Raw genomic sequence first — 230686 nt, forward strand, 5'->3', positions numbered from 1 at the left:
TACAAAAGACTCTCTCCATTTGGAGAAAAAGATACGGTGGAATAAGCGCCGTTTGCTTGTGTGATCTTTTTTGTCTGACCATCTTCTAATGACAGAAGACACACGTCACTTATGTAAGGTATCTGTGGATTTAATTGAATAAAGGCAAGCCATTTGCCGCAAGGAGAAATCGTATGATTCATATGATGAACCTGCTCGCTCGTGACAGGCTCTATCTCTCCTGAATCGATATCCACCTTCACGATCTGCGTGACACGCCCATCTAAAAAGCCTCTTCCATCTGCTTTATAGGTCAAATCATCATATACCGCTGGAGCAAAGTCATCTTGCTCTTCCTTTTTTTCATCATGAACAGATTCTGATTGTTTCAATGACACAGCCGCATAAAGAAAAGCACCATCTGGAGAAAAGACAGGATGAGATACTCCGTAAGAAATCGTCGTTAAGGTTCGCACGCCGCCTCCTTCGCTCTTCATGAGCGCCAGCTGAGGGACTTCCTTTGGCTTTTGTAAAATAAAAGCAAGCTGCCTGCCGTCTTTTGACCAAACTGGCTGATGATGCTTTCCATCCTCAAATGTCCATTGGGCCAGCTCCTCTGTCTCTTCATCTCGAACCCATAAGTGGATGTTGTAATCGTCTTTTTTCTCATTCACAGTGACTTTTGTAAAGACTGCCTTTTTTCCATCTGGTGAATAAACCGGATGGGAAACAGAAACAATCTTCGTTAAATCTTCTGCCGTCATCAATTTCTTCATGAACGTATCTCCCCCTTTTATGCTTAAAAAATAGTTCGATCCTCTAAATAATAATCCCTGCTTCTTCCCATAAAAACAAGCATAAAAAAAGAACGTGCAGATTCACAGCACGTTCTCAGATTGCTGAAAAAGGGCTAAAATGATCTTTATTTTAGCTCTTTTTCTTCTTTTCAGCGTGATTGAAAACCCTTGAAGTCTAGGAAGAACGAGCACTGGCGCGGAGCGAATTGAACATTCGTGAGCACCAGCGCGCAGGACTGACAAAGAATGCGAGGGTTTGTCTACACGCTGGGAACGTGCAGATTCACAGCACGTTCTTTACTTGATTAACAGGATAATGCTGCACGACAACCCCTTCTACTGGCACCGTCAGCAAATCGACTTCGCAATGCGGGAAGTTTTGGGCAAGCTGCTCTTTCAGCGCTTCTCCCTTCCCTTTTTCCACTAAGGTGAGGATCGTCGGTCCAGCACCGCTCAAAGCCGTTCCATACGCTCCTTTGAGCGAAGCGACATGCTCTACCTTCGACAGCTCTGGCACGAGCATTGTGCGGTAAGGCTGATGAAATAAATCCTTATTCATCATTTCTCCAACAAGCGGCCAGTTTTGCGTCATTAAGGCGGCTACAAGGACGTTGCTCACAGCACTCGCACTGACAGCATGTTTATAGGAGAAATCCTCTGGCAGGACATCACGGGCATCCTTTGTGAGCACTTCATAAAAAGGAATCACCACGACGACATCTACATCCACATGCTGCACTTTAACGGCATGGGTTTTGTCTTCTTCATGAAGACCGATCAGTAAACCACCGAATAAAGAGGCACCCGCATTATCTGGATGACCTTCTACCTCACTTGCATAAAAGAGCTTCTGATCATCTGTCATGTTTAATTCAAGAAGCTGATTGGCAAGTTCAATGGCGGCCACGATGGCAGCAGCACTGCTGCCAAGCCCCCGTGCCAATGGAATATCACTCCACACTTTGACATGAACAGGCGGGAGTGTTTTTCCAAAGTCATCTGCGACCTTTTTGGCTGTTTGATAAATTAGGTTGTCGGTGCCTGATGGAATCCCAGACACGACATCTGTTTCTGCTTCAAACAGCCAGCTATCATGGTCATAGACCGATAGCTTTAAATAGCGGCTGAGTGCCATTCCAACTGAATCAAAGCCTGGTCCTAAATTGGCAGTGCTTCCCGGTACTGTGATTGAAAAAAGCATGGAGGCTTCACTCATACGCGTGCGGCCTTTTCTAAGTGTTCAAGAATTTGATCTTCATCTGCATCGAGTGTGACCGGCTTGATTTGTGAAATATCGATAGCCGTATTTGGATCTTTCAGTCCGTTGCCTGTTAGTACCGCAACAACTTTACTGCCTGGCTTGATTTCTCCAGATTTCACCTGCTTTAACACGCCCGCAATCGACGCACAAGAACCCGGCTCTGCAAACACACCTTCTTCACGTGCAATCAATTGATACGCATGAAGAATTTCCTCATCTGTTACTTCATCAATCTTTCCATTTGATTCATCTGCGGCTGCCACAGCTTGTTTCCAGCTCGCTGGATTTCCGATACGGATAGCCGTTGCCACTGTTTCTGGCTGCTCAATCACTTTATTTCGAACGATTGCCGCTGCACCTTCTGCTTCAAAACCACGCATGACAGGCAGTCCAGTTCCTTTTTTCTCGTGATATTCCTTGAAGCCTTTCCAGTAGGCCGTGATGTTCCCGGCATTACCAACAGGAATCGCCAGTACGTCCGGGGCAGAGCCTAGCTGCTCACAGATTTCAAATGCTGCTGTCTTTTGTCCTTCAATTCGATAAGGATTGACCGAGTTAACAAGAGCAATCGGTGCTTTTTCACAGATGCTGCGGACGATTTTCAGTGCATCATCAAAGTTGCCGTCAATGGCAATGATCTCTGCTCCGTACATGACGGCCTGTGCAAGCTTACCGAAGGCAATTTTCCCGTCTGGAATGATGACAATACATTTCATATCAGCACGGGCTGCATAAGCCGCTGCTGCTGCAGAGGTATTCCCTGTTGAAGCGCACATGATTGTATCATTGCCTTCTTCTTTTGCCTTTGCAACAGCCATGACCATTCCTCGATCCTTGAAAGAGCCTGTTGGATTGACGCCTTCTGTTTTCACATGAAGCTCGATCCCCAGCTTTTCTGAAAGCTTGGCGAGATGGATCAGCGGTGTATTCCCTTCATTTAATGTTAGTTTAGGTGTAGATTCGTTTACTGGTAAGAATTCTTGAAATTCTTCAATGAGTCCATTCCATTTCATCAGCTTAAACCGTTCCCTTCTACTCGGTACGTGCTCTTCACTTGAACCACCACGTCGAGGTCGTTTAATTTTTGCAGGATATTTGAGAAATCTTCTTCTGAAGTCTGATGTGTAATAATCACAATTTCAGCCAGCTCATCATGTCCTTTCACAGGAAGCTGAAGGATCTTTTCAAAACTGATCCCTCTTTCAGAAAAAATAGATGTAATGCGGGAGAATGCCCCGACTTGATCTCTAACATGAATTCTTAAAAATTGCTGAGCAAATATTTCTGATGACGATTTGATCTTCTTCTCAAACTGCGGTGCGATAAATCCGCTTCCGTTCACGCCAAGGCGCATGTTTTTCATCACTGCCACTAAGTCTGATACAACAGCTGTTGCTGTCGGCAGACTTCCTGCTCCAGGTCCGTAAAACATCGTTTCTCCTACAGCACTTCCGTAGACATACACCGCATTAAATTCATTGTTGACGGATGATAATGGATGATGATCAGGAAGTAAAGTTGGCTGAACGCTGACCTCCACTTTCTCTCCATCCCTCTGAGCAATGCCGATCAGCTTCATTGTATAGCCAAACCGCTTACTGAAATTAATATCCTCATCAGAGATATCAGAAATACCTTTCACCTTTACATCCTCTAAATCTACATTCATGGAAAAGCCTAGTCTTGCAAGAATCGCCATTTTCCTTGCTGCATCCAGTCCTTCTACATCAGCTGTCGGGTCTGCTTCTGCAAAGCCTAGATCCTGTGCTTCTTTTAAGACATCCTCATATGCGCTTTTATCGACATTCATTTTCGTTAAAATAAAATTCGTTGTACCGTTCACAATCCCCATCATCTTAGTGATTCGGTCAGAGGCGAGCCCTTCCTCCAGTGTGCGCAGAATCGGAATTCCTCCGGCAACACTTGCTTCATAATAAAGATCACAGCTATTTTCTTTCGCTACATGTAAAAGCTCCGTACCGTAAAGCGCCATTAAATCTTTATTGGCTGTAATGACATGCTTCTTCTCATTTAACGCATCTATTAAATATTGTTTTGTCTCTTCAATGCCGCCCATCACTTCAATGATAACATCGACCTCTGGATCTCTAATCACATCGTATACTTCAGTTGTGAAGACCTCTCTTGCGACATCCACATCTCTTTTTTTATCGGGATTGCTCACAAGCACTTTTTGTATTAATACCGGACAGCCGATTTGGTGCATTAATTTATCCTGATGGTCTTGGATAATTTTTACGACACCGCTTCCCACTGTTCCTAATCCTAATAGCCCAACTCGAATTGCCTTCACCTGAAATTCCACCTTTCTCCGTAAATGTCCTCTCTAAAAAGACATTTGTTAACCTTACACAGACATTCAATGTACACACATTATAAAGGGGTATCCTCATTTTGACAAGGTAATAAAATAAGAGATTGTCAGAATGAAACCGCTTAACAGCTATTTATATCAAGATTCTATATTTTCAAAATATTTTTGTTAGAAAAGCTCCCGAACACCGGGAAGCCTTATATTATAAACGAACCGGCGTTTTGGCTGGCTCGTCTTGTAAGACAAGCGCAATATTTTCAGCACATAAACGCATCATCGTTTTTCTCGTTTCAACACTAGCACTTCCAATATGAGGAAGGACTGTGACGTTAGGTAATGTCGTTAACGGATGAGACGGGCTGACAGGTTCCTGTCTAAATACATCCAGACCAGCGCCGGCAATTTTTCCTGTTGTGACAGCCTCGTATAAAGCATCCTCATTTACAGTCTGTCCTCTTGATACGTTAATGAAATAAGCAGAGTTCTTCATCAGGTCAAATGCTTTTTCATTAAACATGTCTTTCGTTTCCGGGGTTAACGGCGTCAGACAGACGATGAAATCAGACTGCTTGAGCAGTTCCTCAAAAGCCGCATAGGTCACGCCAAGCTGCGCTTCTGCCTCGGGTTTTCTTGAACGATTATGATAAAGGACATTCATATTAAAGCCTTTGGCCCGCTTGGCAAGTGCTGTTCCAATGCTGCCCATTCCGACAATCCCGAGTGTTTTGTGATGAACATCAGCACCGGCAAGAAGAAGCGGCCCCCAGCCTGTCCAGTTTCCATCCTTAATCCAATCACTCGCCTCGACAATGCGTCTAGCTGACGCCATCAGAAGAGCAAAGGCTAAATCCGCCGTCGATTCTGTTAAGACGTCTGGTGTATGACATACGGTGATTCCGTGCTTTTTGGCTGCTTCAAGATCAATATTGTCATAGCCAACAGCAAGGTTTGCAACCACCTTGATATTCGGAGCCTTTGATAAAAGCGGCTCATCTATTTGATCTGACAGCATGGTGAGAAGCGCATCCGCTTTAGCAGCTTGTGTTTCTAACTCTTCTCTTGGACACGGCTCATCCTCGCTTGGCCACATCTCAACATGAGCGACTTCTTTTAATGGTGTAAGTGATGCTTCATCCAGTTTTCTTGTGATATAGACGTAAGGTTTCGTCAAGAAGAACACTCCTTTTATCGATTTCTTTAAGCATAACGAAAAACGCCTCAAGAGAAAAGAGACGTTTCGTCTGTTCACTGAAACTTCAAATCAGCTGCAGGCTGAATCCAGCCAATAGCCGGAATGGGGCTCCCGCCGCTTCGCATGGCACTCATTTCTTGAAAGACCTTCAGAAAGTATTCATAACGATTGGCATCATTTAAGACGTAATCTAACCGCTCTTCATAATATGCTTTTTCATTTTCTCCCGACATGTAGTAGCCTTCCACAATTTCAAAATAATGAAGCGGGAACAGCAGGCGGCTGTATAACAAACGCTTTGAAAAGGAGGAAAGAGGTGTCACCTGTTCATATTGCTGAAGAAAGGAAAAGCCCTCTTCAATTAAATCTTCCTTATGCTGTACAAAGGTCTCTCTTAAGTATTCGGCAATATCACGGGTTGGATGATCAAAGACCCAATCCACAGGTAAACGAAGCGGCTGCTCATGCGGCCATGTCATACGTGAAAAGCGCTGATGACAGACAGTGCCTGAGTCGCCTTCTTTCGGTTCATCATCAAGCTCAGTATCGACTAAATATTGAATGGCATTCTCCGTTAATCCAAGATAATACGGAAACGATTCAATGAATTTTTGTTCAAACCGTTCCAGCGGTTTTTGATGCATTTGCTGCATCCAAAAGCCTTCGAGCTGATCTAATCGTTTTGCCCATAATTCCTTCCAGGCACCGACACGTTTTGTTTCGGATACTTCATATGGAAATCCTCTTCCTCTGACATGGAAGGATGCCAGCTCTGACGCTTGCTGAAACGAGCGGCTTGAGAGCGGAGGCGCTGCTTTTAATAAAGCATACTGCTCCTTCCCATGAGTAAAGGTGGGTTTCTCTTCATTTGTTAATTCAAACACAGCGACGTATGGGTCTCCAGCATTCAGTAAATACTGACTGATATGATACAACTCCGAGAGTTCTTCTTCTCGCAAATGAGACACAGGAACAATGAGGAAGAGAGCCTCCGCCGTTTGAAAGCTCTGATAACTGCCATATGGCGTAAATTGACGAACATCAATACCAAATGTGTGATAAATGGTTTCTTTCATGTTTTCACCTGCATTCCTATGATCAATCTCTTATCATATCGTAGTCGCAGGTTGAGGGATTTATGAATACTATTTACTATCCGAAGCTTTTTACACGTCGTGGACAAATTACGAGGATTGGGTGAGGAATACATGCCGCATCATCATGAGATGAACGAAGTAGAAAAAACAGCAAGACGCCGTTTACAAGAACGAGGCGTAACCATTCAAGATATAGCAGACCTTGTCTACTTTTTACAGGAAAAATATCATCCTGGCTTAGACATGACAGAGTGCATCCACAATGTGGAGCGTGTCATCGCAAAACGTGAAGTCCAAAATGCGATATTAACGGGCGTTGAGCTAGACGTACTCGCCGAACAAAAAAAGCTGACTGAGCCGCTTCAATCAATACTTGAAACGGACGAGAGCCTGTATGGCGTTGATGAAATTTTATCCTTTGCTATCGTCAATATTTATGGTTCGATCGGCTTTACGAATTACGGATATATCGATAAAGAAAAACCAGGAATTCTCGGGAAACTCAACGATAAATCCACGGGCGAATGCCACACCTTTTTAGATGACATTGTCGGCGCTATTGCTGCCGCCGCATCAAGCAGGCTGGCACATAGTGCAAGAAATGCGGAATAAAGAAAAAGAGGACGCGCGCGTAACGCTTGTCCTCTTTTTTTATGATAATCGCTCAATCCACTCGGATAATGAATCAATGACATAGGTTGGCTGCTTTTCGTACTTCTGAAGCAGCTCTTTTGTTGTCACACCTGTATGGACGAGTAATGTGTCCATTCCTGCATTCATTCCTGCCATAATATCCGTATCATAGTTATCCCCCACCATGAGCGTTTCAGACACATCTGTCCCAAGTACACGCATTGCTTGTTCCATAATAATGGATTCCGGCTTTCCGATAAATGTCGGCTGAACCGTTGTCGTCACGGTCAGTACAGATGTTAACGAGCCGTTCCCTGGCAAAAGCCCTCTTTCTGTTGGAATGGCAATATCCCCATTTGTTGAGACAAATTGTGCGCCTTGACGGATGGCAATCGCACCTACTGCTAATTTTTCATATGTAATGCCCCGATCAATTCCAACAACAACGAAATCTGCGTCTTCCTGACCAAACGTCAGCCCTTTTTCTTCAATGGCCTGCTTGATTCCTTCTTCACCGATCACATAAACTGATGCATCTTTCTTTTGCTCAGCAATATAATTGGCCGTCGCCATACTTGTTGTAAAAACTTGTTCTTCTGTTGCTGGGATATCAAATGAAACGAGTTTTTCCGCTACCTGCTTTGGCGTACGTGATGAGTTATTCGTGACAAACAAGTAAGGGATGTCCAACTCATTTAACTTTTGAACAAATTGACCTGCTTCTTCGATCTTTTCTGTTCCTTTATACATTGTCCCGTCTAAATCAATTAAATAGCCTTTGTATTTCATGATGCTCACAACTCCAATGGTTTATTTAAACGCTGATACTGGGCCAAGCTCCTGTTCCAAGTAGGTACGGATGCGGCTTGGAAAGACCTCTAGCGCCTGCTCTACTTCGCTGATCACCTGCAATAAGTCATGATGATTTACTTCCTGATATTGCTGCACAAGTGTTTTGCGGGATGAGACAAGCTTTTTCAGCTGACTCCCTTCTCCTTCTGGTACAACCTTTTCATCAACAAGTATATCCATGATGTCATCATAGCTTCCTGGGTCACGCATAATAAAGCCATCAATCATGTCATTACCGGTATCAAGAATACATTCGACGAGCAAATGAACAATTCGTTCCAGCGCTTTTTTCTCTAGAGGACTTGTCCATGTTTGATGACTCTGCATCAACTCATATTGCTCCTCGAAAAAACGTAATGTCTCTTCAATCTTTTTTCTGTCTACGAAATACATTATGACGCTCCCCTTTGCGTTATTTTCTAATTCGCTTTAAGACAAAATAGGCACAGCCAAAATTACAGTATTCATAAATGTATTCATCGAGTGTGCTGATTTTAGTATCAAATGTGGCCTTTTGGTTTTGGTCATCAAAGAACCCTTTCAGCCTGAGCTGATTATAGCCCCAGTCCCCCACAATATAATCATACTTATTTAAAATATCTGAGTACCTTGCTTTAAACGCTTCTTCATTAAAGCCGTCTTTGATATCTCTTACAAGATCAAAGGTAGCATTCTGAACGACGATCATCTTCTCACCTCTTTTTAAACGATCCATCTTTAATGATAATTCATTGGAAGAACTCCATCAATTGCTAAAGCATGTTTTTTCCGATTTAGCCGAAGCTAAAGGAAAAAGGAGGTCACATTTATGAAGAAACAACTGACTGCCGCGATTCTCCTCAGCATGCTTTTAGGCGGGTGCGGCTTTCAATCAGGTATGAACCGGCAAGTGGATGAAGATTCTTCAAGTAAAACCATCCGTCTGTCGGATCGTCATGAAGGAAATAATTCCAATATGCCAGAAGCAGATACAAACAGAGCAGGATATGTTCGTTATCAGCGCCAGCAAGTAACGGATCAGAAAGAAAGAACCCCTGCTTTAAATCGTGAGCATCTTGCCCACGTGATTACAAGTCTAACGGTGCAGCTGCCAAACATCAAAGATGCAGCCACACTTGTAACAGATGAGGATGCACTCATCGTGTATCGAACAGGAAACAAAAACCGTGATGAATCTGCCGATCAAGTAAAGAAAACGGCAGTTTCTGTTCTCCCTCGTTATTATCATGTATACGTCTCTGATAATCCAGAGCACTTTCAATCCATTGCCAATTTTTCACGTCTTCAAACCAATTCACGTGATTTTGACCAAATTTTAACCAAAACGATTCAGCAAATGAAGTATTCCCCTCAAGGCGGGAACATATCGAATCAAGAAGATGCAAATGGGATGACGAATTCCGACCGTACGATGAGAAGAAACGTCCCTTACGGCCAAAATTAATACGAGAAAAAACGCCAGAGAGCTCTGGCGTTTTCTTTGTTACGCTTGCGCCTGACGCTTTTTAGACGCTTCGTTTACTTGTTCATCTGCATGGTAGGAAGAGCGCACAAGCGGCCCAGCTTCACAGTGGCTAAAGCCTTTTGACATCGCAATTTCCTTCAGCTCTGCAAACTCATCCGGATGGTAGTATTTTTGAACTTTCAAATGCTTTTTCGAAGGCTGTAAGTACTGGCCAATCGCCATAATATCCACGTTATTGGCAAGAAGATCATCCATGACTTCAATGATTTCTTCCTTCGTTTCACCAAGTCCAATCATAATGCTTGATTTTGTTGGAATATCGGGCTGCATTTCTTTTGCACGACGCAAGAATTCTAATGAACGATCATATGTAGCACGCGCACGAACTCTTGGCGTTAATCTGCGAACTGTTTCAATGTTGTGATTTAAAATGTCAGGACGAGTGTCCATTAACGTCTTCAAGTTATCATAATTACCGCCCATGTCTGAAGGGAGAACTTCAATGGTCGTGAATGGGCTTTTTCTTCTAATCGCACGAACGGTTTCAGCGAACACACCTGCGCCGCCATCCTTTTGGTCATCCCTTGCAACCGCTGTTATAACAGCGTGCTTTAAGTTCATTAAGGCTACTGAATCTGCCACGCGTTCTGGCTCTTGCAGGTCAAGCTCAGTTGGAAGTCCAGTTTTCACCGCACAGAAACGGCATGCGCGCGTACAAACAGATCCAAGGATCATAAATGTAGCGGTTCTTCTCACTGCCCAGCATTCATGAATATTCGGACATTTTGCTTCCTCACAAACGGTATGCAGGTTGTTTTCCCGCATCATTTTCTTCAAACCGGTATAGTTTTCATTCGTATTCAGCTTAATTTTAAGCCAGTCCGGTTTTCTTACGTGCTCTTCCTTCTTTGCCAATTCCATCATCTCCATATGAATTCGTTAAAGGTGCATCTACAAAAATCTTCCTGCTATATACGATGGATGCAGCTAAGAAGCTGCAAAAAATTAAATCTTCGGCCTAAAGCCTTTTCTTTAGACACTTTAACATAGTACAGATTGAACAACAAGGGAATGAGCTGCAAAAATACCCAAAAGCCTCCTAAAAAAACAGAAGAAAATTACTAACATTTTCTTCTTATGAAATAGAGTGTTCTAACCACACTAAACGGTAGAAGATGATGCTCGATGAAAGGAGATGGACGTTTGTGAAAGTGGTTTTAGCCATCATGATTGCTCTTTCAATGCTCCCTTTACCTGTTCATGCAAAAGGGACGGGCAAGCAGCCAGATGAATTGAAGCAAAGAATGGCCCTATATGAAAAAGTCTCCATCACAACACAGGTTCCATGGTATGTACTTGCTGCAGTTGATCAGTATGAACACAATATTCGAAAAAGCAGAAGAGATTTACCGAAACAAAAAGGCGTCATTGGCATCTACATTCCCCGGGAAATGTGGATTGGACCAGAAAACCCGAATAAACAGGATACCTCTCCTTTAAGCATTAAAGTGTTTGATGGAATTGGTCTTGATGGGAATGGGGATGGCAAAGCAAGCAGCAATGACGATGAGGATGTATTATTCACTTTTGCACAATACTTGCTTCACTACGGCAGCAGCATTGATCAATTAAAAATTGGCTTATGGGACTATTATGGACGTGATCAAACCGTTGGAATCATTTCATCTTTTATGAAGCTATATAAGCACTACGGCCATCTTGATCTTGGAAAACATGCTTTTCCTCTTCCGGTTGGAGCTGACTACAGCTACCGAAGTACATGGGGAGATGCGAGAGGGTTTGGAGGAAGGAGAATTCATGAGGGAACCGATTTATTTGCCCATTATGGACTTCCCGTTCGTGCGACATCGTATGGCGTGATTGAAATGAAAGGCTGGAACCGCTTTGGCGGCTGGCGGATAGGCATTCGAGATATTCATAATCATTATCATTACTTTGCTCACTTAAATGGCTTTGCGAAAGGACTCAAGACAGGTCAAATTGTTGAACCTGGCCAGGTGATTGGATCTGTCGGAAGCTCCGGTTACGGTCCTCCAGGCACCGCAGGAAAGTTTCCGCCGCATCTTCATTATGGCATGTACAAAGATAACGGCAGAACCGAATGGTCATTTGACCCATACCCTCATTTGAGGGCGTGGGAAAGAGCTGAACGGAAACGAAAGTAAATAACAGCCCAATCATTGTTGGGCTGTTATTCCTTTTTCTTCTTTTTTTCTGGAAGAACAATTGATGGAGCACCTGAGTTTGTTCCGCTGCCATTATAATAATCTGGCACGTCTCCTTGAACGGCTTGTATGGAGACAGGAACAGAGTTTTTCACTACGATTGTTTCAGAAGCAAATGGGATAATGACTCTTACCTTGACCTCGATCAGAACACTAATATCAATCAAGGCATTGTTGATGCCATAAGGCTTAATATTTTTTTCAACGTCCGTATGCGGATCACCAATCACACTAAAGCGTACAGGCACTTTGGGTCCGAGGTTGGCAATGAGTGCATTTCCGGATGCTTGCCCAAGCGGAATGTTATATATAATGCCGTCATGTCCATCTGTTTGATCCTTTAATGCTTCTTTTGCCTCTTTTTGAAAGTTCCCCTTTTCAATGTCCTCTAAATTTTTTTGAAGATGACGCGAGAGGTCAGCCATTGCTTTCGATGTTGCTTGCGCATTAAAATCGATGGTCGTCACTTTTCCGTTCTCACTTGTATTCATGACCACCATATCCTTCATATTCTCCTGATCGTCTGCAAAGTCTTGAACTGAATATTGTATGAGGTGATTGGCGATGCGCTCTGTTTCTAGTTCAGCAATATGAATAAGGGTTGGTTTAATGGATCGGTTGATAAAAAATAAACTAATTACGGTTGAGAGCACAAAGAATAAAATCGCAAGCAGCATGACGTAACGAAATGGCAAAGGGCCCTTCTTGTAGGGGCGATAACGGCGGTTCATTCTCAATAAAAAATCCCCCCTTCTCCATTACATGTGTATGCAGACAGGCGGGGGGATAGGAATCATCTCTCTATTTTATTTCACCATTTTTAATAATGCATCTCTTCCAATTGTTCCAGCTGAGATGCCCAGCGCTTCTGCGGCGTATGTCACAGATTCTAAAGGAGCATCGAGCAATTGCTCAATGGTTCTTACACCAACTGCTCTTCCTGCAATAATTCCTCTATCTGCAAGTTTTTCATTCAAGAGCCCGACATCCAGTGCACCGCACATGATATACCCGTGTTCATTTGTTACTGCCATGAAATTTGTCTTCGGCAGCTTGACGGTGACCGCTGTAAAGGAATGGCCATCAATTGTAATAGGTGTTAAATTCACCAAATCCCTTCACTCCTCTCATCACAATCTATGTGAAAAGAGGGCGCGTGTTGTTAGGCTGAAGCGGATTTCATGTTGCTTCCTTCAAGCGCCATGTCAAAACATCACGTAAAAATTCAGGCATAAAATATTCAATGTGTTCGTGATCACGGATATGAGGAAAAAGAGAGCCTAATGTATACATATCGACTGTGCCAACAGTATAGGAGGCGTCTTTTTTGATCAATTGACCATGTACATAGACATCCTTCACCCGTTTGGCCTCGCCTTCTTCTAATGTATAGCTGAGGCCGCTATATAGCATTTTCCCCATCAGCTCACCTCTAAAGCCGAAGCCCTTGATGCGCAGCTGTTCCATTTTTTCTTCACAGCCCCTCTGAACCGTTTCGATAAGCTGTTGACCGGTAAGCGTCACCCGAATGGGATTAATGGGATGCGGACATATCCGGTGGATTTCTTCTCTTGTGACGATCCCTGCCTCTAATGAATCAAGCACCATACCTGCATTCATCATGCCAATATCTGCTCCGCACCAATCTTTAATGGCATCTGTTAAGAGCTGCGGAAGCGGAGAATCATCGAACCACTTCGTTTCTAGCTTCGACTCAATCGTTGTCACTTTTTCCTGCATGAGTGCTTTCGCTCTTCTTTCTGCCTGCTGCAAAGTAGTGATGGCTTCATCTGATTCACTGATGAGCTGATCCACTGACTGTACTGTCGCTTTTTTCTCTATCAGCTCTTTGCGCGCTGTATCGATCGTCAGCTCAACGCAGCCAATATAATGCCCGTACTTTTCAGCGCATGCAAGCAGCACACCATTGTCCATTTCACCTTCTTCTAACAGATGATGCGTGTGTGAACCTAGGATGATGTCGATTTCAGGGAAATCACGGGCGACCTCTCGATCATGGATGATACCGAGATGAGATAAAAGCACAATGACATCTGCCTGTCCCTTCACTTCCTGCAGCATGTCCCGTATGCTGTCAAACGGATCAGTAATGTTCCAGCCAAGCTTTTCATATACAGGTGTATACGCAATGGTCACGCCTAAGAGACAGAGCTTCAGTCCGTTTTCCATTGTGATCATATGATAGGGCTTTGCCCACGAAGGCCTTTTGCCTTTCTCAAATAAATTAGACAGGACCACTGGAAATTGTGCATTCTCATACAAGTGATCCAGCTGATCATGGGGCAGCGTAATGCCTTCATTATTCCCGATCGTGACTCCATCATAGCCAAGCTGATTGAGGAGCTTGACATTTACCTTTCCATAATCCGCTTCGGATACGAGGTTCACTCGATCCATATGGTCGCCAATATCAAACAAGAGCATCTGATCGTGAACTTGACGCTTTTCTTCAATATAAGCTGCAATTTTTGGCCAGTTCTCAAAGTGGCTGTGCAAGTCGTTTGTATGATATAACCATAGCTTCTGCAGCATGTTGATCTCTCCCTCAAGTTGTCACTGACCGTCTCATTCAGATTGAAAGCTTCAGTCAGCTCTCGGTTAACTAAATAAATCTAACTGCTTCGGAGACAGGTTTGAATAGGTGATATCCAGCAAATCAATCATCTGCTGGCCATTTGCCGCTGCATCTCCGCCGGAGTTATTATTAAACACGACATAGACATCTTTCGATTGCTGATGCAGGATGTCGAGATTCTTTTTCCACTCTTTTAATTCAGCTTCATTATATAAATATAAGTATCTCACTTCACGCCAATTCTCATGGTCTGCCGGGTGAAGCCAGCCCTGTTTATTCCTTCCATGAAACCGGACCAATGTTTTATCACGGTGTGTAGCTTGTATGACCGGCGGAATGGAGCCTTCTCCGACTTGCGGTTCATCACAGACGGAATGAATCCATCCTTCCTTTTCCATAAAGGACAAAGTCTGCTCATAAAATTCATCTGAAAACCATGTACGGTTTCGGAATTCGAGGGCACATGGAATGTCCCCCATCTTCTCCTTACACCATCTTAAATAGTGGACGTGCTCTTTTTTGCAATCAAACCAAGGTGGAAATTGAAAGAGCACCATGGCTAGTTTCCCTTCACGAATAAGCGGAGTCAGCGAAAGAATAAATGCATCAAACATTTCTTCCTTTGAAGCAAACGGAATCTCGCCCCTTTGATGTCCAGTCATTCCTTGGTATGCTTTCACAACAAATTGAAAGTCATCTGGCGTATCCTTTATCCACTTTTCATGATTACGCTCAGGCTGAACCGCATAAAAGCTGGCATCCAGTTCCACAATCGGAAACGTTGACGCGTAGTGAAACAGCTTTTGCGCGCTGCCGATTCTCGGCGGATAAAGACTGTCATGATCTCCCCAGCCAGTTAATCCGATATAAATCATGTTTCTCACCTCTTGCCACTCTCATGTATAGACGGCTTCCTCATTCGAAGCCTTTGTTTCTTGTGATACCCATATTTTCTGAAAGAAATTCTTCTGTCTACAACATATCATATTTGCTCGTAATTCTGAATGAAGATGACTGGCGGCACGTGATTTTGTCCTGGCGCTCTGTTTGTTTGTTATATTAATTGACAACTTTCTATCTAAAATGATTTTAGCTGATAACATAAAATGCATATCAGAGATGCTGACAGTGATTGTCCATTTTTTTATTCATCTTCACCAATAAAGGAGATTGAGTGGATATGAACATAGACGATAACCAGTTTGAAATTTTACAAAAAATGGCCAAAAAGATTCACAAGCCCATCTATTTGTTTAACCAGCATGGACGTATTCTCTATACCTCGCACCCCATGATCACAAGCTCAGAATGGATGCACATTCTCCCCTTTTTTCAAAGCAGGACAACTCATTCTTTTTCAATGATACATGCAAAACAAACCTTTTCCATCTTTCCAATTGATCTAAACGAACAAACATGTGATTATCTGGTCATCCTTTCTTTCATTCACCCGCAGAATAAAACTTTTCATGGGATCATTGCAAAAGCAGTAAACGAAATGTTGATTGCACGCATGAGACAATATGCCGCCCTGCAAACGGCCAAGTGTGCTAGAAATGAGGGCTTTCGCAAATGGATAGAGAGGGCATCGTCTTCCCAGCAAGATCCCTTACATTTCGCTAAGGCGTTTGGATTAAACGCCGAATGCCGCTATCTATGTATGATCTGTCAGCTTGACGAGCGCAGTGATACCACATGTTTTATGAAGCAGCAAATGGTTTTGGATCGAGTGGTTGATCTGCTCGAAAGTGCACTTCCAAGCTGCCCATTTCCTGCCTTTCTGTTTTTTAAAGGTGATATGGGTGTTGTATTGATGGAGGAGACTGGCAGTTGGCCGGAGGTTAGCGACAGGCTCAGCTCTTTTTTAAAACAGTTGCAGATGCTTGTTAAACTGCAAGTGAATCATACTATTTCTTTTGGGGTGAGCTTGACGGGCTGCCACATCTCCCATCTGTCTGAAGGCTACAATGAAGCATTAGAGGCTCTTCAAACCGGACATCTCTCATCGCGGACTGAATATATTCAATTTTATCAAGCAAAGGATGTGCCAGATTTACTAAAGCTCATTCCAAGAAAGGATATGATCACGTTTCACCAGCTGCACCTTCACCCGTTATCTGAATCATCACAAGTCGATCAAAGCCTTCTTCACACCTTATCTGTCTATTTAGAAACCCATTGCCACATTTCAGAAACAGCCAAACGATTGTCCATTCATCGCAACACGGTCATTTATCGCCTCGAGAAGTGTGAAGAATTGCTTCGAATCAGCTTAAAAGATTCTGACGCAACATTGCGGCTGCGCTTAGCCTTCCGTATTCAAATGTTTCTCTCATCCCATCCTGATTGAATTTTTTCTTCTGAAACCTCATATAGTTTGGAGGAGAAAAATGAGACTCAAGGAGGGATGACAAATGGATGATGAGCTCCGTCACATCCCGCAGCCCATTCGAAAGGATGGGGCGGGTGCCACCGACTTAGGCCCGCGCGATGTCCTTCGAGATATAGAGAACCCAGATATGCTCGTTCCCCCTAAAACCGATGCCGGGACCATCCCAAATTTAAAATTTTCATTTTCTGATACACACATGCATTTGAATCACGGCGGCTGGTCGAGGGAAATTACAAAGCGGGAGCTGCCTGTTTCAACAACGATTGCAGGTGTCAACATGCGGCTCACACGCGGAGGTGTTCGTGAGCTTCATTGGCATAAGCAGGCGGAATGGGCGTATATGATTTTAGGCAAAGCCCGCATCACATCTGTAGATGCAGAAGGGCGAAATATGATTGCTGATCTAGAAGAAGGCGATTTGTGGTATTTTCCACCTGGTATCCCGCACTCCATTCAAGGACTTGAGGATGGTTGTGAGTTCCTTCTTGTATTTGATGATGGCGATTTTTCTGAATTTGATACATTCACGATCACAGACTGGTTTGCCCATACACCGAAAGAGATTCTCTCCGCCAATTTTGGTGTTCCGAGGAAATTGTTTGACCATATTCCGAATAAGCAGCGCTATATGTTTCAAGGCTCACCGCCGTCATCCTTAGAAAGCCAAACGGTATCTGATCCATACGGGAGCATTAAGCCGTCATTTACGCACCAGCTCCTTCGTCAAAACCCGATAACGACCTCTGGCGGAACCGTCCGAATTGTCGATTCACGGAATTTCCCAATTTCATAAACGATTGCGGCTGCACTTGTTGAAGTAAAACCTGGCGGCATGAGAGAAATGCACTGGCACCCTAATAATGATGAGTGGCAATACTATTTAGCAGGTACAGCTAAAATGACGGTCTTTGGAGCAGGGGGTACTGCCCGCACCTTTAATTACAGAGCAGGTGATGTTGGATATGTTCCTTTTGGCATGGGGCATTACATCCAAAATATCGGCCAAACGAGCCTTTGGTTTTTAGAGATTTTTAAAAGTGACCGGTTTGCAGATATTTCGTTGAATCAGTGGATGGCCTTAACCCCGCCTCAATTAGTGAAAGAGCATTTAAACGTAGATGAAGCGATGATTCGTGCGCTTCATAAAGAAAAATCACCTGTCGTGAAATATGAGAGATGATGCCCATCATAAAAAAACCGATCAATTCGTCCTGATCGGTTTTTTATCAGCAAAATTTAAGAAGCTGCCGAAGCATGCTGCACTTTTTTCCCCCACACGATGGATGCAGCGAAGCTTACGCCAAGCACCAGTGTTCCAAACATAAAAGGATACTCAATATTCACATCAAATAATATACCCGCAAGACTCGGTCCGACGATATTGGCAAGGCTCATAAAGGATGTATTGAGACCGCCTGCTACCCCTTGCTGATTGCCTGCCATCTTGGACAGCAATGTATTGAGGGCTGGTCGGACAAATGACGTAGCCGATAAAAATAAAATCGAACCCGTAAAAATCAACCAAAAGGACGGCGCAAAACGGCAGGCGATCAGCATGAAAGCCGCACCTAACAGCGCATAACGGACGACTCTCATCTCTCCAAATCGTTTCACACAGGCATTCACTAACGCCCCTTGAACAAGCACCCCGGCAAGACCCGCAACCGTAATCACAAAGGCAATATCTTTCGGTGAAAATCCGTGTTTTTGGTCTACATATAAGCCGAAAATCGATTCAAAATGAATGATTCCGAAATTGAGGACAAAGGCCAATATAAACAAAAAGCCGTAAGATGTCCTTAGAGCCTCGATCATTTGTACAAAAGGATTGAAATGAATATCCTTGTTGAGCCGCGCCTCTTCCTGTTTTTCCTTTGTTAATGTTTCAGGTAAGAAGAGGATGGATAACAAAGTAGAAAGAGCAGCAAAGGAACCTGCAATCAGAAATGGAAATGCGATCCCGTACTCAACCAAATAGCCTCCTACGCCCGGCCCAATGACAAAACCTAGTGTCATCGCTGCACTGAATAGACCCATTCCTTTCCCTCGGTCCTTTTCACTTGTGATATCAGCGATGTATGCAAACATGGCCGGCATAAGCAAAGCTCCGGCAGCACCGCCTAAAAATCGAGACACGAACAGCATCCAAAGCTGATCAGCAAAAGCAAAAATAAACTGAGCAATCGTAAAACCCGCAATCCCGGCAATGATCAATTTTCTTCGTCCAAATCGATCGGTCAGTGCCCCAGCAACCGGAGATAACGCAAATTGTGTAAAACCTGTTGCAGCGACAAGAAAACCGAGTGTTTTTCCTGTTGCACCAAATGCTTCGATGTAACTCGGCATAACAGGTACAATGAGGCCAAAGCCAAGCATGGCAATAAAAATATTGAGCATCAAAATGTATAATATTCCCATCTTCTTCATATAAAAACCTCTTTCTTCAAATAAATGAAAATGATGACAAAAATGATAAGAACTTCTCCAGTATAGCGATAACCTCATCTATAAGTCTAGTTTTTCAAAAATTAGTGTTCTTTTCCAAATAAAAAATACCCGCCAATGGCGAGTATTTTGGAGCTCGTTATTCAGCTTGTTCATAGATAGAAAGAGCCGCCTGAAGCCCTGCTCCGCAATGGATAGCCGCACCGTGTTTGATGAGAATCGCTTCCAGCCCTGCTAACACAAACAGCACATTTTCCTTTCGGCAGCTGTAGCCCATTGTCCCAATTCTCCATATACGGCCGGCAAGCGGTCCAAAGGAGCTTGCAATCTCAATCCCAAAATGATGGAGCAGATCGGCACGGACCGCTTCTCCGTCAATACCACTTGGAATGACAATACAGGTTACAACCGGCATTTTACAATCTGGATCACCAAACAATTCAAGCCCCATTGCTTCAAGACCTTTCATCAAGGCTTTCTCATGATACGTGTGCCTTTGAAAACGTTCAGACAGCCCTTCCTCCAGCACAAGACGAACCCCTTCTCGCAGTGCATAGAGCATCGTTGTCGCTTCTGTATGATGATTTAATCGTCTTGGGCTCCAATAATCCTGAAGCTGGCTTAAATCAAAATAATTGCTTTTGATTGGAGAAATGTCGATTTGTTTTTGTAATTCATCCTGTGTCGCAATGCCTTTTTCTACTTTCTTTCTCGATTCAATGACAGCTGCGACTCGGTCATTATACGTAATAGGTGACATGCCTGATGGAACAGATAAACATTTCTGCGTGCCGCCAATCGCCGCATCAATTTTCCATTCATCCACTTTTACCTCGACACCGCCAATGGTCGCCACAGCGTCTACAATGAACAGCACATCAAGAGCCCGGCATGCTTCACCGATTTGATTGAGCGGCTGTAATCGTCCGGTGGATGTTTCACCATGAACCATGGCAACGATTTTAGGCTTGACCCGCTTTATTTCTTTGATGATGTCGTCAGGATTAAAAACCGTCCCCCATTCACATTCCATTGTATGTACCTCAGCTCCGTAGCGCTGCCCTATTTCAATGAGCAGGTGACCGAAGCGGCCAAAGACAGGCACAAGCATTGAATCTCCCGGCTCAATCACACTGGCGAGCACAGCTTCAAGCCCTGAACGGGACGTACCATCGATTGGATAAGCCCATTTGTTTTCTGTTTGAAAAAGTGACCGCAATAAGGTCATTGTTTCATTCATAATGTGTGTAAATGCTGGATCAAATTGACCGAGAATTGGCGTGCTCATCACACGGAGCACTCTCGGATCTACTTCAACGGGTCCCGGTGTCATAATCGTTCTTGAAGGTGTTTGCAGTTCTTTCACGTGATCCATCCTCTCCCTTGCTGTCCATCCTTATAAGCCCACTTATACAGGAATACGCCTAAAATAGCAATCTCTTTTCCTATGAACTTATTACATAAAATTTACGAGAAATCCATTTATTTCTTCATGGCAATATGATAGAAATAAAGAGAATACATTCCCTATCAAGGAGGAAATCGAATGAAAAGAACTTTATTTGGAACTGTGGCCGCCGGAATCATGATATTCGGCACATTCGCCGCCCCGCTGCCTCCAGCTGCAAATGCTCAAGGTTTCAATCTGAGTGAACCTAGTCAAACGATCACCTTTTCCCCGTTACAGCTTCAAAACGAAACATCTGCACAACAAACGCAAACTGCCGCCACAAGTCAAATCGATTCCTATTACCAATCTGCTGCTGGCAAATCAGGACCCGCTCTTAAGAAGGCTTTACACGATATCATCGATGATCATACGCAGCTATCCTACAGCCAGGTGTGGGATGCCTTAAAGAAAACAGATGAAGACCCCAATAACCCAAACAATGTGCTGCTGCTTTATAGTGGTGTCTCCCGTTCAAAGCAGTCGAATGGCGGAAATGTGGGCCAGTGGAACCGGGAGCATGTCTGGGCCAAGTCTCACGGCAATTTCGGGACAAGCCAAGGGCCTGGGACAGATCTCCACCACCTTCGTGCGGCAGATGTGCAAACGAACAGCACACGCGGAAATTTAGATTTTGACGTGGGTGGTAATGAATACAAAGGAGCGCCGGGCAATTTCTACGACAGCGACTCATTCGAACCTCACAGCCGGGTCAAAGGAGATGTTGCGAGAATGCTCTTTTATATGGCGGTTCGCTACGAAGGAGATGACCGCTTTCCAGATTTAGAATTGAACGACAAAGTAAATAATGGAAGCTCTCCTCTTCACGGCAAAATGTCTGTACTTCTCAAATGGCACAAGCAGGACCCAGTCGATCAAATCGAACGGAACCGCAATGAGATCATATATCAAACGTATCAGCACAATCGCAACCCTTTTATTGATCACCCTGAATGGGCAAGTGAGATTTGGGAATAAAAAAAGGGCACTGCTACGAGCAAGCAGTGCCTTTCTTTTTTTCAAGCGGACAAACAAGACAATAATCGAGACTCTCCGATTTTTTCTCTAGCTTATAATACATACAGCAGGTCTTCCGGTTGGATGTTTCAAGTAAACTGTCGTCTAGGTTTAGGCTGTGCTGAAATGGATTTTGATGAGCTCCAAAAACATCTCCAGCCGCCTGCTTCAGATACAGATAATCCTCCCGCACGCGCTGCTTCACCGCAGGCTCTTCCGCTTCCCGCATCATGCTTCGATAAAGAGAGTTGATTCGAACCGCTACATTTTCCCATAAAATACGATAAGAGAGTTTTGATGTGCGGTTCAGCACGTCTAAAAGAGGCGTGACACACTCCGTAAACAATTCACGCACGACCTTCTCTCTCCATTCATGCCGCTCTCCTTCTAGTGGAACAAACGAACACGACGCCTCATCTATTTCAATTTTTCGATCCTCTCTAAATGCACATGCTGCTGGTGGAAACTGATAGACACCGTCATACAGCGTCATCAAGTATAAAGAGGAACTGACAGCTAAGTAGCCGTACCGCTTTGAAAACATAGAGGCTGCTACCGCAAGATTCGGTGCATGCATCGCTTCCTTTTCAGCTTCTAATAAACGTATGACGGCTGCTTCTGAAAAAAGCGCAGCAAGTGTGCGATCAGATGTCATAGGTCCATTTGTGATGTGTACCCCGAAATCAAGTAATTCTCTCTCAACCCACTCTGGCCTCATATCAAAACCCCCATCTTCTGTTTATCGATTACGCTGTTGATATAACAAATAAATAAAGAACGGTGCACCAATAGCTGCCGTAAATACACCTGCTGGAACATCTAACGGTAGAAATGCGGTTCTAGCCACAAGATCAGCCAGCATCACGAGAATACTTCCAACTAGCGCAGATGCTGGGACAAGCGCTATGAATGAACGTCCAATGATCATCCGTGCAACGTGCGGCGCCATGAGTCCAACAAATTCTATGCCGCCTGCAAATGCGACTGCAACACCAGCCAATGTCACACTCATCAGGAGAAAGAATAATCGTTTCGCCTGCACTTTTACCCCGAGACCTGTTGCAAGATCATCGCCAAGTTCTTTTACATTCATCGTTCTTGCTAACACCATGACAATCGGTAAAATGATCATCACCCAAGGAAGCATCGCAGTGACGTCTTTCATCGTAGAACCATATAAGCTCCCCGTCAGCCAGATGTAAGACTTGGTCGTTGTCATCGTATCACTAAGAACAAGCGTAAACGTCACACATGCCTTCATAATGGCAGAAATCCCAATTCCCATTAGAACAAGTGTGATCGGCTTGACCCCTTTTTTCCATGAAAGCAAATAGATCAGACTCGATACCGCAAAAGCACCTGCAATCGCCCATAAGGATTGATAAGCAATAGGCACAGTGCCCATCCAAAAGACGATGAACATAATCGCACCAAACGAAGCACCACTTGTAATTCCAATGATATCAGGAGATGCCAGCGGGTTGCGGATCAACCCTTGCAAAATAAGCCCTGATACCGCAAGTGCGGATCCAACTAAGACAGCCAGCAGCGTTCGTGGAATCCTCAGTGTATTTAACACAAAGGAATTCCCCTCTCCCTGACCGATTAAATGAAGCAACACATCGACCGGCTGAATGAACCGGCTTCCCATACTGAGACTGAGAATAAATAAGCCAAAGGCAATGGCCGTCAATAAAAGTAAAATCAAAAACGTCCGCTTTGAAAATTGAAATGAAATGCGCCCGCCTTTAGAACGCACTGTATATGTTTTAGCCACCTGTCTTCAACCCCTTGCGCACGAGATAAACAAATAGAGGCGCTCCTGCTACCGCCGTCATGACACCAATCGGCACTTCCTGCGGCATGATCAGAAAACGAGCCGCCAAATCCGCGGCAAGTAAAAGAGACGCCCCCACAACGGCACAATACGGCAGTACCCAGCGGTGGTCAGGCCCGACGAGCTTTTTCACAATATGCGGCACAAGAAAACCAACAAAACCAATTGAACCAGCAACAGCGACGGAACCACCTGCTAAAAAGACAACGAGGACACCCATCGTGATTTTCAGCAGCAGTGTACGCTGGCCAAGTCCTTTGGCAATATCATCTCCCGACAAAAGAACATTAATAGAACGTCCAAGAAGCAGCGCCACTACAGTCGCACCTAAAATATAAGGCAAAACAGGGATTAACATATCAATGCTTCTTCCAGACACTGACCCAGCCATCCAGAACAAAATGCTTTGAATCGACTGTTCATTCACGATTAAAAGACCTTGTGTAAAAGACGCAAACAGTGCAGATATCGCCGCACCTGCAAGGACTATTTTGACCGGCGTCAATCCATCTCTTCCAATAGAACCTAATAGAAAAACGAGCATCCCTGCAATCGCTGCGCCTAGAAAGGCTGTCCACATATAGCTTGTTAACGACTCTGTTGAAAAGAAAACAATCGAAATCACGATAAAAAATAGTCCACCTGCATTAATTCCTAATAAATCAGGCGCCGCAAGCGGATTTCTCGTCAATGCCTGCATGAGTGCACCTGAAATCGCCAGGCTTGAGCCAACGACCGTTGCAATTAAAGCTCTTGATAATCTGGATGTCATGACAATGACACTGTTTGGATCCGATTCATCAAATTGAAGAAAAGCATGGATGGTGGCTTTGAGGGAAATTGAGGTTTGCCCAAGGGAAATACTGAGCATAAAAAAGACCAACATCAACACAATGAATCCAGCAAAAAGCAGTGCCTTGCTTGAATCCTTTTTTATTAAACTTCTCATCTGATTCCCGCTTTCAATCTGTTATGGAAAAAAGGAGAAAATGGTATATTCACATTTTCTCCTCTGTTACGACTTATTTATCAATTCCTAAACGATCGTAAATATCATCAAGCATCATGTTTGCAGCGATAATACCGCCGCCCATGTTCCAAGTGATTTCATCTACTTTATGCACCTGTTTCGCTTTCACTGCGTCAAGCTGCTTCCATAAAGGATGACTTGTCCACTCTTTATATGCTTTTTCAACCGCTTTATCCTTTTCATCCATAAAGTAATAGATCACATCTGCATCCATTTGCGGAATGCTCTCTTTGTCTGTCAGTGTAATGATGTCTTGCTTTTTATCTTTGACATTCTTAGGTCCTTCAAAGCCCAGCTCTGTTAAAATGGACCCTGCGAAACCAGTTTGATAGATTCTAGCATGATCTGCACGGAAGTTCACCACAGATACACTCATTGGCCAGTTTTTGATGTCTTTTTTCGCTTTTTCTTTGAAATCAGCGACGCGGTCATCCCACTTTGTCAGCAATTCTTTTGATTTGTCTTCCTGGTTTAACGCTTCACCCATCAACTTCACTGTATCTTTAAATGTGAACACAGTTTCAGTTGCAACAGTTGGAGCGATTTCTTTCAGCTGATCAAAAATTTGCTCGTGACGGATTTTCGATGCAATGATCAAATCAGGCTTGAGCTTTTCAATTTCCTCTAAGTTTGGCTGTGTTTCCTGCCCAACAATTTTAACATCCTTTAAGTCATTTCTTAAATATTTATATGTAGGTGCTTCAAGCCATGATTCAACAACACCTACTGGTTTAATGCCCATAGCGACTGCTGCATCCGTTGCTCCTTGGTACAGTGTCACCACACGTTTAGGCGATCCTTTAATTTCAGTTGAACCGATAGCGCTTTCAACGGTTCTTGTTTTCTCTTTACTATCTGACTTGCCGTTACTGCTATTGCTGCCGCAAGCTGCAAGTAAAACGATGGAGAGCACAACTAATAGCGACCAAAAAGATTTCTTGAACATGTACCTCACCTATCCATTCTATATGTAGTCATATCGTTTGATAACGATTCTCATTATCACACTATGATTTTATCATAGAAAAGGATGGTGTCAATGTAAATTTTTAAGAAATTGGGAGAGTATTGACTAGTTATTCATACTAAATAGAAGGATTCCACATCTGGATGGTCCTGCCAATCTGTTTTCCTGCTTCTAGTAAAACTGACAAATGGGTATGTCCTTCAAGCACTTGATAGACTGATTGTTTTTTGATCGGTTCCTTTGGCAGTTCATGATAAGGGAGAAATGTCTCGACGTCATACAGCTCATCCTTGCTGCCTACAAACATGCCATACGGCCGATCCATCTTCGCAAATTGGTTTTTAGGTGCAGATGGGGTTAAGGCAAGAGATAGATTGACAGTGATGGTCGTCAATAGAAGTGGATCCTGCTCGACCACCCATGCAGGATAGTGAAAACGTACGGCTTCAGAATGACTCATCAGCACCCCTTTTGTCATCGCAGACAGAACGAACTTCCATACTTGAACAGTGGCAAAAGGGATTTGATCAGCCCTTGCAGTGCCTGACTTATAGCCAAATTCAGGTGCAATAAAAAAGTAACCATCTACTTCTCTTTTTTTTGGCCAAGACAAGTAGTTAAGCAGCAGGCCCGCTCCCGAAGAATGACCACAAAGGTAGATGGCACCTTTCTGATCCTGTTTAATGGCATCCACAACCTGCGAGACATCCTGCCATACATCCGTGACACGAGGTGTATCACCCTTTTTTCCTTGAGAATGGCCATGGCCTCTTAGATCAAGTAAAAATACATTTACGTGAAAATCATGTTGCAGTGTGTAAGCGATATGCTCATAACCAGCCAAACTATGAGCACCACCGCCATGGATCAAGATCACATTGGCCTGGGTCTTCTTTTCTGATAAAAATGGATAATACGCAAGGCTTGTACCATCATGTGATGAAATGAATTGTCTTTCTGGAATATGTCCAGGGGCTGCCTGCTGCATACTTGTAAACGAGAATGGTTCGTTCTTGATATCTGTCAATTTTTTTGCTCCTTCAAACAGAAACGAGAATGGCCAGCCGCGCTAGTCATCCTCATTCCTATATCTTATTCATTGAATTCTTTCAAAGGGAAGGTATTACTTTCAATAATTGCGACAATTTGATTTAACGCTTTTTTTGCTTCTGGTATAGGGAAGACAGGAAACACGTGATTCATTTTAGGATATTCTATATAGTTTATTGGAACCCCCTGCTTATCTGCCATCTCTTTGAATTTACGAGCATCTGGGAGAAAGAATTCGTGAGTGCCTATAAAAACAGAAATTCGTCCCAATGATTTGATCTCTCCATAAATTGGACTGACTAAGTGGTGTGTTTCATCCATTTCACCCGCATATCTTTTTCCTGCTTCAATTAATAAGGCTAGATTGAGCATTGGTTCTTTTGGAACCATAGCAGCGATATCTGGGTTGCTTAATGTGACATCTAGCCATGGTGATAAAAGAATGATATTTCCTGGCTGCGGCAAGCCCTTTTTTGCCAAGTATTGAGCAAAAGCTAACGATAAACCGCCGCCAGCAGAATCGCCCATGATGACGATATTTTCAGGTGTTCCTTTCTCTAAAAGACCTTGGTACACAGGGAGGACACTCTCGATCGCATCCATATACTGATGGTTCGGTGCTTTTGGATACACCGGCACATACACCGTACTATTTAATTGCTTCGTTAATCGATCTAAAAAACGCCAGTGCCAAGTTAAAGGCTGTTCGATATAGCCACCACCTGGTATAAACAACACCTGATGGTCATCTGGCTGGTCATTTGATTTCAGCATATACGTATCGACTGGAAACGAGTCATTTTTAGTAATTTTGTACTTATTCTTGATTTTTTCAGGTAATTCATAAGGTAGTTGATTTGCCTTTCTTCGTTCTTCTAGATAATCATTTACATTGAGTTTCTTTTTCGTCAAAGCAAGTAGCTGTTCTACTAAAAAACTTTGAATACTTCGCATATGAACAACCCCTGTTCATAGAATCATGATGATCGATTTCGATGGAAAGATAAGGCTTCTAAAGCATACCATATGAAGACGTACATCAGGAAAAAACCTTTTTATCCAGCTGATCACTCACCACAACAAACACCTATCCATTAATGAACAACTGTTTATTTACTGTTACTCATATTCTACTTTTTAGATGCATGACAATCAATTGTCAATATGACCCTAACCGTTCATTAATAGACAGATATCGACTAAGTGTTCATTTCGTCAATGTCCAGACATGAAAAAAGACGAACGGTCATCGTTCGTCTTTTGGATTGATTACGATTAAGGCTGCAAACTTAGGATTTTTTGAATCGTATGCATGACCCCGCTCTCTTCATTTGAGAGCGTAATAAAATGCGCAGCATCTTTTACCTCTTGGACGGCATTTCTTACAGCAAAGCTGTATTGAGCGGATTCCATCAGTTCTAGATCATTACGTCCATCACCAAATACCATCGTTTCCTCTTCTGTTACCCCCAAAATGTTCTGCAGCTGCTTCACGGTGGTTCCTTTATGAACACCAATATTGGAAATGTCAATCCACGTATCTTCTGAAGCGACAACATATACTTGTTCAAAGAATTCACTTAACATTTCTCTCGTCTGTACGCAATTTGCCTCAGGATCATGAACGGTGATTTTCACAAAGTCATCTTGTATGTCTGCAAAGTTTGAAACCTTGAGGACATTTGTATAAGAGCCCGTCACAAATCTCATTTCACTCTCAGATAAATGCTCATTGACCACTGCACCATCTTTCGTACATGCAATGATCGTCTGCACTTTACTTATCTCCTCCAGCTTATGGATGATCGATAAACCCAGATCATTTTTTATTAAAGATTCATAAACAAATTGTCCATTCTTTTTAATCCGCGTTGCGCTATCCCCTAAAATCCAAAAATCCTTTGCATACTCACCAAACAATGCCTCCACTCGTTCACACTGCTTTCCCGTACAAGGAGCGAACGCTACATTTTTCTCTTCCATTAATGCTTTTATTTTCTGAAATAAAGCTTGATCAAATGATCCTTGGCGATTTAAAAAAGTGCCGTCTAAATCCGTAATAATTAATTTAATCATGTTCTTCCTCCAATTCCTTAGCTGAACAAACACTATGAAAATTGTATATGTGTAAATGCCAGAAAGTAAATAAGCCAGGAACATGTTGTTTTTCATCACACATAAAGGCACTTGTTACAGGTACGTCACAAGGCGTTTCATTAATCAACATATAAAAAAATAGACGAACGGTCATCGTTCGTCTTCTTCCCTCACTTCACTTCTTCATGCTCCTGAACCGCATGTCGTTTACTAGCGATAAAGAGTGCAACCGTCATGGCTAAGATAGTCAACGCCCACCAGAACGTCGATACAGCCTCCTTATGATCGATAATAATCAAACGGATGACGGCCGTGATGCCAATATAAATAAAATAGCGAAGCGGAAAATGAAAGTTTGATTTAAAGTACTTAATAATTAAGGCAATAAACTCAAAGTACATAAAGAAGATCAGCAACTCACCAAGCATTTCATAATAACTGTCTTCTTTGCTGAGCAAATTCTTGTAAACGAATTGGACAATATACCAAGTTTCACTAATTAAGAGGACGCTTAAAGCAATGGCCAGAAAGAATAAACAAATATTCAGAAGGCCTTGCAAGAGATCGGGTACCTTTTGGAAGTTGTTGAATCGTTTCATTAGATTGTCTCTCCATTCCATGTTATTCATTTGCCACCTATATTTTGATGTGCCAGAATCGCAGCACGATGTAGTAAACGCCGTTCTTTTCCATCCTTTCAAACTGCCCGTGCATGCGGGACATCATTCGTTTTATGCTTCGTTCACCAAGTCCAGTGCTTTCCTGCGTGTCATTTGTCTCGTTTATCGCATTGCTGATATGGATCTCAAAGATTTCTTGGTCGGATAGAAACGTGAGATTGATATCTTTTTTCGGGTCAGCGTATTTCAGTATGTTCGACATCAGATTATCAAACACTCGGCCAAGCTCCTCGACATTCACATTGATATAGCTGTCTGGCAGCTCTCCTAAAAGATGAACCTTAAATGTCTCTTGCTGCAAAATCGCCACCTGATCTGATAAGAGATCGTAAATGACCTCTTTGACTGCAACTGTCTCAAGCTCAGGTTCATGTTCTTTATCAAGTAGAAAATAGGCGAACAGATTATCAGATAGATTTTTCAATTGCAGTGCTTTTTCATAAGCACTTGCTATATATTGATCCTTACGGGTATCCGCTCCAGCCTCCTCTTTTTTCGCAAACTCCAAATTCATCATCAGCGACGTCAGCGGTGTTCTCATATCGTGTGACATTTCAGTAACCAAGCTGCGGCTCTCTTCTTGCAGCTCATCAATGGCTTGAAGCTTGTCCAAAAAAGCTTTACGAAGGTCCTCAATACTTTTGGCAATCATCGCTAATTCGTCATGCCCTTTCACCGTCATCTCATAGTCCAGCTCTCCGCCTTCAAGAATATGTATCTCTTGGTGAATCGTTTGCAGGTAGCGCAGACTTTTGCGAATCCCGAGAAGAACCATGAGGAGAAAAATAAGCGTTGCTCCGAGCAGCTCGAGTGTAAAGGCAAGATCGTGGTAGCGAGATGAATAGAACCCGTCCACCATGACGCGGCCTTTACCGTCGCTAAACTGAACCGGATACGAATGTTGCTCAGCGTACTGAGTCATCCTTTCTTTTCCGTACGCCGATTCATCCGCAGCCGAATAGATGGAGTCATATTGCAGCACCTCATCCTTGAAGATAGTCAAATTAATGTAATTCTCTTTTTTCACCCACTCACCAAACGCTTGTCGATCCGTTGAAGACAGCTCATTCTCAGACACATAGCGGCTGAATTTTTGAATGTACTTGGCTGACTCCTGATCGTAATACTCGTCCGAACTCAAATATCCATCGATCAAATCATTGGTGATCTTTTGCAGCGTCAAAAAGACAATACCACTCACAATTGCAGCCGCCAAAATCAGCAGTGCAAGCTTTTTGGCCAGTGTATATTTACGATGTGGATGTGCCAAATCGATATCCTCTTCCCCATTCAGTTTTGATATATACAGGACGCGCAGGATCATCCTCAATTTTGGCACGCAGCTTTCGAATATGCACCATCACCGTATTGTTGGAACAATAGAAATAAGGCTGTCCCCACACGCTTTCATAAATATTTTGGGCTGAAAAGATTTTGTTTCGCCTGCTCATAAGCAGTTTTAACATCCGATATTCTAGATCAGACAGCTTAATTTGCTGGTTTTCTTTCCATACTTCATTAAATTCTTCACTTACCTTCAGTTTGCCCCCAACAAGAAAGGTCTCTTCCTGTTCCTTCTTTTCCTGATAGACAGTATACCTGCGTAATTGTGCAATCACTCTAGCATGAAGCTCCTCTTGTGAAAAAGGTTTTGTCATATAATCATCCCCGCCGGCAAGTAAGCCTTCGGTTTTATCGAATGTACTTGATTTGGCTGTTAGAAATAGAATCGGGACATTGGAAGAGGCTCTTATCTGCTGGCACGTTTCGATGCCTGAGAGCCCCGGCATCATCACATCCAAAATCACCAAATCGAGCGAATCGTCCACAAACTTCAATGCTTGCTCGCCATTCATCGCTCTTAGCACCTCATATCCTGCACGTGAAAGGGATTCCTGCAGAAGGTCACCAATATCCTGATCATCTTCTACGACTAATATTCGATGGGTCATGTCTCTCACCTCATGTAATGTGTTGCTCTTTCTTTTATGTCTTTACTATATATCATCTAGTTATGTGAAAAGATACAGCATAAACCTTAACAGTTTATGAATTTGGCCATCTGCCATCAATTTGTCACATTTATTTTCAAAAAATTGGATCTTCATAAATTGTTAAGAATTGGGCCGTATATTGATTCATTGTAAGGATCGATGAATTGATCCGAATCACAAACAAGAAAAGGAGCATGGATATGAATGCAAACAAAGTAGCACACGGACAACCGATGAGTCTGCGGGAACGGGTTCATTTCTTGGACATTGTACGAGGGTTCGCCTTAATGGGGATTATTCTAGTTAATTACTTTTTGATCGTGGATTCGGCCAGGGGATTTGACATGCAGTCAAATGATGTCTTTCACAATGTGGTGAATTGGTTTGCCTCAGGGAAATTCATTACGTTGTTCTCCTTCCTATTCGGCGTTGGTTTTATGATTTTTATGGATCGAGCTGCTCAGAAGGTGGACAGTCCGAACAAACTGTTTGCCCGCAGATTAACCATTCTCTTAGGATTTGGCCTTCTGCATTTGACCTTTGTTTGGATTGGTGACATTTTGGCCTATTATGCAGTCGCTGGCTTTTTATTGCTTTTCTTTTACAAACGTACAGCCAAAACCATCCTTTACTGGCTCATCACACTTTTTGTGATTCAATTGCTCACGCCTTTTTTCACGATGCTGCTCAATACCGTCAGTTCAGGATCATCAGGCAAGCCGGACCTTGCTGATTTTGAATTAATCAGCCACAACAGTCTGACTTATTTAGCATCTATTGGTGACCGGTGGACAGATATGGTGACAATGGCTTCAAGTTCTTTTTCCACCGTCTATTCTATGTTTTTCATGTTTTTACTTGGTGTGTATTTTGTGAAAATGGAGTTTTTCAAAAACATGGAGGCGAAAAAAACGATTTGGAATCGCATTTGGATCATTTTTGCCATCGCTTTTCTCATCACCCAAGGCAGTACGATCATAGCAGCGGTCAATCCTTTTGAAAATACACTGTGGGTGAACATTGCCTCTGCCCTTGAACAAAACGGCGGATTAACAGGTAGTATGTTTTATATGAGTACACTTGCGATGCTGTTTCTTCACGTCCCTCAGCTGCGAGGTGCTTTGATGGTCTTTACCAAAGTCGGACGCATGTCACTGACCTGTTATTTGCTACACTCGATCATTGGAACTCTGCTATTTCTAAAGTATGGAGCGGGGCTTGTCGATCATCTCCAGCCGGCTGGTACGTTTTTCATGGCTATTGGCGTGTATGTCTTCCTTGTGCTTTTCAGTACGTTTTGGTTAAAGCGGTTTAAGTATGGACCGATGGAATTTATTTGGCGGCAGCTGACGTATGGAAAGGTCGATGATAAATCGAAAACAAACACAATGGATGTGGCGAAGTAACTGACATCATAGTAGTTAAAGAGAAAAAGGCGAACCACTAAAGTTCGCCTTTTCTGTAGTATATTAATTTTTTTGATTCAATACTTGTCAATCACTTCTCGTAATTGATTCAAATAACTTTCTTTCAATTCCTCTGGGTATTCAATTTTCACATGTTTCCCAAATGACATCAAATAATGAGTCATATACGATAATTCTTCTTGGTTGTATCCACCCACAATATAAGGGATCTGATCAATGATCTCCAATCTCATATTTGGGTAATGATGCTTTAAAAACTTTTCTTTTCCTTGTTCCGTTAATCGACATTTAAATGAGATATCATGATAAGTTTTTTCGTACTCGAGTTGCATTGCTTTTAATTCTTCCTTCGTATAGGTGCCTCTGCCTTCTTCTTCAATGATCAAGTCCTTCATAAAGTCACATCTATAGATGCCCCACTTTTTATTTTGAACATCATATGCTTTTGTGAACCAAATCCCATTTCGATAAAATAACTCAAGAAATTGCAGCCTGATCCTTTTATTTTCATATTGAGTGTACGTCATCTTCACGATTTGATCTTCCATCATCGCCTGTAAAATCAATTCCAAATGATTTTGTTCACTAACTGGTGCGACATTATAGTAATGAATCACTTCCAAAGTCTCCGTAATCATTTGCTTTTTCTCATCAGACATTGTGGCAAACAACTTTTGCCGAATTTGTGAGTAGGATTTTTTAAATGGTGTTGCTGACACCAGGTCTAGCGCTTTAAGAGCGAAAAAAACAGCTTGGACTTCTTCTATATTGAAATAAATAGGAACCAATGGAGATTGATTCACCAGTCGATATCCTCCATGTCTGCCATTTTCAACGTAAAAAGCTAAACCCATTGACTCTAGCTCTTCTATATCTCTTAAAGCCGTCCTTTTAGAAATGCCAAATTCGGATTGTAAGTCCTTTAACTGAAAAGAGTGTTTATCGCTTAAAAAAATAAGTTCTTGGTTTAATCGTTCTGATTTTTTCATTTGTTTTCCCTCTTAAAAAGGTGACTTCTTTTGTCACCTTTATCATTTATACTCAGCTTATCAAAAGAAAAGGAGCATGTACATGCAAACATTAATCATCAACGCGCACCCAGATTTTACTCAACAAGAAAGCTATTCAAACAAACTGCAAACACTATTTTTAAAACAGTTTAAAGAAAGATTCCCTCATGAAGAACCAACCATTTTACATTTATATGGAACTGAAATTCCTCGTATCGAAAAAGAACAGCTGCTAGGAATTTGGGATAAGCAAGCATCCAAACAAGCATTAACGGCTGCCGAGGAAAAAATCGCCGCTGCTTCATCTGCTTTATTGGCTCAATTCAAAGCACATCATCGAATTGTGATCGTGTCACCTGTTCACAATTTCAATGTGACTTCACGAATGAAAGATTATATAGATAATATCTTTATTGCGAGAGAAACGTTCAAATATACAGAAAATGGTTCTGTTGGTCTGATGACTGACGATTATCGTGTACTTTTACTTCAAGCAAGCGGCTCAATTTTCACAAATAACGATCGATATACACCTCTGGAATTTTCACATCATTACCTAAAAGAAATATTTCAAAACTTGATGGGGTTTCATCAATTTCATATTGTCCGAGCACAAGGAACAGCGATTTTAGAAGAAGAAACGATCTTGTCATCTGCAGCTGACGATTTGTCTAAAGCCTTTGATGCGTTTTACCAGCCTAGCGGGATGTGAATTGGATTTTTTCAAAAACAAAAAGACCAAAAACGTTTGATATCACGTTTTTGGTCTTTTTTTATTAACCGAGTGAACCTTCCATTTCAAACTTAATTATTTTTGGGAATCACACGAAAACATACGTTCTCTTGTTGGCGTGATTCCTGCGGTTTATATTTGTTTTACGTCATATAAAATAATAAGCCGTCATATGTTTGTGGGTGTTTTGTGGGTGTACCCACATAAATATACTAATGAAGGAAGTGAAATACATGAACATAAATAAAATAAGATCATTCCTTTATAAAACATCAAAATACCTGGGTGACGTCAATGCTGTTCAAAAGGGCACTATAGGAAAGCGTATCATGCGACGTGCTGCGGGTAAAGCATCCGGCAAGCTAATGAAAAAGATATTCAAATAAGATAGTCCTGGGTGGTGATTTCATGAATGATCTTGAGAGGAAGCTATACAGGATCATCTATAATATGAGCCGTTTTAGACGTAACCCAACAATGAATGAACTTAAAAGAAAAACAGGCAGGGATGAGCCAGCGATTCGTAAGGCAGTTGAAAATCTTATTTCCCGAAAAGAGATGAGATGGGATAAAGAGAAAAAGGAATGGCGTTTCTGATTATATTGCTTTTTATGGGATATTCAGTAAAATGAATTTAATATATTATTGAAACAGGAGGGATAACATGATTAGTGTAAAACCATGTGGAGACAACACATTTTCGTATATCCTAGAATCACTCGATAAAGCAACAGGGAAAAGAAAAAGGATTGTTCACAAAGGGTTCAAAACAAAAAACGAAGCAATGAAAGCAGCAGAAGCAAAATTAAAAGAAATGTAGATGCTGAAAATAATCCAACACGTTAGCAAACTTACGTTTCAACGATTCCTTGAAAAGTAGAAAACCCTTCTAAGATGAGAAGGGTTTTATTAAGTACCGACTGGTTTTTCTGCTAATAACATATAAGTTCCGACCGGTTTCTCTGTAACATGAGCATTCATTGAGCCCGCATAACTAGCCGCTACTATCGCGCCTAGAGCAGCTAAACAAAGAATTAAGTTTTTCATTAGACACCCTCCAACTGCTTCATTTTCCTCTCGGCTAAAATAGCAAGATTAGAGAATTCCAGAGATTCTTGAATATAACTTCTCGCCTCATAATATTGCGAAATGATTAAAGCGAGATCGCGCACACTATCCGCATCATTCTGTTCAAATAAGTAATGAATGTAGCTCCTGCACTTATTAACGCTCTCTTCAGGAGTTTTCTGGAACAACTCATAAATAATGTTTATTTTAGCCTCATACACTTTATTCTCTTTTTCATTTAAGTTTTCCTGTGCTTTTTTGTAATAATAAATAGCTTGATCGGATTGTCCTATTATGAAGAGTTCTTTTGTGATCATATAGAGGGAGTTTATGTAGTAAACCGACTGTTTCCATTCATCATTTCTAAATGCTTTTTTCAGAGCATTTATGCAATTTTGAGATCTTTTAGCAGCTGAATAAGTGATACTTAAATTATGATGGATCATAGCCTCAAAAAAAGGATCTTCAAGTTGTTTGGAAATTCGTATTGCTTCGAAATAAATATCTTCAGCTTTATCATATTGGCCCAGCTCTGTATAGTTATGCCCCACAACCATCATAGACGTCGCAAGCTTTTTTTTGTAACCCTCATTTCTTTTATAAATGTGCATTGCATCCTTTATATAATTTAAAGATACTATGTTTTGACCAAGCATCATATAAAGAGAGGCTACCTTTGAATAAAATTCAGCAGCTTCAATATCATCGGGAATATTTGCAAGTTTTTTCTCAGCGATTTTAAAAAGACTAATTGCGTTACCATAATTACGATTGTGTGATTCGTATAGAGCTTCAAATAAAAAGAAATAATACTCAATCATATTATCTGTTTTTCGAATTTCTTTCTTATGTTTCTTACTGAAATACGAGTGCTTTGGGAACTCTTTACCTTTGTCCTGGTGAAGCATCATTTTATGTCTCTCTTCAAGCAAAGAATAATACATCAATACTTCTTGGTCTTCTTCCATTTCATCAAACAGAGCCCTGCCCTCTTCGAAATATTTCTCGGCAACCTCAACATCTTGCTGTTTTATAGCCATATACCATTCATTTAAGATATTAGCAACATACTCAGAAGCAAGTTTACTCATAATAAACACCTCTTTCTGTCCAAATTCTAAATACTCAAACAAATATTAACATATGTTTACCATAAAATATAATATATAGAAGTTTTTTCGTTCTAACGCAAAATCATGTTTCGTTGTCCCGCAAGGAGTTTTTTCCTGTTTTTTTTGGACTGTAAAAACAGGGATAAATTAATGAATTGTCGAATCTACAAGTCTTTTTGTTCATTCACAAAAAATGTTAGACACGTATAATTGCGGTGTATCAAATTTACAGAAAAGGAGTTTTCATGTATGAAAAAAGTTGTTTTACCATTAGCCGCCACTCTTGCTTTAGTTTCTAGCTCAATGTTTTCTTTACCTAAATCAGCAGATGCAACATTAAGTAACACTGAAGAAGAGTGGGTCACTGTTGAGGAATTTTCTCAGAGTTCAGCATCAATTCTTGAAACAGAAGTAGGTGGCAAGAATGCTAATATATTAGCAAAAGATTACACCTCAAATATGGAAATCAAAAAATTACGATCCGTCGATGTCGCATGGAAATGTAAGTATTCAATGCTTACTAAAGCAAAGGCAAAGATGAAAATTAATAAAATTGAGGCCAAATCAAGATTGTATAGCCAAAAAGGCGCTCTTACTAAAAGTGCTACAGATTCAAATAGTAACTCAAACTATGCCGGGGCAGAAGCATTAGGTGGAGTAACTGGCGGATGGGGTTGTAAAGGATCGTCTTACGGCAATACTAAATATGAGCGAAACGGTTATAAAACTGTTACTCATCAAAAGAAATTTGACATATTTGATCTTCTATAAAAATATACATGAAGATTAGAATTCAGTTCTTAAACTGCTTTCTGGTTATAGGAGTATGCTTTTTATTCACTGGTTGCATTTCTGATAAAAAAAAAGAAAGTGTTCCAGCTACTCCTTCACCTATTGAAAAATATAATGACGAACAAGAAGATATTACAGGCCCTGGATCAGAAACAGTTTCTTATGGCTTATATGAGGTAAACGGGGAAATCCTAGACACATTAGATATTGGAGCCAAGAAAGGACGAACATACAAAAAAGTCTTATCCTTTAGCCATTATCTAAGTGTAAAAAGAAAATACAGCCTAGTAATTCTTTCAGATTTTCAAACTATACCATTCAAAGCTGACAACAAAAAGCGCTCAAACTCTTATACATTCACAATGAATAAAAACACTGTAAAAAAAATTCAATTAGAATTTGAAAGTCCCCCTAATCACAGAGAGTTAAGTTTATTGATTATCCCTGAAGCAGAATTCCAGTTAGAGACCGAGAATATAGATATTGGTTCAGGACTCCAAGATATTATCACCCTAAGATACATTAAAAACAATCAAAATCACCAACACGTTAAACACCTTCCCCCCTTACAAACGACTGGAGAACTATCAGGAGAGGAAGCATTCCTTACCTCCCAAGAACGAGGAAATAAGATTCTATTTAAATCCAAAGCTAATGAAAAAGCATTCTTACAAATCTTCAATGCAAATGATAGGAACGTAGATTATGCTGTAGTTGCTTTTTCAGGTACAAAACAAGTGAAATTCAATAACAAGACTGTATCATTTATTTCTGTAAAAGGGGGATCAACTAATATTTACGAAGTTAATATTCCTATTGTTAAAGAAAAACAAAACTATCAAATTGTCCTATTTCCTTATCCGTATAAGACAGGTAAAATTGAGGATGGTTTAAACAATAAGAGTTACTCGACTTTTAGGACCTTAATAGAGCCGTAAGGGGGAATTAGTATTGCTTCTGTGGATAATAATTATCTTACTGATCATTTTAATTGGGTTTACAGGTAACATTGTTTCTTTGCTCCGTGAACAGAAACAGTCTAATCAAAAAATTATTGAACTGTTAGACGAAATAAAGAAATGACCTTCCTCCATATGGAGAAAGGTCTTTTTTTATTTTAATAGCTTTTCTAGCTTCGCTTTTGTCTTTGGACCATAGATGCCATCGGCAGCAAGTCCATGCATCAATTGGAATCGCTTGACCGCATCCGCCGTTTTTGGTCCGTAATAGCCATCAATGCCGTTATTTTTTGCCCCTTTATCAGGGTAGAAATGTACAGCAGCAAGGGCTTCCTGTAAGGCTTTTACGCCTGCCCCCTTTGTAAGAGGCTTTGTAACTTTTAAAATGCCTGTCGGCAAGGCATATGAATTTTTAGCAGGCTTGGAAGCTGCTGTTTTGGATGGTGCTGCTGTTGTTGGTTTAACAGTCAGCTTTTTATTTGTGTGAGCAACGGCGATCCCGGCTTTGAAGCTGTCCCAACGATTAAGCAGCTTGCGGGGACATTCTTTCCCGCTCCAATGCTTATGCGGCACAACGTTTGCTAATGGAATCCCTTGATCCTGCATTAACTGGCGAATTAACCATTGAGCATTTTCGACCGCCTTCTCAAAATTGCCGTCTGCATTTTCACAAATTTCAATGCCAATCGACTTCATGTTGCCCGTTCCTCTGCCGTCTCCTGCGTGCCAACCGTTTTCGTTTAGTGGCAAATGTTGATAGATCACTTTATCATCCACAGTGAAATGCCAGCTTACACCTGTACTTGATCGTTTTACAAAATCTGCGTGACTCGCTGCATCTGCACCCTTTGACGTATTAGCTGTGTTATGAACTGTAATATATAAAGGCTTCATATAGTTGCCTGGTCTGTTGGGGTTACTCTTTGAAATATAGTCTTGAATGATTTTTACCATTTGTTCATCTACTCCCTTAAAATTGTTTTAGGTATTAAAAAAGAACTGCCTGGGGCAGCCCTTTATTTTGTTAAACCTTTTTGCTTTAAAACTTCTTGCTGCTTCTGTCCTTTAGATGTCACATAGTTGTTTTTGAACCATGCGACAAGGGTTGTCACTAATGTAAAGACCATTGAGAAGGCAAGATATAAAGTTTCTGTTAATGTGTTTACCTGGTCCTCACTGATCGGCAAAACAGGTTTGCCAAACACAATTAACGCCTGGTTGATTAGCGCAATAAAAAGAAGCACCGTGCGGACCACTGTGCCTTTGTCGAAGTTTTTCATATTAATTTCCTCTTTTCGTTATTATTTTTGGTTTCTTTCAATTCTGTCTAGTTTTTCAATGACAACATCATACTTCTCGCTAAACTTTGCAAGTACGTCATTTTGTGCGTCAATTTGCTCGTTTAGCTTGTTTTCACGTTCCTTTGTTGTGTTGAGAACATAAAACAAAATCCAGCAAAAGAGCACAGCAAATGGGCCTTGTGTCATTAAATACTGCGTCATGTCCATTTCCAACAATCTCACCTTCTCCCGCCATAAAAAATAAGCCTATACCTCGTATGGCTCACCTGTGATTTCCTCATATTGTTCGGGGGTGATTCTCCCCGCTGCTACTGTGTTATATACCATTTCTTTTGACCATAATTCACGATCATAAAAACTTTTGATTCTACTGAACCAATCGAAATCGCTCACGACGGATCACCCCCTAATGCAAACATGTAATAAAGCTCGGCTATTTCCTTTTGCATGATCTCCATTTCTGACGGCTGCGGCTTTGGCTGCAAGCTCTCTATATACTCTTTAGATGCTGATTCACTCCATGTTCTCTTTTTTTCATCATACACGGGAAGATATAACCCCTCTGGACGTACATCTGTTGCATTTTTCGGCAGCTCGTCAAGATCAATTACATCTTCGCCTTGATATTTAAAATTCTCATCATAGTAATAAACGTGCATTTATGTTACCTCCTTTACCACAATGGAATAGATTCATTAATCTCTATTCTCGTTACCTTTGAATTGTCATTTGCGTTTAAACCGTCAAATTTCAACGATCCGTCTTCCGCAAGCGTCAAACGGGCTGAACCATATGATCCAACCGTAGCACCCACAAAAACGGTTGTCGCTGACGGTTTTTGAGTAAAACGCGCAATGATAGTATCGTTCGCCGGGACTCCCTCAAAAGACCCTCTAAGGTGTAAAGAGTTTAGACGTATTGAGAATTGAAGTGGATTACTAGCAAAATGTTTTGTTGTTCCAGTAACAAATGTGACTTGATTCCATGAACTGGATAAATCTTTTTCCGTCAACATTCGTTCCCAACCTCTAAAACCTTGTGTGTGGAACGTCCCAACCCAAGTCATATTATCAAATGACCTTGTTACAATAATTCTTTTCAAACGGGCTTCATTTGCTGTGTACTCCGTATCAAGTACATCAACATAATAAAAACTCGTATCCTTTTCTACTGGAGTATTAAGGAGTTGAGCTCCCATATACGACCCGGTCGGTAAAGTGAATATATCAGTACCATTTGGGACCCTTGCTATCAATCCGTTGTTAGGAGTCAATTTATAAAGCTGTCCGTTGTTCCATTTATCTTTTTCACTCTGGGTTATTTTATCTTTTTCAGTTAGACCCCTCGTCCAATCAGCCCATGTAGAATCTTGGTTGCGTACTCTGTAAAACGAATCCTTACCGCTCGTGTCATATGCAGTCTGTAAAAGAGTGCTACCATAACTTAACACTATCATGAATGATTTATTGACCGATGGAGGTCCATTTAAACCCTTGTTATAGATAAGATAAAAACCGGTATCAGTTATCTCGTTGTAATCTGTGGTCTCGCTTGTCCCTTTATAAATGGGCTTACCATTGTTTTGAGTAAGCCTATAAAGTTGCCCGTTATTCCACTTATCTTTATCCGCCTTAACAACATGGATTTCGCTATTGTTAGCATGATCATCCGTATATTTCTTGGCTGCTAAAAGTGCTGCGTCTACTTTGGCCTGTGATCCAGTAGTTGTTTCTTTTGCATCCCATGATTTTTGTTTTGCTTCTGTGACATGCAACTTTGTATCCTTAGCGTGTTCATCTACTTTAGCTTGTGCGCCTGCTTTAGTCTCGATCTTATCTAATTCTTCAAACTTTGCTTTTAACTCCTCTAAAGTTTGTTTTGCTTCAGACGACATTTTCTCTATTGCATATTTAAGTGTCTCAAAATCATCAATATAAAATTCCGCTGCCGGGGCAATGTCCTGATCAATTAAATTGCGCTGAATATCAAATGTAAATTCGTGAATAGACAAGGCTTGTCCGTTGCGATAATACAAATTCAAGGACGCTTGAACCTTGCCGTATTGCTTGATCTCGTCATTATCTAGGACGTATTCGGCGATCCCTTCGACTTTATCAACAAGTGTGATATTCCGAATGTTTTTCGATCCATTTGCAAACTTTAGTACGAGTTTTCCGTCAACCGCTGAAAGAGGCAAAGGCACGCCATCTTTACGCAATTGAAAGATTAGCTTTGCTGTGCCTATGTCCTGGGTTGAGAATACAATTTTTGAATCATACACGCTTTGATCATAGGCATCAACCACGAATGGCAGCACGCCATTTTTAAAAAGTTGATTCGTCATGCTATCCCCCCTCAAGTAATATTTTCAACGGTCCGAATAGGATCAACGCTATTATCGTTTAATGCTGATACTTTCCCTGCTCCTTTTAATCGGTTGCCGTAATGCTGAATAGATGAACATTTGATAGTTAAATACATACCGTACCTTCCCGTTTTCCCGATTGCTGTGTTATTACGAACGGCGCTATTTTTGACGCCATCCATAAGTAAAATGAAGTCATATTCATCCCCCCGCTTGCCCGCATTTATGATCGTGTTGTCATCCACCTGTACATATTCCGATTCTCCTGAAACTGATATACCTGAAAAACCGATCTCTTCTAGCGTGTTGTCATCAACTGAAACATAATCGCAATTCCCTTCCTCTACTCGCACACCGTTCCCCTGGATGTCACGTCCTGTGTTGTGGTGTACCTTTCCCCGTGTGCTGCGGGTAACTAAAATGCCATGATGCCCGACATTTTCTAGGTTGTTATCATGAATGACAAAGTGTTTGACATCAGACACATGAATACCGTGCCTGGTTGTGCCGTCAATTTGATTTTTTGAAATGTCCACATGATCAATCGTTTGATAGCCTTTACGGCCATAAACCTGAATCGCATGATCAACCGACATGTTTTTAAATTTGTTATTTGTAATTGTGTGACGCTTTGTCTTGTTTACTCTGCCAGTCGGGTTTCCGTTTTTGTCTTGCGTATAGACAGTGTTGACGCTCGGTAATAACGTTCTAACGCCACCTGAACAGTTTTCAAATGTGTTGCCATCAATAAACACGTCCTGCCATTTGTTGCCCGATACAGCCCATTCTGTGCAATCGTAAACCTTGTTATTGAGGAATCTAATGCCCGAATAAAGAACGCCATCAGTGCTTGTATGTGAATCAATGGCTCTAGGATAGCCCCCAAGCTCTGTTGATTTTCTAACCGTGCAATTCTGCATAGTAAGGTTACGTGTCGGTGTGTGATCATAAGCGCCAAATGAACCGAAGTTACTAGATGAACGCATCAAATCAACTTGAACCGCTGCGGAAAACCATCTGTCTCCTACATAGTCCGCAAACCCTTCGAATGTCACATTATCAATCAAGACATTTTCATTCCCGGCACAATCGAAAGCATGTCCCCCGCAAACATTCCTCAAGGTGATATCTCGCATGATTATGCCGGAAGCATGAGCAAAGCCGAAAATAGAACACTGCTCTTTGATTTCATGCCCCATGCTGTCGATAGCGCCTTGACCGTCAATGATCAAGTTTCCGTGGCCATTGTACGCAGTGAAACTTTCTGTGGAATCCCCATTTACAAACATTGATCCTACAAAGCCACGCTTGATCGTTGCCCCCGCCTGTAAAGTGATATGAGTATTTTTATAAATTCTCACTCGTTCACGCAGCGTATAGCCCCCTGGGGGAATATAAAGCCAAATGGGGCGATCTTTTGCTATTTCTAATGCTGCTTGTAAAGCCTTCGTAAAGTTGCCGTATTTATTTAAAAACGGCTGCAAAGACACAATTGAAAGCATGTCATTCACTTTCTTTTCAAGCTGATCGAAGTCATATTCGAGTCGGTCGTTTAAGGTTGAATGAATGGTCGCATCAAGTGAAACCCTTCCGTCCACAACTTCTTTTATATCGTTGCCGTCATGATTGACGATCAGGTTAACAAGACGTGACCAATAACTATTAAGCCAGTGTGCAACGCTTTTACCTCTGTGGACAATGCTTGCCGCTTCGTGAGCTTTTTCGCTTGCTTTGTGTTCCTTAATTTCAATATCTAGTTGATTCAATGCGTTTTCTGTGGAACGTGCATTTTGCGATAGATTATCTTCAAACTCTGCATTTTTTCCGATCTTGAATACTTTTAACAAGCTGAATCTTCCCATGCTATCAGCTCCTTTCATAAAAAATAGCCGACGTTTTCCCGTCAGCTATCTAAGTAAAATGAAATATTAATTTGTGCGCCGTTTGGTATATCGGCAGCCGTTGGGCTGATTCTTTGACCGTCTTTAGCAAGCATAATATTCATGCCGCTTGGGTTGATCGTATCGACGGTTGCGCCTGCCGTGATCCCCTTTAGACTTAAATCAAAATCAACGCCTGCCCTGGGACTTTTCGGTTTTATGTCAATTCCTATATCAATATCAATGGTGTTCCCTATATCTTCAATTTCCGCAGCGTTGACGGTGCTATCATCAATTGACCAGGTTTTCGTAACGCTTGAATATGACAAACTCAAATCCTGGGAAACCTTCATATTGATATTATTCAATTGGCTTTGCGTGCTGCTTGCTATGCTCTTTTGAGCCTCAAGCATTTCGGCTATTTCTTTCTTGATTAAATCCCGCTGCTTCTTCATTGCGACGGTCTGCTCTAGTTGATAGTCAATAATGTCTTTACGATAATTCGTCAACGTGACAGACGGCTTCATGTCCAAATTGAGAGGGTTATATTTGATCTCCTGTACTCTTACCTCTCCTTCAAACAGGATGCCATAAGCTGTATCGGCAATGACTGGAATAATAGCTCCTTTGGAAATATTGTCCTCAATCGCTTCGAGCTTCGGATCATATACTTTTTCAAAATCCAATTCAATTGTTAATTTTGGATAAGGATCAATTTTCTCTTTCAGAAATTTTTCCATGTCCTCTTTTTTTGAAATGGAATCTTCGTAAATTGTTTCTGCCACTCTTGGCCGGCCGTCTACAAGAAAAAGTTTTTCGTCCGGGTGAATGTATGTCACAGGTGGGAACATGTACTTTTCATCATTTTTAAAGGTCCGATAAAGTCCAATGAAATTCCCGTTAGGCACGCTTACCCGGAAACCCGTTTTCATTTTTTTCGTGTTCGGGTTTTTGCTGTCCTTTCCCTTAAACGTTGCAACGACCGTATGCTCTTTATCCTCAAGACCTCGGATCACGTCAACCGTTTCAACCACATGACTTTCTTTGCCCGTGTCTTTGTACGTGCTGAATGTTTTGTTTGTCTTTTTATCAATGTTAAACGTGATTTTCCCGCCTAATTTCTCTTTGATCAGTTTCACGCTGAAGCCTGTTCCTTTGAATTTAAAAGAGAACGTTTGTCCAACATCCTCCGCATACATGGCGTTTAAATCACTGTTTGTTTTCCATTTCCCCGATTTACTATCATAGCCTTTAGTTTCCTCGCTTGCTATGTCCTTTTCTTCCTTCACCTTTCCATAACCCTTTATTCGGGTGAAAGACTCGGACATGCTGCTTTTAACACTAATCGAATTCATATTAGCCCTGGTATCTAATTTGTAATTAATTCGCTTTTTGATTTCTTTATGCACGTAAATATGATCGTTGTTTACATCAAGTTCCACGACAAAAGCCGATATAAGATCGTTCATCAGCTCTAACGACTTCTTCTTTCCGAATCCTTCTAGTTTTGCTTTCAATTCTCGGGCATCCGGCATAATGGTATATGAAAAACCGCTCCCTTTTAAAGCGTGTTTAAGGGCTGTGTCTATGTCTATTTCTCCGCTAATTTCTTCGTCTACCTGATTAAATGTCAGACGAACAATGTACATATGGTCAGCCGCCACATTTCGGAATGACACGCCATTTTCCGTGCGCTTTTCATCCTCTACAATAATATAACGCTGCGCTTTATGCTCGATCTCATCTATAAGCAAAATGTTGTCATTTACAAGCATATCGAAAGCAAGTTCAGTCTCGGGCATTTGCAAACATTGAAATGACAATTGCTTTGTACCGTCTAATTTATCCGAGACTTCGGGTTCTACTAATTCCAGGGGTACTTTATTTGTTGGATCGTGCTTTGACTGTACAAATAATTGATTCATCTTGTTTCACCTACTTATAGTAAAAGCGCAAGACAAATCGTATATCAATACTGGATGCGCCTTCGATCTCAAATGGGTTAAAGCCAGGGCGCAAGCTCGGAAAGCGCCCGGACGTGTCCGCCATTTTTCCATCAATCATGACATATTGACGTGTGATAATGATTTTTTGCTTTTTGGAAACCGATCCCTTTATCGTTAACGCCTCTTTCGTGGCATCATTGCGTATCTTCACGTCCTTACCTGTTAAATACAGGGTGACACTATAATCAAAGTCAATCGGATCAATTGTCACATCAGAAGCGTTATAGACTTTGAACGTCTTGGACGTAAAGTTATATTTGAGATCGTCTTGACTCGGCAAATTCATGCCGATATGAAAATTTTCACCGCTCAAATTCAAGGGCTTTTCAGTATTAAAGACAGTCTCTCCAAGACCAAGCCCTGCGGTGAATTCCACATCAACTTCTTTATAGTTTTTCCCGTCATCTTTTTCGATTTCTATTTCATCATCACACGTCACCAGGTAACGTATACCGGGGGAAAAAGAACAACTAATGTAATAGGGTTCTTCTCTTACTAGCTCCCTGGTGAGCGCTGCCCTGTATCTATTAAACTGATCCATGCTTTTTGCTTTAATATAAAATCGTGCTTTGATTTTTCTTTCTTTGAAACGGACTTTTTTAGACGTTTGTTTTAATCCTGGTCTATTTGCCACAACCGCCGTTTGACGTTCGATTGAAGCCGATACAGGCGTAAATTTTACGCAACGTAAAAAGGGAAGGCGCTTGCTGATCAATTGAAGCCCTTCCCCGTAGTCCGTATAAAATTCATAGCTCAAGTCGCAAACCCTCCCCTACGCTGCCTATTTTTGAGTAAATCCATATTGTACTTGTTTAGTCCCTCAACATTAATCGTGGTGTCTTTCATGGCGATCTGTGTCAACAAACCGATCATTTGTTCAAACTTGTTTTCTAGCTGCTTAATAGCCTCGGTACTATCATTTTGAACAATAACATTTGTAGAACCTTGTCCCGGCTGCTCGGGCTGATAGCCAACCATTCGATTAGCTTGAGCAAGCACCTGCATAGCTCGGTTTCTTCTAAACTGCCTTAAAGGTAAAATCATTTCCCCTTTGTGGACTTCTGCCACATGATTTCGGGTAATGATACCGCCTTTATCATAGCCAATGTACTTGCCGCCTTTTCTCATGTTGACTAAACCAGGATGCTTGTTAATTCCGCCATACCGTCTATTCAAATAGTTGATAGCCGCAAGAACCTGATGTACAGGGTTTTTAATATTACCGTAACCTGGTTCTTTATATGCGGCAAATGTAGAAGGGATAAATTGCATAAGCCCTTGTGACGGATGCCCCGCTTTTGCGTTGCTGTCCCAATTGTTTACGACTGTAGGGTTTCCGCCCGATTCTTTCATAGCGATTGTTTCAAGCGCTTTTGAAAAAGATGGGGAAATGCCCTTAATCGCAATTGCTTGAGCAACCCACTTTTTGACGGCTGCGCTGCCTCCCTCACCAGGAACAAAACCAAAGTCTTTGATCTTGTTCTTAATAAAGGAAACCGCTTTGTCCTTGATAAAAGAAAAACTGCCTTTGACGATCTGACCAAAGCCGCCTCCCATACTCGGGGTCGTGATCCCCATTTTTTGAAGTAATGTATTCAGTAGCTTGCTAGGTTTTGCAATAAAGTCAGACACATCAAGTACCAGGTCTTTCACTTTACCGAAAAGACTAGAAATGAAATTGCCGCCCTTGCCTGTACCATCTTTGTAAAATGGCACGTCATCAAACAATGCTTTCGTTTTAGGTCCTGACAATACTTCCGTGCCTTTTGGTAGGTTCATAAGCGTATCACTCGAAGGAGACATCCCCATTTGACCGCCAGGCGTGATAAACAGTTCTTGCATTCCGCCATCCCCTAGAATGGCGGGTCCTCCTGGGTGTCCGCCTGTCCCTTTTGCGTATTTTGGCGGTGTCCATTCCGGTATTTGATTTTCTTTCGAAACGCCAACTTTACCAAGAACCCAGTTAACGCCACCTATTACGCCATTCACAACAAAGGAAAGTTTGTCATTCATTTTATTCGCTAATGCCTTGACGCCTTTAAGCGCTGCCCACGCCATACTTTTAATGCCATTACCGATTTTTCCCGGTAATTTTTTGGCTGCGTCTACAATGTCCCAAAAGCGTTTGACCATGCCGTCCTTCATGCTTGTTGCAATTGAAACGGCTTTGTCTTTCAGCCAAGTGACCATTTTCCCGGTGTTTGCAGCACCATTTTTAAAGAAACCGACAATGCTAGACCACATTTTCGGGAAAATGCCTAATAGCCCTTTCCCTAGTGATTTCGCAATCCCGAGAATCTTTCCGAAAAAGGACAACTGAACAAAATTCCATATCGCTTTAATCGAGCCGAAAAACACGTCTTTAATGCCTTCCCACATCTTGCCGAAGTCTCCCGTTAGCAAGCCCGAGAAGAATTTTATGACGCCTTGTATCACTTGCATAGCTCCCATGACAACACCTTTAATGTTTCCCCAAACGCTTTTGATAATGGCGATAATGGCGGGCATGACAAATTGGACAACAGACCATATATTTTGTAAGGCTTGTGTAATGACACCGCCGTTTTCTTTCCAAAACGTTCCCCACACTGCTGCAAGTTGTCCAATAAATGACAAGATGCCGCCCAGGGCTTGTTTTACAATCGGCGTCATTGTAACAAATACACTCATCAAAATACCGCCAATTGCCTGGAAAGTTGGCTGCATACTCTGAAATGTTTTTTTAATGCTCTCTATTACGCCTTTCACTGTATCAGTGGTGCTAACAATCATATCAACCACACCAGGCGGGAAAAGCTGCGATAATATGCCATAACCCTCTAATCGTTCAGCGCTTCCCTCACCTTGCAATATGTCCCAAATACCCGCCATTGCCTGTTTTACTGTATTGCCAGCGCTGGACATTTGTTTCGTGATCGGATCAGCAATATCAAAGGCTTTTTCCAGCATTGTAGCCGCTGCGCCGCCTAATGGCTCTAGTGCCGATAGCGCTTGACGCCCAATCTTTTTAAATCGTGTGCCTAGATTGTCTTGCAACGCCGCCCCTGCTTCGTCAGCTTTGCCCTTTACGTCACCGATTTTTCCATCAATGCCGCCCAGGGCATACATAGCGTCAGCCTCTAAGTCCTCCCATTTTGTCCCGAAAAGAGCCACGCCGATATTGTTAGCGTCCACCTGGTCTTTCATGCCTTTCAACTCTTTTAAAACGGCATTTGAAACATCTTTAACAGTTCCTTTACCTTTCAAGAAATTTTCCCATATCTTTTGAGTTGGTTTTGACATATCCATCATGGCGGCATTAGTAGATTTCGAGCCGTCTTTGACTCGAATTTGAAACTCTTTCATGACGTCGTTGACGTAGTCCAGGTTGTACACGCCCGCTTTTGTTCCATTGACGAGTAATTGAAAATATTCTTGTGCTGAATAACCCATTTTTCCGAATAACGTTGAATACTCGGACAGGTTATCGAACATTTCGTTTGAAAAATTCAATCCGTTTTGCGCTCCATATGTCATGAGATCGAACGCATCACTCACAGACACGCCAAAACCTTTCATAATGTTGTTTCCTGCTCTCGCAACTTCGTTTACCTCGGAATCAAAAGCATCAGCAAGCACCAGGGCTTTTTTAGTTACGTCCGTAAGGTCCTTGTCTGCAATGCCCCGGATATTTTGCTTAATTTGAAACAAACCATTCCTTGCATCATCCAAATTCTCTCCGAAGCCTTGTGACCACACGTCTTTTGCTATGCCTGTGAGCCTTTTGGCTTCATCACCCGTCAAGCCTAGCTGCGCTCTTAAACGCCCTTGAGAGGCTTGTATATCAGCCGTCATTTTTGCGCCAAGCGTGCCAACGGCTGCCGTTAGTGCTCCAATGGCTGCCGTACCCGCCACCGCTGCCGTAGCAAATCCGCCCTTTAAAATGCTTGAAAGTTTGGAAACCTCTTTCCCCGCTGCCGTTACATCATTAGATACATTTTGATGACTGGTTGCTAAATCGTCGGCGCTGTTTACTGCTTCTGATTCGGCACGCTCAAGCCGTTCCACTTGGCTTTGTGCAAGCCTTAAAGCATTTTGCATGTTGCGATAGCTTGTTATTTGAGAGTTTAAGCGTTGTGCGTATTTCTGCGCCTGGGTTGATCCCTCTCCATATTGCTCAACTTGCTTTTCATATGCTTGTCTATAGGAATCTACAATTCTTTCTTGAATCTTCAATTGATCCGACAAGCCCGACACCTTACTTTTACTTTCACCGAGCTTGTCATCTAATGCTTTAAATTCGGCTGCGGTTGCTTTGGTTGCGGACTGTGCCGTTTTAAGCTGCTGCCTCAAGGCTGTAACGCCTTTGTCAAAGCCTGTACTATCTAACGTCGTATTAACGACTAAAGAGCCTATTGGACGCCCTTCTGTTGCCATATGGTTTACCTCCTTTCCTCAAAAATAAAAGAAGGCTTAAAAGCCCCCTGGTCTTAAAATCTGATCTATTGGCACGCTGCCTTCGCTTTGTCCTTTTCGATTCGCAAGACGCAAAAGTCCGTTCAAGTCCATGTTGTCTATCTCATGATACTTGTACCCTTCTTTCATTAAATCTTCGTAAATATCATCTAATGATTCTAGGTAATCTTGCCACGTTTCTAAATGCTCTATTTCACCGCTTTCTTTTTCAAGCCGTCGTTTCCCTTTTTTTGTCCTGTCACTTGCATCATTACATCAGCAATGGTTTGAAATGTTTCGTCAGACGGGATGTTGTCTAAAAAATCATCATAGGAAAATTGCTCCCCGAATACGTCCACAACATAGGCAATCATTTCATCTAGCATTGTTGTTGCGTCTAAATTTTCTTGTTCACCTTGAGCTTGCAATTCAAGCGCACGTCTTAATTGACGAGCTGACGGCATATCTTTTGTATACGTTTTTTCTTCTTTTGTTTGTGCATCAATCATTGTTAATTTCAACATATTAAACACCTCGTATATTTTTTAATGAATCCAGTTTAACCAGGTAAAATAAATTACCTGGCTATCAGAAAACACTATTTTTTTGTTGTGGTGCTTGATGGCGCTTCCGCTGTTCCGTTGTCGCCATCAGTGCTAGGGGTGATCCCTTTAAAAACAAAATCATAAAAGGCTTTTTCAGTGAATCCAGGGCTTCCACTATACGCCATGACATAAGTTAAGCCGTCGAATTTACGGGGCATGAATTGTCCCTCAATTGTTGGCGTGATAAATTCGACTTTATCCTCTTTTGTTTTTCCTTCTGTGGACGGAATGCCGAATTTACCCCGCAAAAGTCCAACATACCAAAAACCGCCCTTTGTTTTCTGCCGGAATGTGATAGCAACAAAAGGCGGATCAGTATCTTTTCCATATGCTTCAAGCCATCCGCCAATGGCATCCGCTCCTAGCAATTTGTTTTTCATTTCGGTTGTAAGATCAGCCACATTTATTTCTAGCTTTGCTTCGCCAACTCCCGAGCCTTCTTGATCAAATACCCCATCATCCCCGTAGATAACGGCAATTTCCGAGCTTGGTTCTAATTTTGATTCAATTGCCCCGGGTACATTTATTACTTCGGTTGCTTCTTTGGCGGCGTCATCCTCAAAAACGCCAACTCTAATATCTCTCAATCCTGTTGTAGCCATTTATTTCATCCTCTCAAAGTGATTTCTATTTCTTTGTTTGCTCTGTACCGCCTGGCATAGCGATACAAATTTATATCCGGGTCTTTATCAAAGGCGGAAGCGTATTGCTGATAATCAGCCGAAGCCATCAAACGATCAATAATCGGTTGTATTTCTTGAGCTTCCTTAATTGTCCCGGTCCATAAATCTATTTGTATATCAACGCTTATGCCTGTCGCTTGATCATCCTCATACGCATTACGATAGCTTTCAAGCTCATTAATACGAATCATTGGGGCTTGGTTTACTTTTTGATCTGTTTCCGGGACGTCCACAAGAAAGACTTTTTCATCCGGCACGTAGCTTGTCAGATCGGATGATCCTGTCAAAATCATTTCTACTTCTTGAATTGGTAGCATTAACGTCATAGACCGAGCAACCCCCTATAAACACTTTGCATTTTTGATAAAACGAGTTGTTCGTATTCGTTGATCGTTCGCTCGATAAAACTTTGCGGGCGCTGCTTAATCGTTCCGAAGTTTGTAAAATGCAGCCTATAAGCCGTTTCCTTACCATAGCCAACGGTTGAATATATTTCCCCGTCCTCTCTTGGTTTGGAATAGAAAACATCTGATTTTAAATGCTTATTATTGCCGCTATTGCTATCAAATGGCGTGTTCTTTTCCAAGCCATCCGCCATCATCTTTGCTCCTGCAAGAACGGCAGCCTTTTCCGCTTTTACATTTTGACGAGCCATTTTTTCAATGGCTTTATATGTTTCTTCTATTCCGTTAGCTTCAAGCGCCATCAGCTCACCTTCTTTACAAAGACATTGATCAAATCTTTGTCCTGCTCGTTCGGCAGAATATCAATGACTTGATAAAGCTCGTTGGTCAAGTGGTCCTGTACATGCATAGCGTTGGAAATGGTTGATACTTGTTGATAGCGAATAACAAACGTCAAACTATCCTCTAAAACCGTTCCGGCCGTTGATAACTTTTCTCTTAATTTTTGATCTCGTCGTTCCGCCCAGGTGGTGAAAAGTCTTTCTAGTGTGGTCGTGTTCTCCCTGGATATAGGGTCTTTTGTATTTTCCTTTTTTACAAAAGAGATCGGCGTATTTAATCGTCCGTAGTCCATGAGGGGTATTCTCCTTTGAACTGTTGGATGTAAGACATAACGCCGAATGGCACTTCTTGCAAATTCTTGTTTGATACCGCTGATCGGTTTTCGTACCTATGTCCACAAAGCATCATGACCGCATCATCAAAACAAGGGTTGTCATTAAAAAAAGCGTCCCTCTCTTTCGATAAGGTGACGCTATCTTTTATAAATTTTTCAGCAGCCGCTTTTATCGTTTCTAGCATTTTGTCATCCAGGTCATGAGTGATCCTTAAAGCGTGTTTTAATTCTTCAAGGGTCATATTTCTTCACTCCTATTCTGTAGCGCCTGTTTCAACTGGCGGCTTGATCGTAACGAAGAATCCGGCTTTTTCATCAGCTTGTTTAACATCAAAACGGGTCGCAATTGATAGCACTTGTCCATAAACAGAGTTTTCAACCCATTTTGCAGTAACATCCACTCTATCAGCAAAAAAGATGGCTGCTTTTAAGTCACCAATAAACATCATCATGTCACCAGCTTTTGAGCCTAAAACCTCATCATCCATTACAGTAATTGAGTTGCCGAACAATGTTTTTCCAGAAGGTGAAGCAATGCTTTGTTGTAGAATGTACTGTCCGTTTTTATCTTTCAATGTGTCGAGATATTGGAAAGCTGAAGCAGTCGCAACAATATTACGTTTGTACGCCTGTTTCAAATCAACATTTAAAATTTGCTTAATGCCATCCGTGTCTGCAACTGTTTTCTTTGTAAATGTTTTAATAACCGCTGCTACTGCTCTGTTAGTTGTGATTAGCTTTGTTTGTTGCAAGAATTCAGCAACTAAAGACGTTAAATCTACACCAGCATCATCAATTGATTCTTGAGAAATCGGAAGCTCTCCACGATACGTTTCAACGTCATAACGTACCTTTTTGAATTCGGGTTTACCAAGCTCCGGGTTTTTCTCAAGTTCTGCTACAGATACAAGTCCAACCTTTGCGTTTGCAATAACCGGGTATGTTCCACTAGCTGTTTTTACTGCCTTTTTATTAACCATTGAAGCCAAATCAACCACATCTTCGGGTTCACGCTGCGGCGTTGTTAAAATTTCAACTGGAATAATCGGCTCTGCATCAATAGTTTTTAGCCCATCACGAGTTTGACCATACGAACGGATATAGTCGTTTACTTTGCTACGAATTTCTTCGATTTCGTTTGGAAGATTCACTTTTGGGCCTCGTGGATTAAACGATCTTTCTTCTCCTTCTGTCACTTCTACTTGTTCGATCCCTGCTAGTTCTTCTAGCTCTTTTAATTTTTCTGTCATTGTCTCAATCTCTGCTTTTAAAGAAATGATTTCATCTTTAATCGTTTTTGCTTCTTCAAGGTTATCTTCTTCAGCCCGCTTCTGCGCTTCTTTGATTTTTGTATTGATAGCCGTTTGTTTTTTTGTGATCTCTGAACGTAATTCCTGGATTTTCTCTATTAACATGTTCATGCTCCTTTTCCAAATAAAATAAGCACCCGCAATGTACGAGTGCTTTCTAAAGACTTAATTTAATTAGATCAAGCTCTAACTTGATTTTTTCTTTTTCTAAATGGCTGCTTTGATGCTGCTTTAAATGCCGCTGTGCAATTGATACGTCTGTATCTTCATAAGCTGGATAAGTGACGATAGAAACATCAGTAATTCGTGAAATGTTGATTAAGCTCCGCAATGGAAGCCCTGTTTTGTCGTCCCGTTTAAAGCTGTCGCCATTTTTAGCAAGATGAAAACCGAATGAACAATTTGAAACATTACCAAGTCTCAAGTTTTCGTATAGATCATTAGCGTATTGAGTGTTAGGTAAAGACAATTCAAAACGCAAGCCAATGTCATCCACAGATAGTTTCAGTGTTCCGGCTTTGGTCCTTCCCAAAATTTTAGACGGATCGTGATCAATAAGCGCCCTTACATCTGACATATCAGCATTTTGCAGCGCACGTTTTTCAATGGTTTCGATAAAGCCGCCCAGGTTTTGGCTGCGTGTACCAAATTTCAATGCATAGCCTGTGATCATCCTGCCTTTATCGGTTTCTTCTGTGGCTTTTAGTGACCCCTCTTGAATGGCTCTAATCTCCTTCTCCAATATCATCACCCCCTTTATCGACCGTAGGAATAGGAAGCCCCTTCGCCTTTGCTTTTTGGATTTCGTCCATAATGTCAACATCCACATAGTTCAAACTCATAAAGCGCCTATCTCCATTTTCAATAGGCGCAATCCCGTATTCTGCTAACGCATCATTCTGTGAGTAAATGCCGTTTTGCAATAAAGCAATGACATTTTCCCGCTTTGTTTTAGCGTCCGTTTCCTTGAATCTTCTAGCGTCAAACTGAAAACGTTTGGTCCTGCTTTCCGGGTAAAAAAGCATTTTGAAATTTAATTCCGCTGTAATGGCAGCAAAGTAATTTGAAAGCGTGTTTGTCAAATAGTCCAGGTTTGCTTGTTCTAAAGAAGTGTTCACTTGCTCGATCCCCAACTTATGAGGAGGCAAGCCGAACACTTTCGCAATCTGTTTGGTTGAATGAGTGTAATTATTGACGATCTCAAGAACCTTCGTACTGATTTCAAGCTGCTTAAATTCTTCGTTTTCACTTAATACCGCAATTCTTTGTTGATTCCTAGCGCCGGAATTAACCTTCTCAAATTCTTTGCGTAGGTTTTCTCTTGCTTCGGGTGATGGTATGCCTTTTTTCAGGTTTACAATGCCGCTCAAATTTGTGCCACGTCTAAAAAAGTCCGTGACAAGCCTTTTCCCCGCCTCCTGGCTTTCAAGTTCATGTTTTAAACAAGACAAAAGACTCTTTCCGTTCACCCCATCCAGTGAGGAAAACTTGATATGCAGCACGTCAGACGGTTTCAAAATAGTTTCTTTTCCGTCAGAAGGATAATAGCGATAAACAATATCGTTCCGTCCCTTTATTTGATCAACGGAGACTTCAGAATTCAAAATGTGAATAAGCTCCCAGGGCGTGCCGTCTTTATCCCGTTTGATATAAGCAAACGATTGACCGTTTAAAAGCGCATTGGCAACAAGAATATATTTGAATGAGTACCCCGAGTAATATTCGTTTGGGCGCTCGTTGATAAGCTGAAACAGGTCACTATCCTTTTCTTCTATTCCGTTGTTTCTTATCATTATTGGGCTTGCTGCTATGTCTGACGACAAGACGTGAACCGCTGTGAACACATCACTATTTTTAATTGCTATTGCTGGCACATAGCTTAAACCATCTAAGCCCACCAAAATTTCGTTGAATTCTCTTTGTCCTGCGCTTTGATTTATTGATCTAAAGAACGCCAATTTCCTCTACCCCCTTTCTGTTTCATGGTTGAGAAGAATGGCAACAAAGACTAGCAAAATACCACTAGCCGCAATCCCTAAAATCATCCCGACCATATAAACGGCGGTATTGATGAGGACTAGCCCTAACAAAAACAAAAAAGTATGAAGGTTCGATATGAAGAACCGCCATACTCCTAAAATTAATTGATTAAATTGTTTTGGCACTGTTTCCCCTCCTTCTAAATACCAAAATCTTCACTTTGGTAATATGCGTCCCAATCTGTTTCGTTTTGCTCGTAATGGTACATTGCTTCTGTATATGCATTCATAACGGCAGCGATTGGGTCAATTTTTTCCCGGTTCAAATCCTTGTCGATCTGCACCGTATCATTGACTTTTTTCAAAATGGCGTTGTTAATTGCCAAGTTGAGTAATGGGTTGTTTGTATGCAGGAGACGCTGATCCATGACGTTGAGTCTAAAGTTTTTCGTTGGCTCTGATAACGTTCTTACCCCTTGCCTTACTTCAAAAGCAGGGTAGCCATATTTTTCAATTTCATTGAGGAATAACGAAATGTTATATGGATCATAAAAGATGCCCTTTACTTGCAAATCATTTTTCGTTATGTGATCGACCATGTAATCAATCACTTGTTGTAAATTAATGATCCCGGACTCTTTGTCTGTTATTGTGCAATACCCTTCTTGCTCAAGCCGCTTGTAGTCAATTTTGTCACGCTGTATCTTGTTTTCTAAACCGCCTTTACGCCCGACAAATGAATGACTATCAACATAAAAGTTTTCTTCGGCATCCTCTAAAGGATAAATAAAACCGAGTGAAGATAAATCTTCCGACCTGGACAAATCCACACCGATATAAACAGGCTTCCCGTAAATCTCCGGCTTTTCCTCAATGGCACAATCTTTCCAATCGTCGCCATTAAGCAAACTATCCGAAGAAGCAGAACGCCACAAATTGAAGTTCTTAACAAGCGTTCCGTTCAGATCGTCTTTTTCCTGGGCTTCTTTCAATTTTTTGCGTAAGTTCTTGAGCAATTTCTTTTTCATGCTTTCAACTTCAAGCAACGGGTTACTTTTTATCCAAGTGCTTTCGTCGCTTATCTCTTTTTCGTCATCTTGTTCATAGACAACGGCAAAATAACTTTCGTTCTCTTTCTTTCCGCTCAATATATCCGTCACATACGGATATTCTTGAGCATACATAGGACCATTCAATTTGAAACCGGCTGTACTAATGATCAAAATGAGGCTTTGATCTTGTTGCATTTGTGAGGACTCTAAAACTTCTAACATTTTAGTATTTGTAGCCGTGTGAAATTCGTCAAGAATGCCAAGTAATACGTTTAAGCCGTCAAGGTTATCTGTATCACGAGATAACGGCATGATGATGCTATCCTCTAACAAGAAACGGATTTCATTTTGAATGATCTTGGTCATTTTCTTAATTTGTTTTGATTTATTCCGCAACTTTTTAAGTTGCATGACAATCATGTTAAAAACCGCTTTTGCTTGTTTACGAGAGTTTGCCGTCGTGTAAATCTGTCTATCATATCTAGGCGCATCACCGAAAAGCAATTCATATAAAGCGATCCCGGCAACAAGAACGGATTTACCGCCTTTACGTGCCATGCTGATATATGCTTTTGTAAATCGTCTATATCCTGTTTCTTTGACTCGCCAAGCAAATATCATATAGACAATGAATTTTTGAAAGAGTGCTAATGACGTAGGCTTCCCCGTTGAAATATCCGGCAGCATTTCAAGAAACTTTACAACCTTCGCCCCTTTTTTGGGCTTGTACTCGTATGGATAGTTAGGGTCTTTTGATTTTTCAAGATCACGCAAATGTCGTTCACATGCCTGGATGACTTTTTTACTTGCTACAATTTCCCCGTTTACTACTTTTTCAGCGTAAAGAGTACCGGGGTCTTTTTTAATCGTCGTCATCCTGCCTCATTGCCTCGAATATATCGTCTTCTTCGCTGTCATCACCTAAACCGACTAGACGTAATCGGGCATCAAGCGCAAGACCAAGTTGTCCCGCAATGGCTCGAATCTCTTTCGACATTTGCATCATGATTTCAATAGACGGGTTTTTCTTTTTTACTTCAAACCCCTTACTATTTACTTCAAAAACGACTTGTCCCTCTTTTGCCACATCTTCTAGTGCCTGTCGATACTGTGCGTAACTATTACAGTACATAGCCAACAAAGTGCGATCCAGTTCCGAAATAGGCAGCTCGATAATATGAGGGTAAATTCTGATCCATTCGTTTTTTGCCATTGTTGACAGCCAATAAGGCGGGTTCTCTTTCAATGGCGAAATGCCTTTCAATTTTTCTTCATGCTGCTGCCGCTGCTCTCGTTCTTCGTTTGATATTTGCCCTTTTAATGTGTCCGTCATTTGTTTTCGTCTCGCCAATAAAAACCACCACCTTTCAGCAAAATCCAACCTATTAATTTTAGGCAAATAAACAAATGAGAAATACCGCTCTATCCCAACGCCTATAAAGGACCAAGCCATTTTATGAATGAGTGAAAAACCGCAAAAAACGGGAAAAATCAAAACTCCAATTCAACACTTTTTTTAAAGTTGAGGGGACGCCGATTTCCAGGGATAAAAAAAGCCCACCCCGTTCAACGTCGGGGGGACTTAAATCAAAATAAAATAAATGAAAATGTCATCACTTCTTAAATGTCACCTGGTTATGATGAAACTGGCAAAGCACTTCAAGATTGTTTAAATCATTGCGCTCTATATCATCATGAAATACCTCTCTAAGCTCTTTATACGTATGATGGACCACTAACCTATTGGACATGTTTACACGTCCTTCTGCGGCACACACAGCACATCTGTAATGACTCTCACGTAACTTTGCTTCTCGAAGTGATTTCCATTCTCTGCTTTGATAGTATTTGTAATGCGCTTCGTTCTCCCTGTTGTACCTCACATCTTTGTTGTATTGCTTATCAGCATAGCCCTGGTGCTTTGTACAATAGCGTTCGGTCCAGTCTATATATTCCCGACAGGCGGGAACGTTACAACGTTTTAAGGGCATTACTTATTACCTTCACTTGTAAAAGACTCAAGCGTTTGACAAAGATGTATGTTAAAGCTGTTTTCATTTTTGTTGTTAGTTCTTCGGTCAAATTCTTTTTTCGCCTCTGAAAAATCTCCATAATACAAAATGAAGGGATCGCAATCATAATCCGTTAAGACCACATAGCCCGATTTCATAAATCCACACTCTCCTTTTTTATTTGATCTAAGCCGCCCCTGTTTGTTAGCCGCCATTGATTTTGTAAACAGACAGGGACGCTTTACAGCAAATAGAAAAACACCGCCATGAAAGACGGTGCTTTAATCATCACTTAATATAAAATTCGCTAGTGTAGAACGTACCAATCGTTTCAACGTGGTTGCCCTGCTTGTCATATCGTTCAGCGTCCACCTTAAATCGGTATGTTCCTTTTTTGTTACCGAATGATTCCTTGATACTGAATTCATCAAACAACTTTTCGCCTGGGTTAAGTGGATTCGGGGAATTGGTTTTAATCGTTTCCCATTTACCGTTAACCTTGCGCTGCGGAATAAGATTCGGACCTGCGATATAGTCATTGTCATTCTTGACAGCTACACGCACGACCTTGTCCTCTCCTAGAATATGATTGGCTTTTGTCGGATTAGCCGAGACTCCTTTTAATGATGCCATGTAATTCAACTCCTTTTATTATTTGCGCCTCTATCCCATTCCTCAAGACGCTTGCGACTACACAACCAAAATCCCAAAAGGCAGCCGTTCCCAACAAATAAAAAAAGCACTGCAATTATGCAATGCCATGCTTTAAATGCTCTTGTACAAGTTCAGCAGCTTTAGAAAAGGAAATATCGTCAATACCAGTAAAAGTAAACTCTGATTTAAAATAAGTTTGATTATCAAGCACAACGTCAACATAAACAGTAATAGCCCTTTTATTTTCATAAGCGAAAGCGCCTTGACCATATACTTGCGTTGTATGTTGCCGCTCCATCTTATTAACGGTAATTTGCAAATTAAATCCCCCGCTTTCTCTCTATCAATCTATCGCATAATACAATATTACAACCTTTTTTCTGTCATGCTGCGCCAACATCACGCCAATAATAAGCCAGTTTCACGCCAATAATAAGCCAAAAATAAAAACACCTCTAAACGGGTGCTTTAAATACAACTTCATTGAGAGCATAAGCCAGGTCTAGGAAAGTCTTTGCTTTTAACCTTGTATATGATCTTTCACTCATGCCAATTTCGTTATATACCTGGTAATCGAAAACAGGTTCTTGCTGCATGTAACGTTTTATAATGATCTGTCTCTCGTTATACGGAAGACGATTGACCGCTCTTTGCACCTTCTCAAGAAAGGCATTTCGTTTCTGCTCCCATTCAATCCGTTTAATAGCTGTGCTTTCAGTGGATGAGCGGAAGGCGTTAGTAGTAGCGGGCGGCACTATGCTAAATCCTCCTGTTATCTTTGGCAGCATATCGTCCGGGACTTGAAGAAGATATAAGCGGTAGTTGTCGAGAATCCTTTCAACTCTTTTTCTCGTTTCCTTTTTATCAATTACAGGCGGTTCACCCAACATCAGCATATCCCCTTTCTCCCGCTCTCAATTCTGCTACCTTTTGAGCGATCTTTTTTCTTGCCCTCTCTATATGTTTTTGGACTGATCCTTTTGCTATCCCATAAAGTGCGGCGCATTTGCTGAAAGATACATTATGACCAACAACGGTTATGAATATCTCTTTCTCCTTATCCGTCAACGTAGACAAGACATAATCGAGTAAATCTAGTTCATTTTCTTTTATTTCAAGTGGAGCGGGTTCGGGTACGTGATATTTTGAAGATAAAACATCAAGCAATCCGTTATCTGCAAGCAAAGTACGTTGATAATAGGAGCGGCGATCCAAGTCACGCCTTGCCCCTGGTTCTCTTTCTGTTTCCATCCACTCGACCGCATATTCTAAGTCATAGATCATTGAGCGGTACGTTTTCTTTTCTTCTTCGTCTGTAGATGCTGTCAAACTTCTTTTAGTTTCTTCTAACGCTGCTTTATATTCCTTGATTAAATCTTTCAAAATACCACCCCCTTTTATTTGCTTTTAAATGCCCCGCCACGCCCTCTTTTATATGTTGGGCGGTAAACACCCATGAGTTCCTTTATCTCTTCATGTGAAAGCTCGTGCGTGTGATTTCGAGTACATTTGTTCTTAGGAACGTCAGTTCTTTTTGTTGGCATAGATTTATAACCCGCTTTTAGAAAAGCAGCTCTTAACGTTTTCATTCCCTTCCTCTCCTTAATTTCTAGTTATCCTGTTTCGGGTTATAACCGTTTAGCAACTTAGTCAATAAAGCAGGTGAAATACTAGCCCTGTTCATTGTGTCGTAGCACCATCTTTCCAATTTCCTAAGAGCCTGTAATTCTTCCGCTGTTAGCTTTTGCATACAAATCTCCCCTTTTCTGAAAATAAAAAAGGGACACCAACCAAACAGCTCTTTGCTGTTATGATCAGTGTCCCCCGGCTTTCCGGTAGAACGTTTTTATTCAAATAATTCGCCTTCGTTATAAAGCAATCGAGTCACTTTGTTATTGTGAGTGACAATTTTTGTTTCACCATGTGGCGGCAGCGGTGCATATTTCAATATGCCGTTAGATAAAACAAAAACTAACGGCTCTTTTCCTGCGTCAAAAGTCTCAATATCTATAATTTTACTTGGAATGTCTTGTAATCTCAAGTCTTTCATTGCCTCCTTAATTTATATGCATGATCGCTAAAGCGGACAGCGATCCGAACACAATATAAAAGATTAGTAGTCGTTTAACGATAGCAAAATCCATCAATACCCCTCCTGCTGCCGCAAATGATTGACGGCGTTCTTTTTCATGTACGCATCTTCTATTTCTTTAGGGGTAAAACCAAGTGCTTTTCCTAGCTCGTTAAATCCATTAAAGATTTTTCTATAGTGGTGATAAGCCATACCAAGATCATCAATCTCCGTAAATAGGAATGCAACGCTTTTGAAGACACCTAGAAACGCTTTTTCTACACTCACTTCTTTGATGATTCTACTCACTAAGTTCACATTACAAATACGTGATGAATAACCAATTCTATTTCCAATGCTCAAAATGAAATGTAAACAGTCCACGTATTCTTCTAAGAGTGGGTTTTTTGTTCCTGTTGTTCCTGTTCCATTGCATTCATCACATTTGATGTATTCGTGTCCTCCGCTGCCTTCTGCGTCCTCTGCGACCCATTCGTAATTTATATCGCCAGTTCCCATGCAAAGGAAACACTCTACCAACCTTACGGTGCATGGTTGTTGGTCTTCGCTCCAAAATTTAAAGCCTCGCCACTCGTTAGCACACTCCCCTAGCTCCACTTGTAACGCCAAGATAAGTCCGGGCAGAAGGCCTTGACCTTCTAGCCCTTTTTCTTCAATGATTTTCCTGTCTAACTCTGCTTGCATTTCAAACATTTTTAACATTCTTAAAGGGTGCATTCTGCTATCTCCTTTAGGTCTGCGTATTTTGCTATATGACCACATTTATTTTCCCAAGTGTGAACACTTCCATAAAAGCCATCTTCGGCATGTTGCGTGAGTTGAGTCTCGCCCATTTCGCATCTGCATGAAGGGCATTCCCAAAGTACATTCAATCCTCTAAATCCGATCAAGTAACCATTTGAATCACGATCGGGAATAGTTATTTTTTTGGTGTTCATTCCGCTCCTTCTTTCTCTGAATTGCTTTTAATCATCTTTCTTTTTGACATAGCCCTATACTTTTTAAGCTCATTAGGATAATTTGATGCTTCAAGATATAGACCATAATGAAAAGGGCAAATATCAGCGCCGTTTATTGTTTTGCTGCATTCTTCGCACAAAGGTAAATCACAGCTCATGTCATTACCGTTTTCTATGCTTTCTTTAAATAGCTTATAGTCCCTAAAAAAGATCGCTGTCCTATGATATTCGACTATATAGTCACATAGCCGCTTCGCCTCTCTTGTTTTACAAAAGGCACAAGGGTTACTAAAGATCGTTGGCTCGTTCATACTTCATGGGGAACGTTAAGTAAATATTGTTTTTCTAGTTCCTGGTCATTCATTTTCTCGTAAAATTCCCGTGAATACCCTCGCCCGATAACTGTTAACCATTCAATTAAAAATTGTCTTTGATCTTCTGTTAACCGCTCTTTTCTGTTGCTCATATGCCCGATTCCTCCAATTGAATTTTTGTATGATAGTGCTTCAAATGATCATTCATTCTCGAATGAAATTTCGGTTGTAAGTAAAAGAAAAGTTTTTCTTCTTGATCCGTCATTTTTATCACTGCCTTTTCGTAAACAAGAAATTCGATCAGCAATATTAAGGCGTACTGATTGAGCTTTATCGCCTCTTTATACCAATCTTTGACCGTCATGCCGATTCCCTATATTCCAGGTTAACGAATTTGTTATATTCTTTAACGAACGCTAGTGAAACCGTACCGACTGGACCGTTACGCTGTTTAGCAATAATGATTTCAATAATGTTCTTATTCTCTGTTTCTTTGTCGTAATAGTCATCACGATAGAGAAATGCGATAACATCAGCGTCTTGCTCGATCTGCCCCGATTCTCTAATGTCTGACATCATAGGGCGCTTCTCCTGGCGTTGTTCAACTCCACGTGAAAGCTGACTCAATGCAATGACAGCAATGTCTAATTCCCTTGCCATTTGCTTGAGCATACGGCTTATTTCTCCGATTTCTGCTTGTCTGTTTCCTCTATGGACTGGATTGCCGACGATCAATTGCAGATAGTCAATAATGATCATCATGTCCTTGCCTTCAAATTCCCGTTTCATCTTGCGAGCCTTTGCCCAAATGTCATTTATCGTCATGCCTGGTTGATCAAATATTCTAAGAGCGGCACAATCTAAAACCCCGTTCACTTTGCTTAATCTGCCCCACTCATCAGCGTTTAAATTACTCGTGCGGATGGATTGAGCGTTAATGTTACCGATGCTTGATTGCATCCGTTTTATTAATTGCTTACGTGACATTTCAAGCGAAAAGATGCCAACCGCTCCGCCTTTACCTAAATTAAGCGGGTTTTCCATGAAATTGCTTGCTACATTCAAACAAAAGGCGGTTTTTCCTACGGATGGACGAGCGGCGACAATTATAAATTCTTGCCGCTGAAAACCCGACGTCATTCGGTCCAATTCAGTAAAACCACTAGGCATACCAGTTACATCACCTTTAGGCGTTTCTAACTCTTGATAGATTTCAACTAGGTCATTATTGATAGACCCGTCATCGTCCGTGCCTGTCGCATCCTCTAAACTCATGAGAGAGCTTATACCCTCTTGTATGGTTTGGCTCGTATCGTCGCTGTTGGAAGATTCTTTAAGTTTGACACCAACTTTCGCAATCTCTCGCTTTTTCCAATAATCAATAATTAGATTTTCATAGAATGCTTGTTTTGCTGTAGTGATTGAGGCATTCATCAATTCAGTTAAGTATTTTCTTCCGCCGATCCCCTTTAGGTTTTCTCGTCCCACATGTTCAATAACTGACACTATGTCGATAGGATCGCCATTTTTATCAAGCTCTTGAAAGGCTTTGTAAATGGATTGGTTTTGCTGTCGATAGAAATGAATTGGCTTGAGCTGTGAATATTTGATCAAATCCGGCTCTTGTAAGATTGCGCCTAGATATTGTTGTTCCGCTTCGTCGTTGAAATAAAATATGTTTCCTGTCATGACGGTTCACCTATTCCAAGCAATTTTCGTATCTTTGCTTTATGCTGCTCGATCTGTTCTAGTTCTTCTTGGGTTGGTTCAGCCTTGTCCAGTTCAGAAAGATAGCTTTGAGTTTCCTCAACGTTCGGTATGGCTGCGGACCGATCTGTTCTTGTTTCTTTCGCTTTGATTAGATCAGCAACTTTTGGCGGAAACTGATTGTATTTCACATAAACGATCAAATTCGCCTCGATCCGCTCGTAATTCTCGGGCTTTAAGATTCTAGCCCATGCGTCTAGCTTTGTTTGATCAAACTCAAAATGCTCATAATATGTCTTGATTAGTTTAAGTAACTCTAATGTTTCTGCTTTAGTCATCTGTCAAATCAAACTCCTTTTCATTCACAGCCGCTTTTCTCTTTGCTGCTTCTCTTTCGCTTTTAATTCTTACGGTCAATTTATCGAATTGCTTTCTAAGGCTTGCAGGACTCAATATATTTGATTTCCAAAAACTATCTTTTTGCGTCCAGTTAATCAAATATTTCACCTGTGCATCTGTCCGCTTGTCGATCTGCCTAATTAACCTAAAATCACTCGCCCATTTTTCCAGGTTCGGTTTTTTAGCTTGCGAATTATTTTCGAGGATTCTTTGATAAAGCAAATTGGCATTCTCCATGTCACAAGGTTCGTACTTGTGACGAGAATTATTTATCTTCTTTTCATTCTTATCATTCTTTACATTCTTGTTTGTGGTCATTTGATGGTCTTTTGATGGTCTTTTGATGGTCAGACTGTTGTCGTTTTCGGAAGCCCCATCTTGATAAATAGCCCAATTATCAATGCTTACAATGCTGAATTTGTTGGTCTTTTTTATTGTCAAATATCCCATTTCTTGAAGCTGTTCCAACCAACGAAAAATTGTCTTTTCTCCCTTTACCCTGTCCTTAGATTTAAGACCGGTATTGTACATGTCCATCAAAGCAAAACGACCTGTCACAAAATCACCTGGCTTTAGCTTCACTTTTTGTCTACCCACTATCTGATCATGTTCCGTATGTGAAGCCTCTGTTAGACATATTAGCCATAACCTTAATAACTGCGGATCATTGAAAATTGGGTTACTTCTAATCTTCCTATGCAACTTGATCCAACCGACCATTTGAAATCACCTTACTTTAGAAAATTTACATTTTGTCTGTATGCTGCCTCACCCATCAAATAGCGGAAACCTTCCACGAATCCAGTTACAAAAGCATCTTCAATTTCAAGACTTGCTTTTGCTGCGTGAGCGTCATCAAGGTCATTCAATAGCTTTACAAGATCGTTTGCATGAGATAACCATCCTTCTAATTTCTCGTACAAATCATCTACTTTCTCTTGCGTCTGTAAAGTAGCATCAGACCATTCGATCTCTGTTCCTTCCGTTTCATGAATTGTTTTGGCAGCAACAAATTTTAAGACGGAAACCATGCCCGCATCATAGAATTGAGCCTCTTTATCTTCTTGACGTCCGATATGCTGTAACTTCGCTCTAACTTTAGAAACGGTTGCAGGTGTACCCATTAATTTCATTTGAAAAATCCCCTTTTTATCTCAAATTTGATTATTGTATTTTTTTGTTAATCATGTTAAAGTCGAATCAATATGGGGAAGCTCCTAAACTTCCCGTACCTTCCTTACTTGCATGACCCTATAATGTACAAGTAAGAAAATTGACTGATCCCGAGCGGATCAGTTTTTTATTTTCCCACGCTATCGCCGCTCCACAATGCATCAGTACGCCCTATGAAATGTTCGCAAGCTCTGCAATACGCTTTTGAACCTCCATAATGTAATAACGAATCATACATTGCGTGCTGATCTTCTTCCAAATCTCCATTGGAATTGTAATAGACGGTAGCTGAACCCGTGACCCTTTCTTTAGTAAAAAAGCCCGTTTCACTCTTGCAGCTTGGACAAACGATTTTATTAGTCATGTTTGTACCTCCTATAAATCTATTTAATGTGATGAAAATCATGAGCGGCATGACTCCTTATTCCCCGAAAAAACCGGCAATAATGATGATGCTAATGAATGTTAAAATCATGAAAACAGCTTGTCCCGTTGACTCCTTTTTTGCTAGAATCAGATTCCCTTGAATGCTCAAGTCATCATTTTTTTTGACTAACATAGGAATGACAAAATCGGGTACTTTTAGATGAGTCGCTGCATCCTCAATTTGCATGGTTTGGTTTTTGCAGGCTTTGACGGTATGCAATAACTCGATATGTTTTGGTAGACTCATAGTTTTTCAGCCCCCCAATTACCCGTACGAAAGGTTGGTGACGGTTTTAATTCCTCCCGATAGATAATAGGATGCTTTTCTATATACGCTTCGAGTTCTTCTTTCGTCATTTTCCATACTTTCACCGGACCAGGTGCATAAGGATTTTTTGTATTGATGTTCATTTTTATTTCCTCCTATCAATTCGGATTTATAAATATATAATTTGCGTCATTCCCCACTTGAGGGGAACAATCGAAACTTTATCCCCTAGATTGTTCTTTCAACCAATTTATTAAAAACTGTTCGCATTCTTTTGCGGGAAAAAGCCATTTTGTGCCGACTCGATATTTTGGAAACCTCGGGTCATAAAAAAATGTTTCTTTTATGAAGTTGAGACTCATGTTTGTTTGCTTACACAGTTCTTTTGTGTCCCAAAATGTAACCCTGTGTTCAATCGCTTCAAGTCTTTTTGAAAGCTCTTTTGACACCTGTTCTTCTAAGAGGTTTTGATCAATTTCAAAAGTGATCATTAATCCCATCCACCCCTCTCGGATATTCCTAATATTTTGCAAATGTGTTTAGCGTGTTCTTGTGCTTTTCTTCCCGTTTTTTTACCGTTGATGATGTCGCTGATATAAGGGGCAGACACACCCAACATTTTTGCTAACTGCTTTTGCGTCATACCTTGCACATACATTTCCGACTTAACTCTAGCGGCTGTGAGAAATTGCATTTAAAGTCTTGCCTCCTTCCAAAAAATATAAAAAGCTAATTAATTAGCTAAATTCCATTGACCTTTTTATGCGTATAGTTTAATATATACCCATAGCTAAATAAGACTTTAAAAAGCCTGTAATTGTACATTTCATTGCTCCCCAGCGTCTAAAATGTATTATTCGTAGGTCGTATTTTTTATTGTCTTTTAGCTAACTAATTAGCTTATGTCACCAATATTAAACTATAAGCATAATTTAATCAAGTGTTTTTATGCTTAAAATTTAATTTTGTTTGACTAGCTCATAAGGATGGTTGATATGACGGTTTTTGACAAAGTGAAAGAGTTATGTAACGAAAGGAAAATTTCAATCAATGAGTTAGAAAATTCTTTAGGATATTCAAAGAACACACTATACAGATTAAAAACTCAAATTCCTGGGGCTGATAAACTCCAAAAAATTGCAGACTATTTTGACGTGTCAACGGATTATCTTTTAGGGCGCACAGAAGTTAAAAGAAGTGTTGAATTAACGGAAAAGGATGAGAAAGACATACAAAAGGAATTGCAAAACATTATAAACGGACTTGAAGGAAATAGTTATGCAGCGTTTGATGGTCAAATTCTTGATGATATGGAAGAAGAAGATAAGGAACTTTTAATCGCTAGTCTTGAGAACACTTTGAGAATAGCAAAGAAAATAGCAAAACAAAAATACACTCCTAAAAAATATAGATAAGGGATGATATTTTAAATCATGGGCGATATTACTGAAATTGTTTCAAAATTACAAAGTAAATTTAAGTCATCTGATCCTTTTTTCATTGCAAACAAACTTAACATCATTACAATTCATGAAGATTTAGGGAATACCCTGGGATATTACAGCAAACATTTTCGCACAAAATTTATTCATATCAATGAAAAAGCAAGTGAAAAATGTGGTTACTTTGTTTGCGCCCACGAACTAGGGCATGCTTTACTTCATAGTGAATCTAATACTCCTTTTTTAAAAAGAAACACTTTCTTTTCAACTGAAAAAATTGAACTGGAAGCAAACTTTTTCGCCATGCATTTACTGTTTTCTTCCGTTCAAAGGGGTATTACTTATTGTGAATTCAAAGAATATGGCATTCCGAAAGAACTTGTACAAAATTACCGCAGTATTTTTTTAAGCAAAAAACCGAACAAACGTTCTTAAAAAATCTGAAAATAAAAGCAAGGAGTGAACTATCTTGGCTAGTTTCAGACAACACGAAAACGGTACGTGGGAATATAGAATTAGATATAAAGATAAAAGAACGGAAAAGTATAAAGAGAAATCAAAAAGGGGATTTAAAACAAAAAAAGAAGCTAGGATTGCTGCGGAAAAAACGGCAAACGATCTTGCATATGTTGGTTTTGATTCAACAAACGAAACAGTCGGGGGGTACTTTCCCGTTTGGTTAGAAGTATATAAAAAACCATCCGTAAAAAAAACTACCTACTCTTTACAAGAAAGAACTATCAGAATCAATATTCTACCTAGATGGGAACATTATCGTTTAAGAGATATTGAACGGAATGAATATCAAAAATGGTTAAATGAATTGATTGAAAAGTATAGCGAAGGAACTATAAGAAGAATTCACAGTATAATGAACTCAGCTTTAAATGAAGCTGTACATGATTTTAGAATCCTTCGAGAAAACCCGTTAATCAATATAAAAATACCTAAAAAGAAGGAGGAGAAAAAAGCATTAAAATTCTTTTCTCTTTCACAAACTGAAAGATTTTTAAATCAAGTAAAAACACCTGTTAAGAATGCAAAATATTCACAATCAATTCAGTATTACGTCCTTTTCACTTTAATTGCAAGAACAGGTTTACGGATTGGAGAGGCTCTTGCATTAACATGGGATGATATAAATTTAAAAGATGGAGAGTTAACAGTTGATAAAACTCTTATATATCCCTTGAATACTCAACCTTACATTTCAACACCTAAAACACAATCTAGTTACAGAACAATAAAACTTGATGATCACACAGTATCGTTATTGAAAAAACACCGAGTTAACAGACACGAAGTCGTTTTGATGTACACCAATTATGTTCAGCCGGAAAATAACATTGTGTTCTTTCAACATGAGGGCAAATGGTTAAAAACAAATGTTGTGAGAGAGTATTTTAAAGAAGTCTGTAAAAGGGCGAATCTTCCCGTTCTGTCTCCACATGCTTTAAGACACAGCCATGCTGTACACCTTTTAGAAGCTGGCGTGAATATTAAATATGTATCAGAACGGTTAGGGCATTCTAGTATAAAAACAACCGCAGATAAGTATCTCCATGTCACCAAAAAAATTGAGGACCAAGCAATGGAAATGTATCTGCGGTATGTTCAATAATTAAATTTTGTGGGTGTTTTGTGGGTGCTTGATAAAAATGTAATGCCTAAACACCTTTAATCCCCGGTATATCAACGGTTAACCTATACTACCTTCCATTTCAAACTTAATCAAACGGTTCATTTCAACGGCGTATTCCATTGGCAATTCTTTTGTGAATGGCTCGATGAAGCCCATGACGATCATTTCTGTTGCTTCTTCTTCAGAAATTCCGCGGCTCATCAAGTAGAATAGCTGTTCTTCTGATACTTTTGATACTTTTGCTTCGTGCTCTAATGAAATGTTGTCGTTTAAGATTTCATTGTAAGGGATCGTATCAGATGTTGATTTGTTATCCATGATGAGTGTATCACACTCGATGTTTGAGCGTGCACCCTCTGCTTTGCGTCCGAAGTGAACGATTCCGCGGTATGTTACTTTACCGCCTTGTTTCGAAATCGATTTCGATACGATCGTTGAAGATGTGTTTGGTGCAAGGTGAATCATTTTCGCACCTGCATCTTGGTGCTGACCTTTACCTGCAAGGGCAATACTTAATGTCATACCACGAGCGCCTTCACCTTTTAGGATGACCGCTGGGTATTTCATTGTCAGCTTAGAACCGATGTTTCCATCAATCCATTCCATTGTTGCATTCTCTTCACATACTGTACGTTTTGTCACAAGGTTGAAGACGTTGTTTGCCCAGTTTTGAATCGTTGTATAACGGCAGTAGCCGCCTTTTTTAACGATGATTTCAACAACCGCACTGTGAAGTGAGTTTGTTGTGTAAACTGGAGCTGTACAGCCTTCTACATAATGCACATGTGCGCCTTCGTCAACGATGATCAGTGTACGTTCGAACTGACCCATGTTTTCAGAGTTGATACGGAAGTATGCTTGAAGTGGAGTATCTACTTTTACGCCTTTTGGTACGTAGATAAATGAACCACCAGACCATACAGCCGAGTTAAGCGCAGCAAATTTGTTGTCAGTCGGAGGAATGACTTTTGCCCAGTGCTCACGGAAGATGTCTTCGTTCTCTTTTAATGCGCTGTCTGTATCTTTAAACACAATTCCTAGATCTTCAAGGTCCTGCTTCATGTTGTGATACACAACTTCAGATTCATACTGAGCAGATACACCTGCTAAATATTTTTGCTCTGCTTCTGGAATACCAAGCTTATCAAAGGTTTGTTTGATTTCTTCTGGTACTTCATCCCAAGAACGCTCAGAGCGCTCTGATGGCTTTACGTAGTACGTAATTTCATCAAAGTTTAATGCATTTAAATCTCCGCCCCATTGTGGCATCGGCATGTTGTAAAAGTGCTCAAGAGATTTCAAACGGAAGTCGAGCATCCACTGAGGCTCTTCTTTCATACGAGAAATTTCTTCAACGATCTCTTTTGTTAGTCCGCGCTCTGAACGGAAAATGGAAACGTCTTTATCAGAAAAGCCGTATTTATATTCACCAACATCTGGCATTTTTTTAGCCATCCATTTTCACTCCAATCTTATGATTTGCCGTTATCTTCGGCAGATGCGCCTTTTTCAAGCGCCTTCCAGGATAATGTTGCACATTTTATGCGGGCTGGGAATTTTGCCACTCCCTGCAGCGCCTCAATGTCACCAAGATCAATGGAATCGTCGTATTCTTTTCCTAGCATCATATCGGAGAAAATCTGAGACATTTTCAAAGCTGTTTCAATATCTTTCCCTTTAATTGCCTGCGTCATCATAGAGGCAGATGCCATCGAAATCGAGCATCCTTCTCCTTCAAATTTCGCATCCGTGACTTTTTCGTCTTCGATTTTCATCGTGAGACGAATGCGGTCACCACACGTTGGGTTGTTCATATCGACGACAATGCTGTCGTTTAACACACCTTTGTTTCTCGGATTTTTATAATGATCCATAATCACTTGTCTGTACAGTGTATCTAAGTTTACATTAAAAGACATTCGTAAAATACTCCTTTGTCTTACGGAGCGCTGCAATAAGTTGGTCAATCTCTTCTTCTGTATTATACAGATAGAAGCTTGCTCTTGCAGTCGCTGATACACCAAGCCATTTCATGAGCGGCTGTGCACAGTGGTGTCCAGCACGAATGGCGACACCTTCCGTATCCAGAACAGTTGACGCATCATGCGGATGGACGTCGTCTAAGTTAAACGTCACAAGCCCAGCTCGGTGCTGCGGTCCATAAACAGTCGCACCGTCAAGCTCTTTAAAGCGCTCAAGCGCGTAAGTCGCAAGCTGATGCTCGTAACGGCTGACTTCCTCCATACCAATATCATTTAAGAAGTCAATTGCTTTTCCTAGTCCAACTGCTCCAGCAATAATCGGTGTTCCCGCTTCAAATTTCCACGGCAGCTCTTTCCATGTAGAATCATATAGATCCACAAAGTCGATCATTTCACCGCCAAACTCAGCAGGCTCCATATTATTCAAAAGGTCCTTCTTCCCGTAAAGCACACCGATGCCAGTCGGTCCACACATTTTATGTCCAGAGAATGCGAAAAAGTCACAATCTAGATCCTGAACATCAATTTGCATGTGCGGGGTGCTTTGCGCACCGTCGACGACAATGATTGCCCCATGATCGTGGGCAATTTTGGCGATCTCTTTAATCGGGTTGATGGTTCCTAATACGTTTGAGACATGTGTGACTGCGACAATTTTCGTTTGATGTGTGATCGTTTGCTTCACATCTTCAAGCGATAGCGTGCCGTCTTCCTGTAACGGAATGTATTTCAATGTGGCGCCAGTTGCTTTTGCCGCTTGCTGCCAAGGGATGATATTCGCATGATGCTCCATATGCGTAATGACAATCTCATCGCCTTCTTTGAGGTTTGCTCTAGCATAGCTGATCGCCACTGTGTTTAGTGCAGTTGTTGTACCTCTAGTAAAAATAATCTCCTGGACAGATGAAGCACGGATGAATGCACGAACTTTCTCTCTCGCACCCTCGTATGCGTCCGTTGCTCTTGTGCCAAGGGTATGAACACCCCGGTGGACGTTCGAGTTGTAAGACCGGTAATACTCATTCATTGCATCAATGACCACTCTTGGTTTTTGAGAAGTCGCTGCACTGTCCAAATACACCAAATCATGTCCGTTCACTTGCTGATGAAGGATTGGAAATTGCTCACGAACGTCTTTGATATTCATTATTTTACTTTCCTTTCAATCACAGAAATCAGCTGCTTTTTAACTCCTTCAATCGGCAGTTCTTTCACAACTGGATTTAAGAAGCCATAAATCACAAGTCTTTCTGCATCTTCTTTGGAAATCCCCCGGCTCATGAGGTAGTACAATTGAATTGGATCAACACGTCCAACAGAAGCGGCGTGCCCTGCTGTCACATCATCTTCATCAATTAAAAGAATTGGGTTTGCGTCACCGCGTGCTTTCTCACTCAGCATGAGGACACGTGATTCCTGCTCTGCATTTGACTTTGTTGCGCCATGCTCGATTTTACCAATCCCGTTAAAGATAGAGGATGCTTGATCCTTCATCACACCATGCTTCAAGATATACCCTTCAGAGTTTTTACCGAAGTGGATGATGCTTGTTGTGAAGTTTTCTGTTTGGTTTCCTCGGCCGACAACTACTGATTTCGTATCACCGAATGTACCGTCGCCCATCAGTTTTGTGATGTTTTCAGACACGACGTCTCCATCATTCATCAGGCCAAGCGCCCATTCGATTTTACTGTCACGGCCATTTGCCATACCGCGTCTGTTCACATATACTGTGACACCTTCTGCAAGGTTATCTACAGCACCGTATGTGACGCGGGCGTTAGCGCCTGTGAACACTTCAGAAACGATATTGAAGATCGCTTCTTCCGGTTTTGCTGTACTGATGTAGTTTTCTACATATGTTACAGCACTATGATCGTCTGCTACGACGATGACATGGTTGAACAAAGTCGTTTCATCATTTTCATGAAGATAAACAGCTTGAATTGGTGCTTCAAGCTCTACGTTTTTCGGTACATAGAGGAAAGCTCCGCCATTCACTAAAGCAGCATGTAAAGCTGTTAGTTTATGCTCATCCACTTTCACTGCATCTGTCATGAAGTATTGTTTCACTAAATCTCCATGCTCACGAATCGCTGTATGAAGATCAGTGAAGATCACACCTTTGTCTTTTGCTTCAGCTGAAAGAGACAAATAGGCCGGCGTTTGATCACGCTGAATGTAAACTGTCTTATCTGTGTCCTCTAAATCAATCAGAGATTTCACTTCTTCTGGAAGCTCTTCTAATGATCCAAATGGCGCACTTTCGACTGTATGCTGTTTGAAATTCGTTAAATTCCATTTTGAAATATTCGTTTTGTCAGGCTTTGGCATTGGGAGGTCTTCTGCTTTTTCAAGAGCCTGTAAGCGAAGGGAGCTCATCCATGCCGGTTCCTGATGCTTCTCGGAGAAGCTTTTGACATAATCTTGATCTACTGATAATTTCGTTTCTAATGTCATCAATAATCCTCCTAACGCTTACGCTTCTTGACCAACAGTTTCGTCTTCAATTCCTAACTCTTTTTTAATCCAGTCATAGCCTTCTGCTTCTAGACGCTGCGCGAGTTCTGGTCCGCCAGATTTCACGATACGACCTTGCATCATGACATGAACGTGATCTGGTGTGATGTAGTTCAGTAGACGCTGATAGTGAGTGATCATTAAGCAGCCGAAGCTTTCTCCGCGCATTTTGTTAATTCCTTTAGAAACAACTTTCAAGGCATCGATATCAAGACCAGAATCGATTTCGTCAAGGATGGCGATCTTTGGTTCAATCATCATTAATTGAAGAATTTCGTTGCGTTTTTTCTCCCCGCCTGAGAAACCTTCATTTAAGTAGCGCTGTGCCATATCTGGGTCCATTTCAAGGAACTCCATGTTTTCGTCCATTTTGCGGATGAATTTCATAAGAGAGATTTCATCGCCTTCTTCTCTGCGTGCGTTAATTGCAGAACGAAGGAAGTCAGCATTTGTAACACCGCTGATTTCAGATGGGTATTGCATCGCAAGGAAAAGACCAGCTTGAGCGCGCTCATCTACTTCCATTTCAAGGACATCTTCGCCATCAAGCAAGATGCTCCCTTTTGTTACTTCATATTTAGGGTGACCCATAATGGCAGCAGATAAAGTAGATTTACCTGTTCCGTTTGGTCCCATTACTGCGTGGAATTCTCCACCTTTTATCTCGAGGTTTACACCCTTTAAGATTTCTTTCCCTTCAATCTCAACGTGCAAGTCCTTAATTGTTAATGTCGAAGCAGTCATATATCGATACCTCCAAAATAATCATTATTCTCAATTTATTCTCATTCTAATTTTATAACAAATTAAAACTGAATACAACACATTCACGATAAGCGTGAGAGGATGCTCTCAAAATTCTAACAAAAAAAGCAGGTAGATAAAAGGATTTATGTCGAAAAGACTGTTTTCATAAAGAAAGGGCGGGAAACTGTTCTCCCCGCCCCTCAGCTATTATTAGCCTCGTATATTCATTTTTGCGAGCTGTCTTTTCTCATCTCGATAGGACTGCTCTCGTTTATATTCCACTTTCATCCTTAAGTCATGGTCTCTTTCGTACTCTGCATAGCTCATGCCATGAGCTTGATGCATGGCCTTTTCCATCTCGGCGGTATAATCCAATCCCAGTGTACTATGGTCCGAACAAATAATAAACCATTCCCTTCCTTGAGTGTAGCTTTATTGTAGCAAACGTATGCGGCTTCACTCAAAAGGGATATGACACCTTATGCTGGCATATTTTCTCACACAATCGGATGAGAAGCGCTCAACTCCCTGAGATGGAAAAATACCGTGTTTTGCTTCCCTTAATGCGTCTGTCCTCCAAATTCATCAATACATTGCTGAACGACAGTGATTCCTTGGCTTAGTGCTGCCCCGCCGCCAAAAGCTGCCGCCACGCTGACAACCTCCAGCAAATTCTCTTCTGTCGCCCCTTGATCGAGCGCTCCTTTTGTATGATAAATCATGCAGTATTCATCCTGCGCATGAATACTGATACCGAGGGCAATCATTTGTTTTTCCTTTTGCGTTAATGAATCGCTTTGGAAGCACTGCTCCGTAAATTCATTGAATTTCTTTCCAAACACCGGCATTTTCTTCTGGAATTCACCCATTGCGGTTTTATAATCAGTCAGTGATTGCTGCATGGATCCGCTCATATGCTGTTCATTCATCTTGATTCCATCCCTTCAGGTCATTTGTACGTTTTTATTATGAGCGAGATTTGAAAAAATACACAAAAAACCTCGCTTCTATCAAAGCGAGGTTGAAATGTTGTTACTCAGATACAGGCAATACTGCACCGTCATATTTTTTGTCGATGAATTCTTTGATTTTATCAGAGTGAAGAACTTCCATTAATGCCTTGATCTTATCTGATTTTTCGTCACCTTTGCGAACCGCAACGATGTTTGCATATGGGTTGTTCTTTGTTTGCTCAAGTTCGATTGAATCTTTTTTCGGATTCAATTTATTTTGGATCGCATAGTTGACGTTGATAAATACAGCATCGCCTTCACTGTTTTCATAAGCTTTCGCAGTTAATTCAGGCGCGATTTTTTTGAATTTTAGGTTCTTTGGGTTTTCTTTAATGTTCTTTACTGTTGCGTTAATTGTATCAACCTTCGGATCAAGCTTGATGACACCAGCATTTTGCAGCAGGGCAAGCATACGGCCTTGTTCAGCTACGTTGTTTGTCATGATGATTGTGCCGCCGTTTGGAATATCTTTTACTGATTTGTATTTCTTAGAGTAGATACCGAAAGGCTCAAGGTGAACCGCACCAGCACTCACTAGGTTATAATCTTTGTTTGATTTATTTTCTTCGTTTAAGTAAGGGATATGTTGGAAAAAGTTCGCATCCACTTCTTTTTCAGCTAACGCTTTGTTGTACATTTTATAATCGCTAAGCACTTTCACTTTTAAATCGTAGCCTTTTTCTTTTAGAAGTGGTTTTGCTTCTTCAAGAATTTCGGCATGCGGCGTTTTTGAAGCGGCAACCGTAATGGTTTTGCTTTCACTTGCGTTATTAGATGAACCGCACGCAGCTAAAATACCTGCAAATGCTAGAAATAGTGCACTTAAAATCAATTTCTTCATGAATAAATCCTCCCTTAACGTTTATCAATTTTATTTGTAATCAAATCACCGATTATTTGAATAATAAAGACGATGATGAGAATAAACACAGTAGCTACAAGTGTGACATCTGTATTACCAGATTGGTACCCTTCCACATAGGCGAGGTCACCAAGTCCGCCTGCTCCAATTGCACCTGCAATCGCAGTAGAGCCAATCAGAGCAATTGCTGTTACGGTAATACCTGAAATAAGGGCTGGCAATGATTCTGGCAGCAATACTTTGAAAATGATTGTCGACGTTTTTGCTCCCATTGATCGTGCTGCTTCAATGACTCCTTTATCTACCTCACGCAGTGCAATTTCGACAAGACGTGCATAGAATGGAGCTGACCCTATGACAAGGGCAGGGAGTGCTGCATTTGGGCCAAGAATCGTATGCATTAAGAATTTCGTAAACCCTAGTAATAAAATAATTAAAATGATAAAAGGAATCGATCTGAAAATATTGACGACAGCGCCGATGACAGCATTTATCGGTTTATTTTCCCAAAGACCGCCTTTTCCTGTAAGGAAGAGCAGGAGCCCTAAGATAATCCCGATTGCAAAAGCAAATGCCAATGAAATCAGTGTCATATACACCGTTTCACCTGTTGCACTCCAGATGACGTCTAAATCAACGTTCGGAAACCATTTCTCAAACATGTGTCATCACCTCGATTTCAACCTGTTTGCTTTGGATATAGGCGATGGCTTTTTCTACCTCAGTCTCTTCTCCATTAATGTGGATAAAGAGCGTTCCAAACGCGCCTTCCTGCGTTTGAGAAATCTTCCCTTGAAGGATATTCACATCGACATTGAAGGATCGAATGATTTCAGTGATCAGCGGCTGCTCGGCAGAGTCTCCAATAAAGGACAACCGTACGACCTGACCTTCTTTTACACGTTCTAAGACGTGCTCGATTGTTTCTTTCGCTTCCTCTGGTTCTGCAAGCTGTTTCACAAATCGTTTCGTCATTTCTTCCTTTGGCTGTCTGAAGACGCGTAATACTTCGCCTTCTTCGACAATGCGTCCATTTTCCATGACCGCGACGCGATGACAAATTTTGCGAATGACGTGCATTTCATGTGTAATGAGCACAATCGTGAGCCCTAACCGTTTATTGATATCCGCCAAAAGCTCAAGGATCGAATCGGTCGTTTGCGGATCTAGCGCAGATGTCGCTTCGTCACATAGAAGAACCTTGGGATCATTCGCTAATGCTCTCGCAATGCCGACACGCTGTTTTTGCCCGCCGCTCAGCTGAGACGGATATGCATTTTCTTTTCCTTCTAAACCGACCAATTTAATCAGTTCATTCGCACGCTCTCTCCGTTTCGATGTCGGTACACCTGCGATCTCAAGCGGGAACATAATGTTTTGTCTCACCGTTCTTGACCAAAGTAAATTAAAGTGCTGGAAGATCATGCTGATTTCTTGTCTTGCTTTCCGAAGTTTCGCATTTGATACTTCATTGATCCGGTTGCCTGCCACTTCAACAATTCCTTCTGTTGGCAGCTCCAGACCGTTTAATAGGCGAATAAGCGAGCTTTTCCCTGCACCGCTATACCCGATAATTCCGAATATTTCACCTTTATCAATATCCAAGTTGACGTCTTTCACGGCATCAACATTTCCGCTTTTTGAATGGTACGTTTTTGATACATTCTGTAAATGGATCACAGTCTGATCACCTGCTTTCTTGCTGAACTATAGGTTTCCATCACATACGTTATTTATTCTTCTTTCTGTCATGACTCTAGCCTGGCGCCAGGTCAGTAAAAAAGACCTAACTGCAACGCAAGCAGAAAGGCCTTTTATGTCAATTACGCCTTTCTCTCATCTTTCAAAGCGCTGCGGCTTTGAGTGAATTGGCACCAATTTCAGCTATGCTGACGGTTGCCGGGTTTCATAGGGCACGTCCCTCCACCTCTCTTAATAAGAGAAAATATGTTGTTTTATGTGATGTTCATGTTTTTACTAACGTAGAATATCATGCTACCCGAGATATGTCAACGCTGTAAATCGCTAATTTCCAAGTAAACAACTACGTTATCATTTTTCGAAAAAAACCGTTCGTCAGCCAAAGCACTGCCTCTAGTCTAAGGAGCGCACGGAATGACCCTTTCACTTTGACTTGTCCTCTGCTGATTAACTGCTGTAAGGACATATCTCCATCTAATAATTGAAGAATTTCTTTCCTCTCACCATAAAAGATGAGATCCGATAACTCAATTGCAGGTAGTTTCTTCACTTCACCACGTTCATCCACAATCAATGTACAAGAGTCAGTTTCCGCCTCAAATGTAATCTTCAAGGATGATGATGAGAGCAGCGGCTTTAATAATAAACGCTGCCCTGTGTTACCATGGGCTTTCACATTTTCCACATGTATAACCTCCCTGTCATTTGGTTATACATAACATTTCTCTACAAACATCGGCTTGTCCTTTATAAATAACTCGACAAATTTTCAAATGAATTTCTTGAAATATGACAAAAAACCGCTTTATTTAGCGGTTTCGATCATTTCATGAAGATATGGAACTGAGTGAAAGGCATAGCCTTTTTGCACCAATTCACCTTTTTTAAACAGGAGAAAGCAAGGAACACTCTCAATTTCAAATGCTTTCGCAAAGCCTGGTGAATAGTTTAAATTGTTTTCGTAAAATGGTACATCCGGCTGCATGGCGTCTACGACTGCCAGCATTTTCTTAGCCAGCTGGCATGTTCCGCAAAACGGTGTATATAAGTATAAAAGAAATAAATCGTCCTCTATCTCCGTGAATTCGTGTTCTTCAATTTCTTTCATATACGTCCACCCTCATAAATATTTCGAATGAACATCAATGTTTGCAGCTAATAGGATAGATGCAATGTGGGCTGACGGTGAAGCGGCCACTTCGCGGTACGTTCTGTCGACAAAAAGATGAAGTGCTTCAGGGAATTCTTTTCGAAATTGCTTCCGCAGTTTGTCGCCTGCATCGTCACTGTCAGCTAATATGTAAACGTCTTTCCCCACTAAATCGTCCACAAGCTGATCCAGCTTCGATGTACTGATCGTGCCATTGGTGCAAATGATGGTAACAGGTTCACTTATGACTTCTTTTAGCTTTTGTTTGTCTGTTTTACCTTCTACAATGATGACCTTTTCTATCTCGACATTCATCACGATCACCCGGCCCTTTTGACGTTGATTCACTTCTTCCTTAGATTACAATCTTTCATTCAGGTTGTAAAGATTGAGCGCCTCGTCATCAAAAAGACTGCAGCTTCTGTTCACTGCAGTCTCATCTGTGATTAGCACCAGCCATTTTCATCGTCACAGTCAACATATTTTTCTGTCCCATCGGTTAATGTATCCGTTAAACGATAAAAACGATTTTGATCATAGGAATATCCCGATTTCAGCTCATATTGGTTTTCACTAATCATCGTGCCAATCTCTTCATTTTGATGATAAAGCACCATGCCGCTTTCTTTGAATCGTCCAGTGACATGCTCTGTTATATCCACGTGTTCTTTTTGAAAAGACAAATTGGACACCCCCCATAAAGGTAGAGTGTCCAATTTCTCATGAATTAGTCTTCTTTTGTCATTTCTTCATATTGCTCAGCCGTCATTAAGTTCTCAATTTCAGAAGCATCAGCTGGTTCTACAACGATCATCCATGCTTTTTCGTATGGAGAGTCGTTGACGAATTCTGGGCTGTCATCCAGCTCATCGTTCACTTCAACGATTGTGCCATTGATCGGTGCATAAAGTTCAGAAACGGTTTTCACTGATTCTACACTTCCGAAAGGCTCGTCCGCTGTGATTTTGTCTCCTACTTCAGGAAGCTCAACGAACACGATATCGCCCAGCTCAGATTGAGCAAAATGCGTAATACCGATACGCACCTTATCTCCTTCTACTTTGACCCATTCATGTTCTTCTGAATAACGTAAATCTTTTGGTGTGCTCATTCAATACCCCTCCAGTCTTTTCTTACAATCTATATTGAAGATACCACAATCTGAATGAAAGTTACATCATTTCCAGACGCTTTTAAATGTATCTTCATTAAATCCTACCGTGACTCGTTTTCCGTCTGTTGTAATCGGGCGCTTAATCAGCATTCCGTTAGACGCGAGTAATTCTAGCTGCTCGTCCTCTGACATTGCAGGAAGTTGATCTTTCAGCTGCAGCTCCCGGTATTTTTGTCCGCTTGTATTAAAGAATTTCTTCAGCTCTAAACCGCTTTTTTCGTAAAGGGCTTTTATTGTTTCTTTATCAGGCGTCTCTTCGACGATATGTATGCTGTTGATGTCTTTATTGTGTGCTTCCAGCCACTTTTTTGCTTTTCGGCATGTACCGCAAGATGGGTATTCGTAAAAATCTAAAGCCACCATTTTCACCTCCTGCAAATTGTGACAACATTTTATCACAAAATATTTTAAAAACCTAAATGTATGCTTACAAAAAGGTGCGGAGTAGTATCCGCACCTTTCAGATTGTTGACAAAGGGCTAAAATGATCTTGATTTTAGCCCTTTGTCTTCTTTTCAGCGTGATAGAAAACCTTTGCAGTCTAGAAAGGACGAGCACCGGAGCGGAGCGAATTTGACATTCGTGAGCACCGGAGCGCAGAACTGACACCGAATGCGAGGGTTTGTCTGCACGCTGAAAGGTGCGGAGTGATATCCGCACCTTTTAAGCCATCCTTATACGATATATTTCTCTGCTTCAAAGATTCGTTTTGCCACTTCGCGCTTTTTGGCGATGACATTGATCGGCGTAAATCGTGTCAGCTTGCGAAGGGCTGACAGGCTCATACGGAGTGAATCTCCTTCCTCCATCGCAATCAAGGATTCTTTTGCATGGGCTTCAATCTTTAAGAAAGCTTCCTGCGTGAAAATTTGTGTGTAAGCAAGCTTTTGTTCATTCTTTTCTGCCCCTGTTGCAGCGATTGCCTTTTCTGTACGCAGAATCGCTGATTCAGCAGCAAAAATTTCATTGACGATATCGGCTATGTTCACAAGAATTTCTTGCTCTTTGTCTAAGGCTTTCCCGTATTTCATGGCTGCCATACCAGCCACCATTAAGGCGATCTTTTTCGCATGGGCGAGCAAATATTTTTCTTGATCGAGCGGCTGATCGCCTGGCTCTTCCGGCATCATCATCATTAGCTCTTCCTGTAAGGTTTGCGCTTTTTGAAGCAGCGGAAGCTCTCCTTTCATCGCTTTCTTCAAGAATGTACCTGGTACAAGCAAACGGTTGATTTCGTTTGTCCCTTCAAAAATCCGGTTAATCCGCGAGTCGCGATAGGCTCTTTCGACCTCGTATTCTTGCATGAATCCATATCCGCCGTGAATCTGCACGCCTTCATCCACAATATAATCTAACGTTTCAGAGCCAAGCACTTTACAGAGAGAACATTCAATCGCATATTCCGCAATGGATTGGGCAATTTGTTTGCCATCTTTTTGCTCTTCATCACTTAAGAGCCCCATCCGCTGTTCAAATAATCCAACCGTACGGTAAACAGCACTTTCCATCGCATAGAGCTTTGCTGACATATTGGCTGCTTTTTCACCAATTAAGCTGAATCGAGAAATTGGTGTTTTGAACTGCTTACGCTGGTTCGCATATTCTGCCGACAATTGAATGACGCGCTTTGATGCACCGATTGTGCCGACTGCCAGCTTATAGCGCCCAATATTTAAAATGTTAAACGCAATCACATGACCTCTGCCAGCTTCACCGAGCAAATTCTCCTTCGGTACTTGGGCATCTTCAAGAATCAATGTTCTTGTCGATGATCCTTTAATACCCATCTTTTTCTCTTCAGGCCCCGTTTTGACACCTGGAAAATTCTTTTCGACGATAAAAGCAGAGAAGTGTTCACCATCAATCTTCGCATACACAACAAAGACATCGGCAAATGCGGAGTTTGTGATCCACTGCTTTTCTCCATTGAGGACATAATGGGTACCTGCTTCATTCAGAACCGCAGTTGTTTTTGCTCCAAGGGCGTCTGAGCCTGATCCTGGCTCAGTGAGTGCGTACGCCGCAATGGTTTCTCCAGAGGCGAGTCCTGGCAGGTACGTTTCCTTTTGCGCTTGATTTCCGAAGAGCACGATTGGCAGAGAACCAATACCGACATGAGCGCCATAGGAAAGTGAGAAGCTTCCTGCTCTAGCGAATTTTTCAGTAATGATTGCTGAACTGATTTTATCTAATCCAAGCCCGCCGAATTCTTCAGGTACATCGACTCCTAAAAGCCCAAGCTCTCCAGCCTTTTTGAGAAGCCTGACCGAATGCTCGAACTCATGGTTTTCAATTTGATCTATATGCGGAACCACATCTTGTAAAATATAATCCTCTGTTGTCTTTCCAATCATTTGATGTTCATCAGAGAAATCCTCCGGTGTAAAGATATGCTCATAATTCGTCTCATCAATTAAAAAGCTTCCACCCTTTTTTACATCTTCCAATGCTTTCATCCTGATTTCCCCCTTTAGATCAATTCAAAAATGCCTGCTGCTCCCATGCCCCCGCCGATACACATTGTGACAATGCCAAATTGCTCGTTTCGCCGTTTCATTTCATGAATAAGTGACAGCGTTAGTTTCGTTCCTGTACAGCCGAGCGGATGTCCGAGCGCAATTGCCCCGCCATTGACATTCACCTTTTCCTCATCAATTCCTAAATGACGAATGACTTGAATTGCCTGAGAAGCAAACGCTTCATTCAATTCAAACAGGCCAATATCCTTCAGCTCAAGTCCAGCGATTTTCAGCGCACGCGGAATGGCTTCAACCGGACCGATACCCATCACTTCAGGCGGTACACCGCCAACCGCAAATGCTCTGAATTTAGCGAGCGGCTGAAGAGAAAGTGAGGATGCTTTCTCACGGTCCATCATCATCACACACGCAGCCCCGTCACTTGTTTGAGACGAGTTCCCTGCGGTCACCGTGCCTTTTGTTGAGAAAGCCGGACGCAATGTGGAAAGAATCTCCTCCGTTGTGCCTGCTCTCACACCTTCATCCTGTGAGAACGTGAATTGATGCTCTTCTAATTGATATTGCTCTCCTACTCGTCGCTCTGTTACATCAACAGGCACAATTTCATCTGAAAATTTCCCTTCTTGAAGTGCCTTTGCTGCCTTTTGATGACTCCTCACCGCAAAGGCGTCCTGATCTTGACGTGTGACCTGATACTTTTGCGCCACTTGCTCTGCCGTGTGCCCCATGCTCATGTAGTATTCAGGTGCTTGCTCTGCCAAGAGAGCATTTGGACGAATGGAATGACCCATCATCGGTACCTGCGACATCGATTCGACTCCTCCGGCTAAAATCGTGTCTGCCTGCCCGAGCATAATACGTTCACCCGCATAAGCGATAGATTGAAGACCAGACGAGCAGTAACGGTTTATGGTGATGGCAGGTACCGTATAAGGCAATCCCGCTAATGCCCCAATATTCCGCGCCACATTTAACCCCTGCTCTGCTTCTGGCGTTGCACAGCCAATGATCAAATCATCTATTTGACCGTCGTATTCACCGGCACGCTTTAACGTTTCTTTTACACATAATGCGCCCATATCATCAGGCCGGACATGTTTTAACGATCCTTTTTTCGCCTTCCCTACTGGTGTTCTTGCGCCAGCGACAATGACTGCTTCTCTCATTTTGACTCCCCCTTAGTTACGTAAAGGTTTTCCTTTGACGAGCATGTGCTGCATACGTGCCTGTGATTTCACTTCTCCTACAAGACTTAAAAAGGCTTCTCTTTCAAGCTCTAATAAGTATTGCTCCTCTACCTCTGTTCCAAATGGCAGTTTCCCGCCGGAAATGACATGAGCTAATTTTTTTACAATGGTCATGTCATGCTCTGAAATGTATCCTGACAGTCTAATATTTTCAGCAGCCAAAATCATCGCTGCATAGCCTGTTTCTCCCATGACCGGCACCTTTTGCTTGAGCGGCGCACGATAACCGGCTTCATCAAGAGAGAGCACCAGTTGTTTTGCATCATAGATCAGGTGATCCCCGTTCATACTGATCCGGTCACTCACGCGGAGCATGTTCATATCCCGCGCATCCTCAGCTGAAGTCGATACTTTTGCCATTGCAATTGTTTCAAATGTTTTCAGCGTGGCATCCTGTATAGCCGTCTGCGACGGCTTCGCTGATCCTTGCAGGTGACGAAGATATAACTCTTTGTTTCCGCCGCCTCCTGGAATCAGTCCAACTCCCGCTTCCACAAGTCCCATGTAAGTTTCGCTGGACGCCTGAATAGCTGCTGCCGGCAGACAAACTTCTGTTCCGCCTCCTAATGTCATCCCAAATGGTGCGGCTACGACTGGGCGATTGCTATATTTCACCTTCATCATTGCCTGCTGGAAGCGTCTGATCACAAAGTCAATTTCAAAGAAATTGTCGTCCTGTGCTTCCATTAAAATCAGGGCAAGGTTTGCGCCAACACAGAAGTTCTTCCCTTGGTTTCCGATGACAAGCCCTTTATAATTCTTTTCCGTCTCATCAACAGCGCGATTGATCATATCAATGACATCTAGTCCAATGGCATTGCTTTTAGAGTGAAATTCGAGCAAGGCGACATCATCACCAATATCGATCAGGCTCGCACCAGAATTTTTGAAGATGACGTCGTGTTTCTTTTTCAATCTAGCTAAAGATATATGTTTGTCGTTTCCTTTTTCCTGTTCATAAGCCCCGTTATGATAAAACGCTCGCTCTCCATCAGCATTCTCTTGATAGAATGTCTCGTGTCCTTTTGACAGCATGTCTTTTACCCATGCTGGAATACTGTGGCCTTCTGCTTCCATGCGTTCGGCAGCTTTTTTGACACCTATTGCATCCCACAGCTCAAATGGGCCGTGCTGCCAGCCGAATCCCCATTTCATGGCGTTATCGATAGACTGAATATCATCCGCAATTTCACCTTTTAGATGAGCTGAATAAAGAAGTACGGGCGCTGTCATATTCCAAAGTAGTTGCCCTGCACGGCCATCCTGATAAATAAGCGCTTTCAACTTTGCTTTTGCACCCTTTTGCTGTTTCGCCATTTCAATGCCTGGATCTTTTAGCTTTGTGCGTTCTCCATATGTGAGCGTCACTGGGTCAAGCTCTAAAATGACCTTCCCATTTTTTTGATAAAAACCTTGGCCTGCCTTGCTGCCAATCCATCCTTTTTCGAGCATTCTTTCAATAAACTCAGGCAGCTGAAAAATCTCTTTTTCCTTTCCTTCTACCTGTTCATATACGTTTCGTGCCACATGAGAAAACGTGTCGAGTCCCACTACATCCAGTGTACGGAAGGTCGCACTTTTCGGTCTTCCAATGAGAGGTCCTGTGACAGAATCCACTTCTCCGATGGTGTATTTGTTCTCAAGCATTTCACGCACTGTGACAAGAAGTCCATAAGTGCCAATGCGGTTTGCAATAAAGTTCGGTGTGTCCTTTGCTTCAACCACACCTTTGCCGAGTACATCCTCGCCAAATGTTTTCATAAATGACAGTACTTCTGGATCGGTTTCTTGAATAGGAATGATTTCTAAGAGCTTTAAATAACGAGCTGGGTTAAAAAAATGTGTGCCTAAAAAATGGCGTTTAAAATCATCTGATCGGCCTTCTGCCATTTTTTCAACTGAAATACCGGATGTATTGCTTGATACGATGCTTCCTTCTTTGCGGTGTTCGTCGATGAGAGAGAATACGTGCTTTTTGATGCTGAGCTTTTCAGTGACGACTTCAATGATCCAGTCAGCATCGTGTAATAAGGAAAGGTGGTCTGTGAGATTTCCCGGTGTGATGTATGATAGGTTTTTTGCTGAAGTAAGAGGTGCTGGCTTTTGCTTTAACAATTTTTTCATCGCTTCTTGACTTAATCGATTCCGAACACTAGGGTGATCAAGCGTCCGCTTTTTCGCCGTTTCTTCCTTTGTCAGTTCATTTGGCACAATATCTAGCAGTGTAACTGGTATCCCAATATTGGCTAAATGTGCAGCAATGCCTGAGCCCATGACACCTGAACCAATGACAGCCGCCTTGCGAATATGTTTGCCCATAAATATCCCCCTAAACATTTTGAATGAACAGTCATTCATTTTTTGTCCAAAAAAAAGCAATGCCTCTTTCTTTATCTTAAAAGATTTTCCGAAACAGTTCAATAGCAGATTTCAAAAATTTACACATTCTCGTGTGCCTTATTTTGCGGCGTATGAATTAAAGATGAGAGGGAATTGTAAGAATGGAGGTGATGTCCACATGTCTCGTTTGAAGAAAAACCCATCGAAAGCAGGCGTTAGTGCTGCAAGTGTAAAAGGAAACGCAGGTCCATCACAGGAAGCAGACCTAGGCGGGAAAAAAACCAGTCAAAATCAGCAATATAAAAAGAATCAGTAAGGAAACAAATTCGTAAGGAGGAACACAAGTTGAACAATCAGCAAATGAATATGCCCCCAGAAGTCATATCAGTGAAGGATTCCTTGTACTTAGAGGATATGCTCAACTGGAACTTGATCGCCATGAAAAAGGCTCATTTTATGGCCGAGCATTGCCAGGACCAAACATTGAAACAAGAATTAAATCAAGTTGGGCAAATGCATCATCAGCATTACACACAAATTCTTCAGCATTTAGGCAGCTCAGGGCAAGGCCAGTCTACTGGCTTTATGCAATAGGAGGAAAAAACATGGAACAGCAAAACCAACAAAAAATCGGGAATCCACAAACTCCGGTCCCCACAACAACCAACATGAACGATCGTGATTTTGTCACAGATCTCTTGTCGACTGAAAAATATATGACAAGTGGATACAACACAGCGCTCAATGAATTCAGTCATGAATCTCTTTATCAGGATATTCAGCGAATTGCACTGGAAACACAGAAAACACAAAGACATTTATATGATGTCATGTTCCGATATGGCTGGTATTCTGTTGAAGCCGCTGATCAGCAAAAGCTCCAGCAGGCACACCAGAAATTCCAGCAAACACTGACAGATCAATCCCCGTACGGTTCATCACAAATGTCATAAGAAAAAAACTGCCAGTTGGAGCTGGCAGTCAATTGTTGATAAAGGGCTAAAATGATTTTTATTTTAGCCCTTTGTCTTCTTTTCAGCGTGATAGAAAACCTTTGCAGTCTAGGAAGAACGGCTACTTTTGCGGAGCGAATTGAACATTCGTGAGCACCAGCGCACAGGACTGACAAAGAATGCGAGGGTTTGTCTACACGCTGCTGGCAGTTTTTTTAACGGTCTTTATTGGCGCGGTGAGCTTCGTTCAACTGTTTGATTCGTTGAATCGTGTGTTTGATTTCTTCTTTTGCTTCTGGATACGTTTCATTGAAATGCTTTGCTAGCGGCGGCATGCTTTTTGCGATATGGGAGTAGATCACCCATTGTTTCACATCTTGTTTCAGCTCGTCTGTTGATTCACCGAGCAGCAGCTCTGTATATTTATCAAGCAAGCCTTCCAGCTTTTCATCTAATTCATTTCCCATTGATATTCCGCTCCTTTTTCAGAAAAAAGCCTGACTCTGTGAGACACAGATGTCAGGCTTTTGACATACGATTATCTTGCAGCAAGAAACGTTTCAGCTTGCGCTTGCTGCACAATACAGCGTCCTCTACCGTGCGGAATACATAATGGTGTTCCAAATAAAGGATCTGTTGTCACTTGGCAATTCATATCAAAGACATTTTTCACGAGATCACAATTAATCACTGTTTCTGGTCTACCTTCTGCATAGATTGACTTGTCTTTAATCGCGACAAGATGATGAGCATATCTGCATGCAAGATTGAGGTCATGAAGAACCATCACAATCGTGCGCTGCTCTTTCTCATTTAAATCAAACAGAAGGTCCAAAATTTCGATTTGATGCGTCATGTCTAAATATGTCGTCGGCTCATCTAACAAAATAATATCGGTCTCTTGGGCCAGCGTCATCGCAATCCATGCACGCTGCCTTTGTCCACCTGATAATGAATCAACGGTCCGATCAGCAAGATCTTCCATCTTTGTTGACTTCAATGCGCGGTTCACAGCTTCTTCATCTTGCTTCGACCACTGCTTCAGCCAATTTTGATAAGGATATCTGCCTTGCTTCACTAACTGATGCACGGTTAATCCTTCTGGCGCTTCTGGTCCTTGTGGAAGAATGGCGAGCTGTTTCGCTACTTCTTTTGTTGGTAATTTTGCAATGGAATGACCTTCAAGCAGGACAGAACCACCCATTGGCTTCATGAGTCGGGCCAAAGAGCGCAGTAGCGTGGATTTACCACATCCATTACTGCCAATAAATACTGTGATTTCACCCTTAGGGATTGATACATTTAGTTCATCGATGATCATTGTTTCTCCGTAGCCTAAGCTTAAACCTTCAGTAGAAATGGCACTCATTCCGCTCAAACGCTCCTTTTCTCATCCAAATTTTTATATGAAATATCGTCTATGTACAGACGTAAAAGATCACTTATCTCAATTTAGTGTATCAGATTTAAGTGATCTTGAAAATCATTTTCAATTAAAAAATGAGAAAGTCTCGTTTATTTCTTCCTTTGGAATGTACGTTTGGTCCCATCCTCGAGCTTTAAATCGATCTGAATCCGCTGATAATCATCATCTAAATTAAAAGCAGTTAATAGTTCATTTACATACGCTTCATTGATCTTTGCACTAGGAATCGACATATCATTCAGCTTCATCTTCATCTCGCGCAAGGCTTCTTCTCCTTCATAGCGGGCTCCATTCATATGGTCACGAATGATTGCTTCCTCTTTGCCTCTTGCCTGACGGTAGGTCGCTTCGTATAATTCGTTTTTCTGTCCATATTGGACAAGCAGATGCACATGCTGAAATGGCAGTTCCTTCATTTGAACAGCTGACAGACTTTCTGCTTCTGCTTCATGTGTTTGTTGTAACGGTTCAACTGATTGACAGCCGGACAGCATAAAGAGCAGCACTCCTATTCGTCCCGCCTTCTTCCAACACATCATGTGTTTCCTCCTATTTCACAGCATCGCTTTTTATTTTTCTCCAGGCTCCTTTTTGTTATTCAATAAAACAGCCCACTATGATAAATTGAAACAAAAAGGAGGACCGGATGATGAAAAGAACAGCCATTGTAACTGGTGCCAATAGCGGCTTTGGCAAGCTCATCACGATGTGTCTCGCAAAGCGGGGCTATACAGTGATTGCCGGCGTCAGACAGGAAACCAATGCCAAAAAGCTAGCTGAAGAAATCGAGGAAGCCTCTTTATCTAGCATGATACATATTGAAGCGTTAGATGTGACCGATACGCAGTCGATTCAAGCATTTCAGAAGAAGCTTCATGCTTATGCACCCATTACACTGCTTGTGAACAATGCGGGAACAGCCTTTGCTGGTTTTGCGGAGGAGGTTCCTGTCGATACATACCGCCAGCAATTTGAAGTGAATGTCTTCGGTGTGATGGAAATGACCCAAGCCGTGCTGCCGTTTATGACGAGTGGTGCAAAGATTTTCAATATGAGCAGTATCAGCGGATTAATGGGAATGCCTGCACTTTCTCCATATGTATCATCTAAGTTTGCGTTGGAAGGCTATACAGAAAGCTTGCGGATTGAACTGGCTTCGTTCGGTATACAGGCGGCCTTGATCGAGCCAGGCTCTTTCCAGACGAATATTTGGAACACTTCCATGAACGAACAAATGATTCAGCCAGCAGAAGGATCGAAATACACAAAACTCTATCAAAAGATGATGGCCCATATTGATGCCCAGAAATCCAACTATGGAGATCCTCGTGAAGTAGCAGAGCTTGTTGTACGTTTAGCAGAAAAGAGACGGCTGAAACGGCTGAGATATCTTGTTGGAAAAGGTGTACGACTTTCATTCACAGCAAAGCAGCTTCTGCCGTGGAACATGTGGGAACAGATCATACTACGTACACTTTCAAAAAAATAAGCACAAAAAAAACAGGTGGACATGTTGACATCCACCTGTTTTTTCATTTATTCGCTATCTGACTGTCCAAGGGTAATATCTAGATTTTTATTCTTTCCTTCACGGATGACAGTCATTGTGGTTTTATCGCCGACTTTTGTTTCTTTGTAAAGAATTTCTTTCAGCTGAGAGCTGTTCACTACGTCTTTTCCTTTGAACTTAATGATGACATCTCCAGATTTCAAGCCTGCTTTTTGAGCAGGTGAACCTTTTGAAACATCCTTTACGTAAATGCCTTTGCCGATTTGTTTATCAAATAAGCCGAGCGTATTTTCCTGATACGTCTCAGGCACTTGCTCAAGGTCAATCATTTGTACGCCAAGGTATGGACGTTCGACTTTTCCATTTTTCAACAGCTCATCTACAATCGGTTTGACATCGTTACTTGGGATCGCAAATCCGAGTGATTCCACACCGCTTTCGCTGATTTTCAAGCTGTTGATGCCAATGACTTGACCATCTGTATTGATCAGTGGCCCCCCGCTGTTTCCTGGGTTAATGGCTGCATCTGTTTGCAGTACATTCATCTCCACCGTACCAGATGACGTATTTGCTTCTACAGTACGATCAAGACCACTAATGATTCCTTCTGTCACAGTACCTGAGAACTGTGCACCGAGCGGATTCCCAATGGCAATGACTTTATCTCCAGCACGAAGCTTAGAAGAATCACCAAAGCTCGCCACTTTATCAATGCCGTCTGCGTTCATTTCAACAACGGCTAAGTCGGTCATGACATCACTGCCGACAAGCTTGGCGTCTTTTGTTTTTCCATCATAAAGGGTGACCTTGATTTTATTGGCCCCTTCGACAACGTGGTTATTTGTAATAATGTACGCTTTTTTGCCATCTTTTTTGAAGATGACACCAGAGCCTGTTCCAGCTTCAGCTTCTGTTTGATCACCGCTCAAGCCAAACGAGTTTTGTGTAGATTGATAGTTTGAGACCCCAACAATAGTGGGCTCTAAATCTTCTACCATATCAGCCACATTTGTGGCATTTGTGATTTGTTTTGTCGAGAAATTATCTGAGGCTGCCGGCTCGCTTGATGCGGTCTGCGTTTGCGTGTTGGCAGCTGTATCCTGTGACTGCGGCAAAAGCGGTGTAATGCCAAGTACAAGACCCCCGCCAATAATTCCTCCAAGAATTGGGCTGAGCCATGCCGCCTTCCGCTTTTTCTCTTTTTTCGACGCACGGTCATCCACCATTTGAGGAGAATGTTTTGTCACACTCTCCTGCGAGGCAGATGCTTCATTTTCATGCTGGTGAAAAACAAGATCCTTCTCTTTTTCTGGTGCGTCTATTTGTTTCTCATTCTCTTGATGGGTATCTTTTTGATGATTCATTTCATTGTCTTGATTTTCTGGATGATTCATCTTATTCTCTTCATCTTCTCTTCGGAAATCCATCGCTTGCACTCCTTTACATCATGTTTCATTCATATGTCTAGATAGGACTCAGGTCCTCTTAATGGAAAGATCATTGAAAAATACTTTATGGCAATATGTCAAATTATATAATACTTATTCATAGAAAAAAAGCAAGGTGCGCACATTGATGAAAAGCACCTATTCATCCGCCTTTTGTCTATGCCCTTTTTTCCCTTGACCTTATCATAATCAAACATTATGGGATAATGATGAGAAGAATATGTGAAATTGTGAAAAAAGCGTGTGATTGTTGACATGCCGCCTTCGTATCCCGTTATAATGACGTTGAGAGGATGTGGAAGACTTTGTCGTACACCATTTATTTAGTTGAAGATGAACAAAATTTAAATGAACTGTTAACCAAATATTTAGAGAGTGAAGATTGGAATGTCTCCTCTTTTTTAACCGGAGAAGCGGCACGCGAGGCCATAAACAAGCCGCCGCATCTATGGATTTTAGATATCATGCTGCCTGATACAGACGGCTATACCCTCATAAAAGAAATTAAAGCCGCATCACCTGACGTACCGGTCATTTTCATTTCAGCACGTGATGCAGATATCGACCGTGTCCTCGGTTTAGAGCTGGGAAGCAGTGATTATATTGCAAAGCCGTTTCTTCCTCGTGAGCTGATCATTCGGGTTCAAAAGCTGCTGGAGCTTGTGTATAAAAACAGCGATACCCCGCAGCAGCAAAGCGTCACTTCAGTTTCTTCTTATGTCATTCATGAGGATGTAAGAGAGGTCTATGAAGAGGGGCAGCTCATTAACTTAACTTCTAAGGAATTTGACTTGCTGCTTTTATTTACACATCACCAGGGACATGCTTTTTCTCGTGAAGATATCCTCGTCAAGATTTGGGGACACGATTACTTCGGGACAGATCGTGTGGTGGATGACCTTGTCAGACGGCTGCGCAAAAAAATGCCCGACTTAAAGGTCGAGACCATCTATGGATTTGGCTATAGGATGCTGAAAGGATGAAGAACAAACCGCTCGCTTTTCAAATTTGGGCTGTGATCTCTGGCATTTTGCTCACCATTTCCATTGTCCTGATTATTCTATTTTCCAATACATTACGTGACTTCTTCACAAATGAAATTTATAAAAATATCGAAAATGAACAGCAAGTGCTGACAGAATATCCATTGAACCGAGACGGCTCGCCAAAGTCGACACCGGAAAACCGCTCCGTGCAGCACATTTTGATCCCGTCAGATGAATTAGATCAAATGGCGCAGTTTTTTCCGCATGCTTTTATTGAGAAAATCCAATCGTTTGTGAAAAAACAAAAAAGCGCAACGAAACGGTATTCTGAAGAGGTGAACGGCCAGCATATCTTTTTTGTCATCAAAAAAGTATCATCAGGCAATACACAATATATTCTTCTGTCCTATGCACCAGATTCTTATCGAGATGACCTGTCCTTTACGCTGTTTAAACAGCTGATCTTTATCTTAGGCACTGTTATTTTACTAAGCTGGATTCCATCGATTTGGCTTGCCCGCTATCTATCCCGACCAATCGTTGCGTTTGAAAAGCACGTCAAACGGATTGCCCAAGAGGACTGGGACGATCCTGTCATCGTTGACCGGCAAGATGAAATTGGCAAACTTGGTCATACCATTGAAGAAATGAGACAAAAACTCATTCAAAAAGATGAAACAGAACGGACACTTTTGCAGAATATTTCACATGACTTAAAAACACCTGTCATGGTCATCCGCGGCTACACGCAGTCCATTAAAGATGGTATTTTTCCTAAGGGAGATCTTGAACAAACGGTGGAAGTCATTGAAGGTGAAGCGGAAAAGCTTGAGAAGAAAATCAAGGATCTGCTGTACTTAACAAAGCTTGATTATTTATCTAAACAACATCCCGCACATTCTTCCTTCCTACTCAGTAATACGATGCTGGAAGTGGTCGACCGAATACGCTGGTCGAAAAATGAATTGCAGTGGAACGTGGACTTAGATGATGAGGCTGCTCTTGAAGGCGATCCAGAACAATGGAGCAAATTATTTGAGAATGTACTAGAAAATCAACTTCGCTACGCAAAAAGTAAGATTGATATTCAGATGAAACAAGAAGAGGATCAAATCCGCATTGTCATTCGTAATGACGGTCCTCCAATTGAAGAACATATGCTGTCCAACCTATACGAACCTTTTAGTAAGGGAAAAAAGGGCGAATTCGGTATTGGATTAAGCATTGTCAAAAGAATTCTTTCAATGCATCAAGCGTCCATATCTATTGAAAATGATGATCTAGGTGTACGTTATACAATTATGGTTCCTAAGAAGAGACTGTAGGTTTTTGACCGCAGTCTTTTTTAGATGAAAGAATACCCATTAAAATCACGGTATGTGGCTTTGATCTTTTTGCCAGCTTGATACATCCATTTCTTTTCAATGGTTGTCTCTTTCGGCATTTTGACTTTTTCTACTTGAATCCCTTTTGTTCGCAAGCGTCTAATCATATCATCGATTTCTCTCATGGAACATCATCCTTTCACATATTTTGACCAGTTGGTCACCTTACTTTATAATATAAAGAATTACACTGTAAAAAACAAGTTACAATCTGATTAATTTTTGAAAACTTTCGTCGTTTATGACCAATAAGTCACATCTCTTTGCGCACGTTTCCTAAGACATTTGTCTCTCGGTAAGAAAGGATGACATTCATATTGAAAAAGAAAGAAAAAATGATCATTGAGGCTGGCATGAAATTATTTGCCAGCAAAGGCTACAACACAACGTCTGTTCAGGAAATTGCGGATGAATGCCACATGTCAAAGGGTGCTTTTTATCTTTATTTTAAATCAAAGGAAGCATTGCTCATTTCGATCCTTCATTACTATTACGATAAGGTATTTACCCGGATTCATGAGGTTCAAACAGAGGGCGGCACACCAAAAGAAGCCTACCGCAAACAGCTCACTGTCTATTACGATAATATTTTGCAGCAAAAGGATTTTATTAAAATGCAGCTGAGCGATCGAGCGCTTCCTATGACTCAAGAAACGCAGCAGCTCGCAAAACAAATTAGGCTTGCGACGATTCAGCTTCATATCGATAATATTAAACAAGTGTATGGAGACGATGCCATTCCTTATATGGCTGATTTATGTTTGACGATTGAGGGCATGAGCCACGTTTATTTCGAGCTTGCGATTTTATATGATTTTCAGCTGGAAGCAGAAGAGCTTGCCACAACCATGATTCACCGTATCGATGATTTGATGGGCGGTATGATGAAGCGAAATGATCTTCCTCTCATTTCTGTAGATCAAGCGAGCGATTGGTTTGGTCCGATTTATGAAAGGTCATTCGATCCTCTCACAGAATCTCTTTTACAGGAATTAAGAGAGATGGCTGAAGCACACTATGAAGTGAAAGACGAGCCTGAATTATTTGAAGCACTTGGCATTCTGGAAAATGAATTAAACAAACAAAAACCAAGACAAGTCATCGTGAAAGGCATGCTGTACCAATTGAAATTATATGCACCGCTTCAAACCAACTCCGAATCTCTTTTGCGCATTTTGAAAGAGGATCATTTGTAAAACCCAGGGGATGCCCTGGGTTTATTGTTGTGATAAAAAATCAAAATCCTTATGTGTCATTTCAGGAAGTTTGCTGGCTTGAACTCTATTTAGTAAGTCATCTACATATCTTTGAACAGCAAGCATGTCAAGGAAAATTAAATTCAAATTCTTCCTCTATCGACAGTGTGTCCATACAATACGAACAGGTTGGTTTAAAGCCAAGCATATCGTTATTGAAACTTAGAACATCTTCATACGACTCTTCTGACAGCTCAAAATGAGAGATCAAAAATATATCAATATGATTCCCACCCTCGGGCCGTCTTTGATCAATGTATAACAAAAAAGCTGACTCCTCCGTATCTTGGGACATTACTTGAAAGAATTCAACATCACGTGTCCTCAACCATCTAATAAATCTTGTCTTTAATGTTCTCACAACTATTCACCCCAAATATCTTCCCACATAAAAACCAGGGGCAGCCGCCCCTGGTTTCTTATTTTGCTTTCGGTGTCACCATTTCCTCTGGTTTCACAAATTGCTCGAATTGCTCTTCTGTTAACAGCTCTAATTGAAGTGCTGCTTCTTTTAGTGTTAATCCTTCTTTGTGCGCAAGCTTCGCAATTTTCGCTGCATTTTCATATCCGATGTGCGGGTTTAGTGCCGTCACAAGCATCAATGAATTGTTCAAGTTTTTCTCAATCGTTTCAAGGTTTGGTTCGATTCCAACTGCACACTTGTCATGGAATGAGTTCATGCCGTCAGCAAGTAGTTCAACTGATTGCAGGAAGTTGTAAATGATGACTGGCTTAAATACGTTCAGCTCAAAGTTTCCTTGGCTTGCCGCAAAACCGATTGTGGCATCATTCCCCATGATTTGTGCTGCAATCATGGTTAAAGCTTCACTTTGGGTTGGGTTGACTTTTCCTGGCATAATGGAGCTTCCCGGCTCATTTTCAGGAATGATCAATTCACCAATTCCACAGCGAGGACCACTTGCAAGCCATCTCACATCATTGGCAATTTTCATTAAATCAGCTGCAAGTGCTTTTAAAGCACCGTGTGCATACGTAATTTCATCATGGCTTGTCAGCGCATGGAATTTGTTTGGTGAAGAATTGAATGTTTGACCTGTCAGCTGGCTGATTTCCTCAGCAACATATTGACCGAACTCAGGATGTGCGTTAATACCTGTACCAACAGCCGTTCCGCCAATGGCCAATTCTCTCATTTTTTCAGTTGATTCTAGAATCATTTCTTTTGAACGGTCCAGCATGTATACCCAGCCGCTAATCTCTTGGCCAACTGTCAGCGGTGTTGCATCCTGCAAGTGCGTACGGCCGATTTTCACAATCTCTTGATACGCTTTTGCTTTCTCATCAAGAGTTGTTCTTAACTGGTCAATAGCAGGCAGCAATTTTTTGTACACAGCTAAAACAGCTGCCACGTGCATAGCCGTTGGGAATGTATCATTTGAGCTTTGGCTGCGGTTAACGTCATCATTCGGATGAATGCTGAACTCGCTATTTTTATCTTTCAAGTAAGCAGTTGCTCTGTTTGCAACGACTTCGTTCATGTTCATGTTACTTTGTGTTCCACTGCCTGTCTGCCAAACAACAAGCGGGAAATGCTCGTCATACTTTCCGCTGATGATGTCATCACATACAGCAGCAATAGCTTCTGCTTTTTCGCTTTCAAGGTTGCCAAGACGTTCGTTCGCAATCGCTGTGCTACGTTTCAAAATTGCAAACGCATTCACAACTTCCTTTGGCATTTTCTCAGAACCGATTTTGAAATTTTCTTTGCTTCGTTGTGTTTGTGCACCCCAGAACTTGTCCTTCGGCACTTTGATTTCGCCCATTGTGTCTTTTTCGATTCTAAATTCCGTCATTATGTATCCCTCCATAGCTTCTCATCACTCAACTCTATTCTATACAAAAAACGAAAATCCTTTAAGCGTTTTCAATTAAAATTTTATCTTTATTTTAATTTTAGTTCAATATAAACGCGAACATCCTTCGAATATTTGTATTTTGGGTTCGTTTTTCCGTAATCCTTTGATGTATATGTCACCTCATAATGCTTGTCAAACGACTGTAGAATACGGTCGATCTCCTCTTTTGTTCCTGCTAAACGAATTTGTGCCATCTTGTTTCCTCCAAAACCCTCATTCTTTCTTTTACCACAAAATAATGTAACACAGAATATTGTTTTTTCAAGCAGGTAATGCTAAGAAAAAGATTTGAGGCGGGTGATCCGAATGAATCAAACTCCATTAAAAGAGCACTTATACGATAATCTCTCCGTCATCCTTCCACAATTAAAGGAAATGGACGATTTGGTCCATGAGAAAAAAACGCTGCCTCACGGACAGGTGGTTTACTATTTATACATAAAAGAAATGAACGAAAAGATGGAGATTCAAACCTTTTTAAAGCTGCTTCTCCAAGATCATACGTCTCTCACAAAAGAGAAGCTGGAATCCAATTTATCGATGATGACCACACGTTCGGTGAAAACCTCTGAGGAATTGGTCGATGCGATTTTTGATGGGCATTGTGTTGTTCTGATTAACGGATTTCAGCATGCGTATATTTTAGAAACGCATGGAACGAAGAAACGCAGTATAGGGGATGCTACCTCTGAAACAGTTGTGAGAGGACCGAAAATTGGCTTTATTGAAGATTTAGATACGAACTTAGCTCTTGTAAGACAGCGCTTGAAAAACCCCGATCTTAAAACCGTCGACATGAAGATTGGTCAAAAAAAGTACACCAAAGTGACCATCATGTACATTGACGGTATGGCTCAATCGTCTGTTTTAAAAGAAGTGAAAAAACGGCTCAAGCAAGTCACTATTGATGATATACAAGATTCCGGTGTTCTTGAGGAACTGATTGAGGACAATGTGTACTCTCCTTTCCCGCAAATACAAAACACAGAACGTCCGGATAAAGTGGCATCTGCTTTAAATAATGGACGTGTCGCCATTTTTGTTGACCATTCACCTTTTGTGTTAATTGTACCTGCTTCTCTCGCGACGATTATGCAATCACCTGATGATTATTATGAAAGGTGGATCGCTGCCTCTCTCATTCGGATGCTGCGGTTTACCTCTATTTTTCTGACATTATTTTTATCAGCCATTTATATTGCGCTTGTGTCCTTCCATCAAGGGCTTTTACCAACAACTCTTGCTATTTCAATCTCAAGCACTAGAGAAAATGTCCCCTTTCCGCCTATTGTGGAGGCACTGATCATGGAGATAACGATTGAACTACTGCGGGAAGCCGGTTTAAGGCTGCCAAATCCGCTCGGGCAAACGATTGGACTTGTAGGCGGAGTTGTCATCGGGCAGGCGGCCGTTCAGGCTCATATTGTGAGCTCGATCATGGTGATTATCGTCAGTGTGATTGCCCTCGCATCATTCACTGTGCCGCAATATGGGATGGGCATGTCGTTCCGCGTTCTCCGGTTTGTGTCCATGTTTACAGCAGCTACCTTTGGTTTATATGGGATTGTGCTGTTCATGCTCGTTCTCCTTACTCATTTAACACGGCAAAAAAGTTTTGGGACGCCTTATTTCTCACCAGATTTTGTGTTCAGCTATAAAAACGAAGACAATTCCATCATTCGATTGCCTTTAAAAAATCAAAAGAAAGGAGAACGATATGGTCAATCATAAAGAGTCGATCACCAGCTATCAGGCAAGTGCCATCATTGCCAATACAACATTAGGTGCAAGTATGATGATTCTGCCAAGAGCAATGGCTCAGGCTGCAGCTACACCTGACGGCTGGATTGCGCTCTTACTCATGAGTGGCATTTACATTGTATTTATTTTTGCGAATGTCCTTATGATGAAAAAAGTCCCCTTCTCCTCTTACTATGATTATACGAACGAGGGGCTTGGCAAGTGGATCGGTGCCCTTGCTAACCTGCTCATTATTATTTATTTTCTCGGCGTTGCCAGCTATGAAGTGCGGGCTATGTCGGAAATGGTGAAGTTCTTTTTGCTTCAAAACACTCCTGTAGCGGTGACAATGATCAGCTTTATTTTGGTCGGTCTTTATCTTGTCGTCGGCGGGATTGGTGATTTTGCCAGACTGTGCCCTTTTTTCCTCATTGTCACCCTGATTATCTTATTTATTGCTTACGGACTCAGTGTTCAAGAGTTTAAGTTAGATAACCTCCGGCCTGTTTTAGGCGAGGGCTTCTCACCTGTCTTCAAATCCTTTAATGCATCAGCCATTTCGTTTGTCGGTATTGAAATGATGCTGTTTATGCCTGTCTATATGAACACGCAAAAACACACCTTTGCTTATGGCGCAATCGGCTTTTTGATTCCTGCGATCATTTATATATTCACCTATATTCTTGTCGTTGGTGCGTTCACTGTGAAAGAAACTGCGACGTTGACTTGGCCGACGATTGCTTTATTTCAATCGTTCGATATACAGGGGATCTTTATTGAGCGGATTGAATCTTTTTTGCTTATCGTTTGGCTTGTTCAGCTTTATACGAGCTTTGTAGGATATACGTTTTTTGCTGCAATGGGGGTATCCAAACTAACAAAATTACCCAAAAAAGTCGTACTCGTATTGATGGGAATTGTCATCTACTTTGCCGCCGTTTTCCCAAAGGATGTTGATACAGTGCGTGATTATTTAACCTATGTGAACAATTTATTTTTCCTTTTATTCGGCATTCTCCCGTTTCTCTTATTTATCATCGTATTTTTTAAAAGGAGGCGGAAAGCGGCATGAAAAAGAAAGTGGTTTTTGCATTAATGACCCTTGTTCTATTAAGTGGATGCTGGGATAGTACCAATATTGAGGAACTCAACATGGCGATTGGTTATGGCTTAGATAAAGGAGATGACGGTCATAAGCTTAAAATATCAATGCAAGTCCTTGTTCCTCAAAAAATTGAACAAGAATCCAGCGTAAAAGACCCAACAAAGATTATAGAAACTAGTGGTGATTCCGTACATCAAATATTCCGAACAACGACGCTCAAAAGTCACCGGATTTTCGCCCAGCAGCTGAGGGTGTATTTATTTTCTGAGGAACTCATCAATGAGAATAATTTCGACCTCGTCATTAATCAATTCATTCGCGACAATGAAACGAGGAGAGGAAGCCTCGTCTTTATGACCTCAGAAAAGCCTGGGGACTTGCTGAAAATCAATGACGCTGGTCAACCAGCTTCTTCTACATTATATGACCTTTCTGCGAATACAAAATCGACCATACGTATGTTCAAGCCCGTTTCATTAGGAGATATTTCTTCTGCTATGCAAAACAACGTATCTTTTGCTGTTCCGAAAGTCGGTGTGGATCAAGGGAAATTAATACTCGACGGAGCCTCTATTATTAAGAACAGACGATTTCTCACCAGCATCTCTCCGTTAGCCGTGCAGTCATACAACCTGTTGACTGGGGACGGAAAAGGCGGAGTGATTGAATTTGAATATGATCACAGCATCTATTCGTTTGAGATTTTTAAACTGAAACACAACATTGAAACGAATAAAACAGCGAGCGGAAAATATCAATTTAATGTGTCAGTGGCGCTTGAAGGAAGGTTGTCTGAGGATTGGAATGAGCGGGAAAATGCATTTAATGAAAAGTATCTCCAAGAGATTGAAGGTGTCGTGGAGCGTCGAATAGAGAAAAACGTAAAAGATTTCATTGGGGAATTACAGCATGAGATCAAAGCAGATATTTGCGGGTTTTCTCAAAAAGCGAGTATTGCGTATCCGAAGGACTTTCGAAAAGAAGCGAAGCATTGGGATGAAATTTTTAGTGAATCAGACATTCGTTACAAGGCAAATGTGAAAATCCGTGACTTCGGGACTAAGGGCGCAACACAATCTTTATAGAGTATGTTAAAATGGTAAGAAAAAAAGGGTGTCAATCATGAAACGAGCTTTACTTTCGGCCGGCATTCTATTTTTGATTCTAGGGATACTTCTGTTAATCGTTGTATTCACGCAATCAAAAGAAGATTTCTTCATTGAAGCCGACAGCTTTTCAAGCACATTTTTGATCGTGGTTTATTATGGACAAACCCCTGCGCTCCTTCTGTTGGGAGGCGGATTATTCGTCGGACTTTCACAGATCATTGATTTGCAGGAAAAAAAAGCGGCAGCAGCAAAGGAGAGCGTAAAGCTTTTATCCGAAATGAAGAAAACCCTGGAAGAAAAATCGGCCAAGGAGCAGGAGGCTTTTCCAGTTCCTGAGCTCCATCAACTATCCGAACGTCCGATCACAGGACAGAAGGACTAATTTTACGCATGTTCTAGCAGCTTTCACTTGAAAGCTGTTTTTTTATTGAATCAGCTTATGACGGTGCGCATACACAGCCGCTTGCGTTCGATCTTCCACATCAAGTTTGGAAAGAATGTTGGTAATATGGGTCTTCACCGTTTTAATTGTAATAAATAATTCCTCGGCAATGACCTTATTCGATTTCCCATCCGCAATCAGCTTCAAGATCTCCATTTCTCTTGCTGTTAATGAATCGTGAAGGATGGACCCATTTGATGAATGACGGAGTTTATTCATGACCTTTCCAGCCACTTTTGATTCAAGTCTTGGTTCACCGATACTTGCTGATCTGATGGCATCAGCAATTTCTCCTGCCTTGGATGTTTTTAATAAATAGCTTAAAGCACCCGCCTCAATCACTGGATAGACTTTATCATCGTCAATAAAGCTCGTCAGAACGATGATTTTGGCATCTTCAATTTCCTGACAAATTCTTTTCGTTGCTTCGATGCCATCCATCCCTTCCATGACAAGATCCATTAAAATGACATCTGGCCTTAATTCAACGGCTAGCTCTACACCTTTTTGTCCATCTGACGCTTCACCAATGACTTCAATATCAGCCTGCGCCTCTAAAAAGGCCGCAAGACCCATTCTCACCATTTCGTGATCGTCGATTAAAAGCACTCGAATCATCGAACGTTCTCTCCTTTTCCTTCATCAAAAATGGGAACCTTCACATCAATTTGTGTGCCTTTTCCCTCAAATGACATAATCTCTGCGACACCGCCTACTTCACTTGTTCTCTCTCGAATCGATTCAAGTCCGTAGGAGGCTGTCTTCACATGATCTGTTTGAAAGCCGATACCATTATCAATAATCTTTAGCTGCACTTGCCGGTTTCTTATGAGCAGGCGCACAGTTACCTTTGTCGCCTTTGCATGCCTAAATACATTAGACAGGGCTTCTTGCACAATTCGGAAGAGGTGGTCCTCTACTCCTTTAGATAACGGAACATCATCTTCGATTTCCCAATCAATATCAATCGGCTGCTTTGCTTGGAATTCATTTAGCAGTTCAATTAAGCCTTTTTTCAGGTCTTTTCCTTCTAGCGTGATCGGTCTTAGGTGAAGCAGAAGAGCACGCATCTCATTTTGTGCATCGCCAGCCATTCGTTCGACAAGCTGCATTTGCTTTAATATCTTTTCGTCCTTTTCCTTCATGCCTTCAAGAATAGCTGAAGTCATCATTGAAATTGCAAATAACTGCTGACTGACCGCATCATGGAGCTCTCGTGCAAGCCGCTGCCGCTCTTCTGAGACGACCGATTTCTTCATTTGAACCTGCCATTCAGCCCGTTCATTTGAAAGCTTTTGCAAAGAGGCTACTTGCCCTTCGACCCGCTTCGCCATTTCATTTAATTGATCGGCGGCTAAGCCAATTTCATCGTCGCCAAGAGACGGTAGTCTGTATGCAAAGTTTCCATTTTCAAATTTCAAAATCGACTCAACAAGCTGATCGAGGCGTTTCTTATGCTGATAGCCAAATACACTCCCGGCAGAAATCCCAATCGCAAGACTAACGATGAGTAAAATACAAAAAAACGGTATGCCAAACCAGCGGGTAGAAAGCAGGATCATCGGATCAAGCTGATAATAAAAAAACATCGGCAGTGTCGTCATTGTCACAACACCGAGCGAGATACCGACGCCAAGACGAACAGATTGCCACTGGAGACCTAAATGCAATTTCCTCATAAGTATCTCACATCCACATCTCCGATCAGCAGAGAGATGGAGATTTTCACTTTTCGTTTGCTCTCATCGTAATCGTTGGTCATCACGTACACTTTACTGCCAAACCCGCTTCTTTTTTCATCTATGATTTTCATATCACCAATCGCGGCGGAAGCACTCACACATACTTCAATATCCTGCGGTACGTAAATATCCACATCTCCGATCAGCCCGCTAATCACGATCGTACTCTCTTCTTCTGCGATGATCGCCTTTGATAAATCGATTTTAACATCGCCAATAAAGCCTGAAATCGTCAAATCACTTAATTGAAACGGCTTTTTCATCAGCCTGACTTCACCAATAAAAAAGTCATGCTCTTTGCGCGGCTTTGTCTGGCTTTTTGTTTTCTTCTGATCGCCCTTTTTTTCAAGATTGACTTTCAGTGAAGGCTTCCCGTCTTCTGATGTTTCCTTTTTATCGACATCAAAAACAGGTTTATTTTTCAATAAGCGATAGCCGGCATAAATCAAAAAGGCCGCAAATAGGTAACCTGTTAAACTAAATGTAATATTGAGCAGAAATTTTAAGAAGAGAAAGCCGGCAAAAATATAGGAAACTGAACCGAGCCAACGTTTGGATCGTGAGTGCAGCCAATAACCCGCCAGCGCAAAAAACACAGGCCAAAACAAATCTGCTCCGATCCCAATAATTTTGAGAAATAAATTAATACCAAAAATCACAACAATAATGCCTAATATTTGATTCCTTGTAAAACGCAGTTGACTCGCCTCCTTCCTTTCTTTCATTCATTACCGCAGCTTGAGGTTACCACTTGTCATTTCAATATCGACTAAATGAGTCCCTTTTCCCCGCGTACCTGTAAAGCCTCGACCTTCATTATCCACTTGATCAAAGTCATACGAGTGATCGACGCTTCCACTTGTTTTTTTCACCTGAACGTTGAAATCTCCGTCATCTGGCAAATTAAATTTCGCGCTCCCTGATGTCATATGAAAGGAGACAGGTGACTCAATTGTATCAAAACTTGCTGTCAATCGGCCGCTTGTCATGCCCAATTGCAGCTCGCCTTTGACATCATTAATATCAGCACGCCCTGAAGTTGCCCCAATATCACTATCCTTCGCATCAATGTGCGACACTGCCAGTCTGCCAGAGGTTGCTTTGATTTCTACATTTTTTGCTGAGAAATTCTCAGCTGTGAGGTTTCCGCTCGTTGATTTGAGTATCACATCTTGAAGGGACAGCTTTCCTTCTCCATCAATCTCACTGACGCCGCTTCCACCCGTAATCTTCACATTTTTATGATAATCTGTTGGAATTTTAACTAAAAGCTCTCCTTTTTCAAATTGAGTAAAAAACAAGAAGCTTTTATTTTCAGCACGAATTTTGAACGTACCGCCTGTTTGCTCCGCATACATTTTCCCTTTTCCATTGACAGCAGTCACCGAGATATCAGAACGATTTTCAGGTTTTACCTTCACGCGAAACCCAGAAAGAGAAATATCTAATTGATCAATCTCCTCTTTTTTCGCTGAAGCTGTTGTCACTGTTTTTTCACGGGAAAAACTTAAATGAAAGAGATTTTCATTTTTGAAAAGCATGCCAATCATTAAAAAGATACCTACAAGTATACAAATTAGACCGATTAATCGCTTCATTTATACCATCCCTTTATCTTCTGACCTTTTCATTATAAGGAAAAGCGAAACAGAAAGAAATCAAATATCGGAAGAAAAAGCCTGCTTTTCTTCCGATTTGACCTCTATACGTTTGCTTGCTGCTGTTCAGGCTTTTTCTCAAGTTTCAGCTTCTGCCATTCTTTTTCAACCTCATCGGCGTAGTCTAAATGAGCATATGCCCCTTGATCTGCAAATTGTGCATAGCTGCCTGCTTTTGTTTCCATTTCTTCAATACGGTTCTCCATTCGAAGAAACTCTTTATATGCACTTTCACTGTCTACTTTATTGATGGAATCATTCATATGCTGCTTTGCCTGTGCGGCATTGGCTCTTGCAATCAGGGCCTGCTTCTTGTCTTTTATATCACGCAGCTTCGTTTCTAAGTGCTGCAATTGCTCTTTCAGCTCTTTCAATTGTTTTACAGATTGCTGGTAGGCTTCCTGATATTCGTTGTGCTTTTCTTCAAAATACTTCATTTCTGTGAGCGCTTTTCGTGCAAGCTCCTCTTCTCCCGCATGATATGCCAGCTCGGCCTGTTTCTTTCGCTTTTCAGCAAATGCTTCCGTCTCTTCTGCTTTTCGCAGGAAGCCTTGCTGAATCGTTTGCTGTTTGATGATGGCATGTTTCGCTTTCGCAACATCATCCTCCATATCACGAACGTATTGATTCAGCATGACACGCGGATTCTCCAATTTATCTAAACCCTCATTGACAGTTGCAACAAACATATCTCTTACTCTTCTTAATACCATTTGATATTCCTCCCTTTATTTTTTCTTTAAAAAGTCTTCCCATTCTTGATCAAAAGACGTATGAATCGGTTCTTCCGTATTAGGTGCCGTGTTTGGCTCCATATAGGCTCTGCTTGATGATTTTTCGGTAGATTCACCATTGATCATCGACCAGCCAAAATAAAGAAGTACCCCTGCAAATGCGATGCCGAGTATAAACGGCAGAAATTGCACGACGATCAGTACACCAATGACTGCTAGAATGACACCTAAGGTTTTACTGCCTTTTTCGTATTTTTTAACACCTACATAGATGAGCCCTGCACCAATCAAAACCGGGATCAGACCACCCAATGAACCACCAAAGAAGATGGATAAACCGACAAACAATAAAATTGAACCGATAATGGTTTTACTTGTTATTTTCATCTTCATGCCTCCTTTCTTGCTCCTTGCTTTAACTATAGTCAAAAAAGAAAGCCGGCAAAACGTGTCACAGATTGATCTTTGATTGCGACTAGAGTCGTAACAATGCTCAGACTAAGCGGCAGAACCTAATAAAAAAGCACTCTTCTATGAAGAGTGCTTTCCTTATTTAGAACGAAACACATCGGCACTTCGTTCATATTCAACATCAACTTCACCAAGCCGATAATTCACGATTCGAGCGGCTGCAAATAAATAATCGGATAGACGGTTTACGTATGAGAGCGCAACGGCTGGAATCTCCTCCTGTTTTGCAAGCGTCACAATATGCCTCTCGGCTCTTCTGACGACTGTCCGCGCTACATGTAAGAGAGCAGCGCCTTCCTGACCGCCTGGTAAAATAAACTTGGTGAGCGGCGCGGCCTCTTCTACATAGACATCCATTCTTTCTTCAAGGACTGTCACAGAGGCTTCTGTTAATTTGCTTTCTTTACGTGGTGTCACTGCTGCCAAATCACCACCGCAGTCAAACAGCTCATGCTGTATAACGATCAGCTCTGACAAAAGGTCCGGAAACAATTCGCCATGCTGCCGTAATTTTGCATGCGCGAGTCCAATAAAGCTATTCGCCTCATCTAACGTACCATACGCCTCTACTCTCACATCATCTTTATCGGCTCTTCCTCCGATCAAGCCTGTTTGACCCTGATCCCCGGTTTTCGTATAAAGTTTCAACGGTTTTCCCTCTTTTCTACTGCTTTGTCCTTCTAGTATAACCTGAAGTTAAAAAGATGTATTTGTTTTATTATGAAACACTTTTACTAAAAATCACTCCAACCCTCTTATATATGTTGAATGATGAAACATCCCGTTTTATAATGAATGAAAGCGCTTTTTAATTATGAGAGATGGGGTGGGATGTACGTGAGTTTACAAAATAAAGTAGCAATCATTACAGGTGCAAGCAGAGGAATTGGCCGCGCCATTGCGGAGGCACTTGCCTGCGAAGGAGTGCGCGTCGTTCTCAATGGAACGAACGACATGCTGCTGCAAGAGGTTTGCTCCTCACTGAATAAAAAAGAGAAACGAGCCGTTTATGTTGCTGGTGATGCTAGTTTACCAGAGACAGCCTCTTCACTCGTGGAACAAGCGAAAACACATTTTGGACAGATTGATCTGCTGGTCAACAATGCTGGGATCAATTTACGAAAATCCACAGTCGAGACATCCCTTGATGAGTGGAAACGATTGATTGATATTAATTTGACCGGCACGTTCCTCATGTGCCAAGCGGTCATTCCTGACATGATCAAACAACAAGGCGGAAAGATTATCAATATGAGTTCTACAACTGGCAAAACCCCTCATCACAATGCATCACCTGCATACGGTGCATCAAAGGCAGGCATCAATTATTTAACCATGCATCTTGCCAAAGAATTAGCAGAGCACCACATTCATGTGAATGCTGTCTGCCCTGGTCCAATTGAAACAGACATGAGCAAACAGTGGAGCGATGAATACCGGCGTTCGGTTTTAGATAGAATTCCTTTGAAAACGATTGGAACACCAGAACAAGTCGCAAATGTTGTGACATTTTTAGCTTCTGACCAGTCGGATTTTATCACAGGAGAAACCATCAATATGAATGGCGGAACGTATATGAACTAGAAAAAAAGAGCCTCTCTTAAAGGCTCTTTTTCTTTTCATATTGATTTTCTCTCGTACCAGAAAGCATGATGGCCTGTCTAATAGCTTCTTCCATGCTCGCAGAATCAGCTTTTCCTGTTCCTGCGATATCAAATGCTGTCCCATGATCCACACTTGTACGGATAATCGGCAACCCAACTGTAATGTTTACACCCGACTCTAAGCCAAGCACCTTAATCGGTCCGTGCCCTTGATCATGATACATCGCCACAACGATATCAAAGTCACCTCTTACTGCCCTAAAGAACAAGGTATCAGCAGGCAGCGGCCCAAATACTTGAATCCCTTCTTCCTGCGCTAGTTCAACCGCTGGGATGATCTTCTCCTCTTCTTCTCCGTTCCCAAACAACCCATTTTCCCCAGCATGCGGGTTAATCCCGCATACAGCGATTTTAGGAGCAGAGATCCCAGAACGGACGAGTGTATCATGTGCCAGCTTAATCGTCGTGTATACACGCTCAGGATTAATCTTTAAAATGGCATCCATTAATCCAATATGTGTGGTGACATGAACTACCTTTAAGTTAGGGGCAGCCAGCATCATCGCATAATCTTCTGTACCTGTCAGGTCAGCTAAAATTTCTGTATGTCCTGGATACATATGACCTGCCTTATGAAGTGCTTCTTTGTTTAACGGCGCTGTGCAAATGCCGTCAATTCTACGGTCATTTGCAAGACTAATGGCTTTTTCAAGATATCGGAAAGCAGCATTTCCTGCTTCTTTTGATATGTCCCCAATTGGAATCTCGTTCGTTAAGAGCTTAAGGTCTAAGCACGGAACTGCTCCGGCTTTCACCTGCTCCGCTTCCTCTGGTTCTTTGATACTTACAATCTCCACATCTGTACTCACAAAGTCTTTTGCCCTATTTAATATACTGGTATCTCCGATCACAAATAGAACGGCTTCTTCATGTAAACGTGTTTGCTGAAAAGCTTTTAAAATAATTTCAGGACCAACACCAGCCGCATCTCCCATCGTTACAGCAATGATTGGTTTTGACATTCGACTTCCCCCTCTATCTTTTTCAGCACTTCTACCGCGTGGAGTACTGAATTTTTTTGACCGTAAGCTCCTGCTTTCGTAACCGCATATAAATTCGTATCAACAAGCTGACCGAGCGGGATGCCAGGTTCAATTTCTTTCAGCAGCCGAATACCTCCTGCTCCAAGCTCTTGGCAAATCGCCCGCGCTGTATCTCCGCCAGTTAGGAAAAGTCGTCTCATTCCTGATAATGTGACAATGTCTTTTGTGATCATTCCAAGAAAGACGGACAAAGCACCTCCAACCTCTTGTCTTGACAGCCCTTTCTTTTCTCCGTAAACCAGCATCTTTTCAACCATCTCTGGCCGTGCATCTGTGTAAAGGAGAATATCTTCGTTCTGACGCTTACGCAGTTGATCGAGAACTGATTTTCGTTCCCATGCTTCACGGCCGTTTAATACATTCAGCGGGTTCACTTTTATCTCAAAACAATCGTGAGTTTCTCTTAAATAAGCAAACTGCTCATTTGTTTTTTGAGAGGCACTTCCAGATACGATGAGGACAGATCTCTGTTTTTTAAGGCGAGAAGTATTTCTATGTTTAGCGACATATGCCGATAATGCACCAGCTAGTCCCGCTGAACCGACCCATAGTATTCTTTTATCCATCTTCATAAACACTTCCACAATCCGCCCTAAATCATCACTTGTTTCTGCATCACACACAAACCATTGGTGACCATGCTTCAATAACGATGATACCTCATCATTCGTTCCTTTGAGCTCTTCGCCGATTGTTTGTTGAGAAAGGTTTTTTGGTCTGACGTTCGTCTGCTCCTCAATTAAATCTGATATGCTGGATGTCAAAACTGGTGTTTTCGGATCCTTTGCTGCCTCTGACAGATGAACAGGCACTCCTTCCACATAATGTATGCCATCATTGGTTGCTCTTTGTGCATCTGGGTAGGCAGGTGCGATAACCGCCGCATCAAATGGGCCAATATCCATTAGTGCTTGCAGTTCAATTCCTATATTGCCTCTTAATGTTGAATCTATTTTTTTTAAGAAAAGGTGCGATTCATCTTGGAGAAATGGCTGCACCATTTGGCTGACCTCATGGTAGGCGTTCTCTGAAGACATACTTCGTGAATCGGTATCCACAATCAGCACATCCTCTTCATACCTGTCAATGCCTTCAAATGACGGCTGAAACAGGACAGAGGCTGTGAAGCCCGCTTTGACAAATTGAACACCTGTATCGTTGGCACCTGTCAAATCATCCGCCACAATGATTACCTTTTGCTCTAGTTTCGCTCCTTTTTTTAATAGATCGTTTGTCATTTAGACACCTCGGCCTCATTACATATTATTCCTTTAGCTTTCTCCATAGCGTCGTACGGTTGATATTCAACCGCTTTGCCGCCTTTGATTGATTCATATTTTCTTCTTCCAGCACCGTTTTGATAATCCGTCTTTCAATCTCATCAAGCGTTCCATTCAAATAGCTGGACAGCTGCTTTTCTTCATTTTCAAAAACAAGCTGATCAATTGCTGCCTTTGCCTTATTCAACGTGATATATCCACTTTTTGTCGTCAGCACAAGCTCCTCAATGATCCGCTTGAACTGCCTGACATTTTCTCTGAATTTCTGGTGTTGAAAGGCTTCAATCACATCTGCTGACAGCCCAACCACCTGCGTCCCGTAAAGAGAATTTAGTTCCGCAATAAATAACCTGCTCATGTCCTCAATATCTTCTGGCCGTTCAGATAACGGAGGGACATGAATCGTGAGCTCCTGTAAGCCTGTATATAATTCCTCACAAAACGCTCCAGATTGCATCAATTTGAACAAATCCACTTGAGACGCAGCCATCCAGCGAATATTCTGATGATGATGCATCTGCTCAGCAATGAGCTGCTGTATATCCATTGGAACGCTCTCAATATCCTTTAGAAACATCGTCCCTTTTTGATGCAGAGGGATTGATTTTAAATCTTCCGGTTCTGTCAAACGTCTGCAATGTACCGTTGTAAAGCTCTCATCTTTCCTCTCGCTCATTTGATGGATGGCAAATGCAAGGCTTGATTTACCAGTTCCTTGTTCACCATAAAGGCAAATCGAGCGCTCCGTTTGGCTAAACGCTTTTGCCCTTTTGATCACATCTTTCATTTTCGGGCTCTGTTCTGTAAAAAGAGCAAATGGATGTTCTGAATGAATAGGCGACGCAAGCGTCCAAATACGATGACCTTCTTGATTCATCACAGCCGAAGGCCTTTCAATCGTGACAAGCAACTCGCCTTTCGATAGCATGCTTCCTTTGACATGCCACACTTGCTGCTGATGAGATATTTGAGAATAACCATTTTGTTTCCCTTCTCGAATCGCCTTTAGTGCCGGTTCAAGTGCTGGACACCATGTAATCACATCGGCATGAGAAGCAGACGGTGCAAATAATCCTTTTTCTGTCCATTGTTTCATTTGTTGATTCATAAAATGAAGTTTGTTGTGTGGATCGACGATCAGCATGCCTTTTGGCTCTTGATCAATCATTTCACGAAAAAGACGCTGTTCAGCTGTCGCCTCTTTATATAAACGATACATTTGTTTTGCTTGATGAAATGCTTCTTTGACCGATTCACGACCTGATGTAATGAGCATACTCTGCATTCCCAGCTCTTTAGCCGCTTTATCTGTAATGACATCTCCAAGCACAACCTGTGTCCCTTGATCTTGTAATTGTTTTAAGAGATCCCATACCTCTTCCTCTTGCTGCACTGTGTAAATATCAATTTTAATTCCGTATAATTCCCCAATGGTGCGGACACCTTGAGTGATATTTTCAAAACCCACGACCGCTTTTTTACCTTGATAATCTTTTATCAGCGTTAAGGCACGAAGCAAGTCGTACCCTGACACAGGGATATCCACTACTGGGATGTTCACATGTTTTTGAATGAGCGCAGCTGTTCCGCCCCGGCTCATAATGATATCCATCCCTTGAGCTTCTGCTTGTTCTGCGAGAGCAACCCCAGACCGAAGATCTCCGACTACAAGCTGGAATGTGATATTTTTTTCTTCTTTGGCAAGGTCGATTAACACATCTCCCAACCCTTTATACGGCGCAACACCTAACACTTTGATATTCATGAAAAGGACCCCCATTTTTTATCTCTTCATCATGAGACATACCTTGAGGGAGTCCAGCCGATAGAAAATGGGGACAACCCTCCAAACATCAATTATAAATGAAGCAAATGAGGGTTACAATTCACCAGAAGCAGGGCCCTCTTGCAGTTAAGAAGTGCGATTGACCCATTCTTCTGTCACACACACATATTTGATCGCCTGCCGATAATACGTAAACGCAATATGCAGCTTCCCGTCTTTTCCTTCCGTGATGGATGGATAAGAATACTCTCGATTTAGTTTATCCTTTGAATTGTTTGTCATCGCATATCCATCACCCACTTCAAGGTTACGTCTGATAGGCCATGTATGACCATTATCCTCAGAGAGTGCCAAAGTCATTGGTGCACGCGGTGTTCCCCAAAACGCTGGACGTGCTTCTGTATCAACCGCCGTACGCGTATCGCCTTCATCCTCAATTTCATCGTATAAAGAAGCTCTTCTTTCTGTTTGCTCATCCGCATTGATATGATTATAGACAAGGGCAAGATGCCCATTTTGAAGCACTGTGAATTGAATGGATGAATTATTATTGGGCAGCTCCGTCGCCTTTGGCTCAGACCATGTCCGTCCATGATCGTCGGAACGGCTGATATAAATCGAATCAGCAAACCGGCTTCTAAAGAGGGCTATGAGGGACCCGTCTGCACACTTTCCAATATTCATATGAACACAGCCCGTGCTGTTTGGTACAATGACCTCATCCCATGTCTTTCCTTGGTCGGATGAAATTTTCACTGCACTGACATCCCGGTTCCCTGTCCATTTGACGCCTGGAATGGTCTTACAATAGAAGACGGGCAGCAGCCAATCTTGATTATCCAGTACAACAATCGGCTGCCGTATAAACGTACCCGGCTGTTCAAACAAAGTATCAATCTCACCCCATGTCTCACCTCTATCCTCTGATAGCCGGTATCGCACGATAGCGGTATCTTGATTCCCAGATAGCTGCGCGGTATACAGCATCCATAGTCTGCCATTTCCCTCTTGAAACAGAACTGGATTTTGTTCAGAGCGTGCAGGATCGTTAGATAACTTCACTGCCTCTGTCCACTTGTTACTTCCCCGTTTGAGTCTCGACATATAGATTGAGATATCAGGTATTCCCTCCTGCGTTCCGCCAAACCAAACACATAATACATCTCCATTATCCAGCTCAAGTAAATTGGCCGCATGATTTTGCACACAGTCTGTTGGCAGAAAGGCTTCTTTTCTCTCTGTATCTTGTTCATTTTGTCGCAAAATTCCATCTATTTTCATCATAGTCTCTTCATTTGTCATGACAATTCTCCTTTCAATGATTGATCCTTTTTAGCAGGCGGACTGATAAGTCGATCGATTACCAGCACAAGGAAAGGAATGATAATGGCAATATACATATTATCGATTCCGAACGGATTATCGAGTAAATACCAAACCGTCGTGGTAACACCTGAAGCAGCAAGGCCAATGGTCGCCCCTCTATTTGAATTAAAGTATGGCAAGTAAAAGCCCATTGCAGCTACAACGGCGATCGATGTTCGAAGCGCCCTTGTAAAAAAGGAAAGGGACAGCAGCTCCGGCGCAAGTGCCACTCCGACAAGAGGCACAATTCCAACGAGTACAGCCACATACCTCGTGATTTTCATTCTCTGCTCTGGTGTTGGATTCATTTTCGGTACATAAAAATCATCGATAATTAAGGTTGTCGTCGCAAGCGCGACCGTCGACACACCGACAAAGATGGATGCCACAAGCGATGTTGCCACAATGGCACTCAAAATTGGATTCATATGCTGTAAAAAGACAGGGAAGGCATAAATAGGATCAATGTCTGGATACAAATAATGTGCAGCAACACCAATCACACCAATCGCAACGGCGAGCGGCAAACAAAGCAGAGCTGCATAAAGTGTCGATTTCTTTGCCTCACGCTCACTTTTCGACGAGGTAATTGCTTGAATAATAAACTGCGTAGCAAAGATGGCCCCCATGTTTCCTATAAACCAAGCTCCAATTGTCCCCCATCCAATTGTCCCGTCCCATGTAAAGAAATGATCAGGCATCGTTTGTTTCATCGGTTCGAAGCCTTTTGTTAAGTAAAGGGCTACCCCTAGTGTAATTAAAATCCCAGCATACTTCACGATCGAATGAAGGATCGTGACCCATGCTACCCCTTTCATTCCTCCGAATGTAAAATAAAATGTACTCACAACGGCCGTAATGATCGCACAGGTCATTAAAGGAAGCCCTAAAATGGATGCAATAGCAGCTGACCCACTTAAATAGTTTCCTAGATTCACAAGCAGTAATGCAGCAATCATAATAACAGAAACAACTAGCTTCGTTGATTTCCCAAACTTCTGATCGATAATACCTGAAATGGTGTACTGTCCTGTTCGATAAAACTTGCCTACTAAGAAAAATGAAAAAATAAAAAAGGCGATAGCCACGGTCACAATAGACCATGAAGCAGAAAGCCCATGCGTAAAGGCAGATTCTGCTGTTCCAACAGTGGATTTCGTTCCAATGAATTCACTCATGAGCAAAATACCGACTACAATGGCTGGAAGTGACTTAGCAGCATTGTTAAATTCTGAATTGGATTTACTGCGGAAACGCATCGTCAGCCAAGTCGTAAATAGTATATAGAGAATAATGACGATCAAAATAAATGTGATGACAGAACTGCTTAAGACATTCATTTAAAATCCCCCTTTGTGTGCAAGCCGTGTGAAGCAACTTCTCATGTCCCATCCCAATGAAGCATTAAGCGTCAAGCAGTTTCATGTATACCTGTTCAATTTCGGAAACAGACATTGGCTTTGGATTGTTGTCCATTAATCTCTTCACCTCTGAAGCTGCTTGAGCAAGTGCCGGTACATCCTCCTTCGACACGCCAAAAGCTTTGAGCTGCTGTGGGATGTGTAAATCCGCTGTCCATTCTTCAATTTGATGAATCACACGATCTGCAAGCTCCTGCTTTGTGTGAGCTCCCGCTAGTCCTATTGCTCTTGCCACATGTTCAAGCCGATCAATGATATGATCTGCATTAAAAGCAGTGACGTGCGGAAGCAGCATGGAATTAGCAACACCATGAGAAATCTTGTATTTCCCCCCTAATGGATAAGCCATGGCGTGAACAGCCGCAGTTCCGGCACTTGTGAGCGCCATTCCCCCATACATTGCACCAACAAGCATATTTTCTCTTGCCTTCATATGATCCCCGTGATGATACGCTTCCTGAATACTTCCTGAAATCAGCCGCATCGATTCCAAGGCAAACATGTCACTGAATGGATTGGCTTTATTTGAAATATAAGATTCAAGCGCATGCGTAAAAGCATCCATACCTGTAGCTGCGGTAATAGATTTCGGCAAGTTGAGAGTAAGTGCAGGATCTAAGATGACAAGGTCTGGCAAAAGATGCGGACTAACCATTCCAATTTTCAGTTCCTTTTCTGGAAAAGTCACAATTGCATTTGGTGTCACCTCAGATCCCGTACCAGAGGTTGTCGGAATTAGAATCGTCGGCACTCCCCTTTTTTCCACAAGGTTTGTGCCAACGAGAGCAGAAATCGGCTGATTGTTTGTCTTAAGAACAGCTAGAATTTTTGCAGCATCAAGGACACTCCCGCCACCAATGCCAATAATGGCGTCATGCTCTCCTTTTAAAAAGGTGTGGAATACGCCCTCGATATTTTCTTCTGTTGGTTCAGGTTTGATTTCTGTACTTATCTCACTTGCTATCCCCTTTTTTGCAAGTTCTCTTTTGATGTGATCTGCATAACCAAGTGATACGATAGATGGCTGCGTTAATATAAAAATGGATGTGAGTCCGCTAAGCCCTAAACTATCTAATTTCTCCCCAAGAAGGTCTAAAGAACCTGCGCCAGATACAATGTGTGATGCCGTCTGAAAGTGATAATGCGTGATCGTCATCTCTTCACTACTCCTTTGCCGCTTTTCCTTGTTTGCGATAGTCTTCAACCATTTGTGCCACAGCTTCCAATGCCTCACCTGACAGCTCTTTTACAGGGCTTCTGGGCGGGCCAACCGGAATTCCATAAAGCTCTGCTGCCTTTTTCAAAGGTGCTGGTAATGTCCCTAAACCGAATGTTGCTCTTAATGGCTGCAGCTGCTTCTGGAAGTGCTCACTTTCGTCAAGCTTCCCTTTTTGAAAAGATTCATAGAGTCCAACGACAGTTTCAGGCAGTACATTTGCAGTTGCTGCGACCGCCCCTGCTCCGCCGAGTTTCAAGGTATCTAAAATGAGTGAGTCCGTACCTGCAAGGACAACAAAATCTTCATCTTTTGTGACATCCAAATATGCCTTGATATTTTCAATGTTTCCACTGCTGTCTTTAATACCTAGCACATTCGGCAGTGCACTGAGCCGCGCAACCGTCTCTGGTGCTAGCGACACTCCTGTTCTAGATGGAATGTTATAAAGCAGAATCGGAATATTCACATTCTCAGATATGTGGCGAAAGTGCTCATACAGCTCTTCTTGGGTTGGTGCAACAAAATAAGGTGTAATGATAGACAGAACATCTACCCCTAGATCTGCCAGTTTATTTGACAGCCTGATGGTTGCCTCCGTACTATTTTCACCTGCTCCAATGAATACCGGTACTCGTCTGCCAACAGCATTCACGACAGTTTCAGCAATTTGAAGCTTTTCTTCCTCTGAAAACAGATGAAACTCTCCATTTGTGCCTAAAGCAAAGATGCCGTGTACACCTGAGTCGATCAAACGATTCACTAATTGCGTTGCCACTTCGGGATGAAAATGTTCTTTCTCAGTAAGTGGTGTCAAAATAGCGGGTATAATTCCTTGAATGTTCAAATAATCCTCCCTTTCTTATATGTTGCATTTTTAAACATATTATAAATTAAGCGCTTTCATGTTATTTATTATAAAAGGATTTCGATTAAATTAGCAACACTTTTTTTGATTTTTCACTATAATCCGTCCTTTTCTTATATAGCTGTTGATGTTTTCAACAAAAAAAGTGAACCATTTTGGTTCACTTTTGAATGACATTCAACGTACCATCCTTTTTATTTCATTATAAAATAGCGATTGAAGATATAGTTTTTAATGCCTAAAATATGATTAAGACAAAATGAAGGAGGATGGTATGAGTAAATTTAGTTTATTTAACAAGTTTTTGGTAAAAGAAGGCGAAAAAGAAAAAATGGTTGATATTCTGTTAGAAGCAGCAGAATCAATGAAGAATTTGGATGAATGTGAAATATATCTTGTGAATATTTCCGAGAATGAACCAAGTTCTGTTTATGTTTATGAAGTGTGGGTAAATGAAGATGCCCATCAAGCGTCTCTAGGTCTCGAAGCTACCCAAACATTAATAAGTCGTGCGAAACCAATTATTACTGGTATGGAAAGAATCAATACTTTAATAACACAAGGCGGAAAGGGCATTTCATCTAATTAGAATTCGACCGTCTTAGATATAAAATTAGAACTGGCTGTCATTGTGGCAGCTTTTTTTCTTATTTAAAGCAAAGATTAAGAACTATTGTCAGGACTACACATTTTAGATATGTGTAGTCCTTTTATTTCAACTGTTTTACTCAACTAACCTAAATATAATTGTACATTTACTTTTGAATGACTTTCAACGTATGAAGAAGCCCTTGCACCTTTTGTCCTAATCTTTCGTGTAAATGGTCAGCATCTTCCGTTTCTTGCGTATTTGGTGCAGCGATGCACAGTTGATGGATCGGATAACTTGTTTCTTGCTTAATGATGTGCATAAGCTGCCCCATGAGCTGAACAGCTGCGCCATCTGCTAAAGATCGTTTTAGGATAAGCCAAATGGTCAACGCTTCCTGCTGAAGCATGCCGTAAAGGATCATATCGTCTTCGGCGTCTTCGGCGGCAAATTGTGCTAATTTGTTAGCTTGCTCGAAAAACAGCATTTCTTCAGCTGACTCTAGCTGCTCATGAAGCGTCTTCGTCCCCGTTCCAATAGACCTTTTCCAAAAGAACCCGCCGTTTTTCTTATGTGAGGAAAGGATGCGAAGAGGCTGATTAATGGAAAACGTCATTCCTTCTGAACCATATGTCCTCCAACCATCCGCTATGTTTACAATTGATGCTTTAGAAGGGGCTGCAGGCTCAACCATCAGCTGAGGGTTTGCCCTAAATGGATGCTGGAGCGGTGTCACATTTGTTTCATACACACGGTTGATTCGTTCAGTGGTCAAGACGTGATGCGGCATTCCTAACATGTCAGTCTTTCCTTCATGAAGCAGCAGAAGCCGATCACAATATAAACTGGCGATGTTCACATCATGGAATACGCCAATGACCGTTAACCTAGAGGAAGCAGTTTCTTCTTTAATTAAATCAAGCAAATCTTTTTGATAGGCTAAATCAAGGAAACTCGTTGGTTCATCCAGCAATAAATATTCAGGCTGCTGCGCCAATGCCTGTGCTAAATACACCCGCTGCTGTTCTCCTCCGCTTAACTCATGGATGGATTGATTCTTAAACTGTGCAACACCCGTTTGTTCCATGACTTTGCTGACGACCTGCACATCTTCTTGCGTGACAGATTGCAGCCACCCTTTTTGATATGGATAACGACCGAATTGGACGGTTTCTTCCACCGTAAATGAAAAAGCTTGGTCCGTTTTCTGCGGCAGAACTGCCATCTTTTGCGCAAGCGCCTTTGGCTGATAGGATTGAATAAGGTGACCGCCGAGACGTACTTCACCGCTCATAGGTGCTAAAATCCCTGCCATCATTTTAAGAAGGGTCGTCTTACCGCTCCCGTTTGGACCGAGTATACCGAGAAATTCTCCTTGCTTTACTTCAAGATTAATGCCACGAATGACCTCTTTCTCTCCATATCCACCTCTGATTTCTTTCACTTGAATCATATGTGCGTCCCCCCTCTATATTTACGAATGAGGATGATGCCAAATACAGGTGCACCAATTAACGCAGTAATGATGCCAATCGGTAATTCAGTCGGCTCGATGATGGTACGGGATAACACATCTGCTAATACAAGAAAGGAAGCACCGTTCAGCATAGACAAAGGCAGCAGATGCCGATGGTCCGTGATAGTTAAGAGGCGGATAAAATGCGGAATCACAAGTCCTACAAAACCGATCGTCCCTGATACCGCAACTGCACTTCCAGTCAGGATCGAGCCCGCCAGCAGCACAATATATTTGCTCCTTTTCACATGTACACCTAATAACTTTGCCTTCTCCTCGCCATACGTCATCACATTCAAATCCCGCCCCATCAACATTAACGCAAAGGTTCCAATAAGAAAGAAAGGAAGAAAAAGCACAATATAACGCCAGCCCCTCATGGACACACTGCCAAGCAGCCAATGAATGATCTCTTTTAGATCATCACCTGTTAAAGCAATCATCAATGAAATGAGCGCACCCAAAAAAGAGCTGAAAATTACTCCTGTCAAAATTAAAGAAGAAATGCTCATCCCCCGATGAACAAGACGCGCAAAAAAGAGAACGAGACAGAGGGTCACAAGCGCTGTTGTCATACTGAATAATGGCAGTGTGAAACTACCAAAAAGCGGGAGCTGCAAGCTGAAAAACAGGGTCGCTACGGCTCCAACTGATGCCCCTTGAGATACCCCCAGCGTATAAGGGTCAGCAAGAGGATTTTTTAATAAACCTTGAAAAGCTGCACCAGATAACGCAAGTGCTGCTCCGACTAATGCCGCTAATATGACTCTTGGCAGCCGAATGTTCATCATAATATTGCGATCGATAGAATCAATGGTTCCAAACTGCACGCCGAATAGTTCATGAACAAATATACGAAGAATAGAAGGAATGGGAATCCCTAAGCTTCCAAAGGAGATTCCCATTCCAATGCTCATCACAAGAAGTAAAACACTTAGTGTATATGCGATGGTCAATTTATTTGAACGTATCAGGATAGACGTTTTTCGCAAGAGCCTCGACTCCTTCAACCAATCGCGGTCCCGGTCTTGATGCGAGATCCGTATTCAATTGAAAGACTTGTTTTTCTTTCACTGCTTTCATTGCATTCCAGCCGTCTCTTTTTTTCAAGTCAGCTAAGCTGGAACCATCAATTGTCACGATAACATCAGGATTTCGCTTGATGATCGATTCTTCTGTCATTTGCACCCAGCCAGTTTGATCGCCTGCAGCATTTTTGGCATGAATAACAGAAAGCATTTCATCCATAAATGTATTTTTACCAGTTGTATAGATTTCAGGTGCACCTGACACTTCGACAAAGACTGTTTTTTGCTTATCTTTTGAAATCCCCTCTGCTTGTTTCTTGATGTCATTCAGCTTTGTTTTCATTTCGTCTACAAGCTTTGTTGATGCTTCTTTCACGCCAGCTGCTTCACCGATCATATTGATTGATTTGTACACATCCTTAAAGGACGTTGCATCATTTACAGTCAACACTTGGATCCCTGCATCTTCAAGCTGTTTAAATCCATCTTTTGATCCCATCTGAGATGCATGTGCTAAGACAAGATCTGGCTTTAAGGAAATGACCTTCTCGACATTGAATTCAAGTCCGCCAATCTTCTCTACCTTTTCGACTTCCTTTGGATAATTGTCAAAGTCTGATCGTCCAACCATTTTATCTCCAAGACCGAGTGCATAAGCAACTTCCGTATTACTTGGAATTAACGAAACAATTCGTTTAGGCTGTTCTTTGATTTCGACTGTTTTGCCAGCTGCATCTTTTATTGATACTGGAAATGCCGCAGTGGCCGTTTCTTTATTTTGTGACCCTTTTGCTTTGTGATCTGTCTCAGCGCCTGCACATCCTGCTAAAACACCCATCACAAGCAATAACGATAGCCAAATAGCTGTTAACTTTTTCATGAGTGAACCCCCTGTTTATGTACTGCTTAACGAAATCTCTTTCGTCAATTCTTTTCTAATTTCGGGAATATTATACTACAGTGCAGATAGGTTGTATATGTGATTTCTAAAAGCGGCTTTTCTGTCCCTAAAACAAAAAAACAGCCTCTAAAAAGACTGTTTTTCACTCTTCAATGAATTGATTTGTTCTCCATTGATGACGACTTTCTGAAAAGCAGGAGAAACGGCATGCTCTAAAGATAAGGGATACGCCACATCATCTATGACACAATCTTTCATTTTAAAATGTGTCACAGGAGAATGTGCGTATGCGGCTATTTTCACACCATATCGTCCGCCGCTGCTTTTGAGTCCTTCTACTTCAATATGACGTACAACAGGACGGTGCGGACCAGCATCTCCTTCCTCATACATCATGTCGATACAGACCACTTCATGCTTTAGACTTTTCACTGTATTGTTTTTAAAATAAATATGTTCAATGGTACCGCCTCTGACAGAGTTGGTTTTAATACGCAGTGCCCGGTCAAGGTTCGGACTGTCCATGACATTATCTTCTGCATAAACATACTTTACCCCACCAGAAATCTCGCTCCCGATCGTCACACCGCCGTGTCCATCCCGCATCTCATTTCTACGAATGACAATGTTTTCAGATGGAATCCCTATTCTCCGTCCATCCTCGTTTCTGCCCGATTTGATGGCAATACAATCATCTCCGTTATCAAAATAACAATCTTCAATGAGTACATTCCGGCAAGACTCCGGATTGACACCATCTGTGTTTGGTCCATGCCCAATGATTTTAACGCCGCGGACGATGACGTTATCACTTAACACAGGATGAATTTGCCACATCGGTGAATCCTTCACTGTCACTCCTTCGATTAGCACATGCTGACATTGGTATGGCTGAATAAAGCTCGACCTTAAATAATGACCTTCTCCAAATACCCTTTCTTCTACCGGTATTCTCTTTTCCGCCATTTCAAATAAAAGCTGGCGATCCCGCTCCTGAGAGGGCTGGCCATTTGTCCCATACTTCCAAGGCCACCAATGATGCTCATCCCCTCTGCCATCAAGCGTCCCTGCTCCCGTAATAGCGATATTTTCTGCATGGTGTGCATAAATGAGAGGTGAATAATTATAAAGCTCAACCCCTTCATATCTTGTCAGTACAAGAGGCAGATAATCCTTTGGGTCTTGGCTGAATGTCACATAGGCTTTCTCATGTAGATGAAGTTCTACATTGCTTTTCAATTCTAAAGCACCTGTCATAAATGTCCCTGCTGGGATCAGCACCCGCCCCCCTTTCAACCGGTGCGCATCATCAATGGCAGACTGAATAGCATTTGTTGAAAGCTCTTGCCCTTCCGCATCTGCTCCATAATGCACCACATTCAATTCACGATCTGGGAACTGCGGTGCTTTTATCTGCTTTAGCACTTGATCAATTCCGTTTACTTTTTTATCTTTCTTCCCTTGCTTTGCTAACCGAGCAATTCCAACTCCAGTTAGTACCGTTCCTGCTGTGATATACATCAAATCCCGTTTTTTAGACACTTCCTCATCCCCCAGTCGACTTAAAGTGTGACACCTGTTTTGAAAATAGCCAGCTCTCTAAAATTGTTTTTTTCATGATTTAACAGCTTCCCGCTCGCCACATCAATGACAGTTGAAATAAATTTTTCTAATACAACATCTTCCGGTACATCTTCAAGCAGTTCTCCAGCATTAAAGTCAATCCAGTGCTTTTTTGTTTCATATAAGGCTGTGTTGGTTGAGATCTTCATTGTTGGCACAAACGTACCAAATGGTGTCCCCCGGCCTGTTGTAAACAAGACCATTTGACAACCGGAAGCAGCAAGTGCAGATGAAGCAACCAAATCATTACCAGGTGCACTTAATAGGTTCAATCCCTTTTGTTTCAGCAGCTCTCCATATTTCAATACATCTTTAATTTCAGAAGTACCTGCTTTTTGTGTACAGCCAAGAGATTTATCCTCTAATGTCGAAATTCCACCTGCTTTATTTCCCGGGGAAGGATTTTCATATACCGGCTGTCGATGATCCATGAAGTATTGTTTAAAGTCATTGATCATTTGCACAATATTGTCGAAAGTCGCTTCTGATTCCGCTCTCTCCATTAAAATCGTTTCTGCTCCAAACATTTCAGGCACTTCTGTTAACACTGTCGTGCCGCCTTGAGCAACAATAAAATCGGACAGTCTGCCTAAAAGCGGATTTGCGGTAATACCAGAGAATCCATCTGATCCTCCGCACTTCAAGCCAATTTTCAGCTCAGATAACGGAATGTCTTCACGATGATCTTCTTTCGCCGCATCATAAATTTCCTTAAGTAAAGCGACTCCCGTTTCTATCTCATCTCCTACTTCTTGGCTTCTTAAAAATTTCACTCTCGTACGGTCATATTCACCTAAAGTGTACTGAAAATCCTCAATGTCATTGTTTTCACAGCCAAGTCCAAGAACGAGTACTCCTCCAGCGTTAGGATGCTTCACCGCATTTTGTAAAATGATTTTGGTATTTTCATGATCGTCCCCAAGCTGTGAGCATCCATAATTGTGCTTTAATACGAGGGCTGTTTCAAAAGGATGGATGTTTCCACCCATTTCAGCGGTGAATATTTGGATCATTTGATCGGCGATACCATTTACGCATCCAACGGTAGGAACAATCCAAAGCTCATTGCGGATTCCGCTTTCTCCATTTTTTCGTTTATATCCTTTAAATGTTAGATTCGTTTTTTCATAGGGGTTTTCTGATAATGAAGGCTGGTATTCGTATTCTAGCTTGCCAGATAGATTGGTTTTGATATTATGCGTATGCACCCATTCTCCAGCAGAAATGGCAGTCACTGCATGACCAATGGGATAGCCATATTTGATAATATTCTCTCTCTGCTTGATTTCAGCCAATGCAAACTTATGACCTTTGGCGACGGTCTCTTTTAAGATAATCGTATGTCCTTGATGCTGCAGCTCCTCCCCTTGCTCAAGTCCTTTTAAAGCAATACCGACATTATCTGAAGGGTGGATGACAATAAAGTCTTTCATGCTTTCTCCCCCTGACTTTCATATTGATGAAGCCTCATTCGATGAACAGCTGCTCTCATCCCATGCGTCTGTATGAGGGTAAGCTGATCAGCTACAGCTTGACTCAATCCATTTATATCTGTTAAATTTCTGCCCCATAATGACTCGCATGAAAGAATTTTCGCTGCAACTCCTTCATTAGAATGGTTTTCCTCTTCCCATGCTTCCTTCATGAGCGTTAGCACAGTTTCATCATCCTTGACCCTTCCTGCATGTGCTCTGTAGAAATAAATGAGACTGCTAAGTGAAAACACAAGTTTCATTGGCAGCTGTTTCTTTCGTTCAACATAATCAAGCAATGACGGAAGATTACGGGTTCGGAATTTGGATACCCCATTCAGTGCAATATCCAGCAATTGATGCTTTACAAATGGATTGCAAAAACGATCCCAAACGGATTGTGTATAAAGAAGAAGCTCATCTTCAGGGAGTTCAAGCCCTGGAAGAACTTCCTCCTCCAGCATACGCCGGACGAACGGACCAACATGCTCATCATCCACAGCTTCTTTTACAGTTTCTAAACCGAATGAATTGGCAATCGGCACCATCGCTGTATGTGCACCATTTAAAATTCGTACCTTGCTCATACGATAAGGCGCAATATCCTCTACAAAAAGTACATTTAATCCTGCTTCTTGAAAGGGAAGCTCCTTTTGTACAAAGGCAGGCGCTTCAATGACAAAAAGATGATAATATTCTGCCGTGACAAGCAATTCGTCGATATACCCTTCCTCCTTTTGTACAATTTCAGCCGCTTCCTTAGAGAATCCAGGGACAATCCGGTCCACAAGTGTATTACAAAACGTGTTGGCTTTCTTAATCCATGTAATAAACGCAGGCGGCAGTTCCCACTCAGCTGCCATACTGATCACGTATTCCTTCAATCGATCACCATTTTGTTCAACCAATTCACAAGGCAGAATGATCAGTCCTTTCTGCTCATCTCCAGCAAATGCTTTAAACCGGTGATACAAGAACGATGTCAGCTTTCCTGGAAAACTGGCTTGCGGCCGATCCTCCAAACGATCTTCTTTTCTGAACACAAGTCCTGCCTCTGTCGTGTTTGAGAAGACAAAGCGAAGATTCGGGTTTTCCGCTACGTGTAAAAACTCCTCGTAATCCGTATACGTACTAATTCCTCTGCTAATCGATTGGATGATCATACGTTCATTCATTTCTTGCTGGTCATGATATCCCTGAATACATAATGTGTACAAGCCATCTTGTTCATTTAAGGCTGCTACCGATCCTTTTCGTGGAGGAACAACAACCGCTCTTCCTTTAAAATCTGTGCAGTCGTTCAGCTTCTGGATGTGCCAATTGATAAATCCTCGCATAAAATTTCCTTCGCCAATCTGCAAAATCGTTTCCGGATACTCAGCCGCCGGGTATATGGCTTTTGATAATCGTTTCAAATGGATTCCCCTCTCCAAAGAAATATGCACACGTGAACATTTTTCTAAGAAGGTGCTGATTACTGCACCTTTTTGACTGAATCTCTAATCATCAGCTCTGTGTGGACATACACTTTTTCCATATGATCCTCTTCTTGCTCTTCACCGTTTATTACTGAAAGGATAGCTTCTGCTCCAAGTGCACACATTTTTTCAATCGGTTTTTTTACCGTTGTCAATGCAGGTGTGGTATAGGACGAAAAAGCAATATCATCAAAACCAATAATAGAAATATCACCTGGACACGTTTTGCCTTTTGCAAATAATGCATTCATTGCACCAATCGCCATGTCATCGTTTGAGCAAAAGAGCGCTGTTGGCGGTTCATCAAGGGCCAGCAGCGATTCCATTGATTCATAGCCGCTTTTCATATGATAATCGCCTTTCATCATATATTCTTTCTTCATAGGTATTTGGTGATCAATTAGCGCTTGCAGGAAACCAGCTTTTCTTTCTTGAGTTGATTTAAAGCCTTCTTTCCCTTCAATGATGGCGATTTGTTCATGACCTTGCTGAATGAAATGGTGTGCAGCCTGGTAAGCTCCTTGACTATCATCTGCTAATATATTCATGACCTCATGACTTTCTACACGGCGATTCAGCACAATGATGGGAATGCCCTGTTTCTTCACATGATGGATAAATGCTTCATCGTGTTCGCTTTGACTCATGAGCAAAATGCCATCGTAGCGTTGTTTATGAATGGTTGTGTAATCGTGAAAGTCGTCAATTCCTCTTATAAAGAGATTATAATGCTCTGTCATGACGCTATTGACACCTTTTAACGCATCCACAAAGAAGCTTGAAGATGTGCCTTCTGTTAAACTCGTAAAAAACAGACCAATTGTGAATGATTTTTGTGATACTAGGCCTCTCGCATGGACATTCGGTGAATAATTCAGCTGTTTTGCAATCGACAAAATCTTTTGTTTTGTCTTCTCTTTAATAAAAGGACTGTTATTCAAAGCCCTTGATACCGTGGTATGAGAGACGTTTGCCAATTTTGCTATGTCTTTAATTGTGACTGTCATGCTATTCCGCCTTTTATGATTTTTTACCATCTTATCATAAAACCGCTTTCATTTTCTTCATGTCATTCAGTTTGGATGCTGGAGCTGCTTTGCCCGGTCAAATTGGAAATACTGCCTGGCATTTTCATAGCTGATTCCTTTCACGATTCCCCCTAACAGTTCAAGATCATAAGGGGCTTCTCCTTTTTCTACCCAATCTCCGATGATATCGCATAGCAGTCTTCGAAAATATTCATGCCTTGTATACGACAAAAAGCTTCGTGAATCAGTCAGCATCCCAATGAAACGGCTGATCAGTCCAATACTGGATAGAGCCATCATCTGCTCTGTCATCCCTTGTTTCGTATCATTAAACCACCAAGCTGTGCCGTGCTGGATCTTCCCAGGTGTCGTCCCGTCTTGAAAACTTCCAGCCAATGTGGAAATCACAACATTGTCCCGAGGATTCAAGGAATAGAGAATGGTTTTTGGCAGTGCCTGTTCTTGATCTAAACGGTCTAATATTCTGCAAAGCGGCTTGGCAATGTCTTCATCATTCATCGCATCATACCCTGTATCTGGCCCAAGCCGCTCAAACATTTTCGTATTGTTGTTCCTAAGCGCATTGATATGCAGCTGCATTGACCAGCCCCGCTCATAGTAAGCCTGACCTAGCTGAATGAATGTTTGTGTTTTAAATTTGATCTTCTCTTTTTCCGTCAATGAATGCCCAGACATTCTTTTATGAAAGATGGCTTCCACTTCTTCTTCCGTCGTTTCTTCAAACGTCATTTCGTTAATAGCATGATCTGAGATCAAGCAGCCTTGTTCATGGAAAAAATCAATTCTTGCGAGGAGTGCTGTCAAAAAGTCTTGATAGGATTGTATTGAAGTAGATGAAGCCTCTGCCAGTTCGTGTACATACACTGTAAATAGGTGATTCGTTATATCGAGTGCCTTGTCAGGCCGAAATCCGGGCAGTACTTGCACAGTGAATCCTTCTTCCCGCAGTTTTTGATGATAGCAAAGCGAATCGACTGGATCATCTGTTGTCACGACTGTTTCAACGTTCGATTTCACAATAAAGTCTCTTGCACCAAAACCCTCTCCTTGCAGCTTTTCATTTACTTTTTGCCAGATGATGTGTGCGGTTTTTTCGTTTAAAAGTTCTTCAACTCCAAAATATCGTCTCAGCTCTAAATGAGTCCAGTGATAGAGCGGGTTACCAATGGTCATGGGAACAGTCTTCGCCCACGCCAGAAATTTCTCATAGTCTGAGGCATCCCCTGTGACGTGCGATTCGGGTATGCCATTTGCTCTCATGGCACGCCATTTGTAATGATCTCCGTAAAGCCATGCTTCGGTGATATTATGGAAGGTTTTATTCTCATAGATTTCTTTGGGGCTTAAATGACAATGGTAATCTATAATTGGAAGGTCCTTTGCAAACTCATGGTATAGCTTTTCCGCCGTTTGACTGTTGAGTAAAAAATGCTCATCTAAAAAGGCTTTCATCAAACTCCCCCATCTCTCTTATAGATAAAATTGATTTGTTCACGTTAACAATTTTATTGTAATCGTTTACAAAATTGATTTCAATCCTAAAACAGGAAAAAACGATCTCCTTTAGAAAAGAAAATCGTTTTTTGGCTATTTTACAGGTGATGATTTTTTTAGGATAATCGCAATAGTTGTTCCAATGCCTAGTTCACTTTCAACTTGAATGTCACCGTCATGCAGCAAGACGAGCTCTTTTGCTATCGCAAGCCCGAGACCTGTTCCGTTCGTTGGATCGTTTGTATTTGTCCCTCTGTAATAGCGGTTAAATAGGTGATCCACCGTTTCCTGTGCCATTCCGCGGCCATTGTCTTTCATTTCGATTCGAACTTCTTCATTTGTTTCAGATAAAACAGCTGTAATATGTGTGCCTTTTTCGTTATGCTTCACTGCATTCGCCAGCAGGTTCTCAATCACTCGTCTGAACCATGCTTTATCGATCTCAAATATGACACCATCTGTTTGATCTTCAAAGGAGGATGGATAATCCTCAGAAGAAGAGCTTCTTGAAAACTCGTCCATAATGGAAGCTAAAAATTCACTGAGTTCAACCGGTTTCCGATTAATAGGCAGGGCACCATTCTTCAATCGGTACGTGAGGTTTAAATCCTCAATCAGTGTTGACATGTATTCTGATTTCTCACGAATCACCTGTCCCATTTCCATGACTTCTTCCTTGGACCATTGATATTGATCGGATTCAAGCATGAGTCCATAGCCATAAATCGTACTTAGAGGCGTTTTCAAATCATGAGACAATCCTGCAATCCATTCTTCCCTTGTGGTTTGAATTTTTCTTCGGTTTGCTTCATTCTCTTTTAATGTAAGCGTGAGCTGCTCCATTGTTTTTAGGATATCCTCAAATAATCGGTATTCCCGCTTAATACGGCCTTTTTTATTTTTGCTGACTGGAATTCCCTTTCTATTTGTTGGTTCCTGCAATTTATTTTTTGATAAGAAAATCAGCCAGCGAATAATGTGATAAATTGGCAGCCCATAACGATACGAATACCATAATGTCATGACAATAATAATAGTGAGTGCAAGACCTGCAATTAAGATGGTTGTATATTGATTTAAAGCGTCTCTCTCTTTATCGTAAAGCTCGTCCGGGCTGTATACTTTATTTGGTACTGAAACGATGATATACAGTTTTTTATTCACTTTTATATAAGTGAGGTCACTTCTAAACTCCCAAGGCTTCGATTGATACTTGAGCAGTTCAACATCTGTTACGTTATGTTTCAAATCGGTGTTGGCTCGAATGCCTTTTAAATATTTTCCTTCGTCATTGAACAAATGAACTGATCCGTTCATTCTCTTCAAGAATTCTTTCGTTTCAACCGAATATTGAGATAATGCAGCCAAATTTTTCTCGTGCTGTTTCAGATAATTGGCTACCTTTGTGCTGTTCGTTTTGAACCCATATAACACAATAAAGCTTTCTTGATCAATCTCAATGGGCCAGAAGTACATCTTGTAATCTTTAAATTCTTTTTTTTCAAAGATCTTGATCATTTCATCCTTTTGATAGGATGTTGGAATGGATTTAGGGCGGTGATAGCTATAAACAGTATTCTTTTTTGAATCAATCACTTGCAGCCAGCCGTCTCGTTTTTTCACTGCTTGCTTGAGCTGATCGTCGGCTTCCATTTTTCCATCCTCGTTAAAATAAAGCCAGCTCATGAGTGTATCTCCATCAGCTTTTGTTAAACCAGTTTCAGCCATGTTCTCGTATTGTTTTGTTATATATAAATTTTCAGAGAACGTCTGCCCGATCGTCAGAATGGCAATCACAATAAACATTTGTCCGACAAAGTGAAAGAAAAGTTTTGCTCGTAAATTCATAAATTATTGAAGGACCTTTGCAGGGTGCGGTATAAATTTATATCCCATACCACGGATCGTCACAATATATTCTGGCTGACTCGGATCTAATTCAATCTTTTCTCTCAGCTTTCGAATATGAACCATGACAGTGTTGTTATCACCATATGATGGGACGCCCCATACTTTCTCATAGATTTGATCTTTTGAGAGTACCACATTCGGATGGTCACAAAAGTACTTCAGCAAAGAAAGAAGCTGAGCAGAGCATGCCGTCACCTCTCCTCTTACTTTCAATTCGGCTGCATGAGGATGATAGGAGAAATGGGCATAATGATATTGGCTTTGAGTGTCTTCTTGCTCCTCCTGTAAGGAGATATATGTTCGGTTTAGGTGAGCCTTAATTCTAGCCACTAGCTCAAGCGGGTTAAATGGCTTCGTGATGTAATCATCTGCCCCCTGTGCAAAGCCCGTCAGTTTATCGACATCAGACGTTCTTGCAGTTAAATAGAAAATAGGCACTTTCGTTAACTTTCTGATTTCAGGCAGAACGTCAAAGCCAGACTTACCGGGCATCATTACATCTAGAAGTAAGAGGTGGATGTCCTCGTTTTTGACAATATCTAATGCTTCATCTGCATGGTAGGCTTTATAAATATGCTTGAATCCTTCTTTTTTTAATACGCGTTCAACCATTTTCACAATTGCTTCTTCGTCATCTGCAATCAATATTTTTGCTGTTTCCACGCATCTCTTTCCTTTCTAGCATGATCTCTAACCGTATATTACCATTGTCTAAAGTAAAAAAGTACCTCTTTTCTGCATAAAAGCGAAAAAATATCAACTGGAGAAAATGGCAGGACTAGGAAGTTTTAAACATACAAAAAAACCCGGCAGCTGCACCGGGTTCCTATACATCTATTATCCATTCACAGCTTCTAGCTTTCGTTCATGATTCATTAAGTCATATGTTAAACAGATCGGCTTATTCGTTCTAGGATCAAGCACAATTTCTGCATCAATATGGAATACCCGACTGAGTACATCTTTGGTCATGACCTCATGAGGCGTACCATCTTTTATGACTTTCCCTTGATTGAGGGCAATCATGTAATGTGAAAAACGCGCCGCATGATTCAAATCATGGATGACCATCAACACAGTTCGGCCCTGCTCCCTATTTAAGCGTTCTAACAGCTGAAGAATCTCGAGCTGATGTGCAAGATCCAAATACGTCGTAGGTTCATCTAATAGGAGCAGCTCTGTTTCTTGGGCAAGTGCCATCGCAATCCATACACGCTGACGCTGTCCGCCGGAAAGTGCTTCAATTGGCCGATCATGAAAAGCAATCATTCCCGTTTCCTCAAGTGCCCACCTAATGATTCGTTTATCTTCATTTGATAAGCGGCCAAACCCATTTTGATGCGGGAAACGTCCATATGACACGAGCTCATACACTGTCAATCCACTTGGTGCTTCGGGCGTTTGCGGTAAGATCGCCATTTGTTTTGAAATTTCTTTTGTCGGCGTCTCATGGATAGCCTTGCCATTTAAGTAAACAGCTCCTCGATTGGATTTCATAATACGAGACATCGTTTTTAAAATGGTTGATTTCCCGCAGCCATTCGGTCCAATCAGTGTTGTCACCTTGCCTTTTGGGATACTGACATTCAAATCTTCTACAATCAAACGGTCTTGATAACCGATACAAAGCTTTTCTGTTTCGAGTGATTTCATATGTTGTCTCTCCTTCCTCATTAGTTCGATTTCATCAATAAGTAAATGAAGTAAGGTGCGCCTAAAGCAGAAACGACAAGGCCAACTGGCACTTCTGATGGTGCAAGGATGACGCGGCCAATTGTATCTGCCAGTAATAATAACAGCGCGCCAATCAGCGCGGAGGCCGGTATCATTCCTTGATGCTTTGGCCCAACAAGCTTTCTAGCTAAGTGCGGTGCGGCTAATCCTAGGAAAGAGATACTTCCTGCAACAGCAACACTCGCACCTGCTAATGCAACGGCAATCAGCATGAGAAGGCTTCTTTCTTTATGAACAGAAATGCCCAATCCATAGGACAGCTGATCACCTAAATTCATAATGTTTAAGTAGCGTGATCTGACAAGCGCTAATATAAGGAAAATCAGCATCCATGGCAGAACAGATAAGACGTACGTCCAGCTCGAGCCATAAATGCTTCCAGATAACCACACGATGGCTTGGTTAAAATCATTTGGGCTCATTTTCAACTGGATGACCACAATTGCTGCTGAAAACGCAGCATTCACACCAATACCAGTTAAAATCAATCGAACAGGTGTGATGCCTTTTTTCCACGCTAACACATAGATGAGAAATGCAGCAAAGCCTGCACCTACGAACGCGAAAAGCGGCAGTACAAAAATCGTAAAATCACCTAAATTTGTCATCGTGCCTTGAAATGCAAAGATAAATAGCACAACGGCAAAACCAGCACCGGCATTGACACCGAGAATACCCGGGTCAGCTAAACCATTTTGAGAAACACCTTGCCAAATCGCTCCTGATACAGCGATAGAAGCGCCGACAAGTAAAGCGATGACCATTCTTGGAAGCCTGAACTCGAATAATACGAGTTCATCCATTTCACTTCCGAATCCAAAAAGTGTTTTCAATGTATCCATCGGAGAGATTCGAATTTCTCCGGTATTTAAACTAATGAGAAACACAGCTACGATCGCGAAAAAGATCATGAGCATCGTTCGTTGATACTTCTTTTTCTTTGCTTGCTGCACCATTTCCATTTAAATCCCGCTCCTTTCACGTCTAGCTAAGTATAAGAAGAAAGGAACGCCTATAATCGCAGTAATGGCACCGACTGGCGTTTCAAACGGAGCGTTGACCAGCCTTGCAGCAATGTCTGCATAAATTAACAAAGTGGCTCCTAAAATAGCAGAGCATGGGATAATCCAGCGGTAGTCCACTCCAACCAAGAATCGAGTGACATGAGGGATCACAAGCCCAATAAAACCAATAGAGCCTGCTACCGACACGGCAGCACCCGTTAAAAGAATAACAACCAATATACCAAGCACCTTGACCGTTTTTGTATATTGTCCAAGTCCTTTCGCCAGTTCTTCACCTAAGCTCAAAACCGTGATCGAACGGGCAAGGATCATTGCAATGATTAGTCCTGCAATGGCAACTGGAATGATGATATGAATGTTACTCCAATTCACACCTGCCACTCCGCCAGCATACCAAAAGCTCATATCTTGAGCGACGTCAAAACGGATGGCAATGGCTGAGGAGATGGAGCTCAAAAGTGCTCCAACCGCTGTACCAGCTAGTGCGAGCTTTACAGGAGTCAGCCCCCCTTTTGACATAGTACCGACACCAAATACAATAGAGGCACCGAGTGCGGCTCCAACAAATGACCAAAGAATTAATGTAAAAGAAGATTGGCCAGGGAAAAATGCTAATGCAATGGCAATCGCAAATGCGGAGCCATTTGTCACGCCCATAATCTCAGGTGACGCAAGCGCGTTTCTTGTCATTCCTTGCATAATGGCACCTGATACGGCTAAAAAGGCACCGACGAGGGCAGCTCCAACTGTACGCGGCAGCCTCAATTCCCGAATGATTTGATGTGAAGTTTGATGTGGATCAAAATGAAAAACGGCTTCCCATACAGTCTGTAGATGAATGTTTGCCGCTCCTAATGATACTGATAAAAAAAGACCAAATGCTAAAGCGATCATTCCTATGATGATAACAGCTGCTGTTCCAAAAGGCTTCGTGACAATATCGATCGTATCATCGCTGGCTGGCAGCTGTTTATTCGATTGTGAGCCCAAAACCAGTCTCTTCCTTTCCGTTCATGTCTATTCTGTATTAGTGATAATGATTATCAATCTCGAAGTCTAGTATATCACTTTCTTTTCTTTTTGAAATCACTGTTCTGATAAATTTCTTTATTTTCGGCAAAAAACTGTGAGAATTTCATCATTTTTCTTTTGGTTCTAAATTAGCCGATGCATTTTTGTTCCTACCATGTTACGATAAAATTGAAAATGAGAATCATTATCAAAGGAAAGTGAATAGGAGAGAACTTTTGTGAAAAAACGAACTGGATTTCTTTTGATTTCTTTATCCATCCTTATGATCTTTACAGCCGCTTGCGGCAGCACTTCAAATAAACAATCTGCAGCGAAAAAGAATGACATGATCACCTATCAAGATGCCAAAGGTGAAGTGAAGCTACCGAAAAATCCGAAACGAATAGTGCTTCTTGCAGAAAGCTATTACGGGGACCTCGTCACGCTCGGCAAGACGCCGGTTGCTACAACATCCCCCATCTTTAAAAACCCTTTTTATAAAGGGAAAACAGATGGAGTGGAAAATCTCGGAAGGACCCCATCAGTCGAAAAGGTAGCCGCTTTGAAGCCAGATATGATTATTGCATGGGGAGAAGACGAGAAGTTTGATCAATACAAAAAAATCGCCCCAACTGTAGCGGTTAAATACAACCAATATTCCTTCAAAGACCAGTTAAAAGAATTCGGTAAAATGACAGGTACACCAAAAAGAGCAACAGAATGGATCACGAAATGGGATACCAAAATTGCTGAGGTGAAACCAAAGGTAACAAAAGCGGTCGGCAACAAAACGGTTTCGATCGTATCGCCATTTGATAAAGGTATTTATATTTTTGGAAACACCTTCGGCCGCGGGGGCGAAATCATTTATGACGAGCTGAAATTAAAAGCACCGAAGGACGTCAAAAAAGAAGCGATCGACAGCGGTGTCGGCTATGCAAACATTTCTCTTGAGAAGCTGCCAGAATTCGCAGGCGACTATATTTTCACAGGTCCATGGAGCGGCTCAAAAAGTAATGGTGACCAAGTGTATCAAAGCAGCATTTGGACATCACTTCCTGCCGTCAAAAATAAACGTGTATTTGAAATAGATCCCGTCGGTTACTTCTTTAATGACCCAGTGTCACTAGAAGGTCAGCTAGAGTTCATTGTAGACCGATTGACATCTGCATCATAAAAAAACGTTTCTCCAGAGATGGAGAAACGTCCAAATTATTGACAAAGGGATAAAATGAGCTTTATTTTAGCCCTTTGTCTTCTTTTCAGCGTGATAGAAAACCTTTGCAGCCCTAGGAAGGACGAGCACCGGAGCGGAGCGAATTGAACATTCGTGAGCACCGAAGCGCAGACCTGACAACGAATGCGAGGGTTTGTCTACACGCTGAACGTTTCTCCAGAAATGGAGAAACGTCTTCCTTATCCTAATCCTATACCGTTTCTTTGGCAAATCCTTTTGACATAAGTGGATAAAGCAAAATACCCACTAAGAATAGACCGATTCCAAGACCAAAAGTTTTCAAGTCGGCTGTTCCTGAAATAATGACCCAAGCTGAATATCCCATCGCAACAAGTGAAATGATACCGTCTCTTGTTCGATTTCCTTTTTGAAGCTCATATGTGTCACCTTGCATGATGACCTTAAAGCTGTAGATGGAAGACACAATATACGGAATAAGATACGCAAGTGTCGCTGATGTGGTTAAAAAGGTAAAAGCTTCATTAATCGTACGTGACATCACAGAGAAGATAAACAGCTGTGACATAATATTTGTAACAGTCAAAGCGAAAGCAGGGCTTCCTTTTTTGTTTGTTTTTGCAAATACTGCTGGAAAATCACCAGCCTTTGCTGCTTGATACGGTACTTCTGAACCAAGTAAAATCCAGCCAAGCATCGAACCAAACAAACAAATAATCGCCAGCAGCGCCATGACAATTCCGCCAGCTGGCCCAATAATAAGCTGAAGCACATCCACGAATGGTTTGTCAGAGCCTTGCAATTGATCATGCGGCAGAACGCCCATTGTAATCAATGTGATAATCATGTAGATCGAAAGTGCGATTAAAAGACCTGTAATCGTCGCACGTTTCACATCACGCTGTGAGGATGCTCTTCCTGATAAAATGACAGCTGATTCAATCCCAATAAATGCCCATAGTGTGGAAATAGCTGCATGATGAATTTGGCCGCCAAGTCCGAGCACTCCTTCTCCGCCTGTTTCAACTGGGAAGTAATAATGTTCAAATAATGCCGTTTGAAATGCAAATAATCCCGCCACAATAAAAAGGACGAATCCAAGCACCTTCGAAAAGGTCGTAATAAAATTCAATTTACTTGCAGCACTTAAGCTAGTGATTAAAATGGTATGTGTTCCCCATAGAAGAAGGGTACATACGATAAACGTCATGAGCTGGCCAAGTGTGACCGCTTCTTTTCCAAAGGTAAAAACTTCAGTCTTTACGGTGAGAATAGGGAAAAAAGTCGTTAAATAACCAGCAAGGCTTGTAATAATTGCGACATTACTAATCCAGCTTGCCACCCAATATCCCCAAACCATTGTAAAACCGGCCGCTTTCCCTTTTTTCGGATCTTTAAAAAGCGCCCTTGCATAACTCTGTGGTCCAGCCGTCAGCTGCGGCTTATGAATGGACAAATGCCCAAATACAAGCGCAATCATCAGCACACCGCCGCCTGTGACAAGCCATGCCATCGTCACACCTAAAGGACTGGCGTGCTGGGCAAGCGTACTTGGCAGCATAAAGATGCCTGAACCTACCATATTTCCGACGACAAAAGCCGTCAATAACCAAAAACCCCATTTTTTTGTCTGTTCCATTTCCGTACCTCCGTTTTATTCACTTTGGACCAGACCCGGCAGTATCTTCATTGATATATTTGTGAAGCAATGACTTGCATTCTTTATGTTCATCATGGATTACTTATTCACAGCATACCCTTATTTTTGTTACTCAGAACATAAAAAAAAGCCTGAACAAAAGTCCATGCTTTTCAAAACATACACCTTGATCTCCGGATAGCCCTCCACGCTTCAAAGACGTGGCAGTCCTGCATTTATTCAATGCAGACCCAGCATAAAGAAAGTTGGAGCTCTCTTTACACTTCGGCGCTGATGCCTTTTTTCTCATGATCTACGATTCCATCTCTCCTATGAGTGACTCATCATCCGCGCAACCTCTACCTCACTGAGACATAGCGTGAGGATTTCTATTCATTTTTACTACACGAAGGTTATCAAACATTCTCACATCTGTCAAAGGGAAAAACATAGAAAAAAGGCAGAGAACGGTTTCTCTGCCCTTGATTGTTGACAAAGGGCTAAAATAATCTTCATTTTAGGTCTTTGTCTTCCTTCTTTCAGCGTGATAGAAAACCTTTGCAGTCCTAGGAAGGGCGAGTACCGGAGCGGAGCGAATTGAAACATTCGTGAGCACCGGAGCGCAGACCTGACACCGAATGCGAGGGTTTGTCTGCGCGCTGAGGCAGAGAACGGTTTCTCTGCCCTTTACCTGCTTATTGTTGGTTGTTTTTCTTCTTTTGTACAGCTTCCTGAAGCGGATCGCCTGCTAGCTCTTTACTTGCTTCCTCTAACAGCTGATCTACCTGCTGATGGTTTTTCTCACTTTTCGCCTTTTTATCCTTTTGGAAAAATGACATCGCTGTTTCCTCCCTTTTCATAAAATGCGGTTGCCTGTTTAATTTGCGCTACAGCGCTCAGCATTATACAAGGGAAGAGGCTCAATCATCATGAAAGGTCTGTCTCATTTTTTGCAAGTACGACAGAAAGGTTTTTAAATCATCCTTTGTGAAGTCTGACATCATATGCTGAATCACTTTTCCGAAAAGACGTGTATGCTTTTCATAAATCGCCATCCCTTTTTCCGTGACTTCTAAACGAACAAGTGATGAATCGTCCTTGTCCCGTTCTCTTTGAATATAACCCTGCTCACATAATTTATTGAGTGCAATAGAGGCTGCACCAGGGTTTAATGAGAGTCTTTGCTTCAGCTCTTCGGCATGTGATACTTTGCCTTGTATCAAAATAGAAAGAGCATATATCTGCGGGGGCGTGATGTCTTTCTCTAACTCAAGTAACTTGCGGTTTAATTTACGGCTGACTTCATAATGTACAAGAACAATTTCTTTTAAAATGTCTGCATTACCCATCCGAATCGCATCCTTATCGTTAGTATCAACATGACTTCTCCCTTATTATAGAATGTTTTTCCATTCAGCCAACCATTTTGGCCTCTTTTTCTTTAGAAATAAGCCTTGCTGAATAAATCCACCCTTGATATAGTGAGTACTTGAACTAAAGATAGAACAGGAGTACGCATCATGACAGGAAAAACACACATCATGGGCGGAGTTGCCGCCTCTACAGCCGTTGCCTACTATTATGGATTAGACCCAGTGACGATGGCTGCTGCTGGATCAGTTGGTGCCCTGATCCCTGATCTTTGCCATACAAAAAGTAAAATCGGCAGAAAATTCCCGCTGCTCTCGGCACTGATCAGCAGTGTATTCGGTCATCGCACGTTTACACACAGTTTATTATTTTTGCTGATCATTTATTTTCTAGCGACAACATACATTCCAAATGACAGCCTAAGTATCGGTTTACTAGTCGGGATGGCAAGTCATCTCATCCTGGATGCAGGAACAGTGAACGGGATGAAATTTTTATTTCCAGCTTCCATTAAAGTGCGTCTTCCCTTCTATGTCAAAACAGGCAGCACAGGAGAACAAGTCGTACTAGCTGCTCTTACCGTCGTTACCTGCTATTACATCGCCGTCATCTGCGGCATATCCATCCCATTCTAATGAATTAAAAAGAGTTTTTCCGAAAAACACAGGATATGAATTGATCATTCCTCATTTTTTTAGTAGGTTTAAGATAAGTGTTTTTGCCTTGCAGCTGAATACAGAATGATGAGGAGCTACATAAATGAAAGCGTTCTTCAAAAATCACTGGTTTTTAGTGTATTCCATCCTCTTCATGTGGATGAAAACATACATCATATATCAATTCGGATTTCACATAAGAACGGCCAATCTGTTTCATGAATGGCTGCTTTTGATCAATCCACTTAGCTTTTTGCTCCCTTTGTTTGGGATTGCTCTTTTTTTAAATGAAAAGAAGCAAAAGATTTTTTTATTGACCGCAAATTTTATTTTGACGGCGATTCTCATAGCGAATACGATCTTTTATGGATTTTATATTGATTTCATTACGATCCCTGTATTATTCCAAGCGAAAAACATGGGGGATATGGGCAGCAGTATGACAGAATTGTTCCACCCGCTGTTTTTACTGATGCTCATTGATTTCGTGGTACTGGCATGGCTGTTAAAGCGTAAACCTTTAGCACCAAAAGCCTCCTTCAAGACGATCAAAACATATTATGCCGTGTGCTGCAGCTTTCTATTGTTTCATGTCAGTTCAGCCATGATGGATCACCCTCGTTTTCTGACAAGCTCTTATGATCGAGAAGTGATTGTACGAAACCTTGGGTTGTTCCAGTTCCACCTGTATGACGGTGCTGCCCAAACAGCGCGAATTGGACAAAAAGCCTTTGCAGATGAAGATACACTTTCAACCGTAGCTAACTACACAAAGGCTGATTACAGTGCACCAAACGAAGAGTACTTTGGACTTGCTAAAGGCAAGAACGTTGTGTTCATTTCACTCGAATCAACCCAGCAATTTGTCGTTGATCAAAAGGTGAATGGACAATACATCACCCCCTTTTTAAATCAACTCGCTAAAAAGAGTTTTTATTTTGATGAATTTTATCAGCAGACTGAGCAAGGAAAGACGTCGGATTCAGAGTTTATTGTCGCAAATTCCCTCTATCCATCTAGCAGCGGCGCTGTCTTTTTCACAGCGAGTGACAACGAATACGACACGTTATACAAGCAGCTGAAAAAAAAGAACTATCAATCCGTCCAATTTCATGCGAATAATAAAACGTTTTGGAATCGTGATGTGATGTATGAATCGTTTGGGATTGACCGCTTTTATGATGTCGATTCGTATCAAGTCAATGAACAGAATTCAACTGGCTGGGGCTTAAAGGATATCGACTTCTTTGACCAATCCATTGATTATTTAAAAAAGTTGAAGGCACCTTATTACAGCACGTTCATTACCTTGACCAATCACTTTCCATTTGAAATCGATCCAAACGATCAATTGATTGATGAATATGATTCGTCCAGCGCCATTTTAAACCGCTATGTGACGACCGTCCGCTATCAGGATGAAGCCATTAAGACATTTTTTGAACGTATGAAAGAAGAAGGACTGTATGACAATACAATGTTTGTTCTCATGGGGGATCACTATGGCATCTCTGAGGCACATCATCAGGCAATGGCAGAGCTGCTCAATAAAGATGAAATCACACCGTTTGATGCTGTGAAATTGCAGCGGGTTCCCTTTTTGATTTACATTCCGGGAGTCACAGACCAAGCACCGCAGACAATTTCTGAAACAGCTGGGCAAATCGACGTGAAGCCGACACTCCTGCACTTACTCGGTATTGAAACGAAGGATGCCATTCAATTTGGCAATGACTTATTTTCAAACGAACGGACGCCTTTTGCTGTTTTGAGAAACGGGAACTTTATTACAAATGATTATCTCTATACAAAGAACACCTGCTATGATCAAAAAACAAAAGAGCCTGTTGAACAGGATGAGGTGTGTCAGCCTTATATCGAAAAAGCCAATAAAGAGCTTTCCTTATCAGACAAAGTGATCAATGGAAATTTGCTCCGTTTTTATCAGCATTAAAAGTCGCCTTCTGGCGGCTTTTCTTTTCTCTTTTTACTGAAAGCCTATGAATGGTCAAATAAGTTTGCTTATAATAAAGGATACAGATGATATTGAATAATAAGAGGTGTGAACATGAAGTATGCGTTCTTCGCCTTCATCGCCATCTGTTTGCTCCTGAGCGGGTGTCAAACAGAGATGAAGTCATCGGATACAACCAAAAAAACTGAGCTTGTCATTTCAGCTGCGGCAAGTCTTCAGGATGCACTAAAGGAAATTGAATCTACTTATAATGATGAGCATCCGAATGTGATATTAATAAATAATTTCGGGTCATCCGGCGCATTAAAGCAGCAAATTGCGCAAGGGGCAAAGGCGGATCTCTTTTTCTCAGCAGCTGAAGCGCCCTTTGATGAGCTTGTGAAATCTGGAGACATCGATCAACATTTTATCAAGGATGCTATCCAAAATGAGCTTGTACTCATTGTGCCAAAAGATCACTCTTCCTCTATTAAAAGCTTTCAAGACGTCCAGCACATAAAAGGAAAGGTTGCTCTTGGCACACCTGAATCCGTTCCTGCTGGTACATACGGCAAAGAGATTTTCACAAAGCTGAACATCTGGGATCAAGTGAAAAAGAACGCTGTGTACGGCAAGGATGTGCGGCAGGTTTTAAGCTACGTAGAAACAGGAAATGTGGAAGCAGGTGTTGTGTATAAGACAGATGCCCTCGTTTCCAAAAAAGTAAAGATTGCAGCTGAAGCCAATCAGGACATGCACTCCCCGATCATTTACCCAGTAGGGATCATAAAAGGGACACAACATTTAGAGGAAGCCAAGTCCTTTTTTGAATTTCTTCAATCAGAAACAGCCAAATCCATTTTTAAAAAGTACGGCTTTCAAGTGACATAATGCCCATGCTGACTGAAGAATTCCTTTCTCCCATCTGGCTGTCCGTGCAAGTTGCCATTGTGAGCGGGCTGCTGGCAACAGTTTTTGGTACAATGATTGGCTATTGGATGGCGCGAACATCATTTAAAGGAAAAATGATCGTAGAAACGCTCTTGATGATGCCGCTTGTCCTTCCGCCAACGGTTGTAGGGTTTTTATTGCTCGTCATATTCGGAAGGCATAGCATGATCGGGGACGCGATTGAATGGATCTTCCACCAGCCTGTCATTTTTACATGGTGGGCGGCAGTTATTGCATCGACGGTTGTGGCATTCCCGCTTATGTATCAATCTGCAAAAGCTGGATTTTCTACGATTGAGTCAGACATTGAAGGGGCTGCAAAAGTAGATGGTGCTCATTCATTCCAAGTCTTTGCTTATATTACTGTACCACTTGCCCTGCCTTCCCTCTTGTCAGGCAGCATTCTCAGTTTTGCTAGAGCCCTTGGAGAATTCGGGGCGACCTTAATGTTTGCCGGCAACATCCCAGGAAAAACCCAAACACTCCCAACTGCTATCTATGTAGCGATTGATTCTGGACGAATGGAGCTCGCTTGGGCCTGGACGATTTGTATTGTGATCTTATCTTTTATCATGCTCTTGGCTGTGCGACGAAGCAGTACGTAAAAAATCCCCTTTCTCACATGAGAAAGAGGATTTTTTTATTTATTCAAACCCAACCGTCATCGTCTCTGGATTCGAGCCGACACGCTCGTTATTGTTTAATGCATCGATTTTTTCCATGTCTTCTTTGGAAAGCTCGAAGTCAAAGATGTCTGCATTTTGTTTAATGCGTTCTTCATTGATTGATTTAGGAATTGTCACGACACCGCTTTGCAGATCCCAGCGCAAGATGACTTGAGCAACAGATTTGTTGTAGCGTGCAGCAATGTCTTTCAATACGTCATGATCTAATAGTTTCCCTTGCATCAGCGGAGACCATGCCTCAATTTGAATGCCTTTTTCCTTTGCATATTGACGCAGTTCAACAAGTGTCAGTTTCGGATGAAACTCAACTTGGTTCACAGCTGGAACAACCTCAGCATCTTTTAATAGCTCTTCTAAATGCTGAATGTAGAAGTTGCTGACTCCAATGGCTCTGACTTTCCCGTCTTTATAAAGCTTCTCAAGTGCGCGCCATGTGTCTTTAAATGTATCTGCATTTGGTCCAGGCCAATGGATCAAATAGAGGTCTAAGTAGTCGAGACCTAATCGGTTTAAGCTTGCGTCAAACGCCGCCAGCGCTTTGTCATAGCCTTGATCTGTGTTCCATACTTTAGACGTAATAAATAAGTCTTCTCGTTTCACGCCAGATTCTTTAATCGCTTTTCCTACGCCTGTCTCATTTTTATAAACAGCTGCCGTATCAATGCTGCGATATCCGTTCCGTATGGCTGCTTTTACGGCATCTACCACTTGATTGCCGTCCTCCACTTTGAATACACCTAAACCAAACCAAGGCATTTCGACTCCGTTATTCAATGTTACGGTATCATTCAAGCTTTTGACCATTTTAACAACCACCTTTTTTATAGATTCCATCTCTTTCATTATCTCATGTTGTGCTTCAAAACTCTATTATCAGGCGTTTCTCTTCGCTTCGACGGCTAAGAGCAGCGCACCTGTCATGCCAGCCTTGTCCTCAAGCCCGGGGGAGACAATGTATGTATCAAGCGGCGGCAGATCCACATAATCATTGACATAAGCAGCCAGCTTCTCTCGAATGAGTGGGAATAGCTGCTTTTGCTTCATGACGCCTCCGCCCATGATGATGCGCTCTGGGCTTAAAATGAGTGAGTACTGCATAAGCGCCTGCGCTAAATAATCCGCTTCAAGTGCCCAAACCGCTTCTTCCTGCGTAAGCTCTTTGGCGGGTTTTCCCCACCTTTTCTCAATCGCTGGTCCAGCTGCCAGCCCTTCTAAGCAATTTCCATGTGCCGGACAGACACCTGCAAACGGATCTGATTCATCCTGTCTGATAAGGATATGTCCCATCTCAGGATGTGAATGGCCGTGTAGAAGCTCATTTTTCACAACAGCTCCCGCACCAATGCCTGTACCGACCGTGATATACAAACAGCTGCTTAGCCCTTTGGCTGCCCCTTTTGTTAATTCACCTAGTGCTGCGGCATTGACATCTGTTGTAAAGGATACTGGGACACCTAATTGCTTCTCAAGCTCAGGAATGAACGGATAATCCTTCCACTCCACTTTCGGCGTGTTCATAATATAACCGTATGAAGGATCATCCTTTTGAACACAAATGGGTCCAAAGGAGCCAACCCCTAATGCTGCAATGTCATGCTGCTTAAAAAATGGAATAAGCTGCTGTATTGTTTTCTCTGGGTGCTCTGTCGGAATCGTCATTTCCTCTAAGATGTCTCCATGCTCATTGCCGATTGCACAACAAAATTTTGTACCCCCAGCTTCAATCGCTCCATAATACGCCATCATTGATCTCCCCTCTGCTCGTTCTCTTTCTTCATCATAAAACATGGGGGAGAAGATGACAACATCACGTATTGGTGAGCAGAACAGCTTCCATGTCATTGATATACTCCCTTAAATGATGGGCAATATCACGGTTGATCTCACCATCTTCATATAAGGTTTGAATTTCATTTCGAATCGACTGTACAGCTTGGAAGTTAAGCTCTTTTTTCTTTCGGTCAAATGAACGGTCTTTTTGCTGGAAGAAGCTTGGACCGTGTTCACAGCGGTAAATCACTTGGTTGTAAAAACCAATCACTTGGTGGCATGTTTGCTGGTTTTCATCTGTCATATGCTGTTTGATCGAGTCTACCGCAGCCTCAGCCGTTTTCTTACGGATTTGTTTGTACGCGTCCTCTTTTTCTAAAATACCGCTTGAAATGTGCTGATTCGGCCGCCATAATTGCAGCCATTGAAGCAAGCGGAGAAACTTCACCTTTGAAAAACGGATTTTGAAGGAGTTTGAATACAGCATTTCCAGCTCATGAAATCTCTCTTGCAGCTCATAGGCTTCTTCCTTGTCAATTTTCTCTTCATCAATTAATTGTTGAAGTTTCATCTGTTCTGCTTTGATGCCGTGCAGTCTGATTTTTCGCTCTTGTTTTCTCATCCCGAATTGGTATGGTTCACGCTGGATATTTCTCAGCTTCATTCGGTAATCATTGATGAGTGCAAGGGATACTTCCCTGTTGTCCTCATTCATCCCTTCTTTTAGCGTTTTAATCGCGCTTCTCAGCAGCTTCCGTTTCGCATGCTGAATCTTTGTATCCAAGTCCACGTCGACTTGTTTGTCTTTTTTCTCAGATAAAAGAGGCAGTAACACACTGGCTAAAATGAGTGTACATAAGATGACGCCTGCTGCGAGGAAAATAATCAAATGCCGCTCTGGAAATGGTGATCCGTCCGCGAGCGTAAATGGGATAGAGAAGGCACCGGCTAATGTCACAGCCCCGCGGACACCAGAGAATGTCATAAGCATCGAGGCGCGAAACTTCGGCTTTTTCACATTTTGCTTTTTTGTTGCGCTCCATTTTCCTGCCCAGAACAGCCATACCCATAAGAACCGCAGCACCATGAGACATAGCGTAATAATTAAGATGTAGCCAATCACCTGCATGTTGTTAAAGGATTCATCTTGGAAAATGACTGTAGAAACATCCGGAATCTGCAATCCAAGTAAAACGAAAACAAGTCCGTTTAAAATAAATAAAATAATATTCCATGTGTTTGATGAAGCAATTTGCAGTTTGGCTAAATTCGCTTCCATTCGGTCTTGCTCAATGGCATGTGTCACACCGCCAGCCACAACGGCTAAAATTCCGGATACACCGATTTCTTCCGCTGCTAAATAAATCACAAATGGTGTAAGGATTTGCAGGATGATATGCATTGTGACATCGTCCATTCCTAAACGGCGGAGAAAATAGCGAAAACGAATGATAAAAAAGGATAGAATAAATCCAGTCAATAACCCGCCTGCTGCAATCAGTACAAAACTAAAGGATGCCTGAGCAATTGAAAATGCTCCCGTCACCGTTGCGGCAATGGCAAATTTAAAGGCGACAAGTCCTGATGCATCGTTCATCAGCCCTTCGCCTTCCAGCAGTCTCATGATGCCCTTTGGCATATTTACACGGCTGGATAAAGCACTTACTGCCACCACATCTGTCGGTGATAAAATTGCTGCAAGCGCAAATGCGGCTGGAAGCGGTATGCTTGGAATCATCCAATGAATGGTATATCCCGCTACAATGACGGTCGCAAACACTAGACCAAGCGCTAAAAGAAGAATCGGTGCTCTTAATTTCCATAGCTCGTCCCTTGGGGTACGCTTCCCGTCATTAAATAACAGCGGCGCAATAAATAGAACGAAGAAGAGTTCAGGATTTAAAGAAATATGTAAACCTGAAGGAAAAGCTGCCACCAATATTCCTAAGCCCACTTGAATTAACGGAACGGGAATAAAGGGGACAAAACGATTGATAATATTAGATACTGCAATGAGTGCCAGTAGTACGAGCACTGCCAAAAAAATCTCCACTAGTACATGTCCCTCCTATGTATATTTTTCGTCAAGTTTTGCTTACATGCAAAGATGTGTTCATTTCATCCATCCGTCCGCTCAGAAGTGCTTCTTTAGTATTCCGCAAAAAGTGAAACCAACACATAACAATCCATCTAGGCAAAAAAAGGCTGAATCTAGATATTCAGCCAGCTGACAAAATTTTCATCATATGTATTGTTCAAATGATGAACAAAAGACCCTGCTTTTATTTTACACGAAAACTCCATCATCTGCTGATATTCAGCTCTTATTAAACACAAAAAAAGAGCGGAATCGCCCTTTTTTCGTTTTACCCTTTATTTAAAAAATAAGACCTGGCGGGAAGACGCCATTTGAATAAGTAGGAACAAACCCTGCATACGACGAGGATGACAAACAGCAGATATAAAGCAAGCTCTCCTTGCGCTAAGCCGAGTCCGACGAATAAGCCGCCAAGGGCTGCCCATACGGCGTAAATCTCTGCTTTTAGCACAAGCGGCTTCCGCCCTGCTAATAAATCACGCACAATTCCGCCGCCGCTTCCAGTCAAAATGGCTGCCACAATAACTGCACTGAGCGGGAGTTCTCTTTGCACAGCAAATAATGCGCCTTGAATCGCAAACGCTGCTAAACCGATCGCATCTGAGAAATTCCCCCATGTGCTCCAATGCTTGAGCAAAAGCTTTGGAAAAAGAAACACAATCGTAATGGATACAAGGGCAATCGTAAACATTTTGCCCTGTGACCATAAAGCAGACACCGGCAGACCAATTAATAGATTCCGAATCGCTCCACCGCCAAATGCTGTCACAATCCCTAAAATGTACACACCAAGAATATCGTACTCTTCCTCCATTGCCACAATCGCGCCACTAATAGCGAATGCGACAATGCCAATGATACTTAAGACTTCCCATGCCATTTTCCGCTTATCTCCTTACCTTTATCTGATCATCTAACACTACTCCCTTAATGTATATCTGACACAGGTGAAAAGCAATACAAATTTTCTTTAAATTTTATCTTTTTGCAAAAATAAAAAATAGCCCGCTTATAAGCAGGCTATCTCTTTCAATCTTCTTTTGCATTTAACAGCAGCATACTAATGATGATGAGAATAAATGCAATAAGGGCTAGTAGTGGAATGGTGATAAAACCAAACCAGTTCAAATAATCAACGGAACAAGGAATACCGCTCAGGCAAGGGCGAATCGATGCAAAGCCAGGTATCTTTTGTTCCATATAATGATAGATAGAAAAACAAGCGCCAATCACAGCCAAAGGCAGAACGTAATATTTCACTTTCACATCGCCTCTGAATGTCGCAATTCCAAGTAAAAGCACGAGCGGGTACATGAAAATACGCTGAAACCAGCACATATCGCATGGGATAAACTTCTTTACTTCACTTAAATACAGGCTGCTCATCGTCGCAACGATAGAAACGATCCAAGCACTGTATAAGTAAACAAGCTTATTCTTCATGATTTTTTCCCTTTGAGCTCTTGATCAATTAATTCTTTGATTTCATCATAGTCATAAAAGTTTTCGACTTGTTTATTGTTAATGAAAAGAGTTGGTGTTGCATTCACTTTATATTGGTTCACAAGCTGATCGTCTGTGTTCAGCTGCGGCTGATATGTTTTCTTTGATAGGTTATCTTTAAGCTTGTCCGTATCTATTTTTGTTGTCTTTTTCGCTAGCTCTGTCAGCTTAGCAGGCGTGACCCATTCTGCTTCACTATCTGGCTGTGCTTGATAGACAGCTTCATGAAATGCCCAAAAGTTTTTCGGATCTTCTTTCCACACTTCTTCAGAAGCTAGTGCTGCCAGCACTGCGCCATCTCCATGAACAGGAAGTGGCAAGTTAATAAACGAAAATGATACATCGCCTTTATCTATGTAGTCCGCTTTCAGTTTTGGGAAAATGTCTGTTTCAAATGATTTACATGACGGACATTTATAATCCCCAAACTCGACGATTTGCACCGCTGCGTTTTTATCCCCCATAACAGGCTGTCCTTTAATAGAAGGCTTACTGTCAACCGTTTGTGCTTCTTTGCTGTTGTTATTTCCAATGACGACGAATAATCCGATGAGAAGAGCTGCGATAATGGTTAAAATGACAGCAAATTTAATGGATGATGATTGATTATTTTTTTTACTCACATAAGCACCTACCTTATCTTTTTCATTCCTTCAAAAGAAAAAGGATAATAGCTTAGAATAATGCCATTATCCAACTTCTTCTATTTTAACAAGAGGGGATTCATTATGAAAGATGGTATTCATGAATTTTTCCTAACAATTTTATTTCATTACCCTCATGGCATTTAAAACAGCGAGTACAGTCACACCGACATCCGAGAAGACGGCTTCCCACATGGTCGCAATACCAAATGCTCCAAGTAATAGGAAAACCCCTTTAACCCCAAGAGCAAAAGCAATATTCTGCCATACAATTCTTCTTGTTCGTTTAGCGACAGCGATGGCTTCTGCTACTTTTGACGGCTGGTCTGTCATAATGACGATATCAGCCGCTTCTACCGCTGCATCTGAACCAAGTCCGCCCATTGCAATTCCTATGTCTGCTCTTGCTAATACCGGTGTATCATTAATGCCGTCCCCAACAAATAATAATTTTTCTTGAGGCGCTTTTTTCTGATCAATTTCTTCTAATTTCGTTACTTTATCCTGCGGTAATAATTCGGCATGTACTTCATCAATGCCAATTTGCTGGGCGACCGCTGTTCCAACTTGCTTGGCATCACCAGTCAGCATGACTGTTTGAATGCCAGATGCTTTTAGAGCTGAGACGGCTTCAATTGCATCATCCTTTAATTCATCTGCAATCAAGATCGATCCGGCAAACTCACCGTTAATGGCCATGTACACAACCGTTCCGCTTCGTTTTTCTTTTTCATATGAAATGCCTTCTCGTTCCATCAAGCGATGATTACCCGCTAACACTTGGGAACCACTGATGGTTGCTTTAATTCCATGTCCCGCAATATCTTCGTATGCTTCGATCTTGCTTTCATCAAGCGGCGAACCATATGCCGCTTTAATTGATTCAGCAATCGGATGTGAGGAGTAGGCTTCTGCTAAAGCTGCAAAAGAAAGCAGCTCTTCTTCTGACCACTTATCGCTCGTTGTCACGATATTGGTCACTGTAAAGTTCCCTTTTGTGAGTGTGCCCGTCTTATCAAATACAGCATAGCTCACAGAGTTTAGTGCTTCTAGATAGTTACTGCCTTTTACAAGGATGCCTCGTTTAGAAGCTGCCCCAATTCCCCCGAAGAACCCTAATGGGATGGACACGACAAGCGCACAAGGACAAGAAATCACAAGGAAAACGAGTGCCCGGTAAACCCAGTCAGACAATTGAGCTGATGGAATGAGAAGCGGCGGCACAAAGGCAAGCAGCAATGCCAATACAACGACAGCCGGTGTATAGTATTTTGCAAACTTAGTGATAAAGTTTTCTGTCTGTGCTTTTCGGCTGCTCGCATTTTCAACCAAATCTAAAATTTTCGTCACTGCCGATTCGCTTAGCCCTTTTTGCACTTCAATTTCAAGAATACCGTTTTGATTCACAAATCCTGCAAGAACTTCTTTCCCTGCTTCTACATCCCGCGGCACAGACTCACCTGTTAATGCAGAGGTATCCACGAGTGAAAAGCCTTCAATGACGAGACCATCAAGTGGAATTTTTTCGCCCGGTTTTACGACGATACGGTCACCGACTTTTACTTCTTCCGGCTTCACTTTTTTCGTTTCATTTCCTACTTTGAGATTCGCATATTCAGGGCGAATATTCATTAGTTCACTAATGGATCGTCTTGAACGATTCACTGCTGCTCCTTGGAACAGCTCTCCAATTTGGTAAAACAGCATCACTGCCAGAGCCTCTGGATATTGCTGAATGACAAAAGCGCCAGCTGTTGCAATGGTCATTAAGAAGTTTTCATCAAATACTTGGCCGCGCACGATATTTTTCAGCGCTTTAAAAACCACATCACCGCCGACTAGTAAATACGCTGCGAAAAACATGATAAATTTCAGTAAGCCATCTTCTGGTATAAAATAAGCTGCTGTTCCAATGACTGCACCGCCAATTAATTTGAGCACAATCGCTTTTAAATTTTTTGTCCCATGATCATGATCGTGGTGATGCACTTCTTCTTTTGGTGATACACTCACATGAGGTTCGATGGACTGAACCGTTTTTTCAATACGCTTTGACATCGTTTCTTGCTTATCTGCATGTGTGACAGTCAATGTCCCTGTCGCAAAATTAACGGAACAAGCTTCAACGCCATCCATTTTGCTGACACCTGTTTCAATTTTACGTGCACAGTTTCCACAATCAAGACCGCTTAATACGTATTCATCCTTCATTTTTTTCATGTTCTCACCTTTTTTCTATATGATAAATAACGTTCCCTGGATCGATGAAACCTATTAAAAAACAAAAACTTTATATATGAGCATATATTCATATATTGGATTACCTTTATTATATGAGGAGTTCTTGTCTTCTGTCAATCATTTCTGAAGAAATAATTGGTTTTTTGTGTCCAATTCTGTCACACGGATTTTCAATAAACCAAGCTCATGTCCCCCGCCCCCCGCATAACATAAAAACGATCGTTTGCAGTTTTTCTCTTTACAAAAGAAGGACAGACGCTTAGAATAAAATAAAAGTTTCCCTAAGGAAACAAATTAGCATTAGAGAATCATTTCATCCTTTAGTCAAAATTATTTAATTTATGCATATATCTTTAGGAAGTGCAATGATGATTGAAAGGGGCCGCAAGAGATGTCAAATGCTTTAACAATCGACCGTCTTCATGTCTCATATCACGGACAGGATGCATTAGAGAATGTCTCTCTTTCCATACAGGAAGGGACAATGACAGGAATCATCGGTCCAAATGGTGCTGGTAAATCGACGTTACTCAAGGCATGTTTGGATCTCATTGAAAAAGACCAAGGGGATATTCGTTTTTTTGAACAGCCCTTTAAACACGTCAGAAAACAGATCGCCTATGTACCGCAGAGAAATGATTTAGATTGGACGTTTCCGATTCATGTACTGGATACCGTACTACTTGGAACATATCCGAAGCTCGGACTAATCAAACGTCCAAAAAAAGAAGACCGGGCATATGCGTATCACTGTTTAGAAAAAGTCGGGATGCAGGACTTTGCCAAAAGACAAATCGGTGAGTTATCCGGCGGACAGCAGCAGCGTGTCTTCCTTGCAAGGGCACTCGCTCAAAACGCACAGCTCTTCTGTTTGGATGAACCATTTGTCGGGATTGATATGGCAAGTGAAGAAACAATGGTTCGCATTTTGAAGGAATTACGAGATGAAGGGAAAACCATTTTGGTTGTCCATCATGATTTGAGTAAGGCAGATGATTATTTCAGCCATCTTGTTCTGTTAAATAAAAAGCTCATCAAAGCAGGGCCTGTACACGACATCCTTCGCCCAGAGATCATGCTGGAAGCATATGAAACACAGCTGCCATTCTTAAAATCAGCAGGAGGAGACGTTTAATGGAATTTTTAACCGGACTCTTTGAATATGCTTTTTTACAAAAAGCGCTATTTACATCCGTCATGGTAGGCATCATTTGCGGCGTTATCGGCTGCTTTATCATTTTACGCGGCATGGCTCTGATGGGAGACGCCATTTCTCATGCCGTACTGCCAGGGGTCGCCATCTCTTATATGCTTGGAATTAACTTTTTCTTCGGGGCCGTTTTAACTGGCGTGTTAACAGCGATTGGGATCGGTTATGTGAGTCAAAACAGCCGCATAAAAAATGATTCTGCCATCGGCATTGTCTTTACAGCCTTTTTCTCAATCGGAATTATTTTGATCACATTTTTGAAAAGTTCAAGTGATCTATATCATATTCTATTTGGAAACGTTCTAGCTGTTCGATCATCTGATATGTGGATTACACTGGGAATCGGTATTTTTATTTTGCTAGCCGTCATTGTTTTCTACAAGGAACTGCTCATTAGTTCATTTGATCCGGTGATTTCTTCGGTTTACGGTTTGCCGAATCGTATGATTCATTATTTTCTCATGACCTTATTGACCCTTGTGACCGTTGCATCACTGCAAACCGTTGGGATTATTCTTGTCGTTGCCATGCTGATCACGCCGGCAGCCACCGCTTATCTCTTAACGGACCGGCTCTGGATCATGATTTATTTATCTGCTTTTTTCGGTGCTGTTTCTGCTGTCGTAGGTCTTGGGCTTAGTTTTACGTATAACTTGTCATCTGGCGCTTCCATCGTGCTGGTCGCGACTATTTTATTCGGCAGCGCCTTTATCTTTTCACCAAAGCAAGGCATTCTATGGAGATCATTAAAATCTAAACGAAAACGAACGCACTTAAAAAAGGAAGCGTCTATGTAAAAGGAGGACATATATGAAGAAGGTATTTGCTATCCGTTTGACCGCAGTATTCATTGCCCTTATGATCATCGCAGGCTGTTCGACCAAGCAAAGTAATTCCGGTAAAGATGACGGCACATTAAAAGTTGTCACGACCTACTCTATTCTTTATGACATTGTGAAGGAAGTAGGCGGGCAGCATGTCTCTATTCACAGCATTGTTCCCATTGGTACAGATCCGCACGAATTTGACCCACTGCCAAAGGATGTTCAGTATACGACGGATGCAGACCTTGTTCTATATAATGGCTTGAACCTTGAAACAGGGAACGGCTGGTTTCAAAAGCTGCTTGAATCGAGCGGCAAGGACGGGGATGATGCACCTGTAGCCGAGCTGAGTAAAGGCGTCAAAGTGAAGCATTTGTCCTCAAAAGGCCTTGAAAGCCAGCAAGATCCGCACGCATGGCTGAATGTTGAGAATGGGATCCTTTATGCCCAAAATGCCCGAGATGCGCTTATTCAAGCGGACCCTGAACATAAAGAGGATTACGAAAAAAATGCAGAAGCCTATATCAAAAAGCTTCAAGCTCTTCACGATGAAGCAAAAGACAAGTTTGATCAGCTGCCAAAAGATAAAAAACTCCTTGTCACAAGTGAAGGGGCATTCAAATATTTTGCAGAGGCGTATGGATTGAAAGCCGGCTATATTTGGGAGATCAACACAGAAAGTGAAGGAACACCAGGACAAATGAAGCGCATTATTCATTTTGTCAAAGATCATCAAGTTCCTGCACTCTTTCTTGAAACAAGTGTTGATAAACGCAGCCTTGAAAGCCTCTCTGAGGAAACCGGGGTTCCGATCAAAGGAAAAGTCTTCACTGACTCTATTGGAAAAGAAGGGGAAGATGGAGACAGCTACTATAAGATGATGAAATGGAATATCGACACCATTTACAAAGGGCTGTCATCATAAGAAAAGACAGGCGGAGTGAATCCGCCTGTCTTTTTTATCAGCCTGTTATATTTTCTGGATGTTTTTTCGGCCAAATGACGTAGCTGATGCTAATGATGAAATCAATCGTTAAGATCATCCCCCATGTATTGACAAGCTGCATCAGCGCTTCCGTCCGCTCTGGTGCTTGGATGAGATAGGTCAATCCATATAACAGCCCTGCTCCAATAACATAAGAAATGAAATGCCGCGCCCAGCCGACCATTTCATACACAGACCGCTCTTTCCCGTACTTTGGTTTTCCCTTTGGCTTAGGGCCTCCTGCAAATCGATAGGCAAACCTAGCATCTGCCCATTTCACCATTTGATGTCCGAAGGCAAGGCTCACACCAATATAAACAGCCGCAAGCCCGTGGATGACACTCGCCACAGCCCCTTGCCTTAAATCTATATAAGTAGCCGCAAGAAGGATGAGATCTAAAACTGGCGTACAGACAAGAAAAAAAGCACCCCACTTTTTCTGTTTAAACACATAACGAAGCGTTAAACCCATTAGAATAAACAGCCAAAAACCAATTTCACATGCCACAATCAATAACCCGACCAATTTCTCCACATCCTTTTTAATACGATTGTATTAAATAAAAAATAACACATCTGTGTTAAAAAAACAACAGCTATGCTAAAATCAATGTATGCCAAAAATCGTCGATCACCATAAACAAAAACAAAAGGTCGCTCAAGCTGCAATGAGAGTGATTAAACAAGAGGGATTGGAAAACGCTTCTGTACGAAAAATAGCAGTCGAAGCTGGAATTTCAGCCGGCTCTATGCGTCATTATTTTTCCACACAGCAAGAGTTATTTCTCTTCTCTATGAATTTAATTCAGGAAAGAGTCAAGGAGCGGATTACAGGGCTTTCATTAAACGGTTCAACGGAGGAAAATGTCCTCACTTTATTGGAGCAGCTTCTTCCACTTGATGAAGAACGAAAATTTGAAATGGAGGTGTGGCAGGCTTTTACAGTCAAGGCGCTGACTGAACCAGATCTACAGCCGCTCAATGCAAAGATGTATGACGAGCTTTTCCAAACGGTCAAATATTGTTTAATGAAATTGAAAGAGGATGGGCTGCTGTTAACTGATATTGATCTTTTATTAGAAACTGAGCGGCTTTATGCGGTCATCAATGGGCTTGCATTGAATGGAATCGTGCAGCCCGAACGTATACCGCCTCAGCTCATACGCTCCGTACTGCAGATGCACCTGCAATCCATCACAAAAAAAGACATGTCTCCTTAATTGGAGAGCATGTCTTTTTTTAATCTTCCATAAAAATACGTTTCGCTTCGTAGTAAAGCACCTGCACAAATTTCTTCACATTGATACGGGTGTGTTCTTCTCTTCCGCTCATCTCTTTCGTCAATTCACTCATTTTCTTTCGTACGATGGTGAAATCGAAAAATTTAGATGCGTAATTTTCAAACGTTGGATGAGAAAAATCGGTTAGCCCAAGTGATGCGATGTGCTTTAATGATTGGTTGATCGCACGTCTTACCCGCTGTTCGGCTGCCTTTGCTTCTCTTGCGATGTCTGCCGATGTGTAGGGCTCACTTAACTTATCCTCCGTAATCCCAGTGAAAATGATCTTTAAAGAAGGAAAGGAATCATGCTGATCAGCATGCAGCGCTAAATACTGGTCTGTAAACAGAATCATATCTAATAAATCTTTAGACCCCTTCTCACCAACAATACCAAGCTCCGCCAGCAAAAACTGCCCCGCCTCTGCAAGACTTTTCCCCCGCTGCTTCGTTTTCGTCTGACCGCGCTGCTGAAATTGCATGACCGATTTAAGTGAGTGCTGAATATTTTCAATTGAATGCTCTAAATGAAGACGTTCAATCATGAGATGGAGAACACTTAAGACCTCTACACGATTGATCGGCTTTGTCACATAATATTCGACGCCAAGCGTATACGCCTGTCCGATTAATTCCTTTGTTTCAACCTGTGACAGCATTAAGTATTTCCCATGAAACTCATCCTTGATCGCTCGAATCGTTTCAAGCCCGTCCCTTTCCGGCATCAATAGATCAATACATAAGATATCAATGTGCAAATCATTTAAGTAGCTGGCTGTTAACTCTGCGCCATCCTCTGCTTCCCCGGCCACAATGCCAAGCTCTTCATCTTCAATGAGCTGAGCCAGTGAAGAACGAACGGCTTCATCATCATCAACAATAAAAAATCTCATCTCCCAATCCCCTCTTTTCTACTGACTTGATCTACTGGTATCGTTAATGTGAAAATCGTTTGTTCATTTGGGATACTCTTCATCTCAACACTTCCGCCAAGCTTCTCCGCTGTATCCTTTACATAGGCAAGCCCGATACCGCTTGATGGATTCCCAGCCTGATCGTATTTTAAAGTGAAGCCCGGTTTGAAAATCACATGATGATTACGTTCTTTTATGCCAGGCCCGTTGTCGCTGATTTGAAAAATCACGTGGTTTTCTTTCTGTGAAATAGAAAGTGACACCTCTCCTTCTACAGGAATGGCTTCAACAGCGTTGGATACGATGTTATTTAACAAAGATAGAATGGTATACACGTGATAGGCGGGATGCTTTCCATCTTCATCATAATGAAAGACGATGTTTTTTTTAAGAGATTCTGCATAATTTTCATGAATGCGAATGACAAGCCCAGCGATATGAGAAGGACTCTCATAAGCCTGGAAGTTTTCCTCATGAATCAGCTTTGATAAGGCAGAAAAAATCCGCTGGTTATCCTTTTTGATTTCATGCACCTCTCCTGCAATCTGCAAGGCAGTTTTACCGAGCTTTTTCAAATCCAATGATTCCGCATCCTTTGCGTGGTGAAGGGATTGATACAATTGATAGGATGTAGCCGTAATATGCTCAGCATGTGCGAGTGTTTTATGAAAATATGTAGATTCTGTGTAAAGGTTAGACAGAAGCATCAGCAGATGTTCCTTTTCCTTTTTCATCTGACGCTCTCTCGCCTGCTCTTCATATAAGCGAATCATTGTATAACAAGCCAACACGAAAAAGCTTCTGAATATCGCCAAAACAAATAATTGGAACAGCGTCCTCACCGTTAAAATTTCATCCATCGTGCCTCGAAGTGCGATGATTTCAACAACGCTTGCGCACAGCTCCATGACGATGCCTGTTGCTCCAATCAGCCATGGCTGATCGCGGAAACGTCTGACCTTCAATAAATAAAAGAGTGTGCCATAGACAACATAATAAAGCAGGGAAGGAAATCTTAATGAAACTGCCTCTTCAAGCGGAAGATGCCCTGTCACAGCTGTATCAAGCAGCACGCGAAACACAAAAACAGATATCCCAGCGATAATGCCGCTTGCCCATGCCGGAAATCTTTTCATTTGAAGCAGGATAAAGAAAAAGACAACGGTTCCAAAGCTGACCCGAAAGCTGTCCTCAAACGGATAAAATTTAAACTCTCCGCCAATCGGCGTCAGTACAATGAGCAGCACAATTAAATAAGGCTCTGTATTCAGCCATTTTTTCAGTAGATTCAAACGCAGTCACATCCCTAATAATTGACGATAGTATACTATGTGAGCTAAAGAAAAACAAACCTCCATGAAAAAGCGCACACCGGAACTTTGCCGGTGTGCGCTTTTCATGATGCCGCTTAATCTTCTAAACGATCCTTTTCTAAAAGTGATGCGCCAGCAATACCTGGTTTTGTCATTTCAAAAGGATTTAAGATGACATCAAGCTCTTCCTCTGTTAACACATCATTTTGCAGACAAAGCTCACGTACAGATGCGCCTGTAAGGATGGCTTCTCTTGCAATTCGTGCAGCCGCTTCATAACCAATGTGCGGGTTCACCGCCGTCATGACACCGGCACTCTTTTCTACATATTCTTTTAATCTAGATTCATCTGCTTTTAAGTCACGCAAGCAGTTGTCCACGAAGGACTCGAATACATTTTTCATCATGCTGAGAGATTGAAGCAGGTTGAACACTAACACTGGTTCCATGACATTCAGTTCAAGCTGGCCAGCCTCTGATGCAAGACAGATTGTGTGATCGTTCCCAATGACTTGGAATGCCACTTGGTTCATGACCTCAGGCATAACTGGGTTGACTTTCCCTGGCATGATGGATGAACCTGGCTGTCTCGGCGGCAGGTGCAGCTCACCAAAGCCTGCTCTTGGACCTGAAGCCATCAGACGAATATCGTTCGCCATTTTGGACATGTTCATCATACATACTTTAAGTGCAGCCGATACTTCTGTATAGGCATCCGTATTTTGCGTGGCATCTACTAAGTCTTCAGCACCAACTAACGGTAATCCGCTAATGTCAGATAGGTAGCCAACCACTTGGCGAATATATTTAGGATCTGCATTCAATCCAGTTCCGACTGCTGTTGCACCCATATTGACTTCATATAAATGCTGTCTAGACTGCTTGATACGTTTAATATCACGAGCAAGAACTTTTGCATACGCACTAAACTCTTGTCCAAGTCTGATTGGAACAGCGTCCTGAAGATGCGTGCGTCCCATTTTGATAACATGATCGAATTCCTGCGCTTTTTCGGTCATGACTTGATGCATGTTTTCCATCGTATAAAGTAGTTTTTCAATCATATTCAATGTTGAAATATGAATCGCTGTTGGGAAAACGTCGTTTGTTGACTGCGACATGTTCACATGCGTGTTTGGACTTAGCTCAGTATAAGCGCCTTTTTCCTTTCCTAGTAGTTCAAGCGCTCTGTTTGCAATGACTTCATTGGCATTCATATTCATTGAAGTGCCAGCCCCGCCTTGAATTGGATCGACAATAAATTGATTGTTCCATTTTCCTTCGATGACCTCATCTGCGGCTTGAACAATTTTTTCTCCAAGACCAGAATATAGTCGCTGTGTATCCATATTTGCAAGTGCGGCTGCCTTTTTGACAATCCCTAATGCTTTGATGAGTTCCTCATGAATACGGTAGCCTGTAATTGGAAAGTTCTCCACTGCACGTAATGTTTGAATTCCATAATATGCTTGAGTGTCTACTTCCTTTTCACCTAGAAAGTCACGTTCGATTCGAACTTGCTTGTCCTGTAGCTTCGTCATTTGAAAAGATCTCCTTTTTTACGCTGCTTTTGTTTGTTGTTTTAATTCCTCAATATACTTCTTCGATTTCTCTTGATCAAATACTTTTTCCCACTTAGACATGACAATGGCTGCAAGTGAGTTACCAAATACGTTCACTGTTGTACGAACCATGTCAAGAAGTCGGTCGATCCCAACGATGAAGGCAAGTCCTTCAAGCGGCAGTCCCATAGCACCAAGAGTTGTGATGACAACAACGATCGATGCACCTGGTACACCAGCCATTCCTTTAGATGTCAGCATTAAAATTAATAGTAACGTAATTTGCTCATAGATGGAAAGCGGCATGCCGTACATTTGTGCAACAAATATCGCAGCAATGGATTGATAGATGGCACTTCCATCTAAGTTAAAGGTGTAGCCTGTTGGAATAACGAACGACGTGATCGCTTTCGGGCAGCCGAACTTCTCCATTTTGTCCATTAATCTAGGCAGTACAGCTTCTGAACTTGCTGTTGAGAATGCAAGAATGATTTCTTCTTTTAATACTTTAAATAGTGTAAAGACGCTTGTTCCAGCCATTTTCGCAATAATGCCAAGTACAACAATGACGAAGAATGCCATTGTACCGTAAACGACAAGTACCAGTTTGCCTAGCGGGAGAAGCGCTCCGACCCCGAATTTGATCACCGTCACACTGATGAGCGCGAATACACCAAATGGTGCAAACTTCATCACTTTATTGGTCACCCAGAACATGGCTTCGAGTATACCTTCAAAGAATCCTAATACTGGTTTTCCTTTGTCTCCAACTGCGGCAATTCCTAATCCGAATAAGACTGTAAAGAAGATGGTTGGTAATAGATCACCTTCTGCAATGGATTGGAAAACGTTTGTCGGTACAAGATGCACCAACGTTTCAGAGAAAGTCGCTTTTTCAGAAGAAGCCTTAGATGTCTCTTCATATTTAGAGATATCACCTTTCTCCATGTTGCTCATATCAATTCCTGTACCAGGATGGAACAAGTTTGCTGCAAGCAGTCCAACTGCTAATGCAATCGTTGTCACAATCTCGAAATAAAGAATGGTTTTTCCGCCGAGTCTTCCGATCGTTTTCATATCTCCAACACCTGCAACTGCTACAATCAATGCAGCAATAACAATTGGAAGAACGATCATTTTAATTAAATGGATGAATATATCGCCAATCGGCGTTAACACATTAATAACGGTTTCATTTTGATAAAACAGCGCTCCCACGACAACACCCAGAACAAGTGCAATGAGTATTTGAGAAGCTAACCCTAACTTTTTCATACGTGAACCCCCTTTTTTTGATAACGCTTTCTTTGTTGCTTAATCGCATCTTAACGACGAACCTACAAAAAACGACAAAAAGGAACAAAAAGAAGTGAATTTTTTATGAAAAATCTTTAAAAAGGTGGGTTTTTCCACAATATTGTAAAAAAAAGACTTCGCTTTTGGCGAAGTCTTAATGATTTTGCATCTGTTCACTTGGTGTATGTTGATTTGGAAAAAATTCATCATAAATCGTATATCCAATCAGCACAAGAGCAACGTAGAACAATGCACTAACGGTCCAAATCCATTTGACATTCAGCTTCATTCTGCCACTCCCTCTCTAATTGGCTTCAATCGCTGCAATCTGAGCGCATTCAGCACAACGGACACGGAACTAAAGGCCATTGCTGCTCCTGCAAGCCATGGCGCAAGAAAACCAAATGCAGCGATCGGTATCCCGATACAGTTATAGGCAAGCGCCCAAAATAGGTTTTGTTTAATGTTTCTCATTGTTTTTTTACTAAATTCCAGCGCATCTGCAATGGCATGGAGATCTCCTGTCATGAGCGTAATATCTGCTGCTTCCATGGCAACGTCTGTCCCTGTTCCCACAGCCATCCCAATATTCGCTGTTGCAAGAGCTGGGGCATCATTGATACCGTCTCCGACCATGGCGACTTTTTTTCCTTGTTTCTGAAGCGCTGCAATATGAGCCGCTTTTTCTTCAGGCAGCACTTCAGCAATGACATGATCAATGCCCGCCTGTTTCGCAATCGCCTCTGCTGTTAGTTTATTATCACCTGTCATCATCACAACGTGAATCCCCTGCTCTTTTAGACGAGCGATGGCTTGTGGAGAGGATGATTTGATTGTATCTGCAACCGCGACAATGCCGGCGACTTCACCGTCAATCGCAACAAGCATAGCCGTTTTCCCTTGCTCCTCCAGCATTGTGACAGATGCTTCAATTTGCTCATATCGGATATGATGTTTCTGTAATAGCTTACGCGTTCCAATCAAAAGCTTGTGTCCTGCTGCCTTTGCTTCAATTCCATGACCTGGATCTGCTTGGAACGCTTCAACCACGACCGCTTCAAGACCTCGTTCCTTCATACCGTCTGTGATCGCCCGGGCAAGCGGGTGTTCCGACTGCTGTTCTGCCGAGCCTGCTAGCTGCAGCAGCGTATCTTCTGTCCAGTTGGCATATGCCAGTACATCTGTCAGACTAGGCTCTCCTTTTGTCACAGTCCCTGTTTTATCTAACACGATCGTGTCGAGTGATTGAGTCACTTCTAAATGCTCTCCGCCTTTAAACAGAATGCCTGATTCAGCCGCACGGCCGCTGCCTGCCATAATAGAGGTTGGTGTCGCAAGGCCGAGCGCACACGGACATGCGATGACAATGACGGCTATAAAGGTTTCAAGTGCTGACGTCACATTTTCTGGGTCAACAAAGAAAAACCATATGAGGAATGTGAGCACAGCAATTCCTACAACAATAGGAACAAATATCCCTGATATTTGATCTGCCATTCTTTGAATCGGTGCCTTTGAGCCCTGCGCTTGTTCTACGACTCGGATAATCTGTGAAAGAGCGGTCTCTTTCCCGACTTTAGTCGCTTTTATTTTGATGAATCCATTTTTATTGATCGTTGCCCCAATGACCATATCTCCTGCTGTTTTATCAACAGGCAGACTTTCTCCTGTAATCATGGACTCATCTATTGCGGTTGTCCCCTCTATGATTTCTCCATCTACCGGCACTTTTTCCCCGGGTTTGACAAACACAAGATCATTCACTTTCACGTCAGAAATAGGCACAGTCATCTGTTTGCCATCTCGCTCGATAACCGCTTCTTTCGCCTGTAAGCCCATCAGCTTTTGAATCGCTTCTGATGATCTTCCTTTTGCTCTTGCTTCCATTAATTTTCCGAGCACGATCAACGTAATGAGGACAGCACTTGTTTCATAATAGAGGGCTGCCTCATGTGTACCTCTAATCGCTGACTGAATGCTTTCATATAAACTATAGAAAAACGCGGCAGATGTCCCAAGTGCGACAAGAACATCCATATTGGCACTTTTATTTCTTAAAGCCTTATACGCACCTACATAAAAGGGCCAGCCGACAATGAACTGCACCGGCGCTGCTAACGCCAGCTGTACCCATGGATTCATAAACGCTTCTGGCAGCCAAATAAAGGACGTAAAAGAAAAATGGCTGACCATTGCCCAAAGAAGCGGCAGTGATAAAATCATCGAGAATAAAAAGCGTGCCGTTTGCTTTTCTATTGCAGCTTGCCGGTGATCTTTTTTTCCTTCCTCCGCTTGATCTGCATCTGGTTCTATTAAAGAATACCCAATAGACTGCACCGCATCTTTTATGTCATTTGCAGACGTTTGGCCCGGATGATATGTGACCTGAAGTGTCTCAAGGGCAAAGTTTACAGACCCGTGATCGACACCGTCGATTCGGTTAATTTTTTTCTCGATTCGGTTTGCACAAGCTGCACAGGTCATTCCCTCTATATCAAATTCTGCTTGCTCCATCACCACATCATAGCCAAGAGATTGAACTTTTCGCTTCAAATCATCTGGTGTTAACTGCTCAGTTTCATAAATGATATGAGAAGTTTCAAGCGCCAAATTCACACTGGCATCCTCCACACCTTCCAGCCTATTCAATCCCTTTTCGATGCGGCCTGCACAGGCAGCACAGGTCATCCCCGTAATTTGAAAATCAATTTCCTTTTTCATTGATCTCACCTCTCCACATACTCCATGGGGGTATTATATTTTGAAAAAAATACGTGCTGTCATGCAGCACGTCTACTTATTTATACAACATCATATCCCTGTTCCTCAATCACATCGGAGATACGGTGTAACGTGACTTGATCCGGGTGAAATGAAACCTCCACCTGTCCTTTGTCTAAATGGACTTTCACAGATTCAACACCTGCTAATTCTCCTACATTTCCTTCGACTGCTTTCACGCAATGTCCGCAAGACATGCCCTGCACTTGAAGTGTTGCTTGTTCCACTTCTCATCGCCTCCATCAATCATTTTCTACAATTTACTATACCCTAGTAGGGTATTAATGTAAACATAAATGCTACGATTTTGTCAGTTTCGTAAAGACCGTCATTAACTCTTCAATGGCTTCATCCCCATTGCCGCTCTTGATAGCATCTGCAACACAATGGTGTGTATGCTTTTCCATCAAATGAAGACTGACTTTTTTCAAAGCCGCATTGACTGCGGAAATTTGATTCACAACATCTATACAGTAACGATCGTTTTCAATCATTTGCTGAATCCCGCGCACTTGTCCTTCCACTCGTTTCAAGCGATTGATCAATTGGTCCTTTTCCTTTTCGGCTCTAGGCGAAGCCATATGTCTTTCTTCATGTTCTGTCATGTGATCACCTTTTTTCCATTATGACTTGTCTGTACCTAAATTAAAGCATATCTCCACCGGAAAAGGCAAAGATATGCTGAGCACCGCATATAAAGCTGTGTTTGTCCTAATTTGTTAATTGTTCGATATCCTGCAAAAGATTGACGGATTGCTGAAGCTGTTTCATCAATCCCTGCTGATCCTCCAGTATGGCGGCAGCATCGATATCGCCTGCTTTCAATTGCTGTAAATACGTTTGGATTTCCTCTGACAGTACTTTATTTTTTTCAATGATTTGCGCATGCAGGTCTTCTGCCATTTTTGGCGCTGTGACGTCATTAAAATCTTGAATGTCTTTCTTCAATGATTCAAGCTGCTGCGTTAATTCTGCTTTTTTGGCGGCATTTTGCACAGCTTCTTCAGCGAGTTTTGGAAAATCCTCTGTAAATTGCTGAATGTCTGTCACATAGTCATTTGCCTCAGTGACATATGTCGTTGTATCGTTGACCTGATCAAGCAAGCCGGAGCACCCGCTTAATACAAGCGTTCCGGAAAATAGGCAAGCCATCACATATTTTTTCAAGATCGATCATCCTTTCATCTGTAGGATTAAAAGCATCATTTGTTCTGCTTCCCTGTCACACAGATGCAAAAAGACCTTAAAAATAGCCAGACCTTTGCCCCATGTGTGATAGGCAAAGGTCTGGCTAACATTGTTCATGCCGGAATGGCCGAGAAACAACGAATGTTTCTGTAGTGACGACCAAACCGTAAAAGCTACTCCCCTTTAGGAAACCGTTCAAATGTTATGTTTATCATATCGAATGTCAGGACAACAGTCAATTCGGAAGATCCTGCTCTTGATACAGCACATGGCCCTTACCAGTGGATGCATAAATCCGGTTCCGTCCTTGGCGTTTTGACATATACAAGGCCTGATCCGCTTCAAATAGAAGTGTCTCTAATACACAAGGATCATTGGCTGTGTGAGCAATTCCAAAGCTCGCTGTCACTCGCACTTTTTCCTCATCATTCGTAAAGAAACTTGCTTCAAACGAATGTCTTATTTTTTCCGCGATATGACATGCCTCTTTAAATGACTGATGAGGCAGACAAATGGCAAACTCTTCTCCCCCATAGCGTCCAAATAAATCATCCATTTGTAAATGCTCCTGACAAATAGAGACAACATGACGCAGCGCTTCATCCCCGATATGATGTCCGTGTGTGTCATTGATTTGTTTAAAAAAATCAATATCAAACAGCATAACAGCCGTATCCTGTGCATCCTCTTCCAAGATCATCTGCGTTCGTTCGATGAAAGAAGAACGATTGAAAATATTCGTCAAACCATCGATATACGCACGACGCTCCAGCTCTTCCTGCAGCAAACGCTGCTCTGTTACATCACTGATCACGATTTGCCTGCCTTCGATCTCTCCTCTTCTATTAAATAGAGACGAAGCGGTCAAATGATAATAGCAGGACTGGTCTTTTTCCTTTTTCCACATTAAATCATATTGCGAATGATCCTGCGGAGAGCGCAGCCATTGAATGAACGCTGAATCTTTGATGATTGCTGAGAAAATATCGTCGATTTTATAGCCAATTCCCTTTTTATTCGCAAGTGCTGGTATGATCGATGCAGCAGCGGGATTGTAATCAATGAGTGTCCGATATCGATCTAAAATCAGAACCCCTTCAGACATATGCTCAAACACACGCTCCATTGCAATGGGAGACAGCTTAAAGAGCTGGAATGACATAATTGCCCATAAATAGAGTGCGTTGGTGATAAACATCACCACAGGAACCGGATCAATATGTAGGGGTGTAACGCCTAATAAATAAATAAAAGAAGTCAAAATTGGTAATGACATTCCCACTAACAGTATGAGAATCTGCTTTAAATATTCTTTTTTTGTGACACGTAAAAACCAAAGCAGCATAAAGATAGCAAGCATCGAACAGCCAAACGTATAAACGCCATGAATGATATACCAATAGCCAATCGTAAAATCAGCCAATAAAAACCCATCTACTGGATTCATCGTGATGCTTCGATAAAAGAGTGAATGTAAAGAGTTGGTGAACACCATAATGGTTGTGAGAGTTGGAATCAATAAGATGAGAAGCACGCGGCGCTTTGTTAAATATTGATGGAACCCCGTAAATTGCAGCACAATCAGCAGACTGAGCGGTGCGATAAACGGAAGACCTATGTATTGAAAACAAACCCAGAACATGATTTCTCCAGGAGTACGAGCCAATAATTCAAACGTATGCCCAAAGATATAAATCGCAGTTGCTCCAGACATGTACATAAACAATTGACAGCCAATATATCGATGGCGGTTTGCATGAGCAATGATTGATAATATCACGGACAGAATGCCAGAAACACTCATGATCACAATAAAATGTAAAACAATCGAATCCATGTAAACGCCCCAATTTCAGTTATTTAGAACTAGTCTAATCTTACTATATATGAGGACGTCTCAAATGGGAAGATGTGATTTTGAATTGGTTGGAGGTTTTTTGCAAAATTCAGTCGCCATCGGTTTGTGATTCTTATATTTTCACTACTTTTTGCTTAATTTGAGGGAGAAGTATGTTGCGTTCGGAGAAATATCTGTACAATGTGGGGATGAATGGAGAGGAGACTCGAAAGGAATATGACTTTTTGGATAATTATGACGGGGCTGTTTATGCTGATTCTTTTAGAAAAACCGTTTAAAAAGAGAAGTTCTGGATTGTTATTTTTGATCAGTTATTTACTGCTGATTGCGGTTTATGTGATTCAGACAACGTTTGTGGAACTTATGCCGGATGGATTTTTGATGATGCTTGCGGTGGTTGTCGTTTTTCCTTTGTTTGTTCGGTTGGTGTCTTCTTTGAGAAACCGTACATAAGAAAAGAGATGCCAGATCTGACATCTCTTTTTCTGCTGTGAACCAAGTTCGGTTTATGATCCTTTAAAAGGTTCCAGCATTATTTTTCTAAATCAAGGTTTTGAATTATCTTTTGTTGTATTTTTAGCTTTCTCATCTTCAATTTTACTAACCTCTGCTTTTGCAAGAACCATCTCTTCTAATGCTTTCTTCATCCTAGAATCTATGAAATTCAAATCATCACCGTCTACCTTATCTTGCTTGGCAACCTTTAAAATATCTTTGAAAATCGGCTCTAAGTTGTCATCTGTTTTCACTAAGTAACTATTTACCTTTTTATACGTATCTGGAACTTTGTTTTCATTTTCTTTGGCTTCGTTAAGTAATTCTCGCAGACTATCAATTTTCTTCTCAAGTTCACTAGCCCATTCTTTATCATAAACATCATCCATTGGAACTAATGAAAAAAAGAAAGGCATAATTCTATCTTCAAAACGTTTTAAATACCCCTTATACCATGCAGCATATTCTTTATCGGTCATCTTTTCAATTTTTTCTTGTTTTACCGGCGTTTTATTTGACGATGAACCGTTTGCTGCTTCATTTTTACCGCATGCTGTGCTCAGCATCAATGTAAATACTAGAAGAAATATTGAAAGCATTGTCCTTTTGTTTGTCTTCATGTGTGAATTACTCCTTATCCTTTGAGACTTTTTCTACTTCGTCATCGGCTTTGGCTGTTTGATCGTATGCTTTGTCGAGTCTTTTCGAAATGTTATCCAGTGATTCAAGATCAAGATTTTCAAGTGCTTTCGGTGTTTCTTCTACGGCATATTGATATCCTTTGTTTGCTTTTAGCAAATACTCATGTGCTTTTTTATAAGCACCAGGAACGTTTTTCTTTTCATTACCCTCATCAATGACTTTTTGTACATCAAAAAGTGACTTCTCGACAGATCCAAGCCATTCATCATTACCTGCATCAATTGCCACCATCTTTTTAGCAAACGCAAACATTGTGTCTTCAATATCACTTCTGAAATTCTCATACCACTCGGCGTATTCTTTTTCTGCCTTTTGATTGCTGCACGCTGTACCGAATACCATCAGCACGGCAAGCATAATCATCGTGGCGAATAGTGATTTAGTCTTTACTTTGTTCACTGAGATAAACTCCTTCTGCATTCCTGCTGTTATTTTCAGGCTTTAAGTTTAATAAATTCACCCACTAATATATGGTGTAACATCCCTACATTTCATCGGTTAAAAGATGGTTATATTTAGCTATTCATTCAAATTATTAGTAAAAAAATTCGCATTTGGCTTTTCTGTTAAAAAATTAAAAAAGCATAAAAAAAACGCTATCAATAGCGTCTTCTTTTATTTAATCTAAATATTTCATGTTGCCAGACCCGCATCAAGGGCTTTAAAACCCTTGATGCGACTGGAATCTAAAAGTTTTGATGGAGACGGTGGGAGTCTATTAGATGGGGTTCGTATGTTTGTAATATTCATTAGATACGTTTACTATTCAATGTTTTGTTTATTATTAGTTGAGCGTTTTTAAACTTTTAATGCCAGAATGATGCCACAAAACCCTCACTTTAACATTATCCCCTGTTAATATGATAAACTGTTATGGAAATTATTTGATACGGAGGGTTAATATTGAATTACCTTAAAACTTTTCTCTTTATGATTTTATGTGCCTTATTCTTATCTGCTTGTGGCAAAGCAGAAAACACATCCACAAGTAACTCCAGTAAAAAAGAAGAAAGCATTGAAACTAAAAAAAAATTAAACGTAAAGATCACTTTGGATAAAGAAATCACAAACAATAAAATTATTATCCTTAGCGGGAAAAGCAACTTACCTAAAGATACGAAACTAAGGATTCGTCTTGAACAAAAAAATTCCCATAAAAACTCCATAGTTAATACAGCTGTTCAAAAGGATGGATCTTTCGAGTATAAATTCTTTAATGAAGGTGACACAGTATTTGATGATGGGAAATATATTATATATGTCGAAACACTACCGGTTCTTGAACAAACTGAAGTTGTTCAAGAACTTTTTGGAGATAATGGATCTAACCTCAGTGGTTCACAGATTAGCGGTGACTCAGAACTAAAAGCTACTGCTGAAATAAATTTAAAAATAAACAATTCTGAAGTTATATCTGAGGAGGAAACTTTGCCTAAAGATACAGATGCAGAGGAAGAGAAAAATGAAAATTATACCTCAGAAGAAGTTGAAGATAACAGTGAAGAAGATGAGTTAGATATGGTAAAAGATGATGCAAAAATAGAAATCAAAACAATTATCGAAGAGAACTATAAAACCACATCGATTGAAAAAATTGAAATTAACGAAGATATGGGTTCAAATGAGAATAATAAATTAATAGCTCTTGTTTACTTGTCATTTGACGCGTTGAACACAAGTAAAACCGCTTATAACATGGTTGAAATGTATAGTGATGACTTAGCTGCAAACATTGGCAAAGATAATGATACAGTCAATCAAATAGCTGTATTTTGGAAAGTTCCTTATATAGATGAAGATGAAACAGTGGCTAAATTCTCGTATGAACGTTCTGGAGAACAAATGAAAATTACTGATAAAGTATCTTCTTTAAAATGACCCCTCAAGTTGAAGGGTTTTTTATTAACATTTATAATCGAACGTACATTCTTTTTGTAGGAGGGTATGACGTGACGGATCTTGAAAGGAAGTTATACCGAAGCATTTATAATATGAGCCGATTTCGCAACAACCCTTCGATGGATGACCTTAAAAAGAAAACGGGTAAAGATGAACTCGCGATCCGTAAGGCTGTTAAAAACCTGATGTCTAGAAATGAAATAGAATGGGATAAAGAGAAGCATGAGTGAAAGTTCAAGTAATGTAAAAAAGCCGCCCAGGTGGACGGACAATTTTACATATTACTCTTATTCATATTGAGCAGGAGCAATTTTGGCTACTGGCGCACCACAAAATAGCATGAATACGAATAACACGCTTGGCTTAATTGCAAGGCCCATACCGCCTAAGTATACTGCCACTGTCATCCAATCTCCCTTATCTATTGCTTTTTGCAGATGCTTTAAAGTACCTTTAGCGATACCAACTGCATCCTCGACACAGCGAGTTACCGTGTTACTTTTCGTGGTCACTTCTTGATTCATTAATTTTGCGAAAGCGATCATGCCATTTTTCTCTGCATCTGTATAATGTGATTTTGCAAGTTCTTCTTCATTAATGGTGTAGCCTTTTTCTTTATCAGAAATGATAATCTTTGTGAAGATGTATTCAATTTCTTTTAAAGACTTCTCAATTTGCTCTTCTGTCAAACCTTCTAATCCCTTTGTGCTTTGTGTCTTTGCAGCAGCAGCTGGAACAAAGGCAGTCACAGCCAGAACTAATGCTAACATTAAAAAAACCAATCTTTTCATATTAACTCCCCCTTTTTTTAACTTAAAATTACTTTATCATACATTTATGTAAAATAAAGGGTTTTAAGAGAGAGTTAAACCCATTAGACTCAATCATACATAAATCGACATATTACGCCCACAAGTTTAAACATAAAAACGAGAGAAAATAAATGACCATGCCCAACATTACAAAAAATTTAAGGAAATTTTCGTACTTTGTGAGAGGGCGCTCTTTTTTTGTTTTGACTAGTTTCCAATAAAGAGCGTATCCAGAGAAGAAAAGAATTAATTGACCAAGTCTTGAAGCGTTCTCTAATATATCTATACCATTCATTATAGTTCACCTCCCAAATTAGAGAAAAATCAAACATTCTACACATCTACTTTTCATGTATATCCAAGGTAATTTCAATTTATTATCTCAAATTTCCTTTTCGCCTTCCAACATTTATGTAAAAATAAGTAATAAGAAGCATTACACAAGATAGATCTATCCCTCCTTTCTCTACTTGTTTTTTGATTTTCCAAAAATACGGATGATAGATAGGTGTACTTGAAGTAACTGAATTAACACAAAAAACCCCTCCAAAAAAATGGAGGAGTTCTCAGAAACACTAAACAATTATAGCCATATATATCCTTCCACACAAAAGGAAGTTGTAGCTTTTATGAAAGAAGAAGTTTTTTAAAATGTTGCCAAAATGTTGCCAGACCCGCATCAAGGGCTTTCAAACTCTTGATACGGCTGCATTCTAAAAGTTTTGATGGAGACGGTGGGAGTCGAACCCACGTCCAGAGACATCGATTACTTAAGCGTCTACGAGCGTAGTCAACATATTTTGTGTTCACTCATCCGCATGCCTGCTGACGGGCGCTTGGAGAGCTAGTCTGATGGATCTCTTCTTACGTCCTCAGACGGAAACGTAAGCGTAGCCTACTTCATTGGGCTCCTCACAGACACATAGGCGATGTCAGGAAGAGCTCGCTGCGCTTATTAGGCAGCTAGTGCTAAGTTTTGGTTAAAACTTTTAGTTTTGCCAGTTACATTTAAGTGCGTGTTAACGAGATCGCCTCTCGGCTCGCAGCCTAAGCTCGAACCATCCCTGTCGAATCCGTAACGTCCCCTTGTAAAAGGGATATACGGGATGGAAGTTCAGCTTCACTGCTTCCGTATATAACTATTATAACAATCTCACTGCTCGAAACAACTGGTGGTTTCTGTCAAAACAGCGCTGATTGTTTACTGCATAACATATTGTAGCATAATGCTTCCGCTCTCAGCAAGCCATCAGCATCAGGCTAGAATTGCTTTTGACGATCGCGGAAGGCACGTTCGATTTCACGTTTTGCATCTTTTTTCTTCAGATCTTCACGCTTATCGTATTTCTTCTTCCCTTTTCCGATTCCGATCAGCACTTTGGCAAAGCCATTTTTCAAATAGAGTTTCAGAGGCACAAGTGAGTAGCCTTCTTCCTTCGTCGCACCAATCAATTTGCTGATTTGCTTTCGATGAAGAAGCAGCTTTCTCGTTCTCAGCGGATCATGGTTATAACGGTTCCCCTGCTCGTATGGGCTCACATGCATGTTATGAAGGAACACTTCTCCTCGCTCAATTTTGGCAAAGGAATCTTTTAAATTCACTTTTCCAGCACGAATCGATTTGATTTCAGTTCCTTGTAATACTAGGCCGGCTTCGTATGTTTCTTCTATAAAGTAATCATGATTTGCTTTTTTGTTTTGGGAAACAACCTTTCCCTCTCCCTTTGGCATTGGCGTACACCCTCCTTTTGACACAAACACGGTCCAAATCGTACGGATTATTTTATCAAACAATCCAGCTTTCGACAATGCTGACGCCATGTGGTCAAAAAGCAAATAGAGCGGGATGCCCTATTTGCTTTTTGGCACGTTACTTTTTCTTTTTGCGTTTTTGTTTCGGTGCGTTTTCAAATACGCGTTTTTTCTTTTTCTTCTTTTTACGGCTTGTGAACCAGTCACTTCCGCTTTTATCCTCTTTGCCTTTTTCCCCAGAGGCTTTTTGACCTCCACGGCCTTTTTTCGCTGGTGGATCTGTTCGTTTTTTGAACTTGAAATCTTTTGGTGATTTACGGCGAGTGCCCTTCATACCGACGATTTCAAAATCAATTGAGTGCTCATCTTTATTGACATTCACGACTTTGACAGTGATTTCATCACCGATACGGTAGACATTCCCTGTACGTTCACCGATCATGGCAAAGTGCTGTTCATCAAAGCGATAGTAGTCGTCAGTCATATAGCTGACATGGACAAGACCTTCTATCGTATTCGGCAGTTCAACGAATAGTCCGAAGTTCGTCACGGAACTAATCATACCATCAAACTCTTCACCGATTTTATCTAGCATAAACTCTGCCTTTTTCAGGTCATCTGTTTCACGCTCTGCATCGACTGAGCGGCGCTCCATTGTAGATGCATGATCTGCGATTTCAGGCAGCAGCTGGCCCCACTTTTCTAAGGTCGCTTCATCTGTCTTTTTCTGAATCAAATAGGTTCTAATCAGTCTATGCACGATTAAATCCGGGTAACGGCGGATCGGTGATGTGAAGTGTGTATAGAATTCCGTTGATAATCCAAAATGGCCAATGCTTTCTGGATCATACTTCGCCTGTTTCATAGAGCGAAGCATCACAGTTTGAATGACGACTTCTTCTGGTTGATCCCTGACAGCATCGAGGACACTTTGAAGTGCGCGCGGGTGAATGTTCGTTGACGTCCCTTTCACAATGTAACCAAACGTCGTCACGAACTCTAAAAAGCGCTGAAGTTTCTCAGGATTTGGTTCTTCGTGAATTCGGTAAATGAACGGAACATTCATCCAATGGAAATGCTCTGCAACCGTTTCGTTTGCAACAAGCATGAATTCTTCAATTAATTTCTCTGCAACGGAACGCTCACGAATGACAACATCTTTCGCAGCGCCTTCATCATCTACAAGTACTTTTGCTTCCTTGAAGTCAAAGTCTACAGCTCCGCGCTCCATTCGTTTGTCACGAAGAATCTCTGCAAGCTTCTCCATCTCTTGGAACATCGGCACTAGCGGCTCATATTTATTTAGAAGCTCTTCATCTTGGTCGACTAAAATCTTATTCACATCGGAATAGGTCATTCTCTCTGTCGTTTTGATCACACTTTGGAAAATCTCATGTTTGACGACTTTCCCGTTACGATCAATAACCATTTCACAAGACAGGGTGAGACGATCGACCTTTGGATTTAATGAACAAATACCGTTTGACAAACGATGCGGAATCATCGGAATGACGCGGTCGACGAGATAGACACTCGTTCCACGTTCATAAGCTTCCTGATCAATCGGAGAATTCTCTGTGACATAATGAGAAACGTCTGCAATGTGCACGCCAAGCTTATATTTGCCATCATCCAGCTTTTGCACGGTTACGGCATCATCTAAGTCCTTTGCATCTGCACCGTCAATCGTCACAATCGTTTCATTGCGCAAGTCGCGTCTGCCTTCAAGGTCTTTTTCATCAATTGTTTCCGGTGTGTCTACTGCCTGCTGAAGTGCTTCTTCTGGGAACTCACCTGGCAGACCGTGTTTATGAATGATCGACAAAATATCAATGCCAGGGTCATTTTTATGACCGAGGATTTCAGTCACTTCACCCTCTGCACTCATTCTTCCTTCAGGGTAGCTTGTCAGCGTCACAACGACTTTATGACCTTCGACCGCACCGTTTTTAGCGGATTTCGGAATGAAGATATCGTTTGTGATTTTTTTATCATCAGGAATGACAAAGCCAAAGCTTTTCGTTTCTGTATAGGTACCGACAACCGTCTGAGTATTACGCTCCAGAATGCGGATGACAGTTCCTTCTTTTTTCGTGCCGTTTGATTTGTGGCTGACACGAACCATGACGGTATCGCCATTCATCGCTGTGCCTAACTCATTTGGCGGAATGAAAATATCATCCTGTCCAAACTCTTCAGGCGTTACAAATGCAAATCCTTTTGCATGGGCAGACAGCTTTCCTTTTACCAAATTCATTTTTTCTGGTACACCGTAACGGTCGCTGCGCGTGCGAACGATGAGTCCTTGATCCTCCAGCGTCACAAGTGCTTTGACGAGCTCTTTATAATCATCAGGATTGGTAATCTCCATCATGACTTCCAGCTCTTGAACAGTTAACGGTTTATATGCTTCTTCTTTCATAAAAGCGAGTAATTCATCCATAAATTCTTCTTTTTGCACACTCTAACCCCCTATATATTTAAATTGACCAATCAAGTGATTCTAAGAATGCATAGACATCCTGATGAACCTTCTCCCGCTCTTTATCAAGCGTGATGACATGGCCTGATTCTTCATACCATTTCAAATGCTTATCATCTGTCTCTACTTCGTTATAAATGATATTTGCACTGTCTGTATTAATCATATGATCGTGACGTGCCTGCACAACAAAAGTAGGTGAATAGATCATGTCGACATTGTTTCTGACATCTGCAATCAGTTCTTGCAGGCTCCTCAGTGTATCCATTGGTGTTTTCTTGAACGCTTCCATTTCTTGTTCAATTTGGTCCTCTGACTTACCCTCAAATTTCTTATAGTTACGGGCATAATCTAGTACACCCTGGTACATGACTTCTTCACTTTTTATGTACATAGGTGCACACATAGGTACAATTCCCTTTACAGGTACAGTGTAACCTAATTTCAATGAAAAAACTCCTCCGAGGGATAGTCCGCAAACTGCAATCTCCTCATAGCCCTCATCTTTTAAGAATTGATAGCCTTCTTCTACATCTTTCCACCAGTCAGCCGGGCCTGTATGGACAAGCTCTTCTGGCGGCACACCGTGTCCTTTATATTGAGGTGCATGGCATGTATATCCTCTTTCGTTCAAATAACGGCCAAGCATTCGAACATCGGCTGTATTCCCAGTAAAACCGTGAAGAAGAAGCACCGCCTTTTCTCCACCTTTAAACGTAAATGGTTTTGGTGTAACAACTTTCATGATGTGACTTCCTTTCCTTCTGATATGGTTTATATTTTCCACTTGTATGTATGAAACAAACACAAAAGAGTGCTGATAATAAAAAAAGGTCTGAAAAAAGATCAGACCTTCTGTTACTCGCGCTTTACACGCCTAAATATGCCAATGCAAGTGTTAAGATGAAGAAAAGCACTGACAAAATAACCGTTAATCGGTGAAGAATCAAGTCAAGGCCTCTCGCTTTTTGCTTACCGAAAAGCTGCTCGGCTCCACCTGAAATAGCGCCTGACAGTCCAGCACTTTTACTTGATTGTAGTAATACAACGATGATAAGTGCGATACTGACAATTACGAGTAATGTGATAACAAATGCGTGCATGAAAACACCTCCAGACAAACTGGTACACATAACTTTATTTTACATGAAAACAAGGTGCATGTCACGAAACATCAAAATAAAGATTTCCTATATATTGTCGACTTGATTCGTTATTTTGATACAATTTCGTTCCAAAGTGCTGATTGCAGCATTTTTATATGAAATTTTTCAGTTAAAAACACATTTTAATGAGTTGCTTCTTCCTTCAATAGCTGTTTTAATTCTACTAACAAACGTTCAGCTCCTTCAGGACTCAGCATCACGTTCCCATTTCCATAGCTTTTGTTGTACTTCGTCACTTGTCCCGTTAACAGGCAGCTCTTATCTGCATCATATTTTTTCAGCATAATGGTTTGATCTTCGATGAAAATTTCTAACAGCTGCTCTTCTTTAATATTGAGTACCTTGCGCATTTCTGAGGGCAGAACAATTCTGCCGAGAGAATCAATGTGTCTGACCATTCCAGTCCTTTTCAATGACATTTCCTCCTTGATGATGATATCATTTATTGACTTTTGTCAATATCTTCATAGTAAAATAGATCTTCAAATTTTTTATCAAAGTAATGAATCATTTTGCCAATGACAAGCTGTCCTGGTTTTCGGTGACCATTTAATACCCTGCTAAGTGTGGCAGGAGAGATGCCAATTTCATCAGCGAGCTGATTTAACGACATATCGTTCTCGATCATATACTGCATGACAAAAGCCCGCCTGATCTGAATCTTTTCGACCATCATTACAACCTCCTATGGAATCATTATGTACAACATGTAAGGCTCTCACATCAAGCAGATTCATTAACTTATGTCAACACTTTTACCCCTCTGCTATTTCCTTTGGTCAATGATCATACTAAAATAAGTCATATACTGAAATGTGAGGTTCGATGTCATGAATCACTTTGGTGAACAATTACGCATTTTAAGAGAAAATAGAAAAATGTCGGTCAATCAGCTTGCCATGTATTCAGGTGTAAGCGCTGCTGGAATTTCTCGTATTGAAAATGGAAAGCGCGGTGTGCCAAAGCCTTTAACCATAAAAAAATTAGCACACGCCTTGAAGGTGCCTTATGAGGATTTAATGCTGCTTGCCGGTCATATTGAACAGGAACAAGTTCATGAAATGAAACCGAAATATGAGTCCATGTTAAAAATCTATCAAACGGCGCTTCAAAAGGATGTAGAACATCTCCCCATTTTTGACGGAGACAAATGGGAAAGGCTCTCCGCACAAGACATCAGCCAGCTGAATGAATACTTTCTCACGCTCATCGACCAAAAAAAGGCGAACAAATAGCGGGGCATAAACCTAATGTACATCCACCATTAACTAATGTCAATATTTTCATGGTGTGCTTATTGCCAATAGTCAACAAATCAAGTAAAATAGACATATCGAATCTATAACCATGTGAGGTTTTGCGTTGATGAACTTTGGTGCATATTTAAGAGCATTACGTGAGGAAAAGAAGCTGTCGGTGAACCAATTAGCGATGTATTCTGAGGTCAGCGCTGCCGGTATATCTCGTATCGAAAACGGGAAACGCGGCATTCCGAAACCTCCTACGATTAAAAAGCTAGCTGGTGCGTTAAAGGTACCGTATGAAGACATGATGCAGGCTGCGGGCTATATTGAGGAGGCCTCTTCTGTCCATCAGCACGAGGAAGATGATCTTTCTTTATCCAAAATAAAGGAAGCCGCAGCGCAATATGAACTTGATGATCTCGAAATATTTGATGGTGACATATGGTCAACCCTTTCGAAAAAAGAAATAGAGGACCTCAACCGCTATTTGTTATTTATGTTAAACAGCCGTTCGTCCTCATAAATGTTTAAGCTTTTTGCGCCGATTTATGACAGATTTACGGTATAATGGGTTCAGATTGGAGTGAAGAAAGATGAATCAATCTGATATGTGCCCGCGGTTTGAAAAAGCAGTTGAGTTATTGAGTAAACGCTGGGTGGCACTGATTGTTTTTCAGCTTCTCTCAGGTCAGCAGCGCTTTAGCGAAATTGAGGCGGCTCTGACAAATTTAAGTGGAAGAGTTTTATCTGAGAGATTAAAAGAGCTGGAGGCAGCAGGTATTGTAAAACGGGAGGTTTTTGCTGAAACACCCGTGCGCATTGAGTATTCTTTAACAGATATGGGGCGTTCACTTGCACCCGTTTTTGAGGAAATTGCGAAGTGGTCCTCTGAATGGATCACGCTTGAATCATAAAATACAAGCATGCGAACCGCCTGATCATCATAAAACAACCTCCCTTACAGATGTAAGGGAGGTTTTGTCTTTTCAACCGCTTAAGCAGATGTGATGTTTTTTTCAGCTAACGCTTTTCTTTCCTTTTTCTTGTTTGTCGGGCTTAAATAACGTTCGAGCCAGCCCATGACAAGGTCAGCCATAATAGCCATGAGTGCAGTTGGAATCGCACCTGCTAAAATGATGGCTGTTCCGTTTGTGGCGTTTGATCCTCTGATGATGATATCACCAAGACCTCCCGCGCCCACAAATGTTCCAATCGCTGTAATACCGATGGCAATGACCAATGCGGTTCTTAAACCAGCCATAATGACTGATAAAGCAAGCGGTAATTCAACCATTCTCAGCACTTGCCATTTCGTCATGCCCATCGCTTTACCTGATTCTAAATAAGCATGTTCAATGCTGACAATGCCCGTATAAGTGTTTCTGATGATCGGCAGAAGCGAATACAGAAAGAGTGATAGGATGACTGTATTTGCGCCAAGTCCTAATACAAGCATCAATACGGAAAGCATCGCTAATGCCGGTATCGTTTGAATGACGTTGGTAACGGCGAAGATCCAATTGCTCAGCTTGCGGTAATGCGCCACAAAGATGCCTACTGGAATCCCGACAATTGCCGCAAACAACACCCCATACGCCGACATGAGAAAATGGCGATAAAATTCTTCTAAAACATATGACCCGTTCTGCTGATAATACGTCCATAATTGCTGCAGTGTGTCCATCAGCCGTGACACCTCCCCATCTTACTCAAAGTAATTGTGTTTTTTCAGGAAATTCTTCGCAACGGTTGCTGGTTCTTGAAGCTCCCCGTCGACTTGATAGTTCAGCTCTTGCATTTGTTCTGTATCGATTTTTCCGATCAGCCTGTTGATCACCTTATCAAGCCCTGGATTTTCTTTTAAGACTTTCTCCGGGACTACTGGTGATGCATCATATGGCGGGAAGAACCGTTTATCATCTTTTAAGATTTTAAGGTTATAGGCTTTGATTCGTCCATCTGTTGAATAGGCAAGCACAATATCCATTTTTTCATTTTTTAATGCATCATAGACTAAACCAATCTGCATCGGATACGTGCTGCCAAATTTGATTCCGTATGTTTTCACGAACCCGTCATAGCCGTCGCCTTTCTTTTTGAGCCAAATATTATCGACACCAAATCGGTAATTGTTCGCATTCTTTTTCAAATCAGAGACCGTTTCTAACTTGTTTTCCTTCGCCATCTTCTGCGTCACAGCAAAGGCATACGTATTATCAAATCCATAAGAATCAAACCATTTGTAATCATATCGCTTTTTAAATTCTTTTTGGACGATCTCCATGGCACGCTCCGGGTCTTTTTCCGCATCCATTCCAAGCGTGCTTGTTAAATCCGTGCCTGAATATCTTGTCGCAGAAATGTCGACATCTCCGTTTTCCATTGCTTTCTGCTGCACAGTGTTGGAGCCTAGGTTTTTCACAATGGTCGTCTTTTTATCTGTGTAATGTTCGATCATATCGCCAACCATATAGGCCATAATTTCTGATTCGGTAAAGTTTTGTGCTCCAATTCGCAGCGTGCCCCCTGAGGAACCGGCTAGTCCAGGAAGTGAACAGCCGCTTATCAATAGCAAGCATCCGGCAAGCAGTGCACTGATCCATTTTGTTTTTCGATTCTTCACATAAGCCAACTCCTTATGAAACTTCCTTCAATCCTTTTAAGCCTTCTGGTGTTACTTTTTTCTCCAGCTTCATTAATGATAGGTCGATGATGACTGCTAAAATTGTGACTGGTATCGCACCCGCAATAATAAATTCCGGCTGATACAGCTGAAGTCCAATCAAAATGTAGTCACCTAGACCGCCTCCACCGATAAAGGCTGCAAGTGTTGTCCAGCCAATCAAATATATCGTTGACGTTCTGACACCTGCCATAATGACCGGTACAGCAAGCGGGAGTTCAACAAGACGAATTTGTTCCCATGTTGTCATCCCGATTCCTTTACCGGATTCAAGCAAGTTTTTGTTCACACCTTGGACCCCGGCATACGTATTTCTTAAAATAGGTAAAACCGAATAGAAAAAGAGAGCAACGATTGCAGGTATTTTCCCAACCCCCAAAATAGGAATAAAAAAGGCAAGAATCGCTAAACTAGGGAGTGTTTGAAAGATATTCACGATACCGATGATAAAACCTGCGCCTCGCTTCATTCGTGTGAGTACCACACCTAAAGGAACGGCAACGATAATACCAAGCACAACAGCAATTAAGGAAATATATAAATGCTCCCACATTTTTGTGAGGAGTTCCCCACCATTTTTCTCTAGAAAGTCGATGATTTGATCCATGTGTACACCTCCCTTACTTCATTTCAGTGACAGCCGCCGGCGTATCGTCTCCCCAAATGGAGTCGTACACAACATCTACAAGACTTGCACGTGTCACAATGCCTTTTAAGTGCCCTTCTGCATCCACAACCGGTACATATTTAATGCCGCGTATTAAGATTTTCCGGACAGTGTCTCTTAGAAGTGCACCTTCTTGTACGGTATAGAACTCTGTATTTAAAATATCACCAACGAAAGCTGCTTTTCTGCGGTTCGCATCGATTGTTTCAATATCGATATAGCCTTTTAGCACATGATGTTCATCTACTACAAGCAAGGAATCGACCCGCTTTTCTCTCATGATGTAGATGGCATCTGTTAATGTTTTTTCAACTGTAACGGTGACTGGTGACGTGTTCATCATTTGTTCTACACGTTCCATATTCGGATTTGATTGAAGCAGACGTTCTTTGCCGATGAATTCTTCTACGAATTCATTGGCTGGGTTCCGCAGAATATCGTCAGGCGTACCTACTTGAACAATCTCTCCATCTTTTAAAATCACAATTCGATCAGCTAGTTTAATAGCTTCGTCCATGTCATGTGTGACGAATACGATGGTTTTATTTAACGTTTTTTGCAGTTTCTTAAATTCTTCCTGCAATGAATCTCGTGTGATTGGATCAAGTGCGCCAAATGGTTCATCCATGAGGATCAGAGGGGGTTCCGCTGCTAGTGCGCGAAGAACACCGATGCGCTGCTGCTGTCCTCCGCTGAGTTCATGAGGGTAGCGCTCTAAATATTCCGGTCCCATGTCGACAAGCTTCAGCAGTTCACGTGCCCGTTCTTTTCGTTTTTCTTCCGGCCATTTTAACAGCTTCGGAACAAGTGAAATGTTTTGTGCGATGGTCATATGGGGGAACAGTCCAATTTGCTGAATCACATAGCCAATTTCTCTTCTTAATTGAACTGGATCTTTTTTCATAATGTTTTCTCCCTCGATGAAGATGTTTCCTGAGGAAGGTTCGATGAGTCGGTTAATCATCTTCATGGTTGTTGTTTTACCACAGCCACTCGGTCCAATAAAACAAATAAATTCTCCTTTTGCTATTTCTAAATCAATATTTTTGACAGCTTTTTTTCCGCCTTTATACGTCTTAGATACATTCTCTAGTTTCAGCAAATGAGACACCTCCATTAGTCGGATCAATATTTTCAGAAAATTTACACCTTATTTATTATAGTGCAAACTTTATAAAATAAAAAGTTTATGATGTGTTTGTATTGCATAACATTTATTTAAAATTTTCAGTTAACGGCCTGATAGATAGAGATCTCTCCTTTTTCCTCCAAATTACGAGCAAATACTCAATATTTATTGTTTTCATCAACAAACAGGTATATGATATATTGTGTTACAAATTGTCAGTCGTGAAGGGATGAATCGGGGAGTGGACAAGCAAGCGTTAGGTGCCATTCAAAAAGCACAGGATCATTATATTGAAAAAGCTGCCGAGAACATGAATGCCTTTGGTCTTTCTTCTACAGTGGGTAGAGTGCTTGGTATCATTCACATGAACCGTAAACCAATGACGCTTGGAGAGCTATCAGAGGCGACAGGCATGAGCAAAACGAGAATGAGTCAAGTCGTTCGAGAAATGCTTGATTTGAATATTGCGGAAAAGGTTTATGAAAAAGGAATACGTAAAGATCTATATGACGTTGAGCAAGATCAATACCAAACGTTTATTTCCTTGTTTGCAGCCAATTGGTCCCGAGTTGTCAGCAAAAACCGCAAGGCACATAAGAAAACGTGCAAGGAATTGCTGGAGCTGCTTGAACAGGACGACCTGCCAGAAGAGACAGAGGATAAAATCAATCTGCTTCTTTCAGAAATCAAGGAAAGTCTTGATTACTATGATTGGATTAGCCGCTTAATTGAATTCTTTGAAAGTGAAGAAGTGTTTAAGCATGTGCCGAAACCTTAAAAAAAGCTGTTTTATTTTACATCATTGTAGAAAAAAACAGCTTTTTTATATACACTTATTGCATAAACATTGGAAACATCCCTTTTAAGCCTGCACCGATCATTTCAACTGCCACTACAGCAAGAATTAATCCCATTAACCGCGTCACGACATTCATCTCTGTTTTCCCCATTTTCCGCATAATGAAACTTGAATAATGAAAGGCATAAAAGGTCATTGCCAGAACGATGACAATGCCGATTAAAATCGTAAACATGTGAAGCATCCCTTGACTTCCCGGGGTTAAACTCATCACTGTAGCGATTGTACCGGGACCAGCGATGATCGGAATCGCCAGCGGCGTAACGGAAACATCCGCCTTTTCTATGCTTTCTGCCTTTTCCTCAGAATGAGGATTTTGGACATGTGACTCCTTTGCATTCAGTAAATTGTAAGCGATACCAAAAATAAAAATACCTCCGGCGATACGGAGTGCATGAATATCGATACCAAACAATTTGAAAATGAGCCTCCCTGCCAATAGAAAGGCAACAAGAATAATGAAAGAGACCACAATGGCTTTTTTGGCTGTCTGGGAGCGTTCTTTCTCTGTATATCCCTCTGTTAAAGTGATGAAAAGAGGCACGTTTCCAATAGGGTTTGATACAGCAAATAATGAGACCACGACATGAATCATAAAGGAAATCAACAGACACCCTCCTTTTTTCATAGTGTCTGCCAATCTGATGTGAATATTCCCTTGTGATGTTAAAACCTGTATATATTTAACCGATGATAATAAAGGTTTTATAGAAAGGGGAATGACACATGAAGAAAACGATCACCATTATCCTTCTATCTGTTGCGGTTTTAGGAGCAGCCGGCTGGATGGTTTGGCAGCAGCAGACCATCAAAGCAGCTGAGGAAAAATATCAGCAAGAAAGCAAAACGAACGATGAGCAGCTTTCGAAGTTAACATCAGATCAAGCGGATATGAAGCATGAAAACGAAGATCAAAAAAAGAAACTGTCTACCATCACCAAAAAGCTCAAAAACGAAAAGAAAGCCTATCAAAAAGAAGTCAAGCAGCGTAAAATACTTGAGGCAAAAATTGACCAGCTTCAAAAAGAGCTGACAGCAGCGAAAGCCACTGCTCAAGCGAATAAACAGAGCGCACAGGCTGCAAGGCAACCAACTGTAAAAAAAGATCCAAATGTCACTCACAATCCGCCCTCACAATGGGTACAGGATCAATATGATTGGGGTGTGAAACAAGGATATATTAAAGAATAGAAAGGATGAAAAAACATGATACACATTCGGCCATTGTCAGGTGATCAATCCGTCCCTATGGATCTTTTACTCTTAGCTGATCCTTCAAAGGAAAAGGTTCTTACTTATGTGCAATCCGGCTCTTGTTATGCCGCGTATCATGATCAGGACGTGATTGGTGTCTATGTGCTTTTATCTCTGTCTCAACAGACAGTCGAAATCATCAATGTCGCCGTGAAGGAATCATGGCAAGGAAAAGGAATTGGGAAGCAGCTGATCCGCCATGCCATTGCTGAAGCGAAATCCGCAGGTTTTCACACGGTTGAAATCGGCACAGGCAACTCGAGCATTCAGCAGCTCGCACTTTATCAGAAATGCGGCTTCCGCATGACATCTATTGACCACGATTTCTTTCTTAAGCATTATGATGAACCGATTTTTGAAAATGGCATTCAGTGTATGGATATGGTACGGCTGTCACTCACTTTGCAAGCAGACTGATGTTTTGTTCCGTCCGTCTGTTTTTTTATGTTCTGCGTTTTTTTACCACATGCTTCACATATTGAATGAAGAAATAAAGCACGGCGCCAGCTAAAAAGCAGACCACACATCCAAAAAGCGTCGCCTCCGAACTGAATTGATACTCTTCAATTTTCATGATATAAAATGGCATGCCAAACAATGTTGGTCTTGATTCAACATGATTGACCTCTAGCAGCAGTAAAAAAACAGGGGTCATAAACACAGCAAATATATACAGCATCGCAAGTGTTATACCGCTGGAAAACGAATGAAATACTTTGATCATCTCTTTCTCTCCTTCATCTCTTTTAAACTGGCTGTGATATTTTTTCCGTCAGGGCAAGCTGGATGCAGCATCACCGTATTCAGTAAAGAAAAAAACAGCAGCTGATGACTAACAGGATGCTTCCATATCATAAAAAGCACAAGCGAACAAAGCACTGGAAAGAGCGGGCCTGCAAGTGCCACTATCATATTGAAGCTCGGCCGGACAAATTTCTCATGGACGACCGCCACATGCTTCCAATCAATCGTGATCACAAAATCAAAGAGCGGCCTTTTTTCGATCTTGTTACACAACATGATCATCAGCATATGACCGAGTTCATGTATCATCACAACCGCTAGGAAACTACACACAAGTTCTATCATCGCAAGACAGGCCTCTTTAACATGACCGTATATATACAGCTATAAAATGCAAGTGAACCTAACAGATAGGCGGTGGCGAGAAGATACACATCTGCTGAAAGCCACTTCAATAAAAGCATATCGATGAAGCTGAATACAGCAATCATCATCACGATGACAAACAGTTTATTAAACTCTCTGATCTTCACGATAAACCCTGTACAGGCCGCCATGGCAGTGATCAACAAAATGGACAAACTTGCGAGACCATGACCTTCACTTTCAATACCTATCACCATAGATGCAAACCCAATAAACACAAAATATATCAACAAATTAATAGCGTAATAAAATAAAATTCTCGACAATAAATAAGCACCCTTTGATGTATTTAACATAAAGATGGCCCTTTGATTCATATGATATTCTCTGCCAATCATCAGTGGAAGCATGATCAATATTTCCTTTAATGCATACTGCACAATAAAGGCATACATCCAGCCGGTTTCTACAGGTGTAAAAACAATAGGCAGCCCCGCAGTCAAACAAACGAGAAATAAAAACAAAATGCCCTGTTCTTTAAAAACAGCTGACCGGCTGAAATAGACCAATTCCTGCCGCAGGTGCGTCAGAAAGGAAGATTTCGTTCTGATTTTCTTGTAAGAAAACGACTTTACCTCTGTTTTCAGCTGCAAAAACATCTGATGGACATAAGAAGCCGCTAACCCCTTCAGCCATAGCCAGCCAGCGCTTAGAAGGATCACGAGAAATATGAGATAGACTAATGGCCATACTCGGATCATTTCCATTGCTTTTTTCAAAAGGAGAAACACCAATAGATTCAGCACCGCAAAGCCGAGCGTTTGCAGCAGCAAATGCTCTTTTGTTTTTGAGACGAAACGGCTCACAGCAATCCGCATCACCATCCAAGAAGCAAGTGCAAGCAGCGCCAGTACACAGCAAGTTATGCATACAGCCGTTATCCAATACAAAGATGGCGTAACACCGCTGATCAAAAGGCCTAAGACAATCGGTAAAAAAAGCAGTCCTACCATGAGAAAACAAAAGAGCATCGGAAAGAAATACACACAAAGGACAAATGGCACACTTTGTATCGCACTATTCAAAAAGTAGAATTGATATTCCTGACGCTTTAATTTATTGCGGGATAACACAATACCTGCGCCTAAAAGTAAAAGCGTCATTTTCATCAATTGGAGATATAGAGCAGCCGGCTCACTTTCTCCCGCCTGCATGAAAAAGCGCAGGCTGATGACGACGTATATCGCATACATGAGCAAGAAAAAAACCGCGGCTGCGAGAAGCTGTATAGGGTACTTTTTTGCGAGCTGCTTTCCTTTCGTTGTCAGCATCCCCCATTCTATTTTATGAAGAACGTGTCGTGTCCAAATCATTGAGTAACCTCTCCACCTGCATATAGTAATCTCGATTCATTTCTTTATAAATCTCTTCAAGTGCCTGATGAGGAAATGTCTGAGTCGTTTCTTGGCGGGACATATCCAGCTTGACGTCCCCATTTCTTAAGATCATGAGATGGTCATAAAGCGTATCACCAAAGCTCAAATGATGGGTTGAAATGAGAATGCCAGCGCCTTGATCTCTCAGCTTCATAAGCACCTTTTTTAAGATGATCATCATATCTGGATCAAGACCGTTCGTTGGCTCATCGAACACATAATAATCACATGGCCTGAGGAGCTGTGAAATGATCTGCGTTTTCTTTTGATTGCCATGAGACAGCTGAGCGATAGGCTGATCCATATACGAACCCAGCTCAAACAGATCAATGAACGTCTCTTCCCGTGTGACATCTTGCTCATTTGGCAGCTGAAGTAATTGAAAGTATTCCCTCGGTGATAAATAATCGAACAACGAATGCTCGTCAGGAATATAGGAAACATGTTTTTTCAACAAGGAGATATGTTCTGAGGATTGAAGGTTCAGCTGTTTACCATGTAAAGTGACGCATCCTTTAAATGGCGTCAGCCCAAACATGGATTGGATTATCGTCGTCTTTCCCGCACCATTATGCCCCAAAAGCAGCAGCATCTGCCCTTTCTCGACATTCATTTGAATATTACGGAGAGAGAAGGTGCGGCTATATGTTTTTTCTTTTAATCGTAATGTCAGCATCATATCCCTCCGTTTGTTTCAGATAGAACAGATGCCCTTGCATCTGTTCTCATCCCTGTTAAAAACCGCACTGGATTTTAACGTACATGCCTAATAATTTGAACTCACCTAAAAATTTGGAGCCTCGTCCAAAGGTCTTGCATGCCCAAATCAATGCTCCAAGTGAAATAATGCCCAATATAGCGGCAAGGACATAAATCCAAAATGCGTTTTTCTGTACATTCTTAGAAGTTAGAATTCGTTGCTTCCTTTCATCATATGCCGCCAATAGGTGAAGAACATACATATATACACCTACTGGAAAACGAAGGCTAAAAGGATTCAGCATCTCATCACCCCCTAATATATGTAAAATGATACCACCCCCTTACAGAAAGCATAAGTTCATTTTAGATCATATTTTTAGTCGATTTTTCATGATTTAGTGCTTATAAATGGAGGGGATTTTGCCTTCTTCTCTAACTGAAGGAGGATTTTTTACAGAAATAGGATAAGTCAAATGAATCAGCCAGCGGATTTCGCTTAACACAAAAAAACGCTGCGCCCCGCTCTCATGAAAGAGCGGAACGCAGCGCATAGCTGACATTATTTATTCAAGTTATAGAATGTTGCAATGCCGTGATATTGTGCTGTTTCAGCCAATTGATCTTCGATGCGAAGTAATTGGTTGTATTTCGCCACACGGTCCGTACGAGACGGAGCACCTGTTTTGATTTGTCCAGCGTTTGTTGCAACAGCGATGTCTGCAATCGTGCTGTCTTCAGTTTCACCAGAACGGTGAGAGATAACAGCTGTGTATCCTGCGCGTTTTGCCATTTCGATTGCATCAAATGTTTCAGTTAATGTACCGATTTGGTTTACTTTGATCAGGATTGAGTTACCAACGCCGTTTTTGATTCCTTCAGATAGCTTCTTCGTATTTGTAACGAACAAGTCGTCTCCTACTAGCTGAACCTTGCTGCCAAGGCGCTCAGTTAATAGTTTGTGACCTTCCCAGTCGTTTTCATCAAGGCCGTCTTCGATAGAGATGATTGGGTATTTCGATACCATATCTTCATACCAGTCAACCATTTCAGCAGATGTTTTCACAACACCTTCGCCTGATAAATGATATTTACCGTCTTCTTTGTTGTAGAACTCAGAAGATGCAGCATCCATTGCAAGTTTCACTTCTTCACCTGGTTTGAAGCCAGCTTTTTCGATCGCTTCAACGATTGTTTGAAGTGCTTCTTCGTTAGAACCAAGGTTTGGAGCGAATCCACCTTCATCACCTACAGCTGTGTTTAAGCCTTTTGCGCTTAATACAGATTTCAAGCTATGGAAGATTTGAGCGCCCATGCGAAGTGCTTCACGGAAGTTCGGTGCACCTACAGGCATAATCATGAATTCTTGAATGTCTACGTTGTTATCCGCATGCTCTCCACCGTTGACGATGTTCATCATTGGTACTGGAAGCGTTTTGGAGTTGAATCCACCAAGGTATTGATAAAGTGGAATTTGTAAGAAATCAGCAGCCGCACGTGCTACAGCGATAGATACGCCAAGGATTGCGTTTGCGCCTAATTTCCCTTTGTTTTCTGTTCCGTCAAGTTCGATTAACATTTTGTCAATCGCTACTTGTTCTGTTACATCAAAGCCTAAAAGCTCTGGTGCAATGATTTCGTTTACGTTGTTTACAGCTGTCAGAACACCTTTTCCAAGGTAACGGTCTTTGTCTCCGTCACGTAGTTCTACTGCTTCATATTCACCAGTAGAAGCACCACTTGGAACAAGCGCACGGCCAAAGCCGCCAGATTCTGTGTAAACTTCTACTTCAACTGTTGGGTTACCGCGAGAGTCTAATACTTCGCGTGCATATACGTCAACAATGTATGGCATCGTTATTTCTCTCCTTTTGAATCAATTTTTTTATTTCTGAATTAATGATGTTCCTGTCATCTCTTTTGGTTTTTCAAGACCAAGTAAGTCTAAAAGCGTTGGAGATAGATCAGCTAAAATGCCGCCTTCTCTAAGCGTCGCACCTTTTTTCGTCACGATGACTGGTACAGGATTCGTTGTATGTGCAGTATGCGGCTTTCCTTCTTCGGTAATCAGCACGTCTGCGTTACCGTGGTCTGCCGTGATGATGGCATGTCCGCCTTTTGCCAGGATTGCGTCGACTACAGCTCCTAAGCACTCATCTACTGCTTCAATGGCTTTGATTGTTGGCTCGAGCATACCTGAATGACCAACCATATCCGGGTTAGCAAAGTTCAGAATGATCGCATCATGCTTGTCAGCATTGATGTCTGCAACAAGTGCATCCTTTACCTCGTAAGCACTCATTTCCGGCTTGAGGTCATAGGTGGCTACATCTGGTGAATTGATTAAGATGCGGTCTTCACCAGGAAATTCTTCTTCACGTCCACCGCTCATAAAGAACGTGACATGAGGATATTTCTCTGTTTCAGCAATCCGTAGCTGTTTCAATCCGTTTTGAGAAAGCACTTCTCCTACCGTGTTATCCAAATTCACTGGTTTGAAGGCAACATAGCCATCAACCGTTTCACTGAAGTGTGTGAAGCAGACGAAGTGTAAATTCTTCGGATGAGCTTCTCCGCGGTCAAACGAGCGGAAATCTGCATTTGTGAAAGTGTTTGAGATTTGGATGGCACGGTCTGGACGGAAGTTATAAAAAATCACAGAGTCGCCGTCGTTTACTTTGGCAACCGGCTCACCATTTTCTCTCGTAATGACAGATGGAATAACGAATTCATCGTAGATTCCATTTTCATAGGAGTCATCAACGACATCATAGATGTTTTGATAGCTTGGCCCTTCACCATATGCCATCGCACGGTACGCTTTCTCCACACGATCCCAGCGTTTGTCACGGTCCATTGAGTAATAGCGTCCTGAAAGTGTTGCCACTTCACCGACACCGATTTCTTTGATTTGTTCTTCCAGCTGTTTTAAGTACACTTTGGCTGTCTTCTGACCAACATCACGTCCGTCCAAGAAACCATGAATGTATACCTTTGTTAAGCCTTCTTTTTTCGCCAGCTTCAGCAGGGCAAAAAGATGCTGGATGTGACTGTGCACACCGCCGTCTGACAAGAGTCCAAATAAATGAAGCGCCTTGTCATTCTCTTTTGCATACGTCATTGCATCTAGGAACGTTTCGTTTTTCTCAAATTCCCCTTCACGAATGGCAACATTCACCCTTGTTAAGCTTTGATACACAATGCGTCCTGCACCGATGTTCAAATGCCCAACTTCAGAGTTCCCCATTTGACCTTCCGGTAGACCTACTGCCTCACCTGAAGCCGTTAAGGTTTGATGCGGAAATTCGTTCCAGTAGCGGTCAAAGTTCGGTTTTTTTGCTTGTGCGACAGCGTTACCGACTGTTTCGCCTCTTAAACCGAACCCGTCTAAGATGATTAATGCAGCTGGTTTCTTACTCATATTGACCTTCCTCCAATAATTGAACGAAAGACTGAGGTTCTAAGCTTGCGCCGCCTACCAAAGCACCGTCAATATCGGATTCTGCCATATATTCTTTAATATTTGCCGGCTTCACGCTTCCGCCATATTGAATGCGAAGGCTGTCTGCCGCTTCTTGACCAAATTCGCTTGCAACGGTTTGGCGGATGTGTGCGCAAACGTCGTTTGCATCTTTCGCTGTAGAAGATTTTCCTGTACCGATAGCCCAGATTGGCTCATATGCAATCACAGATTCAGCGACTTGCTGCTTCGTTAAACCAGCTAGTGCTTTCTTCACTTGATCAGCGACAAGTTCATTTGTTTTGCCAGCTTCACGCTCTTCAAGCGTTTCACCTACACAAATGATTGGAACGATGCCATGCTTGAATGCAGCATGTGCTTTTTTGTTCACTGTTTCATCTGTTTCAGCAAAGAATTCACGACGCTCTGAATGCCCAATCACTGAATAGCCGATGCGTAAATCTTTTAAAGCAGCAGGGCTGATTTCACCAGTGAATGCACCATTTTCTTCAAAGTGCATGTTTTGTGCACCAATTTTAAGGTCTGTTCCGTTTGATAGGCTGTTTAGCTTTTCAAGGAAAAGAGCTGGCGCACAGACAATGGATTCCACTTTGTCAGGAGATGGAATAGATGACTTGACTTCTTCAACGAAGCTGACTGCTTCGCCAAGTGTTTTGTTCATTTTCCAGTTCCCAGCTATAATTGGTTTTCTCATGATTGACACTTCCTTATAGCAGTTTTGGTCTTATTTATCGTTTAATGCAGTAACACCAGGAAGTTCTTTGCCTTCCATAAATTCAAGTGAAGCGCCGCCGCCTGTAGAAATATGGCTCATCTGATCGGCAAGACCAAATTTCTCAACAGCTGCTGCTGAATCTCCACCACCAATGACAGAATATGTATCTTTTGCTTCTGCCAGTGCTTCTGCGATAGCTTTTGTTCCTTTAGCGAATGCATCGATTTCAAATACACCCATTGGTCCGTTCCAGACAACAAGTTTGCTGTTTTTAATAACGTCAGCATACTTTTCTCTTGTCTCTGTTCCAATATCAAGTGCTTCTAGATCACTTGGAATTTCAGAGATTGGCACAATGCTTGTATTCGCATCATTTGAAAAGTCGTCGGCTACCAGAACATCTGTTGGAATCAGGAAGTTCACGCCTTTTTCTTTTGCACGGTCCATAAAGGATTTCGCTAAATCGACTTTGTCTTCTTCTAATAGAGATTTCCCTACCTCGTGGCCAAGTGCTTTCACAAATGTGTAAGCAAGTCCGCCGCCGATGATGAGGTTGTCCACTTTATCAAGAAGACTTTCAATCACACCGATTTTATCCTTTACCTTTGCGCCGCCGATAATCGCTGTAAATGGGCGATCAGGATTTGAAATGGCTTTCCCTAGAACCTCAAGCTCTTTTTGCATGAGGAAGCCTGAAACAGCCGGAAGATAAGCTGCAATACCAGCTGTCGATGCATGTGCACGGTGTGCAGCACCGAACGCATCATTGACATACACATCGGCTAAATCAGCAAATGCTTTTGATAATTCAGGATCGTTCTTTTCTTCACCAGGATAGAAACGAACGTTTTCAAGCACTAGCACATCTCCTTCTTTTAAATCAGAGATTTGCTTTTTCACGTTGTCGCCGTAAGCTTCATCTGCTTTTTTCACTTCTTTTCCAAGAAGCTCTTGCAGACGTTTTGCCACAGGTGTCAGACGCAGTTCTTCAGTAACTTGACCCTTCGGACGACCCAAATGACTAGCTAGCAGTACCTTTGCGCCTTGTCCTGTTAAATACTCAATTGTTGGTAATGCTGCGCGGATACGAGTATCATCCGTCACTTCTCCGTCCTTCATCGGAACGTTAAAATCTACGCGGCAGAACACAACTTTACCTTTTACGTCAATGTCTTTTACTGATTTCTTATTCATGCTCGTCAGGAGATCCTCCTTTATTCTGGTTTCCTTACGCATTGGACAAGACTCTCTTTATCCTTTTCCCATTTTGCCCTCATCAAAACGAGAAATCGTGCAGAACGGATAAAAACAGAGAAAAAGGGAAAGGGATGCTTCCCCTTCCCTTGTCCGTCTTCATTATATCGTGTCTCTAGGAAAGAACCAAGTGAGTTCCTTCAGTGTGAGAAATTAAAGACCTTGTTTTGCAATGTAAGCTGCAAGGTCAACAACGCGGTGAGAATATCCGCTCTCGTTATCGTACCAAGAGATTACTTTCACCATGCTGCCTTCCATTACCATTGTAGAAAGAGCATCGATTGTTGAAGAGTTTGCATTACCATTGTAGTCACCAGATACTAATGGCTCTTCGCTGTAGCCAAGGATTCCTTTAAGTTCTCCTTCAGCTGCTTCTTTAAGTGCTGCATTTACGTCTTCAGCTGTTACATCTTGGTTTAATTCAGCAACAAGGTCAACTAAAGAAACGTTAGGTGTTGGAACACGCATAGCGCCACCGTTTAATTTACCTTTAAGTTCAGGCAATACAAGTGAAACAGCTTTCGCAGCACCTGTAGAAGTTGGGATAATGTTTTCCGCAGCTGCACGAGCACGACGGTAGTCTTTGTGCGGAAGATCAAGAATTTGCTGGTCATTTGTGTATGAGTGAACAGTTGTCATCATACCGCGTTTGATACCAAATTTATCGTTAAGTACTTTTGCAAATGGTGCTAAGCAGTTTGTCGTACAAGATGCATTAGAGATGACATCGTGGCTAGCTGCATCGTATTTGTCTTCGTTTACACCCATAACGATTGTGATATCTTCTTCGTTAGCAGGAGCAGAGATGATGACTTTTTTAGCGCCAGCTTCTAAGTGTTTAGCAGCGTCTGCACGTTTTGTGAAGAATCCAGTAGATTCAACAACGATTTCTACGCCTTGTTTACCCCAGCTTAATTTCGCAGGGTCACGTTCAGCTGATACTTCGATTGTTTTACCGTTCACTACTAAGTTTGTACCGTCTACAGAAACCTCTGCATCTAGTTTTCCGTGAACAGAGTCATATTGTAAAAGGTGTGCAAGCATGTTAGCATCTGTTAGATCGTTAACCGCTACTACCTCAACTTCAGGATTATTTAATGCTGCACGAAATACGTTACGTCCAATACGTCCAAATCCGTTAATACCGACTTTTACTGCCATGATGTTTCCTCCTTTTATAGGTCACAATGTTTTATATTGAGGGATCAATTGACTCCCTTAATAACTCTTTTGCGGCTCCTTCGTCTGTGACGAGAACCGTTCGGCGCGGTTTTTTGAAATAAGCTTCAATCGCCCCCGCCTTTGATGATCCACCTGCAACAGCAATGATGTGTGGAATGCTTTCTAGATCATCTAGCTGCATGCCGACGGAGTGCACTTTGTGTACAACCTCACCATCACGATTAAAGTAATAGCCAAAGGCCTCTGTCACTGCGTCATGCTCATCAATCTTTTTTAAATCTTCAGCTGGTGTATTTCGTCTCATCGCCATTGTTTTTGCTTCACCAATACCATGAATAAGCATCGTGGACGATTTAATCGTTTGAAGCACTTCTTTGACGGACGGCTCTTCAATAATGGAAGAGTAAGCACCTTCTGACAGCTGCCCTGGAACAAACAGCAGTTTGTAAGTACCGGAAGCTTTTTCAGCCATGTGGGCACAAATGGTGTTTGCCTGATTTTTTACATTCTCCCCAAGACCGCCTCTCGCAGGGACAAACATCGTATTGCGGTTTTTGGCATCAGGGGTCATCATTTCGGCAACGGCTTCCATCGTCGTTCCGCCAGTGACGGCGACGATATTATTTCCAGTAAACCTTTTTTTCATGCATTGGACAGCAGCTCTTCCCATTTCTTGCTTCACCCACGGGGATTCGTCACTGTCTCCAGAAACGATCATGACTTCTTCCAGGCCTAACTTTCTCTTTAATGTATTTTCCAAAAAGGTTAAACCTAAAACGTCCTTCATCATTCCTTCAAGCATTTCAAGCAAAGCGTGACCCTCACTCGTCAGCATCATACCGCTCGTTTTCACATCCAGCAGATTTTGTTCTTTTAAAAACTGAACTTCAGCACGTAAGATGCGCTCACTGAGACCAAGACTTGTCGCAAGACTTCTGCGGCCAATCGGTTCAGCTAATCTGATGTACTGCAAAATGTCGTAGCGTTTTTGCATAACAATGAGAAGATCTGGCAATAATTTTTTTTGAGCTTCCAATAAACGATTCATGGCTAACGACCCTTCCTTTTCACGTTGGACTAAAAACGTCCCACTGTGACAAAAAACGTCCCGCCACAGCCAAAAAAAATCAATCCCTGCTTTCTTTAATTATTTTAACAGGATAATCTTGCATTTTCAACTCTTACAAACACATTTAGACAAAAAATAGACACATTTTCACCGATAGCCTGCTTGTCATCAAGGTTCTTGCGATGATATTTCTTTTCAAAATATTTATTTTCTTTTATATAGAATGTATTCACGATGGAAAATGTGCATGCTGGTGATATGAGCATGCACATTTTTTTCAGGACCTGCTTATGTTTTTGTGATGGTTCCAAACTGTTTTGCCTCTTCCTTCGGTTTGATTTTGAGATAATAAATAATGTAGCAGGCAGCCATGAACGGGATTCCGCAATAAAGACCGATCCGCTGATCCTCGATAAAAAATAAGCTGATGAGGACAATGCCAAATGCGATAAAGCCTGCTAGTGGAACAAATGGATAGAGCGGTGTTCGGAAGACGAGATCCTTTACATCTCCGCCCGCCTTTAGGAATTGTTTTCTAAAGAAATACTGAGACAAGCAAATAGACATCCATACCACAACAAGAACCATACCAGAAATAGAAATGAGCCACACATACACCGTTTTTGGAGCCACAACACTTGTCAGCAGGGATAGTGCAGATACGACCATTGTCACCAATAGTGCATTGATCGGAATTTTACGCTTGGACAGCTTTTTCGTAAATTCAGGTCCTTTCCCGTCTTTCGACAGCGACCAAAGCATACGTGATGATGCATATAATCCAGAGTTTGCTACAGATAATACGGCTGTGATGATGATAAAATTCATGATATCTGCCGCATATGGTATACCGACCTTGTCCAGCACGACGACAAACGGGCTGTCGACAGTGCCTGCTGTCTGCCACGGAAGAAGCGCGGCCAGAACCGCAATGGATAAAACGAAAAAGACCATCGTTCTCCAAATAATATTTCGTATAGAACGAGGCAATGTTTTTTCAGGGCTTTCACTCTCTCCTGCTGCAATCCCTACAAGTTCTGTTCCTTGAAAGGAGAAATTGACCGTGACCATGGTTAATAAAATAGCAAAAACGCCGTTAGGAAATAGTCCGCCATGATCCGTCAAATGACGAAATAGAGGGGCTGGTTCTCCATCTTTCAGATGAATCATTCCGAAAATTGCGCCAATTCCAATGATAATAAATAATAGGATGGCAGCGACCTTAATGGCTGAAAACCAAAACTCGGTTTCAGCAAAGCTGCGAGCTGAGATGGCATTCACGGCAAATAAAATCACGCTAAATGCAAGACACCAAAGCCAAACAGGGATATCTGGGAACCACCTTTGGAGCAAAATGCCTGCTGACGTAAACTCCAGTCCTATTGTACATGCCCAGCTAAACCAATAAAGCCAGCCGATCATAAAGCCTGTGGACGGACCTATATATTTGGTTGCATACTCCTGAAAGGAACCCGCTGTCGGCATCGCCACCGCTAATTCTCCAAGACAGAGCATCACCAAATACATTAACAATCCGCCAATGATAAAGGATAGAATGGCTCCCCCGGGTCCAGCCTGATGGATAATGAGTCCTGACCCAAGGAAAAGACCAGTACCAATGACGCCGCCTAAGGCAATCATAAAGAGATGCCTGCTTTTCATGGAACGTTCTAGTTCATTATGCTGTTCTTGGTTCAAATCCGCTTCCCCACTTTCACTCTTCTATTCATCATCCTTTGACAAAATTCGCTGTTCGTTGAAAGAGAAAGGGAGAAAGTGAAGGTTTCTCCCCCTTTGACATTTATGCTTGAAATAATGCTTCAATATGACCAATCGCCCAGTCTAAATCTTCTTTAGATATCGTGAGAGGCGGTGCAAAGCGGATGACGGTCTCATGGGTTTCCTTACATAACAGCCCTGCTTGTTTCAGCTTCTCACAATAAGGTCTCGCTGCCTCTGTCAGCTCCATGCCGATAAATAATCCGCGGCCGCGCACTTCCTTGATGACAGGACTTTGAATGCGCGTGAGTTTGTCTTTTAAGTATTCGCCAAGCTCCATAGAACGCGCTGCAAGGTTTTCGTCGATTAAGACATCCAGTGCAGCCAGCGACACCGCACACGCAAGAGGATTTCCGCCGAAGGTAGAGCCGTGAGATCCAGGGTTAAACACACCTAATATATCGCGGTTTGCGACCACACACGAGATTGGGAATACACCGCCGCCTAAAGCTTTCCCAAGAATCAGCATATCTGGCTCAATGTCTTCCCAGTCACATGCAAACATCTTACCTGTTCGCGCTAATCCGACCTGAATTTCATCCGCAATGAACAGCACATGTTCCTTTTCACAAAGCGACTTCGCTTCCTTCAAGAAGCCTTCCGGCGGCATGACAATTCCCGCTTCTCCTTGAATAGGTTCGATCAGAAAAGCCGCTGTTTGTGGTGTAATGGCTTCACGTAACGCTTCAATATCTCCGTAAGGAATCAGTTTAATGCCTGGAAGCATTGGACCGAAACCTCTTTGATATTCTGCTTCAGAAGAAAGGGAAACAGCCGTCATCGTTCTGCCATGGAAGTTACCGACGCACGCAATGATTTCTGCGCGATTGTCTTCGATTCCCTTGACGTCATAGCCCCAGCGTCTTGCTGCTTTTACAGCTGTTTCTACAGCCTCAGCGCCAGTATTCATCGGGAGTGCCATCTCTTTATTCGTCATTTGACAAATTTTCTCATACCAAGGGCCAAGCTGATCATTGTGAAAAGCTCTTGAAGTCAGTGTCACACGATCTGCCTGTTTTTTGAGCGCCTCAATAATGCGGGGATGGCGATGGCCTTGGTTCACCGCGGAATACGCACTCAGCATATCCATATATCGATTGCCTTCAGGGTCTGTCACCCAAACTCCTTCAGCCTCTGAAATCACAATTGGCAGCGGATGATAGTTTGCCGCACCGTATTGTTCGGTTTGTTGAATCAATTCATTTGTCTGTGTCATCGTCTATTCCTCCTTCTATAAGCTACCCTCTTTTATCTACACACATATGATATGCAAGGATCGTGCCAACTTTCTGCCCGCATTGTAGCGGTGATTGATCTGATTCTTTATGCAAAATATCTTTGCATCTGCCAAATTTTTTAGAGGGAACCGCAAAATTTTTCATGTTAAAATAGAGGTAACGTCTGGAGGTGCTTCAATGAAAGAAGATCAGTATACTGCAAAGCTGGAAAATGAGATTGATCTGTATAAACAAATGCTTGATTTAATAGATGTCGGGGTTCATGCAATTGACGAGAATGGCAATACTGTTGTTTATAATAAAAAAATGATGGAGATTGAGTCTTTGAAACGCTCTGATGTTCTCCATAAAAATGTATTAGACCTCTTCGTCTTCCAAGACGAAATGCACAGTACGCTTGTCCAAGCGCTGCGTACCGGGAAACAAACCGTTCATGCAAAGCAGACGTATCATAATTACAATGGAAAAGAAATCACAACGATTAATCATACATACCCGCTCGTTCGAGACGGCCTTATCCAAGGAGCGGTTGAAATTTCGAATGATGTGACGAAGCTGGAACGGTTGATTCATCACAATATGAAGAAAAAAGGAAGCACGCGCTTTACCTTTGATTCCATTATTGGACAAAGCCCTGCGTTTTTAGAGGTGATTGAGCATGCAAAACGAGCGACACGCACCTCTTCCTATGTGCTCATTGTTGGAGAAACAGGGACAGGAAAAGAACTATTTGCGCAAAGTATTCATAACGGCAGCAGCCGATCATCTGGACCATTTATTACCCAAAATTGCGCGGCACTGCCTGATAATCTCATTGAAAGTCTGCTCTTTGGTACACAAAAAGGGGCTTTTACAGGCGCAACTGATCAGCCCGGCTTATTTGAACAGGCGCAGGGAGGTACACTGCTGCTTGATGAGATCAACTCATTAAATCCTGGTCTTCAAGCAAAACTGCTGCGTGTATTACAGGAGAAACGTGTGAGAAGGCTTGGCAGCACAAAAGAAATCGCTGTTGATGTAAGAGTCATTGCCAATATGAATGAGGATCCTGTAGATGCAATCGCAGGCGGACGCATGCGCAAGGATTTATTTTACCGGCTGGGTATTGTCACCCTATTTATTCCGCCGCTTTCTGAACGAAAAGAAGACATTCCTACATTTGTCAGTCATTTTATTCAAAAATATAATGAGCTGTTTCAAATGAAGGTGAAGGCGGCTGATGAAGAGGTACTAGCCCTTTTTCAAGCGTATGATTGGCCGGGTAATGTACGAGAACTGGAGCATGTGATTGAAGCGGGGATGAATATGATGATGGATGAGGATTACTTATGCATGCATCACCTTCCATATCATTTTAGATTTAAACATAGGGAAGGCCGTCCTGCAGCGCAATTACAGACGAACCCTTTGCAGCATACCGCAGCTGACACGTTTATTTATACAAGCCCAGAACATACGACTGATTTTCAAACCCAAATGGAACGATTCGAAAAACAATACATCGTCCATTACTTAGAAAAAATGGACGATAATATTTCACAGACTGCAAAGTTATTGGGCATGAGCAGGCAAAGTCTGCAATATCGCATGAAAAAACTGCATATTTCTCGTTAATAATAGAGCTGTGCCCTCATTCGGCACAGCTTACTGTGGTTCTGACTGTCCTGCCGGTTCTTGACTCACATCACTCAGCAGTTTTTCTACATTTTTTAAATGCGTGAGCATCGCTCTTTCTGCTTCTTCTGGCTGTCTTGCCATGACGGCTTTGTAAATGTGTTCATGTTCTTTGTAAAGCTGCCGAATGGAGGCTTTTCTTGAAAATAAGACGACTTTTCTCGTCTCCCGCATCGTTTCTACCAGCAAGGTGGAGACCTGATTCATTAACGCTTTTAATAAATCATTCTTTGAGGCTTTGGCTAAAGCGAGATGGAATGCGAGGTCTGCCTCTTCACCAGTTTCTTTATGTGCTTCTGCGAGTTTCATTTGTTCGAGTGCCTCACGCAGCTGATGAAGGTCATCGTCCGTTCGCATGAGCGCTGCCTTTTTAACAGCACCCGTCTCAATTATGGTTCTTAATTCAAGGAGCTGTGTGACATCATGCTGCTTCATCAAAAATGCAGGAGACAGGCTAAATGTGAGCTGCTCAGGATCAAACTGCTTCACATATGTGCCTTCCCCTTGCTTCATCTCTATTAATCCGATCGCTTTGAGAGCAGACAGTGCCTCTCTTACAGCGGAACGGCTGACTTGAAAGCTTTCTGAAAGCGCTTGAACCGAATCTAATTTTTCCCCTGGAAGAAGCTCACCTGTACGAATGGATTCAATTAATGCATCCGCAATTTCTTCATATATTTTTTTTGTTTTAATTTGTTTATATTTCAATTGGTCTCACCTCATCACTGTTGTCTATCCCTATCGGCTCATGCCCTATCTTATACTTTACCCCAAAATTTCCGATCACACGTCTCCCCTCTTTAATTTTCAAGAAATCTTCGAGCTGCCTTGCTTTCAACAAAAAAGAAGCACGTGCCATGTTCTGGCAAGTACTTCTTTTTAATCGTATCGCTTCCGCAGCGTAGAGGACGGAAGATTCATTTGTTCACGATATTTTGCAATGGTTCTGCGCGACGCGCGGATGCCAAAGGTTTGCTGAAGCAGTGTCATGATTTGCTGATCTGAATACGGTTTTTTCTTATTTTCCGTTTGGATGAGCTCTGCAATGTGCGTTTTGACTGTGTAGCTGGACGCCTCTTCTAGCGAATGCCCTTCTAATTTCGCTTGGAAAAATTGTTTCATTTCCATAAGACCATAAGGGGTTTGCACCATTTTCCCTTTTACAGTCCGGCTGACTGTTGACTCATGGACTTGCAGTATATCTGCAATCCGCTTCATCGTAAGCGGTTTCATTTTATGTTTCCCTGTTAGAAAAAAATCGGTCTGATGTGAGATAATCTCACGAACGACATGAGTCATCGTTTGCTTTCTTTGCTTCAGCGCTTGGACAAGCCAATTGTACTGCTGCTCTTTTTCCTTTAAATACGCATATGCTTCATGCCGCTTTTGGTCTTGAATCATGGCGAAGTAGCCTTCATTCATTTCTACGTCTGGAAAAGCGCGCTGATTCAGCTCAAATGTGATGTGATCCTGCACCACAGTAATTGTCACATCAGGCTCTATATACACATGCTCTTCATCAAATGAGAAATGAAGGCCTGGTCTTGGTTCAAGCTGAGACACTTCATCTTGTACCGCCTGGAGTGTTTTCATTGAAACACCTGTTTTGGCCGCAATTTCCTTCCAAGCCTTCCTGGCAAAAAGAAAGAAATGCTCTTCGATGATCAGCTCGGCTTCATACCAGCGCTTCTTTTTCCTTCTCAGCTGAAGGAGGATGCATTCCTGCAATGATCTTGCGCCAATCCCGGCAGGCTCCAGCGATTGCAGCTGATGAAGGACAGCTTCTACTTCTTCAGCTGGCACCTCTAAGACAGCTGCCATTGCGTCAATCGGTTCATTTAGATAGCCATTGGAATCAATGGAGTCAATCATAAAGTGAAAGATTCTTTGATTCTTTTCACTTAAATTCAAATCAATCGCCTGTCTTTTTAAAAACATTTGCAGGCTTTCTTTTTGATGCGTTCGATACGGCTCTGTCATTCGATCTTGTGATTTTTTATGATAAACTGGTTGATAGCTGTCCGTGTCTTTCCGCTCAATCAGAGGGTTCTCAAGCGCTAACTGGTCAAGATACTCGCCGAGCTCTGCGCAATTCAGCTGCAGCAGCGTAATGGCCTGCCTAAGTTCTTGTGTGAGCACCTGCTTTAATACCTGTTCTTGTTGCAGTTTAAGGCTCATTGTCTCCCCTCCCTCTCATCATTTTACATGAAGATTGACGGACCGTATATACGAAATAGGAGTGATTTCTATGTCTGAACTTTTTTCCGTTCCATACTTTGTCGACAACTTGAAGCAGCACATCGCCATGAACCAAAATGAAGACAAGATTCATGCGATGAATGCATATTACCGCTCAGTAGTGTCAACGCTTGTTCAAGACCAGCTGACCAAAAATGCGGTTGTATTGAAGCGAATTCAGCATCTTGATGAAGCCTATCAAAAGGTGAAAAAAGAAAGCGAATGAACGAAAAAGAACACCCTTTTGTCAAGATGGCAAAGGGTGTTTATCATATGCAAAAAGCTTCTGATCCAGCCTCGATTTATACATCATTAAAAAGCCAGACCGCCCTACAGTATAGATGATAAAGGCAAACCATAGGCCATGATTGTGCCAAATGGGCGTGACTGCGGTTTGAACGACGATAAACAAAATCATCGCAAACAGCATCGAATTTCTAACAGGGGCAATTTCTGTTGCACCTGTAAATACGCCGTAAATGACCAATCCGAAACAAGCTGCAAATGGATAAAGAACAAGCCAGTCTGCATAGTGTAATGTCACATCTAGCAGCTGAGGGAGATTTGTAAACAAGCTCAATATCGGCTCTTTTAATAAAAAATAAACCGCCGCAATGACACATGCCATCACAAGTGCCCACTGCCTCGAAAGGGTTAAGGTTCTTTCATAGAGGGTGCGGTCATTTGCACCAACTGACCTGCCAACAAGGATGCTGGACGCATTGGCAAAACCATCGAACAAATAAGCCATGATGTAGTGAATTTGAAATAAGATGGCATTGGCTGCCAGCAGCTCTGTACCAAAAGAAGCACCTTTTGCCGTAAACATATTGATGACCACTAGCAGACAGATCGTCCTAATGAACAAATCTTTATTCACATGAAACATTTTCTTCACTGCCTGAGTATCCATGATTTTCTTGATGGAAGGCATCTTGAATCCGTTTGACGAATGCTTCAGAATGATCCATGCCCCTAACACAAAAGCGGTTAGTTCAGATATCAATGTCGCCGCCGCTACCCCTTTGACTGCAAACGAAAACACATGAGCAAGCAGAAATGCGAGCGCCATATTCATGACATTGATCAAGATTTGTAATGAAAGAGCTTCTTTCATTTTAGCCATCCCCATCAGCCAGCCCAATATAACATAATTCATTAAAGTAAATGGCGCTCCCCAAATGCGAATATGAAAATAGTCTGCGGCAAATTGACGGACATCAGCATCAGGAGAGATCACTAGAAAAGCAGATTGAATGATCGGCCATTGCAGGGCAATAAAACAAAGTCCGACAATGATGGCGACAAAAAAAGGTCTTAGAAAAGCAAGAACGCCCTGCTCCTCATTCTGTGCACCGTTTGCCTGGGCGGCAAAAGCAGATGTACTTACCCGCAAAAAACCAAACAGCCAATATAATGTACTGAAAATGAGACTGCCGACCGCAACGCCTCCAATATAAGCGGGATTTGCCAGCTGACCGACAACCGCTGTATCAACAGCTCCCAGTAATGGAGTGGTCATCGTTGAAATTGTTAAAGGAATGGCCAAAGCTAAATACGCTCGATGGTTCACGATGCCACCTGCCTTTCATGAAAAATAGCCTCTTTCTAAAAGAGGCGCAGATTGCCTGCAAAGGGGCTTTCGCTCTTTGCTTTTTACCGAATGCGACGCTTTGGCTGCACGCTGAGGCATTGATAAAATGAAGTTTTACCGAACCGGTCTGCCAATCGTTCGTGACAAAGGATGGTCTGCGAGCATTGCATCTCTCATTTTCCGCACCGCTTCCTCTTCTGATGAAAAGAAGTCATCCTTTGATTGAAATTGGGCAGCTAGCTCTCCTTGATCAAGAATCGCCAATTGATCACATAAGTGATAGGCTGCTGTTATATCATGTGTAATAAATAAGTAAGCCACACCCAGCTCCTTCTTTAATTCTACTAATAAATCTAAAATGACAGCCTGCGTCACCATGTCTAAGCTGCTGACAGATTCATCAAGTACAATGAGCTTTGGCTGGAGCAATAAAGCTCTAGCGATGTTGATCCTTTGCAGCTGGCCGCCGCTGAATTGGTGTGGATATTTACACAAATCCTTTTCACCGAGCCCGACTCTTTCCAGCCAGTGAATCAGCACGTTTTTACGTTCCTTTCGGCTCATGGATTCGTAGTTTTCAAGCGGCTCAGATAAAATTTGTTCGACTGTCCACCTTGGATTTACCGCCGAATAGGAATCCTGAAACACCGCTTGCACATGCCGGCGAAAATGCTTACGTGTTTGCTGATCTGCATGATAGACATCCTGACCTTCAAAAAGCACCTGCCCAGCTTTTGGTTTCTCTAAACCAAGTATGATGCGGCCAAGTGTACTTTTCCCTGCGCCGCTTTGTCCCAGCAGCCCAAGGCATGTGCCTTCTTCAATATTCAAATCGACGCTTTTCAGGACAGGGGCTGCGCCTTTTTTTCTCATTAGAAACGACCGGTTCGTGTATGCATGACTGACTGCTTTCACTTCTAATAAATACAAGGGCCTTCTCACCTCAAATCGGGCAAACAGCTGGGATGGATGGACGAGCTGCTAATAGTTTTTTTGTATAATCATGCTTTGGTTGTTCAAAAAGTTCAAGAACTCCTGCCTTTTCAACAATTTCTCCTTGTTTCATGACGACAACTTGATCTGCCATTTCAGCAATGACACCAAGATCGTGGGTAATGAGTAAAATGGCCGTTCCATAGTCATGACGAATTTGGTTCAGATGCTGAAGCACCCGTTTCTGATTGTGTACATCTAATGCAGTTGTCGGCTCATCTGCAATGATGAGGGGCGGGTGCATACAGGCAGCCATGGCGATCATGACACGCTGCAGCATCCCTCCGCTTAATTCAAAAGGATACTTATTGAACAGCTGGTCTGGCTGCGGCAGATTCATTTTCGCTAACGCATCTATTGCCTGTGATCGTGCCTGCCTTTTACTGACAGCCGTATGCCGGCGGATCGTTTCAACCAGCTGATGGCCGATTGTCCATACCGGCGTAAAGCTGTTCATTGGATTTTGCATAATATACGAGATTTCTTTGCCCCGAATGGAACGCATATCCTTTTCACTTATACCGATCAATTCTCGTCCCTGTAATGTGATACTGCCAGTGACTTCCGTTGTTTTTCGATCAAGCATACGCAAGATCGACATACTTGTCACTGTTTTCCCGCAGCCGCTCTCACCAATTAATCCAAGGATTTGACCGCGCCCTACTTCAAACGAGACTTCTTGAATAAGAGGGGTTGTCCCTTGAGGTGTTTTCGTCTGCACATGCAGGTTCTCTACTTGTAAAATGGACTCTTGCACATTGATCATTCCTTTACACACGGCGTTTGATGCCATATTTCTCTGAAAGGGCTTCTCCTAGTAAATTAAACAGAACCACCACAGCCATGATCACAAGACCTGGGTACAGCATTAACTGAGGATTCGTTTGAATGTAAGATTTCCCTTCATGAATCATCGCTCCCCATTCAGGCATAGGAGGCTGAACCCCTAATCCGAGGAAAGACATCGCAGAAATGTCCATAATCGCCCAGCCCATTTCAAGTGTTCCAATGACTGCTAATGGCGGCAGGACATTGGGAATCATATGCTTTCTCATAATGTTCCAATGCGAGGTCCCACTGATTTTTGCAGCTGCAATAAAGTTCTGTTCTTTTAAACTGAGCACCATTCCTCGGAAGACGCGGGCATAATATACCCATTGCACAAGCATCAAGGCAAGTACGACTTGAGGAAGTCCCGGACCGAAGATGCCGACTAATCCAAGAATCAGCACCAGGTTGGGAAATGCCATGACGCCGTCACAGATTCTCATCAAAACATGATCGATCCAGCCGCCTTTGTATCCTGAAAAGAGGCCGACAATTAAACCAATGAATAACGAAGAAAGAAAGATTAATAACGCACAGCCGAGCGAAACACGCGCACCATATAAAATACGAGATAAATTGCACCGCCCTAATTGATCTGTTCCAAGAGGATACTCCCACGAAGATCCCTTTAGCTTCATTGCTAGATTGACAGCAGCCGGATCATGTGGAGCGATCCATGGTGCACATATTGTGACAATGAGCAGGAGACCGAGCAGCAAAGCGCAGATCGAGATCATCTTTTGATGAACGAAGAGATGTTTTACTTTTGTCATCATTGCTGGCGGCCTTCCTTTCTAGAAATACGGGGGTCTATGATCAGCTGAACTAAGTCAACGATCAAGCTGCTCAAGATAAAAATACATGCCGACATGAGGACATAAAATTGAATGACAGGCAGATCTCTGTTAAAGATCGCTTCAATAAAAAAGCGGCCAAACCCTGGCCATGAGAAAACGGCCTCTACAATAATGGTTCCGGTTAACAGCTTGCCAAGGTTCACCCCTAGTCCGGTCAGCATCGGCGATATCGCAATTCTGAACACATGCTTGAACATGATCGATTGTTCCTTCAAACCTCTGATTCTCGCATATTGAACGAAAGGCTCTTGAAGCGCCTCACTCACACTTGACCGTAACAGCCTTGTATACGTAGCAATTAAAGGGACTGCAAGTGTGATCGAGGGCAGAATGAGATGCTCCCATGTTCCAATCCCTTCAACTGGTAAGAGGTCAAGTTTCACTGAAAAAAAGAAGATGAGCAAATACCCCAAGACAAACGTCGGGATAGATGCTCCTAAGAAAGAAATGAGCCGGCTCACATGATCCACGGCACCATTTTTCCTCATGCCGCTGAAAAAGCCGAGCGGAATGCTGACGCATATAGCGATCAGCAGACTGGTAAGCGCCAATTGAATTGTCGCCGGTATTCGATAAATCACCTCATCAACGACAGGCTGATTGGACATATACGACCGGCCGAAATCAAGGTGAATGACTTTTTCAATGGTATGAAGATACTGCATATAAAACGGCTCGTCTAAGCCGAATTCACTTCGTTTTTGCGCTAATATTTCATCTGTAGGCTGGATATGAGCCGCTGCTAAATATGCCTCAGCCGGGTCAACTGGCGAGAGGTGAATCATACCAGTTGTGAGCAGTGTGGCTAATAAAAATACAGGAATAATTGATAGCACTCGTTTGACGATATAGCGGCCCATTTCCTTACCTTCCTTCTGTTACTTCAGCTTAATGCCTGTGAAAGGATGTTCATCACGATTTGCAGGGAATTCAAAGTCCTTCACAGCTTTTTGATAAACGGCTGTCTTTTTAAAATAAGAGATTGGCACAATTGCCCCTTGATCCTGTAAAGAGGATAAGACAGACGAATACAGTGCTTTGCGTTTCTTTTCATTTGTTGTGGATGGAATTTCCGTCATTTCTTTGATCAGCTTTTCCTTATTTGGATAGGCTGAAATGGCTTCTTTGAATCCAAAACCATCTGATGAAAGAACGTTCATAAATGTATGCGGATCATACGGCGCTCCGTAGTTGCTAAAGAAGTTCATATCAAACTTATTGGCTTTAAAGCGTTGAACCTGTGTGGCCAAATCCACACCCTCAAGCTTGACGCCGACACCAACGGCTGCCCATTCTGCTTGCAGCGTTTCCGCCATCGCTTTTTGAATCGATTCCGCTGAGTCATACATCATACTAAACTCAAGCTTTTTCCCATCTTTTTCACGAACGGATTTTCCTTTTGGAAGTGTCCAGCCCGCTTCATCCAGCAATGCTTTGGCTTTGTCCACATCATATTTGAAAGACTTCACTTGAATGTGTGACGTATACGGCATGTTAGTCGGCAGGATGTGATCTGCTTCATCCTCTAAACCTGAGGTGACCCCTTCTACCATTGATTTTTTATTGAAGGCATATTGAAGGGCATGACGCACTTTCTCATCTGACAGCTGATCCACTTTTGTGTTCATAACAAGCTGTCTCGTTGCAACAGGCTCTGACATTTTCGTTTCATACTTGCCGCTTGCTTCCAGCTGTTTGTAAGAATCAAGGCTAATGGTTCCTTCTCCGTAAAGTAAATCCACATCACCTTTTTCAAAAGCCATAACTCTCGTTTCCGCATCTGGGATGACCTTTACCTTGATTTCTTTTACCTTTGGTTTTTCTCCCCAATAATGATCGTTTCGTTCGAAAATGGCATAATCATCTTTCTTATATGTTTTTAAAACCCAAGGGCCTGTCCCCACTGGTTTTTTAATTCCTTTTGACGTATCTCCCTTTTTAGGGAAACCTGCTTCACCTAAGAAACGAACTGGACGGACAACGGCTAATTCTTGCACAGTTGGATAATATGGTGCTGTTAATGTGAGTTTAAATGTCTTTTTATCAACGGCTTCTGTCTTTTTGATTTTCTTAATGACACCTAACCAGCTATGTAAATCTTTATTTTTTAAAATTGTATCGAAGTTCTTTTTGACAATGTCCGCATTAAATTCAGAGCCGTCTGAGAAAGTCACTCCGTCTCTTAAATGGAACGTATACACCTTGCCATCCTTTGAAACATCCCATGATTTCGCTAATTCAGGTTTCAGCTTACCATTCTTTTGATAGCTGACCAATGGCTCATAAATCATTGATTGCGCAAATAATTGTGACGGGTTGTATACGTGTGGATTCATTTCACCAATATCTCTTGGCCACGCCATTGTGATCATATCAGGATGATCCTTATTGCCTTCTGCTCCATTGTTTGTTTGAGAGCATCCTACTAGTAAAAAGAAAATAAGCAGGAATGGTAATACTGAATTTATTTTAATTTTCGGAAAATTTCTCCAAATAGACATAAGTTGCTCCTCCTAATTGATGCTGATAATCATTTTCATTTTAAGGAGGAAGGAAGCCGTTGTCAATATCATATTTGAAACGAAATGACAATGCTTATTCCGATTTATTCCACAAATTGAGGAATTTGATAGAAAGAGAGGCAGGCTGCTTACGAATGAGCAGCCTGTGAAGAGGTAAATGTTTTTTCTCGCAGCATGTCATGAAGTATATGGATGATACGTTCCTGATCTGCATCTGTCATGCTCGTTCCAGACGGAAGACAAAGCCCCCGCTCAAATAACAGCTCAGATACAGGAGTGCCTTTTTCCGCAGTATAAAAAGGGCAGTGACGAAAGAGCGGCTGCTGGTGCAGCGGCTTCCATACATGCCTTGCTTCGATTTGTTCTTTTTCTAAAGCACCAATGATATCTGCTGGAGACAATTGTGTGTCACGATCAATGGTCAATGCCGTCAGCCAGCGGTTGGATTTCGTTTCTTGATATTCTGGCATCAAATGAACACCCTCTACTTCTGATAAAGCGTCCTGATAACGCTGATAAATGCGGCGCTTTTGTTCAACACGCTCGTCCAGCACTTCCATTTGAGCAATCCCGACTCCTGCTAAGAGGTTGCTCATGCGATAGTTGTATCCCATCTCTTGATGCTCATAGTGCATCGCTTGTTCTCTAGCCTGTGAAGCAAGAAAGCGGCATCGTTCAATCGCAGCTTCATCATCACTCACAAGCATTCCGCCCCCTGATGTTGTAATGATTTTATTTCCATTAAAAGAATAGATACCGAACCTGCCCATTGAGCCGCTTTTTCTTCCTTTATAAAGCGCACCTAACGATTCAGCGGCATCCTCAATGACTGGTACATTATATGCTTCACACAGAGCCATGATCTCGTCCATTTTTGCACTTTGCCCATATAAATGGACAACGATGACCGCGCGAGGTTTTTTCCCAAGACGTTTTGATTCAAGCAAGGCTTTCTCTAAAGCAAGCGGGCACATATTCCATGTCTCCCTTTCAGAATCAATAAAAACAGGCTCCGCTTGTTCATATAAAATCGGATTTGCCGTTGCAACAAACGTGAGGGTGGAACAAAAGACAATGTCTCCTTTTTGCACACCTATCAGCTTTAAAGCAAGGTGAATCGCTGCTGTTCCTGAAGATAAAGCCGCTCCTGTCCTCACTCCTGCATAGTCCGCCACTGCCTGTTCAAATTCATTCACAAGCGGTCCAAGCGGCGCAATCCAGTTGCTCTTGAAAGCTTCCTCTATTTTGAAAGTCTCTTTTCCGCTCATATGCGGAGGAGATAAGTAAATTCGCTTCCTTTCTTTCATCACTTCCCACCTTCTCTCCGATCTTTGATTTCTATTGCAGGAATTCCTACAGCGACCTTCTGATCATGTATATCTCTTGTCACTGCCGCTCCAGCGCCAATGACCGTCCAGCTTCCGATCGTTATACCCGGTGTCACCACGGCACCAGCCCCAATATGGGCACCTTCCCGCACGGATACACCGCCAGTCAGCACCGCGCCTGGTGACAGGTGCACAAACGATTCTAGTATACAGTCATGCTCGGCGATAGACCCTGTATTTATAATCGTATGCTCACCGATGGCTGCATCTGCTTGAACCACTGCCCTTGCCATCACAACAGTCCCCCTTCCAATGACAGATGACGGACTCATGACCGCCTCTGGGTGAATGAGTGTGGCATATGCTGTGTCTTCAAATGAGAGGCGTTCCTTCATGAGCTGTCTAATCTCATTTTGTCCGATCGCAATCAGCCATTTCATATGAGGCATTGTCTCTCTCAGCTGCTCACTCATGGAGATCGGTCCATACAAAATCCCGCTTTGAGTGACCGCCTCTTCAAAATGATCATCTAATACCGCATATAATGAGAAATCGGCATGTGCAAAAATGAGATCTTGAATGACTTTGCTATGTCCTCCGGCCCCAATTAAACCAATGGTTTGCTTCTTACATATCGGTTCCTTTAAATTTTTCAGCTGTGGCATGATCCGGCTGCTGCACCCCCTCTGTTTTCATGACTTTCAGCAAGGTCATCCATAAAATTTTCATATCGAGCCAAAACGATTGATGCTCGACATACCAAAGGTCATAGGTGAATTTCTCCTCCCAGGAAAGCGTGTTCCGGCCGTTCACCTGTGCCCATCCTGTTATACCGGGCTTCACAAGATGACGCCTTGCTTGTTCTTCTGTATACATAGGCAAATACTCCATTAAAAGCGGCCTTGGCCCGACAAGACTAAGCTCTCCTTTGAGTACATTGACAAGCTGCGGCAATTCATCAAGACTAAGCTTTCGAATCAAGGCACCGGTTTTTGTTAATCGCAAATGATCTGGCAGCAGCACCCCATGTTCATCGCGTTCATCGGTCATCGTCCGAAATTTATATAGCATAAAAGGCCGGCCATACAAACCAGGCCGCTTCTGCCGAAACACCACAGGCGTTCCAATTTTCCATCTAATCAGTCCATAGATGAGAAGAAAAAGAAGACTGCCTGCGATGAGCAGCGTCAATGCCACCATCACATCTATCATTCTTTTCATCATTGCATCTCCTTTTCATATTAGCGGGAGACCGCATGTTTTACCTTACGCATCAGCTGCATCCGCTCTCGTTTCGTTCCTGCAAACAGATACAAGTAGCCCATATAGAGAATGAAACAAAGCCCTCCAATACAAAACAGCTCCCACCATGAAGTCACGTTATATACCGCCTGAATTCCCGCACAGATGCCCCAAATAAATAGCCCACCAGCAAGTGGAACCAGTGCATGTTTATAAAAGATAGTGCGTTTCTGATTCGTGATCCTGGCCGTATAAAATGGCAGAAACACAATATTTTTAATCAATAAAACCATTGCCCCCGCTGATGCAATGCCATATAAACCAAGCTGTAGCAGATGAGTCAATCCATAGGCAAAAAGCACATTAGACACACCTAATATAAGGGTGACAACTGCAGGAACTTTCAATCGATTAAACACGGTTGGCACATATGTGAGCGGTAAAAACATCAAGGTCAAACATAAATAAGCCGCATGAATCATAAGAAGCCATTTCAGCTCCTCAAAGGCTGGCCCAAGCCATAAAAGCATGAGCGGACCAGCGAGACCTCCTAGAAGTGCGGCTGGGAACGCAACAAATAAGCCGCTCCACTTAATGGCGTTTGCAGCATATTGAATGAGTCCCTCTTTGTCCTGATTCGAATAAAATTTCGTGATCGTTGGTGCAAACACAACGGCCAGTGTTCCTGCCAGTGTGCGTAATAATAATGGAAACTGTAAAATTGCCGCATATTGGCCCGTCGCTTCCGCTCCAATGAGCAAGTTGGTCATCAATAAATCAATTTGTAAAAACAGCAATATCCCCATTTGCTCAAATGAATGCCAGACCCCTGATCGAACAAGAGTGAGACTAGACGATAATGAGACGTGCCGCCACTTAAACGAAAACCAAGGGATGAGTTTCTTAAAATAATAGATACCGATTCCCATAGCCGCTAAGCTTCCTATGACGGCCGCAAGCGGGATATGCCAAATGGCTGGTGTCGTCCATGTAAACAGGATGACAATCATCAGCGCCCTCAAAAACATTTGAATCGCCTGTCCAATACTTGATACATAGAGCTTATTCGCATAAAACGGTGCAGCCCCAATGCCAGACATGACGAAATTGAGCATAAATAAAAGCCCCCCTAAAATAAAGGCGGTCTGTGTGTCTTTTGCGAGTTGAACAGGTACATGAAGCCATTCAACCAGCTGATGAGACACGAAAAGACAAAGCAAAAAGAGACTAATAGATAGTAAAAACGAACTGACGAAATAGGAAGCGAGATAGCGCTGCGCCTTCTCCATCTCTCCTTTATGAGCCGCCACAGAAAAAAATCGCACAACAACCGCACTTAACGAAGCCGTAATGACCGATAAATAGTTGATCATATTTTGCGTCAGATGGATTAAGCCGAATGCTTCCACTCCAAGCGTATGAACAATATAAGGTGTTAAACAAACAGACATAAGCATCATCAGGACAAACGTGATTAAGTTCGCACTGGCATTATAAAGAAACGCTCGATTCATTGTGCTTTCACGCAGCGTTTAAGAGCCCTCATCCAGCTTCCTCTCCCTTTTGACCGCTTGTTTTCATCAGCTGATGAATGGCCTCTTTCACAGTGTCCTCATTTGGTTCTTTTAAAAGGGTCATAAACGGAAGGTGAGCCACCCACTCAAATCCCTCCATCACCTTATGATCAAACGATCTAAGGACAACACACGGTGTATGAGTGATCGCACAAAAGATCATGCCATGCAGACGATCTGTCACGACGACCTGCGCTTGTTTTAACTCCGTCCACAAAGACGTTAACTCCTCTAAGCGAGTTGTTCGATCGACTCGTCTGCCAATTGTCGTTGTGATCAAACCGACTTGATCATATGTCTCTTGGATATGCTGCTGCAGCTGCTGGCGCTCCTCCTTTGTGAGATATGCTTCTTGATCCTCACGCAGACAAAGCAGAACCCCTTCACGTGTTTCATCCTTTGATGATTCGTCTAATGACAGCACCATATCAGGCTGTTTCCACACATCTTGATCAGGAAAATGAAGCTTCATCCATTCATAGGTTGTTTGATCTCTTGCCATGAGGAGCAGTCTTGGATGCTGACTATACGTGTGAATGGCGCGGCGTTCCTCTCGTTTCCCTCTCTTTGTTTCTGTAAAATGTACAGTGGCAGGCAGCTGGATCATGGGGTAGGACTTGAAGGTCTTGATGATAAATTGTCTCGTCCATTCTTCGTACCGATATAAATCCCCCATATTCCCTCCACCGATCATACAGACGATGTCTTCTGGGTGCCGGCTTCGCTTTAGCGGACGGGCAAGGCGATAGATCTCTTTCATGTCGACTTCTATGATGTCATAGGCTGGAAAGTGTTTCTTTAAAAAACAATAACTCGCATAGGCAATCGCATGATCCCCTAAATTATCATGGCCCGGCAGCAGCGTGAGAATGATTTTCTTCTGTTGACTCAGCTCTGGCAGCCTTTGGCGGCTCAGTCTATACTCAAGCGGATATTTGACCTTTAAGAGCAGCCACTCTGCGGTTTTTGCCTTCAATTGCTGCACTGTCAATCCCATCACCCCTATTTCCTTGTCTGATATTCGATCCATTTTTGATAGCTAGAAGCCGCGGCAGAAAGCGGATAAACCAATCGGCACTTAGCAAGAAATAAAATCATTCGTTTTCGTACTGTGAGCTTCGATGGTTCCACTTGTTTGACGGCATGCTGAAAAGCATCATGTGTGACCATTTCACGCATGTGATCAAGCTTTTCCTGAATAGAGAGATCATTTTGGCTCTTCCATTCGTTGAGCATACAATGAAGCGTATGATTGACGATAAAAAAGTCTAATGCTTTCTCATACAGAGAGATGTCATCATGCTCTTTTAAAAAAGAGCGCTGTGCATGATAAAAGGTCAGTCCATGATGAAAATACTGCTTCTGATATCGCTGTACAATAGATGACAGATGAATCCTGTAATAATAAAGAGGCTCATGAACAAAAGCGATACTGCGTGCTAAAGAAAAACAGCGCAGCGTCACATATTGATCTTCAATGTTCTCAAGCTCACCCCGCAGCGGAAATCGAATGTGGTGTTTTTCCATAAAGGCACGCCGATACAGCTTATTCCATGAGAATCCAGTCAAGTCTCCGTGTAATAACGCTTTGATTACATCCGTTTTTTCGGCTGAGCGCTTGTCTAACAGCGTCGTTGCTATCGTTCGCTTTGACTGTTCAAATTGAATCCAATACTCGCTTACAACAAGATCTGCCCCGGTCATTTCGGCTTTTTCATACATAGCTTCACAGTAATGAGGAGCGAGAATATCATCTGAATCCACAAAGGCGAGATACGTCCCTTTCGCTTCCTCGATGCCCCGGTTTCTCACACCGCCTAACCCTTGATTGGATTGATGGATTACCCGGAAACGCTCATCACGCTCAGCAAATGCTTCAAGCCATTCACCGCTGCGATCGGTCGATCCATCATTGATAAGAATGACTTCTATATCGGAAAAACTTTGATCTGCAATTGATTGAAGACATTGCTCCACATATTGACTCGTATTGTAAACTGCGACCAATAGACTGATAGCTGGCATTACAGCATGCCCCACCTTTCTTCAAATCTACTTATTAAATATCGTTCTATACGGCAAAACTGAAGAATCGAACGGCATCAGCATGATGCTGTACAGAATATAGCAAACAGCAATCCCTACATACATAAACACATTAGACCGCTGATCAAAAATGCGTGTGAAATATGGCAGTAAAATGAGCTGATACAAGCCAAAATAAATATGAAATCTTGCATAAATGACATCCTTCGTTGCAAGGATGCCAAACAAGAAACCAAGCAAACAAAAATTCACAATGTAATCACTCTCAGGCGTCAGCTCACGAAGTCGTTTTCGATAAAAGAAAGCAAGCAGAAGTGGCAAAATCAAGACACCGATTTTTGTCACATTCATTCCATTCGTATTCGTTGTGAGCCATTCCTCGTAATGACCATATGAACTGCCTTGCAGCATCACGACAAACACCGAGACAAAACGGTCATAAAGAGCGGTTAAGCCTAAGAACACCAGGCATAAAACCAGCATCATCCAAGACCAAGCCTTTGTTCTCACAATAAAATACACAGGAATCATGATGAGAGCGGATGAATGAAACAATGAACATACAAGGACGAGCGGAAAATACAATTTCCACTGTCCATTGATCACCAACCGGATGGCATAAAAAAGAATCGCTGCCACCATATACTGGCGCATGCCATTAAATGACGCATAATAATGAAAGGTCCCAAGAAAAAGCAGCATACTCAGCTCAAATGGACGGCCATATTGAATAAGCGTCTTGATAATAAAAAAATAAGTAATGGCTCCGACTGAGATATACATGATTTGCGGATCATGAGACAGTTGATTAAGCATCCATAAAATAAACGTAAACCCCGGATCTGTTGCGGCTTTATCCACACCGAATCCGAATATATGCCAAGGCCTTTCATAATTGATGGAGAACTCATACATCTGGCCATATGTGACAAAATCGGTTCCTACTTTATACCGAATACCAGCTACGATACAAAGGAACAGAAACGGAAAAAACACCAGAAGCTTATTAGGCCGCCATCCGCTTTGAATCGTATCATCACGCCTGCCGTAAAATGCGGCAAAGCTCGACCATAAATAGACCATGATCATGTTCACCAAATAAACCGCCATCTGCCCTTCCTTCCTTACAGTCCATATAGATTCATCACACGTGTAATATTCTGTTTCACATCAAATCCTCTTTGTTCAAGCTGAGAGGTAATGAGCTCTTGAAGAGGAGGTTCTGCATGATATGCTTCAAGCACCGCCTGCATCCATTCATGCGCGGAATCTCGCAGGGACATCCTTTTCACAAGCCCGCAGCCTAAATCTACTTCCTCTGTAATATGATCTGAAATCACACAAGGCAGACCAGACGCCTGTGCTTCCACTAATACAAGCGGAAGACCTTCAAACAAGGAAGGCATCACAAATACATCAAATGCTTTCATATACTGTGGAACGTCTGATACGACGCCTGTAAAGACAATGTCCTCCATCAAGCCTGCCTTCTCTGCATACGATTCGACTACGTGCTTCAGCGGTCCATCTCCTACGAGGACAAGCTGAAATGAAACCCCTTGCTTCTTTAAGGTCTGTGCCAGCTCCATAAAAAAAACATGATTTTTTTGCTCATGGAACCGCCCAATATGACCGATGACCATGTTTTTTTCGCGAAGATGGAGCTGCTTTTTCATCTCTGCCTTTTCGTCTGGATCAGGCTGAAAAAAAAGGGATAAATCTATCCCATTTGGAAGCACCTCAACTTGCCCGTTCTGCATTTTTTTCTGTCCAAATAAAAAGACACCGGCATCCTCGCCGCATGCAACAAGCTGTGTAGAGAATGCAAAGATCAGCTGGCGAAATCCTTTGAGCATCATATGATCCAGCCAGTTTGGCGACTGCTTCCACGCTGTATTATGTGAATGGCAAATGCGCACCTTTACACCCGCTAGTTTTGCAGCAAGTGCGGAAAAACCCGTCTGAAAATCCGTATGTGCATGCACTGCCTGATAGGGCCCTGTTTGCCTAATTGTCTTGGTCAATGTTTTCACAAAAGCAACCGGAGAGGACGCCCCAATACTTGGGACGTAAAAGATGCGTCCCCCAAGCCGGCGAATTTCCTCATCATAATCACAGACGTCCTGCCGGTGAGTAATGAAATCAAATTGAAGGACATTCCTGTCGAGAGCACGATAGATATTCATAATCATCGTTTCAGCTCCGCCGCGGTTCATCCCGCCCACAATATGAAGCACGCGCTTTGGCTCACTCATCTTGAACCGCCCTCCTCTTCAGCATAGACGCCGCCAGCTTCCGGCGATGATAAAGCTTCATGATCTTCGGTGACAAGCAGGCACGGACCACCGGCTTTAAAGCAAATAAATAGTCAAGCGGCGACAGCTTTAATAGCCAGCATGCTTTCAAAACGAGCCAGGCATTATCCATCGAATATCGAAACTTTCGCCGCTGAAAGGCCGCTTCATCCTCTCTCACCAAATATAACGGCTCTTGTAAATTAAAGCCTTTCCTCCCAGCAGCAAAAAAGCGGATCCAAAGATCGATATCTTCCATCCGCCTTGTTGTTTTTACAGAACGATAGCCTTGTAAAGCCTTGTAAGCAGAAGCCCTCATCATAATGGTCCCATGACAAAAAGGAGTTCCTCTTGCCAACACCTTCCGATCAGGCTCTGAAACAAGTGCCCGCACACCCTTTGTTCCCGTTTCATCAAAAACCGTCATTGCCGTACCGACCACATCATATTCAGGATATGTATCGAGGAAATGAACCTGTTTTTCTAAACGAACAGGCACTGATAGATCGTCGCCATCCTGCCTTGCAATCAACTCTCCCCTCGCTTCAGCCAGGCAGCGATTGAGACTGGCAGCGAGTCTTTGATTTTGTTGATTACGGATCAGGCGAATTCTTTCAGGATGTCGTTTTGTATAAGACAGCACTTTCTCATAAGTGCCATCTGTTGATGCGTCATCACATATGATGAGCTCCCAGTTTTCATATGTTTGATGAAGAATAGATTCAATGCTTTCTTCTACTGTCTCTTGGCAATTGTAGACGCCCATGATCATAGACACCTTTGGTTTATGCATGCTGTATCACCTTCTCTGCTTGATCCATATAGATTGTATAAATTTCTTCCATTGCCCTGACCGTCTGCTCCTGTGCAAATGCATGAGCCATAGAACGTCCCGCTTTTCCCATGAGGGGCAGCTGATCTTTTTTGTCGTAGAGCTGCTGCAAGTAATCAGCTAAACTATTCACATCTTGCGGTTTAACTAAAAAACCATTGACGCCATGTTTGACAAGCTCACAATGTCCTCTATTCTCCGTTGCAACCACAGGTTTTTCTGCCGACATCGCTTCAAGCAGGTTCATGCCGAGCCCTTCTCTCAAGCTGGTGGAAACACACACATCGCTCATATGCATCCATTCCTCTATTTGTTTGCAGAACCCAGCAAAGTGGATATGCTTTTCAAGTTGGAGCTGGCGGGTAAGCTTTTCATAGTTTGGCCTCATCGTCCCTTCCCCGGCAAATACGATCTTTATATTTGGTATTTTCCTAGACAGCTGTGCACATGCTTTGATGAGCATCCCTTGATTTTTATTCGTATTTAATTCACCAGCACACAGCACGATAAAATCTTCCGAGGAAAAGCTATAGGCTGCGCGAAGGCTCTGCTTCTCTTTTTCATCGACAGGTGCGAACCGCTTCATATCCACACCCATACCGGGCACATAATAAACAGATGTCCGCTCTTTTGATAGACGGTCGGCTCTTTTAAAATCTTCTCCATTAATGGTGATCAGAGCGTCTGTATAGCGGGCGAGAAATCTCTCTATTGGATAATAGAGCAGCCAGTTTTGAAGCGGCGCCCCCTGCCAAAAGTGAAAGCCATGTGCCGTGTAAAGAACCTTCGTTCCTTTTTTGCGCGTACCTTTGGCTGCGAGCCTGCCAATGACACTTCCCATTGGTGTGTGGCAATGGATGAAATCATAGTGCTCTTTCGCTAACAGCTTCTTCAGTTCTACATACGCAAGCCGGTTGCGTACATGAAAAGGAGAGCGCTGAATCGGAATTGAGTGAGCTTGATTCACATAGGGCAGCTTCAGCTGGCCGTTTGCCGCTGTATGCACTTCCCATCCTTGTTCCTGAAACCACCGGAAATACGGAAGATGAAAGGCCTTAAAGTGATAATCAACCGTTGCGCAAAACAAGACTTTTTTCTTCATTGGCAAGCGCTTCCTCCTCTCGTGTCATCTGATCGGACAACATATCATGCGACTCAATGGCAGCAAATAATGCTTGTCTCATCTGCTCTTCACTCATCATGTCAAATTCATGGATAAAACGGTTCAGCACATATGGGTCACCATCCAGCGCATGGCCGATGTGAATTTTCGGGAAGATTTGCTCCTGTGCTTTTTCATGCTGGTTGAGTAATTCCTCGTACATTTTCTCTCCAGGACGAATGCCTGTGAAAGTGATTGGAATCTGGTCTGTGGTGTAGCCTGAGAGGTGAATGAGGTTTTCTGCGAGGTCCACGATTTTCACTGGCTCCCCCATATCTAAAACAAAAATCTGTCTTCCTTCTGCCAGTGCACCTGCCTGAATCACAAGCCTTGATGCTTCTGGGATGGTCATAAAATATCTTGTCATGGCTGGGTGCGTGACCGTCACCGGCCCGCCTTGCTCGATTTGTTTCTTAAAAATAGGGATGACGCTCCCTCTGCTTCCGAGTACATTTCCAAATCGAACGGCAACAAATTTTGTTTCGCTGCTTGCCCCCATTTGCATGATCAGCATTTCAGCAAACCGCTTTGTGGCTCCCATCACATTGGCAGGGTTGACCGCTTTGTCAGATGAGATGAGGACGAATGTTTCAATGCCGTGCTCGTGTGCGGCTTCTGCGACATTTTTTGTCCCGATAATATTGTTTTTCACAGCTTCTTTCGGACTGATCTCCATGAGCGGAACATGCTTATGTGCCGCAGCATGATAAATCATATCCGGCTGAAATTGACCAACGATTTCACTCATTTTCTGTTTATCTTGAATATCCGCAATTTGTGGATAGAGTCTGATGCTGCCTCCATATAATTCTTTCAGCTCTAGTAAAATAGAATGAATGCTAAATTCTCCATGTCCCACAAGTACAATCGCTTGAGGAGCAAACACACAAATTTGACGGCAGATTTCTGACCCAATTGATCCGCCTGCTCCTGTGACCATGATCGTTTTTCCTTTTAAATGAGCAGATAGACGGCTCGTATCTAATTGAATCGGTTCTCTCCCTAGTAAATCCTCTGGCTGTACATCCCGTAATTGATTCAGCGCATGGGTTCCTTTTAAAATCTGCTCCATTTCCGGCATGATCTGTGTTTTGACTCCGGTCGCGACACATTCCTTATACAGCCCTTTTAAGGTGTGGCTGCTTTTGGACGGAATGGCGATGATAATCTTCTGAATATCCATCATCACGACAGCTGTTTGAATTTGTTCTTTTCCTCCTATAACAGGCAGACCCATAATTTCAAGCCGATGTTTCGTCTTGTCATCATCGATGAAGGCGACTGGCTCAATATGTACATCACTCGATTGCTGAAGCTGACGAACGAGCATGGTTCCTGCTGATCCGGCACCAATAATTAAGGCCCGCTCTTTTTCTGCCTGAAGCCGTTTGGCCCCGTCATGAAATAACCTAGAAGCCATACGAGATGCACCGATGAATAAGATATGAAAAAGCCACACGATGAATAAAAACCGAAATGGCCATGTCTGCACGAAAAGGTACAGCATCGTCATCGAAAATAAAAAAGAACACACAAAGGTCTTCATTAAAGAAAATAACTCTCTTACTCCTGTATAAGCCCATACTTGCTTGTACACATGAAACATGCAGGCAAATAGATGGTGCCCAATGAGCAGACTGAGTGAAGAAATGGCGAGCATTTCAAATGTATAAACGGTTAAAGCCGCCTCTTGGACAAATTGAAAACCAAAAAAGACGGCAACTAAGATGAGATATGAATCTAGTGCTACGATGATTGATAATCTTTGGGCGTAAGTCAACGCTCCTCCCCCTTTTTAAAGCATCACTATTCTTACGTAACATGGGCATCAAACCCGTCCTCACATCCCACTACTGATGACGAGCATCTAAGGCACGGTTATGCCCACAGCAGGATCGAGTGCCTCCATTGTTAAAGATTAGGAGACATCACCTATCAATCTTTTTAATACATGTACAGCCTGCCCTTTTTCTCTTTCTTGCCATTTAGCATAGCTCCAAGCAGTTTACTTGTTGTTCCTTCTAATACTTCTTTTGATTTCTTCACAGCAGCAATCTTTGTTTTGCCGCTTAAGACAACGAGAATGCTCCCATCCGTCCGGTTCGCCAAGATCTTTGCATCTGCAACTGGCAGAAGCGGCGTGGAATCAACAATCACCATGTCATATTGCTGTTCAATCTCATAAAATAACTGCTTCATTACAGAAGAGGAGAGCAGCTCAGCTGGATTCGGCGGAATGGTTCCGCTCGGAAGCAGCTCTAAATGCTCAATCGGTGTCGGTAAAATAGCTTCTTCCAAGCTGCAATTATTTAATAGCACATTCGTCAAACCGGTATGATGACTCAAGTCAAAATATTCATGGACGGCCGGCTTTCGCAAGTCAGCATCCATGAGCAGCACCCGCTTATTCTGCTGTGCAAAAACAGCTGCTAAGTTTGCAGCCGTAAATGATTTCCCTTCCTTCGGTAAGGAGGAGGTCACTAATATCGATTTCAGCCTTGTTTGGATCGATGTGAATTCGATGTTTGTTCGGATCGTACGGAATTGTTCCGCAATGACAGAGTGAGGATTTAATACAGAAATACAGGATAAATCTCTCTTTTCTCTTTTCTTCCTCTTAAAGATCAATGTTCTGTCCTCCCGTTATGACGGACTGCTTGTCTTTTTTGGCCCTCCTGTCTGCCTGCATCTGATAGACACTGCCAAGCGACGGCAATCCGATCTCTTCTCTTATTTGATGTGTTCGTTTTACAGTATCATCGAGTAAATTCATTAAGAAAATGAGTGTCATGCCCCCTAATAAAGAGGCGCCTAGTGCCAGAACGATATGAACGAACTTCCTTGAATTCATCAGAATCGTGTTAGACAGCTTGGCTTCAGACAAAACATTAATGCGATCCATATTCATTGTTTTTTTGATTTCTTCTTGCAGCACCTCTGTTGCGGTATTCGCAATGGCGACTGCCTTCGCGCGATCCTCATCTTGTACAGAAATATTGATGACCTCAGACTCATTTTCTGTACTTGTGGCAATTTTGTGTTTTAGTCCTTCTGCTGATTCTGTGAGATGGAGTGTTTCTTTTACTTTTTCAATGACGATTGGGCTTTTTAATAAAACTTGAAAGGTACGTGTATATTGAAGGTTCATCTGAATATCGTTTAAATCTGCTTGTGCGTCATTGCTGCGTTTATGAACAAGAATTTGAGTGGTTGCCTGATATACAGGAGTCGAGACATAGAACTGATAATAGGCTGAAATGCCCGTTACGATCAGGACAATCAGGATCAGAAGGGCCATTTTCTCTTTAATGACAGAAAACAGCTGCTTAAAACCTATATTCTCATTCATAGATACCTCCCGATTTCATCATAAAAAGGTTATATATGGTTTCTTTTTGTTAATGATTGGATTATAAAAGATAATACCCGCAAAGAAAAATGTCATAATAGGTCTTATAGTTCTTTTTAAAGAACGAAATCGTTCGTTTTCTTTTGTTTACTTCCTGATTCTTACGTTTTTGAATTTTATAAAGAACAATTTATTTCTTATAATGAACGAAAAGGTCGCAGAACTATTCGCCGGTGAGAAGGGAGATCATTGATCGAATGATAGGCAAGGTGATACGCATTTACCGAAAGAGAAAAGGATACTCGATTCAGCAGCTGGCTGAGGATGCTCATGTCTCTAAGTCATATTTGAGCAAAATTGAGCGTGGTGTCCACAGAAATCCATCTGTCCAGTTCTTAAAAAAGGTATCCTCTTCACTAGAGATTGATTTACAAGAGCTGTTTGATGCAGAGACGATGATGTTTCATTACGCTGAGGGTGGTGAACACGAATGGCGGGAGCATATCGTAAGTGCCGTCCAATCAGGCATGCCTAAAGAAGAGCTCTATCAGCTGCTCCAAACGTACCGAAAGGAGCAGGAAGAGAAGTCGTTACATGTCACCCATAGAAAGCTGACGGATTCAAATATCGCAGAGTGGAAGCGTCTAATGAGTGAAGCAAAGGCAATTGGCTTAAGCATTGAGGAAGTAAAAGCTTTCCTCAACAACATGGGAGAACGCCGGGCGTAAGCCTTTCAGGAAGAATGATTGCGGGGAGAGGCGTTTGACGCTTCGATGAAAAAGAGCCTTTGATTCATGAAAGGCTCTTTCTTCTGTTATTCTTCTTTTTTTGTTCGTGCTTTTTTCGTTATATCATTGTTTTTCCAATAGGCCCATAGTGATGTAATTCCCAGAAAGGCCAGTGTGATGAATTGTTGAACACCTTCTTCATCAATAGGAATTGGGCTTTTTCCCGCAGCAGTTAGCGCACTGTTAACAAGCGCCAGTAAAAGCAGCACAAGCCTTGCAATTGTACCTGCACTAATTTTTTGAACCTCCAACTGTAACCCCTCCCTTTCCTCTTCTCACGGGCGGTATTGCTCGTTCTCTCTCATATGTATGCATCAGCCGAATGAATAGAAGAACGAATCAAAAAAAGAGACATCATTCCTATATGCGGAATGATGCCTGATTTCATTTGCTATTTATTTAGAAAACATCTCTTTTGCTTCATCCAATGCCATTTTATTGCCTAGAGCTGAGTAATCGAGCCAAGGCTGATCGGCAATCGGATAGACTTGGTTTTTCTTCACTGCTTTTAGACCCTTCCAAATCGGAGTCTTTTCTAATTGCTTGAATGCCTGCTGCGCTTTATCATCACGGTTGACAACGACAAAGATTGCATCAGCATCATAATCAGGAAGAACCTCTTGAGAAATCACTTCAAACGGGCGCTTGCTGTCCAGCTTTTTCACACCATCGACAGGTGTCAGGCCTAAATCCTCGTATAAAATAGGACCCATTGGGCGCTTCATGCTAAATACGCGCAGCTCCTTTGCTGTCACACGGATCGCCATGACTTTTCCGTTTCCAATCTTTTTCTTGATGAGCGATTTGACCTCTTTTGCTTCTTGATTGTAATTCTTAATATATTGATCCGCTTCTTTTTCTTTATTGACGTGTTTGGCGATTTTTTTCAAATGATCCCGCCATGTGCCATCATTTAAATTAAACACTTCTGTTTTGGCGATCTTCTTATATTTCGATAAGTCTTGTCCGGCTAATTCTTCATCAACATAAATGACATCTGGTTGTAACGCAAGCAGTGATTCCATATCTGGATCAGATGCAATGCCGAGCTTTTTCGTCTGACTCAGCTGCTTTTTCGCATGTGGAAGGAAATCTTTTAAGTCTCCTCCTACAACAGAGCCCGCCGGTTTGATACCGAGTGCTAACAAGTCATTTGTTAAATGAATAGACAAGGAAGCAATCTTTGGTGTGCCATTGGTCTTTTCATTTGTTGTATTCTTTGTTTCCTGTTGTCCGCAAGCGGCAAGCAGCAAGAAACAGAGCGTTAATCCAAATACTAGTAGTTTTTTCATGATGAGTTCCTCTTTCATATTTATTTCGTTTTAGTTAATAAATAGAGAAAATACGGGGCACCGATAAAGGCCACGACCACACCCGCCGGTATGGCATTTGGAGCAAAGATGGAACGTCCGATTGTATCGGCACTGACCAAAATCAACAAGCCAAGCAGCGCACTAACTGGTAAAAAATACTGATGCAGTGAACCGACAAGCCTCCTAGCCAAATGCGGGGCGACGAGGCCAATAAAGCCAATACCACCTGTCATTGAAACACTTGCACTCGCGAGGCCTACCGCTAAAGTCAAGAGGAGAAGACGTTTACGCTGGACACGAACACCTATACTTGAGGCGACAGCATCTCCTAATGTCAATGCATTGAGCGTGTTCGTCTGCATCAGCGTAAGCGGCACAAGGCATACAATCCAAGGCAGAAGCGCCAGCACATGAATCCAGTCTCTCCCCCATACATTGCCCACAAGCCACCTTGAAGCAAACGTGTATGTATCTTCATCCAGCTTCAATGACAAATATAAGGTGAGTGCACTAAATCCCGCAGCAACCGCAATGCCAACTAAGATCAGCCGGATAGGAACAAGCCCTTCATGCCGGTCATATGCAAGAAGCACGATGACAGCTGCCGCAAGCAGTCCGCCGCCAAATGTAAAGAGCGGAATAAGAAGAGACGGATTGCCTTCAAGTGCGTGAAAATATGTCACAAACACAATTAAGCCAAAGGCTGCCCCTGCATTCAATCCAATAATCCCAGGATCGGCCAGCGGGTTACGGGATAAGCTCTGCAAAATGCCGCCAGCAATGCCAAGACCAATACCAGCTAACATCGTCACCACAATTCGAGGCAGACGATAGTCAAACAGCACCGTTTCACTTTGGAAATCTCCAAAGCCAAATAACGTCTTGACGACCATGACAGGGCTTAGTTTCAGCGTACCGGTATTTAAACTATACAGCACAACAGCCGCACTCAGGCAAAGCAAAACGAGTGTCACGACAAGAGCACGCTGTTTCTCTCTCATGACAGGTTCCTCCCTTCTTTTCTGGCAATGTATAAGAAGAAAGGAACACCAACAAGTGCCACCATCACGCCAATGGCAAGTTCTCTTGGCGGATTGACTGTACGGCTGGCAAGGTCTGCAAAGACAAGCAGCATTGCGCCTAGTATCGCTGACATCGAAATGACGAAACGATAGTCTACACCAACAAGCTTTCGTGCAATATGAGGGATGACAAGACCGACAAACCCAATCGATCCGACTGCTGAAACAGAAACCCCTGCTAATAACACAGCAGCAGTCATTCCTAGTATTCGCACTTGCCGTGTTTTCACCCCTAAATTTGCCGCTGTATCTTCACCGAGCGATAGTAAGGAAAGTGACCGACCTAATAGCAGTGCCCATACGATCACAATTAGAATAACCGGGGCGAGAATCGTCAGCTGCGGCCATTTCACACCAGCTACCCCGCCTGCATACCAAAAAGCCAGATCCTGACTCAGGTCAAAATAAATCGCGATCCCAGAGCTGAGCGCATGAAGCAATGCGGCTACAACCGCTCCTGCCACAGTGAGGCGCAGCGGTGTCAATACGCCGCCAGCCGCCCCAATCGCAAAGATCAGCAGCGTACTGAGCACAGCACCAATAAAGGAAAAAAACATCAGTGCCGAATAAGGTATTCCTGGAAAAAAAGCAAAACAGAGAGCGACCACAAACATCGCACCTCCATTAATGCCCAAAATCCCCGCATCTGCCAGTGGATTTCTTGTGATGCCCTGCATAAGAGCACCCGCTACGGCAAACGCCGCTCCCACTAGAGCTGCCCCTAAAACACGAGGGAGTCTTAATTCATGGATGATCTGCTGCTCTGTAACATTCGACTGGTAGTCAAATACAGCTGTCCAAACCGTTTGCAGAGACAATGTTTTTGCACCGTATGACACAGCAAAAAACATGGCAGCCGCTAAACCAATAACGGCGAGAAAAAATATCAAAAAGAACAGAATATGTGATGATCGTTTTTGTTGAGGTGTTCGCTTATCCTGCAAAATCGGTGTCATCCTTTTCTTCATTAAAAGTCAGTTTGAAAATGAGAATCATAATCAACAAAATTATAGCCGCCAGCCTCTAAAAAATCAATGTACACCCTATTTTTTAATTAATGAAGGTATGTGCGGAGCAGAGAAAGGAGATTTCTTTTTGACGCTCAGAACGGCCTATCATTTTTTCTCATAGTTTAATAGGAAAATAGTTGACATTTCGCATGAATATCCCCTAAAATTACAAAAGTAAGTCAAATGTTATAAAAATATTACAAACAGATGTCAAACTAATAAAGAATGACCCGTCATGAGAGGAGATTTGAAAGTTGTGTCAGTAAAAGGAAAATGGAGTATCGTCCTATTTGCGCTTGCAGTCGTCATTGGAGCAGTTGCTTTCTTTCAAAATCAACAAGCAAGCGGTACAGAGAAGAAAAATGTAAAGCAGGATACGAACTATAAAAACGTAGAAATTGTCACTCTCGTAAATGACGGGAAATTTATGAGATATGCAGTCAACTATCCTCTTTTTCATCAAAAAGAGCTAGATGATAAGATTCAAAGCTATGCCAATTCGGCATTAGAGCATTTCAAAAAAACATTCAGTGAAGCAAAGGATATCGATGAACATAAACGCTATGAACTGAATATTGATTATGAAATGGTGCATTATGCGAAGCAGTCTGCTGCCATTCGTTTTACGACCTATACGTATACTGGCCAGCAAAATGGAACCACCAATCATCTCACGATTAACTTTGATTTTCAGAAAAAAACCTTTCTTGACACAAAAGATTTATTTCTGCCTAAAACCCATTATTTAAAGAAATTATCCTATATTACATATACAGAGCTTCGGAAGGACAAAACCTTATCTAAGGATCAGCCTCTCCTTCAAAAAGGAACAGCCCCTGATGCTCAAAACTTCAGTCAATTTGCCTTAAAAGACAAATATGTAGAATTTTATTTCCCTGCATCTCAAGTAGCCGCAGAGGATCTTGGTCCGCAAACACTAGCGATCAAAAAGACATTGCTGAAGGACATTTTAAAGCCAGAATATATGGATAAACTGAAAAATAAAAATGAAATGAAAGAACCGAATCCAAAAAGAAAAGCCGTCAAGCTGCCGCAAAAATCAAAGCTTGACCCGAATAAAAAAGCCATCGCACTCACATTTGATGATGGACCGAATCCAGCGACAACCTCAAAAATTTTAGATGCGCTGAAGGCAAATAAAGGACATGCTACCTTTTTCGTATTAGGCAGCAGGGTGCAATATTACCCTGGAATGCTTGCCGATATTTTAAAAGGCGGGAATGAGATCGGAAACCATTCCTACAATCACCCTTTATTAACAAGACTGCCTTTAGATGAAGCGGTGAAACAAGTGAAGGACACCCAGCAGCTGATTGAGAAAGCGAGCGGATATACACCTACGCACTTTAGACCGCCATATGGCGGTACAAATCAAGATATCAATCATGCAATTGGGATGAAGGTCACTTTGTGGGATGTTGATCCAGAGGATTGGAAAATCCGCAACAGCCAGCAAATCACAAACCGCGTTCTCTCACATGCAGCCGATGGCAGAACAGTGTTAATGCACGATATTTATGAAAGCTCAGCCCAAGCAGCAGTAAAGATCATCCATGAACTCACCAAACAAGGCTACCAGCTCGTCACAGTGAGTGAACTTGAACAATTAAAAAAAGAACGACATGAACAAACCCCTGTAGAGTAAACAGGGGTTTTAGATTGTTGACAAAGGGGTAAAATGATCTTTATTTTAGCTCTTTGTCTTCTTTTCAGCGTGATAGAAAACCTTTGAAGTCTAGGAAGGACGAGTACCGGAGCGGAGCGAATTGAGCATTCGTGAGCACCGGCACGCAGGACTGACAACGAATGCGAGGGTTTGTCTACACGCTGAAACCCCTGTAGAGTAAACAGGGGCTTTCTTTTACGACTCCAAAGACTTTTTTTGTTTCAATAATGCTTGAAATGTCTCTTCAAGCTCTTGCGACGGCTCAATACTTAAACGGCTGAGCACTTCAGACAGCTGCATATCAATTAACAGAAGCTCCTCTTCTCTATTTGTCACAGCTGGTTTTTCTTCCTTTTGTTTATAGGCTTCATATGTGCCGTCAAATCCTTCAATACGTTCCTCGTGAATATGGAAAATACGAGTGGCAACCTCTTCAATCAGCCTGCGATCGTGGGAAACAAACACAATGGTACCTGGGTAATCCTTCAATAGACCTTCAAGTGCTTCAACTGCCGCCAGATCTAAAAAGTTCGTCGGTTCATCCAGCATGAGAACATTGGCATCACTGACGAGTAAGGACGCAAGCATCGTCTTCACCCGTTCTCCCCCGCTTAAAACCTCAACAGGCTTATGCACATCATCCCCTCTAAATCCTAGTCTCGCCAAAACCGTTCGAACCACTGTCTCATCTTGAACCGCCTCTTTCAGTGCATTTTGTAAAATCGATTCATCTACCTTCAGTCCTGACAGATCCTGACGAAAATAGGCTAGCTTGACAGCCTCTGAACGAGTAACGCCGGGATATCCATTCACTAACATACGGAGAAATGTCGTTTTGCCGCTCCCGTTCTTTCCGATAATGGCAACCTTGTCTCCGCCCCTCACTTCCACATTCGCCTGCCTCCAAAGCACTTTATCTCCCGCCTTGCCATCTACATTTTCCACTCTCAAAATGGTACGGCTTGCTGTTTCCTTCATCGTATGCTGAGTCATTTGAATGGGCTGAATGTCCTTTACCTTCTCCACCTTTTCTAATTTCTCCATCCTTGTTTCAATGGATTTGGCTGTTTTTTGTAGTTTTTTTTGCTTATTTGCATAGTAGGGCTTTGCAATTTTAGGTCCTGAGGATTTCACCTTTTGGGAGGGCTTTGTCGCTTTGTCCGCCTTTTTCTTTTTCTTTTCCAGTGCATGCTCTAACTGTTTTTTCTTTTGTGTATAGGCTTCATACGCTTCCACCTGCTGACGATGTGCCAGCTCTTTTTGCTGTGCAAAATGTGTGTAATTGCCTTTGTAATGATGAAGCTTCCCATGATCCAGCTCCCAAATCTCCGTACATATTGCATCTAAAAAAGCACGATCATGTGAAACAACAATGAGAGCTCCTTGATAATGACGCAGCTTATCTTCCAGCCACTCAATATGCTCCGTATCCAAATGAGTGGTCGGTTCATCTGCTAATAAAAGGGCAGACGGCCGGCTTAATGCTCTTTCAATATAAGTTTGGGTCATTTCACCGCCACTCTGTCTGCCGTCTCCTTGTTTCAATTGAGGAAGCAGCGTACAGACCGCTGTGGCGGCAACCGTGCCGCTGTCTGGTGTTTCCTGTCCTGCCAGCACATGCAATAAAGTCGTTTTTCCGCTGCCATTTGTCCCTACAAGACCAATGCGATCACCTTGATGGATGGCGAGTTCCTCAATATTAAATAACAAGCGATCTTTTCGAAATACCTTTAACTGATTGGCTTTTAATAACATCCAATCCTCTCCTTTCATATCAGGAGACATGAAAAAGCCTCCCATTCTCAGAATAGGAGGCAAAATGGTGTACAAAAATAAGCGGATTGATCCAGTATGGTGTGCCGTTCATACTTGAACACACACATCCCACGTATCAATCACTTCATTTTTTGATTCCCAAGCTGTACCATCCTATTCCGAAGCTAAAAAATGAAAACGCAGCAAACATGGCAAACTGATCGTTTGCTCACTGCCTTCGTTCGTTCATTTTGCTTACAGGTCATAGGATTAGTACTTCATTGCATTGGGTCACCCTTCCGTCGTTTGTTACGTATACGATAAAAGATTGGTTATTTTTTGTCAAGCTGAAATGGCATAAGTGAATCGATTAATTGGAGTGTAAATGGATGGGACACTTCAAACAGTTCGTCCTTTTTGCATTCTTCCACTAGGCTTCCTTCATGTAAAAATAGAATGCGGTCACATAGATACACCGCTGCTTCTACATCATGAGTAATGAGAAGCATGGTCATATCTAGCTCTTGTTTTAATGTCTCAAGCAGCTCCAATATTTGTACTTGAACAGAGACATCCAGTGAGCTCAAGACTTCATCTAGTATAAGAATGGCTGGATGCGTTGATATGGCTCGTGCGATGCACACTCGCTGGAGCTGACCACCGCTTAG

At 41.9% G+C, this 230686-nt stretch carries 250 protein-coding genes, 1 other RNA gene, 1 pseudogene and 2 riboswitches (2 of these 254 only partly in view); of the genes and pseudogenes, 52 read left to right on the forward strand and 200 right to left on the reverse strand.

Annotated features, from left to right (window positions below):
- The 6 genes from NSQ76_RS15760 to yutH all read right to left on the reverse strand — a co-directional run.
- On the reverse strand, positions 1 to 755 hold the beginning of the coding sequence (locus NSQ76_RS15760; protein ID WP_341054725.1) for an alpha/beta hydrolase family protein. The gene continues 1216 nt to the left of window position 1, outside the view; only the first 755 of its 1971 coding nucleotides appear in the window; it begins with the start codon at positions 753 to 755; the stop codon falls past the left edge of the window.
- Positions 756 to 1059: 304 nt separating this feature from the next.
- The gene (thrB, locus tag NSQ76_RS15765; protein WP_039181185.1) at positions 1060 to 1992 is read right to left on the reverse strand and encodes a homoserine kinase; all 933 of its coding nucleotides are present in this window, start codon (positions 1990 to 1992) and stop codon (positions 1060 to 1062) included.
- The gene (thrC, locus tag NSQ76_RS15770) at positions 1989 to 3050 is read right to left on the reverse strand and encodes a threonine synthase (RefSeq protein ID WP_185853814.1); all 1062 of its coding nucleotides are present in this window, start codon (positions 3048 to 3050) and stop codon (positions 1989 to 1991) included. The genes thrB and thrC overlap by 4 nt, the downstream gene beginning before the upstream one ends.
- The gene (locus NSQ76_RS15775; protein ID WP_024423362.1) at positions 3050 to 4351 is read right to left on the reverse strand and encodes a homoserine dehydrogenase; all 1302 of its coding nucleotides are present in this window, start codon (positions 4349 to 4351) and stop codon (positions 3050 to 3052) included. The genes thrC and NSQ76_RS15775 overlap by 1 nt, the downstream gene beginning before the upstream one ends.
- A gap of 223 nt (positions 4352 to 4574) precedes the next feature.
- Positions 4575 to 5543 carry a 2-hydroxyacid dehydrogenase gene (locus NSQ76_RS15780; RefSeq protein ID WP_149126311.1) on the reverse strand — a complete coding sequence of 323 codons (969 nt, stop codon included), beginning with the start codon at positions 5541 to 5543 and terminating at the stop codon, positions 4575 to 4577.
- 74 nt (positions 5544 to 5617) lie between these two features.
- Positions 5618 to 6640, reverse strand: coding sequence for a spore coat putative kinase YutH (gene yutH, locus NSQ76_RS15785; RefSeq protein WP_149126310.1), 1023 nt, complete (start codon positions 6638 to 6640; stop codon positions 5618 to 5620).
- A 132-nt stretch (positions 6641 to 6772) separates the two neighbouring features.
- Between yutH and NSQ76_RS15790 the strand changes: the two genes are divergently transcribed.
- The gene (locus NSQ76_RS15790; protein WP_025094161.1) at positions 6773 to 7273 is read left to right on the forward strand and encodes a phosphatidylglycerophosphatase A family protein; all 501 of its coding nucleotides are present in this window, start codon (positions 6773 to 6775) and stop codon (positions 7271 to 7273) included.
- A gap of 39 nt (positions 7274 to 7312) precedes the next feature.
- Here the strand turns inward: NSQ76_RS15790 and NSQ76_RS15795 are convergent, their stop codons facing one another.
- The 3 genes from NSQ76_RS15795 to NSQ76_RS15805 are packed head-to-tail and all read right to left on the reverse strand — an operon-like array spanning position 7313 to position 8834.
- The gene (locus NSQ76_RS15795; RefSeq protein ID WP_117590494.1) at positions 7313 to 8086 is read right to left on the reverse strand and encodes a TIGR01457 family HAD-type hydrolase; all 774 of its coding nucleotides are present in this window, start codon (positions 8084 to 8086) and stop codon (positions 7313 to 7315) included.
- An 18-nt stretch (positions 8087 to 8104) separates the two neighbouring features.
- Positions 8105 to 8539, reverse strand: a complete 435-nt coding sequence (locus NSQ76_RS15800; RefSeq protein ID WP_024425977.1) for a DUF86 domain-containing protein — start codon at positions 8537 to 8539, stop codon at positions 8105 to 8107.
- Between the two features lie 19 nt (positions 8540 to 8558).
- The gene (locus NSQ76_RS15805) at positions 8559 to 8834 is read right to left on the reverse strand and encodes a YutD family protein (protein ID WP_024423368.1); all 276 of its coding nucleotides are present in this window, start codon (positions 8832 to 8834) and stop codon (positions 8559 to 8561) included.
- A gap of 120 nt (positions 8835 to 8954) precedes the next feature.
- On the opposite strand from NSQ76_RS15805, the gene NSQ76_RS15810 reads away from it, so the two are divergent.
- Positions 8955 to 9590: a YhcN/YlaJ family sporulation lipoprotein gene (locus NSQ76_RS15810; RefSeq protein ID WP_280149289.1), complete on the forward strand. Its 636-nt coding sequence runs from the start codon at positions 8955 to 8957 to the stop codon at positions 9588 to 9590.
- A 39-nt stretch (positions 9591 to 9629) separates the two neighbouring features.
- Here NSQ76_RS15810 and lipA read toward each other — a convergent pair whose 3' ends face one another.
- Positions 9630 to 10526, reverse strand: a complete 897-nt coding sequence (gene lipA / locus NSQ76_RS15815) for a lipoyl synthase (RefSeq protein ID WP_008360456.1) — start codon at positions 10524 to 10526, stop codon at positions 9630 to 9632.
- 326 nt (positions 10527 to 10852) lie between these two features.
- Between lipA and NSQ76_RS15820 the strand changes: the two genes are divergently transcribed.
- Positions 10853 to 11797 (forward strand): M23 family metallopeptidase, encoded by a 945-nt coding sequence (locus tag NSQ76_RS15820; protein WP_231294010.1) that lies wholly within the window; start codon positions 10853 to 10855, stop codon positions 11795 to 11797.
- Positions 11798 to 11823: 26 nt separating this feature from the next.
- Here the strand turns inward: NSQ76_RS15820 and yunB are convergent, their stop codons facing one another.
- The 4 genes from yunB to NSQ76_RS15840 all read right to left on the reverse strand — a co-directional run bounded on the left by yunB (position 11824) and on the right by NSQ76_RS15840 (position 15328).
- The gene (gene yunB / locus NSQ76_RS15825) at positions 11824 to 12594 is read right to left on the reverse strand and encodes a sporulation protein YunB (protein WP_024423371.1); all 771 of its coding nucleotides are present in this window, start codon (positions 12592 to 12594) and stop codon (positions 11824 to 11826) included.
- Positions 12595 to 12663: 69 nt separating this feature from the next.
- Complete coding sequence (locus NSQ76_RS15830; protein WP_024425980.1) at positions 12664 to 12969, reverse strand: YunC family protein; 306 nt, start codon at positions 12967 to 12969, stop codon at positions 12664 to 12666.
- A 67-nt stretch (positions 12970 to 13036) separates the two neighbouring features.
- Positions 13037 to 14410 (reverse strand): bifunctional metallophosphatase/5'-nucleotidase, encoded by a 1374-nt coding sequence (locus NSQ76_RS15835; protein WP_280149288.1) that lies wholly within the window; start codon positions 14408 to 14410, stop codon positions 13037 to 13039.
- 66 nt (positions 14411 to 14476) lie between these two features.
- Positions 14477 to 15328, reverse strand: a complete 852-nt coding sequence (locus NSQ76_RS15840) for a DUF72 domain-containing protein (RefSeq protein ID WP_024423374.1) — start codon at positions 15326 to 15328, stop codon at positions 14477 to 14479.
- A gap of 305 nt (positions 15329 to 15633) precedes the next feature.
- On the opposite strand from NSQ76_RS15840, the gene NSQ76_RS15845 reads away from it, so the two are divergent.
- Both NSQ76_RS15845 and NSQ76_RS15850 read left to right on the forward strand, forming a co-directional pair.
- Entirely contained in the window at positions 15634 to 16803 is a 1170-nt protein-coding gene (locus NSQ76_RS15845) for a PucR family transcriptional regulator (RefSeq protein WP_341054739.1), read from the forward strand.
- A gap of 64 nt (positions 16804 to 16867) precedes the next feature.
- A pseudogene (locus NSQ76_RS15850) lies at positions 16868 to 18025 on the forward strand (oxalate decarboxylase family bicupin).
- Positions 18026 to 18081: 56 nt separating this feature from the next.
- Here NSQ76_RS15850 and NSQ76_RS15855 read toward each other — a convergent pair.
- Positions 18082 to 19272 carry an MFS transporter gene (locus tag NSQ76_RS15855; protein ID WP_341054742.1) on the reverse strand — a complete coding sequence of 397 codons (1191 nt, stop codon included), beginning with the start codon at positions 19270 to 19272 and terminating at the stop codon, positions 18082 to 18084.
- Positions 19273 to 19429: 157 nt separating this feature from the next.
- The gene (locus tag NSQ76_RS15860) at positions 19430 to 20665 is read right to left on the reverse strand and encodes a pyridoxal-phosphate-dependent aminotransferase family protein (protein ID WP_341054744.1); all 1236 of its coding nucleotides are present in this window, start codon (positions 20663 to 20665) and stop codon (positions 19430 to 19432) included.
- A 171-nt stretch (positions 20666 to 20836) separates the two neighbouring features.
- Between NSQ76_RS15860 and NSQ76_RS15865 the strand changes: the two genes are divergently transcribed.
- The gene (locus NSQ76_RS15865; protein WP_341054746.1) at positions 20837 to 21715 is read left to right on the forward strand and encodes an endonuclease I family protein; all 879 of its coding nucleotides are present in this window, start codon (positions 20837 to 20839) and stop codon (positions 21713 to 21715) included.
- Between the two features lie 13 nt (positions 21716 to 21728).
- Here the strand turns inward: NSQ76_RS15865 and NSQ76_RS15870 are convergent, their stop codons facing one another.
- The 10 genes from NSQ76_RS15870 to NSQ76_RS15915 all read right to left on the reverse strand — a co-directional run bounded on the left by NSQ76_RS15870 (position 21729) and on the right by NSQ76_RS15915 (position 31367).
- On the reverse strand, positions 21729 to 22472 hold the full coding sequence (locus NSQ76_RS15870) for an IucA/IucC family C-terminal-domain containing protein (protein WP_341054749.1): 744 nt from the start codon (positions 22470 to 22472) through the stop codon (positions 21729 to 21731).
- A 21-nt stretch (positions 22473 to 22493) separates the two neighbouring features.
- Positions 22494 to 23531 carry a FecCD family ABC transporter permease gene (locus tag NSQ76_RS15875; protein ID WP_024425988.1) on the reverse strand — a complete coding sequence of 346 codons (1038 nt, stop codon included), beginning with the start codon at positions 23529 to 23531 and terminating at the stop codon, positions 22494 to 22496.
- The gene (locus NSQ76_RS15880) at positions 23524 to 24540 is read right to left on the reverse strand and encodes a FecCD family ABC transporter permease (protein WP_024423381.1); all 1017 of its coding nucleotides are present in this window, start codon (positions 24538 to 24540) and stop codon (positions 23524 to 23526) included. The genes NSQ76_RS15875 and NSQ76_RS15880 overlap by 8 nt, the downstream gene beginning before the upstream one ends.
- 73 nt (positions 24541 to 24613) lie before the next feature.
- Positions 24614 to 25567: an ABC transporter substrate-binding protein gene (locus tag NSQ76_RS15885; protein WP_024423382.1), complete on the reverse strand. Its 954-nt coding sequence runs from the start codon at positions 25565 to 25567 to the stop codon at positions 24614 to 24616.
- A gap of 139 nt (positions 25568 to 25706) precedes the next feature.
- Entirely contained in the window at positions 25707 to 26615 is a 909-nt protein-coding gene (locus tag NSQ76_RS15890) for an alpha/beta hydrolase (protein ID WP_341054753.1), read from the reverse strand.
- Between the two features lie 65 nt (positions 26616 to 26680).
- Entirely contained in the window at positions 26681 to 27592 is a 912-nt protein-coding gene (locus tag NSQ76_RS15895; RefSeq protein ID WP_135032699.1) for an alpha/beta hydrolase, read from the reverse strand.
- Positions 27593 to 27913: 321 nt separating this feature from the next.
- Positions 27914 to 28714, reverse strand: coding sequence for an HAD family hydrolase (locus NSQ76_RS15900; RefSeq protein WP_341054758.1), 801 nt, complete (start codon positions 28712 to 28714; stop codon positions 27914 to 27916).
- A 191-nt stretch (positions 28715 to 28905) separates the two neighbouring features.
- Entirely contained in the window at positions 28906 to 29334 is a 429-nt protein-coding gene (gene psiE, locus NSQ76_RS15905; RefSeq protein WP_024423385.1) for a phosphate-starvation-inducible protein PsiE, read from the reverse strand.
- A gap of 37 nt (positions 29335 to 29371) precedes the next feature.
- Positions 29372 to 30685 (reverse strand): HAMP domain-containing sensor histidine kinase, encoded by a 1314-nt coding sequence (locus NSQ76_RS15910; RefSeq protein WP_025094147.1) that lies wholly within the window; start codon positions 30683 to 30685, stop codon positions 29372 to 29374.
- Positions 30666 to 31367, reverse strand: a complete 702-nt coding sequence (locus NSQ76_RS15915) for a response regulator transcription factor (RefSeq protein WP_025094146.1) — start codon at positions 31365 to 31367, stop codon at positions 30666 to 30668. Before NSQ76_RS15915 ends, NSQ76_RS15910 begins: the two co-directional genes overlap by 20 nt.
- A 242-nt stretch (positions 31368 to 31609) precedes the next feature.
- Between NSQ76_RS15915 and NSQ76_RS15920 the strand changes: the two genes are divergently transcribed.
- Positions 31610 to 32815, forward strand: a complete 1206-nt coding sequence (locus tag NSQ76_RS15920; protein ID WP_341054762.1) for a DUF418 domain-containing protein — start codon at positions 31610 to 31612, stop codon at positions 32813 to 32815.
- Between the two features lie 77 nt (positions 32816 to 32892).
- Here the strand turns inward: NSQ76_RS15920 and NSQ76_RS15925 are convergent, their stop codons facing one another.
- Positions 32893 to 33825, reverse strand: coding sequence for a helix-turn-helix transcriptional regulator (locus NSQ76_RS15925; RefSeq protein ID WP_341054764.1), 933 nt, complete (start codon positions 33823 to 33825; stop codon positions 32893 to 32895).
- An 82-nt stretch (positions 33826 to 33907) separates the two neighbouring features.
- Between NSQ76_RS15925 and NSQ76_RS15930 the strand changes: the two genes are divergently transcribed.
- From NSQ76_RS15930 to NSQ76_RS15945, 4 genes are all read left to right on the forward strand, one after another.
- Entirely contained in the window at positions 33908 to 34558 is a 651-nt protein-coding gene (locus NSQ76_RS15930) for an FMN-dependent NADH-azoreductase (RefSeq protein ID WP_286098722.1), read from the forward strand.
- 254 nt (positions 34559 to 34812) lie between these two features.
- The gene (locus NSQ76_RS15935) at positions 34813 to 34965 is read left to right on the forward strand and encodes a hypothetical protein (protein ID WP_034325207.1); all 153 of its coding nucleotides are present in this window, start codon (positions 34813 to 34815) and stop codon (positions 34963 to 34965) included.
- A 22-nt stretch (positions 34966 to 34987) separates the two neighbouring features.
- A complete protein-coding gene (locus tag NSQ76_RS15940; RefSeq protein ID WP_341054768.1) occupies positions 34988 to 35176 on the forward strand; it encodes a hypothetical protein in 189 nt (62 codons plus the stop codon).
- 67 nt (positions 35177 to 35243) lie between these two features.
- Positions 35244 to 35399 (forward strand): Arm DNA-binding domain-containing protein, encoded by a 156-nt coding sequence (locus tag NSQ76_RS15945; protein WP_341054772.1) that lies wholly within the window; start codon positions 35244 to 35246, stop codon positions 35397 to 35399.
- A gap of 89 nt (positions 35400 to 35488) precedes the next feature.
- Here NSQ76_RS15945 and NSQ76_RS15950 read toward each other — a convergent pair whose 3' ends face one another.
- Both NSQ76_RS15950 and NSQ76_RS15955 read right to left on the reverse strand, forming a co-directional pair.
- Positions 35489 to 35626, reverse strand: a complete 138-nt coding sequence (locus tag NSQ76_RS15950) for a hypothetical protein (protein WP_186325117.1) — start codon at positions 35624 to 35626, stop codon at positions 35489 to 35491.
- Positions 35626 to 36738, reverse strand: coding sequence for a Rap family tetratricopeptide repeat protein (locus NSQ76_RS15955; RefSeq protein WP_341054774.1), 1113 nt, complete (start codon positions 36736 to 36738; stop codon positions 35626 to 35628). The genes NSQ76_RS15950 and NSQ76_RS15955 overlap by 1 nt, the downstream gene beginning before the upstream one ends.
- Before the next feature lie 270 nt (positions 36739 to 37008).
- On the opposite strand from NSQ76_RS15955, the gene NSQ76_RS15960 reads away from it, so the two are divergent.
- From NSQ76_RS15960 to NSQ76_RS15970, 3 genes are read left to right on the forward strand one after another with little or no spacing between them, the layout of a single operon-like run.
- Positions 37009 to 37530 carry a hypothetical protein gene (locus tag NSQ76_RS15960; RefSeq protein WP_341054777.1) on the forward strand — a complete coding sequence of 174 codons (522 nt, stop codon included), beginning with the start codon at positions 37009 to 37011 and terminating at the stop codon, positions 37528 to 37530.
- An 8-nt stretch (positions 37531 to 37538) separates the two neighbouring features.
- The gene (locus NSQ76_RS15965; RefSeq protein ID WP_341054780.1) at positions 37539 to 38489 is read left to right on the forward strand and encodes a hypothetical protein; all 951 of its coding nucleotides are present in this window, start codon (positions 37539 to 37541) and stop codon (positions 38487 to 38489) included.
- A 13-nt stretch (positions 38490 to 38502) separates the two neighbouring features.
- Positions 38503 to 38634: a hypothetical protein gene (locus tag NSQ76_RS15970; RefSeq protein ID WP_286190894.1), complete on the forward strand. Its 132-nt coding sequence runs from the start codon at positions 38503 to 38505 to the stop codon at positions 38632 to 38634.
- 29 nt (positions 38635 to 38663) lie between these two features.
- Here NSQ76_RS15970 and NSQ76_RS15975 read toward each other — a convergent pair whose 3' ends face one another.
- From NSQ76_RS15975 to NSQ76_RS16180, 42 genes are all read right to left on the reverse strand, one after another.
- Complete coding sequence (locus tag NSQ76_RS15975; RefSeq protein ID WP_341054783.1) at positions 38664 to 39464, reverse strand: peptidoglycan recognition protein family protein; 801 nt, start codon at positions 39462 to 39464, stop codon at positions 38664 to 38666.
- 62 nt (positions 39465 to 39526) lie between these two features.
- Positions 39527 to 39790 carry a phage holin gene (locus NSQ76_RS15980; protein WP_341054786.1) on the reverse strand — a complete coding sequence of 88 codons (264 nt, stop codon included), beginning with the start codon at positions 39788 to 39790 and terminating at the stop codon, positions 39527 to 39529.
- 21 nt (positions 39791 to 39811) lie between these two features.
- Entirely contained in the window at positions 39812 to 40024 is a 213-nt protein-coding gene (locus tag NSQ76_RS15985) for a BhlA/UviB family holin-like peptide (protein ID WP_341055788.1), read from the reverse strand.
- A gap of 33 nt (positions 40025 to 40057) precedes the next feature.
- Complete coding sequence (locus NSQ76_RS15990; RefSeq protein ID WP_082136048.1) at positions 40058 to 40204, reverse strand: XkdX family protein; 147 nt, start codon at positions 40202 to 40204, stop codon at positions 40058 to 40060.
- A complete protein-coding gene (locus NSQ76_RS15995; protein ID WP_341054790.1) occupies positions 40201 to 40470 on the reverse strand; it encodes a hypothetical protein in 270 nt (89 codons plus the stop codon). The genes NSQ76_RS15990 and NSQ76_RS15995 overlap by 4 nt, the downstream gene beginning before the upstream one ends.
- 14 nt (positions 40471 to 40484) lie before the next feature.
- Complete coding sequence (locus tag NSQ76_RS16000; RefSeq protein WP_341054792.1) at positions 40485 to 42155, reverse strand: BppU family phage baseplate upper protein; 1671 nt, start codon at positions 42153 to 42155, stop codon at positions 40485 to 40487.
- 11 nt (positions 42156 to 42166) lie between these two features.
- Positions 42167 to 44038 (reverse strand): right-handed parallel beta-helix repeat-containing protein, encoded by a 1872-nt coding sequence (locus NSQ76_RS16005; protein ID WP_341054795.1) that lies wholly within the window; start codon positions 44036 to 44038, stop codon positions 42167 to 42169.
- A gap of 41 nt (positions 44039 to 44079) precedes the next feature.
- On the reverse strand, positions 44080 to 45981 hold the full coding sequence (locus NSQ76_RS16010) for a phage tail protein (RefSeq protein WP_341054797.1): 1902 nt from the start codon (positions 45979 to 45981) through the stop codon (positions 44080 to 44082).
- Between the two features lie 10 nt (positions 45982 to 45991).
- Positions 45992 to 46819, reverse strand: coding sequence for a phage tail domain-containing protein (locus NSQ76_RS16015; RefSeq protein ID WP_341054799.1), 828 nt, complete (start codon positions 46817 to 46819; stop codon positions 45992 to 45994).
- A complete protein-coding gene (locus tag NSQ76_RS16020; RefSeq protein WP_341054800.1) occupies positions 46816 to 50478 on the reverse strand; it encodes a phage tail tape measure protein in 3663 nt (1220 codons plus the stop codon). The genes NSQ76_RS16015 and NSQ76_RS16020 overlap by 4 nt, the downstream gene beginning before the upstream one ends.
- Before the next feature lie 227 nt (positions 50479 to 50705).
- Positions 50706 to 51017, reverse strand: coding sequence for a phage tail assembly chaperone G (gene gpG / locus NSQ76_RS16025; RefSeq protein WP_341054802.1), 312 nt, complete (start codon positions 51015 to 51017; stop codon positions 50706 to 50708).
- A 77-nt stretch (positions 51018 to 51094) separates the two neighbouring features.
- On the reverse strand, positions 51095 to 51703 hold the full coding sequence (locus NSQ76_RS16030) for a major tail protein (RefSeq protein ID WP_341054804.1): 609 nt from the start codon (positions 51701 to 51703) through the stop codon (positions 51095 to 51097).
- Between the two features lie 5 nt (positions 51704 to 51708).
- On the reverse strand, positions 51709 to 52110 hold the full coding sequence (locus NSQ76_RS16035; RefSeq protein ID WP_341054807.1) for a hypothetical protein: 402 nt from the start codon (positions 52108 to 52110) through the stop codon (positions 51709 to 51711).
- On the reverse strand, positions 52107 to 52490 hold the full coding sequence (locus NSQ76_RS16040) for an HK97-gp10 family putative phage morphogenesis protein (protein ID WP_341054809.1): 384 nt from the start codon (positions 52488 to 52490) through the stop codon (positions 52107 to 52109). The genes NSQ76_RS16035 and NSQ76_RS16040 overlap by 4 nt, the downstream gene beginning before the upstream one ends.
- Positions 52490 to 52822 (reverse strand): phage head closure protein, encoded by a 333-nt coding sequence (locus tag NSQ76_RS16045; RefSeq protein ID WP_061418903.1) that lies wholly within the window; start codon positions 52820 to 52822, stop codon positions 52490 to 52492. Before NSQ76_RS16045 ends, NSQ76_RS16040 begins: the two co-directional genes overlap by 1 nt.
- The gene (locus NSQ76_RS16050) at positions 52804 to 53106 is read right to left on the reverse strand and encodes a head-tail connector protein (RefSeq protein ID WP_211063501.1); all 303 of its coding nucleotides are present in this window, start codon (positions 53104 to 53106) and stop codon (positions 52804 to 52806) included. The genes NSQ76_RS16045 and NSQ76_RS16050 overlap by 19 nt, the downstream gene beginning before the upstream one ends.
- Positions 53107 to 53118: 12 nt before the next feature.
- Complete coding sequence (locus tag NSQ76_RS16055; protein WP_341054814.1) at positions 53119 to 54279, reverse strand: phage major capsid protein; 1161 nt, start codon at positions 54277 to 54279, stop codon at positions 53119 to 53121.
- Positions 54280 to 54331: 52 nt separating this feature from the next.
- Positions 54332 to 54922 (reverse strand): HK97 family phage prohead protease, encoded by a 591-nt coding sequence (locus NSQ76_RS16060; RefSeq protein WP_341054816.1) that lies wholly within the window; start codon positions 54920 to 54922, stop codon positions 54332 to 54334.
- Complete coding sequence (locus NSQ76_RS16065; RefSeq protein ID WP_341054819.1) at positions 54900 to 56132, reverse strand: phage portal protein; 1233 nt, start codon at positions 56130 to 56132, stop codon at positions 54900 to 54902. Before NSQ76_RS16065 ends, NSQ76_RS16060 begins: the two co-directional genes overlap by 23 nt.
- Positions 56133 to 56138: 6 nt before the next feature.
- Entirely contained in the window at positions 56139 to 56339 is a 201-nt protein-coding gene (locus tag NSQ76_RS16070; protein WP_165378967.1) for a hypothetical protein, read from the reverse strand.
- Positions 56340 to 56353: 14 nt separating this feature from the next.
- Complete coding sequence (locus tag NSQ76_RS16075) at positions 56354 to 58081, reverse strand: terminase large subunit (protein WP_341054823.1); 1728 nt, start codon at positions 58079 to 58081, stop codon at positions 56354 to 56356.
- Positions 58068 to 58556 carry a phage terminase small subunit P27 family gene (locus tag NSQ76_RS16080; RefSeq protein WP_144739483.1) on the reverse strand — a complete coding sequence of 163 codons (489 nt, stop codon included), beginning with the start codon at positions 58554 to 58556 and terminating at the stop codon, positions 58068 to 58070. The genes NSQ76_RS16075 and NSQ76_RS16080 overlap by 14 nt, the downstream gene beginning before the upstream one ends.
- Positions 58557 to 58818: 262 nt before the next feature.
- Positions 58819 to 58956 carry a hypothetical protein gene (locus tag NSQ76_RS16085; protein WP_341054826.1) on the reverse strand — a complete coding sequence of 46 codons (138 nt, stop codon included), beginning with the start codon at positions 58954 to 58956 and terminating at the stop codon, positions 58819 to 58821.
- A 549-nt stretch (positions 58957 to 59505) separates the two neighbouring features.
- Positions 59506 to 59850 carry a hypothetical protein gene (locus NSQ76_RS16090; protein ID WP_061418874.1) on the reverse strand — a complete coding sequence of 115 codons (345 nt, stop codon included), beginning with the start codon at positions 59848 to 59850 and terminating at the stop codon, positions 59506 to 59508.
- 115 nt (positions 59851 to 59965) lie between these two features.
- The gene (locus NSQ76_RS16095; protein ID WP_144739487.1) at positions 59966 to 60190 is read right to left on the reverse strand and encodes a hypothetical protein; all 225 of its coding nucleotides are present in this window, start codon (positions 60188 to 60190) and stop codon (positions 59966 to 59968) included.
- A gap of 136 nt (positions 60191 to 60326) precedes the next feature.
- Complete coding sequence (locus tag NSQ76_RS16100; protein ID WP_144739750.1) at positions 60327 to 60761, reverse strand: ArpU family phage packaging/lysis transcriptional regulator; 435 nt, start codon at positions 60759 to 60761, stop codon at positions 60327 to 60329.
- On the reverse strand, positions 60751 to 61254 hold the full coding sequence (locus NSQ76_RS16105) for a sigma factor-like helix-turn-helix DNA-binding protein (protein ID WP_144739489.1): 504 nt from the start codon (positions 61252 to 61254) through the stop codon (positions 60751 to 60753). Before NSQ76_RS16105 ends, NSQ76_RS16100 begins: the two co-directional genes overlap by 11 nt.
- A 14-nt stretch (positions 61255 to 61268) precedes the next feature.
- On the reverse strand, positions 61269 to 61460 hold the full coding sequence (locus NSQ76_RS16110) for a hypothetical protein (RefSeq protein WP_268363119.1): 192 nt from the start codon (positions 61458 to 61460) through the stop codon (positions 61269 to 61271).
- 257 nt (positions 61461 to 61717) lie between these two features.
- Positions 61718 to 61912: an XtrA/YqaO family protein gene (locus tag NSQ76_RS16115; RefSeq protein WP_144739493.1), complete on the reverse strand. Its 195-nt coding sequence runs from the start codon at positions 61910 to 61912 to the stop codon at positions 61718 to 61720.
- A gap of 102 nt (positions 61913 to 62014) precedes the next feature.
- Positions 62015 to 62680, reverse strand: coding sequence for a dUTP diphosphatase (locus tag NSQ76_RS16120; RefSeq protein ID WP_341054832.1), 666 nt, complete (start codon positions 62678 to 62680; stop codon positions 62015 to 62017).
- Entirely contained in the window at positions 62668 to 62901 is a 234-nt protein-coding gene (locus NSQ76_RS16125; RefSeq protein ID WP_144739497.1) for a hypothetical protein, read from the reverse strand. Before NSQ76_RS16125 ends, NSQ76_RS16120 begins: the two co-directional genes overlap by 13 nt.
- 328 nt (positions 62902 to 63229) lie before the next feature.
- Positions 63230 to 63388, reverse strand: a complete 159-nt coding sequence (locus tag NSQ76_RS16130) for a BH0509 family protein (protein ID WP_341054835.1) — start codon at positions 63386 to 63388, stop codon at positions 63230 to 63232.
- On the reverse strand, positions 63385 to 63600 hold the full coding sequence (locus NSQ76_RS16135) for a hypothetical protein (RefSeq protein WP_144531709.1): 216 nt from the start codon (positions 63598 to 63600) through the stop codon (positions 63385 to 63387). The genes NSQ76_RS16130 and NSQ76_RS16135 overlap by 4 nt, the downstream gene beginning before the upstream one ends.
- A complete protein-coding gene (dnaB, locus tag NSQ76_RS16140) occupies positions 63597 to 64925 on the reverse strand; it encodes a replicative DNA helicase (protein WP_144739501.1) in 1329 nt (442 codons plus the stop codon). The genes NSQ76_RS16135 and dnaB overlap by 4 nt, the downstream gene beginning before the upstream one ends.
- Positions 64922 to 65281, reverse strand: coding sequence for a replicative helicase loader/inhibitor (locus tag NSQ76_RS16145; protein WP_144739503.1), 360 nt, complete (start codon positions 65279 to 65281; stop codon positions 64922 to 64924). Before NSQ76_RS16145 ends, dnaB begins: the two co-directional genes overlap by 4 nt.
- Complete coding sequence (locus NSQ76_RS16150) at positions 65274 to 66062, reverse strand: Replication protein O (RefSeq protein WP_341054839.1); 789 nt, start codon at positions 66060 to 66062, stop codon at positions 65274 to 65276. The genes NSQ76_RS16145 and NSQ76_RS16150 overlap by 8 nt, the downstream gene beginning before the upstream one ends.
- Positions 66063 to 66073: 11 nt before the next feature.
- Positions 66074 to 66475: a hypothetical protein gene (locus tag NSQ76_RS16155; RefSeq protein ID WP_144739507.1), complete on the reverse strand. Its 402-nt coding sequence runs from the start codon at positions 66473 to 66475 to the stop codon at positions 66074 to 66076.
- A gap of 167 nt (positions 66476 to 66642) precedes the next feature.
- Positions 66643 to 66879: a hypothetical protein gene (locus NSQ76_RS16160; RefSeq protein ID WP_144739509.1), complete on the reverse strand. Its 237-nt coding sequence runs from the start codon at positions 66877 to 66879 to the stop codon at positions 66643 to 66645.
- A gap of 57 nt (positions 66880 to 66936) precedes the next feature.
- Positions 66937 to 67188 (reverse strand): hypothetical protein, encoded by a 252-nt coding sequence (locus NSQ76_RS16165; protein ID WP_341054842.1) that lies wholly within the window; start codon positions 67186 to 67188, stop codon positions 66937 to 66939.
- Positions 67185 to 67352, reverse strand: a complete 168-nt coding sequence (locus NSQ76_RS16170; protein ID WP_186365176.1) for a hypothetical protein — start codon at positions 67350 to 67352, stop codon at positions 67185 to 67187. Before NSQ76_RS16170 ends, NSQ76_RS16165 begins: the two co-directional genes overlap by 4 nt.
- Before the next feature lie 78 nt (positions 67353 to 67430).
- The gene (locus tag NSQ76_RS16175; protein WP_144739513.1) at positions 67431 to 67700 is read right to left on the reverse strand and encodes a group-specific protein; all 270 of its coding nucleotides are present in this window, start codon (positions 67698 to 67700) and stop codon (positions 67431 to 67433) included.
- On the reverse strand, positions 67700 to 67903 hold the full coding sequence (locus tag NSQ76_RS16180; RefSeq protein ID WP_341054844.1) for a helix-turn-helix domain-containing protein: 204 nt from the start codon (positions 67901 to 67903) through the stop codon (positions 67700 to 67702). The genes NSQ76_RS16175 and NSQ76_RS16180 overlap by 1 nt, the downstream gene beginning before the upstream one ends.
- Positions 67904 to 68204: 301 nt before the next feature.
- Here NSQ76_RS16180 and NSQ76_RS16185 point away from each other — a divergent pair, with 301 nt between their 5' ends.
- From NSQ76_RS16185 to NSQ76_RS16195, 3 genes are read left to right on the forward strand one after another with little or no spacing between them, the layout of a single operon-like run.
- Complete coding sequence (locus NSQ76_RS16185; protein WP_341054847.1) at positions 68205 to 68624, forward strand: helix-turn-helix domain-containing protein; 420 nt, start codon at positions 68205 to 68207, stop codon at positions 68622 to 68624.
- Positions 68625 to 68642: 18 nt separating this feature from the next.
- Positions 68643 to 69086: an ImmA/IrrE family metallo-endopeptidase gene (locus NSQ76_RS16190; RefSeq protein WP_144739519.1), complete on the forward strand. Its 444-nt coding sequence runs from the start codon at positions 68643 to 68645 to the stop codon at positions 69084 to 69086.
- Between the two features lie 34 nt (positions 69087 to 69120).
- Positions 69121 to 70272, forward strand: coding sequence for a site-specific integrase (locus NSQ76_RS16195; RefSeq protein WP_144739521.1), 1152 nt, complete (start codon positions 69121 to 69123; stop codon positions 70270 to 70272).
- 78 nt (positions 70273 to 70350) lie between these two features.
- Here the strand turns inward: NSQ76_RS16195 and sufB are convergent, their stop codons facing one another.
- From sufB to NSQ76_RS16290, 19 genes are all read right to left on the reverse strand, one after another.
- Positions 70351 to 71748 (reverse strand): Fe-S cluster assembly protein SufB, encoded by a 1398-nt coding sequence (gene sufB, locus NSQ76_RS16200; protein WP_007500362.1) that lies wholly within the window; start codon positions 71746 to 71748, stop codon positions 70351 to 70353.
- A 17-nt stretch (positions 71749 to 71765) separates the two neighbouring features.
- Positions 71766 to 72212 carry a Fe-S cluster assembly sulfur transfer protein SufU gene (sufU, locus tag NSQ76_RS16205; protein WP_012011181.1) on the reverse strand — a complete coding sequence of 149 codons (447 nt, stop codon included), beginning with the start codon at positions 72210 to 72212 and terminating at the stop codon, positions 71766 to 71768.
- Complete coding sequence (locus NSQ76_RS16210) at positions 72202 to 73422, reverse strand: cysteine desulfurase (protein ID WP_169055662.1); 1221 nt, start codon at positions 73420 to 73422, stop codon at positions 72202 to 72204. The genes sufU and NSQ76_RS16210 overlap by 11 nt, the downstream gene beginning before the upstream one ends.
- Positions 73422 to 74735: a Fe-S cluster assembly protein SufD gene (sufD, locus tag NSQ76_RS16215; protein ID WP_024423399.1), complete on the reverse strand. Its 1314-nt coding sequence runs from the start codon at positions 74733 to 74735 to the stop codon at positions 73422 to 73424. The genes NSQ76_RS16210 and sufD overlap by 1 nt, the downstream gene beginning before the upstream one ends.
- A gap of 18 nt (positions 74736 to 74753) precedes the next feature.
- Entirely contained in the window at positions 74754 to 75539 is a 786-nt protein-coding gene (sufC, locus tag NSQ76_RS16220; protein ID WP_007500355.1) for a Fe-S cluster assembly ATPase SufC, read from the reverse strand.
- A 213-nt stretch (positions 75540 to 75752) separates the two neighbouring features.
- Positions 75753 to 75887 carry a hypothetical protein gene (locus tag NSQ76_RS16225; protein ID WP_254965641.1) on the reverse strand — a complete coding sequence of 45 codons (135 nt, stop codon included), beginning with the start codon at positions 75885 to 75887 and terminating at the stop codon, positions 75753 to 75755.
- 215 nt (positions 75888 to 76102) lie between these two features.
- Positions 76103 to 76471 (reverse strand): carboxymuconolactone decarboxylase family protein, encoded by a 369-nt coding sequence (locus NSQ76_RS16230; RefSeq protein ID WP_003212803.1) that lies wholly within the window; start codon positions 76469 to 76471, stop codon positions 76103 to 76105.
- A 103-nt stretch (positions 76472 to 76574) separates the two neighbouring features.
- The gene (gene metQ / locus NSQ76_RS16235; RefSeq protein WP_024423400.1) at positions 76575 to 77396 is read right to left on the reverse strand and encodes a methionine ABC transporter substrate-binding lipoprotein MetQ; all 822 of its coding nucleotides are present in this window, start codon (positions 77394 to 77396) and stop codon (positions 76575 to 76577) included.
- Between the two features lie 14 nt (positions 77397 to 77410).
- Positions 77411 to 78079 (reverse strand): methionine ABC transporter permease, encoded by a 669-nt coding sequence (locus NSQ76_RS16240; protein WP_024423401.1) that lies wholly within the window; start codon positions 78077 to 78079, stop codon positions 77411 to 77413.
- The gene (locus tag NSQ76_RS16245) at positions 78072 to 79097 is read right to left on the reverse strand and encodes a methionine ABC transporter ATP-binding protein (RefSeq protein ID WP_024423402.1); all 1026 of its coding nucleotides are present in this window, start codon (positions 79095 to 79097) and stop codon (positions 78072 to 78074) included. The genes NSQ76_RS16240 and NSQ76_RS16245 overlap by 8 nt, the downstream gene beginning before the upstream one ends.
- Before the next feature lie 153 nt (positions 79098 to 79250).
- Positions 79251 to 79359, reverse strand: a riboswitch (SAM riboswitch).
- Positions 79360 to 79461: 102 nt separating this feature from the next.
- Complete coding sequence (locus NSQ76_RS16250) at positions 79462 to 79803, reverse strand: SCP2 sterol-binding domain-containing protein (RefSeq protein WP_024423403.1); 342 nt, start codon at positions 79801 to 79803, stop codon at positions 79462 to 79464.
- 120 nt (positions 79804 to 79923) lie between these two features.
- Positions 79924 to 80226, reverse strand: coding sequence for a thioredoxin family protein (locus NSQ76_RS16255; protein ID WP_025094138.1), 303 nt, complete (start codon positions 80224 to 80226; stop codon positions 79924 to 79926).
- A gap of 12 nt (positions 80227 to 80238) precedes the next feature.
- Positions 80239 to 80583 (reverse strand): toprim domain-containing protein, encoded by a 345-nt coding sequence (locus tag NSQ76_RS16260; RefSeq protein ID WP_024423404.1) that lies wholly within the window; start codon positions 80581 to 80583, stop codon positions 80239 to 80241.
- Positions 80584 to 80714: 131 nt separating this feature from the next.
- A complete protein-coding gene (locus NSQ76_RS16265) occupies positions 80715 to 80951 on the reverse strand; it encodes a YusG family protein (protein ID WP_024423405.1) in 237 nt (78 codons plus the stop codon).
- 44 nt (positions 80952 to 80995) lie between these two features.
- Positions 80996 to 81379 carry a glycine cleavage system protein GcvH gene (gene gcvH, locus NSQ76_RS16270; RefSeq protein WP_008347039.1) on the reverse strand — a complete coding sequence of 128 codons (384 nt, stop codon included), beginning with the start codon at positions 81377 to 81379 and terminating at the stop codon, positions 80996 to 80998.
- A gap of 66 nt (positions 81380 to 81445) precedes the next feature.
- Complete coding sequence (locus NSQ76_RS16275) at positions 81446 to 81802, reverse strand: arsenate reductase family protein (protein ID WP_034623889.1); 357 nt, start codon at positions 81800 to 81802, stop codon at positions 81446 to 81448.
- A 314-nt stretch (positions 81803 to 82116) separates the two neighbouring features.
- Complete coding sequence (locus tag NSQ76_RS16280; protein ID WP_341054862.1) at positions 82117 to 83898, reverse strand: acyl-CoA dehydrogenase family protein; 1782 nt, start codon at positions 83896 to 83898, stop codon at positions 82117 to 82119.
- A 14-nt stretch (positions 83899 to 83912) separates the two neighbouring features.
- The gene (locus NSQ76_RS16285) at positions 83913 to 85088 is read right to left on the reverse strand and encodes an acetyl-CoA C-acetyltransferase (RefSeq protein ID WP_024426007.1); all 1176 of its coding nucleotides are present in this window, start codon (positions 85086 to 85088) and stop codon (positions 83913 to 83915) included.
- Between the two features lie 12 nt (positions 85089 to 85100).
- Entirely contained in the window at positions 85101 to 87488 is a 2388-nt protein-coding gene (locus NSQ76_RS16290; RefSeq protein WP_341054866.1) for a 3-hydroxyacyl-CoA dehydrogenase/enoyl-CoA hydratase family protein, read from the reverse strand.
- Positions 87489 to 87687: 199 nt separating this feature from the next.
- On the opposite strand from NSQ76_RS16290, the gene NSQ76_RS16295 reads away from it, so the two are divergent.
- From NSQ76_RS16295 to NSQ76_RS16305, 3 genes are read left to right on the forward strand one after another with little or no spacing between them, the layout of a single operon-like run.
- Positions 87688 to 87825 (forward strand): YuzL family protein, encoded by a 138-nt coding sequence (locus tag NSQ76_RS16295; protein WP_003212904.1) that lies wholly within the window; start codon positions 87688 to 87690, stop codon positions 87823 to 87825.
- Between the two features lie 44 nt (positions 87826 to 87869).
- Positions 87870 to 88103 carry a hypothetical protein gene (locus NSQ76_RS16300; RefSeq protein ID WP_224426662.1) on the forward strand — a complete coding sequence of 78 codons (234 nt, stop codon included), beginning with the start codon at positions 87870 to 87872 and terminating at the stop codon, positions 88101 to 88103.
- A gap of 11 nt (positions 88104 to 88114) precedes the next feature.
- Complete coding sequence (locus NSQ76_RS16305; protein WP_024423410.1) at positions 88115 to 88462, forward strand: spore coat protein; 348 nt, start codon at positions 88115 to 88117, stop codon at positions 88460 to 88462.
- 215 nt (positions 88463 to 88677) lie between these two features.
- On the opposite strand, the gene NSQ76_RS16310 is transcribed toward NSQ76_RS16305, so the two are convergent.
- From NSQ76_RS16310 to NSQ76_RS16320, 3 genes are all read right to left on the reverse strand, one after another.
- Entirely contained in the window at positions 88678 to 88929 is a 252-nt protein-coding gene (locus NSQ76_RS16310) for a YusU family protein (RefSeq protein WP_024423411.1), read from the reverse strand.
- 71 nt (positions 88930 to 89000) lie between these two features.
- Positions 89001 to 89831, reverse strand: coding sequence for an ABC transporter ATP-binding protein (locus NSQ76_RS16315; RefSeq protein WP_008347057.1), 831 nt, complete (start codon positions 89829 to 89831; stop codon positions 89001 to 89003).
- Between the two features lie 146 nt (positions 89832 to 89977).
- Positions 89978 to 90424, reverse strand: coding sequence for a YusW family protein (locus tag NSQ76_RS16320; protein ID WP_025094132.1), 447 nt, complete (start codon positions 90422 to 90424; stop codon positions 89978 to 89980).
- Positions 90425 to 90537: 113 nt separating this feature from the next.
- Here NSQ76_RS16320 and NSQ76_RS16325 point away from each other — a divergent pair, with 113 nt between their 5' ends.
- Positions 90538 to 91377 (forward strand): oxidoreductase, encoded by an 840-nt coding sequence (locus NSQ76_RS16325; RefSeq protein WP_341055791.1) that lies wholly within the window; start codon positions 90538 to 90540, stop codon positions 91375 to 91377.
- A 47-nt stretch (positions 91378 to 91424) separates the two neighbouring features.
- Here the strand turns inward: NSQ76_RS16325 and NSQ76_RS16330 are convergent, their stop codons facing one another.
- Positions 91425 to 92825 (reverse strand): S1C family serine protease, encoded by a 1401-nt coding sequence (locus tag NSQ76_RS16330; RefSeq protein ID WP_024426010.1) that lies wholly within the window; start codon positions 92823 to 92825, stop codon positions 91425 to 91427.
- Positions 92826 to 93151: 326 nt separating this feature from the next.
- Between NSQ76_RS16330 and NSQ76_RS16335 the strand changes: the two genes are divergently transcribed.
- Positions 93152 to 93829, forward strand: coding sequence for a response regulator transcription factor (locus tag NSQ76_RS16335; protein WP_024423415.1), 678 nt, complete (start codon positions 93152 to 93154; stop codon positions 93827 to 93829).
- Positions 93826 to 95157: a HAMP domain-containing sensor histidine kinase gene (locus NSQ76_RS16340; RefSeq protein ID WP_024423416.1), complete on the forward strand. Its 1332-nt coding sequence runs from the start codon at positions 93826 to 93828 to the stop codon at positions 95155 to 95157. The genes NSQ76_RS16335 and NSQ76_RS16340 overlap by 4 nt, the downstream gene beginning before the upstream one ends.
- A 20-nt stretch (positions 95158 to 95177) precedes the next feature.
- On the opposite strand, the gene spxO is transcribed toward NSQ76_RS16340, so the two are convergent.
- Positions 95178 to 95342, reverse strand: coding sequence for an anti-adapter protein SpxO (gene spxO / locus NSQ76_RS16345; protein WP_003212782.1), 165 nt, complete (start codon positions 95340 to 95342; stop codon positions 95178 to 95180).
- Between the two features lie 192 nt (positions 95343 to 95534).
- Here spxO and NSQ76_RS16350 point away from each other — a divergent pair, with 192 nt between their 5' ends.
- A complete protein-coding gene (locus NSQ76_RS16350; protein WP_034623850.1) occupies positions 95535 to 96413 on the forward strand; it encodes a TetR/AcrR family transcriptional regulator in 879 nt (292 codons plus the stop codon).
- Positions 96414 to 96892: 479 nt separating this feature from the next.
- On the opposite strand, the gene fumC is transcribed toward NSQ76_RS16350, so the two are convergent.
- Positions 96893 to 98287, reverse strand: coding sequence for a class II fumarate hydratase (gene fumC / locus NSQ76_RS16355; RefSeq protein WP_024423418.1), 1395 nt, complete (start codon positions 98285 to 98287; stop codon positions 96893 to 96895).
- Positions 98288 to 98376: 89 nt separating this feature from the next.
- Entirely contained in the window at positions 98377 to 98544 is a 168-nt protein-coding gene (locus NSQ76_RS16360) for a YvzF family protein (protein ID WP_003213147.1), read from the reverse strand.
- A 112-nt stretch (positions 98545 to 98656) separates the two neighbouring features.
- Between NSQ76_RS16360 and NSQ76_RS16365 the strand changes: the two genes are divergently transcribed.
- From NSQ76_RS16365 to NSQ76_RS16380, 4 genes are read left to right on the forward strand one after another with little or no spacing between them, the layout of a single operon-like run.
- Positions 98657 to 100081, forward strand: coding sequence for a spore germination protein (locus tag NSQ76_RS16365; RefSeq protein ID WP_025094130.1), 1425 nt, complete (start codon positions 98657 to 98659; stop codon positions 100079 to 100081).
- Complete coding sequence (locus tag NSQ76_RS16370; protein WP_268422683.1) at positions 100068 to 101162, forward strand: GerAB/ArcD/ProY family transporter; 1095 nt, start codon at positions 100068 to 100070, stop codon at positions 101160 to 101162. The genes NSQ76_RS16365 and NSQ76_RS16370 overlap by 14 nt, the downstream gene beginning before the upstream one ends.
- A complete protein-coding gene (locus NSQ76_RS16375) occupies positions 101159 to 102280 on the forward strand; it encodes a Ger(x)C family spore germination protein (RefSeq protein WP_341054878.1) in 1122 nt (373 codons plus the stop codon). The genes NSQ76_RS16370 and NSQ76_RS16375 overlap by 4 nt, the downstream gene beginning before the upstream one ends.
- 37 nt (positions 102281 to 102317) lie before the next feature.
- Complete coding sequence (locus NSQ76_RS16380; RefSeq protein WP_041107739.1) at positions 102318 to 102686, forward strand: hypothetical protein; 369 nt, start codon at positions 102318 to 102320, stop codon at positions 102684 to 102686.
- A gap of 42 nt (positions 102687 to 102728) precedes the next feature.
- Here NSQ76_RS16380 and NSQ76_RS16385 read toward each other — a convergent pair whose 3' ends face one another.
- The 7 genes from NSQ76_RS16385 to NSQ76_RS16415 all read right to left on the reverse strand — a co-directional run bounded on the left by NSQ76_RS16385 (position 102729) and on the right by NSQ76_RS16415 (position 107999).
- Positions 102729 to 103364, reverse strand: a complete 636-nt coding sequence (locus NSQ76_RS16385; RefSeq protein WP_024426015.1) for a response regulator — start codon at positions 103362 to 103364, stop codon at positions 102729 to 102731.
- A complete protein-coding gene (gene liaS / locus NSQ76_RS16390; RefSeq protein WP_024426016.1) occupies positions 103361 to 104425 on the reverse strand; it encodes a two-component system sensor histidine kinase LiaS in 1065 nt (354 codons plus the stop codon). Before liaS ends, NSQ76_RS16385 begins: the two co-directional genes overlap by 4 nt.
- Entirely contained in the window at positions 104422 to 105213 is a 792-nt protein-coding gene (gene liaF / locus NSQ76_RS16395; RefSeq protein WP_186318686.1) for a cell wall-active antibiotics response protein LiaF, read from the reverse strand. The genes liaS and liaF overlap by 4 nt, the downstream gene beginning before the upstream one ends.
- Before the next feature lie 3 nt (positions 105214 to 105216).
- On the reverse strand, positions 105217 to 106086 hold the full coding sequence (gene liaG, locus NSQ76_RS16400; RefSeq protein WP_216099849.1) for a LiaG family protein: 870 nt from the start codon (positions 106084 to 106086) through the stop codon (positions 105217 to 105219).
- Positions 106087 to 106190: 104 nt separating this feature from the next.
- Entirely contained in the window at positions 106191 to 106859 is a 669-nt protein-coding gene (gene liaH, locus NSQ76_RS16405; protein WP_024423427.1) for a stress responsive protein LiaH, read from the reverse strand.
- A gap of 15 nt (positions 106860 to 106874) precedes the next feature.
- The gene (locus NSQ76_RS16410; RefSeq protein WP_025094127.1) at positions 106875 to 107267 is read right to left on the reverse strand and encodes a membrane protein; all 393 of its coding nucleotides are present in this window, start codon (positions 107265 to 107267) and stop codon (positions 106875 to 106877) included.
- 162 nt (positions 107268 to 107429) lie between these two features.
- Positions 107430 to 107999: a cob(I)yrinic acid a,c-diamide adenosyltransferase gene (locus NSQ76_RS16415; protein WP_025094126.1), complete on the reverse strand. Its 570-nt coding sequence runs from the start codon at positions 107997 to 107999 to the stop codon at positions 107430 to 107432.
- A gap of 189 nt (positions 108000 to 108188) precedes the next feature.
- Here NSQ76_RS16415 and NSQ76_RS16420 point away from each other — a divergent pair, with 189 nt between their 5' ends.
- Entirely contained in the window at positions 108189 to 108935 is a 747-nt protein-coding gene (locus NSQ76_RS16420) for an SDR family NAD(P)-dependent oxidoreductase (protein WP_024423430.1), read from the forward strand.
- A gap of 16 nt (positions 108936 to 108951) precedes the next feature.
- Here NSQ76_RS16420 and pdxA read toward each other — a convergent pair whose 3' ends face one another.
- The 7 genes from pdxA to dapA form a co-directional block, all read right to left on the reverse strand.
- Positions 108952 to 109977, reverse strand: a complete 1026-nt coding sequence (pdxA, locus tag NSQ76_RS16425; RefSeq protein ID WP_326135769.1) for a 4-hydroxythreonine-4-phosphate dehydrogenase PdxA — start codon at positions 109975 to 109977, stop codon at positions 108952 to 108954.
- Entirely contained in the window at positions 109953 to 111296 is a 1344-nt protein-coding gene (locus tag NSQ76_RS16430; RefSeq protein ID WP_216099856.1) for a four-carbon acid sugar kinase family protein, read from the reverse strand. Before NSQ76_RS16430 ends, pdxA begins: the two co-directional genes overlap by 25 nt.
- Before the next feature lie 25 nt (positions 111297 to 111321).
- Positions 111322 to 113103: a sigma-54-dependent Fis family transcriptional regulator gene (locus NSQ76_RS16435; RefSeq protein ID WP_341054895.1), complete on the reverse strand. Its 1782-nt coding sequence runs from the start codon at positions 113101 to 113103 to the stop codon at positions 111322 to 111324.
- Between the two features lie 147 nt (positions 113104 to 113250).
- Positions 113251 to 114426 carry a sialidase family protein gene (locus NSQ76_RS16440; RefSeq protein ID WP_208946371.1) on the reverse strand — a complete coding sequence of 392 codons (1176 nt, stop codon included), beginning with the start codon at positions 114424 to 114426 and terminating at the stop codon, positions 113251 to 113253.
- Positions 114423 to 115829, reverse strand: a complete 1407-nt coding sequence (locus NSQ76_RS16445) for a sodium:solute symporter family protein (RefSeq protein ID WP_024423435.1) — start codon at positions 115827 to 115829, stop codon at positions 114423 to 114425. Before NSQ76_RS16445 ends, NSQ76_RS16440 begins: the two co-directional genes overlap by 4 nt.
- Before the next feature lie 64 nt (positions 115830 to 115893).
- Positions 115894 to 117066 (reverse strand): iron-containing alcohol dehydrogenase, encoded by a 1173-nt coding sequence (locus NSQ76_RS16450; RefSeq protein WP_034623860.1) that lies wholly within the window; start codon positions 117064 to 117066, stop codon positions 115894 to 115896.
- Between the two features lie 7 nt (positions 117067 to 117073).
- Positions 117074 to 117973 (reverse strand): 4-hydroxy-tetrahydrodipicolinate synthase, encoded by a 900-nt coding sequence (gene dapA, locus NSQ76_RS16455; protein ID WP_034623861.1) that lies wholly within the window; start codon positions 117971 to 117973, stop codon positions 117074 to 117076.
- 295 nt (positions 117974 to 118268) lie between these two features.
- On the opposite strand from dapA, the gene NSQ76_RS16460 reads away from it, so the two are divergent.
- A complete protein-coding gene (locus tag NSQ76_RS16460; protein ID WP_034623862.1) occupies positions 118269 to 118583 on the forward strand; it encodes a putative quinol monooxygenase in 315 nt (104 codons plus the stop codon).
- 166 nt (positions 118584 to 118749) lie between these two features.
- Here the strand turns inward: NSQ76_RS16460 and NSQ76_RS16465 are convergent, their stop codons facing one another.
- The 13 genes from NSQ76_RS16465 to NSQ76_RS16525 form a co-directional block, all read right to left on the reverse strand.
- A complete protein-coding gene (locus tag NSQ76_RS16465; RefSeq protein WP_341054907.1) occupies positions 118750 to 120036 on the reverse strand; it encodes a heme ABC transporter ATP-binding protein in 1287 nt (428 codons plus the stop codon).
- The gene (locus NSQ76_RS16470) at positions 120033 to 121091 is read right to left on the reverse strand and encodes a FecCD family ABC transporter permease (protein ID WP_024423440.1); all 1059 of its coding nucleotides are present in this window, start codon (positions 121089 to 121091) and stop codon (positions 120033 to 120035) included. The genes NSQ76_RS16465 and NSQ76_RS16470 overlap by 4 nt, the downstream gene beginning before the upstream one ends.
- Positions 121057 to 122007 (reverse strand): ABC transporter substrate-binding protein, encoded by a 951-nt coding sequence (locus NSQ76_RS16475; RefSeq protein WP_024426031.1) that lies wholly within the window; start codon positions 122005 to 122007, stop codon positions 121057 to 121059. Before NSQ76_RS16475 ends, NSQ76_RS16470 begins: the two co-directional genes overlap by 35 nt.
- Positions 122008 to 122154: 147 nt before the next feature.
- A complete protein-coding gene (locus tag NSQ76_RS16480; protein ID WP_263904993.1) occupies positions 122155 to 123570 on the reverse strand; it encodes a glycoside hydrolase family 28 protein in 1416 nt (471 codons plus the stop codon).
- Between the two features lie 20 nt (positions 123571 to 123590).
- Positions 123591 to 125084, reverse strand: a complete 1494-nt coding sequence (locus NSQ76_RS16485) for a UxaA family hydrolase (RefSeq protein WP_263904991.1) — start codon at positions 125082 to 125084, stop codon at positions 123591 to 123593.
- Complete coding sequence (locus tag NSQ76_RS16490; protein WP_263904990.1) at positions 125081 to 126538, reverse strand: tagaturonate reductase; 1458 nt, start codon at positions 126536 to 126538, stop codon at positions 125081 to 125083. The genes NSQ76_RS16485 and NSQ76_RS16490 overlap by 4 nt, the downstream gene beginning before the upstream one ends.
- Before the next feature lie 59 nt (positions 126539 to 126597).
- A complete protein-coding gene (locus NSQ76_RS16495) occupies positions 126598 to 127608 on the reverse strand; it encodes a LacI family DNA-binding transcriptional regulator (protein ID WP_341054916.1) in 1011 nt (336 codons plus the stop codon).
- A 66-nt stretch (positions 127609 to 127674) separates the two neighbouring features.
- Positions 127675 to 129102, reverse strand: a complete 1428-nt coding sequence (gene uxaC / locus NSQ76_RS16500) for a glucuronate isomerase (protein WP_263904987.1) — start codon at positions 129100 to 129102, stop codon at positions 127675 to 127677.
- Between the two features lie 135 nt (positions 129103 to 129237).
- Positions 129238 to 130992 carry a HAMP domain-containing sensor histidine kinase gene (locus NSQ76_RS16505; RefSeq protein WP_263904986.1) on the reverse strand — a complete coding sequence of 585 codons (1755 nt, stop codon included), beginning with the start codon at positions 130990 to 130992 and terminating at the stop codon, positions 129238 to 129240.
- A 3-nt stretch (positions 130993 to 130995) separates the two neighbouring features.
- A complete protein-coding gene (locus tag NSQ76_RS16510) occupies positions 130996 to 131718 on the reverse strand; it encodes a response regulator transcription factor (protein WP_024423448.1) in 723 nt (240 codons plus the stop codon).
- 174 nt (positions 131719 to 131892) lie between these two features.
- Positions 131893 to 132708, reverse strand: a complete 816-nt coding sequence (locus tag NSQ76_RS16515; RefSeq protein ID WP_024423449.1) for an ABC transporter ATP-binding protein — start codon at positions 132706 to 132708, stop codon at positions 131893 to 131895.
- A 20-nt stretch (positions 132709 to 132728) separates the two neighbouring features.
- Positions 132729 to 133751, reverse strand: a complete 1023-nt coding sequence (locus NSQ76_RS16520) for a FecCD family ABC transporter permease (protein WP_048237425.1) — start codon at positions 133749 to 133751, stop codon at positions 132729 to 132731.
- On the reverse strand, positions 133752 to 134804 hold the full coding sequence (locus NSQ76_RS16525) for a FecCD family ABC transporter permease (protein ID WP_024423451.1): 1053 nt from the start codon (positions 134802 to 134804) through the stop codon (positions 133752 to 133754).
- 259 nt (positions 134805 to 135063) lie between these two features.
- Here NSQ76_RS16525 and NSQ76_RS16530 point away from each other — a divergent pair, with 259 nt between their 5' ends.
- Positions 135064 to 136002, forward strand: coding sequence for an iron-hydroxamate ABC transporter substrate-binding protein (locus tag NSQ76_RS16530; RefSeq protein WP_341054922.1), 939 nt, complete (start codon positions 135064 to 135066; stop codon positions 136000 to 136002).
- Between the two features lie 250 nt (positions 136003 to 136252).
- Here NSQ76_RS16530 and NSQ76_RS16535 read toward each other — a convergent pair whose 3' ends face one another.
- From NSQ76_RS16535 to NSQ76_RS16545, 3 genes are all read right to left on the reverse strand, one after another.
- Entirely contained in the window at positions 136253 to 137659 is a 1407-nt protein-coding gene (locus tag NSQ76_RS16535) for an amino acid permease (RefSeq protein ID WP_034623868.1), read from the reverse strand.
- 191 nt (positions 137660 to 137850) lie between these two features.
- A riboswitch (Lysine riboswitch) is annotated at positions 137851 to 138029 on the reverse strand.
- Positions 138030 to 138354: 325 nt separating this feature from the next.
- Positions 138355 to 138498: a small acid-soluble spore protein SspJ gene (sspJ, locus tag NSQ76_RS16540; RefSeq protein ID WP_024423454.1), complete on the reverse strand. Its 144-nt coding sequence runs from the start codon at positions 138496 to 138498 to the stop codon at positions 138355 to 138357.
- An 81-nt stretch (positions 138499 to 138579) separates the two neighbouring features.
- A complete protein-coding gene (locus tag NSQ76_RS16545; RefSeq protein ID WP_024423455.1) occupies positions 138580 to 139008 on the reverse strand; it encodes a MarR family winged helix-turn-helix transcriptional regulator in 429 nt (142 codons plus the stop codon).
- A gap of 171 nt (positions 139009 to 139179) precedes the next feature.
- On the opposite strand from NSQ76_RS16545, the gene NSQ76_RS16550 reads away from it, so the two are divergent.
- From NSQ76_RS16550 to modB, 4 genes are all read left to right on the forward strand, one after another.
- Positions 139180 to 139665 (forward strand): metal-dependent hydrolase, encoded by a 486-nt coding sequence (locus NSQ76_RS16550; RefSeq protein ID WP_341054927.1) that lies wholly within the window; start codon positions 139180 to 139182, stop codon positions 139663 to 139665.
- Positions 139666 to 139789: 124 nt separating this feature from the next.
- On the forward strand, positions 139790 to 141640 hold the full coding sequence (locus NSQ76_RS16555; protein ID WP_024423457.1) for an LTA synthase family protein: 1851 nt from the start codon (positions 139790 to 139792) through the stop codon (positions 141638 to 141640).
- A gap of 114 nt (positions 141641 to 141754) precedes the next feature.
- Positions 141755 to 142531: a molybdate ABC transporter substrate-binding protein gene (gene modA / locus NSQ76_RS16560; protein ID WP_445661670.1), complete on the forward strand. Its 777-nt coding sequence runs from the start codon at positions 141755 to 141757 to the stop codon at positions 142529 to 142531.
- Positions 142531 to 143196 (forward strand): molybdate ABC transporter permease subunit, encoded by a 666-nt coding sequence (gene modB / locus NSQ76_RS16565; RefSeq protein WP_341054930.1) that lies wholly within the window; start codon positions 142531 to 142533, stop codon positions 143194 to 143196. Before modA ends, modB begins: the two co-directional genes overlap by 1 nt.
- A gap of 39 nt (positions 143197 to 143235) precedes the next feature.
- Here the strand turns inward: modB and NSQ76_RS16570 are convergent, their stop codons facing one another.
- The 7 genes from NSQ76_RS16570 to NSQ76_RS16600 form a co-directional block, all read right to left on the reverse strand.
- The gene (locus tag NSQ76_RS16570) at positions 143236 to 144081 is read right to left on the reverse strand and encodes an aldo/keto reductase (protein ID WP_203128847.1); all 846 of its coding nucleotides are present in this window, start codon (positions 144079 to 144081) and stop codon (positions 143236 to 143238) included.
- Between the two features lie 69 nt (positions 144082 to 144150).
- Positions 144151 to 145020, reverse strand: a complete 870-nt coding sequence (locus NSQ76_RS16575; protein ID WP_341055793.1) for an ROK family protein — start codon at positions 145018 to 145020, stop codon at positions 144151 to 144153.
- Positions 145021 to 145084: 64 nt separating this feature from the next.
- Complete coding sequence (locus NSQ76_RS16580) at positions 145085 to 147100, reverse strand: Na+/H+ antiporter (protein ID WP_024423462.1); 2016 nt, start codon at positions 147098 to 147100, stop codon at positions 145085 to 145087.
- A 313-nt stretch (positions 147101 to 147413) separates the two neighbouring features.
- A complete protein-coding gene (locus NSQ76_RS16585; protein WP_024423463.1) occupies positions 147414 to 148025 on the reverse strand; it encodes a trimeric intracellular cation channel family protein in 612 nt (203 codons plus the stop codon).
- 149 nt (positions 148026 to 148174) lie between these two features.
- Positions 148175 to 148588, reverse strand: a complete 414-nt coding sequence (locus tag NSQ76_RS16590) for a disulfide oxidoreductase (RefSeq protein ID WP_024423464.1) — start codon at positions 148586 to 148588, stop codon at positions 148175 to 148177.
- On the reverse strand, positions 148585 to 149271 hold the full coding sequence (locus NSQ76_RS16595; protein WP_044331353.1) for a DsbA family protein: 687 nt from the start codon (positions 149269 to 149271) through the stop codon (positions 148585 to 148587). The genes NSQ76_RS16590 and NSQ76_RS16595 overlap by 4 nt, the downstream gene beginning before the upstream one ends.
- 141 nt (positions 149272 to 149412) lie before the next feature.
- Positions 149413 to 151512 (reverse strand): heavy metal translocating P-type ATPase, encoded by a 2100-nt coding sequence (locus NSQ76_RS16600; protein ID WP_341054941.1) that lies wholly within the window; start codon positions 151510 to 151512, stop codon positions 149413 to 149415.
- Positions 151513 to 151924: 412 nt separating this feature from the next.
- Here NSQ76_RS16600 and NSQ76_RS16605 point away from each other — a divergent pair, with 412 nt between their 5' ends.
- From NSQ76_RS16605 to NSQ76_RS16615, 3 genes are read left to right on the forward strand one after another with little or no spacing between them, the layout of a single operon-like run.
- Entirely contained in the window at positions 151925 to 152668 is a 744-nt protein-coding gene (locus tag NSQ76_RS16605; protein WP_024426045.1) for a metal ABC transporter ATP-binding protein, read from the forward strand.
- A complete protein-coding gene (locus NSQ76_RS16610) occupies positions 152668 to 153540 on the forward strand; it encodes a metal ABC transporter permease (protein WP_024423468.1) in 873 nt (290 codons plus the stop codon). Before NSQ76_RS16605 ends, NSQ76_RS16610 begins: the two co-directional genes overlap by 1 nt.
- Positions 153541 to 153553: 13 nt before the next feature.
- Positions 153554 to 154492 (forward strand): metal ABC transporter substrate-binding protein, encoded by a 939-nt coding sequence (locus tag NSQ76_RS16615; protein ID WP_024423469.1) that lies wholly within the window; start codon positions 153554 to 153556, stop codon positions 154490 to 154492.
- Positions 154493 to 154529: 37 nt separating this feature from the next.
- Here NSQ76_RS16615 and NSQ76_RS16620 read toward each other — a convergent pair whose 3' ends face one another.
- Positions 154530 to 155078, reverse strand: a complete 549-nt coding sequence (locus NSQ76_RS16620; RefSeq protein ID WP_041108485.1) for a hypothetical protein — start codon at positions 155076 to 155078, stop codon at positions 154530 to 154532.
- An 88-nt stretch (positions 155079 to 155166) separates the two neighbouring features.
- On the opposite strand from NSQ76_RS16620, the gene NSQ76_RS16625 reads away from it, so the two are divergent.
- Positions 155167 to 155772 (forward strand): TetR/AcrR family transcriptional regulator, encoded by a 606-nt coding sequence (locus tag NSQ76_RS16625; protein ID WP_341054945.1) that lies wholly within the window; start codon positions 155167 to 155169, stop codon positions 155770 to 155772.
- A gap of 19 nt (positions 155773 to 155791) precedes the next feature.
- Here the strand turns inward: NSQ76_RS16625 and NSQ76_RS16630 are convergent, their stop codons facing one another.
- The 10 genes from NSQ76_RS16630 to NSQ76_RS16675 form a co-directional block, all read right to left on the reverse strand.
- Positions 155792 to 156724, reverse strand: coding sequence for a response regulator (locus NSQ76_RS16630; RefSeq protein WP_024426048.1), 933 nt, complete (start codon positions 156722 to 156724; stop codon positions 155792 to 155794).
- The gene (locus NSQ76_RS16635) at positions 156721 to 158037 is read right to left on the reverse strand and encodes an ATP-binding protein (RefSeq protein WP_034623877.1); all 1317 of its coding nucleotides are present in this window, start codon (positions 158035 to 158037) and stop codon (positions 156721 to 156723) included. Before NSQ76_RS16635 ends, NSQ76_RS16630 begins: the two co-directional genes overlap by 4 nt.
- A gap of 116 nt (positions 158038 to 158153) precedes the next feature.
- Entirely contained in the window at positions 158154 to 159599 is a 1446-nt protein-coding gene (gene aspA, locus NSQ76_RS16640; protein ID WP_024426050.1) for an aspartate ammonia-lyase, read from the reverse strand.
- A gap of 18 nt (positions 159600 to 159617) precedes the next feature.
- Entirely contained in the window at positions 159618 to 160895 is a 1278-nt protein-coding gene (locus NSQ76_RS16645; RefSeq protein WP_024426051.1) for a cation:dicarboxylate symporter family transporter, read from the reverse strand.
- A 175-nt stretch (positions 160896 to 161070) separates the two neighbouring features.
- Entirely contained in the window at positions 161071 to 161205 is a 135-nt protein-coding gene (locus NSQ76_RS16650; RefSeq protein ID WP_258011093.1) for a hypothetical protein, read from the reverse strand.
- Positions 161202 to 163637 carry a heavy metal translocating P-type ATPase gene (locus tag NSQ76_RS16655; RefSeq protein WP_341054954.1) on the reverse strand — a complete coding sequence of 812 codons (2436 nt, stop codon included), beginning with the start codon at positions 163635 to 163637 and terminating at the stop codon, positions 161202 to 161204. Before NSQ76_RS16655 ends, NSQ76_RS16650 begins: the two co-directional genes overlap by 4 nt.
- A gap of 80 nt (positions 163638 to 163717) precedes the next feature.
- Positions 163718 to 163924, reverse strand: a complete 207-nt coding sequence (copZ, locus tag NSQ76_RS16660) for a copper chaperone CopZ (protein ID WP_024423475.1) — start codon at positions 163922 to 163924, stop codon at positions 163718 to 163720.
- A gap of 72 nt (positions 163925 to 163996) precedes the next feature.
- Entirely contained in the window at positions 163997 to 164302 is a 306-nt protein-coding gene (locus tag NSQ76_RS16665) for a metal-sensing transcriptional repressor (RefSeq protein WP_012011272.1), read from the reverse strand.
- 106 nt (positions 164303 to 164408) lie between these two features.
- Positions 164409 to 164864, reverse strand: coding sequence for a DUF6376 family protein (locus tag NSQ76_RS16670; protein ID WP_034623880.1), 456 nt, complete (start codon positions 164862 to 164864; stop codon positions 164409 to 164411).
- Between the two features lie 256 nt (positions 164865 to 165120).
- Complete coding sequence (locus NSQ76_RS16675; protein ID WP_034623881.1) at positions 165121 to 166722, reverse strand: histidine kinase N-terminal 7TM domain-containing diguanylate cyclase; 1602 nt, start codon at positions 166720 to 166722, stop codon at positions 165121 to 165123.
- Positions 166723 to 166959: 237 nt separating this feature from the next.
- On the opposite strand from NSQ76_RS16675, the gene NSQ76_RS16680 reads away from it, so the two are divergent.
- Positions 166960 to 167196 (forward strand): hypothetical protein, encoded by a 237-nt coding sequence (locus NSQ76_RS16680; protein ID WP_034623882.1) that lies wholly within the window; start codon positions 166960 to 166962, stop codon positions 167194 to 167196.
- 92 nt (positions 167197 to 167288) lie between these two features.
- Here NSQ76_RS16680 and NSQ76_RS16685 read toward each other — a convergent pair whose 3' ends face one another.
- Both NSQ76_RS16685 and NSQ76_RS16690 read right to left on the reverse strand, forming a co-directional pair.
- Complete coding sequence (locus tag NSQ76_RS16685; protein ID WP_034623883.1) at positions 167289 to 167858, reverse strand: hypothetical protein; 570 nt, start codon at positions 167856 to 167858, stop codon at positions 167289 to 167291.
- A 7-nt stretch (positions 167859 to 167865) separates the two neighbouring features.
- Positions 167866 to 168339 (reverse strand): hypothetical protein, encoded by a 474-nt coding sequence (locus tag NSQ76_RS16690; protein ID WP_034623884.1) that lies wholly within the window; start codon positions 168337 to 168339, stop codon positions 167866 to 167868.
- Positions 168340 to 168843: 504 nt separating this feature from the next.
- Between NSQ76_RS16690 and NSQ76_RS16695 the strand changes: the two genes are divergently transcribed.
- Both NSQ76_RS16695 and NSQ76_RS16700 read left to right on the forward strand, forming a co-directional pair.
- Entirely contained in the window at positions 168844 to 169818 is a 975-nt protein-coding gene (locus tag NSQ76_RS16695; RefSeq protein WP_341054962.1) for a hypothetical protein, read from the forward strand.
- Between the two features lie 71 nt (positions 169819 to 169889).
- Positions 169890 to 170069, forward strand: coding sequence for a hypothetical protein (locus tag NSQ76_RS16700; RefSeq protein WP_034623886.1), 180 nt, complete (start codon positions 169890 to 169892; stop codon positions 170067 to 170069).
- A gap of 57 nt (positions 170070 to 170126) precedes the next feature.
- On the opposite strand, the gene NSQ76_RS16705 is transcribed toward NSQ76_RS16700, so the two are convergent.
- From NSQ76_RS16705 to NSQ76_RS16745, 8 genes are all read right to left on the reverse strand, one after another.
- Positions 170127 to 170630, reverse strand: coding sequence for a hypothetical protein (locus NSQ76_RS16705; RefSeq protein WP_034623887.1), 504 nt, complete (start codon positions 170628 to 170630; stop codon positions 170127 to 170129).
- Positions 170631 to 171374: 744 nt separating this feature from the next.
- Positions 171375 to 171737: a transfer-messenger RNA gene (gene ssrA / locus NSQ76_RS16715) on the reverse strand.
- A gap of 174 nt (positions 171738 to 171911) precedes the next feature.
- Positions 171912 to 172382 (reverse strand): SsrA-binding protein SmpB, encoded by a 471-nt coding sequence (gene smpB / locus NSQ76_RS16720; RefSeq protein ID WP_012011279.1) that lies wholly within the window; start codon positions 172380 to 172382, stop codon positions 171912 to 171914.
- Between the two features lie 139 nt (positions 172383 to 172521).
- Positions 172522 to 174864, reverse strand: a complete 2343-nt coding sequence (rnr, locus tag NSQ76_RS16725; RefSeq protein WP_024426057.1) for a ribonuclease R — start codon at positions 174862 to 174864, stop codon at positions 172522 to 172524.
- A 19-nt stretch (positions 174865 to 174883) separates the two neighbouring features.
- The gene (locus NSQ76_RS16730; protein ID WP_024423480.1) at positions 174884 to 175630 is read right to left on the reverse strand and encodes an alpha/beta hydrolase; all 747 of its coding nucleotides are present in this window, start codon (positions 175628 to 175630) and stop codon (positions 174884 to 174886) included.
- Positions 175631 to 175754: 124 nt separating this feature from the next.
- Positions 175755 to 175988, reverse strand: a complete 234-nt coding sequence (secG, locus tag NSQ76_RS16735; protein WP_003212746.1) for a preprotein translocase subunit SecG — start codon at positions 175986 to 175988, stop codon at positions 175755 to 175757.
- A 185-nt stretch (positions 175989 to 176173) separates the two neighbouring features.
- Positions 176174 to 176464 (reverse strand): AbrB/MazE/SpoVT family DNA-binding domain-containing protein, encoded by a 291-nt coding sequence (locus tag NSQ76_RS16740; protein WP_024423481.1) that lies wholly within the window; start codon positions 176462 to 176464, stop codon positions 176174 to 176176.
- 29 nt (positions 176465 to 176493) lie between these two features.
- On the reverse strand, positions 176494 to 176727 hold the full coding sequence (locus NSQ76_RS16745) for a helix-turn-helix domain-containing protein (RefSeq protein ID WP_024426059.1): 234 nt from the start codon (positions 176725 to 176727) through the stop codon (positions 176494 to 176496).
- A 154-nt stretch (positions 176728 to 176881) separates the two neighbouring features.
- On the opposite strand from NSQ76_RS16745, the gene NSQ76_RS16750 reads away from it, so the two are divergent.
- From NSQ76_RS16750 to NSQ76_RS16760, 3 genes are all read left to right on the forward strand, one after another.
- Complete coding sequence (locus NSQ76_RS16750) at positions 176882 to 177286, forward strand: helix-turn-helix domain-containing protein (RefSeq protein ID WP_024426060.1); 405 nt, start codon at positions 176882 to 176884, stop codon at positions 177284 to 177286.
- Between the two features lie 130 nt (positions 177287 to 177416).
- Positions 177417 to 177818 (forward strand): helix-turn-helix domain-containing protein, encoded by a 402-nt coding sequence (locus NSQ76_RS16755; RefSeq protein WP_135031206.1) that lies wholly within the window; start codon positions 177417 to 177419, stop codon positions 177816 to 177818.
- 70 nt (positions 177819 to 177888) lie between these two features.
- Complete coding sequence (locus NSQ76_RS16760) at positions 177889 to 178209, forward strand: winged helix-turn-helix transcriptional regulator (protein WP_024423485.1); 321 nt, start codon at positions 177889 to 177891, stop codon at positions 178207 to 178209.
- Between the two features lie 80 nt (positions 178210 to 178289).
- Here NSQ76_RS16760 and NSQ76_RS16765 read toward each other — a convergent pair whose 3' ends face one another.
- The 4 genes from NSQ76_RS16765 to NSQ76_RS16780 are packed head-to-tail and all read right to left on the reverse strand — an operon-like array spanning position 178290 to position 181747.
- Positions 178290 to 178979 (reverse strand): ABC transporter permease, encoded by a 690-nt coding sequence (locus NSQ76_RS16765; protein WP_024423486.1) that lies wholly within the window; start codon positions 178977 to 178979, stop codon positions 178290 to 178292.
- 21 nt (positions 178980 to 179000) lie between these two features.
- Positions 179001 to 179918, reverse strand: a complete 918-nt coding sequence (locus NSQ76_RS16770; RefSeq protein WP_041107821.1) for an osmoprotectant ABC transporter substrate-binding protein — start codon at positions 179916 to 179918, stop codon at positions 179001 to 179003.
- 13 nt (positions 179919 to 179931) lie between these two features.
- Entirely contained in the window at positions 179932 to 180585 is a 654-nt protein-coding gene (locus NSQ76_RS16775; RefSeq protein WP_025094045.1) for an ABC transporter permease, read from the reverse strand.
- A 13-nt stretch (positions 180586 to 180598) separates the two neighbouring features.
- Positions 180599 to 181747 (reverse strand): betaine/proline/choline family ABC transporter ATP-binding protein, encoded by a 1149-nt coding sequence (locus NSQ76_RS16780; protein ID WP_076840049.1) that lies wholly within the window; start codon positions 181745 to 181747, stop codon positions 180599 to 180601.
- A 268-nt stretch (positions 181748 to 182015) separates the two neighbouring features.
- Between NSQ76_RS16780 and NSQ76_RS16785 the strand changes: the two genes are divergently transcribed.
- Positions 182016 to 182552, forward strand: a complete 537-nt coding sequence (locus NSQ76_RS16785) for a GbsR/MarR family transcriptional regulator (RefSeq protein ID WP_024426065.1) — start codon at positions 182016 to 182018, stop codon at positions 182550 to 182552.
- Between the two features lie 55 nt (positions 182553 to 182607).
- On the opposite strand, the gene NSQ76_RS16790 is transcribed toward NSQ76_RS16785, so the two are convergent.
- Entirely contained in the window at positions 182608 to 183240 is a 633-nt protein-coding gene (locus tag NSQ76_RS16790; RefSeq protein WP_024423491.1) for a MarC family protein, read from the reverse strand.
- A 119-nt stretch (positions 183241 to 183359) separates the two neighbouring features.
- Between NSQ76_RS16790 and NSQ76_RS16795 the strand changes: the two genes are divergently transcribed.
- Positions 183360 to 183824, forward strand: coding sequence for a hypothetical protein (locus NSQ76_RS16795; protein WP_326134306.1), 465 nt, complete (start codon positions 183360 to 183362; stop codon positions 183822 to 183824).
- A gap of 15 nt (positions 183825 to 183839) precedes the next feature.
- A complete protein-coding gene (locus tag NSQ76_RS16800) occupies positions 183840 to 184304 on the forward strand; it encodes a GNAT family N-acetyltransferase (RefSeq protein WP_025094042.1) in 465 nt (154 codons plus the stop codon).
- A gap of 25 nt (positions 184305 to 184329) precedes the next feature.
- On the opposite strand, the gene NSQ76_RS16805 is transcribed toward NSQ76_RS16800, so the two are convergent.
- The 13 genes from NSQ76_RS16805 to NSQ76_RS16865 all read right to left on the reverse strand — a co-directional run bounded on the left by NSQ76_RS16805 (position 184330) and on the right by NSQ76_RS16865 (position 197828).
- Positions 184330 to 184611, reverse strand: a complete 282-nt coding sequence (locus tag NSQ76_RS16805) for a hypothetical protein (RefSeq protein ID WP_341054981.1) — start codon at positions 184609 to 184611, stop codon at positions 184330 to 184332.
- On the reverse strand, positions 184608 to 184976 hold the full coding sequence (locus NSQ76_RS16810) for a hypothetical protein (protein ID WP_098677548.1): 369 nt from the start codon (positions 184974 to 184976) through the stop codon (positions 184608 to 184610). Before NSQ76_RS16810 ends, NSQ76_RS16805 begins: the two co-directional genes overlap by 4 nt.
- The gene (locus NSQ76_RS16815; protein WP_341054985.1) at positions 184973 to 186370 is read right to left on the reverse strand and encodes a hypothetical protein; all 1398 of its coding nucleotides are present in this window, start codon (positions 186368 to 186370) and stop codon (positions 184973 to 184975) included. The genes NSQ76_RS16810 and NSQ76_RS16815 overlap by 4 nt, the downstream gene beginning before the upstream one ends.
- Positions 186342 to 187109, reverse strand: a complete 768-nt coding sequence (locus NSQ76_RS16820; protein WP_024423497.1) for an ATP-binding cassette domain-containing protein — start codon at positions 187107 to 187109, stop codon at positions 186342 to 186344. Before NSQ76_RS16820 ends, NSQ76_RS16815 begins: the two co-directional genes overlap by 29 nt.
- A gap of 58 nt (positions 187110 to 187167) precedes the next feature.
- The gene (locus NSQ76_RS16825) at positions 187168 to 187437 is read right to left on the reverse strand and encodes a hypothetical protein (protein WP_024423498.1); all 270 of its coding nucleotides are present in this window, start codon (positions 187435 to 187437) and stop codon (positions 187168 to 187170) included.
- A 257-nt stretch (positions 187438 to 187694) separates the two neighbouring features.
- Positions 187695 to 188987 (reverse strand): phosphopyruvate hydratase, encoded by a 1293-nt coding sequence (eno, locus tag NSQ76_RS16830; protein WP_003212752.1) that lies wholly within the window; start codon positions 188985 to 188987, stop codon positions 187695 to 187697.
- 30 nt (positions 188988 to 189017) lie between these two features.
- Positions 189018 to 190553: a 2,3-bisphosphoglycerate-independent phosphoglycerate mutase gene (gpmI, locus tag NSQ76_RS16835; protein ID WP_024423499.1), complete on the reverse strand. Its 1536-nt coding sequence runs from the start codon at positions 190551 to 190553 to the stop codon at positions 189018 to 189020.
- Positions 190546 to 191307, reverse strand: a complete 762-nt coding sequence (gene tpiA, locus NSQ76_RS16840; protein ID WP_341054988.1) for a triose-phosphate isomerase — start codon at positions 191305 to 191307, stop codon at positions 190546 to 190548. The genes gpmI and tpiA overlap by 8 nt, the downstream gene beginning before the upstream one ends.
- Before the next feature lie 30 nt (positions 191308 to 191337).
- Complete coding sequence (locus NSQ76_RS16845; protein WP_024426073.1) at positions 191338 to 192522, reverse strand: phosphoglycerate kinase; 1185 nt, start codon at positions 192520 to 192522, stop codon at positions 191338 to 191340.
- A gap of 213 nt (positions 192523 to 192735) precedes the next feature.
- Positions 192736 to 193743 (reverse strand): type I glyceraldehyde-3-phosphate dehydrogenase, encoded by a 1008-nt coding sequence (gap, locus tag NSQ76_RS16850; RefSeq protein WP_007500174.1) that lies wholly within the window; start codon positions 193741 to 193743, stop codon positions 192736 to 192738.
- Positions 193744 to 193774: 31 nt separating this feature from the next.
- Entirely contained in the window at positions 193775 to 194812 is a 1038-nt protein-coding gene (locus NSQ76_RS16855) for a sugar-binding transcriptional regulator (protein WP_285709965.1), read from the reverse strand.
- A 309-nt stretch (positions 194813 to 195121) separates the two neighbouring features.
- On the reverse strand, positions 195122 to 196495 hold the full coding sequence (locus tag NSQ76_RS16860) for an amino acid permease (protein ID WP_234107949.1): 1374 nt from the start codon (positions 196493 to 196495) through the stop codon (positions 195122 to 195124).
- 139 nt (positions 196496 to 196634) lie between these two features.
- Complete coding sequence (locus NSQ76_RS16865; protein WP_024423505.1) at positions 196635 to 197828, reverse strand: ornithine--oxo-acid transaminase; 1194 nt, start codon at positions 197826 to 197828, stop codon at positions 196635 to 196637.
- A 199-nt stretch (positions 197829 to 198027) separates the two neighbouring features.
- Here NSQ76_RS16865 and NSQ76_RS16870 point away from each other — a divergent pair, with 199 nt between their 5' ends.
- Positions 198028 to 199464: a sigma-54 interaction domain-containing protein gene (locus tag NSQ76_RS16870; RefSeq protein ID WP_025094033.1), complete on the forward strand. Its 1437-nt coding sequence runs from the start codon at positions 198028 to 198030 to the stop codon at positions 199462 to 199464.
- Between the two features lie 30 nt (positions 199465 to 199494).
- Here the strand turns inward: NSQ76_RS16870 and NSQ76_RS16875 are convergent, their stop codons facing one another.
- A complete protein-coding gene (locus NSQ76_RS16875; RefSeq protein ID WP_024423507.1) occupies positions 199495 to 200232 on the reverse strand; it encodes a FadR/GntR family transcriptional regulator in 738 nt (245 codons plus the stop codon).
- Between the two features lie 171 nt (positions 200233 to 200403).
- Positions 200404 to 201702, reverse strand: a complete 1299-nt coding sequence (gene rpoN, locus NSQ76_RS16880) for an RNA polymerase factor sigma-54 (RefSeq protein ID WP_149126278.1) — start codon at positions 201700 to 201702, stop codon at positions 200404 to 200406.
- 70 nt (positions 201703 to 201772) lie between these two features.
- On the opposite strand from rpoN, the gene yvfG reads away from it, so the two are divergent.
- Positions 201773 to 201988: a protein YvfG gene (yvfG, locus tag NSQ76_RS16885; protein ID WP_003213121.1), complete on the forward strand. Its 216-nt coding sequence runs from the start codon at positions 201773 to 201775 to the stop codon at positions 201986 to 201988.
- A 21-nt stretch (positions 201989 to 202009) separates the two neighbouring features.
- Here the strand turns inward: yvfG and NSQ76_RS16890 are convergent, their stop codons facing one another.
- The 19 genes from NSQ76_RS16890 to NSQ76_RS16980 form a co-directional block, all read right to left on the reverse strand.
- Positions 202010 to 203335, reverse strand: a complete 1326-nt coding sequence (locus tag NSQ76_RS16890) for an MATE family efflux transporter (protein WP_341055001.1) — start codon at positions 203333 to 203335, stop codon at positions 202010 to 202012.
- 135 nt (positions 203336 to 203470) lie between these two features.
- Positions 203471 to 204286: a nickel import ATP-binding protein NikE gene (nikE, locus tag NSQ76_RS16895; protein ID WP_197172947.1), complete on the reverse strand. Its 816-nt coding sequence runs from the start codon at positions 204284 to 204286 to the stop codon at positions 203471 to 203473.
- Positions 204287 to 204299: 13 nt separating this feature from the next.
- Positions 204300 to 205115 carry a nickel import ATP-binding protein NikD gene (gene nikD / locus NSQ76_RS16900; RefSeq protein ID WP_197172948.1) on the reverse strand — a complete coding sequence of 272 codons (816 nt, stop codon included), beginning with the start codon at positions 205113 to 205115 and terminating at the stop codon, positions 204300 to 204302.
- A 4-nt stretch (positions 205116 to 205119) separates the two neighbouring features.
- On the reverse strand, positions 205120 to 205953 hold the full coding sequence (nikC, locus tag NSQ76_RS16905) for a nickel ABC transporter permease subunit NikC (protein ID WP_024423513.1): 834 nt from the start codon (positions 205951 to 205953) through the stop codon (positions 205120 to 205122).
- On the reverse strand, positions 205950 to 206894 hold the full coding sequence (gene nikB, locus NSQ76_RS16910; protein ID WP_024423514.1) for a nickel ABC transporter permease subunit NikB: 945 nt from the start codon (positions 206892 to 206894) through the stop codon (positions 205950 to 205952). The genes nikC and nikB overlap by 4 nt, the downstream gene beginning before the upstream one ends.
- An 18-nt stretch (positions 206895 to 206912) precedes the next feature.
- A complete protein-coding gene (nikA, locus tag NSQ76_RS16915; RefSeq protein ID WP_341055006.1) occupies positions 206913 to 208535 on the reverse strand; it encodes a nickel ABC transporter substrate-binding protein in 1623 nt (540 codons plus the stop codon).
- A 149-nt stretch (positions 208536 to 208684) separates the two neighbouring features.
- On the reverse strand, positions 208685 to 209863 hold the full coding sequence (locus NSQ76_RS16920; protein ID WP_171464705.1) for a DegT/DnrJ/EryC1/StrS family aminotransferase: 1179 nt from the start codon (positions 209861 to 209863) through the stop codon (positions 208685 to 208687).
- Positions 209863 to 210549 carry an acetyltransferase gene (locus NSQ76_RS16925; RefSeq protein WP_268479070.1) on the reverse strand — a complete coding sequence of 229 codons (687 nt, stop codon included), beginning with the start codon at positions 210547 to 210549 and terminating at the stop codon, positions 209863 to 209865. Before NSQ76_RS16925 ends, NSQ76_RS16920 begins: the two co-directional genes overlap by 1 nt.
- Positions 210512 to 211105, reverse strand: a complete 594-nt coding sequence (locus NSQ76_RS16930; RefSeq protein ID WP_029707401.1) for a sugar transferase — start codon at positions 211103 to 211105, stop codon at positions 210512 to 210514. Before NSQ76_RS16930 ends, NSQ76_RS16925 begins: the two co-directional genes overlap by 38 nt.
- A 20-nt stretch (positions 211106 to 211125) precedes the next feature.
- Positions 211126 to 212640, reverse strand: a complete 1515-nt coding sequence (locus NSQ76_RS16935; RefSeq protein WP_341055017.1) for an MATE family efflux transporter — start codon at positions 212638 to 212640, stop codon at positions 211126 to 211128.
- A 28-nt stretch (positions 212641 to 212668) separates the two neighbouring features.
- The gene (locus NSQ76_RS16940) at positions 212669 to 213697 is read right to left on the reverse strand and encodes a polysaccharide pyruvyl transferase family protein (RefSeq protein WP_341055019.1); all 1029 of its coding nucleotides are present in this window, start codon (positions 213695 to 213697) and stop codon (positions 212669 to 212671) included.
- Between the two features lie 5 nt (positions 213698 to 213702).
- Positions 213703 to 214725 (reverse strand): glycosyltransferase family 2 protein, encoded by a 1023-nt coding sequence (locus tag NSQ76_RS16945; RefSeq protein ID WP_341055022.1) that lies wholly within the window; start codon positions 214723 to 214725, stop codon positions 213703 to 213705.
- A 27-nt stretch (positions 214726 to 214752) separates the two neighbouring features.
- Entirely contained in the window at positions 214753 to 215856 is a 1104-nt protein-coding gene (locus NSQ76_RS16950; protein WP_285710010.1) for an EpsG family protein, read from the reverse strand.
- A 14-nt stretch (positions 215857 to 215870) separates the two neighbouring features.
- On the reverse strand, positions 215871 to 217001 hold the full coding sequence (locus tag NSQ76_RS16955; protein WP_341055025.1) for a glycosyltransferase family 1 protein: 1131 nt from the start codon (positions 216999 to 217001) through the stop codon (positions 215871 to 215873).
- Positions 216994 to 217833 carry a glycosyltransferase family 2 protein gene (locus NSQ76_RS16960; RefSeq protein WP_024423524.1) on the reverse strand — a complete coding sequence of 280 codons (840 nt, stop codon included), beginning with the start codon at positions 217831 to 217833 and terminating at the stop codon, positions 216994 to 216996. The genes NSQ76_RS16955 and NSQ76_RS16960 overlap by 8 nt, the downstream gene beginning before the upstream one ends.
- Positions 217826 to 218974 (reverse strand): glycosyltransferase family 4 protein, encoded by a 1149-nt coding sequence (locus NSQ76_RS16965; protein WP_285710016.1) that lies wholly within the window; start codon positions 218972 to 218974, stop codon positions 217826 to 217828. Before NSQ76_RS16965 ends, NSQ76_RS16960 begins: the two co-directional genes overlap by 8 nt.
- A complete protein-coding gene (locus tag NSQ76_RS16970; protein WP_025094019.1) occupies positions 218940 to 220814 on the reverse strand; it encodes a polysaccharide biosynthesis protein in 1875 nt (624 codons plus the stop codon). The genes NSQ76_RS16965 and NSQ76_RS16970 overlap by 35 nt, the downstream gene beginning before the upstream one ends.
- Positions 220815 to 220978: 164 nt before the next feature.
- Positions 220979 to 221662: a CpsD/CapB family tyrosine-protein kinase gene (locus tag NSQ76_RS16975; RefSeq protein WP_024423527.1), complete on the reverse strand. Its 684-nt coding sequence runs from the start codon at positions 221660 to 221662 to the stop codon at positions 220979 to 220981.
- Positions 221652 to 222383, reverse strand: a complete 732-nt coding sequence (locus tag NSQ76_RS16980; RefSeq protein ID WP_024423528.1) for a YveK family protein — start codon at positions 222381 to 222383, stop codon at positions 221652 to 221654. Before NSQ76_RS16980 ends, NSQ76_RS16975 begins: the two co-directional genes overlap by 11 nt.
- 257 nt (positions 222384 to 222640) lie before the next feature.
- On the opposite strand from NSQ76_RS16980, the gene slrR reads away from it, so the two are divergent.
- Positions 222641 to 223111, forward strand: coding sequence for an HTH-type transcriptional regulator SlrR (slrR, locus tag NSQ76_RS16985; protein ID WP_024426096.1), 471 nt, complete (start codon positions 222641 to 222643; stop codon positions 223109 to 223111).
- A gap of 86 nt (positions 223112 to 223197) precedes the next feature.
- Here slrR and NSQ76_RS16990 read toward each other — a convergent pair whose 3' ends face one another.
- The 4 genes from NSQ76_RS16990 to NSQ76_RS17005 all read right to left on the reverse strand — a co-directional run bounded on the left by NSQ76_RS16990 (position 223198) and on the right by NSQ76_RS17005 (position 226510).
- On the reverse strand, positions 223198 to 223422 hold the full coding sequence (locus NSQ76_RS16990; protein ID WP_024423530.1) for a phage holin: 225 nt from the start codon (positions 223420 to 223422) through the stop codon (positions 223198 to 223200).
- Positions 223423 to 223566: 144 nt separating this feature from the next.
- On the reverse strand, positions 223567 to 224466 hold the full coding sequence (locus NSQ76_RS16995; RefSeq protein ID WP_370880892.1) for an iron-hydroxamate ABC transporter substrate-binding protein: 900 nt from the start codon (positions 224464 to 224466) through the stop codon (positions 223567 to 223569).
- A 17-nt stretch (positions 224467 to 224483) separates the two neighbouring features.
- Positions 224484 to 225485, reverse strand: a complete 1002-nt coding sequence (locus NSQ76_RS17000; RefSeq protein WP_224426645.1) for a FecCD family ABC transporter permease — start codon at positions 225483 to 225485, stop codon at positions 224484 to 224486.
- Positions 225482 to 226510 (reverse strand): FecCD family ABC transporter permease, encoded by a 1029-nt coding sequence (locus NSQ76_RS17005; RefSeq protein WP_341055038.1) that lies wholly within the window; start codon positions 226508 to 226510, stop codon positions 225482 to 225484. The genes NSQ76_RS17000 and NSQ76_RS17005 overlap by 4 nt, the downstream gene beginning before the upstream one ends.
- Before the next feature lie 322 nt (positions 226511 to 226832).
- Here NSQ76_RS17005 and NSQ76_RS17010 point away from each other — a divergent pair, with 322 nt between their 5' ends.
- A complete protein-coding gene (locus NSQ76_RS17010; protein WP_025094017.1) occupies positions 226833 to 228242 on the forward strand; it encodes a polysaccharide deacetylase family protein in 1410 nt (469 codons plus the stop codon).
- Positions 228243 to 228458: 216 nt separating this feature from the next.
- Here NSQ76_RS17010 and abc-f read toward each other — a convergent pair whose 3' ends face one another.
- Together abc-f and NSQ76_RS17020 are read right to left on the reverse strand one after the other, a co-directional pair.
- The gene (gene abc-f, locus NSQ76_RS17015; RefSeq protein WP_445661675.1) at positions 228459 to 230036 is read right to left on the reverse strand and encodes a ribosomal protection-like ABC-F family protein; all 1578 of its coding nucleotides are present in this window, start codon (positions 230034 to 230036) and stop codon (positions 228459 to 228461) included.
- 314 nt (positions 230037 to 230350) lie between these two features.
- Positions 230351 to 230686: the 3' portion of an ABC transporter ATP-binding protein gene (locus NSQ76_RS17020; protein ID WP_341055040.1), read on the reverse strand. The gene runs 435 nt beyond the window's last position; 336 of the gene's 771 nt are visible here — the last part of the coding sequence; its start codon lies beyond the right edge, outside the window; it ends in the stop codon at positions 230351 to 230353.

Origin of the sequence: Bacillus sp. FSL M8-0256 (assembly GCF_038005765.1) — a bacterium.
GTDB lineage: Bacteria > Bacillota > Bacilli > Bacillales > Bacillaceae > Bacillus > Bacillus safensis.

What these genes read in the sequence shown, in the direction of transcription:
- thrB (WP_039181185.1), bottom strand. Translation starts at nt 1,992, where the DNA reads ATGAGTGAAGCCTCCATGCTTTTTTCAATCACAGTACCGGGAAGCACT.
- thrC (WP_185853814.1), bottom strand. Translation starts at nt 3,050, where the DNA reads ATGAAATGGAATGGACTCATTGAAGAATTTCAAGAATTCTTACCAGTA.
- yutH (WP_149126310.1), bottom strand. Translation starts at nt 6,640, where the DNA reads ATGAAAGAAACCATTTATCACACATTTGGTATTGATGTTCGTCAATTT.
- NSQ76_RS15790 (WP_025094161.1), top strand. Translation starts at nt 6,773, where the DNA reads ATGCCGCATCATCATGAGATGAACGAAGTAGAAAAAACAGCAAGACGC.
- NSQ76_RS15800 (WP_024425977.1), bottom strand. Translation starts at nt 8,539, where the DNA reads ATGTATTTCGTAGACAGAAAAAAGATTGAAGAGACATTACGTTTTTTC.
- NSQ76_RS15805 (WP_024423368.1), bottom strand. Translation starts at nt 8,834, where the DNA reads ATGATCGTCGTTCAGAATGCTACCTTTGATCTTGTAAGAGATATCAAA.
- NSQ76_RS15810 (WP_280149289.1), top strand. Translation starts at nt 8,955, where the DNA reads ATGAAGAAACAACTGACTGCCGCGATTCTCCTCAGCATGCTTTTAGGC.
- NSQ76_RS15820 (WP_231294010.1), top strand. Translation starts at nt 10,853, where the DNA reads ATGCTCCCTTTACCTGTTCATGCAAAAGGGACGGGCAAGCAGCCAGAT.
- NSQ76_RS15835 (WP_280149288.1), bottom strand. Translation starts at nt 14,410, where the DNA reads ATGCTGCAGAAGCTATGGTTATATCATACAAACGACTTGCACAGCCAC.
- NSQ76_RS15840 (WP_024423374.1), bottom strand. Translation starts at nt 15,328, where the DNA reads ATGATTTATATCGGATTAACTGGCTGGGGAGATCATGACAGTCTTTAT.
- NSQ76_RS15845 (WP_341054739.1), top strand. Translation starts at nt 15,634, where the DNA reads ATGAACATAGACGATAACCAGTTTGAAATTTTACAAAAAATGGCCAAA.
- NSQ76_RS15855 (WP_341054742.1), bottom strand. Translation starts at nt 19,272, where the DNA reads ATGAAGAAGATGGGAATATTATACATTTTGATGCTCAATATTTTTATT.
- NSQ76_RS15860 (WP_341054744.1), bottom strand. Translation starts at nt 20,665, where the DNA reads ATGGATCACGTGAAAGAACTGCAAACACCTTCAAGAACGATTATGACA.
- NSQ76_RS15865 (WP_341054746.1), top strand. Translation starts at nt 20,837, where the DNA reads ATGAAAAGAACTTTATTTGGAACTGTGGCCGCCGGAATCATGATATTC.
- NSQ76_RS15870 (WP_341054749.1), bottom strand. Translation starts at nt 22,472, where the DNA reads ATGAGGCCAGAGTGGGTTGAGAGAGAATTACTTGATTTCGGGGTACAC.
- NSQ76_RS15880 (WP_024423381.1), bottom strand. Translation starts at nt 24,540, where the DNA reads ATGAGAAGTTTAATAAAAAAGGATTCAAGCAAGGCACTGCTTTTTGCT.
- NSQ76_RS15885 (WP_024423382.1), bottom strand. Translation starts at nt 25,567, where the DNA reads ATGTTCAAGAAATCTTTTTGGTCGCTATTAGTTGTGCTCTCCATCGTT.
- NSQ76_RS15895 (WP_135032699.1), bottom strand. Translation starts at nt 27,592, where the DNA reads ATGCGAAGTATTCAAAGTTTTTTAGTAGAACAGCTACTTGCTTTGACG.
- NSQ76_RS15900 (WP_341054758.1), bottom strand. Translation starts at nt 28,714, where the DNA reads ATGATTAAATTAATTATTACGGATTTAGACGGCACTTTTTTAAATCGC.
- psiE (WP_024423385.1), bottom strand. Translation starts at nt 29,334, where the DNA reads ATGAAACGATTCAACAACTTCCAAAAGGTACCCGATCTCTTGCAAGGC.
- NSQ76_RS15915 (WP_025094146.1), bottom strand. Translation starts at nt 31,367, where the DNA reads ATGACCCATCGAATATTAGTCGTAGAAGATGATCAGGATATTGGTGAC.
- NSQ76_RS15920 (WP_341054762.1), top strand. Translation starts at nt 31,610, where the DNA reads ATGAATGCAAACAAAGTAGCACACGGACAACCGATGAGTCTGCGGGAA.
- NSQ76_RS15925 (WP_341054764.1), bottom strand. Translation starts at nt 33,825, where the DNA reads ATGAAAAAATCAGAACGATTAAACCAAGAACTTATTTTTTTAAGCGAT.
- NSQ76_RS15930 (WP_286098722.1), top strand. Translation starts at nt 33,908, where the DNA reads ATGCAAACATTAATCATCAACGCGCACCCAGATTTTACTCAACAAGAA.
- NSQ76_RS15935 (WP_034325207.1), top strand. Translation starts at nt 34,813, where the DNA reads ATGAACATAAATAAAATAAGATCATTCCTTTATAAAACATCAAAATAC.
- NSQ76_RS15940 (WP_341054768.1), top strand. Translation starts at nt 34,988, where the DNA reads ATGAATGATCTTGAGAGGAAGCTATACAGGATCATCTATAATATGAGC.
- NSQ76_RS15945 (WP_341054772.1), top strand. Translation starts at nt 35,244, where the DNA reads ATGATTAGTGTAAAACCATGTGGAGACAACACATTTTCGTATATCCTA.
- NSQ76_RS15950 (WP_186325117.1), bottom strand. Translation starts at nt 35,626, where the DNA reads ATGAAAAACTTAATTCTTTGTTTAGCTGCTCTAGGCGCGATAGTAGCG.
- NSQ76_RS15955 (WP_341054774.1), bottom strand. Translation starts at nt 36,738, where the DNA reads ATGAGTAAACTTGCTTCTGAGTATGTTGCTAATATCTTAAATGAATGG.
- NSQ76_RS15960 (WP_341054777.1), top strand. Translation starts at nt 37,009, where the DNA reads ATGAAAAAAGTTGTTTTACCATTAGCCGCCACTCTTGCTTTAGTTTCT.
- NSQ76_RS15965 (WP_341054780.1), top strand. Translation starts at nt 37,539, where the DNA reads ATGAAGATTAGAATTCAGTTCTTAAACTGCTTTCTGGTTATAGGAGTA.
- NSQ76_RS15975 (WP_341054783.1), bottom strand. Translation starts at nt 39,464, where the DNA reads ATGGTAAAAATCATTCAAGACTATATTTCAAAGAGTAACCCCAACAGA.
- NSQ76_RS15980 (WP_341054786.1), bottom strand. Translation starts at nt 39,790, where the DNA reads ATGAAAAACTTCGACAAAGGCACAGTGGTCCGCACGGTGCTTCTTTTT.
- NSQ76_RS15995 (WP_341054790.1), bottom strand. Translation starts at nt 40,470, where the DNA reads ATGCACGTTTATTACTATGATGAGAATTTTAAATATCAAGGCGAAGAT.
- NSQ76_RS16000 (WP_341054792.1), bottom strand. Translation starts at nt 42,155, where the DNA reads ATGACGAATCAACTTTTTAAAAATGGCGTGCTGCCATTCGTGGTTGAT.
- NSQ76_RS16005 (WP_341054795.1), bottom strand. Translation starts at nt 44,038, where the DNA reads ATGGGAAGATTCAGCTTGTTAAAAGTATTCAAGATCGGAAAAAATGCA.
- NSQ76_RS16010 (WP_341054797.1), bottom strand. Translation starts at nt 45,981, where the DNA reads ATGAATCAATTATTTGTACAGTCAAAGCACGATCCAACAAATAAAGTA.
- NSQ76_RS16020 (WP_341054800.1), bottom strand. Translation starts at nt 50,478, where the DNA reads ATGGCAACAGAAGGGCGTCCAATAGGCTCTTTAGTCGTTAATACGACG.
- NSQ76_RS16030 (WP_341054804.1), bottom strand. Translation starts at nt 51,703, where the DNA reads ATGGCTACAACAGGATTGAGAGATATTAGAGTTGGCGTTTTTGAGGAT.
- NSQ76_RS16035 (WP_341054807.1), bottom strand. Translation starts at nt 52,110, where the DNA reads ATGACGTTAATGCTACCAATTCAAGAAGTAGAAATGATTTTGACAGGA.
- NSQ76_RS16040 (WP_341054809.1), bottom strand. Translation starts at nt 52,490, where the DNA reads ATGGCGCTTGAAGCTAACGGAATAGAAGAAACATATAAAGCCATTGAA.
- NSQ76_RS16045 (WP_061418903.1), bottom strand. Translation starts at nt 52,822, where the DNA reads ATGGACTACGGACGATTAAATACGCCGATCTCTTTTGTAAAAAAGGAA.
- NSQ76_RS16050 (WP_211063501.1), bottom strand. Translation starts at nt 53,106, where the DNA reads ATGACCCTTGAAGAATTAAAACACGCTTTAAGGATCACTCATGACCTG.
- NSQ76_RS16055 (WP_341054814.1), bottom strand. Translation starts at nt 54,279, where the DNA reads ATGTTAATAGAGAAAATCCAGGAATTACGTTCAGAGATCACAAAAAAA.
- NSQ76_RS16060 (WP_341054816.1), bottom strand. Translation starts at nt 54,922, where the DNA reads ATGATATTGGAGAAGGAGATTAGAGCCATTCAAGAGGGGTCACTAAAA.
- NSQ76_RS16075 (WP_341054823.1), bottom strand. Translation starts at nt 58,081, where the DNA reads ATGACGACGATTAAAAAAGACCCCGGTACTCTTTACGCTGAAAAAGTA.
- NSQ76_RS16085 (WP_341054826.1), bottom strand. Translation starts at nt 58,956, where the DNA reads ATGTCCAATAGGTTAGTGGTCCATCATACGTATAAAGAGCTTAGAGAG.
- NSQ76_RS16090 (WP_061418874.1), bottom strand. Translation starts at nt 59,850, where the DNA reads ATGGCATCATTAAAAGGAGTCTCGGCTAATCCGACAAAAGCCAATCAT.
- NSQ76_RS16100 (WP_144739750.1), bottom strand. Translation starts at nt 60,761, where the DNA reads ATGTTGGGTGAACCGCCTGTAATTGATAAAAAGGAAACGAGAAAAAGA.
- NSQ76_RS16110 (WP_268363119.1), bottom strand. Translation starts at nt 61,460, where the DNA reads ATGAAAACGTTAAGAGCTGCTTTTCTAAAAGCGGGTTATAAATCTATG.
- NSQ76_RS16120 (WP_341054832.1), bottom strand. Translation starts at nt 62,680, where the DNA reads ATGCACCCTTTAAGAATGTTAAAAATGTTTGAAATGCAAGCAGAGTTA.
- NSQ76_RS16125 (WP_144739497.1), bottom strand. Translation starts at nt 62,901, where the DNA reads ATGAACACCAAAAAAATAACTATTCCCGATCGTGATTCAAATGGTTAC.
- NSQ76_RS16130 (WP_341054835.1), bottom strand. Translation starts at nt 63,388, where the DNA reads ATGAGCAACAGAAAAGAGCGGTTAACAGAAGATCAAAGACAATTTTTA.
- NSQ76_RS16135 (WP_144531709.1), bottom strand. Translation starts at nt 63,600, where the DNA reads ATGACGGTCAAAGATTGGTATAAAGAGGCGATAAAGCTCAATCAGTAC.
- dnaB (WP_144739501.1), bottom strand. Translation starts at nt 64,925, where the DNA reads ATGACAGGAAACATATTTTATTTCAACGACGAAGCGGAACAACAATAT.
- NSQ76_RS16145 (WP_144739503.1), bottom strand. Translation starts at nt 65,281, where the DNA reads ATGACTAAAGCAGAAACATTAGAGTTACTTAAACTAATCAAGACATAT.
- NSQ76_RS16150 (WP_341054839.1), bottom strand. Translation starts at nt 66,062, where the DNA reads ATGGTCGGTTGGATCAAGTTGCATAGGAAGATTAGAAGTAACCCAATT.
- NSQ76_RS16155 (WP_144739507.1), bottom strand. Translation starts at nt 66,475, where the DNA reads ATGAAATTAATGGGTACACCTGCAACCGTTTCTAAAGTTAGAGCGAAG.
- NSQ76_RS16160 (WP_144739509.1), bottom strand. Translation starts at nt 66,879, where the DNA reads ATGACTAATAAAATCGTTTGTCCAAGCTGCAAGAGTGAAACGGGCTTT.
- NSQ76_RS16165 (WP_341054842.1), bottom strand. Translation starts at nt 67,188, where the DNA reads ATGAGTCTACCAAAACATATCGAGTTATTGCATACCGTCAAAGCCTGC.
- NSQ76_RS16170 (WP_186365176.1), bottom strand. Translation starts at nt 67,352, where the DNA reads ATGAACATCAATACAAAAAATCCTTATGCACCTGGTCCGGTGAAAGTA.
- NSQ76_RS16175 (WP_144739513.1), bottom strand. Translation starts at nt 67,700, where the DNA reads ATGATCACTTTTGAAATTGATCAAAACCTCTTAGAAGAACAGGTGTCA.
- NSQ76_RS16180 (WP_341054844.1), bottom strand. Translation starts at nt 67,903, where the DNA reads ATGCAATTTCTCACAGCCGCTAGAGTTAAGTCGGAAATGTATGTGCAA.
- NSQ76_RS16185 (WP_341054847.1), top strand. Translation starts at nt 68,205, where the DNA reads ATGACGGTTTTTGACAAAGTGAAAGAGTTATGTAACGAAAGGAAAATT.
- NSQ76_RS16190 (WP_144739519.1), top strand. Translation starts at nt 68,643, where the DNA reads ATGGGCGATATTACTGAAATTGTTTCAAAATTACAAAGTAAATTTAAG.
- sufB (WP_007500362.1), bottom strand. Translation starts at nt 71,748, where the DNA reads ATGGCTAAAAAAATGCCAGATGTTGGTGAATATAAATACGGCTTTTCT.
- sufU (WP_012011181.1), bottom strand. Translation starts at nt 72,212, where the DNA reads ATGTCTTTTAATGTAAACTTAGATACACTGTACAGACAAGTGATTATG.
- NSQ76_RS16210 (WP_169055662.1), bottom strand. Translation starts at nt 73,422, where the DNA reads ATGAATATCAAAGACGTTCGTGAGCAATTTCCAATCCTTCATCAGCAA.
- sufD (WP_024423399.1), bottom strand. Translation starts at nt 74,735, where the DNA reads ATGACATTAGAAACGAAATTATCAGTAGATCAAGATTATGTCAAAAGC.
- sufC (WP_007500355.1), bottom strand. Translation starts at nt 75,539, where the DNA reads ATGACTGCTTCGACATTAACAATTAAGGACTTGCACGTTGAGATTGAA.
- NSQ76_RS16225 (WP_254965641.1), bottom strand. Translation starts at nt 75,887, where the DNA reads ATGCATCAAGCTCATGGCATGAGCTATGCAGAGTACGAAAGAGACCAT.
- NSQ76_RS16230 (WP_003212803.1), bottom strand. Translation starts at nt 76,471, where the DNA reads ATGAATGAACAGCATATGAGCGGATCCATGCAGCAATCACTGACTGAT.
- metQ (WP_024423400.1), bottom strand. Translation starts at nt 77,396, where the DNA reads ATGAAGAAATTGATTTTAAGTGCACTATTTCTAGCATTTGCAGGTATT.
- NSQ76_RS16240 (WP_024423401.1), bottom strand. Translation starts at nt 78,079, where the DNA reads ATGTTTGAGAAATGGTTTCCGAACGTTGATTTAGACGTCATCTGGAGT.
- NSQ76_RS16255 (WP_025094138.1), bottom strand. Translation starts at nt 80,226, where the DNA reads ATGAAAGAAATTGAAGAACACGAATTCACGGAGATAGAGGACGATTTA.
- NSQ76_RS16260 (WP_024423404.1), bottom strand. Translation starts at nt 80,583, where the DNA reads ATGAATGTCGAGATAGAAAAGGTCATCATTGTAGAAGGTAAAACAGAC.
- gcvH (WP_008347039.1), bottom strand. Translation starts at nt 81,379, where the DNA reads ATGAGCACACCAAAAGATTTACGTTATTCAGAAGAACATGAATGGGTC.
- NSQ76_RS16280 (WP_341054862.1), bottom strand. Translation starts at nt 83,898, where the DNA reads ATGAAAGCATTGGAAGATGTAAAAAAGGGTGGAAGCTTTTTAATTGAT.
- NSQ76_RS16285 (WP_024426007.1), bottom strand. Translation starts at nt 85,088, where the DNA reads ATGAGAGAAGCAGTCATTGTCGCTGGCGCAAGAACACCAGTAGGGAAG.
- NSQ76_RS16290 (WP_341054866.1), bottom strand. Translation starts at nt 87,488, where the DNA reads ATGGGCAAACATATTCGCAAGGCGGCTGTCATTGGTTCAGGTGTCATG.
- NSQ76_RS16295 (WP_003212904.1), top strand. Translation starts at nt 87,688, where the DNA reads ATGTCTCGTTTGAAGAAAAACCCATCGAAAGCAGGCGTTAGTGCTGCA.
- NSQ76_RS16300 (WP_224426662.1), top strand. Translation starts at nt 87,870, where the DNA reads ATGAATATGCCCCCAGAAGTCATATCAGTGAAGGATTCCTTGTACTTA.
- NSQ76_RS16305 (WP_024423410.1), top strand. Translation starts at nt 88,115, where the DNA reads ATGGAACAGCAAAACCAACAAAAAATCGGGAATCCACAAACTCCGGTC.
- NSQ76_RS16310 (WP_024423411.1), bottom strand. Translation starts at nt 88,929, where the DNA reads ATGGGAAATGAATTAGATGAAAAGCTGGAAGGCTTGCTTGATAAATAT.
- NSQ76_RS16315 (WP_008347057.1), bottom strand. Translation starts at nt 89,831, where the DNA reads ATGAGTGCCATTTCTACTGAAGGTTTAAGCTTAGGCTACGGAGAAACA.
- NSQ76_RS16320 (WP_025094132.1), bottom strand. Translation starts at nt 90,424, where the DNA reads ATGTGTTGGAAGAAGGCGGGACGAATAGGAGTGCTGCTCTTTATGCTG.
- NSQ76_RS16325 (WP_341055791.1), top strand. Translation starts at nt 90,538, where the DNA reads ATGAAAAGAACAGCCATTGTAACTGGTGCCAATAGCGGCTTTGGCAAG.
- NSQ76_RS16330 (WP_024426010.1), bottom strand. Translation starts at nt 92,825, where the DNA reads ATGGATTTCCGAAGAGAAGATGAAGAGAATAAGATGAATCATCCAGAA.
- NSQ76_RS16340 (WP_024423416.1), top strand. Translation starts at nt 93,826, where the DNA reads ATGAAGAACAAACCGCTCGCTTTTCAAATTTGGGCTGTGATCTCTGGC.
- spxO (WP_003212782.1), bottom strand. Translation starts at nt 95,342, where the DNA reads ATGAGAGAAATCGATGATATGATTAGACGCTTGCGAACAAAAGGGATT.
- fumC (WP_024423418.1), bottom strand. Translation starts at nt 98,287, where the DNA reads ATGACGGAATTTAGAATCGAAAAAGACACAATGGGCGAAATCAAAGTG.
- NSQ76_RS16360 (WP_003213147.1), bottom strand. Translation starts at nt 98,544, where the DNA reads ATGGCACAAATTCGTTTAGCAGGAACAAAAGAGGAGATCGACCGTATT.
- NSQ76_RS16365 (WP_025094130.1), top strand. Translation starts at nt 98,657, where the DNA reads ATGAATCAAACTCCATTAAAAGAGCACTTATACGATAATCTCTCCGTC.
- NSQ76_RS16370 (WP_268422683.1), top strand. Translation starts at nt 100,068, where the DNA reads ATGGTCAATCATAAAGAGTCGATCACCAGCTATCAGGCAAGTGCCATC.
- NSQ76_RS16375 (WP_341054878.1), top strand. Translation starts at nt 101,159, where the DNA reads ATGAAAAAGAAAGTGGTTTTTGCATTAATGACCCTTGTTCTATTAAGT.
- NSQ76_RS16380 (WP_041107739.1), top strand. Translation starts at nt 102,318, where the DNA reads ATGAAACGAGCTTTACTTTCGGCCGGCATTCTATTTTTGATTCTAGGG.
- NSQ76_RS16385 (WP_024426015.1), bottom strand. Translation starts at nt 103,364, where the DNA reads ATGATTCGAGTGCTTTTAATCGACGATCACGAAATGGTGAGAATGGGT.
- liaS (WP_024426016.1), bottom strand. Translation starts at nt 104,425, where the DNA reads ATGAGGAAATTGCATTTAGGTCTCCAGTGGCAATCTGTTCGTCTTGGC.
- liaF (WP_186318686.1), bottom strand. Translation starts at nt 105,213, where the DNA reads ATGAAAGAAAGGAAGGAGGCGAGTCAACTGCGTTTTACAAGGAATCAA.
- liaG (WP_216099849.1), bottom strand. Translation starts at nt 106,086, where the DNA reads ATGAAGCGATTAATCGGTCTAATTTGTATACTTGTAGGTATCTTTTTA.
- liaH (WP_024423427.1), bottom strand. Translation starts at nt 106,859, where the DNA reads ATGGTATTAAGAAGAGTAAGAGATATGTTTGTTGCAACTGTCAATGAG.
- NSQ76_RS16410 (WP_025094127.1), bottom strand. Translation starts at nt 107,267, where the DNA reads ATGAAAATAACAAGTAAAACCATTATCGGTTCAATTTTATTGTTTGTC.
- pdxA (WP_326135769.1), bottom strand. Translation starts at nt 109,977, where the DNA reads ATGTCAAAACCAATCATTGCTGTAACGATGGGAGATGCGGCTGGTGTT.
- NSQ76_RS16430 (WP_216099856.1), bottom strand. Translation starts at nt 111,296, where the DNA reads ATGACAAACGATCTATTAAAAAAAGGAGCGAAACTAGAGCAAAAGGTA.
- NSQ76_RS16435 (WP_341054895.1), bottom strand. Translation starts at nt 113,103, where the DNA reads ATGAATATCAAAGTGTTAGGTGTTGCGCCGTATAAAGGGTTGGGAGAT.
- NSQ76_RS16440 (WP_208946371.1), bottom strand. Translation starts at nt 114,426, where the DNA reads ATGACAAATGAAGAGACTATGATGAAAATAGATGGAATTTTGCGACAA.
- NSQ76_RS16445 (WP_024423435.1), bottom strand. Translation starts at nt 115,829, where the DNA reads ATGAATGTCTTAAGCAGTTCTGTCATCACATTTATTTTGATCGTCATT.
- NSQ76_RS16450 (WP_034623860.1), bottom strand. Translation starts at nt 117,066, where the DNA reads ATGACGATCACGCATTATCACTTTCAGACGGCATCACACATTGTATCT.
- NSQ76_RS16460 (WP_034623862.1), top strand. Translation starts at nt 118,269, where the DNA reads ATGAGTAAATTTAGTTTATTTAACAAGTTTTTGGTAAAAGAAGGCGAA.
- NSQ76_RS16465 (WP_341054907.1), bottom strand. Translation starts at nt 120,036, where the DNA reads ATGATTCAAGTGAAAGAAATCAGAGGTGGATATGGAGAGAAAGAGGTC.
- NSQ76_RS16475 (WP_024426031.1), bottom strand. Translation starts at nt 122,007, where the DNA reads ATGAAAAAGTTAACAGCTATTTGGCTATCGTTATTGCTTGTGATGGGT.
- NSQ76_RS16485 (WP_263904991.1), bottom strand. Translation starts at nt 125,084, where the DNA reads ATGAAAGACTTTATTGTCATCCACCCTTCAGATAATGTCGGTATTGCT.
- NSQ76_RS16495 (WP_341054916.1), bottom strand. Translation starts at nt 127,608, where the DNA reads ATGACAGTCACAATTAAAGACATAGCAAAATTGGCAAACGTCTCTCAT.
- uxaC (WP_263904987.1), bottom strand. Translation starts at nt 129,102, where the DNA reads ATGAAAGCCTTTTTAGATGAGCATTTTTTACTCAACAGTCAAACGGCG.
- NSQ76_RS16505 (WP_263904986.1), bottom strand. Translation starts at nt 130,992, where the DNA reads ATGAATTTACGAGCAAAACTTTTCTTTCACTTTGTCGGACAAATGTTT.
- NSQ76_RS16515 (WP_024423449.1), bottom strand. Translation starts at nt 132,708, where the DNA reads ATGAAATCACTCGAAACAGAAAAGCTTTGTATCGGTTATCAAGACCGT.
- NSQ76_RS16520 (WP_048237425.1), bottom strand. Translation starts at nt 133,751, where the DNA reads ATGGAAATGGTGCAGCAAGCAAAGAAAAAGAAGTATCAACGAACGATG.
- NSQ76_RS16535 (WP_034623868.1), bottom strand. Translation starts at nt 137,659, where the DNA reads ATGGAACAGACAAAAAAATGGGGTTTTTGGTTATTGACGGCTTTTGTC.
- sspJ (WP_024423454.1), bottom strand. Translation starts at nt 138,498, where the DNA reads ATGTCATTTTTCCAAAAGGATAAAAAGGCGAAAAGTGAGAAAAACCAT.
- NSQ76_RS16545 (WP_024423455.1), bottom strand. Translation starts at nt 139,008, where the DNA reads ATGGGTAATGCAGACATTTTAAAAGAAATTGTTCTTGTACATTATGAA.
- NSQ76_RS16550 (WP_341054927.1), top strand. Translation starts at nt 139,180, where the DNA reads ATGACAGGAAAAACACACATCATGGGCGGAGTTGCCGCCTCTACAGCC.
- NSQ76_RS16555 (WP_024423457.1), top strand. Translation starts at nt 139,790, where the DNA reads ATGAAAGCGTTCTTCAAAAATCACTGGTTTTTAGTGTATTCCATCCTC.
- modA (WP_445661670.1), top strand. Translation starts at nt 141,755, where the DNA reads ATGAAGTATGCGTTCTTCGCCTTCATCGCCATCTGTTTGCTCCTGAGC.
- modB (WP_341054930.1), top strand. Translation starts at nt 142,531, where the DNA reads ATGCCCATGCTGACTGAAGAATTCCTTTCTCCCATCTGGCTGTCCGTG.
- NSQ76_RS16570 (WP_203128847.1), bottom strand. Translation starts at nt 144,081, where the DNA reads ATGGTCAAAAGCTTGAATGATACCGTAACATTGAATAACGGAGTCGAA.
- NSQ76_RS16575 (WP_341055793.1), bottom strand. Translation starts at nt 145,020, where the DNA reads ATGGCGTATTATGGAGCGATTGAAGCTGGGGGTACAAAATTTTGTTGT.
- NSQ76_RS16585 (WP_024423463.1), bottom strand. Translation starts at nt 148,025, where the DNA reads ATGGCATGGGAAGTCTTAAGTATCATTGGCATTGTCGCATTCGCTATT.
- NSQ76_RS16590 (WP_024423464.1), bottom strand. Translation starts at nt 148,588, where the DNA reads ATGAAGAATAAGCTTGTTTACTTATACAGTGCTTGGATCGTTTCTATC.
- NSQ76_RS16600 (WP_341054941.1), bottom strand. Translation starts at nt 151,512, where the DNA reads ATGAAAAAAATGAAGGATGAATACGTATTAAGCGGTCTTGATTGTGGA.
- NSQ76_RS16605 (WP_024426045.1), top strand. Translation starts at nt 151,925, where the DNA reads ATGTCAAATGCTTTAACAATCGACCGTCTTCATGTCTCATATCACGGA.
- NSQ76_RS16610 (WP_024423468.1), top strand. Translation starts at nt 152,668, where the DNA reads ATGGAATTTTTAACCGGACTCTTTGAATATGCTTTTTTACAAAAAGCG.
- NSQ76_RS16615 (WP_024423469.1), top strand. Translation starts at nt 153,554, where the DNA reads ATGAAGAAGGTATTTGCTATCCGTTTGACCGCAGTATTCATTGCCCTT.
- NSQ76_RS16625 (WP_341054945.1), top strand. Translation starts at nt 155,167, where the DNA reads ATGCCAAAAATCGTCGATCACCATAAACAAAAACAAAAGGTCGCTCAA.
- NSQ76_RS16630 (WP_024426048.1), bottom strand. Translation starts at nt 156,724, where the DNA reads ATGAGATTTTTTATTGTTGATGATGATGAAGCCGTTCGTTCTTCACTG.
- aspA (WP_024426050.1), bottom strand. Translation starts at nt 159,599, where the DNA reads ATGACGAAGCTACAGGACAAGCAAGTTCGAATCGAACGTGACTTTCTA.
- NSQ76_RS16645 (WP_024426051.1), bottom strand. Translation starts at nt 160,895, where the DNA reads ATGAAAAAGTTAGGGTTAGCTTCTCAAATACTCATTGCACTTGTTCTG.
- NSQ76_RS16650 (WP_258011093.1), bottom strand. Translation starts at nt 161,205, where the DNA reads ATGAAGCTGAATGTCAAATGGATTTGGACCGTTAGTGCATTGTTCTAC.
- NSQ76_RS16655 (WP_341054954.1), bottom strand. Translation starts at nt 163,637, where the DNA reads ATGAAAAAGGAAATTGATTTTCAAATTACGGGGATGACCTGTGCTGCC.
- NSQ76_RS16665 (WP_012011272.1), bottom strand. Translation starts at nt 164,302, where the DNA reads ATGACAGAACATGAAGAAAGACATATGGCTTCGCCTAGAGCCGAAAAG.
- NSQ76_RS16675 (WP_034623881.1), bottom strand. Translation starts at nt 166,722, where the DNA reads ATGGATTCGATTGTTTTACATTTTATTGTGATCATGAGTGTTTCTGGC.
- NSQ76_RS16680 (WP_034623882.1), top strand. Translation starts at nt 166,960, where the DNA reads ATGACTTTTTGGATAATTATGACGGGGCTGTTTATGCTGATTCTTTTA.
- NSQ76_RS16685 (WP_034623883.1), bottom strand. Translation starts at nt 167,858, where the DNA reads ATGAAGACAAACAAAAGGACAATGCTTTCAATATTTCTTCTAGTATTT.
- NSQ76_RS16705 (WP_034623887.1), bottom strand. Translation starts at nt 170,630, where the DNA reads ATGAAAAGATTGGTTTTTTTAATGTTAGCATTAGTTCTGGCTGTGACT.
- smpB (WP_012011279.1), bottom strand. Translation starts at nt 172,382, where the DNA reads ATGCCAAAGGGAGAGGGAAAGGTTGTTTCCCAAAACAAAAAAGCAAAT.
- NSQ76_RS16730 (WP_024423480.1), bottom strand. Translation starts at nt 175,630, where the DNA reads ATGAAAGTTGTTACACCAAAACCATTTACGTTTAAAGGTGGAGAAAAG.
- secG (WP_003212746.1), bottom strand. Translation starts at nt 175,988, where the DNA reads ATGCACGCATTTGTTATCACATTACTCGTAATTGTCAGTATCGCACTT.
- NSQ76_RS16745 (WP_024426059.1), bottom strand. Translation starts at nt 176,727, where the DNA reads ATGATGGTCGAAAAGATTCAGATCAGGCGGGCTTTTGTCATGCAGTAT.
- NSQ76_RS16750 (WP_024426060.1), top strand. Translation starts at nt 176,882, where the DNA reads ATGAATCACTTTGGTGAACAATTACGCATTTTAAGAGAAAATAGAAAA.
- NSQ76_RS16755 (WP_135031206.1), top strand. Translation starts at nt 177,417, where the DNA reads ATGAACTTTGGTGCATATTTAAGAGCATTACGTGAGGAAAAGAAGCTG.
- NSQ76_RS16760 (WP_024423485.1), top strand. Translation starts at nt 177,889, where the DNA reads ATGAATCAATCTGATATGTGCCCGCGGTTTGAAAAAGCAGTTGAGTTA.
- NSQ76_RS16765 (WP_024423486.1), bottom strand. Translation starts at nt 178,979, where the DNA reads ATGGACACACTGCAGCAATTATGGACGTATTATCAGCAGAACGGGTCA.
- NSQ76_RS16775 (WP_025094045.1), bottom strand. Translation starts at nt 180,585, where the DNA reads ATGGATCAAATCATCGACTTTCTAGAGAAAAATGGTGGGGAACTCCTC.
- NSQ76_RS16795 (WP_326134306.1), top strand. Translation starts at nt 183,360, where the DNA reads ATGAAGAAAACGATCACCATTATCCTTCTATCTGTTGCGGTTTTAGGA.
- NSQ76_RS16800 (WP_025094042.1), top strand. Translation starts at nt 183,840, where the DNA reads ATGATACACATTCGGCCATTGTCAGGTGATCAATCCGTCCCTATGGAT.
- NSQ76_RS16805 (WP_341054981.1), bottom strand. Translation starts at nt 184,611, where the DNA reads ATGATCAAAGTATTTCATTCGTTTTCCAGCGGTATAACACTTGCGATG.
- NSQ76_RS16810 (WP_098677548.1), bottom strand. Translation starts at nt 184,976, where the DNA reads ATGATAGAACTTGTGTGTAGTTTCCTAGCGGTTGTGATGATACATGAA.
- NSQ76_RS16815 (WP_341054985.1), bottom strand. Translation starts at nt 186,370, where the DNA reads ATGATTTGGACACGACACGTTCTTCATAAAATAGAATGGGGGATGCTG.
- NSQ76_RS16820 (WP_024423497.1), bottom strand. Translation starts at nt 187,109, where the DNA reads ATGCTGACATTACGATTAAAAGAAAAAACATATAGCCGCACCTTCTCT.
- NSQ76_RS16825 (WP_024423498.1), bottom strand. Translation starts at nt 187,437, where the DNA reads ATGCTGAATCCTTTTAGCCTTCGTTTTCCAGTAGGTGTATATATGTAT.
- eno (WP_003212752.1), bottom strand. Translation starts at nt 188,987, where the DNA reads ATGCCATACATTGTTGACGTATATGCACGCGAAGTATTAGACTCTCGC.
- gpmI (WP_024423499.1), bottom strand. Translation starts at nt 190,553, where the DNA reads ATGAGTAAGAAACCAGCTGCATTAATCATCTTAGACGGGTTCGGTTTA.
- tpiA (WP_341054988.1), bottom strand. Translation starts at nt 191,307, where the DNA reads ATGAGAAAACCAATTATAGCTGGGAACTGGAAAATGAACAAAACACTT.
- NSQ76_RS16845 (WP_024426073.1), bottom strand. Translation starts at nt 192,522, where the DNA reads ATGAATAAGAAATCAGTAAAAGACATTGACGTAAAAGGTAAAGTTGTG.
- gap (WP_007500174.1), bottom strand. Translation starts at nt 193,743, where the DNA reads ATGGCAGTAAAAGTCGGTATTAACGGATTTGGACGTATTGGACGTAAC.
- NSQ76_RS16855 (WP_285709965.1), bottom strand. Translation starts at nt 194,812, where the DNA reads ATGAATCGTTTATTGGAAGCTCAAAAAAAATTATTGCCAGATCTTCTC.
- NSQ76_RS16860 (WP_234107949.1), bottom strand. Translation starts at nt 196,495, where the DNA reads ATGAAAAGCAGGCATCTCTTTATGATTGCCTTAGGCGGCGTCATTGGT.
- NSQ76_RS16865 (WP_024423505.1), bottom strand. Translation starts at nt 197,828, where the DNA reads ATGACACAGACAAATGAATTGATTCAACAAACCGAACAATACGGTGCG.
- NSQ76_RS16870 (WP_025094033.1), top strand. Translation starts at nt 198,028, where the DNA reads ATGAAAGAAGATCAGTATACTGCAAAGCTGGAAAATGAGATTGATCTG.
- rpoN (WP_149126278.1), bottom strand. Translation starts at nt 201,702, where the DNA reads ATGAGCCTTAAACTGCAACAAGAACAGGTATTAAAGCAGGTGCTCACA.
- yvfG (WP_003213121.1), top strand. Translation starts at nt 201,773, where the DNA reads ATGTCTGAACTTTTTTCCGTTCCATACTTTGTCGACAACTTGAAGCAG.
- nikD (WP_197172948.1), bottom strand. Translation starts at nt 205,115, where the DNA reads ATGATCAATGTGCAAGAGTCCATTTTACAAGTAGAGAACCTGCATGTG.
- nikC (WP_024423513.1), bottom strand. Translation starts at nt 205,953, where the DNA reads ATGATGACAAAAGTAAAACATCTCTTCGTTCATCAAAAGATGATCTCG.
- nikB (WP_024423514.1), bottom strand. Translation starts at nt 206,894, where the DNA reads ATGGGCCGCTATATCGTCAAACGAGTGCTATCAATTATTCCTGTATTT.
- nikA (WP_341055006.1), bottom strand. Translation starts at nt 208,535, where the DNA reads ATGTCTATTTGGAGAAATTTTCCGAAAATTAAAATAAATTCAGTATTA.
- NSQ76_RS16920 (WP_171464705.1), bottom strand. Translation starts at nt 209,863, where the DNA reads ATGAAAGAAAGGAAGCGAATTTACTTATCTCCTCCGCATATGAGCGGA.
- NSQ76_RS16925 (WP_268479070.1), bottom strand. Translation starts at nt 210,549, where the DNA reads ATGCCACAGCTGAAAAATTTAAAGGAACCGATATGTAAGAAGCAAACC.
- NSQ76_RS16930 (WP_029707401.1), bottom strand. Translation starts at nt 211,105, where the DNA reads ATGAAAAGAATGATAGATGTGATGGTGGCATTGACGCTGCTCATCGCA.
- NSQ76_RS16935 (WP_341055017.1), bottom strand. Translation starts at nt 212,640, where the DNA reads ATGAATCGAGCGTTTCTTTATAATGCCAGTGCGAACTTAATCACGTTT.
- NSQ76_RS16940 (WP_341055019.1), bottom strand. Translation starts at nt 213,697, where the DNA reads ATGGGATTGACAGTGCAGCAATTGAAGGCAAAAACCGCAGAGTGGCTG.
- NSQ76_RS16945 (WP_341055022.1), bottom strand. Translation starts at nt 214,725, where the DNA reads ATGCCAGCTATCAGTCTATTGGTCGCAGTTTACAATACGAGTCAATAT.
- NSQ76_RS16950 (WP_285710010.1), bottom strand. Translation starts at nt 215,856, where the DNA reads ATGGCGGTTTATTTGGTGAACATGATCATGGTCTATTTATGGTCGAGC.
- NSQ76_RS16955 (WP_341055025.1), bottom strand. Translation starts at nt 217,001, where the DNA reads ATGAGTGAGCCAAAGCGCGTGCTTCATATTGTGGGCGGGATGAACCGC.
- NSQ76_RS16960 (WP_024423524.1), bottom strand. Translation starts at nt 217,833, where the DNA reads ATGCATAAACCAAAGGTGTCTATGATCATGGGCGTCTACAATTGCCAA.
- NSQ76_RS16965 (WP_285710016.1), bottom strand. Translation starts at nt 218,974, where the DNA reads ATGAAGAAAAAAGTCTTGTTTTGCGCAACGGTTGATTATCACTTTAAG.
- NSQ76_RS16980 (WP_024423528.1), bottom strand. Translation starts at nt 222,383, where the DNA reads ATGAATGAGAATATAGGTTTTAAGCAGCTGTTTTCTGTCATTAAAGAG.
- slrR (WP_024426096.1), top strand. Translation starts at nt 222,641, where the DNA reads ATGATAGGCAAGGTGATACGCATTTACCGAAAGAGAAAAGGATACTCG.
- NSQ76_RS17000 (WP_224426645.1), bottom strand. Translation starts at nt 225,485, where the DNA reads ATGAGAGAGAAACAGCGTGCTCTTGTCGTGACACTCGTTTTGCTTTGC.
- abc-f (WP_445661675.1), bottom strand. Translation starts at nt 230,036, where the DNA reads ATGAAAGGAGAGGATTGGATGTTATTAAAAGCCAATCAGTTAAAGGTA.